The sequence below is a fragment of the Ruegeria sp. AM7 genome (assembly GCF_056535965.1).
The window spans coordinates 1455272-1680505 of the sequence record NZ_JBQFJE010000003.1 but is presented as its reverse complement, the minus strand read 5'-3'; the positions used below and the strand labels follow the sequence as shown (position 1 = coordinate 1680505).

Below are 225234 nucleotides of genomic sequence, written 5' to 3'. Positions count from 1 at the left end.
GTGGCTGACCAGAACCACCGCGCCGGAATAGGCAGTCAGCGCTTCGACCAGCGCTTCGCGGCTTTCGATATCTAGATGGTTGGTGGGTTCGTCCAGAATCAGCATATGCGGCGCGTCGATCGTGGCCAGCAGCAGCGACAGGCGTGCTTTCTGGCCGCCCGACAGACGCCCGACCTCTGTATCCGCCTGGTCGGCATTCAGGCCAAACCCGGCCAGACGGGATCGCCACTTGCCCGGCGCCTCATCCGGGCGCAGGCGGCGCAGATGGTCCAGAGGGGTCTCGTCCACATACAGCTCATCCACCTGATGCTGCGCGAAATAGCCGATGCGCAGCTTAGAGCTGCGGGTCATCTTGCCTGCCATCAGGGGTAGGCGGTCGGACAGCAGTTTCGACAGTGTCGATTTGCCCTGACCGTTCTTGCCCAGCAGGGCGATGCGGTCATCCTGATCGATGCGCAGGTTCAGACGGCGCAGCACTTCGGTGTCGCCATAGCCTGTGATACCGCCCTCAAGGTGAATGATCGGGGGCGACAGCTCCTCGGGCTCGGGGAAGGAAAAGGCGCGCAGGGCGGCCTCTTGCGGGGTTGAGACCAGCTGAATGCGTTCGATCATCTTCAGGCGCGACTGGGCCTGCACGGCCTTGGTGGCCTTGGCGCGGAACCGGTCCACGAAGCTTTGCAGATGAGCAATGCGGGCCTTGGCCTTGGCGTTCTCGGATTCCGCCTGAGCTATGCGTTCGGCGCGGCGTTCGGCGAATTTGTCGTAAGGCACCGCGTAGTAGGTCAGCTTGCGATCTTCCAGATGCAGGATCGACCCCACCGCGCGGTTCAACAGCCCTCGGTCGTGGCTGATGATAATGACCGTATGAGGGTACTTGGCCAGATAGCTTTCCAGCCACAGCGCGCCTTCGAGGTCCAGATAGTTGGTTGGTTCGTCCAGCAACAGCAGATCGGGCTGCGAAAACAGCACCGCCGCCAGCGCCACGCGCATCCGCCAGCCGCCCGAGAAATCCGAGCAAGGTTTTAACTGATCTTCGTCGTCAAATCCCAGACCTTTGAGGATCGAGGCTGCGCGTGCCTCGGCCGACCAGGCGTCGATATCGGCCAGACGGGTCTGAATTTCGGCAATGCGCGACGGATCGGTGGCGCTGTCGGCCTCAGCCATCAGGGCGGCGCGTTCGGTATCGGCGGCCAGAACGGTATTGATCAGCGAGACATCGGACGAGGGCACCTCTTGCGCCACACCGCCGATCCGCGCGCGTTTGGGCAGCACGATATTGCCCGATTCCAGCGCCAGTTCCCCTCGGATCAAGCGGAATAGAGTTGTCTTGCCGGTGCCATTTCGGCCCACAAGCCCAACCTTGTGCCCATCGGGAATGGTTGCACTGGCCCCATCGAATAAGGGGCGGCCTTCGACGGCGTAATTTATGTCTTCGATCCGTAGCATGGGCCGCTCTTAGCAGAGCCGTGATGCCGCCGCCAGCGGCTTGGCATGTTCATCGTGCGATCAGTGTGATAGCGCTGACATGTTTGAGTGAACTGGAACCCTCGATGAAGCCCGCGCAGACACCACCGTCGATGATCACACTGGTCCTGCTGACCGGGTTGTCAGTGCTTTCACTGAACATGTTCCTGCCGTCTCTGCCCAGTATTGGTGAGGCGTTGCAGGCGGAGTATGCCTTGGTGAACCTGTCGGTCGCGGGCTATCTGGCGCTGTCGGCGGCGCTGCAGCTGATCATGGGGCCTTTGTCCGACCGCTTCGGGCGCAGGCCGGTTTTGCTGGTCTGCATGGTTATCTTCGTCGTGGCGTCAATCGGCTGTGCGCTGGCGCAGTCGATCTGGGTGTTCCTTGGGTTCCGAATGCTACAGGGCGCGGTGATCGCGGGGCAGGTGCTGGCCCGCGCGGCGATCCGCGACATGCACCCACCGAATGAGGCTGCCGCCAAACTAGGCTATGTTTCGATGGCCATGGCGCTTGCCCCAATGCTGGGGCCGATGCTGGGCGGTCTGCTTGAGATGCTGTTTGGCTGGCGCGCGGGGTTTGTTTTGTATGTTCTGCTCGGCTCGGGCCTCTTGGCGCTGATCTGGGTCGATCTGGGCGAGACCAACACAAACACAACTGCCACTTTCGCCGCGCAGATGAGGCTTTATCCGCAGCTCTTCAACTCACGCCGGTTCTGGGGCTATTCCTTCTGCGCCGCGTTTTCGATTGGCGGGTTCTACGCCTTCATCACCGGCGCGCCCTTAGTTGCGGCGACGTGGTTCGACCTGAACCCCGCGCTGCTGGGATTGGGGATCGGGATCATCACGCTGGGGTTCATGGCGGGCAGCTACCTGACCGGGCGTCTAGCGACGCGGGTCCGGTTGAACTCCATGATTTTAACGGGGCGGGTGATAGCCTCGGTCGGGCCATTGATGGGATACTTGGTTTTCGCAGCCGAGGGCGGCAGCGTCTGGACCTTTTTCGGCTCGGCAATTCTGGTGGGGTTCGGCAACGGGTTGACGGTGGCCAATGCGACCGCCGGGCTGATGTCAGTGCGTCCGCAACTGGCGGGCAGCGCGGCGGGGCTGTCGGGGGCGATGACCGTGGCGCTTGGCGCGTTGCTGACAATGGCCACGGGCGCGCTGGTCACGGCGCAAAACGCGCCCTTTGTTGTTTTGGGCATGATGTGCGCCAGCAGTTTCGCCGGGCTTTCGTCCATCCTGTATGTCCGCCGGGTGGACTTGCGTGACCCGCTACCCGACACGATCTAAGCGCCACGTCACATAGTGCTTTTCATAAAGCACATACCGTGCTACGCGGCGCGCGATGGATTTCGGCGCACACCACGCGCCACATTGAAAGGAGAGGCCAATATGGCACTGGAACGCACATTCTCGATCATCAAACCCGATGCAACCCGCCGTAACCTGACTGGCAAGATCAACGCCAAGTTCGAAGACGCGGGCCTGCGCATCGTTGCGCAAAAGCGCATCCACATGACCAAGGAACAAGCTGGCAAGTTCTACGAAGTCCACGCCGAGCGTCCGTTCTATGACGAGCTGTGCGAATTCATGTCGTCGGCTCCGGTTGTTGTTCAGGTTCTGGAAGGCGAAGGCGCCATTGCCAAGAACCGCGAAGTCATGGGCGCAACCAACCCTGCAGACGCAGCGGCCGGCACCATCCGTGCCGAGTTTGCTGAATCGGTTGGCGAAAACTCGGTCCACGGTTCCGACGCACCTGAGACCGCAGCTGTTGAGATCGCCTATTTCTTCTCGGGCATCGAACTGGTCGGCTAAACCTTAGCCACCGCAGAATTCAGGGCCGTTCCCGTCACCGGGGGCGGCCTTTTTCATTCGGGTTTGAGGTCTGCAGCCGAGACTCGCACGCCGATCGCATCCAGATCAGCGAGGATCTGCATCTCAGGCGCGGTACTGACCCCGGCCTTGATCGCATCGAACCGTTTGCGCAGCGCCTTCTTCTCCTCGCCTTTGCAATCGTTCCATGGACGCCCCTGCAGCCCCATCACCAGCACGTAATAGCCGATGAAATGTGGGCGCGAGCCACTGCGCAGTAGGCGGGTATAAGCTGCATCCGCACCCAGATCGCGCAACTGCTGTGCCGAATGGATGCCGGCGCGGGCACAGGCTTGTTCGAATGCAGGGCCAAGGTTTCGGATCGAGGAAACAGGATCAGACATAGTCTCGTCTTAGCCCGTTGCGTCCGCTCTGTCATCGGCAAGTTCGCCAAGCCCTGTGCAGGCGTGAGAAAGGGTTGATTTCGGGGCGGAATCGCCATCTCCTGACAGTGTCTTGTCTCATCGGGCAGGGGTTGTTTGCGATGACGGATACTGACGCTGTTTTCATTTTGGCAGGCGGCTTTGACGCGCGGCGTATTTCGTCACGCCTGAAAGGGTATGTTTTATCGGTCGAAAACGGGCTTTCGCACCAGCCTTTTCATGTCTTGGATTGTCACGACCAGTCAATCCGGGCCACGGGTCGCGCACTTTTCCAGATATCCGATGAACTGAAATTGGTCGGCGACGGTATGGTCTTGACGCAGAAAGGTCGGGCAGAAGGCTGTTTTCTAAGCGATCTTACTGCTGGCCCCGTTCGCGATGCACTGGGTGATTTTCCGAAACTGCGAGCGTTTATGCGCATCGGATCAGGTGTGATGTCGACCCAAGATTTATCTGTCTTAGACGACCTGCAAAAAACGCAGGTGCGGGGGGTGTTGACAACGTTGACGTCAGAGCACGGCCAAGCCTGTATTCTTACATTCGAACGGATGAAAGGCTATGATCGAACATTTCAATTATTGCTTAATAACATAGATTTAGACGTGAATGTTGGACTGAAATCTCTGTATGTTGCCCTCTTTCCAGACGCTGTTCCTTACCGGGCAAAACCAGAAATAAGACTGGGAAAGACCGAACCTTCGGTCGAGGTGGCGACTGACCTGATCCATACTTTCCTGACCGTCGCGCGGCAGAATGAGGCGGGGTTGCTTGCGGACATCGACACCGAGTTTCTTCACGACTACCGCGTGTCCCTGCGGCGCGTGCGGTCAGTTCTCAGCCTGTTTAAAGGCGTGTTTTCCGAGCAGCAAACCATCAAGTTGAAACGAACGTTTTCTGATCTTATGGCACCAACCGGGCGGGTGCGGGATCTGGATGTCTATCTGCTAGAGAAGAATAATTATTTCAAATTGTTACCACCAAGTCTTCATGAGGGCGCGGGTATCATGTTTACAATGCTTGAAGACGAGAGAAAGCAGGTACACGCCGCGTTGTGTAGGCGTTTGCGATCAGCGAAATACAAGAAACACATCAGCGCGACTTTGAAGCTGTTTTCAGATCCATCCAACTTTGAGCCCGGCCCCAACGCGCAGCGCGGCGCTTATGACTACGCCTGTGCGTTGATTTGGAAGCGTTATCGCAAAGTCTGTAAACGCGCACGCATGATCACTCGGGAAACACCAGATGCTTTGGTTCATGATCTTAGGATTGACTGCAAAAAGTTACGCTACCTGATGGAGTTTTTTGGCCCACTCTTTGACCAAAGTGCTTTCAAAAAAATCCTCAAGCCTCTGAAAAAATTGCAAGATAACCTTGGTTTTTTTAATGACGCCGCGGTTCAGCAAGAGGCGTTAATTGACTTTATCCAGCAGCGGACAAACACCCAGCACCGAGCGGATGCGCAATTGGCGATGGCTGTCGGAGGCCTGATCGCCGTCTTGGATCAAAGGCAAAAAGTCGAGCGCGCGCGGGTGATTGCTAACTTCCAGAACTTCGATAGCCCACAAGTTAGAAACACGTTTCGCAGCCTGTTTCACCACAAGGAGGATTAAGGCGTGAAAATCATTGCCTGTTACAGCAATAAGGGCGGGGTTGGTAAGACCGCGACGTCAGTTAACCTAGCTTACGCTTTTGCCAAGGACGGGCATACTGTTCTTTTGTGTGATCTTGATCCGCAGGGGGCATCCAGCTTTTATCTGCGCGTCAAACCGTCCAAAAAGCTAACCCAGGCCACGTTCTTCGAAGACGTTGAGAGGTTTACAAAATCCATCCGTGCCAGCGACTTCGACGGGCTTGATGTGCTGCCTGCCAACATGACATTTAGGGACTTCGACGTGTTTCTGTCGCGTATGCGCAACAAGCGCTCGCGGTTGAAAAAGGCCTTGGTTGGTGCAGGGAGCGACTACGACGTAATCATACTGGATTGCCCACCGAACTTTTCGACCCTGTCCGAGAACATTTTCAAGGCAGCGGATCAGATCGTCGTGCCCGTCATACCCACTACTTTGTCTGAACGAACTTTCGATCAGTTGGTTGGCTTCTTCGAGCAAAAGAAGTTGCCCAGAAAGAAGATAAAGGCTTTCTTTTCGATGGTTCAGCAACGCAAGTCCTTGCACCAAGAAACGATGGAAAGCATGCGCAAACAGTACCGCAAAAGGTTTTTGCAGACCGTAATTCCGTTTGCCGCAGATATTGAGCGTATGGGCCAGAACCGCGCACCGATCAGTATCTACGCTCCGCGCAGCCAAGCCTGTGCAGCTTATCAGGCATTGTTCGATGAACTGGAAGATGGTTTGGTTTAAAAAAGATGAGCGCCGAGATTGAACGTAAATTCCTGGTGGCGGAACTGCCCGATCTGAGCAGGGCTGAAAGGGCAGTGGTGCGTCAGGGTTATTTGACTGCACCTGATGATTCCACCGAGCTGCGCCTGCGGCAAAAAGGCGACCGCTACTACCTGACGTTAAAGGGCGCCGGGTCATTGGTACGGATCGAACGTGAGGCAGAGATATCGGCAGAGCAATTTGAGACCTTCTGGCCTGAAACTGACGGACGTCGGGTCGAAAAAGAGAGGTACACGGGCCGCATGGAAGATGGTCGGGTGTTCGAGTTGGATATCTTCTTCGGCGATCTCGCCCCGTTGCGCCTGGTCGAGGTGGAATTCCTTTCTGAACCCGAGGCGCTGGCCTATGCGCCTCCGGACTGGTTTGGCGCGGACGTCACGGAAGATAAACGCTACAAGAACAAAATAATGGCGATTAATGGCGTGCCAGTTTGATCGTCGCCTCAAGGCCGGGGTTGCAATTACGCGCAGTGAAGGCACCGCCATGCATATGTGAAATCGCGGCGACAAGGGCCAATCCAAGCCCTGCGTTACGCTCGGTACGGGCAGGATCCAGCGTGACAAATGGCACTTGCAAGCGCGGCAGATCTTCTGGTGGAACTCCGGGGCCGTGGTCACGAACGCTAAGAACGGCGTTAGGCCCATCTTCGCTGACTGTTACAGTTATTGCTGTGTTTTCAGGAGCATATCGCAGGGCGTTCTCGAGCAAGTTGGACAACGCCTGAGACAACAGTGGACGGTGACCCTGTATCGGAGCGACCGACCCCACAACTTCAAGATTTGACCCCTGATCAGCGGCGACCGGTTCATAGAGTTCCACAACATCTCCGACAAGCTGCTGCAGATCGACGGTTGCGAACTGTTCACGACCGACACCGGCTTCGGCGCGTGAAATCTCGGTCAATTGACCCAGCACGCGCAAAACATGGTCGATTTCAACGGACGCACGGGCGACATCGATTTCTCTTTCGTGATCGGTTTTGGCAGGGTCTGACAACGCCTCGACCCTTTGTTTGAGACGCGACAGGGGGGAGCGGAGGTCATGAGCAATGGAATTCGAAGTCGTGCGCAGATTGCTAATCAATTCCTCGATGCGGTCCAGCATCGTGTTCAGTGTTCCAGCCACCTGATCAAACTCGTCTCCGGTCCCGCGCATTGGCATTCTGCGGGACAAGTCCCCAGAGACTATGTTTTCCGCGGTGCTGGCAATGTCGGACAGGCGTGAAAAGACCAACCTGGTAAACAACCATCCGGTCAAAACACTCAGCGCCAGGGCAATTCCCAGCGCTATTCCAACCGAACGTAACAAAACCCGGTCAAATTGTTGCCGCGCCAACGCGTCTCGACCGACCAAGAGTCGTTCTCCACCAGGTAGGCGGATCGAAGCCGCCGAAATCGGTACCAACTGGTCATTGTCCGCCCGGTGGAGCTCAAGTTCGACCCAACCGCTGCCCGCGGTGATATCGACTGGCCACTGTTTCAGGTTACCAGCAAGTTTCGCGCCAAATCGATCAGTTAGCAGGTAAAGCGCATCTCGTTCTGACGCCGAGGGCAAGCGGCGCTCAATGGCCGTTAATAATCCGATCAATCCCCGACGCTCGTACTCATCCGCCAAGCCAGTCAATTCTGCAGACACAACCGACCGCGTTTCGCCCTCGATGCTGCGATTTGCTGTCACATAGACCAGCGCAAGCACCGTCGCCGTCAGCAATGTGCTGAGGATCATACTGGCCAAGACAAGGCGCGTCCTGGAATTGTTGAACGAAAGCCGTATGTTATCCATCAGATATCATGTAACCCGCACCGCGGACGGTTTCAATCAATGGTGTTCGCCCGTCCTCATCCAACTGCCTCCGCAGTTTTGAGATATGGACGTCCACAACATTGGTGTTCGGGTCGAAATGATAATCCCACACACCTTCGAGCAACATGGTGCGGGACACCACCCTGTTCTTGCGTCGCAGGAAGTATTCGAGGATCTGAAACTCGCGCGGTGTCAGCGTGATCTCGTGTCCTTCGCGCGTTACCTTGCGGGTCAGCAGATCCATTTCGAGATCGCGACAGGTCAGTGTCGCGCTCTCCTCAGATTCCTGCGGTCGCCTTAAAAGTGCTTCAATACGGGCGTGTAACTCATGGAAAGAAAATGGTTTTACCAGATAGTCGTCCGCGCCAGACCGCAGCCCTTTGACCCGCTCATCCACGGCGCTCATCGCGGTAAGCATCAACACCGGGGTCTTCATTCCGGCAGCCCGAAGGGAACGGATCAGAGATAATCCGTCCAGTCCCGGCAACATTCTGTCCAGCACGATGGCATCGAACCCGCCATCGGTGGCATGGTACAGGCCCTCGCGGCCATCTGCGGCCTGTTCGACCACATAGCCTTCCTCGCCAAAGCCTTTGGCGATGAACTCGCGGGTGTCTGCGTCATCTTCGACGATCAACAGGCGACGGCTCATGATGCGAACTCCTTTCACTTTGAATTTAACCACAGAATGTCGGGTCACGCACTGTGTTTGGGGAAAGAACGTGCCGGGTGCGTCGTTGCGCACCCGGCAGTCCCGACGGAGAGCGGACAAATCATCCCGCCGGGGAGGCGCACGCCAGATATTCCCCATCACGTGGCGCGCGCGGGTGTCAGATCAGGCGATTTCCACCGCAACAAAGATCTGGTTGCCTGCTCGGTTGATTAGAACCAACGCGGGGCCGGTTTTTTCGCTGTCCAGTGCAGCCTTCAACGCATCCGGTGTGGTTGTGTTCTGACTACCCAGTTTTACGATCACGTCACCGCGTTGCAGTCCGGCTTTCGCGGCTGGACTACCGGATTCAAGCGCGGTGACTAAAACACCGCTGACGTTTTCGCTTAGCCCCATCTCGGTGCGGTTGGCATCGGTCAGTGGGGCAACTGTTACACCCAGAGCAGTGCCTTCGATCGCATCGTCAACAGACGTGTCGATGTCGACCGAGGCGCTTTGATACTGGCCGACGGTAAGCTCAAGCTGCTGTTCCTTGCCGTCACGCAGAACGGTCAGAGTGCTGTCGGTACCAACCTTGGTTGTTCCAACAAGAATTGGCAGGTCGCTGCTGGATTCGACGGTTTCGTCGTTGAACGTCAGAATAACGTCGCCCTGCTTGAGGATACCCTCTGACGGGCTGCCATCAACCACGTCAGACACCAGCGCGCCGGTTGATGCATCGATACCCATCGCGGCGGCGATTTCGGGGCTTACATTCTGGATCGAGACACCCAACCAGCCGCGGCTAACCTGACCGTCATCGCGCAGATCAGAGGCGATGTGGTCCACGATGTTGGACGTTACTGCAAAGCCCAAGCCCACCGATCCGCCGGTTGGCGAGTAAATGGCCGAGTTCACCCCAATGACCTCTCCATCCATGTTGAACAAAGGTCCACCCGAGTTACCCTTGTTGATCGCGGCATCCGTCTGGATGAATTCGGCGTATGGCCCCTGCGAGATGTTGCGACCCTTGGCCGAAACGATCCCCGTAGTCACGGTCGAGTTGAGCCCAAACGGGTTTCCGATGGCGACAACATCTTCGCCCACACGGATAATATCGCTGTCGCCCAGTTCGACGGCTTGCAGGTCCTCACCCGCGTCGATTTTGAGCACGGCGATATCCGTCAAAGGGTCGGTCCCGATGACTTCGGCCTCGAACGTGCGGTCGTCGCTTAGGCGGACGGTCACAGACTCGGCATTGTCGACGACATGGTGGTTGGTGATAATGTAGCCTGCCTCATCAAGTACAAATCCCGATCCCAGACCCTGTGCCGGACCGCGTTGCGGTGCATCGAAGCCTTCAGGCGCGCCGAAACGTTTGAAAAATTCACCGAACGGATGTCCTTCAAAATCAAAGTTCTGTCCCTGGGTCGGCATCTGGCGCGCTTTCTGTTCCGCGACAATGGTCACGACAGACGGCGATACGGTCTCGACCAGATCCGCCAGCGCTTCGTCTGCCTTGGAGGGCAGGGCGGTCGTCGCAAGAAGCGCGGCGCTTAGGGCGCTGACGCCAACCCAACTGGTTGTGCGCGGCATGAGAAGAGAAGATTTTCGGATGCTCATTTTGGTCTCCTGTTTATATCACGCGGATGCGGTCGCGCGTTAAGACAGCAGATGCGGCACCAGTCTGATCATTTCCTTTAACAAAGGTTAAGAAATCTTAATTTTGCCATAAATCGGATGTCTTATTCGCCGATCTGAATGGATGGAAGGTGCAAAACGGGACGAATCAAACCAGCGAATCTTCCAAATTGTTTCCCAATGAGGGGCCGGAAAGAGAAAAGTGAAGAATTGAGACAAATTCGATAACAAATAATGCAAGGGGTTTTTTACATTCCCTGAGATCTCCTTTAGGTTGTGTTTCGTTCTCGTGAAGAGACCACTGAAGCGCAAACAACCATGAACAACATAAATCAATTTTCATATAGATCTGATCATATTCGAATTTCCCTGCATTCATCGGGGGTTAATAAACATCTTTAGGTAGATTGCCGATTTCAGGGATGTTGCGGAAAAACCATTCTGATATGTCGAAAATTAACCGAAATTCCTGTTTTAGCGTTGTTTGCGAGGGGCGGATCGGTGACGATAGGCATGCCCAAGCGAGGGGAAGCTGATGGCACTAGGGGGTGCCAAAAGCTCGTCACTGTTACCAGAAGCGCTCAGCGGCATGTTAACGAGGGGGTCTTGTTTAGGTTCGGCAGCGGAATAGCCAAGGTGCTACAGGCATTTTTGGCTGCGCTTATGGAACGTGTGAAACGTGGTAGTCCCGCTTTGGGTACCGGCCCGGTCTGGAAAGACCGGGCCGTGTTACTTTTGACTTAACGTTGATTGCGCCATCTTGCCCAATCCTCGGGTGTGTCCAAATCCAGTAGCGCATGTTCGCCGGGCAGGGGCAGCAAGAAAACCTTGTCAAAATGGGCACGCACAACGGATTGAGCTCCTGCATCACCGGACAGGGTGTTAAGCTCGGAAAACAGACTTTGGTCAAAAACCACCGGATGACCGGGCTTACCCGAGGCTGTGGCTCCACGCCAAATCAGGTGTTCGGGGTGATCAATCACGGCGGACAAGACTGCGGTTAGGTCTTGCGCTGTGATCTGGGGCAGATCGGCCAATAAAACCATGACCGCCGGGGCATCGCTTGGGATTTGAGCCAATGCACGGCGTAAACTGGCATTCATCCCTTCCGCTGCATCGACAACCTCGATCCTGTGCAGATCCAGCCCGTCCAATGCGGCATACCGATCATGTGGCCTTGGGGGCAGCGCGACGAACACCTCTCCGGCATCCATTGCAGTTAGCGCAGATCGGCGCATCAGGGTCATGCCGTCCACTTGTTGCAGCAATTTGTCCTGTCCACGCATGCGCTTGGACTGACCGGCAGCCAGCAAGATAATTGGTATTTTTTTCATGTGCCTAGAATGACGTTCTGGCTGGCTGATGTCATCCCCGCATTCGGGTTCCGTCACCATCAAACAAAGGCGTCGACACCATCCGGGCCTTACGCATTTGACCAAGAATTTCGATCTCGACCTCTGTTCCCTCCGCGATGTGTTCAACAGGAAGGAAACCCAAAGCAACCGATTGTTGCGCATGGTGGGAATACCCACCCGAGGTGCAGAAGCCCACAACCTCGCCCTGCAGCCAAATCGGTTCATAAGCATTCACGTCGGCGTCTTCGGCATCAACGATGAAGGAAACCAACCTGCGCGCAGGTTTTTCCGAGCGCTCTAGTTCTGCGGCGGCACGTCCTATGAAATCATCAGGTTTCGAGAATGAAATGAACCGATCCAACCCGGTTTCACCTGGGGTGTAGTCGGGCGAATATTCTCGCATCCATGACCCAAAGAACTTGTCCAGACGCAGGCTCATCATCGCCCGCATACCGAAAGGTGTCATGCCGAGCGGCTCTCCGGCTTGCCAGAGCGTCCACCAAAGCTGCCGCTGCGCCATCGGATCGCAGTAGATCTCGTAACCCAGATCTCCGGTGTAGCTTACACGTTGCACGATACAGTCAGTCATGCCGAAGGTCACTCGGCGGACATCCATGAAACGCAGGTCCGAGAGGTCGTCTCGGGTACACGCCGCTAGAACTTCCGTGGCCTTGGGGCCAGCAATCTGAAACCCGTTCAGGCGATCGCTGATGTTTTCGATGTGAACATCGCCTTCCTGATGCTGCAGGAACCACCGCATATGAAATGCTTGCGCGCCATAAGACGCGGTCAGGCGAAACTCGGTCTCATCCAGGCAAGATACGGTGAAATCCCCGATCAGCTTGCCTTTGGGTGACAGCATCGGCGTCAGTGATAGGCGACCAGACTGCGGGATACGCCCGGCCATGATCCGATTAAGCCATGTTCGCGCATCAGGGCCGGTGATACGGTATTTGCCGAAGTTGTGGACCTCGTTGATACCCACTGCATTGCGCACCGCACGTACCTCGCGTCCAGTGGCCGCAAATGCGTCAGACCGGCGGAATGAAGGTGTCTCATACTCGGGCTCGCCATGCTGGGCGAAGTAGTTTGGGACCTCGAGCCCGTATTGCTGACCCCAGACCGCCCCCAGATCGGTGAAGATGTCATACATCGGCGTGGTTCGATTGGGGCGCGCGGCGGGCAGTTCTTCGTTAGGGTAGGAAACGCTAAAGCGTTTCTGATAGTTCTCGATCACCTTGGGGCGAGTATAGCCGGGGCTGATCCAGTCGCCGAACCGGGCCACGTCCATGGCAAAGACATCGCGCTCGGGCTCGCCTTCGATCATCCATTGCGCCAGCGTCAGACCCACGCCACCGCCTTGGCTGAAGCCCGCCATTACACCACAGGCAGACCAGTAGTTGCGCAACCCGGGGACGGGGCCGACCAGAGGGTTCCCGTCCGGCGCAAAGGTGAACGGCCCGTGGATTACCGATTTCACCCCGGCTTCGGCAAGGACCGGGAAGCGGCGATAGGCGAACTCGATACTATCGGTGATCTTGTCATAGTCGTCGGGCAGTAGTTCATGTCCGAACTCCCAAGGCGTGCCATCTACGGCCCAAGGCTTGCAAGGCTGTTCATAAAACCCGATGCAAAGCCCGCGCCCTTCCTGCCGCAAATAGCTTTCTCCGGCTGGGTCCATCACATGCGGATGCTCTCCGCCCGCATCAATGATGGATTCTATCTGAGGGATTGTGTCGGTGACCAGATACTGATGCTCCATCGGGTGCAGCGGGAAATAGACGCCCGCCATCGCCCCGACCTCGCGCGCCCATAGGCCGCCTGCATTCACCACGTGCTCCGCGTGAATGATGCCCTTGTCGGTGACCACATCCCAAGTGCCATCCCGCCGTTGCAGGGTTTCGTGCACCATGCAATGGGTTTCAATCGTGGCCCCACCCATGCGCGCAGCCTTGGCATAGGCATGAGTTGTGCCGGATGGGTCCAGATGCCCGTCCAGGGGATCATAAAGCGCGCCTATTATGCCGTCCGTATTGGTAATTGGCGCAATTTTCCTGATTTCATCCGGTCCGACGATCTCGGTTTCCAGCCCCATGAAGCGGTGTTTGGCGCGTTCGGCCAACAACATGTCGAACCGATCCTGATTGTCCGCCAAAGTGATCCCGCCAACATGGTGCAGGCCACATGACATGCCGGTAATCTCTTCCAGTTCTTTGTACAGGCGGATCGTATAGCCCTGCAGCGCGGCCATATTGGTGTCGCCGTTCAGCGTGTGAAACCCGCCCGCCGCGTGCCACGTGGACCCGCTGGTAAGTTCCGAGCGTTCCAATAGCATGACGTCGGACCATCCCAGCTTGGTCAGGTGATAAAGGACTGAACAGCCGACGACGCCGCCACCGATAACTGCCACTTGCGTTGTCGTCTTCACGTCCTCGCCTCCATCCGAATTTACCCCGAACCTGCAAGGGCCGGGGCGGGTTTACTGTTCCGTTCCCGACACGAGGTGTCGCGGATTGTTCGTTACAACGGTCGGATTTTGAGCTCGGTGATCCGATTACCCTCGCGTGCTGTGACCTCGAAACGGAAGCCGTGGAAGGAAAAGACCTGACCTACGATGGGGATCATCTGCGCCTCGTGAATGACAAGACCCGCGACGGTGTTTGCCTCTTCGTCCGGCAGGGACCAATCCATTGCCCGGTTCACGTCACGGATCGTCATCGCGCCTTCAACCAGATATTGACCATCATCTGTGCGCGTGACGGGGACATCTTCTTCCAGATCAAACTCGTCCGCGATCTCACCAACAATCTCTTCCAGAATATCCTCGAGCGTGATCAATCCGCGCAGCGAACCATACTCATCCACGACCAGCGCAAAATGGCTGTGCATCCGCAGGAATTCCCGCATCTGATCGTCAAGAGTGGTGGTTTCGGGTACGAAATACGGATCGTTGGCCACCTTCGAGATATCGAAACTCTCTAACTGGTTCGGCTGGCTTTCGCGATCCCCGGCGTGGGCATACATGGCCCGAAACAGGTCCTTGGCGTGGACGACGCCCACGATGTTCTCGGGCTCGTCCCGAAAGACCGGCAGGCGGGTGTGAGGACTTTTCAGACATTGTTGAAGGATCGCCTCAGGCGCGTCGTCTGCGTCAATCATCTCGATGTTCGAGCGGTGCAGCATGATCTCTTCAACCGCGCGGTCACCCAGATCGAGCGCGCCAAGAATTCGGTCGCGGTCTTCCTTTTCGACCACACCTTCCGAGTGCCCCAGTTGCAATGCACCGGCGATCTCTTCCCGGACAGCCAGAATGTTGCTGTCGGGATCGATCCGAACGCCGAAGAGGCGCAAAACGCCGCGCACCAACAGACGTACTGCTGCCACAACAGGCGAGAATACGGTGACAACGACACTGATAATGGGTGCCACCAAAGATGCCGCTTTTTCGGCGTTTGTGATGGCATAGGTTTTTGGTAGCACCTCGGCAAAAATCAGCACCAGAAGGGTCATCACCAGCGTCGCCAAAGCCACGCCACTTTCCCCGAACAGCTTGGTGAACAAAGCAGTCGCCAAAGATGCCGCCAGGATGTTGACCAGGTTGTTGCCAAGCAGGACCGAGCCGATGAGACGTTCGTTGTCGTCGGTGATATCCAGCGCCTTTTGTGCGCCGCGAGACCCTTTGTCGGCCTGCGCCCGCAACTTACCGCGCGATGAGGCGGTCAATGCTGTTTCAGAACCCGAGAAAAAGCCCGACAGGACAAGCAAAAGCAGAATAGCGCTTGTGGTAAACCAGAATGCGCCGTCGATCATAGAGGGTGAGGGTTCCATTGGTCCTTGTGGGTTGGTGTTGCTTCATTCGTTATGGGGGCGCGGCCCCGGCGGATCAAGGGGTTAGCCTTTGTCCTGCGGCTCTTTGGCAAGCGGGTGATGCTCCAACACCAATTCGGCAAGGCGTTCGTCCAATACATGCGTGTAGATTTCCGTGGTCGCGACATCGGCGTGACCCAGCAACGTCTGGATCGATCGCAGATCGGCCCCGTTTGCCAACAGATGCGTGGCAAACGCATGACGCAGCGTGTGCGGAGTGACTTTTTCTGGCGACACGCCGCCCTGAACCGCAAGCTCTTTGATCAGGTGAAAGAACATGTGTCTCGTCAGATGACCTGATTTGCCGCGCGAGGGAAACAGGAACCGCGACCTTTGCCCGCCATCGGCCACCAATTGGTCTTCGGCCTCGTCCCGCGTTTTCAGCCATAGCGCCAGCGCCTCGCGGGCTGGGGGCGACAGCGGCACCATCCTCTCTTTCCCACCTTTACCCAGAACCAACAACATTCGTGGGTCACCCCGTGCGGAAGACACCGGCAGCGAGACTAATTCGGTCACGCGCATGCCGGTTGCATAAAGAACTTCCATCAAACAAGTGTTGCGGATGCGGTCGGTTTCGGTGCGACCAGTTTCACGCGCGGCTTGCAGCAAACGGTCAACTTCCGGCACGTCCAGGGTTTTCGGCAGGCGTTTTTGGCGACCCGGTCCTTTTATCTGGATGGCGGGGTTGGTTTCACGCCAGCTTTCCTCGAATGCAAAACGGTAAAGCTGCTTGATTGCGGATAGCCGTCTTGCGCGGGTGGATTGGGACAATCCCTGCGCGTCACAATCGATCAGATAACGTTCGATTCTGTCGCGGTCCGCCTGATCAAAGGTGGTTTTTCGACGCTCGAGCCACGCGGCGAAGTCTTTCAGGTCGCGCCCATAGGCCAGCAATGTATTGGGTGACGCCCCAAGCTCGGCCGCTTGCGCCTGAAGAAAGGTTGAAATCCAAAGGTCGTGCGAGGCCGGGGCTACCATGGTCACGTGCCCTGTAGGATCAAAAGGTTCAGCGCAGCGCGACGGGCCGTGTCTTCAAGACCGACCCTCCGCAGGGTTGCGATGGCGGCCGAAAGGTCCACGAGGTTGCCGCGTGACCCATGTGCGAACAACTCCATCGTCTCAAGGACGGCTTCACCCAGTTGTCCGTTGCTTAGCAAACGGTCGATATCGGCGGGAACGGGCGCGGCCCAGGCAAAACCCTGCGCGACAGCATCTGCCAAAGGCGATGGAGAGCGCGCGCGCCCGGGATCACCCTGAGCCAAAGCGGCGAGGAACTGGTTCTCTTCCGCTTGGTTAGGAACAGTCAGGGCAGCGGTTTCGTAAAAGTCGGACAGCAACAGAATACGCCAGCGCAATTCCTCGGCGGCTGGGTCGGTCAATGTGACTTTTGACAGCCGGTTCGCAAAAAGCTCGGCGAATGGAACTTCAAGCCCCACGCTTCGCATCTGCTCCCACACGGTGGGCAGGGACTGCGCGATCGCGCCGACTTTACCGGAGTCCAACGCACTTTCAAAACGTTGAACGGCGGCGACGCGGTCCCAGACCGCTCCGGATGCAGCCGGAGAGCGTTCGGTATATAGCCCAAGCAACTGGTTGGGCGTCAAAGCACCGACGCGAGTCAGCCGTTCGGCTGCTTCGATCTGTGCTTTCCATCCGGCCACATCGCGCAGATCGGCATTGGCAAAGGCGCGCGGCAGCGAAGTCGAGGGCAAGCGCTCGCCAATTGCCTCATACAGTCGGAATGTAAGCGGGTCGGGGCGCTCGGGTTGCGGTAGGTATTCGGCGTCTTCGAACAGTTCGGGGCTGAGGAACCTGTCGAGCAAGGCAAGGTCCATTTCCGGAAGAATCTGCAACGCATGAGCTGCCTCGAGCGTCAGCGCGGCTGAGGTCCAATCGCCACGCCGGGCCTTGCAGAATATCTGGGCTGCGTAGTCCCGTGACAGATGCGGTTGCGCGATCAGCGCTGTGCAACTTCTATCTTCGTCTCCGGTCAGAAGGGTGGCATCAAACCAGCGTTGGAACCGGTCGCGGCTGTCCGTTGGGCCAGCAAGTTGAACCAGAGACTGCGCGGGATCAGCTGCGCCAAGCTGCATCAACCGGTCCAGCCGCGCCAGCAGCAAGGTCTCCTCGGCATCGGGTCCGGATGGTGCACGAGCTTCTGTAAGCAATAGAGTGAAAAGCAGACGCTGCATGGCCGGGTTGTATTTGACCGGCACGTGACCGATCAGTTCCGCCAACCGTGCGGGATCGCTGTTTTGCCACACATCCACCGGAAGGCCTGTCACCGACGACGACACCAATCCCAAGGGCTGGGACAACGCCTCAAGCGGAGTGACTTCCACACCCGGTTGCAGCCCGGTATCCGATATAGGCGGTTCCAACAGAACAGTGCCGGGCAGGTTGTCCGGTGGCTGGCTCAGCCAGTCGATCACAGATAAAGGTTCCTGCTGCGCCTGTGCCGTACTGGCCAGCAGCATCGCAGCCGCTGCGGCCTTAATCCACATTCAGAATGACCGGCTCGCGCACTTCTTCCTGCGGGGCCGAAAAATCAACGCCAAAGAAAGGACCTAGATACGCGTAGCCCACCAACCCGATAAAACACAGGCAGATCAGATATATCAGGAATTTTATCAGACGGCCCATCGCTCAACATCGCCTCATTTTTCTGTTTTGTCCCAGTTATAGCTGGCATTTTTCTTAAGATCACGTCATTCACGTTGAAATGAGCGAAATTAAGCATAATACCGATGCGAAAGCCCGTGCTCCGGGCCTTCTATTGCACAAAACGGTTGTTCTGGTGGGCATGATGGGGGCGGGAAAGACCGCGGTCGGCCGCGCTTTGGCGGCACGATTGGCGGTTCCGTTCCTCGACAGTGATGCCGAAATCGAATCGGCGGCCAACATGACCATCCCCGAGATTTTCGAACGCGACGGCGAGCCGTTCTTTCGTGACAAGGAAAGTCAGGTGATCGGGCGGCTTCTGGACGAGGAAAAAGGCATCCTTTCAACGGGCGGGGGGGCGTTCTTGGCCGGGCATAACCGCCAGATGATCACAAAGAGGGGCGTATCGGTCTGGCTCAGGGCCGATCTGAACGTGCTGTGGAACAGGGTCAAGCACAAGGACACGCGCCCTTTGCTGCGCACCGCAGACCCTTATGCGACATTGCGTGCCCTCTATGAGGATCGCGTACCGGTTTATGCGCAAGCGGATCTGACGGTTACGTCGGACGGGGAAATCTCGATAGATAATATGGTGGACCGGGTTGTAGACGCATTGCTGACACGACCCGATGTTTTGGAACGGACTTAAATGCACCAAACCGTACATGTTGAACTGGGCGAGCGCTCGTATGACGTCGAAATAGGACCGGATCTGCTGGCGCAATCCGGGACACGGATCGCTCCGCTGCTTCACAGGCCCAAGGTCGCCGTTTTGACCGATGAAAATGTGGCTGCCTTGCATCTGGATGCGCTGCGCGATGGGTTGGCCTCGGCGGGGATCGAGATGTCGGCATTGGCCCTGCCTGCGGGTGAGGCCACCAAAAGCTGGCCTCACTTTGAACGCGCGGTCGAATGGCTGCTGGCCGAGAAGGTCGAGCGCCGGGATGTTGTCATCGCGTTTGGCGGTGGCGTGATCGGAGACCTTGCGGGCTTTGCCGCAGCCGTTTTGCGGCGCGGTGTTCGGTTCGTGCAAATCCCGACCTCGCTGCTGGCGCAGGTGGACAGTTCCGTCGGGGGCAAGACCGGCATCAACGCGCCACAGGGTAAGAACCTGATCGGGGCGTTCCATCAGCCTTCGCTGGTGTTGGCCGACACCTCGGTTCTGAGCACAATGACGGATCGGGATTTCTTGTCCGGATATGGCGAGGTGGTCAAATACGGGCTGCTGGGTGACGCCGATTTCTTCGAGTGGCTTGAAGAAAGCGGAACCAAGGTCTCGGGTGGTGATATGGCAGCACGTGTGCGTGCAGTGACCCGTTCTGTGCAAATGAAAGCTGATATCGTGGAAAGGGACGAGACCGAGCAGGGCGATCGCGCCTTGCTCAATCTGGGTCACACTTTCTGTCATGCGCTTGAGGCTGCGACTGGGTATTCGGACCGCCTGTTGCATGGAGAAGGCGTGGCCATCGGCTGCGCGCTGGCCTTTGAGCTGTCCTCTCGTCTGGGCCTCTGTTCCCAAGAAGACCCAAGCCGCGTGCGGGCGCATCTGCGCGCGATGGGGATGAAGACCGACCTCGCCGACATTCCCGGAGAGCTTCCGGGGGCCGAGGCCTTGGTCAATCTGATGGCGCAGGACAAGAAGGTCATAGACGGCCAGTTGCGGTTCATTCTGGCGCGCGGGATTGGCCAGGCGTTCGTCACATCGGATGTGCCGCGCGACGCTGTATTGTCGGTGCTTCAGGACGCGCTGGCAACAGCCTGATCAGCGGCTGCGGATCACCATCAACTCGCCGATGTTTTCGCGCGTGATATATCCGACCATTGCGCCCGTCTGTGTACAGACCGCAATGGCTGGAGCACCTTTGTGCAGCCCGTCCAACACCGCCTCAAGCCCGTCGCTCAGGCGGACTGTTGGAACGTCCGTCTCCATGATTGACGTTGCCGGGTTGAACCTGGGCGTTTCATCAGCAAGCGCGGCAAACAGTCGGTTGCGCGTGACAAAGCCGAGTAATTCGCCGCCGTCAGACAGTACCGGAAACTCGTGTTGCGTCGTGTGAATAACAGCTTGGGCGGCGGTCGCTAGCGTGTCGTTTGGTGATAGCGCGTGGAACTCGGTAATCATGGCGTCGCGCGCCTGTACCTGCCGCGCGACTGCGCGCATGGTCACATCCTGACTTTCTGCATTGGCGGCAACGAAGACGAACACTGCGATCAAGACCAGCAGCGGATTTCCTGTGCTGAGACCCAGAAAGCCAAACCCCACCGCAACCGCCTGACCAGCTAACGCAGCGACCCTTGTGGCTTTGACCCGGTCCATTTTTAGGCACAACAAAGCGCGGAACACGCGCCCGCCATCCATTGGAAAGGCGGGGATCATGTTGAACACAGCCAGCAGCAGGTTCACATAGGCCAGACGGTTCATCAGGCCCGGCGTCGTGCTGTCAATCTGCGCCATCGTTTCAATCGGCATGTTGGCACCAAGCAAGACCAAAACGATCCAGATCACGATATTCACCGCGGGGCCTGCCAAAGCGACCCAGACCTCTTGCACCGGGTTTTCCGGCATCCTCTCGAGACGCGCCAAACCGCCGATTGGTAACAGAGTGATGTCCGGAGTCTTGATCCCGTACCGCCTTGCCATCAGGGCGTGGCCAAATTCATGAGCGACCACACAGGCAAACAACGCCAACACGAAAATCAGGTTTTCAACGGCTGCCTCGAGGCCTCCGTTGGAGTAGGCGGCGAAACCGACCCAGGCGAGCAGTAGGAAAAAGGTGACATGGACCCTCAATTCCGACCCCAATATCCGGCCGAGTGAGAAGGACCATGTCATGATATGTCTCCGTTTTACTTAGAACGGAATCTCGTCGTCGTCGATTCCGCTAGAGGCCGGGGCAGGAGCGCTGGATGGTGCGCCGTACGGATCACCATAGCCGCCGCCAGCCTGACCGCCGCCATATCCACCTGACTGGCCACCACCATAGCCGCCGCCACCGCCACCTTCGCCTCGGGCATCAAGCAGGGTCAGCTCGCCCCGGTAGGGACGCAAGACAACTTCGGTCGAGTAGCGATCCTGACCCGATTGGTCCTGCCACTTCCGGGTTTCCAGTTGGCCTTCGATATACACTTTGCTGCCTTTACGCAGATATTGCTCGGCAATCCGTGCCAGAGGCTCCGAGAAAATGGCGACCGAGTGCCACTCGGTACGCTCGCGGCGCTCGCCGGTGTTGCGGTCTTTCCAGGTCTCGGAAGTGGCGATACGCAGGTTACACACTTTGCCACCATTCTGGAACGAGCGCACTTCAGGATCGCGACCGAGATTTCCTACCAGAATGACCTTGTTGACTGAGCCTGCCATATACGTCCCCGTTCTTTATCTAACAGTATGCGTCCGAATCTGACGCCAATTCTCACTGCGACCCTATACGGCCTGCGTCATGGTTAAAACACAGTTGATAGGTATTGAGATAAGCAGGAATTTACCAAGGCTGGATTAACCATGCTTTCATTATTGGCTGAAATACCTATACTCAATCGGGTTCGTGAAAATGCAGGACTGGCGTTAATGCGGTTTTTGGTGAGTGGTTTTTCAGTTCTTTTTCTCGCGCTGGTTTCGGGCCCAGCTGCGGCTGATACTCTGTCGACCAAAAGCCGCAAGGATATATTTCTTAAACAATCCAAGGTTTTGGATACGCGTGCTGCGACGCAGTACAGGGATTCCGAGCGTTTGAAACCGAAAACCCCTAAACGTCAGTTCGTTCAGCGCTATACCGGAAAATACAAAGGTGAATATGTTGCGCTCGCGCGTGAAGCAGCACGAAAGCACAGCGTTCCTGAAGATCTGTTCCTGCGACTTGTTCAACAGGAAAGTGGATGGAATCCACAAGCCGTCTCGCATAAGGGCGCGTTGGGACTTGCCCAACTTATGCCGGGGACTGCGCAGCTGCTAGGCGTAAACCCGCACGATCCGAAACAGAACTTGGAAGGCGGTGCGCGCTATCTGTCTTGGCAATACCGCAAGTTTAAATCCTGGCGCCTTGCGTTGGCGGCATATAATGCGGGACCAAAAGCCGTTGAAAAACATGGTGGCGTGCCGCCTTACAAAGAGACGCAGAACTACGTTCGTGTAATCTGGGGAAGTTAACCTTACGTCTCTATCCTAGCCTAGACCGGCATTGCTGCCGGTCCAATTGGGTTTATGATTTATTCCGCCGCAACTTTGATGACGGGCTCCATCCGCGCCAGAATATCTTCCGCCAGGTGACATTTGATCTGATGGCCTTCGGCCAGAGTTTTCACAGGCGGTACTTTTTCTTCGCACAAGCCGCCGGGTACTTCGGATTTCCAACGACACCGCGTTTGGAATGGGCAACCGGGGGGTGGGTTCATGGCTGACGGGATGTCGCCCTCCAACACGATATGCTGCTTTTCGACCGAGGTGTCCGCAATCGGAACCGCGCTCAGTAGCGCCTCGGTATAGGGGTGGTAGGGCGGAGCAAAAACCTGATCTGTAGTGCCCAACTCGACCACATGGCCCAGATACATCACCATCACCCGGTCGCTGAGATAGCGTACGATCGACAGGTCATGGCTGATGAACAGCAGGGTGGTTTTGTGTTCGCGCTGAATCTCCATCAACAGGTCCGTCACTGCTGCCTGCACCGAGACATCCAGCGCCGAGACCGGCTCATCTGCCACAACAATCCGAGCATCTCCGGCGAATGCTCGGGCAATGCCCACGCGCTGTTTTTGCCCTCCCGACAACTGGCGCGGCATCCGATCTGCAAAGGCACGTGGCAGTTTCACAAGATCCAGCAGTTCAAGCATCCGCTTTTTGCGCTCGGCTTCAGAGTTTCCAACACCGAAAATCTCAAGCGCCCGAATGATTTGACGGCCCACCGTCATCGAAGGGTTCAGCGTGTCGAACGGGTTCTGGAAGACCATTTGAACCTCGCCAACGGTCTTGGCATCGCGTTCCTCGATGGGCACGGCCTCGATATTGCGGTTGTCCAGAAGAATCTGCCCATCCGTCGCGGTTTCCAACCCCATCAGAACCTTGGCAAAGGTGGACTTGCCGCAACCGGATTCTCCAACAATAGCAAGCGTCTCGGATTCATGTGCTTCGAAGCTGAGCGTCTCGTTGGCTTTCACCACCTTTGTCTCGCCTCCACCGAAGAGAGCGTTGGCCGCGACCTCATAGTATTTCTTGAGGTTGTCCATCTTCAGAACGGTTCGACCGATTTCGGCCTTTTCCTTCTGCTCAGACAAGGTGATCGGCGCGTTCCAGTCAATTTCCTTGAACTTTAGGCAACGCGTGTGATGGCGATCATTGCCGGGTACGGCCTCCATCAGAATGTCTTGTGCGTCGCAACGACCTTCTTCGAAATAATCGCAACGTGGTCCAAAGTTACATCCCGGAGGACGCTCATGCGGCAACGGGAAGTTCCCGGGGATCGCCACCAAAGGCCGCGCGTTCTTGTCTGCACCTGGCAGGGGGATCGACCGGAACAGTGCCTGCGTATACGGGTGCTGCATCTCATCGAACACGTCATGGATCGAGCCGCGTTCAACCGCCTCGCCGGAATACATCACGCACAGACGGTCACAGGTCTCAAGCACCAGTCCCAGATTGTGCGAGATAAACAGCATCGAAGTGCCATATTTTTTGCCCAGATCCTTGACCAATTCGACCACTGCGGCCTCGACTGTCACGTCCAGTGCTGTTGTTGGTTCGTCCAGTATCAGCAAAGCTGGTTTAGACATCAGCGCCATCGCAATAACGATCCGCTGCTGCTGACCGCCTGAAAGCTGATGTGGAAAAGAGTTCAGCATCCGTTCAGGGTCGGGAAGGCGGACATCTGTTACCACTTCAAGCGCGCGGGCATAGGCCTCATCCGTGCTCACGCCTTCGTGGATCATCGGCACTTCCATCAACTGCTTGCCGATCTTCATGGCCGGGTTCAGCGACGCCATTGGTTCCTGATAAATCATCGCGATCTCATTGCCGCGAATGTCGCGTAACTCGTCCGAGCTCATCTCAGCTAGATCACGTCCCTTGAACTTGATCGTTCCACCCACGATCCGCCCGTTCTTACCAAGGTCCTGCATAACACCCAGAGCCACAGTAGATTTGCCGCAGCCGGATTCGCCGACCAGACCAACCGCTTCGCCGGGCTGCACACTGACCGAGAAGTCCATGACAGCGGGGATTTCCCTCAGACGGGTGAAAAACGAAATCGACAACTTATCGATCTCAAGAATTGGCCCATCATAATCCGCCAGTTTGTTCATCTTGTTTTCTCCTCGCGAGAGTCAGGGGATCCCCTTCATCTGGCTGAAAATATCTCGGGGGTCCGGGGGCTGGCCCCCCGGCCGCTTTCACATCAATCCTTCAGGCTTTCTTCGCGCAGACCGTCTGCCAGCAGGTTCAAACCGAGAACCAATGACAACAGCGCCAGCGCCGGAGGAAGGGCAGGGTGCAGATAGACCGACAACAGCTTGCGCCCTTCATTGATGGTCGACCCCCAATCCGGGCTTTCTGGCGGCAGACCCAGGCCAAAGAAGCCCAAGGTACCCAAAAGGATTGTGGTATACCCTATCCGCAGACAGAAATCGACGATCAGAGGGCCGCGCGCGTTGGGCAGGATTTCCCACAGCATGATGTACCATGGTCCTTCACCCCGCGTCTGAGCCGCGGCCACATAGTCGCGTGTTTTGATGTCCATCGCCAAACCACGCACGATACGGAACACCGTAGGAGAGTTCACGAAGACCACCGAAACGAAGACTACAAGGATGCCGCCGGGAACGTCGAAGAGGTCCAGAAAGGTTGGCAGGCCCCAAATGCCGTAGGCGTCGGTGTTAACCACATACCCGTCTGTCGAAATCAGCGATAGATACAGCCAGAGCGCGACACCCAGAACACCAATCAAAAGAGGCGTTCGGAACGTCGGCCGCGTGTAATAGCGCGAGTTCAACAGCACCCCAAGAAAGATGATCGGAAAGACAAACAGGACAGCGGCCATATAGTTTGGCACCCCTGTCGCCACGATCTCGGGCGTCACCAGCAAGTAGAACAGCAAGATGACCGGGAAGGCGAGGATCAGGTTGGCAAGGAAAGACAGCAATGTGTCCAGCCGCCCACCGTAATAGCCTGCAGGCAAGCCCAGCGTGATCCCGACCATGAAGGCAAACATCGTCGCCAGAGGCGCGATCTGCACCACAATCCACGCGCCCTTGACCATTCGGCTAAAGACGTCGCGGGCCAGGTTGTCGCCCCCCAGCAGGTACCACGCATATTCTCCGTCCTCCACACTGGGCAAAGGCGTCCCGGGCACTTTGTTCTTCATCCCAGACACTTGTGACAGAGAGTCATGCGTCACGATCAGGTCAAGCGCGCCGAAAATCCCGGTGAAAACCCAGAACATCACAAGGCCAAAGCCGATCATGCCAATCGGACTGTCAAACAGCTTGCCATACAGTCCCAATTTTCGTTTGAACGCGATGGACATTGCATACAGCAGGATCAACGAAAACCAGACGGGCAGGAATTGCTGCATCATTGCGCCGATGATACCTGCGCTGGTTCCCATCAAAATGCCCAAGACGATATAGGCAACAGCAAGCCCGACACTTGCCAGAAAGCTGTATCGCATCAGGGCTTGGATTAGGTTTCGTATGCCAGATCCCGATGTCAGCGTCCCGTCGGGGTTCACCGTCATCTGAGGTTCGGGCAGAACGATACTGGCCAATATCCAAGCCAGGATCGATGCGGCCATAAGAACGAGCGCAATCACCAAAAGCGGGTTCAGGAAGGCAATAGAGCCGGTCCAGGTTAATGGTTCCATGATCTCTGCCTCCTCACGAAATACGAATACGCGGGTTCAGGTAGACATAGCCGATATCGGATATCAGCTGGGTCACCAGCACCACAAAGACTGACACGACCGAAATCGCTAGCAGCAATTGGATGTCGTTGTTGCCTGCTGCCTGAACCAACGCCCAGCCAAAGCCCTTGTAGTTGAACAAGGTCTCGACGATCACCACACCGTTCAGCAGCCATGGAAACTGCAGCATGATGACGGTGAAGGGGGCGATCAGCGCATTGCGCAACGCATGTTTCATCACGATGTTCGGGAACGAGACACCCTTCAGGCGCGCGGTTCGGATGTACTGCGCCGTCATCACCTCGGTCATCGAGGCGCGGGTCATCCGGGCGATATAGCCCATCCCATAAAGCGCGATTGTCAGCACGGGTAAGAAGAAATTCTCAAACGTCGGATTCTCCATCGCCTGTGTGGCCGTGCCCTTGAACCATTTTAGCCCCACGGCAGAGGATGTGAAGATCGCGATGAAGATCACGCCTGATACGTATTCCGGCGTTGCCGTTGTTGTGATCGCAAAGGTCGAAAGCGTCCGGTCGGTGGCCGAGCCTTCCTTCATACCCGCCAAAATACCCAAGATCAGAGCTGACGGCACCATTAGCAGCATCACCCAGAACATCAGTCGTCCGGTCAGGGCAAGACGTGTCCCGACAACGGTCGAGACCTCTTCTTTGAACACGGTCGAATAGCCCCAATACCCCTGCAGAACACCACAGAAATTCGGAGACTCTTCGGCAGTCTTGCCGGGTAGGATACATCTGCCCTGAACTGTGCCGTCTTCATTCGTGTGCCGATAAGATGGCAGGATTCCCAACCATTCACCGTATTTCACGGGTGTCGACTGCAAATACCCACCTTTTTCCAGAAAGCTCTCGACCTGCTCGTCGGACATACGGAAGTTGCCCTGCGTCTTCGCAAGTTTTTCGAGATTCGGATAAAGGTTCGTCAGGTAGAAGACCAGAAAGGTAAGGCACAGCGCTGTCAAAAGCATGATGCCGACGCGCCTTAAGATGAATAATCCCATGTTAGCCCCTGTTGGTAGGCTCGCGCATCGGTCGCCTGACCGTGCGCATCGCTGTTGTTTTGGTCGCCGTCGTCAGGATGAAAAGGCCGCGCCCGTCAGGCGCGGCCTTGTGTAGTTCGGCTTAGGAAACGAGGCCGAATTTATAAAGCTGCGGAAGGTCCGCAATGTGCTTTTCGACACCGACCATGTTGTCGCGATGGTGACGCATCGCTGTGCGCCAGTAAGGCTGGATAGTCACGCCTTCTTCGATCATGATCGTCTGCAACTTGGCCATCACCTCGCGGCGCTGGTCCACATCTGCGATCGAGTTCGCCTCGGCCAGCAATTTGTCGAACTCTTCGTTGGCGAAACCGGATTCGTTCCACGCAACACCCGACTTGTAGGCCAATGCCAGAACCTGCGTGCCCAGAGGACGGTGGTTCCAGTTGGTCGAGGAGAATGCGTATTTCGTCCAGTCATTCCAGAAGGTCGAACCCGGAAGGATCGTGTGTTTGGCCTTGATCCCGGCATCATTAAGTTGTGCAACAACAGCCGCAGTGGTGTTCCGGCGCCAGTCATCGTCGATGGATTGAACTTCGTGCTCGAAATCAGCCATGCCCGCTTCTTCCATCAGGGCTTTTGCACCTGCCGGATCATACGGGATACGGGTCACGGCCGAGTCGTACTCGGGGTGCATCGGACCCACGTGGCAGTTTTCCGCAGGAATACCATAGCCAGACATGCCCAGCTCTAGGCAGACCTCATTGTTGACGGCCATTGCCAGCGCCTGACGAACCCGCTTGTCGCCGTAGATCTTGTTGCCGCTATCGTCCTCGGCCAGCTGGTTCGGGCGGATGACGATGGTAAAGCCAGACGGGATTTCCGAGCGCACCAGACCGATACCATCAAAGATGTCGACGAATTCGCCCACCGACTCCCAATTCATGTCGATTTCTTCGGCTTCGTATGCGGCCAGGAACGCGGCAGGGTCGGTGCCGTAGTCGATGAACTCGATCCGGTCGATATAGCCGCCTTTGCCGGCCTCATATCCCCACCAGTCAAAGCCTTCGTTACGCACCAGCACGCCCTTAACGCCAACTTCGTGGCTTTCCGGGATCATAAATCCAGTACCGATCGGGTTGGCCAGCATGTTGTTTGCGTCAAAGCTGCTGTGAACAATGGCACCCGGATAGTCTGCCATGCCTGGGATGATGGTAATATCCGGGGCGTTGCATTTCAGTTTTACAGTGTGCGAGTCGACCACGGTGATGGCACCGTCCGCCGCCTTTTGGGTGGCTTCATCGACCAAAGACGCCATGCGTGACGCCATGGAATTGCCCTCTAGGGTCGCATCGCACCAGCCGGTGATATTGCGCGCGACGTCTTCGGCAGTGAAATCGTCACCGTTGTTCCACTTGACGCCTTTACGCACGTTCAGCGTGTATTCGGTCGCGTCATCATTGGCTTCCCAGCTTTCCAGCAACATGGGTTTGAATGAGCCGTCATTGTTGTATTCGACCAGATATTCAAGCCAACCTGCGGTGAAGGTGGCAATCTGTGTCCAGTCGTAGGTGCGCGGATCTTTCAGCGCACGCACTTCCATCTGGTAGCGGATCGTGCCGCCGCGCTGTGGTTCTTGTGCGGCTGCGGGTGAGCTTAGGCCGATCATTCCATAGGCGGCAGGAACAGCGACACCCAATGCCGTGGCGCGGGCCATGAACTCACGCCGGCTGAGCTTGCCGTCACGAAATTCCTGTGCATGCATTTCCGCCGCCCAGTGCATCGGTGCTCCGGTCAAGGTTTGCTTTGTCATTAATGTCTCTCCCTGTGACATAGATTTTTATGATTGAATGTAGAACCGCTCAGACCCGGCAGGCGCGGGTGGCAGGCTCTCGGGTTTCCGTTTTTGTGATACTGAACATCCCCATGCGTTCATTCGGCACCAGAAATCGGGTCAGGTCAACGTTCGAAATCGTCATTCAGGGTACAAAAACGACATTCGCCGGGGTCGGTTGCCGCTAACACCGATCGAGTCTGGACCTGCGTTACATTGGATGATTGGTCTGAAGGCAGGGGATTCGACATATTCGCGCGGGGCACAAAACACCCCTGAGTGGTCAATCAAAAAAAAGTGGTATCACTTTGAGAAATCAACGCGATTCCAGTCTTTCATGCGCGCACGGAACCATGTCCGCTGACGTTTGGCAAATTGACGGGTCGAGATTGTGGCGCGCTCACGGGCGGCCTCGAGTGTCATGTTGCCGTCAAGGTAGGCCATAAGCTCGGGAACGCCGATGGCCTTGAAAGCAGAAAGCGACGCGTCGTAGTGCGCACGCATGGCTTTGACCTCTTGCAATGCGCCGGTGTCCAGCATCAAGTCAAACCGCAGGTTGATCCGGTTCAGCAACCACTGTTTGTCCACGTCGAAAACGATGGGCATTGTATCCGCGATGTTCAAAACCGGAGGCGGTGTGTCGTTCTGCCAGTCGCGTAGGCCGCGACCGGTCGCGCGCAGAACCTCCCACGCGCGCTGAACTCGTGCGCGGTTCTGCGTGTCGATCCCCGCCAGAGTTTCGCGGTCAACGCCACGGATCAGATCGGGTAGGGTAAGTTGATCCGCCTCGGTCCTTATGTCGGATGGGGTTGCCGGTATGTCAGCCATACCTTCTGTCAGAGCAGAAAAATAGAGTCCGGTTCCACCCACTATGATGGGGCGTTGAGGTCCGCTTAAAAGTGGTTTGACCTCGCGCAGCCAATGGCCGGTGGAATAGTCCTGATCATAAGCGATATGCCCATACAACCGATGGGGTGCGCGCGCCTCGTCGTCGGCTGATGGCCGGGCTGAAATTACCTGCCAGCACGCATAGACCTGACTGGCATCGGCATTCACGATGACGCCGCCGAAGGTTTCAGCGATCCGCAACGCCAGTTCGGATTTGCCCGAGGCTGTGGGCCCGGCAATTAGCACAGGTTTATCGGTGGGAATGGGGGGCAGGCGGTCCCAAATCTGCGATGTGTTCGTGTTGGCCATCCAAGAGTGCCTTGTTCCTCATGATCCGCATTGAACCCGCAGAGGTTTTGCTTCATTTTGCGGCGAAATAAAACCCGTGCCAGCCCGGAGCGCAACATGAGCCTTTCCCCCGAAACCGACACCCCGAAAACCAAATACAGTCGCGTGATGCTGAAAATTTCAGGCGAGGCGCTTATGGGCGATCAAGGCTTTGGCCTGCACCCGCCGACGGTTCAGCGCATCGCGCAAGAGGTGAAATCCGTACACGATCTGGGGGTCGAAATCTGCATGGTCATCGGCGGAGGTAACATTTTCCGCGGTCTGAGCGGCTCGGCGCAGGGGATGGAACGGACGACCGCTGACTATATGGGGATGCTGGCGACGGTTATGAACGCGCTTGGGATGCAGTCAGCACTTGAGGAAGTTGGGGTTTTCACGCGTGTGATTTCAGCCATTCGCATGGATGAGGTTTGTGAGCCCTATATCCGCCGCCGCGCTGTACGCCACCTTGAAAAAAAGCGTGTGTGCATCTTTGCTGCCGGAACGGGTAACCCTTATTTCACGACGGATACCGCCGCCACGCTGCGCGCGAATGAAATGGCTTGCGAGGCGATATTCATGGGCAAGAACGGTGTGGACGGGGTGTATGACAAGGACCCCAAGGAACATGCAGATGCAGTGCGCTACGACACGGTCAGTTATGATGATGTTCTGGCAAAGCGTCTACGGGTCATGGATGCCTCGGCTATTGCGCTGGCGCGCGACAATAACCTGCCGCTGATCGTGTTCGGTCTGGATGAGCCGGGCGGGTTCCGCGGTATTCTTGCGGGTGAAGGAACCTATACCAAAGTTCAGGGATAAGCCTCGTCCCCAAAGACCGGACATTCTGTATTCAAGTGCTTGACGCGGACGCGAAGGCTGGGCAACTTGGCCCGGTCTTTGCGACCGCAGGGGCTGCCATCGCAAACGCGAAGGCTTGGCTGGAAGACCCGCCATGATTTCCGAGGGACCCGGAATCATGCACCGGTGTCCTCATGGATTGACGTGCATGATCTAAGGAGCCCCGTGCCATGAGCACCCTCGATATCGATTTCGTTCGGTCGCAGTTTCCGGCCTTTGCCGAACCCAGCCTTCAAGGACAAGCGTTTTTTGAGAATGCAGGCGGATCGTATACCTGCAAACCAGTCCTGGATCGCCTGTTTCGTTTCTACACTCAGCGCAAAGTACAACCCTACGGCCCTTACGAAGCAAGTCGGCTGGCGGGCGAGGAAATGGACGAAGCCCGTGTCCGTATGGCAGCGATTCTGGGAGTCGATACTGACGAGCTGAGCTTTGGTCCCTCCACGACCCAAAACACCTATGTATTGGCGCAGGCGTTCCGGCGCTGGATGCAACCCGGAGAGGCGATCATTGTGACCAATCAGGATCACGAAGCCAACTCAGGTCCCTGGCGCCGCCTTGCTGAGGAGGGTATCGAGGTCCGGGAATGGCAGATCGACCCCGAGACCGGATCGCTGAACCCGCATGATCTGGAAAACCTGTTAGATGAAAAGGTACGTCTGGTCTGTTTTCCGCATTGTTCGAATGTGATCGGAGAGATCAATCCGGTGACCGAGATCACTGCGATCGCTCATGCCGCTGGCGCATTCGTGTGTGTGGATGGTGTCTCTTACGCGCCGCATGGGTTCCCCAATGTCGGAGATATGGGGCCGGATATCTATATGTTCTCGGCCTACAAAACCTATGGCCCTCATCAGGGGTGCATGGTCATGCGACGGTCGCTGGGTGAGTTGCTTCCAAACCAGGCGCATTATTTCAATGCGGACAGTTTGTACAAGAGGTTTACGCCTGCCGGGCCGGATCACGCTCAGATCGCGGCCTGTGCGGGAATGGCAGATTACGTCGACCTTCTGTGCGATCACCATGGCGGCCCCCAAAGCGGCGCGACCGAGCGGGGTGCGTTTGTGCACAACTTGATGCGGGGGCAAGAGGTTGCAATGCTGCAGCCTGTTTTGGACGCCGTGAAGGATCGCAATTCGGTCCGGCTGATTGGGACCTCTGACGCGGCCCGTCGTGCGCCAACCGTAGCTTTGGCTTTGGAACAGAATGCCGAAGATGTGGCAAGCAATCTGGTCAGGCACGGGATCATGGCCGGGGGAGGAGATTTCTACGCAGTTCGTCCACTGGAAGCGATGGGTGTCGATCTGACCCGCGGTGTGCTGCGTGTCAGTTTCACGCATTACACGTCTGAGAACGAAATCAACCAGTTATTGGAAAGTCTTGACACCGTTTTGTGATCCGGTTTTCGCCCTGTTTCGTATAAAAGAAATTACAAAGGGCGATCATGGAAAACAAGCAGTCACCGATCATCATTTGGTACCGGCGGGACTTGCGCCTGTCGGATCACCCAGCTTTGAACGCAGCAGTTCAAAGCGGTCGTTCCGTCATTCCCGTTTACATACTCGACAATCTTGCTCAGACGCTGGGTGCTGCGCCTAAATGGCGCCTGTCGCTAGGGCTGGAAGCGCTGCAGCAGCGTCTGACGCAAGTTGGCAGTCGGTTGATCCTGCGGCAGGGAAACGCCATCGAGGTTTTGCAACAGCTTGTCCGCGAAACCGGAGCATCTGCAGTGTACTGGACCCGCTCTTACGATCCGGACTCCATTGAGCGGGACAGCAGCATCAAAGCAACGCTGAAGGACCAAGGGGTCGAAGCAAAGTCGTTTTCTGGCCATCTGCTGTTCGAGCCCTGGACAGTAGCGACGAAGAGTGGACAACCTTTCCGCGTGTTCACGCCGATGTGGAGAGCTGTGCAACACAGGGACGTTGACCCACCGGTGCCAACTCCAAACCGCCTGATTGCGCCGCCAGCTTGGCCAAAGTCGGATGACATTGGGAGTTGGGCCATGGGGGCGGCAATGAACCGAGGCGCCGGAGTGGTCGCGCAGCATGTGCGCGCAGGTGAAGAGGCCGCCTTTGACGTTCTCGAAGCGTTTATTGGTCGTGTTTCTGACTATTCCAACTATAGAGACCGGTTGGATTACAACGGAACATCGGCCTTGGCCGAATATCTATCACTGGGTGAGATCAGCCCACGGTCGATCTGGCACCGTGTTAGGATCTCTGAGATGAATGGCGTGTCGGGTGCGGATGCGTATTTGCGCCAACTTGTGTGGCGCGAATTCGCGTATCATCTGATGTTTCACACTCCTCATTTGCTTGGCGACAACTGGAAGTCAGAGTGGGACACATTTCCGTGGCGTTTCGATGAAGATAACCCAAAGGTAATTGCCTGGAAAACAGCAAGAACGGGCATTCCCGTCGTAGATGCCGGCTTGCGCGAGATGTACGTAACCGGGCGGATGCACAACCGGGCACGGATGATCGTCGCAAGCTATCTGACCAAGCATCTGATGACTCACTGGAAAGTCGGCCTGAGGTGGTTCGAGGAGTGTTTGGTGGACTGGGATCCTGCATCGAATGCGATGGGATGGCAGTGGGTGGCAGGCTCGGGGCCTGACGCGTCGCCGTTCTTTCGGATTTTTAACCCCGTGACACAACAAGAGAAATTTGACCCGTCATCCGCCTATGTACGCAAATGGGTGGCCGAGGGTCAGACTGCTCCGCCAGATACCGCCTTGGCGTATTTCGAAGCGCTCCCTCGGGCCTGGGGCCTTGAGCCAACGGATAACTACCCGGCTCCTATCGTTTCATTGTCCGAAGGACGAGCACAGGCACTGGCCGCCTATGAGCACCGGAAAACCCAGTAAGGAACTGAAAACTTGCCAGAAACACAAACTCGGCCTAGCCTGAAACAACAACCGCACAGGGGAGAGCGGATGATCCTGACCACCACAGACGGACAGAAAGACCTGCCACGCTATTTCGGGCAGGTTGTTAAAATGCTGAACAAGATGGAATACGGCCGCCTGGATGTCGCGCTGCCGGATGGCCGTGTTTTCCGAGCTGAAGGTACAAAGCCCGGGCCAATTGCGCGGGTCGATATTCACAACCCGGACGTCTTTGCCCGGCTGATCCGAGAGGGCGAATTGGGGTTCTCGGACGCCTATTTGGAAGGCGACTGGAGCACACCGGATTTACGGTCTTTCATGGATTTGGTCCATTTGGGAACCGAGACCGTTTACGACGATTTCACCGGTAAGTTTCTGGTTCAAGCCTATGAGAGGCTTCGCTTTTGGTTGAACGGAAACAGTCGTAAGCAAGCCAAAAAGAATATCTCTTATCACTACGATTTGGGCAATGAATTCTATGCCGTGTGGCTGGATGATACGATGACCTATTCCAGCGCGCTGTTTGAGACTGGGCAGGAAAGTCTTGAGAAAGCGCAAACCGCCAAATACGCCAGTATGGTTGATGAAATGGGGGCAAAGCCCGGTGATCACATCCTTGAAATCGGCTGTGGCTGGGGGGGATTTGCTGAATATGCAGCAAAAGAGCGTGGCCTACGGGTCACAGGCCTGACGATCAGCGAAGAGCAGTTGAAGTATGCCCAGCAACGCATTGATAAAGCGGGATTGTCCGATATGGTCGAGTTCAAGTTGCAGGACTACCGTGATGAGCGTGGCCAGTATGACGGCATCGCATCAATTGAGATGTTCGAGGCGGTTGGTCAAAAATACTGGCCAGTCTATTTCGAAGTTGTGCGCGAACGTTTGAAGCCGGGTGCTCAGGCGACTTTACAAATTATCACCGTGGCAGATCATCGTTGGGAAGTTTACCGAAATGGTGTTGATTTCATTCAGAAATATATCTTTCCCGGCGGTATGCTGCCTGCACCTTCGGTGCTAAAAGAGCAGGTCGCTCAGGCAGGTTTGAACGTGGTGACGTCCAAGGAATTTGGCAAAAGCTACGATCTGACTCTGCGTCGCTGGTATGACACGTTCAATGACAAATGGGACGTCATTTCTGAAATGGGCTTTGATGAGCGTTTTCGCCGCATGTGGAATTATTATTTGACTGCCTGCGGCGCAGCCTTTGACACCGGCAATTGCGATGTGACACAGATTACTGTAGCAAAACCAACGTAATGAACGGACCCACCTGATGCCCACTGCTGCGCGACTTGTAGCCTCCATTTGTCTTTTGGTGGTGGCCTTTTTAGTTTCGAGCATGATCATCGCTAATGGGGAAGATGGTAAGGACTACGGTATCTTTACCTACGTGAACATGATCATTGCGGTTGCGTGCGGCTGGAAAATCATGGGAAAGCGAGCTGGCAAAGGGTGGACCTCCGGACTGAACAACGGTTTGACCGGGGTTGTCTCATTGGTTTTCTGGGGCCTGTTTGTTCAAGGGTGCAACGAAATGTTCCGATTGGCTATGCGCCATCGGTACGACGGACCATTTGAGGCACTGTTGGCCATTTTCCAGATTGGCATTGAATTTGGTCAGCAGTTGTTAGCACCAGAAATCCTGTGGACGCTCGGGATCGGCGCTGTGATCGCGGGTCTCGCCACGGAAGAGGCCAGTCGCCGCTGGCGGTGAGGGCTACTGGCACTACGAGGGTAATTTTGTGTCCGCATTGTTTTTCTATGGAACGCTTCGCCATCTGCCTTTGTTGGAGACCGTTCTGGATCGACCGCTCTCTGACTTGCAGATAAGAGACGCAGTTCTGCCAGACCACGCTGTCTATGATGTTCGGGACGAGCATTTTCCGATGATTTGCTCTGAAACAGGCCATGATGCCCCAGGGCTGGTGGTTGAAGGGCTCGGGCCAGAAGACCTGAAGCGGTTAAAGTTTTATGAGGCCGGTTTCGATTATGAGATGGAGCCTCACACTTTGAACCTCACTGATGGGTCTCGCATTTTGGCAAGCGTGTTCTACCCGCAGCCGGACTTGTGGACCTCTGACGGTCCTTGGTCCTTGCAGGATTGGGTGGACGACTGGGCGGAAATGTCGGTGTCAGCGGCGCAAGAGGTGATGGGCTACTATGGCAAGGTCGACGCGGACCAGATTTCCCGCAGCTTTCCTGCCATCCGTACGCGCGCTTGGGCAAGGCTCGCCGCGCGCAAGCGGAACACAGGCGATCCGCGCGATGTGCGCAAAGACGTGGTCCTGCAACAACACGCGCGAGAGTATGTCGACTACTTCGGGATGGAAAGGATCGAGCTGCAGCATCGGCTGTATGATGGCTCGATGGGGCCGGTCGTACATCGTAGTGGGCTGATGCAGGGCAGTGCGGTTGTCGTTCTGCCCTACGATCCGATCCGCGATGCCGTCCTATTGGTCGAACAATTCCGGGCACCGGTCTTCATGGCCGAAGATCCCGAGCCTTGGATGTGGGAACCCGTCGCTGGAATGATTGACCCCGGCGAAACGCCGAAACAGGCGGCCAGGCGCGAGACGCTTGAAGAGGCTCATGTAAATCTGTTGGTGCTGGAAAGCGCGGGATCAGCCTATTCGTCAAGCGGATCATCCACCGAATACCTTCATCTCTATGTCGGGCTGGCTGACCTTAATCAGACAGTCAACAATGGTGGCCTTGCTTCCGAGGGCGAGGACATTCGCACACAAATCCTGCCGTTTGTGGACTTCATGGACAGAGTTGATGCCCATGGGTTCAAAGATTTGCCTTTGCTGGCGCTGGCTCATTGGCTCGCGCGACATCGGAACCGTCTACGCTCGTGATGATCGCTGCTTGTGGTTGGCGCGCGGCAACTGTAAATCTGCCTTGATCCGTAATGAAATGAGGGCGCCATGCGCATTGCGAAAGACCTTGCCGACGCAGTCGGAAAAACCCCGCTGATCCGATTGAAGCGCATTAGCGAGGAAACCGGATGCGAAATCCTTGGAAAGGCCGAGTTTATGAACCCCGGCCAATCGGTCAAGGACCGCGCGGCGCTCTATATCATCAAAGACGCCATCGCGCGTGGCGAGTTGAAACCCGGTGGTACGATCGTTGAAGGAACTGCGGGCAACACAGGTATCGGTCTGGCTTTGGTCGGAGCTTCGATGGGCTTCAAGACCGTGATCGTGATCCCGGAAACTCAGTCCGAAGAGAAAAAGGACATGCTGCGCCTTGCCGGTGCGCAATTGGTGCAGGTGCCAGCCGCGCCTTATCGCAACCCTAACAACTTTGTCCATTACTCGCGCCGTCTGGCCGAGGAGCTGGCGCAGACCGAACCCAATGGCGCGATCTGGGCAAACCAGTTTGATAACGTGGCCAACCGTCAGGCGCATGTGGAAACTACGGGCCCCGAGATTTGGGAGCAAACCGAGGGCAAAGTCGATGGCTTTGTCTGCGCCGTGGGTTCCGGCGGAACGCTGGCCGGTGTGGCCGATGCTTTGCAGCCCAAGGGCGTTAAGATCGGTCTGGTCGATCCGATGGGGGCGGGGCTTTATTCCTATTACACCACTGGCGAAATCGCGATGGAGGGCAGCTCGATCGCCGAAGGCATCGGGCAGGTGCGCATTACTAAGAACCTCGAAGGGTTCAAGCCCGATTACGCCTATCAGATGACCGACAATGAGGCGCTGCCGCTCATCTTCGACCTGCTGCGCGAAGAGGGGCTGGTTATGGGCGGTTCGACCGCGATCAACATGGCGGGTGCCGTGCGTTTGGCCAAAGACCTTGGGCCTGGCCATACTATCGTAACAATCCTGTGCGACTATGGAACGCGCTATCAGTCCAAGCTGTTCAACCCGGAATTCCTGCGTGAAAAAGAGCTGCCGGTGCCTGATTGGATGACCGAAGCCCCGCGCAGCATACCCGGCGTGTTCGAGGACGTGTGATGCTGCGACAGGTCCGCCTGCTCCTAGCGCTTGTCTCAATTTGTCTGGCGGTTCTCTGCGGCCCTGCAGCTGCTCAGCTTTCCGACCGACAGAGCGAGTACTATCAGGGTTGGGTCAAAACGGCGGACCGAGCAGAAGTAGTGATCGAGGCCGACCGGGCCTCGAATGCATCGCTTGAAAACCTACGTTCGGAAATTCATGCCTATCGCGACGATTTCAATCGTGCGCGTGGTGCAAATACCGAACGCATACAGACGCTTGACGCTCAGATCGAGGCGCTTGGGCCGAAGCCCGAGGGGGATGCAAGTGAACCCAAAGACATTGCCGCCCTGCGCGCGCATCTTGAAGAGCAACTGAATGCGCTTCAGGTTCCTAGGATTATCTCGGAAGAAGCGTTCAGCCGCGCCAACGGTTTGATTGCAGAAATCGATCAGCTTCTGCGTAACCGCCAGACCAAAGAGCTGTTAGAACGCGGTCCGTCTCCGATTAACCCAATCTATTGGGGGCCAGCATGGACAGATGTTACCGAAGCAGCCCGCGGCCTGTTCAATGAAGCCCGAAGGAATCTGCAAACCGATGTAGCCCACGAGAAGTTGCGCAATCAGGGCTTGGGTATTTTCTTACTGTTGGTTCTCGCCGGGGTACTGTTGTTCTACGGCAAGCATTGGTCCGAGCTTGCAGGGGGCTACTTACGTAAGCTGGGCGGCCGAGGCAGCGGTGTTTGGACGTTCCTGACTTCACTACTGCGTATTATTTTACCCTGGCTTGGGGTCTGGTTGATCGTCAAGGCGATCGTAATGACCGGGGTGCCGGGCTTGCGTGGCACTTTGCTGTTGGAAAACATCCCGTATTGGGCTGCGATCATCCTATACTATGACTGGATTGGCCGACAGGTTTATGTCCTGCAAGAGGGGCAGGGATTTAAGCGTCTGACCGCGAAGCGGGTGGCCGAACTGCGGGTCTATCTCGATCTGCTTGCAGTCCTTTTGATCCTGCACGAATTGGTGAATCTATTCGAGCAGATCGAGAACATCTCGGACGCGACGCGCGCGGTTGTCGGTTTCCCTGTGACAATCATTACGGCACTGGTTCTTTTGCGGGTGCGTCAGGTGCGCAGCACCGAGGTCGTCGTGGACTCGGATGAGCTCGGCGCGACCCGAGGCGCGGGTTTGGCGCAGTTGATAGAATTCCTGCGTCGTGCCCTATTTCTGCTGGGTATTGCCAGCCCGGTGCTGGCAGTGGTTGGTTATACCAACGCCGCCGAGGCGATCGTTTATCCTGCTGTCAAATCCCTTGTACTCATTGCGGCTCTGGTCATCGTTCAGCGGTTCCTGACTGCTGTTTACGGGTGGGTCACGCGACAGGGCGACGCGGCCAAGGATTCCCTGTTTTCCGTCTTGATCGGCTTTGCGATGGCCATTTTCGCCATCCCGGTTCTGGCAATCTACTGGGGCGCGCGCCAGACGGATTTACTTGAGGTTTGGTCGCGTATCCTGCTGGGATTCGATGTCGGTGGCGTGACAGTTTCACCGAAGAATTTCTTTACCTTCCTGATCGTCTTCTTGATGGGGTATGGCCTGACACGGATGCTTCAAGGGGGGCTGCGCAGCTCTTTGTTGCCAAAAACCAAGATCGATCCCGGCGGCCAAAACGCGATTGTCGCGGGGACAGGCTATGTCGGCATATTCCTTGCCGCCCTTTGCGCCATCATGGTCGCCGGGTTCGACCTTTCTTCGTTGGCCATTGTGGCCGGTGCGCTGTCGGTCGGAATTGGTTTCGGCCTGCAGACCATCGTGTCTAACTTTGTCTCGGGTATCATCCTGCTAGTCGAGCGTCCGATCTCGAAAGGCGATTGGATCGACGTCAACGGGATGATGGGCTATGTGCGCGATATTTCGGTCAGGTCGACACGGATCGAGACCTTCGACCGATCCGATGTAATCGTCCCCAACTCGGATTTGATTAGCGGTGTGGTGACCAACTACACCCGCGGCAACACGATCGGGCGGGTGATTGTTCCTGTCGGCGTTGCCTACGGAACCGATACTCGCAAGGTCGAAAAAATCCTGGGCGAAATTGCAAATGCGAACCCGATGGTTCTTGCCAACCCTGCTCCCAGTGTTGTGTTTCAGGGCTTCGGCGCGGATTCTCTGGATTTTGAAATCCGTGCTATTCTGAGGGATGTTAATTGGATGTTGTCTGTGAAGTCAGACATGAACCATGAGATCAACCGTCGCTTTGTTGAAGAGGGCATCGAGATCCCGTTCGCGCAGCGTGACGTGTGGTTGCGCAACCCTGAAACTCTGCGCAACACCGGTCCAGAGGTAAAGGTTGCCCCCAATTCCGAAGAGGGCTCCGCAGCCAAACCTGCGCCGATTAAAATGACCGAAGCCGACATGTCGGATAGCGACGGGGACGAGATTTGATCGGTTTTCCGGTCTCGCTCAGGAAGGTTGAATTTTCACCCTATTGGGGCCTTGCAAATCTGCAAGCGATAGTCCAAATATCGCCCGCACGGAGAGGTGGCCGAGTGGTCGAAGGCGCACGCCTGGAAAGTGTGTAGGCGGGAAACCGTCTCCAGGGTTCGAATCCCTGTCTCTCCGCCACATACCTTAAAAGTTGATTGGCGATGCTTGGTCCAACGAGTTCAGACGCCTATGTGCTTTTCGCTCACCTCGGACGTCAAATCGGACATGGCGCCACTCCAGACTGTGCGCCCGCGTGCTAGGATGGTTGCGGTGTCTGATACAGTGGCCAATTCATTCAAGGACTTGTCGATCAAAAGGATTGCGACGTTGGTGTTCTGCTTTAACTGCCGCATTGCAGCCCAGATTTCCTGCCGGACGATGGGTGCGAGGCCCTCGGTTGCTTCATCCAGAACAAGAAGACGTGGGTTCGTCATCAATGCACGACCGATAGCCAGCATTTGCTGTTCACCGCCAGACAATGAGGCGGCTCGCTGGTTTCCACGTTCATCCAGCCTCGGGAACAGACTTGCGACCTTGCGCAGATCCCATTCTCCGGGGCGGGCTGCAGCGATTAGGTTTTCTTGCACGGTTAAGTCCATGAAACACCTGCGCCCTTCGGGAACAAGACCCACACCGCTCCGCGCAACCTTGTGACTGGGCAGGCCCTGCAGGTTCTTGCCATCTAAGGTGATCGTGCCTGAGGAACGGATCATCTGACAGATCGCCTTGACGGTGGTTGTCTTGCCCATGCCATTCCGCCCCAGCAATGCGGTAACTTCGCCCTCAGCCACGCGCAGATCGACACCGAAAAGCGCTTGGCTTGGACCATAGGCTGCCTGAAGGTTCTCGACCGTGAGAAAACTCATACTTCTTCTCCCAGGTAGGCCTCTCGGACATCCCCGCTTTTGCGGATGTCATCTGCTGATCCCGTGGCGATCACCGCGCCATAGACCATCACGCTGATGCGGTCTGCCAAAGCAAAAACGGCATCCATATCGTGTTCGACCAACAGGATCGGGGCTTCGGCACGAAGACCGTCGAGTAGAGCAGTCAGGTTCCGGGACCCCTCTGCTCCGAGACCGGCCATGGGTTCATCCATGACAAACGCGCGGGGTGAAAGCGTAAGCGCAACGGCGACTTCCAACTGTCGTCGCTGCCCGTGGCTGAGGCTGGAGCACTGTGTGTCGCGAAAATTCGCAAGGCCGACACGATCCAGTGCGCCTTCTGCACGGGACCGTAAGGTTTTTGATTTCTGGGCGGCCCCCCAGAACCGCCATGAGGCCCCTTCGATTGCCAGACAGCCTAAAATCGCGTTTTCTAAAACAGTGTCCTCCATGCATAAGTCGGAAATCTGGAACGTCCGACCCAAGCCAGCGCGTGCGCGAACGTGGGGGGGCAGGGCCGAAACATCCCGATCATCCAACAAAACACGACCGGAATCGGCGTGGATTTCACCGCATATCTGTTTGATCAGCGTGGACTTGCCCGCTCCGTTCGGGCCAATGATCGCGTGGATTTCCCCTGGGTTGAGGTCGATTGACACATCGTGGGTCGCTGTCAACGCGCCGAACCGTTTGCTAAGTGCATCTGTGGCAAGGATGGGCTTAGACATGCGCACCTTCTTTCCCAGTGAGTAGGCCGATCAGTCCACCACGCCCGAACAGGACAATGCACAACAGGACGAGTCCAAGGTAAACATGCCAATAATCGGTCAATGCTCCTAAAAAATGCTCGAGTGCTACAAAGACACAAGCCCCGATTACCGGCCCCATCAGCCGTCCAACGCCACCGATCACGATCAATACGATAAGCTCTCCGGACAATTGCCAGCTAAACATTGTGGGCGACACAAACCGGTTGAGGTCAGCGAAGAGCGCGCCCGCCAATCCAGTTATTGCGCCTGAAAGAACAAAGGCCAGCAAACGAATTCGCGTAGGGTTCAGACCGACTGCCTGAACACGTGATCTGGTTTGGCGGGTGGCGTTCAGTGCCAAACCGAAGGGCGAAGCCTGAAGGCGGGCAAACAGGAACAACACAATGCACAGAAGAGTGAAACAGATGCCGAAGAACTGAATTGGCACCAGCGTGTTTAAGCCGGGAAAACCGTTGCGCACATAAATGGACAGTCCGTCCTCGCCGCCATATTGCGCCCATGAGATGGCAAAGTAGAAAAACATCTGGCCAAATGCGAGGGTGATCATGATGAAATAAACCCCGGTTGTGCGCAGTGACAGTATGCCGATGAAAAACGCGGCCAGCGCCGAGATGACCATAGCCGACAGCCAGATCACCGGCATCGACGTTGTCCCATCAGTGCTGAACAGACCAAGGTTTAAGGTTGAGTACGTCTGCGCGTGATAGGCAAGAATACCCATGGTATAGCCGCCAAGGCCAAAGAACGCAGCGTGGCCCAGGCTGACCATTCCGCCCAGACCCAATGCAAGGTTCAATCCGACGGCTGCCAGTGCAAGGACAACCGCTCGGGTGGCCAATGTGATCGTGAAAGGTTCGTCCATCGCCAATGCCCAAATGGGTAATAGAAACAGGCCAGTCAGAACGACGCCATTGATGTATCTTTCTTTAACTCTCATGCGCGGGCTCCGAACAAGCCAGTAGGGCGCCAGATCAGAACAAGGCCCATCAGTATGTAAATCCCCATCGAGGCAATGGCTGACCCGCTTTTTTGCGCTGCACCGGGCTCCATGAACAAGCCAAGGAATTCAGGAAGGAAAACGCCGCCCAACGTGTCGGTCAAACCGACCAGCAATGCGCCAATGAACGCCCCTCGGATCGACCCGATACCGCCGATTACGATAACCACAAAGGCAAGGATCAGAACCGGTTCACCCATGCCTACCTGCACCGATTGGATTGCTCCAACCAAAGCGCCGGCCAGCCCGGCCAGAGCTGCTCCTAGGGCAAATACGAGGGTGTAGAGTTTTGAGATATCAACACCAAGCACCGCGATCATCTCTCGGTCGTTTTCACCGGCCCTGATCTGAATGCCTATGGGTGTACGTTCGATGAACAGCCATAATCCGCCCGCGATTGCCACACCGATAACGATCAGGCTTAGACGGTAAAGGGGGTATTCGATGCCGCCGGGCAGGGTGACAGGCCCCGAAAGAGCTTGCGGGATATTTAAAAACAAGGGGAAAGACCCGAAAAACCAGCGGGTTCCCTCCGAAAATATAAGTATCAGGGCAAAGGTAGCCAGAACCTGATCCAGATGGGGTGCGTCGTATAGCCTTCGTATGACAACAATTTCAATGATCGCTCCGGCAAGCGCAGCTGAGGCGAGCGCCGCAACTAGACCCAGAAAGAACGATCCCGTGGCACCGGCCACAGCGGCTGCTGCGAAAGCCCCGATCATGTAAAGCGAACCGTGAGCAAGATTGATCAGCCCCATAACGCCAAAGATAAGTGTCAGGCCCGCAGCCATCAGAAATAACATGACGCCAAATTGCAGACCATTGAGGATCTGCTCGACAATCAGGATCGAGGACATGGGAACTCCGGTGGTCTGCCTGCCGTCTGGTTGACGGCGGGCAGCAGTCGTTTCTTACATTTTGCACTCGGCGGCGTATGCGTCCGAATGAGCTTCAAGTGCGGTGCCGATGATCTTGTTGGTAAAAACATCACCTTCCTTGATCACTTCACGCGCATAGATCGTTTGTACCGGGTGGTGGTTCGGACCAAATGCAAAATCCCCGCGCGTGCTGTCGAATTCAGCGGCTCGCAGGGCTTCGCGGAAAGCACTTGCGTCTGACGGATCGGCTTTTTCCAATGCGGATAAAAGCAGGTTCGCGGTGTCGAAACCCTGGCTGGCGTAAAGCGACGGCAGGCGGCCGTATTCGGCCTTGAAGCTATCGACAAAAGCCTTGTTGGTCGGATTGTCGATATCCTTGTTCCATTGCGAGGTGTTCACAACACCCAAGGCTGCATCACCCACTGCCTGCAAGATACCCTGATCAAAGCTAAAGGCCGGGCCGACGACAGGCAGATCGATTCCGCTGTCAGCATATTGCTTGAGAAAGGAAATCCCCATGCCGCCGGGCAGAAAGAAAAAGACACTGTCGGCGTCACTCGCGCGGATTTGGGCCAGCTCGGCGGCATAGTCCGTTTGACCAAGCTGGGTGTAAATCTCTCCGGCCAGGTCGCCATCGAAGAAACGTTTGTACCCGGTCAGTGCATCCGTACCCGCCGGGTAATTCGGAGCCAGAATGAAAGACTTCTTGTAGCCAGCATCATTTGCGTATGCTCCGGCCGCTTCGTGCAGGTTGTCATTCTGCCATGCCACGTTGAAATAATTCTGATGGCATCCTTTTCCCGCCAAGGCCGAAGGGCCTGCGTTGGGGGATAAATAGAACACGTTCTGGTTCACCGCTGCTGGAACGACGGCCATGGCAAGGTTCGACCAAATAATGCCTGTCATGACATCGACGCGTTCTGATTGAATCATCTTGTCTGACAGTTGCACCGCAATGTCGGGCTTGCGCTGGTCGTCCTCGATCACGACTTCGATGTCGTCACGTCCTGACTGTTCAATCGCCAGAAGGAACCCGTCGCGCACGTCAAGACCCAGGCCGGCGCCGCCGCCCGAAAGGGTAGTGATCATCCCGACCTTGACCTCAGCGAATGCTGATGTGGCTAGCAGCGATGCAGCTGATGCAGCCAACAATAGCTTTTTCATTTTTCTCTCCCTCGTTGGTTAGCCACAGTTGATACTAAAAACGCGGGTCATGACCAGCCGAAGGTTTGAATTTCGTTGGAAAAACTGTTCAGACCTGCAATCAAGTTGCGGTTTTGGATCATCAGACAACGCTTTGTCTTAAGATGGGCTCATTGCTGCCACATCGTACAGGCAAGAACGGCGCGAATATTTTGCGTGCAGTCCGTCTGCACGGGTGATTGAATGTGTCGCATTGGTAACTACGGTCTGAAAACTGGAACTTACCGATTAGCGGCGACCGGGTGTTAAGATATCAAGGGTTCCGACCCAATACGAAGAAGCTAAACCAAAGCGACGTGTTCCAACAGAAGCGAAAAATTCGCCACAAGATCGAGCAGGACAGATCGCGTTCGGAGGTTAAATGTTACTGTCTGTAGTCATTCCATGTATGAACGAAGAGGACTCATTGCCAGCTCTGGTAGAGCGCTTGATCGCAGCAACAGACGCATGGTCTGGCGACACCGAGATCCTGTTGGTCGACGATGGTTCGACCGACGAAACCTGGGATGGGATCTGTTTGCAAAGCCAGAAGCATCCGCGAGTGCGTGGTCTTAAACTGTCCACGAACAGGGGGCATCAGGTGGCTTTGACAGCCGGGTTGATGGCCGCAACGGGTGAGCGCATCTTTATGTTGGATGCTGACCTGCAGGATCCGCCCGAATTGTTATCTGACATGATGGCGATGATGGATCGCGGATATGATGTGGTGTACGGGCGCCGCAGCGAGCGCAAAGGAGAAAGCTGGTTCAAAAAGATGACCGCTCATGGGTTCTATCGCATTCTCAACCGGTTGTCGGATGTCCCGATCCCGAATGACACAGGTGATTTCCGATTGGTCAGCCGTCGTGTGTTGGACGCGGTGCTGGATATGCCCGAACGTGCACGTTTCATCCGCGGGATGTTCGCCTGGGCTGGGTTCCGGCAGATTGGTATAGAATACGTGCGGGATCCGCGCGTAGCTGGTGAAACCAAGTATCCAATGTCCAAGATGATCCGCCTGGCCTTTGATGCGTTGTCCAGTTTTTCGATCAAACCGTTACAGATTGCCACGCGCCTTGCGTTCTTAACCCTGATCGTTGCGGCGCTGATGCTGGTTTACGTATTCTGGTCGCTGATCCTGTACAACACCGTTGCTGGTTGGGCCTCGACCGTTCTGGTGATCAGCTTTTTCTCGGGTATCCAGTTGTTGACATTGGGAATTATGGGCGAATACCTCGGACGGCTCTACATCGAAGCCAAAGGGCGCCCCTTGTTTTTCATCGATGAACAAGTCGGCGGCGTGGTTGAGAACACGCCGGAAACCATGAGCAAACAAGCATGAGCGAACGCCGCCGGATAGTCCGCTTTGCGGTCGTGGGAACGGGTGTGGCCGTTTACTACATCCTGGCCTATCTGGGGTTGCTCAGGTTGTGCGGATCGTCTTGGGTTGCCAACTTTCTGGCGTTTGGGTCGGCCATCCTAATCCAGTATGTCGGCCAGACCAGTTGGACCTTTGAAAAGAAGCTGGCCGTTCCGGCTCAGTTTGGCCGATTTATGTGCATGATCGGCATCGGATTGATCGTGTCTTCGGTTCTGACTTCGGTTCTCGGCCCCAGACTGAACATGTCCGAGCTTGCAACGGCTGGGGTGGTGGTCGTCGTTCTACCTGTCATCAATTTCGTGATCCTGCGGCTGTGGGTCTATCGCGAAGAGAATTCAATTTAGAGAGTTGAGATGTCACATATCTATTCCAACGAGTTCTTCGACTATATCGACCGCGGCGCAAGGCAGTCGGCTGTTCGGTTGATCAAGTGCCTGCACGCTTGGGTCAAACCAGAAAGCGTCGTGGATTTCGGATGTGGACGAGGTGTATGGTTGTCCGAATGGGCAGCTGCCGGTTGCCCGGATGTTGCCGGGGTCGATGGTGACTATGTTGACCGGGATCGGTTGGCTATCGCGCCCGAGTCTTTTTTTGCTGAAGACCTGAGTAAGCCCGTTAATCTGGGGCGAAAGTTTGGTTTGGCGCAATCGCTTGAAGTCGGAGAGCACCTTCCTAATGCGGCGTCCGCCAGCCTTGTGCAAAGCCTGACAACCCACAGCGATCTCGTACTTTTTTCGGCGGCAGTGCCCGGGCAGGGAGGGGAGTTCCACGTCAACGAGCAGCCTTTGGCATTCTGGCAGGGCCTGTTTGCCGAGCGTGGTTACACTGCCTATGACTGCTTGCGCCCCGTTCTGTTCAATGACAGCTCGATTGAGCCTTGGTATCGCTACAACAGCGTTCTTTATGCCAGTGATGCAGTAGCCGAAACTCTGCCGACAGAGGTTTTGAACACTAAAGTCGCGGCAGGTGCTCTGAAAGAGGTTGGCAGCTTCGGATGGAACCTGCGCAAGATGATCGTTCGCCAATTGCCGCAAAAAACCGTTACCTCGATCGCGCAGGCTCGCGCCTCGGTCATCGCCCGCGCTCATCGGAGTAAATGATGAGTACACAGTCTTTGGGACGCGATGTCATCCGGTTTTCGTTGCTGGGACTGGCGGCGCTTGTTCTGGTTTACGCGCCTTTACTGTTCGATCCGCTGGTGCGGCACGATGACTTCCCGGCTTTACTGGGAACCAAAGAAATGGCGTATGTAAAAGCGCTGGATGAAGGGCGATGGTTGAATTACTGGTGGCAGTTTCGCCCGTATTTTTGGCCTGCACCCGTCAGTTTTGCACTCTACCTGATCGCCTGTGCCGTTTTTGCGGCATCGACAGCCTTGATCGTTTTTGGCCGGGATGCTCCGGGTTGGTACCGCGGCTACTTTACCTTGTTCGTTGTGCTGTCGATCCCGACTTTTATGATCAGCTTTTGGTTCAACACGTTGTTGCCTGGAGCATGGGTTATTGCGCTTTTTGCGCTTGCGGTGGTGTTTTTGCCCCATCGCATCGCGCTGGCCCTGATGTTGATCGCAGTGCCGCTGTCCTTCATGGCCTATACGACCTATCCGTTTCTGTTGCTGACGCTGCTGTTATTGTCGCACAAAGCACCACAGACTTACAAAAGCATGGTCACCACACTGCTTGTCTTCTTTGTCAGTCTCGTCCTGGCGGTCGTGTCGGTTTACTCGCTCAATTATCTCTACCACGGGGTTTTCGGTATCCCCATAGCTGAGTGGCGGGCCCCGACAGAAGCCAAAACGCTGGATGACCTGATAGTAAATCTGGGCAAGCTAAAAAGGTTTCTAATGATGACCGTCCGCCAATTCGGGGGCGGGACTGCAGGAACCGGAACTGTGCTGTTGCTGTTTTTTGTTGGGGCATGGGTTTGCTTGTTTCGTTGGCAACGGTTCACTGCCATAGCCGTTTTGGCAGCAGCGCTGGCCGGTCTTGCACCTTTGTTCGCCAAGTCACTGATGTCCGGCGTGTTCGTGCCTGTGCGCGCCTATGGCTGGATTTGGATCCTCATCGGATTTACCTTTACCACAGCAACCTTGCACATGGCCAAAACACCAGGCAGGTGGGCGAGTGTCGCGCGGATCACAATAATGTATGTGCTGTTGATCAAGTTGATCCTATTTGGACGCGCGACTTACCTTCAAATTCCGGAATGGCAAAAAACCACCCGCGATTTGGCGGCGTCCATTCCTGAAGGCACAAGCGCGATCCATATTTATGGTGAATTTCTTGGCTTGAACGGCGCGCGTTCGGCTGGAATCCAGTTTTCGCGTGGGCTGCAACTGCGCCTGGCTTATCTAACCGGGGCCGAGGTTTTCATCTGTCATAAGCAACCTGAAGATTGCGAAAAGGAAACGCCTCCTTTCGACCCTAGGGATTGGACACATGTTCCGGTAGTTGAAAGCCGGGGCGAGGTCAGCTTTATTCTGTTGCCTCCGCCTCCGGTCGGGCCGTAACAGTACGGTATGAACTAACTACGCCCTGTCTTTCCCGACGGGGCGTTTTTCATTTGGTTTGGGCAAAAGTCATTTGTAACAATTCTAAGAAGGTTTTATTAAGCCAATTCCGGTTTGACACTTTATTCCGAATGACGCGACCGTCGTCTTCTATCATAGGGCAACACTAAATGATTGATCTCAGTGGGCGTAAGCCTTTGCGAGAAAGTCGCAACTACCTGATTTTCGAACACCCGGATCACGACGACGCGCTGCTAAAGGTCAGAGCGGACATTCCTGTCAGAAATCACGCAGTCCAGCGCTATGCCGAAAGACGATACGGTAATTTACGCCAATGGAACCGCGAGGCTAACGAATACCTCGCCGCGCTGCACAGGGGGTGTCCGGAAATTGAGCGCCTTGCGCTGTTTATGGGCTACGCACCGACCTCATTGGGGCCAGCCATGGCCGTAGAAAAACTTACAGGTCCCGATGGCGGACTGGCACCGACGGTTTACAGCGAGTGGCTGTTGGTCAAAGACGATCCCGTTGCTCTAAAGCGTTTGCACGATGATTTCGCCGAGCTAATGGACGATCTGGAGCGTGGACGGATCATCGTCGGAGACATGAGCCATGAAAATGTAGTGCGCGCTCAAGAGCGTGGCGGAAAGTTGACTGTCATCGACGGCGTCGGTGAGAGGGTTTTGCTTCCGCTGGCTCTGGTCAGTGATTTAGCCTTTCGCAAGTCGATACAACGTCGACGTGAGAGGATGCTTGGCATGCTGCGCCCGTAATTCGTCAGGGTTGGTTCCGTTCGTGAAGAATCTGTTCACGGATGCGGACTTTCGGCCAGGATAATCCAATGTGCAGAGATGACAGAATCGAGATTGGTTTTCTGCTGTTTGATGGCTTTCCGATGGCTTGCCTGACTTCGGTTATCGAACCTTTGCGTGCCGCCAACGAGATCGCAAGGCAGGAGACCTTTTGTTGGACGTTACTGTCCGAGCGCGGACAAAAGGTACGTTCTAGCGCCGAGGTGGGATTTGACGCAATGCGTGGCTTGCTGGATCACGGTGAAGTCGACATTCTGTTCCTTCTTAGTAGCCCGACCTCGAGGTTTGAAAACGCCAGCGCGGGAAATGCCGCTCTGCGCAGCCTTGGGCGCCACAGTACAATTCTGGGTGGGATCAGCGGTGGAGTGTTCCCGCTTGTTCGCTCGGGCACGATGCAAGGGCAACCGGTCTCGGTCCATTGGTGCTATGAAGCGGCGTTCGAGGCCGAGTTTCCCGATTTTGATGCCCGGAGTGAAGTCATCGTCAGGACCGCAACGCGCTACACCGCCGCCGGGGCCGCAGCAGGGTTTGATCTGGCATTGCATCTGATTCAGGATCGTCTTGGAGCGGAAATCGCGCATGAGGTTGCGTGTTGGTTTCAGCACCCCATGATGCGTGGAGCCGGGGTGCGCCAACAGGTGCCCAGTGCCACACAACCGGAAACGGGCGACAGTCTTCCGCCGCTTGTCGCGCGTTGCGTTACGCTGTTTGGGCAGGATATGAGCGAACCAGTCTCGATCGCCGACGTCGCGCGGGAAATAGGCGTCACGCCGCGCCAAATTGAACGTGCCTTCAAACGGGCAACTGGTAAAAGCCCCAGTCACTACTTCAGGGCCATGCGTATGAAGGCCGCGCGGCAGATGGTGATGTATACAGCGGATCCGATCCCCGAGATCGCCGCATCGGTCGGCTATAGTTCCGCCGCGCCTTTGGTGACACATTACCGGGCTGCATTCGGACTCAGCCCGGCCGAGGATCGCCGCCGGATCAACCGGTTCCGGGTCGAGGGCAACGCGCCACTGCCATCAGTTTAGTAGACCGATCGCATCGAGGTCAGCACAGCGTGATGTAGCGACCCGGCCGAGGAGCGTGGGCCGTATATGCTGTAGTGATCAGCATCGCGGCACAAAAGGTAACAGCCGACATGGTGGATCGAACAGCGTGCTGCAGCGCCGGGGGACAGGCGGCGCAGGTCCAGTTGGCTTAGCAATTCCAACACTGACGAAATGCCATCGCCGCGCAGATCGAACCGTACCCAGGCGTCAGTCTGTTCGGTGACGGATGCTGTATTCCCGACGGTTGCCTTGACCTGATCCGCAAGGTCGTGGTGGCCTTTATATGGGGCCTCGACCATCCATTGATCGGGGCCGGACCAGAAGGCTGTTATCTCGCCGCCAGCGATGCGCTGGATGTCGGGCGCAGGTGCGCCGATCATTTGGGCCAACGCCTTGCGCGCCTTGGCTTCCTGCCCCAACCGGGCTGCGACCGAGGCCAGCGCCACGTCGGGTACCTCGGTGCAGGTGACCGGGCCGACCGTATCCACACGCGGCTCGGTCCCGCCGAGGGCGGTTAATGCGACAAGATCATGCACGCAGACGTTCTCCTTCGGGGTCAATGAAATGGGCCGACACAATTTCGACCTCGACCGTTAGGTCGGTCAGTGGCGACACAAGGCGCATCTTCTCTCCCATCCGCGCATCGCCGTGTTTCAGCAGGCCCAGCCCGATATTACTGTTCAGATTGGGCGAATAGGCCGCCGAGGTCACATAGCCCTGATCATGCGCGGCATCGACCGGCCCATCCGTGTTCATCAAGTGGCCGCCAGCTGTGATCTTTTCCTCGGGGTTGACCGGTTTCAGCCCGACCAGTTTCAGCACATCGTGCGCGGTCAGGGCCTCGCGTGCGCATAGAACCGATCCAATGCTGTCTTTCTTATTTGATACCATCTTGCCCAGACCAAGATTCAGCGCCGTGGTTGTGCCGTTCAACTCATTGCCGACCGGGTGGCCCTTTTCGATGCGCATCACGCTCAGCGCCTCGGTGCCATAGGGGGTGACGTCGAACTCTGCGCCTTCGGTCATCAACCGCCGCATCAGCGCGTCGCCATAGCGCGCGGGAACGGCGATCTCGAACGCCAATTCGCCCGAGAACGAGATACGGAACAGCCGCGCCCGCAGCCCGCCGCAGACGGTGATCTTGCCGCAGGCCATGAAGGGGAACGCCTCGTTCGAAATATCGAATTCCGGGTCCACGATCTTTTGCAGCAGCTTGCGGGAATTTGGTCCGGCGACCGCGTATTGCGCCCAACCATCGGTGGTTGAGATCAGCTGCACATCCATATCCGGGTAAAGGCACTGACGCACGAATTCCATGTGCCGATAGACAGTTACGGCATTCGCCGTGGTGGTGGTGACGACGAAATGATCCTCGGCCAGCCGTGCGGCGGTGCCGTCATCCATGACCATCCCATCCTCGCGCAGCATCAGCCCATAGCGGGTTTTGCCCACTGCAAGCTTGGCAAAGCCGTTGGCGTAGACGCGGTTAAGGAACTCGGCGGCATCCGTGCCCTGCACGTCGATCTTGCCCAGCGTGGTGCAATCGCACACCCCGACCGAAGCGCGGGTTTGGCGTACCTCGCGGTCGACGGACTCGCGCCAATGCGTCTCACCGGGCAGGGGGAACCACTGCGCCCGCAGCCAGTTCCCGGCCTCGACAAACACCGCGCCGCGTTCCTTGGCCCATTGGTGCGAGGGCGTCAGGCGGGTCGGGTGGAATTCTTTGCCGGTCATCCGACCCGCGAAGGCACCGATGGGCACGGGCGTGTAAGGCGGGCGGAAAATGGTGGTGCCGGTTTCGGGGATCGACTTGCCCGCAACCTCGGCCATGATCGCAAGGCCAGTGATGTTCGAGGTTTTGCCCTGATCGGTGGCCATGCCCAGCGTGGTATAGCGTTTCAGATGCTCGACCGAGCGGAAGCCTTCCTGATAGCTGAGCTTCACATCTTTGACCGTTACGTCGTTCTGCTGATCGACCCAGGCGCGTTTGCAGCCTTGCACGTACCAGAACGGCTTTTGGGCAATGGGCGCGTCCTCGGCCTCGGGCAGGTCGGGCAGAGTGGTCAGGTCCAGCGCGGCAGCGGCTGCTTCGGCACCCGAGCGCAGCGCACCATGGGTCGACATCACGCCATTGGCTGAACCCGCGACGGACATGCCGACCGGTAGGTTTTCACCCGGAACGAAAGCAGCAAGGGCGTCATTCCAAACAGGTCGCCCGCGTTGGTGGCAAGTCAGATGAACATTCGGGTTCCAGCCGCCCGACACGCCCAGCGCGCCGCAATCCAATGTCCGGGTCGAGCCGTCGGGTAGGGCGACCTCGACAAAGCTCAGGCCCAGACGGCCCTTGGTGTTTATGACCTGCGCGCCCTTCAGCACCTCATAGTCATAGCTGAGGGGGGCATCTTCGCGCACATCTACAACGGCCGCGATTTTAACGCCTTTGGCGTGCAGGTCCGAGGCCGTGCGGTGGCCGTCATCATTGTTGGTAAAGATCGCAACCCGAGGCGAAGCTGTCACCGCAAAGCGGTTGGCATAGGTCCGCAGCGCGCTGGCCGTCATGATGCCGGGACGGTCATTGTTTTCAAACGCAATTGGCCGCTCAGTCGCCCCGGCACACAGCAGCGCCTTTTGACTATAGATCCGCCACAGGATCTGGCGTGGTTTGCCGGTGGGCAGCGAAGGCAGGTGATCTCCGGTGCGTTCGACGGCCCCATAGATACCGTGGTCAAACGCTCCGATCACCGTGGTGCGCGGCATCAGTCGAACGTTCGGCATTGCCGACAGTTCAGCCACAGCCTGTGCTGTCCAATCGGGCGCGCTGCGGTCGCCGACCGAGAAGGTCTCGCTGTTCAGACGTCCGCCCAGCGTGAAATCCTCGTCTGCAAGTATGACATCTGCGCCCGCACGCCCGGCGGTCAGCGCTGCCATCAGGCCCGCAGGCCCGGCACCGATGATCAGCAGATCGCAGTGACGGAAGCCTTTGTCGTATTCATCCGGGTCCGCCTGCATCGACAGTGAGCCAAGGCCAGCAGCGCGGCGGATGATCGGTTCGTACAGCTTCTCCCAAAAGGCGGCGGGCCACATAAAGGTTTTGTAGTAGAACCCCGCCGACAGGAAGTTGGAAAATAAGTCATTTACCGCCAGCGCATCGAACCGCAGACTTGGCCAACGGTTTTGCGAGTTTGCGATCAACCCGTCGAACATCTCGATCGTCGTGGCGCGGGTGTTGGGTTCCTTGTGGGCGCCTGCGCGCAGTTCCACCATGCCGTTGGGTTCCTCGGATCCCGCCGTCAGCAGCCCGCGTGGGCGGTGGTATTTGAACGACCGCCCGATCAGTCGCACATTATTGGCCAGCAGCGCTGAGGCCAGAGTATCTCCGGGATGCGCCGTATAGCTGCGTCCATCGAACCGGAAGGTCAGAGAGGTCTTGCGGTCGATCTGCCCGCCGGTCAGCCGGTTTGCTTGCGTCATTTCGAACGCCCCCGCGCGCGGGCCACATCGCGGGCCAGTTCAACCTTGGAAATCTCGTGGGTCAGAGTGTTGCGGGTGACAACTAGCCAAGACCGGTCCCCGGCTTCGTGATACCACAGCTCGCGGTGTTCACCGGCGGGATTGTCGCGCAGATAGGCATAGTCATAGAACGCATCGGCGGCATTCTCGGCCATCCCGTAGGGCCGGTCGATCAGGGATGCATCGCCCAGATAGGTGAACTCTGAGGCATCGCGAGGCCCAAGCAGAGGGTGGTTGATGATCATATCCGTGGTCCCCTCTAGTGCAGGTTGGGCTGGTTGCCCGCGCCTTTTTCGTCGATCATCCGGCCAGTACGGAACCGGTCCAGACGATAGGCGGTGGCAACGGGATGCGGTTCATCTTTTGCCAGCAGATGCGCAAAGCAATAGCCCGAGGCAGGCGTGGCCTTGAACCCGCCGTAGCACCAGCCGCCGTTGAAATAGAGCCCCTGAACCGGGGTGCGGTCGATGATGGGTGAGCCATCCATCGACATGTCCATTACGCCGCCCCACATCCGCAGCAGCCGCGCGCGGCCGATCATGGGCATCAGCGCCATACCGCCCTCGCACACATCCTCGACCACGGGTAGGTTGCCGCGTTGCGCGTAGGTGTTGTAGCCGTCGATATCGCCGCCAAAGACCAGCCCACCCTTGTCGGATTGGCTGACATAGAAATGGCCCGCACCAAAGGTGATGACGCTGGGCAGGACAGGCTTCAGCCCCTCCGACACAAACGCCTGCAATACATGGCTTTCAATCGGCAAACGCATCCCCGCCATGCCCATCACGCGCCCCGAGTGTCCAGCGACCGCACAGCCCACTTTGCTGGCTCCGATAAAGCCTTTTGAGGTTTCGACGCCCAAGCAGGTGCCATTTTCAATCCGCAGGCCCGTGACCTCGCAATTCTGGATAATGTCCACCCCGTGCAAATCCGCCGACCGCGCATAGCCCCAGGCCACCGCGTCATGGCGGGCCGTGCCCGCGCGGCGCTGGGCCAGACCACCTTTGATGGGAAACCGGGCGTCGTCGAAATTCAGATAGGGATGTTCGGCCCGGACCTGATCGGCGTCCAGCAGTTCCGCATCCGCACCGTTCAGGATCATCGCATTGCCGCGTCTGATATACGAATCGCGCTGGCCGTCCGTATGGAACAAGTTGATGATCCCGCGCTGGCTCATCATGGCGTTATAGTTGACGTCCTGCTCCAACCCCTCCCACAGTTTCAGCGAGAATTCGTAGAAGGGCTCATTCCCGTCCAGCATGTAGTTCGAGCGTACAATGGTCGTGTTGCGCCCCACATTGCCGCCCCCGATCCAGCCTTTCTCGACCACGGCCACGTTGCGTTGCCCATAGACCTTGGACAGGTAATGCGCCGTGGCCAGCCCGTGGCCGCCGCCGCCAATGATGATGACGTCGTAATGAGGTTTTGGCTCAGGCTCGCGCCAAACCGGTTTCCAGCCTTTGTGGCCGGTCAGTGCCTCTTTGATGACTCGAAAGCCGGAATATCGCATGAATCGGACCTTTTTCGCCAGAATTCACTATTTTGGCGCGGTTTGATATCCTCGGATGCGACATAGACATGTCTGAATCAGACCCTTAACAAGTCGGAAAACCATCCGGTAAAGGCGTCTATTTCCGGTGAGCGGCGCTGGACGGCCAGAAAATACCCCTCGGTCGCGGGGGCAGTATGGTCCGAGGCCCGCACCACTTGACCAGAACCCAGCGCGTGACCGGCGATCAGTTGGTTGACCAAGGCGACCCCGTTTCCGGATGCGGCCATCTGCAGCGCCAGACCATAGGAATCCACGAAAAACGTCGGATTGCCCATGGTTTGGCCCGTCGCCTCGGCCCATGTGGTCCAGCTGTCCGAGGTGCCCACGGATTCAATCAGCGGCAGGGCCTCGCCAGCAAGCGCCGGGGATTTCACCGGCACAAGCCGATTGGGTTGTAGGGCCACCGCGTCCTTGCCCACCTGTTTAGCCGATCCAAACCGAATTTCCACATCGGCGCGCGCGGCGGCGTATTCGTCGGGCCAGATCGTGCTGACAAAGCGAACCGATGTTTCGGGGTGTTGCGCCTGAAACGCGGGCAGGGCGGGGGCGATCACCCATTCGATGATACTGATGGAGGCAGCAACCGTGATGTGGCGCGCTTTCTCCTCGGTCAAATAGGGAGAGGCCGCGGTTTCCAGCATCTCAAGCGCGGCCTCGACCTGCGGCAGCAATTTGCGCCCTTCGTCCGTCAGAGACAAACCGCGCGCGTGGCGGTGGAACAATACAACGCCCAGCCGCGTTTCCAGCGCGCGGATTTGCTGGCTGACGGCGGATTGCGTCAACCCGATCTCATCGGCAGCGGCGGTAGAACTCAGCCGCCGTGCGGCGGCCTCGAAGGATCTGAACCATGTCAGCGGGGGCAGTGTTTTGGCCATCGGTAATCTACCTAGTAGTGATGTTAATACCTAAGGCTGAACTTCTTTCATTTGTCAAAACATGACTCTGCCGTGGATATTCCGCGCAACACGCAGGAGGACACCGTGCAGCCAGAAATCCGCAAAATTGTGACGTATGACGAAGAGGTTCTGATCGAAGGCTTCCGCCCGGCGGAGCGCCCGTGGCGGATGTTCGCCGTGGCTGCCGTGGTCAAGAACCCTTGGGCCGGACGGTATGCCGAAGACCTGCGCCCCGAAATTCTGGCCTATGGTCCGGTGCTGGGCGAGATGATGACCGAGCGGATGGTGGCGCTGGCCGGTAGCGGCGAGGCGATCGAAGCCTATGGCAAGGCGGCCGTGGTGGGTTTGGATGGTGAGGTTGAACATGCCTCGGGCCTGATCCACACGCTGCATTTCGGCAATTTCTACCGGCAGGCGGTGGGGGCCAAATCCTACCTGTCCTTCACCAACACGCGCGGCCCGGCGAATACGCCGATCATGGTGCCGATGATGGACAAGAACGATGCGGGCCGCCGGTCGCATTATCTGACGCTGCAATTCTCAATCCCCGACGCGCCGCGCGCGGATGAGGTTGTGGTGGTGCTGGGCGGTGCGACCACGGGGCGGCCACATCATCGCATCGGAGACCGCTACCAAGACCTGAAGGATCTGGGACATGACGTGGACAACCCGGCCTCGGTCTGAGATCGGCGGCCTTGCCGCGATTGACGCGGGCGAGGGGCCGCTGGTCGTCTTGCTGCACGGTGTTGGCCTGCGGGCCGAGGCGTGGGGGGCGCAGATTGACGCTCTGGTCGCGGCGGGTTTCCGGGTGCTGTGCCCGGACATGCCGGGGCATGGGGCGTCTGCGTTTCACCCGGTCGATGGATTGGCGAGCTATATCGCACCCGTGGCTGCGCTGATTGACCAACCGGCCGTTTTGATCGGGCATTCGATGGGCGCGCTGATCGCAACCCGGATTGCGGCAGAGGGCGGAAACGTCAAGGGGGTGGCCGCGCTGAACGCGATTTTCCAGCGCTCGGAAAAGGCCCGCACGGCGGTTCTGGCGCGGGCTCAGGCTCTGGATGCCGAGCGGGCCAATGACCCCTCGACCACGTTGCAGCGCTGGTTCGATGACAGGGCATCCCCCGAGCGGGACGCCTGCGATGGCTGGCTGCAACAGGTCGATCCGCGCGCCTACAAGGCGGCTTATACGGTCTTCGCCGAAAGCGACGGACCGACGCCTGAGCAGTTGGCTGCGATCTCCTGTCCTGCCCTGTTTCTGACGGGCGAGGATGAGCCGAACTCGACCCCGCGCATGTCGCAAGACATGGCAGCGTTTGCCTCGAACGGGCGGGCCGAGATCATTCCGAACGCCGCCCACATGATGCCCATGACACATGCCCAACAGGTCAACGCGATCCTGTTGTCGTTTGTTAAGGAGTGCCTGACATGACGCTTGATCCCCGCGCGCTGCGCGACGCTTTCGGCAGTTTCATGACCGGTGTGACCGTGGTGACCACCCGCGATGCGGCAGGCAACCCGGTCGGGTTCACGGCCAATTCATTCTCATCCGTCTCGCTGGATCCTCCGCTGTTGCTGGTCTGTCCGGGCAAGTTTCTTTCAAGCTATGAGGTGTTTGCGGGTTGTAGCCACTTTGCCGTCAACATTCTGGCCGAGGGCCAGCAAGATGCCTCGAACACGTTTGCGAGCTATAAGGGCGACCGTTTCGCCAAAGTGGCCCACAGCACAGGGGCCCATGATCTGCCGCTGATCGACGGGGCGCTGGCGCAGTTCTGTTGCTCCACCCATCAGGCGATCCCGGCGGGCGATCATACGGTGCTGATCGGGCAGGTCACGGATTTCGCGCATGCCGGGGGCCGGGGGCTGGGTTATGTGGGCGGCTCGTATTTCAGCCTCGGGCTGGAACAGGAGATGGACAGCGATCAGCCCACCATCTGCGGCGCGATCATCCGGGCCGGTGACGCGGTTCTGATGGAGCGGCGGGGGACCGCGCACAGCCCCTTCCACATCGCTGGTGCCGCGCCCGGCGGGCAGCGTCTGCGTCTGGCGCAGGGTCTGGCGGATCGGGGGATCGAAGCACAGCTGGAGCAGGTCTATTCTTCGTTCAACGATGCGACGACCAAGCTGCATTACACGTTCTTTCTGGCCTCATCCGCCGGGACAGCGGCCCCCGATGGGACCGAATGGATTGCCATCGAACACCTGCCCAACCTGACCTATGCCACCCCGTCGGTGGGCCACATGATGACACGCTTTGCGCTGGAAGCGCGCGAAGGGAATTTTTCGCTCTACCTTGGCGATGCCGACCGGGGTGAGCTGCACAGTTTCGACAAAGGAGCCGGTTGATGGAGTTTTCCCTCTTTGCCCATATGGAACGTCTGACACCCGATCAGCCCCATGATGTGTTGTATGATGAGTTCGTGAGCCTTGTGAAAATGGCCGACGATGGCGGCATGCGCGCGGTCTGGACGGGTGAACATCACGGGATGGAATTCACCATCGCGCCGAATCCGTTCCTGTCTCTGGTCGATCTGGCGCATCACACCAAGAATGTGCGCCTGGGCACCGGTACGGTGATCGCGCCGTTCTGGCATCCGATCAAACTGGCGGGTGAGGCCGCGGCGGCGGATCAGATGACCAAGGGCCGGATCGAGCTGGGGATCGCGCGCGGGGCCTATTCCTATGAATACGAGCGTCTGATGCCCGGCATGGATGCGTGGGAGGCCGGGCAAAGAATGCGCGAATGCACCCCTCTGGTGCCGCAAATCTGGCGCGGGGATTGTGCGCATGAGGGCGAGTTCTATTCGTTCCCGGCGGCCACCTCGGCCCCGAAGCCGTATCAGGAAGACGGCCCCCCGATCTGGATCGCCGCGCGCGATCCCAACAGCCACGAATTCGGTGTTCACAACGGGTTCAACATTCAGGTCACGCCGCTGTGGCAGGGCATGGAAGAGATTGAGACGCTGATGAGCCGGTTCAATGCGGCCTGCGAAAGCTATTCGGGACCGCGCCCCAAGGTCATGCTGTTGCATCACACCTATGTCGGGGCGGATGAGGATGACGTGGCGCAAGGTGTGCAGGAATTACGCCGTTATTACAATTACTTCGGCGCATGGTTCCTGAACAAGCGGCCCGTGCAGCAAGGGTTGATCCAGCCGATCTCGGATCAGGAGATGGACGCCAACCCGATGTATACGACCGAGAAACTGGGCCAGGATCTGACCGTTGGCACAACGCAGCAGGTGATTGACCGGATCAAACGGTACGAGGATTTGGGCTATGATGAGTTTTCGTTCTGGGTCGATAGCGGCATGACCAATGACCGCAAGCGCGCCTCTTTGGCGCGGTTCATCGACGAAGTCATGCCAGCCTTTCAGTGAGGAACACCATGGGAAACCTTCCACATTTTCAGCTTTTCATTGACGGCGCATGGTCCGAGGGCGCGGATGCGCAGGTCATGACCTCGGAAAACCCGGCTACCGGGCAGGGCTGGGCCACATTCGCCTGCGCCGCGCCCGATGACGTGAACCGCGCCGTGGCCGCAGCCAAGCGCGTGTTGGACGACCCCGCATGGCGCGACATGACGGCGACGGCGCGCGGTAAGCTGCTGTACCGGCTGGCCGATCTGGTGGCTGAACACGCACAGAAGTTAGGAGAACTGGAGACCACCGACAGCGGCAAGCTACTGGCGGAAACGGCGATGCAGACGGGCTATGTGGCGGATTATTATCGCTATTTCGCGGGGCTGGCGGACAAGGTCGAAGGTACTGTCTTGCCGATCGACAAGCCCGACATGCATGTCTTTACCACGCGCGAGCCGATTGGGGTCGTTGCCGCCATCGTGCCATGGAATGCGCAGATGTTCCTGACGGCCACCAAGCTGGGCCCCGCGCTTGCGGCGGGGTGCTCGGTGGTGCTGAAAGCCTCGGAAATCGCCCCCGCGCCGATGTTGGAATTCGCGCGGCTGATCGAACAAGCCGGGTTCCCGCCCGGCGTTGTTTCGGTCATCACCGGCGACGCCCAGAACTGCGCGATCCCGCTGACCCGCCACGCGGATGTGGACCGCATCGCCTTTACCGGAGGGCCCGAGACTGCACGCCACGTGGTGCGAAACTCGGCCGAGAATTTCGCGGTGACTTCACTGGAGCTGGGCGGGAAATCTCCGATCCTTGTGTTTGACGATGCCGATCTGGACGGGGCCGCAAACGGGCTGATCGCCGGGAATTTCGGGGCCTCGGGCCAAAGCTGCGTGGCGGGAACACGGGGATTGGTGCATCGTTCGATCCTTGAGCCGCTGATCGAAAAGATTTCACAGAAGGCCGGCGCCATTCGGTTGGGCGATCCGCTGCAGCCCGACACGCATGTCGGCCCATTGTGCACCGCTGCGCAGGTCAGCAAAATCGAAGCGACTCTGGCTGCCGCCCAGGGGCAGGGGGCCACGATCCGATTTGGCGGCGCACCCGCAGATCGTCCGGGCAATTACATGACGCCTACGCTGGTCGAATGCGCAGTGCCTGAGACCGAGACTCTGAAGGTTGAGATGTTCGGCCCGGTCATGTCTCTGCTGCCGTTCGAGACCGAAGAAGAGGCCATCGCGCTGGCCAATTCCACGCCTTATGGTCTGGGGTCCGGCGTCTTCACGCAGAACCTTGCGCGGGCGCATCGGGTGTCGAAACGCATCCGCGCGGGGATTTGCTGGGTGAATACCTATCGCGCGATTTCCCCGATTGCGCCCTTTGGCGGGTTCAACCAATCCGGCTATGGACGCGAGGCCGGGGTTGAGGCCATTCTGGATTACACCCGCACGAAAACCACGTGGATCAGCACTGCGCAAGAGCCGATGGCGAACCCGTTTGTGATGCGCTAAACCTGCGGAAACACAGGGAGAGCGCGCATGAAACTGAAGACACCCCACTTCCCAGCCCCCGCAGATGCGGGGGCGCGTAAGGACATCCCTCCGCTCGTCTGCTATCCGCCGGATACGCTGCCCCAACCCGATATCGCCGGGCTGAACACCCTGCAGCAAGGCGCGGTCAAAACGTCCGAGGCCACGGCGGCCCCGCGTGACGCGGCCTGTATCGAGGTGCCCGCCGGGGCCTTTGTGCGTGTTGTGTCGGTGGATGGCCCGCAGGTCGGCGATCTGAACATGTGGAACAAGCACGACCTGACCGAGCGGTTCTATTCCGGCAAAACCCGCGCGTTGCACGGCACGCATCTGTCGACAGGGGATCGCATGTGGTCCAGCTTTCCCAACATGCGCCCGATGGCAACCATCGTGGGGGACACGCTGGATTGGTACGGGTTCGATGCCTATGGCGGCTCGGTCCATGATGTGATCGGCACGCGCTGTGATCCCTATACAGGTCGGCTGCTGTCGGGGGATGACTATCACTATTGCTGCCATTCCAACCTGACCCGCGCCTTGGCTGATCATTGCGATCTGCCGCTGCACGAGGCCGAGATGCATGTGCATGACGTGCTGAATGTCTTCATGTGTACCGGCTTTACCCGCGACACAGGGCAGTATTTCATGAAGGCCAGCCCGGTGCGACCGGGCGACTACCTTGAATTCTACGCCGAGATTGACCTGATCGTGGGCCTTTCGGCCTGTCCCGGCGGCGATTGTTCCTCCGAGCATTCCTCGGACGTCGCCGCCTGTTACCCTTTGTTGATGGAGGTCTATGACCCCGGCGAAGATGCCCGCGCGGCCCATGTTCAGCCGCCGCGATCCGCCTATGACCGGACCCACGGCACGGGCTAGGCGATCAGGCGGCGGCCCAATCGGTCGAGCATCCGGCAACACAGGTCCAGCTGCTCGATCTCGACATATTCGTCGGCCTTGTGCGCCTGTGTGATCGAGCCCGGGCCGCAGACGATAGCGTGAACGCCAAGCTGCTGGAACAGACCGGCCTCGGTGGCGAAGGCGACCGTGCCGGTGCCATTGGCGCCGGTCAGCTCGGCCACCAGTTTGCGGGCGGCGTTGTCCTCCATCGGCTCGAGCCCTTGCACCTCGGCCACCACGTCTTGGGTGATGCTGGCCTCGGGGTGGACGGCCTTCATCTCGGGGAGCAGGGTGTGGGTCACGTAATCGCTGAGCGTCTGGTTGACGAGGTCGGCGTCACTGGCCTGCACCGGGCGCATTTCCCAACCGATCTCGGCTTTGCTGGCGATCACGTTATGGGCCACGCCGCCGTTGAAGAACCCGACATTGATCGTGGTCCATGGGGGTTCAAACAAGCTGCCCGCAGGGGCGCGGGATTTCAGAACGTGGCGCAATTCCAACAGCTTTCCGACATAGCGCGCGGCGTATTCGGCGGCGTTCACGCCGTCATCGGGGGCCGAGCTGTGTCCCTCAAGCCCGGTAAAACGCGTGGTGTATTCAAAGCAGCCCTTGTGGCCTTCGATCACCCGCATTTCGGTCGGTTCGCCGATGATGGCGATGTCCGGCACGATGCCGCGCTGGGACAGGTCATTGACCAGATTCTGCGCGCCCAGACAGCCGGTTTCCTCATCATAGGTAAAGGCGAAATGCAGCGGTTGGGTCAGTTTTTCGACGTCTAACGCTTCGGCAAAGGCCAAAGACGCCGCAATAAACCCCTTCATGTCGCAGGTGCCGCGCCCATACAGGCGGCCATCACGCTCGACCATTTCGAACGGGTCCGAGGTCCAGTCCTGATCAGCCACCGGCACCACATCCGTATGACCAGACAGCAGGATGCCGCCGGGCATGTCGGGGCCGAGGGTGGCAAAGACATTGGCCTTCTTGCCCGTTGTATCGCGTGTTTCGATACAGCGCGCACCCAAGGCCTGAAGGTGGTCGGTCAGGTATCGGATGGCCTCAAGATTGCTGTCCGCAGATACAGTTTCAAAGGCGATCAGATCGGCGAGGATTTCGGTGGTTCTGGTCAGGGTCATGGTTTCACGAACAGTTTGCGGGGCCGGTTACACAGACATTCTGCACGGCCGGAATCGGTGATCAGGATGGTCTCGGTGATTTCAAGGCCCCAGTCGTCCATCCACAGGCCCGGCATAAAGTGGAACGTCATGCCGGGTTCCAGCACCGTCTCATCCTCGGGGCGCAGGGAGATCGTCCGCTCACCCCAATCCGGCGGATAGCTGAGGCCCACCGGATACCCGCATCGCGCGCCGCGCTCGATCCCGGCACGTTCCAGCGGGGCGGCCAGTGCCAGCGCGATGTCGCGCGCCTGATTGCCCGCACGGGCGGCGTCCAGCCCGGCCTCAAGCCCTTCGGCAAGCGCGGCCTCGGCCCGTAGCAGGTGATCGGGCGGCTGGCCCAGAAAGACCGACCGGCAGAAAGGTGCGTGATAGCGGCGGTAACAGCCGGACAGTTCGAAAAACGTGCATTCCCCGGATTTGAAGGGCGCGCCGTCCCATGTCAGATGCGGCGCGGCGGCATCGGGCCCCGAGGGCAGAAGGGGCACGATGGCGGCGTAATCGCCCCAATCCTCACCCACGCCCGAGATCGCGTCATGGTAAATCTGCGCCACCAGTTCGTTCTTGCGCAGGCCGGGTTCGATCCGTTCTATCACCCCATCAATCACATGTTCTGAAATCCGCGCAGCTTTGCGCATCAGGGCGATCTCTTCACTTGATTTCACGGCGCGCTGCCAGTTCACCAAAGCGTTGGCATCTTCCAACGTGGCCTGAGGCAATTCGGCGGCCAATGTCAGATGCGCCTTGGCCGAGTAATAGTAATTGTCCAACTCAACCCCGATACGCGCCTGCCCAAGACCACAATCGAGGATCAGCCGGGCAAGATCTTGCATCGGGTGCCGCTCGGTCGATTGTACATAGTTATCTGCATAGCCGTGAATGCGGTCATCGCTCATCCAGACCGTGCGCCGCGCGCCGTTGGCGTCCTGATTGCGGCCCCACCAGATGGGATCGGCATCGTGAAGGACGACGACGCCTTGATGCACGTAGAAGGACCAGCCCTCATAACCGGTCAGCCACGCCATATTCGATGGGTCCTGCACAAACAGGGCGTTTAAACCAGCGGCTGCCATTGCGGAACGCGTCTTGGCAAGCCGGCGATCATATTCGGCGCGTGAAAAGGCCGGATTGGCATGAGGCATGGCAGCTCCAGTCGTGTTCGAGTTATGTTGACAGAACTGGACGAATGCAGTCACGTCAATGGGCAACTCAGGAAAGACGCCCCATTGAAGATCACACTCAATCCACATCGCGGAGGCCGAAAACTTGCCGCTTCTGCTCCGTACCCGTCCATTGATGCAGCCCGCGTAGCCGATCTTCTGTCGCAATGCCCCGCTGCGGGTGAAACTCCATTGGTCGATGCAAAAGAGCTTGCCGACGTGGCCAATCTTTGGATCAAGGACGAGCGCGGCCGCATGAATCTTGGGTCTTTCAAGGCGCTTGGGGCGGCCTACGTAATCGCGCGACATGCGGCCGAGGCAACGGATGCGCCGGACCGCAATACATTGAACAGTCGAACCTATGTGACGGCCAGTGCAGGAAACCATGGCATGAGCGTCGCCGCAGGCGCGCGGGTATTTGGCGCGCAGGCGGTCGTCTATATCGCCGAAACTGTACCTGAGAGTTTCGCGGACCGCCTCCGCGCGCAAAAGGCGCAGGTTGTGCGCCAAGGCGTCGATTATGCCGCCAGTATGGAGGCCGCCAGCCAAGCCGCGCAGGATAATGGGTGGACGCTGCTGTCCGACAGTTCTTGGGACGGATATATCGAAATTCCGCATATGCTTATGGAGGGGTATCTGCAGATGGCTGCCGAGGCCGTGCGTCAATGTCCGGAAATGCCCAGCCACATCATGCTGCAGGCCGGGGTTGGCGGGCTGGCGGGTGCGGTGGCGGCCTATGCGCGCCATGTCTGGGGTGACGCGCCCAAAATCATCGTGGTCGAGCCCGAGTCCGCCCCCGCGCTACAAGCTAGTATCGAGGCCGGGGCCTGCGTTTTCGCGGATGGCCCTGACAGCATAATGGGACGTTTGGATTGCAAAGAACCTTCGTTGATAGCTCTGAACGGCTTGGCCAGAGATGCCGACGCTTTTTTGACTTTGACCGATGACGAGGTTGTTCAGCATTTGCCTGCGATGGCGGCGGCCGGCGTGGCAACGACAGCATCCGGTGGGGCAGGGATTGCCGCTGCCATGAATGCCGAAGTGCTGCAGGGTTTAGGAATTGGTGCGGACGCCAAGATTTTGTGCTTTCTGTCCGAGATTGCGGAATGAGGGGGTTCGACACCGCCGAGTTCATGGCCCGGTTGCAGCGTGCGCAAAAGATGATGGCCCAAGCGGACTTGTCTGCCTTGCTGCTGACAACTGAACCCGAGATTCGGTACTTTACGGGCTACTTGACCCGGTTTTGGGAAAGCCCGACCCGACCTTGGTTTCTGGTGGTTCCGGCCAGTGGAAAACCGATTGCCGTTATCCCCTCTATTGGTGCTGCACTGATGGGGCAAACCTGGATCGACGATATCCGAACCTGGAGCTCTCCGGACTTGTTGGATGACGGCGTTAGTCTGTTGGCGGAAACCCTGATCGAGATCACTCCGACCGATGCCACCATTGGTTTGCCTGATGGGCACGAAACCCATGTCCGTATGCCGATGGCCGATTTGTTGCGCCTTCAATCGCTATTGGGCTCGCGGAGGGTTGCTGGCGATGCGGAACTTGTGCGCGGCCTTCGGATGATCAAATCAACGGCGGAGATCGCGAAAGTCGAAACCGCCTGCGCGATTGCCGCGCGGGCTTTTCAGCGTGTTCCTGAAATCGCAGGATCTGGCATTGCCGTTGATGAGGTGTTTAGAAAGTTCCAAATGCTGTGTCTGGAGGAAGGCGCCGATTGGGTGCCCTATCTTGCGGGCGGTGCCGAGCAGGGGGGATATACGGATGTAATCTCTCCGGCCCTAGATACGGCGATGGAGGCCGGAGATGTCCTGATGTTGGATACTGGTTTGGTGTGGGACGGGTATTTTTGTGACTACGACCGAAACTGGTCGATTGGTCCGGCCTCGACGTCAGTGCGTTCTGCGTATGCAACCTTGATTGAGGCGTCAGATGCAGCATTCGAGATTGCAAAGCCGGGCGCGACCGCTTCTGACCTTCATCATGCAATGAACAGTGTTCTGTCGCGTCAAAATGCGGATACGGGAGCTGGGCGTCTGGGGCATGGCCTGGGTATGTCCCTCACAGAATGGCCTTCGTTGATTCCCGACGATCATACTGTGTTGCAACCCGGCATGGTTTTGACGCTTGAACCCGGAATAGCCGTTGGCGACAAAATTCTGGTTCACGAGGAGAACATCGTTATTTCAGAAGACACGCCGCGGTTCATCAGCCCTCGGCTTGGGCCGGAGTTGCCTGTGATATGAGCTATTTACCCTATGAACTGGAAGAGGACGACCCGCAGCTCAACCCGATGGGCCTGATCGTCTTGCAGACGGACGAAACGATTGAACCGGAATTCAGCGCTTACTTCGCAAATTGCCACGCGCCGATTTACGTTTCCAGAATTCCCAGCGGCGCGGAGGTGACAACGGACACGCTGGCCCAGATGGAGAACGCCCTTCCTGCCGCCTCTGATCTATTGCCCAAAGTCCAGCCCTATAAGGTTGTGGGGTATGGCTGCACCTCGGCCAGCTCCGTGATCGGTTCAGCTATGGTCGAGCGCATGGTTCAAAAGACCTGCAACGTTGCGACAGTCACGAATCCGCTGCGTGCAGCTTCCGCCTGCGCCGCGGAAAAAGGTGTTTCCAAATTCGCTTTGCTGTCGCCCTATATCGAAGAAGTGAACGATCCATTACGCCGTGCCTTCGCAAAAAACGGAGTGACAATGGACGTTTTTGGCTCATTCGGTGAGTCCGAGGAATCCAAAGTTGTTCGAATATCCCGCCAATCGCTAGTCGACGCGGCGCTTAAACTGGGCTCTGATTCGGCGGTTGAGGGTGTTTTTATAAGCTGTACAAATCTAAGGACTTTTGACGCTTTGCCAGAAATTGAAAGCCGGTTGGGAAAGCCGGTTCTTTCAAGCAATCAAAGCCTTGCGTGGCACATGCGACGCTTGAATGACGCCTGAATATCAGGCGTGTGGCGCTTTCTTTGTCATTCTCCTGACATATTTTGGTTGCGTCGCCCGTCCTGCTTGTCCTTAAATGGGCTCTGACAGGTCCTTGAGATCCGGATAAACCGGGCAAGCAAGGACAGACAGGGGAGCCAAGTTGGTAATGTCTAATGACGCAGCGTTCGTCGAGTTTCAGCGTGTCCAGAAATCTTACGACGGCGAGATCCTTGTCGTAAAAGATCTAAATCTTTCAATGCCTAAAGGTGAGTTCCTGACAATGCTCGGCCCGTCCGGGTCAGGCAAAACCACTTGCCTTATGATGTTGGCCGGGTTCGAAACGGCCACCCATGGCGAGATCATGCTGGATGGTCGTCCGATCAACAATATTCCGCCGCACAAGCGGGGGATCGGTATGGTTTTTCAAAACTATGCGCTTTTCCCGCATATGACGGTTGCCGAAAACCTCGCTTTCCCGTTGGAGGTGCGAAAAATCGGCAAGGACGAGCGCGAAGAAAAAGTGAAACGCGCCCTAGATATGGTTCAGATGGGGGCATTTGGCAGCCGGCGCCCCGCTCAGTTGTCCGGTGGTCAACAGCAGCGGATCGCATTGGCCCGCGCACTTGTTTTTGAACCCGAGCTTGTTTTGATGGACGAACCGTTGGGTGCGTTGGATAAACAGTTGCGCGAGCACATGCAGTTCGAAATCACGCGTCTGGCGCATGAGCTGGGTATTACCACTGTTTACGTAACACACGACCAGACCGAAGCGTTGACCATGTCGGACCGTGTGGCTGTTTTCGACGACGGACGAATTCAACAACTTGCGCCGCCCGATTTGCTGTATGAAGAGCCGGAAAACAGCTTTGTGGCTCAATTTATTGGTGAGAACAACACGTTGGAAGGTGTCGTTAAGTCGATTGACGGCGACTCGTGTGTTGTTGCGCTGGACGATGGGTCTGAGATTGACGCTAAACCGGTGAATGTCACAGCGGCGGGTGAGCGCACCAAAGTGTCGATCCGTCCAGAACGGGTTGAATTCAACAAAGATCGTCTGCACGCTGATGCACATACGCTCAAAGCAACGGTGAAAGAGTTCATCTATATGGGCGACGTGTTCCGCTTTCGTCTGTCGGTTGCTGGGAACGATGACTTCATCATCAAAACCCGCAACGCGCCGGACGCGGTACGTCTGTCTCCCGGTCAGGAGGTCGAAATCGGCTGGCTGGCCCATGACTGCAGGGCGCTGGACGCCTGAGTCACAAATACCCCGAATGTTTGGGGTAAGAGCTGGCCGGTTTGCCCCGTGATCCGGCCTAAGAAAAGTAAAAGTAACGGGTATAACAGGGAGTTAAACATGAAAGTTAAAACCACTCTTATGGCAAGTGCGGTTGCTGCCGTAGCCGGTGGTGCGATGGCCGAAGAAATGACCATCGTGTCCTGGGGCGGTGCTTATTCCAAGTCGCAGCTGAAAGCATATCACGAGCCCTATTCGGAAAAGACAGGCGTCACCATCCTGAACGATGACAGCTCGGCTGAGGCGGTGGCTAAACTGCGCGCGATGAACGAAGCGGGCAACATCACTTGGGATGTGGTGGATGTTGTTGCAGCGGATGCGATCCGTTTGTGCGACGAAGGTCTGGCGATGGAGATCGATTTCGACAGCCAACTGGCAACCGCACCTGACGGGACACCAGCATCCGAAGATTTCGGCGATCTGTTGGTCAGTGACTGCTTTATCCCGCAGATCGTGTACTCGACCACTTTCGGCTATCGTACCGATCTGGTGGGTGACACGCCTCCGACCGAGATCTGCGCCGTGTTCGATCTGGAAAACTATCCCGGCAAACGTTCGCTGGAAAAGCGTCCGATCAACAATATGGAATGGGCGCTTCTGTGTGATGGCGTAGCCAAGAACGACGTCTATGACGTTCTGGCGACACCGGAAGGTCAGGATCAGGCTCTGGCCAAGCTGGATACTATTAAGGACAGTGTTGTCTGGTGGTCTGCCGGTGCCGACACACCGCAGTTGCTGGCCGACGGCGAAGTCATTATGGGCTCGACCTATAACGGTCGTCTGTTCAGCGTGATCGAAGAGCAGAAACAGCCCGTCGCCATGCTGTGGGACGCGCAGGTATTCGATCTGGATGGCTGGATCATCCCCGCCGGTCTGAGCGAAGAGCGTCAGCAGCGCGCGCTGGACTACATCATGTTCGCCACTGACACCCAGCGTCTGGCGGATCAGGCCAAGTACATCTCGTACGGTCCGGCCCGTGCCTCGTCGGCGCCGCTGGTTGGTCAGCACGCCGATCTGGGCATCGACATGGCTCCACACATGCCGACTGACCCGGAAAACGCCAAGAACACGTTCCTGTATAACTACGAGTTCTGGGCGGATTATCGCGACGATATCGACGCCAAGTTCCAAGCGTGGCTGGCACAATAAGCCTTTTGTGACAAATGGTTGGGGCCGGTTTTGGCCCCAACCCACCAAAAGACCAAGGGACGCAGATGACTGACGCAACTCAATCCGGTCCGATGCTGGCTGCTGATGGTACGCCGCTGAAGAAATCTTTGGCGCGATCATTGCGCCGCCGCAAGTTGCGGGCGCTGGCCCTGATTGCTCCGCTGCTTCTGTTCGTTCTGCTATCCTTTGTGATCCCGATCGTTTCGATGCTGTTCCGATCGGTTGAAAACGGCATTGTGGCCGAGACACTGCCTCTGACTGTGGTCGAGTTGAAGAACTGGGATGCGGAAAGCGGCGAACTACCGGACGAGGCATTATACGCCGCGTTCACCAAAGATATGGTCGTCGCCATTGACGAAAAGACACACACCCGGCTTGGCTCGCGCCTGAACTATGAGCAGACGGGTATGTCCTCGATGTTCCGTCGCTCGGGCCGCCAGATTAAAAAACTGGACCCTGAAACCGATGGCCCGTTTAAGGACAAGCTGATCGACATTCACGACGGTTGGGGAGATGTCGAAACCTGGCGAACCATCAAGACACATGCTGTTCCGATCACCAACGGATATTTCCTGAACGCAATCGACATGCGCCGTACGCCCGAAGGTGCGCAGGCGCAGCCTGAGGACAAACAGATCCTGATCAAGCTGTTTGGCCGTACGCTGATGATGTCGCTGATCATCACTGCTTCGTGCATCCTACTTGCCTATCCGGTGTCATATATTCTGGCGACCCTGCCGATGCGGGTGTCGAACCTGCTGATGATCCTTGTGTTGCTGCCGTTCTGGACATCACTTCTGGTGCGAACGTCTGCGTGGAAGGTGATGTTGCAGCAGCAGGGGGTGATCAACGAAACGCTGGTCTGGCTGGGATTGGTAGCGGATGACGCGCGATTGGTGATCATCAACAACCAATTCGGCACGATTATCGCGATGACGCATATCCTGCTGCCGTTCATGATATTACCGATGTATTCGGTGATGCAGACCATTCCAGAATCCTACACCCGCGCCGCGAAGTCCATGGGCGCGACCAACTGGACGACCTTCTGGCGCATCTACTTCCCGCAATCCATTCCGGGCATCGGCGCGGGGTCGATTCTCGTGTTCATCCTTGCCATCGGCTACTACATCACGCCGGAAATCGTTGGCGGGACCAAGGGTGTCTTCATCTCGAACCGGATTGCGTACCACATCTCATCCTCGCTGAACTGGGGATTGGCGGCTGCGCTCGGGACGATCCTGCTGGCGGTCGTTCTGTTACTCTACTGGTGCTATGACAAGATCGTGGGCATCGACAACGTGAAGCTGGGATAAAGACGATGGCAGCACTAACACCAATATCCCGCAAACCCATGTCGGTGGTTCTGCCCGCTGTGGCCATCGCCGGAGGTTTCGTCGGTATGTTCGTCGGCGCCGGGCAGGGCAGCGTCCTGCTGGGCATCGTGATCGGAGCCGCTCTGATGGCGGGTCTGGCGTGGCTTTACATGAATGTCCTGAACAATGAGCGTGTCGCCCGCTGGATAACGATCCTTGGGATGGGCGTGTTGGGCTTTGTGTTTGCTGGGGCCACTGGCCTGATTATCGGCCTTCTGGTGGGATGGTTCTTTGCCTTCTTCATCTTCTGGCTGTACGAGGGGCGCTATCGCCAAAAGCTGCTGCCCTATTTCACAGCGCGGCAAGTGCTGTGGCATTATACGTTCCGGGTGATCTGCGGCGCGATCTTCGTGTTCCTGATCACACCGATCCTTGTGGTGCTGCCGCTGTCTTTCAACGCACAAGACTTCTTTACCTTCACGCCCGAAATGCTGCGGCTGGACCCCGAAGGCTATTCGCTGAAGCATTACCGTGATTTCTTCACCAACAATGAATGGCAGCGCAGCTTCAAGAACTCGCTGATCATCGCGCCGATTGCGACGATCATCTCGGTGTCGCTGGGCACGCTGGCGGCCATCGGCCTCAGCCAGAGCCACGTTCCGGGCAAGCGGGCGATTATGGGTATCCTGATTTCACCCATGATCGTGCCGCTGATCATCTCGGCCACCGGCATGTTCTTTTTCTACAGCGATATCGGCCGGTTCCTTGAGGGCACCCTGGGCTTGGACAAGAACTTTGTAGGCTATGTGAAGGTTATCCTTGCTCACGCGGTTCTGGGTATTCCGTTTGTGATCATCACCGTGACCGCAACCCTCGTGGGCTTTGATCAATCGCTGACCCGAGCGGCGGCGAATATGGGGGCAGGGCCGGTACGGACCTTCTTCAAGATTCAGATGCCGCTAATCCTGCCGGGCGTGATTTCGGGTGGCCTGTTCGCCTTTATCACCTCGTTTGACGAGGTCGTCGTGGTGCTGTTCGTAGGCTCCGCCAGCCAGAAAACGCTGCCGTGGCAGATGTTCACCGGCCTGCGCGAACAGATCAGCCCGACCATTCTGGCGGTGGCGACGATCCTGGTGGTGATCTCCATCGCGCTGTTGACCACGGTTGAATTGCTGCGCCGCCGGTCCGAGCGTCTGCGGGGGCTTTCCCCCGCTTGACGCCCGCCGCGGCGTGATTTAGCCATTGCGATATGCAGCCCGGTCACGATGGCGTCGTGACAGTCAAACGGGCGCATGGCTCTCGGTTCCCGAGGCCGCTTGTCCTGAACGCCGGGGCTTGTGGCCGGGCACCCTTCGTCCGGCATTGCAGGAGAGAGCATGATGACAGACTTGACAAATCGCCCCGAGTTTTTCACCAGCCACAATGGCGACAAGGCCCCGCTGCCGTTCAGCAAGGCCGAATACGCCCGCCGCCTGTCCGGCCTGCGCGCCATGATGGCCGCACGCGATATTCCGGCGCTGCTGCTGACCTCGATGCACAACATCGCCTATTACTCGGGCTTTCTGTATTGCGCCTTTGGGCGGCCCTACGGCTGCGTGGTGACGCAGGACGCGTGTACGACGGTGTCGGCGAATATCGACGCGGGCCAGCCGTGGCGACGCTCGGTCGAGGAAAACGTGATCTATACCGACTGGAAGCGCGACAATTACTGGCGCGCGGTGGCCAGCCTTATCGGCGGTGCCAAGCGGATCGGGATCGAAGGCGATCACATGACGCTGGCCGCGCGTGACACGGCGCTGGCGATGCTGGGGCAGCCCGAGCTGGTGGATGTGGCCGCTGATACAATGGCCGCCCGCATGGTGAAATCGGCAGAAGAGATTGAGTTGATCAAGGGCGGTGCCCGCACGGCAGACGTAGGCGGTGCTGCGATCCACGCCGCGATCCGCGAAGGCGCGACCGAGATCGAGATCGCCATGGCCGGCCGCGACGCAATGGAGGCTGAGATTGCTCGCGCGTACCCGGATGCCGAATACCGCGACACCTGGGTCTGGTTCCAATCTGGCCTGAACACTGATGGCGCGCATAACCCCGTAACCAAGCGGGCGCTGCAAAAGGGCGATATCCTTTCGCTGAACACCTTCCCGATGATCTCGGGCTATTACACCGCGCTGGAACGTACCCTGTTTCTGGGCGAACCCGACGCCAACAGCTTACGCATCTGGAAAGCCAATGTGGCCGCGCATGAGCTTGGCCTAAGCCTGATCAAACCCGGCGCGACTTGCTCGGGCATCACCGCCGAGATCAATCGGTTCTTCGCCGAAGAGGGGCTGCTGCAATATCGCTCCTTCGGCTATGGCCACTCGTTCGGCGTTCTCAGCCATTACTATGGGCGCGAGGCAGGGCTGGAGCTGCGTGAAGATATCGACACCGTATTGGAACCCGGCATGGTCGTGTCGATCGAGCCGATGCTGTGGATTCCCGAAGGACAGCCCGGTGCCGGTGGCTATCGTGAGCATGACATTCTGGTTGTCGGCGAGGACGGGGCCGAGAATATCACCGGCTTCCCCTATGGGCCTGAGCATAACACGATCAACTGACCCGAAGGGCAGGAGGGGCGCTTAGCCCCTCTTGCCGCGTTCGTGGAAAATGAACCCGATGAAATTCAGCAGCACCTGCGCCGCCAGAATCTGCGTGCTCTCAGTAGGGTCGTAATTCGGCGCAACTTCGACCAGATCAATACCGACCACATCTCCGCGCTGCGCCAGACCTTGAAGGATTTCCAGCACGTCATAATACAGAAACCCCCCGTGGCTGGGCGTGCCGGTGCCCGACGCAATCGATGGGCAAAAAGCGTCGATATCAATCGTCACATAATACCGCGCGCCTTCGGGGATGCGCGCCAAGACACCTTCGGTTCCCAGTTTGCGGACTTGTCGCACAGACAGGATATCGGACCCTCGGGCGCGGGCATCCTCATAGCCTTCCTTTGCGGTCGAGGACACGTTGCGGATGCCCAACTGCGTCATGCCCGAGACATAGTTTTTCTCAATCGCGCGCCGCATCGGGTTGCCGTGACCAGCGGTGACGCCGTGCCGTTCATCCACGAAATCCAAATGGGCGTCGATCTGAACCACATGGATCGGACCATTTTCCGCGCAATCGTCAGAAAAAGCATTGATGCAGGGGATGTTGACCGAGTGATCTCCGCCGATGGTGACGGGCAGGGCACCTGCGTCCAGAATCTTCTGGACCCCGTACTGGATATTGGCGTGGCTTTCCTCGGTCTTGGTATGGATGATGTCCGCGTCCCCGATATCGACCATGCGGACCGAGCTATCCAGATAGGTCGCGTCATCCTCGTGATCATACGCCCCGGCATGGCCAAAGCTGAACAGGGTCGAGGCCTCGCGCACCGCACGTGGCCCGAACCGTGCGCCGGATCTCCATTGAGTACCGAAATCGAAGGGTGCGCCCATGATCGCCACATCAGCGTCGATCTGGTCCCAATCCTCGACATATGGCGATTTGCCAAAGGTCGAAATCCCGACGAATGGCAGGTTCAGACGGCCACTTGCATACCCATGAGACGACATAGCGCGATTCCCGTTTCTTGTTTGTCCGTTGCAGCTTAGAAGCGTTGCCTTAAGCAGGATAGGTTTCTTTGAGGGGTGGATGGGTTGAATGTCGTCCGCCAAGGGTGTCTATCTGAGCGAAAGGTCTGAAAGGAATTGCCGTGGGACAGCACGAACTGCCACCCAAGACAGGTGTGTTCTACATCAATCTGGATCGTGTCCCCGCCCGTCGGGAGTTTATGGAACGGCAGTTCGCGCACGCTGGCCTGTCCGCTGCCGTCCGTTTCAGTGCCGTTGACGGGCAGCGAACTGGCGCGTTGGACCAGAACCGCTATGTTCCTGGCACTGGCAGCCGTTGGGGGCTGAAGCAGAGCGAGATCGCCTGTTTCGAAAGCCATCGTGCCGTTTGGCAAGCCGCCGTCGATCAGGACTTGAGGGCTGTGGCTGTTTTTGAGGATGACGTGGAAATGTCCAGCAGTGCAGGGCGCGTTGTCACCAATATTCTGAATGAAAGTTCCAAGTTTGATTTTGTGAAGCTTGATTATTCACCCCGAGAGTTGCGATTTGGGGCCCTTCAGACCGTTGGCGCAGTTGACGTGCGACCGATGTTGGAGATGGCACCAAGTGCGGCTGCGTATGTCTTGTCGAATGCCGCCTGCCGCAAGCTATTGGCCTGGTCCACCGCCTATTCCGACCATCTGGATGACTTCGTCTCGATCCCGCGTGCGGATTGGCGCATGTTTCAGTGCTTTCCGGCCGTCGGTGTGCAGGTTATCTGGTCTCAGCATCAGGAACAGACGCAAGAGGATGTTAAGGTCAGCGAACGCTCTAGGGATCGTAAAACCAACAGCGGCCTGGACAAAGGGCCCGCTTGGTTCCGCTTGCGACGAGAGCTTTTGGCCGCACAGCGGAAACTGTATTGGCGGATGGGTGGCCAAAGGTGGCTGATCCGGCAGGGCGGCTTTGTTGGCTTTATTCCTTGTGCGGGCGATCTCAGCGTTTAGGCGCGTCGTTTTGTGGTGCCGCGCGCCCATTCGGTGCTTTCTGCACGTATTAGCGTTAACAAAACTGTCAGTTTGATATAACGTTGTGGTGTTGTTTACGGGTGGCGCACGGGTTCGCAGCATGAGTCAGACGATTTACGAACGCTACGGTGGGTTCAAAACGATCAGTCGGATCGTTATGACGTTCTATGAAATGGCCTTGGATTCCGATCAGATCGGAGGGCATTTTGAAGATATCGATATGCCGCGTCTGATCGATCACCAGACCAAATTTGTATCCTCTTTGGTTGGTGGACCCGCTTCGTTCAGCGATGAGCGTATCGAGGCCGTGCATCGGCACCTCAATATTTCACACGAGGATTTTGATGAGATGGCTGCGCTGTTTGCGCAGGCGCTTGAAATGCACGGGATGGATGACTCTCATGTTAAAATCGCGCTGGGAGCCATTGAATCGAAACGCAGAATAATCGTTACACGCAGCGCGGCATGAGCATTTTAGCGATAAACGAGCAACTGTTACGCGCCATCGGAGTCGGTGTTGCGGTTGTGCGCGCCTCGGACCTTGGCTTTGTCTTTTACAATGGTCCGTTTTCTGAATGGTTCGGCACACCGGCTGAGGGCCAAACCCTATTGGACATTTTCCCGACCCTTGATCAGCGTGAGTTGGAAGACGTCAAGCAATCGGGGTTGCGCTATTCCTTCGAAATGCAACTGAAGCCAAAGCGCAGGACTTTGGTTTTTGCGACGGCTATCTCATTGGCAAATGGTGCGGAAGAGCAGCTTTTGGTCATTGAGTGCCAAAACATCACCCGCATTCGTGAACTGGAAAGCATGATCGACAGCTACTCGACCATGGTGGAGCGCAATACGCGCGAATTGGAGCGGGAAAAAGAGCGGGTCGAGCGTCTGCTGCTGAATCTGATGCCGCGCGCTGTGTACGAGGAATTTAAGACGTTTGGCGTTGTCACGCCTCAGCTGTACGATCAAGTTTCAGTTGTAATGCTTGATTTCGTGGGCTTCACCGATTTTGCTGCCAAGACGGATCCGACGGTTACACTGAGTGAATTGAACGACATTTTCACAGCTTTTGACCGCATCGTCGAACAATTTGGCTGTGAGAGGATCAAGACCATCGGCGACGCGTATCTTGCTGTATCCGGGATGCCGGATGCTACACCGGACCATGCAACCGCAGTTGCACATTGTGCAGTCCGTTTCCTGCGCTACTTGGAACGTCGCAACGAAAGCCACCCGCACAAGTGGCAGGCAAGAATTGGTCTGGGAATGGGCCCCGCCGTGGGATCTGTGGTTGGGATTCAGAAATACGTCTACGATGTGTTCGGACCTGCGGTTAACATTGCGTCTCGGCTGCAAGTCTTTGCCAACCCAATGAATATTGTCGCTCCGGAAGAGATGAAATATGCGTTGATCGACGAGTTTCAGGTCTCCGACTTAGGACGCGTTGACATCAAGGGTATGGGCGAGATGGATCTGATCAATGTGACGTCGGGGTTGAGCATGCCACAGCCCCGGCATTTGTTTTAGTCATCGTCATTCGTCGGGTGGCACCAGTCCCAGTCCGCGCAAATAGATGCCTATCCCTGATTCCAACAAGTCCTCGGGTGGGAACGGAGAGCTTGCACCAGTATTGCGCGCAAATAGCTCTACCACCCCGTGGCTCATGGCCCAGATATGAGCGCTGAACATCGAGGCCGGAGGGCGCTTTTCTGGTGGGATATGTTGGGACAGGTCAGAGGCAGCCTTTTCAAGTACGCTTTTGGCGCGGTTCGCCGCCATTGACAGTTCCGGCGTGCGATTGAGTGAAATGCCACTTTCGAACATCGCGATATAGTGACCGGGATGCTTGCGGGCAAAAGCCAGATAGGCCCGACCGGTCGCCTCGAACGCGGCCAAAGCTGACGGCTGCCCCTTGTCGTAGGCATATTGCATCAGATCTGCGAACATCTCGAAACCCTGGCGAGCTGCCTCGGCAATCAGATCCTCGCGACCCTGATAGTGTCTATACACTGCAGCGGGTGTAACCCCGGCAGTCTTTGCGGCCTCGGATAAGGTGAAGCCGGTCGGGCCCTTCTTTTCAATCAGCGACAAAGCAGCCTCGATCAGCGCTTGTTTTAGATTGCCGTGGTGATACCCGCGTTTCGTCATCCCCTGATCAGCTGCCTTTGTTGTCGTTGTTTGTTGTTATTTCGACATAATCCGTGACCGGGCTTCGTCCAATAGCAACAGTGGAACACTCATGCATCCCAGATGTCCGGTCCGCCACAGATTTTCGGGTCATTTTCACCGATGGCATCTGCGTCTTTTTCATCATAGTCGACCGCGTGCAGAACCGTCCGGATTGCAGCCAAACGCGCGCGTTTCTTGTCGTCGGAACGAACGATCGTCCAGGGACAGTGGTCAGTATGGCTGCGGGTCAGTGTTTCGCTGATCGATTGCGTGTACTCGTCCCACTTACTAAGCCCAGCGACATCAATTGGACTAAGTTTCCATTGCTTGAGGGGGTCAGTTTCGCGCGCAAGAAACCGGTTCAACTGTTCGGCGCGACCGACATTTAACCAGAACTTAAACAACTGGATACCGTCATTGACCAGCCCGGTCTCAAGCGGCAGGACCTGTCGGAAAAATCTCTCGCGTTCATCTGGTTCGCAAAATCCGAAAACGTTTTCGACAACGCCGCGATTGTACCAGCTGCGGTCAAAAAACACGATTTCTCCCGCCGCAGGTAGATGTTGGATATAGCGCTGGAAATACCACTGGCTGCGTTCCTGATCCGAGGGTTTGCTGAGGGCAACATTGCGTGCCCCGCGCGGATTAAGATTTTCTCGGAACCGTTTGATTGTACCGCCTTTACCTGCAGCATCACGGCCTTCGAAAATAAGTGCGATGCGGCTGCCGGACTCTTTTACCCAAGATTGCATTTTGACCAGCTCGACCTGCAGAGCCTCCATCTGCTTGTCATAGTCCTTACGCTTCATGCGCTCGTTGTAAGGGTATGATGGATTGAGGATGTCGTCTTTGTCGGATTTCTCGATGGCCGAGCGGACATCCTTTGGCGCTTCTTTTCGAAAGTATTTTTCAATAGAGCCTTTTTCAGACCGGGCCATACCTCACCTCACAATAAAACCCATAACTTACTATGGATTAGCCGGCGAATTAACGCAAACCTGCCCTTTGGGCTGCGCGATCAATAGCTGCGGCGACTTCGGGGGCTGCGACGACCTGCGGCATGTGGCCGATGCCCTCAAGCTCCATCAGCTCTGCGCCGGGAATCTGTTCGATCAAGCGGTGCGAATGCCAACCAAGACCCACGGTGTCATCCGCAGTGCCGTGTACGATCTCGGTCGGTACGTCGATGTTCTTATAGCTGGGTTGCAGGGCGCGCACTTCTTCCAGAAGGTTGGCACGTTGCTTGGCGTTGGCGTGCATCGAAGCACGACGGATCGTTAAGCCAGTGCCAAAATGGTCTGCATATCCTTCAGGGGCCGTTTGTGGCGAGAAGACGCGATCCAAAGCTTGTTCGACATACCATTCCGGAACAAATGCACTGATTAACGGCAGCGCCAGTACGTTTCCTGTTGGTGTTGAGGCCATCTTGTTGAACCCATCAAGAGGTGTCTCCCACGGGATGGCAGCAGGCGCGATCAAGACCAGCGCTGAAAGGTTATCAGGACGCGTCACCGCCCATGCCAGAGACACAGCCCCCCCATAGCTTTGCCCCGCTACTATAGGTTTCTTGGCGCCAAGTTTTTCAGCCGCTTTTTGCAAGATTTCCGCTTGTTCTACAATGGTTTCCCCGTTGGTATTAAAGCTATCGCTATATCCCAGGCCGGGACGGTCGAACACGATAACCCGGTAGTTTTCGGCAAGGACCGGCGCCAGCGCAAAGGTCATGTCCCGTGTGTTGCCACTGGATCCATGGATCAAAACAACATCGGGGCCATTACCCATTATGACAGCGTGAATGCCGACGCCATCAACGTCGATGATCTGGCCCTCTGGTGGGAAAGCAGTTTCCGCGCGCGTCTTATTCTGCGACGCGCGCCAAGTGGTGACGACGGCAAGCACAATGACGAGCAAAAGAACTGTTATAAGCGCTTTAACGGCCAATGTTTTCCATCTCGAACGGGGTGGACTGATAAATCTCGTTGATCCAGTTACCGTAGAGCAAATGCGCATGGCTGCGCCATCGGTTCTGCGGCGGACGGCTTGGATCGTCGTCGGGGTAGTAGTTCATCGGCACGTTGATTGGGGTACCGTTCGCCACGTCGCGGTCATACTCCTGTTTCAGCGTATCACTGTCATATTCGAAGTGATTGAAGATATAGATCGCGCGATGGGCCTGATCCTCGACCAGGCACGGTCCGACTTCGTCACTGCCCAGCAGCGTTTTTAGCCCCGAGGCGGTGTCGATCTCGGATTGCTTCATTTCTGTCCAACGGCTGACAGGGATAACGCAATCGTCCGAAAAACCCCGTAAGAAGGGCGATGCGGGTGCTAGATTACTGTGACGGAAACACCCAAACGCCTTGGCGTCCAGGATGTGCTTTTTGACGCCGTGGAAATGATTGATCATCGCCATTCCACCCCAACAAACGCCAAAAGTAGAATGGACATTGGTCTGAGTCCACTCAAAGACTTCGCTGATTTCGTCCCAGTAGGTAACATCATTGAACTCAAGATGTTCGATAGGTGCACCGGTGATGATCAGGCCATCAAATTTTTGATCTTTGACCTCCTGAAACGGGCGATAGAACTCAGCCATGTGTTCGGCCGCAGTATTTTTCGTGCGATGCTCGGTCATGCGGATCAACGACAGGTCGATCTGCAAGGGCGTCGCGCCAATCAAGCGGGCGAATTGGTTTTCGGTCTGAATCTTTTTCGGCATCAGGTTCAGCAACCCGATCCGCAAAGGGCGAATATCCTGACGCATTGCCTGATCCTCGGCCATGACCATGACACCCTCTTTCGAGAGGACGTCGAATGCGGGCAGGTCGGAGGGAATCTTGATTGGCATCAGTGCAAGCCTTTGGAGTTACAGTGTAGAGGCGGTAATTAAGCGTGGTTAGCGCGGGTCTCAAGGGTGCGTTCGATCAACTCATCGAAATCACCTGCGTCACGAACGCTGTGCATGTCATTTGCAGTGACCGTCACGCCCCAATTGTCGGCCATCGCCTGATAGCGCGGTTGCCGATGCGCTAACGCGCGCGCATAGGTCCATCGGACAAAAGCATCTGGATCGACCTCGGTCGCGCTGCAGCCTTGTTCTGCCAGATATTCCTCCCAAACTCGTGTCAGGAACTCTGGCTGGTAGGACATCGGTTTAGGGGCCTTGTCGAACCTGCGGACCAACTCGGCGGTGTGGTCCTCATCGCCTTTTAACCAGATCATCAATGTCTGGCGCGACAATTCCGACAAGACGGGATCGCGAGCGTCCTCAGGATCAACCCACTCGCAGATGGAACCGCCGGTGTCGCAAATGAAATGCGGATATTGGTAGAGGCGCTTGGCACGATCAATGAAGTATTCGGTGTCCAGAAGAGCGTGAATTTCAGCCAGGCGAAACTGCTCCTGTCGGCGGCAATACTCCGACAGCTCCAACCCGCCGAGCGCAGGATTGCCCGGCTTGCCCAGGTAAGCGGCAACAGGGGTCAGGTTTTCGAACGAGATATTCGAGCCGATGTAAATCGAATCCGACAACAGAAGATCGCGCAGAAAAGGGACCTTCATGGCTTGGGCTTTGGCGTTATCGATAATGTACTCGCCCATGTAGCGTGTGCCGATGCGATAGTCGATCGAGTAGTGGAACCAGTCTCCAGAATCCCTCAGGACATTCGAGACATAGGTTTTGCCAAGCCCTGACATGCCGAAGAAAAGCACTTTCTTCCGCTCTGCGTCCCGCCACTCTTTCGCCGAATTGTAGATCATCGACCGCTATCCCTTTTTTAGACCTTGCTAATTCGGGGCAGCTGCGGCGTCAATCGCGCGCAGCGGATCGGTTAAGTATTAGCAACCCAAGTCCGAGAACAGCAAAACCTAGATATGCTTGTGCCGGAAGGGCTTCGTCCCTCAGGACACTGCCCAGCAGAATGGCGATGGGCGGAATGACAAGTGTTACTAACATCAGGTTTCCTGCACCGGCCATAGCCAGAACGCGGTAATACAAAAGATACGCACCTGCGGTCGCGACCAGGGCGTAATATGAGATCGCGGCCCACGTTAACGCAGGCAGATTGAGCACGGGTATCCCGTCGGTCATCAAGGTTATGGGAAGGATCACCACCGTAGCTCCAGTTAACATCCCCGCTGCTGCAACGGTTGGGGGAAGGTGCGAAAGCGTAACTCTCGCCCATGCGCTGGCGAAAGCGTATGACAGGGCGCCGGCAATGATCGCCAGTTGGGCGACGTTTTGTATGTTAAAGCTCGCAAAGTTCCGCCAGCCGATGGCGATAGTGACACCCAGAAAACCTAACCCGACACCAAGGGCGCGGGCTTTAGTCAGCCTTTCGTCCCGGAACAGCATGGCGGCTACCAATACACCGAAAACCGCCGTGGCCGCGTTGAGGATCGAGGTCAGCCCGGTGTCGATATACAACTGACCCCATGCCATAAGGGTGAATGGGATAGCGTTATTCAGCAGCCCCATGACAAGAAACGCACCCCATGTACGCAGGTCGGTCGGGACGCTTTGTTGTTTTGCCCAGACTATTAGCCACAATGCCAGCATCGCCCAGAACACACGATGCAGAACAGAAGTCATTACAGGGATTGTGTCCAAAGCGATGCGGATCGCCAAAAAGGATGCACCCCAGATCAACCCCAGAAGTAAAAGCTCGGCCCATGCGTGGCCAGAGAGATGTTTTTGATCAGCCATATGTTTGTTTCTCATATCGCCAAGGCTGGAGGCGACCCGAAACATGCGAAAAGGCCCCACCGATTGGGCGGGGCCTTTGAATGGTTTGGATTAACTTGATTAGTCCAGCGCGTAGGTCAGCTGCAGACCGACGCTCCAGGCCGAGTTTCCGCTGAACTCGCCGCCAGTGGTTGTGGTCGCGTCGCCGATATCTGTGTAGCGAATACCGCCCGAGATCTGAGCTTTCTCAATCGAGTAGGTGCCACCGACGCCGACGCTCCAGAAACCGTTGGTCGGGCCCAGGTTGGACACCTCGGAGCCTGTGTCTTTTTCATAACCAAAGGACAACGCACCCGAGAATTCTTCGGAAAACTGGTAGCCGACACCCAGTGTGTAGGTGAAGGTATCATCTGCGAAGCTCACAAGGTCTGTGTTAGCAAGGCTAGCGAAAACCTCTGGGGTCACATTGGCTTGCGGCCAATCTACCCACCGAACAGATCCAAAAACCAGTGTTTTTGGCGCTACGCCGGTTTGGAAATCCAGATTAACTGATTGTGGCGTCTCGACCCTAGTCGTCGATTCGGTCGGGACAACTATCACACCCGTCGGGCCAAGGCCGTTCACGGACTCTGTTGTGCTGATATCGTGGGTTATTTTGGAGTTGTAAACCAGTGATACACGTGCGGCAATTTCTGGTCGTTCCCAAGCAACACCAACTAGGTATCCGAAGTCTGTTGTGTTGTCGAATTCAACTTCGTACCCAGCTACGAATGGGACCGCGACTTCTGCCTCAATTCGTTGTCCGCGAACGCCACCAATCGCACTAAAGCCGCTGCCAATTTTGTAGCGAAGAACGGCTGTAAGTGCGTCCACGTCTGCATCAGCACGCAAAACGTCTTGACGACCAGCAGCCCCAAAAGGAACGTTCTGAGAAAGCGGGAAGTTCGACGGATATTCGACGTCTGCACCAAAGGGCTGGTCATAAAGAAGCGCAAAATCCAATTTATCCGTCAGGGCCCGTTTGTAGCCCAGACCCGGAGAGAAAAAGCTTTCACCGACGTTTCCGGAATCCACACCGTTCTGCTCACCGCTGATATCTGGGTTTGCGTAACCCAGGCGCGCCTGGACCACCGAACCGTCTTCGAAAATCAGGTTGATGCCCTGACCGCTGCGATCAAGTCCTGCGGCATGCACGCCAGTCGCGCCAACGCACAAAGCGCACGCTTGTAGAAGCGCCTTTTTCATGAATTTCCTCCCTTATACTTTCCTGTATGCTGCGCAGTGCTGTGATGTGAGTGCGCGCAGTGTGGTGTTTACTTATGATGCTCAATATTCACTCGGGGTTCATTTTAGCGTCAACTGGTGACGGTGCGTTACTTGCGCTGAGTGTCGCGAGGAACTGTTGCTAAACTGTTACGATTTTCGGCGTAAACGTTCAGAAAGATACCTGCAAAGATCACAACGGCCCCTAAAAGCGTCCAGTGATCCAGTGGTTCTTGGTAGAGAATCACCCCGACAATCGCGATTGTCGGCAGTCTGGCGAAGTCGAAAGGCACCACAACCGTGGCCGGAGCAATCGCCAGAGCGTTCGTTATACAGAAATGTGCAAGCAACCCAGCCAGCCCGACGAGCAGCAGGAAAGGGGCGGTTGATAATGTCGGCAAGGTGATCTGGCCATCGAATGCAGAAGCGGCAAACCCAAGGCCGGCCTGAATGACAGTCAGCCAGAACATAATGCACCCGATGCTTGCGAATTGGGTCAGTTTTTTTGTCGAGATCGTCGTCAGGGCAAAGAAGATCGCGGACATGGCGGCAGCCACAACGCCCGCGCTGAGGGGAACGGCCCCCGGTCGCGCCACAATGAGGATACCGAGGAATCCGATCAGGGCCGACAGGACCCGAGTTGTGGTCAAACGCTCACCCAGCAAGAGCGGGGACAACAGGATCACCCAGATGGGCTGCGTGAATTCAAGTGCAAACACTTGCGCCAGCGGAACAACCGAAACGGCGTAAAACCACAGGTTTTGCCCGGTGAAATGCAACACGTTCCGAATGCTGTGCAGCCCCAGCCTGTGCGTCGAGACCTGATGCCAACTACCGGTTGCCGTAAGAACAAGGCCGACGACGAAGATGCCGACAATGCTGCGGTAGAACATGATTTCGAACGTGTCATGCGTCACGCTCAGCTCGCGTCCGGCTACCGCCATTGAGGAAAACGAAGCGATCGCACCGAGCATCCATAAAGCGGCCTTGCCGATTTGCGGTCTGGAAGTATCCATGCAAGGCCCTGTTAACTCTGATGTGTATTGTTCTGATACGTAACCGGAAATCTGTCGCGCAGAAACAAAAAAGCCGGGCGATGGCCCGGCTTTTTGCGTCATTCCCATTCGATTGTGCCCGGAGGCTTCGAGGTGATGTCATAAGTGCATCGGTTGATCCCCTTGACCTCGTTGATGATCCGCGTGGCCGTCTCGCCCAGGAATTCATGGGTGAAGGGATAATAATCTGCGGTCATTCCATCGACCGAGGTCACGGCCCGCAGGGCGCAGGCATAGTCATAAGTGCGCCCGTCACCCATTACACCCACGGTGCGCACGGGCAGGATCGCCACGAAGGCTTGCCAGATCTCATCATAGAGCCCGTGCTTGCGAATCTGGTCGATATAGACCGCGTCGGCCTCGCGCAGGATCTCCAGCTTTTCGCGGGTGATCTCACCGGGGCAGCGGATCGCCAGACCGGGGCCGGGGAAGGGGTGACGACCGATGAAACTCTGCGGCAGGCCCAGTTCGCGGCCCAAAGCGCGTACTTCGTCCTTGAACAGCTCGCGCAGGGGTTCGACCAGCTTCAGGCCCATTTTCTCGGGCAGGCCGCCGACATTGTGGTGCGACTTGATCGTGACCGAGGGGCCGCCGGAAAAAGACACGGATTCAATGACATCGGGGTACAAAGTGCCCTGCGCCAGGAACTCGGCCCCGTCGATAGTGTCAGCGTGTTTCTGGAACACGTCGATGAACAGCTTGCCGATGATCTTGCGCTTAGTCTCGGGGTCGGACTGGCCTTCCAGTTCGCCAAGGAACAGGTCTGCTTCATCGGCGTGGATTAGCTGGATGTTATAGTTGTCGCGGAACATGCCGACGACTTCCTCGGCCTCGTTCTTGCGCAGCAACCCATGGTCGACGAACACACAGGTCAACTGGTCGCCAATCGCCTCGTGGATCAGGATCGCGGCGACTGAGCTGTCGACGCCGCCGGACAGACCGCAAATGACCTTTTTGTCACCGACCTGCTCGCGGATTTTCTCGATCATCTGTCCGCGATAGGCGCCCATCGTCCAGTCGCCGCTGAACCCGGCCAGTTTGACGAAATTCTCATACAGTTTCGCACCTTTGGGGGTGTGGTGCACCTCGGGGTGGAACTGTACTGCATAGAAATGGCGTGCGCTGTCGGCGGTGATGGCAAAGGGCGCATTTGGAGACGTCCCGAACACCTCAAACCCCGGAGCGATTTCACTGACGTGATCGCCATGGCTCATCCAGACCTGCTCGTCACCCTCGGCGAACCAACCGTCCAGAATGTCCAGCTGACCCTTGGGTGTCACGAAAGCACGTCCGAACTCGGCAGTGCCGTGGCCGCTTTCGACCTTGCCACCCAGTTGGTGCATCATCACTTGCTGGCCGTAACAGATGCCAAGGATCGGCACGCCATAGTCGAAAATTTCTTGCGGGGCGCGGGGCGACCCCTCACGCGTAACGCTGTCCGGTCCGCCTGAGAAGATTACAGCCTTGGGTGCCATCTGGCGCACAAAGTCCATAGTAACATTCTGGTAGGGGTGGATTTCGCAGTAGACGTTAAGCTCGCGCAGGCGACGGGCGATAAGCTGCGTTACCTGGCTGCCGAAGTCGATGATCAATAGGCGGTCATGGGATGTCTGGCTCATGGTTGGCTATTAGGTTGCACGGCGGCTATGTGCAAGCGTTATGACGGGCTTTTCGGCCAAAGGGTGAGAGAGGACGGAGCAATGACAGCAATTCGGTTTACCAGCGCAATTCCGGCGGACGCGGGGGCGATCTCTGACTGCATCGCAGCCGCGTATTCCAAAGCGCGCGAATCCATCGGCGATCTGCCGGACGTCACTGCAGGCATCTCACAGGAGATTGCCGAAAATCAGGTCATTCTGGCTTGGGCTGAGACCGGTCTGGGCGGGGTAATCATCTACACTCAATCCGGGATGGCAATGAAAGTGATCAATCTGGCTGTCGCGCCCAGCAGTCAGGGAAAAGGCATCGCCGGGAAATTGCTGAACCGGGTTGAGGATGCTGCGCGCGAAGCCGGATGCACCCTGATGGTATTGCGCACGCACCGGCTGATGCGAGATACCCGAGCGATCTATGCGCATCTGGGTTGGATTGAATCAGAAGTCAGCGGAAATTCCGTGGCCATGCAAAAAACACTCGAAGCAGATTAGCCCATCGATTCCGATTTTTCACTGCCTCGATGAGAAGCACGGCTGACATCTGCCCGGTAACTCCAGATCGCGATGAGGGACCAGCAAAGTATGTAGAAAATGCCTGTGAGAATAAGAAACTCACCGGGAATGGGGCCGACATCCGCTCGATCGAGGGCCTGATGAAAACTTTCAACCGGTGTCGGATGGACCGAAATCTTGACGCAAAAGGCAAGGCTCTGGATCAGTAAAATCCACAGATAATTCCTTCGGATTCGCCGCCCGATCGCGATCATCAGGCTGACGTGGTAGCGTGGGTGCAAATAGTCCTGAGCCAAAACCTTTTGCCAGTTCTCTTCCATGTGAAGATCGCCGTCATACAGAAGTGGTGCGTAGAAATGGGTTTCCAGCCATCTGGCCCGGGCGCGCCAAACATTGAAATACCGGTAGCGCCGCGCTTCGAGCATCAGGAAAAGGATAATCAGTACGCCAACAAGTACCAGTGGAAGCGGCGAAGCCTCGGGCGATGAAAAAGAAATCGACAGTGCAACGCCCAACGTGACAACTGCCCAGTTGGTCGTGGTGTCCAGCCGTGTGCGCCAGATCGTGCTCCGGTAGACTTCGCCGCGGTATAGGTGCGCAACTGCACCAATCTCGGCCGCGTCCAGACTTTTTCGTTCCGCAGATGGGCCCGCGGCGTGAGGCGTTTCCGAATCCATGCTTACATCTTGAGCATTCGTGAAATTGGGTCAAAACAAAAGCGAATGGCTGATCATGTCGCTTTTACCCCTATTGCGACGTAATCCACGTCTGGTGACTCCGGCTGTTCCGGTAACACAATGTCCAACGTGAACATGTTTAACGGGATCATCTCATGACAGAGGCAAACACCCGACGCAGAGCCAGAAGCGGTGGCGGGGCCGCCCGCCGGGCCGAGCGTACCGCGGTTCGTATCGAAACGGCGAAGTATATCGAGCGCAATATTCCGAACTTTGAAGTTCTGAACGAGGAAGCGCTAGAAATTATCGAAAGCAACGCTGAAACCATTCTGGCCGAGGTTGGCGTCAACTTTGTCGACAACCCCGCTGCACTAGAGCGCTGGAAGAACGCCGGTGCCGACATTGATGGCGAGCGTGTGCGTATCCCCCGAGGGTTGGCGCGTGAACTGATCAAAACCGCGCCCAGCGAATTCACGCAGCACGCGCGAAACCCAGAAAAATCGGTGGTTGTCGGCGGCCGCAACCTGGTTCTTGCACCAGTTTATGGCCCTCCATTTGTGCGTGATGCGCAGGGTGGCCGTCGTTATGCGACCATGGATGATTTCAACAAGTTCGTGAAACTGGCCTACATGTCCAAGTGGTTGCACCACTCGGGTGGTACGGTCTGCGAACCCACGGACATCCCGGTCAACAAGCGTCACCTGGACATGCTGATGGCGCATATGACTTTGTCGGACAAGCCGTTCATGGGCTCGGTCACCGATCCCAGCCGCGCGCAGGACTCGGTCGAGATGTGCGAGATTCTGTTCGGCAAAGAGTTCGTGCAGGAAAACACCGTCATGACCTCGTTGACCAACATCAACTCGCCGATGACCTTCGACGATGTGATGATGGGTTCGCTGGAGGTTTACGCCGCGAACAATCAAGCCTGCATCATCTCGCCCTTCATCGTGGGCGGTGCGATGGCTCCGGTTTCGGTAGCGGGGACGCTGACGCAAGTTCTGGCCGAGGTGCTGGCCGGCGTCGCCTATAGCCAGATCATCCGTCCCGGCGCACCAGCGATCTTTGGCGCGTTTGTGTCGTCGATTGACATGAATTCGGGCGCACCAACCTTCGGGACGCCTGAGGCGTCTTTGGTTACCTATGGTGCGGGTCAGCTGGCACGTCGCCTTGGGTTGCCATACCGGTCAGCAGGGTCGTTCTGCGGCTCGAAACTGCCCGACGCGCAGGCCGCATATGAAACCGCGAACTCGCTGAACATGGGGCTGATGGCCGGTGTTAACTTTATGTTGCATTCCTGTGGCTGGCTGGAAGGTGGTCTGGTGGCGGACTTTGAAAAGTTCGTCATGGATGCTGATCAGTTGGGTGTTCTGCACGGCGTGGCCAAAGGCGTCGCCTTTGACGACAACGCACAGGCGATGGATGCGATACGCGAAGTGGGCCCTGGTGGTCACTACCTTGGCTGCGACCACACGCAGGCCAACTTCAAGGACGCGTTCTGGAAATCGGAACTGCTTGACTATAAGCCGTTCGAAACCTGGGAAGATGAAGGCGGTCGGGATACACGGCAACTGGCCACTTCGCGGGTCGAACATCTGCTGGCAAACTACCAGCAGCCGCAGCTCGACCCGTCGATCCATGCCGCTCTGAATGAGTATATCGAGAAGAAAAAGGCCTCTATGCCCGACGCCTTTGCCTGATCACTGATATTGCGCGGCGCGGCTGGCTTTGTACAGCTGCGCCTCGCCCAAAAGCGCGATTAACAGGTCCAGATGGCGGACCAGAGAATAGGCGGCGTCTTCGGCCAGCCTTTGCGCGTTTACATCTTTCTCCATTTCCATCAACTGCATGAGTGCCGCGCCAGATCCGGGCAGTGCACCATAGCCCAACAGGCGTTGAAGATGACGATCTCGATCGTAGTCTTGCGCTCCGTGTTTTGCGGCCCGCGCCAGCAAACGAGGGCGGCGAAGAGCAGCTATCATGGTCATCAGGTCCTGCATGTCGGGGTTCCTTGGTCCGAGTAAAAGTTGCCCTCTTTGTCACACAACCTAAACGGGCGTTGCCTCAACTGCATTCCCTCCGAACGATGGTTTCATGAGTGTTTATGATTTTGAAGCAAATCTGGTTTTCGTCCCTGTTGGTTAACGAACGAGTAACGAAAGCGGCTCTAGTTAGAATTGGTTAACACATTTATCGGGGGCGATTGGGAACGGAATTGTTTTGTCGACGAGGGCAAGTAACTATGGAAAATAACGTGGCTTTTACCATTCCGGCTTGGGTACCCGAAGGGGCGCAGAGGTATCTCGCGCATACCGAAACCGGCCAGTCGATCCGCGATATAGCGCGGTCAGCGGGGTGCCATGCGTCGACCATACTCAGACAAATTCGCCGGATTGAGATGCGGCGAGACGATCCGCTGGTGGATGCCGCGCTTCAGACGCTGGCGGAGGCTCATTTTTCGGACACAGCTCAACAGAATTGCGCCTTTCCGGCCGCTCAGGAAGACGATCTTGCTGCGGCCGAGGAAAAATTCAATCGAGAGGCGATGCGCGTTCTCAGGCGGCTTTGCGAAACTGGGTCAGTTCTAGCCGTGGCCGAAGAAATGGATAAGGCCGTTGTGGTGCGCGATGCGGGTGACAGCGGTACCACGCGGACGGCTGTAGTGGATTGCAAAACCGCTCAAGCCTTGGCTTTGAAGGACTGGATCACGTGCGATAACCCCGGACGAATTTCACGTTATCGGATTTCGACTTCGGGTCGTGCTGCGCTTAGCCAGCTTGTGGCCGAGGCGGAAAACAAGGCACGTAACCGAAATGATTTCGGGTTGGCTGAGGCACAAGCGCCGTTTCAGACGGCCTCATCCCTTGCGCAAATGGGCGCTGCAAAGACAGAACGTCCACGGCGCATACGGTACAGCGCCGCTGAAAGCCCTCTGATCGCCTTGGCGCGGCGTCGGGATCGGGACGGAAAACCTTTTCTGGACGAAGCACTTGTTCGGGCGGGTGAGAGGCTGCGTGAGGATTTTGAACTTGCTCAGATCGGTCCTCAGGTCGCGCAGAACTGGGATCATTTCCTAACGGCAGGAGGGCGCGGCAGTTTTGGCGCGGGTGTGAAAGACGGGCGGGGTTCGTCCGATGCGCGCGATCGGGTCGAGCGGGCTCTGTCCGACCTAGGGCCGGGACTCAGCGATGTTGCACTGCGCTGCTGTTGTTACCTGGAGGGTTTGGAACTGGCCGAAAAACGTATGGGGTGGTCTGCACGCTCGGGCAAAATTGTGCTGCGGATTGCACTTCAACGGTTGAAACGCCACTATGAGAGCCAAGCAGAAAAGAGCCGGATGATCGGCTAGCGCGATAATTTGCGGTTGCGGATAATGCGCGTTCAGATAATCAGGGGTTATGAATTTTACGCTCCGACAACTTCTATATTTCAGCGCAGTGGCCGAACAGCGAAATTTCGGCAGGGCGGCGCAGAAATGCAACGTGTCACAACCCGCCCTGTCAGTTCAGATCAAAACGCTTGAGGAAACGCTGGGCGGCCCGCTGTTTGAACGGCAAGCGCGGGACATCCTGTTAACCCCGTTGGGGCGGGATGTTCTGGACTATGCGCAGCAGGTTTTGGGGGCTGCTAATCGTCTCGACCAGTTTGCTCGGGATCATTCGGGCGGTCACCGGTCTTTGTCGATCGGGATCATTCCGACGATTGCACCCTATATTCTACCCGGTGTCTTAGCAGGATTGCGGACGATGGACGTTTCGTTGCGCGTGCAGATTCGCGAGGCGCGCACCGATCGACTGTTGGACATGCTACGGGCTGGTGACATTGATGCGGGGGTCATGGCTCTGCCCTCGGGCGGCTCTGAGTTGTTCGAGCAGCCTTTGTTCGAAGACAGGTTTTTACTGGCGGGCAGTGCTGGCCGGTTGCAAACCATGCAGCGCGACACCGAGGCTTTGCGACCGGTGGACCTTCAAACCACTCAGTTGATGCTTTTGGACGACGGGCATTGCCTGACGGATCAGGCACTGGAGGTCTGCGGTCAGGACCGCAGCAGCGGCTTGATTAATATGGGGGCTTCTTCGCTGGCGACATTGTCGCGTCTTGTTGCCGAGGGATTTGGTTTGACCTTGATGCCGGAACTGGCCGCGCAGGCTGAGATTGGTGCTGTGCGCGGTCTGAGCTTAAAGCGTTTCGGCGCACCACAACCCTTCCGTACCGTAGGTTTGGTGCGCCGGATTTCTACCCGGGGTGAAGACTGGTTTGACAGTCTGGCCGGGGTCATCCGAGCTGTCGGAACGGATATCGTGTCAGCCACGCGGACATGAAAAGACCCGCCAACAGGGCGGGTCTTGCAGAGGTACTCAAAGTCGCGATCAGGTCAGAGTTAGTTCTTTCTCTGCTACCAGATGCGTCATCAGGTTTTCCGGAGATGACACGCCATAGGGGTCTTCGGGGCAGTTATCCATCAGTCCGGGCTCTTCGAACCACGCTTCGACAACGCCGTCGGTGATGATGGCCGCATAGCGCCACGAACGCATTCCGAATCCCAGATTGTCTTTGTCGACCAGCATCCCCATCTTTCGTGTGAACTCACCCGATCCATCGGGAATGACCTTGACGTTCTTCAAGCCCTGATCTTGCGCCCATTTGTTCATGACAAAGCTGTCATTGACCGACATGCAGTAGATCTCATCAATGCCGTTTTCCTTGAAGTCGGCAAAGCCGTTTTCAAAACCGGGCAGTTGGTAGGTCGAGCAGGTGGGCGTGAATGCACCGGGTAACGAGAACAGGATCACGCGCTTGCCGGCGAAGTAATCTGCGGTGGTCTTGTCTTCCCAGCGATAGGGGTTGGGGCCTTCGACGGCCTCGTCACGCACGCGGGTGCGGAAGGTCACTTTCGGCAGCTCGGTCCCGGTCTTCATGTTCAAATTCCTGTGATTCCTGTGTGAATTGAGGCGGATTTAAAACAGTTCTAAATGTGCTTCAATGCGATTGTTTTCGCAGATGCGAATTTCCTGATATTTATTGGAAGACGCTGAAATACTGCGATAATCGATTGAATCAGTACAGCCAGTATTCTGCGGATGCATGGTGCGCGGTCATGGCAGCTATGCACGGGTGGGCTAGCTTGTTACACAGGAATGTACTAAATCCCACTCAAGTGACCCTAAGTCAGGAAAGCCGCCGTGCGTGATCTGAAGATCCCCGAACAACGTCATCCCGAAAAAGCGCATCGTCAGGACAATGCGCAGCCGAAAAAACCGAAATGGATTCGGGTGCGGGCACCGGGAGGCAAGGGCTACGCAGAAACGCACAAGATTATGCGTGAAAACAATTTGGTCACCGTCTGCGAAGAAGCTGGGTGCCCGAATGTCGGCGAATGCTGGAGCCAGGGCCACGCCACCATGATGATCATGGGCGAAATCTGTACCCGTGGCTGCACCTTCTGCAACATCGCCACTGGTCGCCCTGATGAACTGGACGCGTTCGAGCCGGGCCGCGTGGCCCATGCGGTTCAAAAGCTGGGGCTAAACCACGTGGTTATCACTTCGGTGGACCGTGATGATCTTGCCGATGGTGGGGCCGAGCATTTTGCGCAGACCATCCGCGCCGTGCGTCATCGCTCGCCCAAGACCACGATCGAGATTCTGACCCCCGATTTTCTGAAGTGTGATCCTGCGGTTCTGGAAACCGTGGTCGAGGCCAAGCCGGATGTTTTCAACCACAATCTGGAAACCGTTCCCGGCCTCTACCCGCAAGTCCGCCCCGGTGCGCGCTATTTCCACAGCCTACGCCTTTTGCAGCGGGTGAAAGAGATGGACCCCTCGATCTTCACCAAATCCGGCATCATGGTCGGTCTGGGTGAGGGCGAGCAAGAGGTTCGGCAGGTTATGGATGACATGCGCGCTGCCGATATCGATTTCCTGACCATTGGCCAATACCTACAGCCGACGCCAAAACATCACGGTGTTGACCGCTTTGTAACGCCAGAGGAGTTCGCGTCATACGAGAAGGCTGCTTTTGGTAAAGGTTTCCTGATGGTATCGGCGACTCCGCTAACGCGTTCGTCCTATCACGCAGGTGACGACTTTGCGCGCCTGCGTGACGCTCGTCAGGCAAAGCTCGAACAAGGGTGAGCCCCGAGGCGTTGGCCCGGCTGACCCGGCTGCGGCACGAATTGCATCAATATCCTGAATTGTCCGGGCAGGAGGCCAAAACGGCCGCCCGGATCGCTGATGAATTGCGCGCGCGCGATGCCGATCAGGTATTGACCGGGATCGGCGGGCATGGCGTGGGTGGAATATTCGACAGCGGCCATCCCGGGCCCACAGTGGCGATAAGGTGCGAGCTGGACGGGCTGCCGATTCAGGAAATATCGGATGCAGGCTATGCCTCGCGCGTGGCGGGTAAGGGACATCTGTGTGGCCATGATGGCCATATGGTCATGGTTTTGGGCGTAGCGGATCATCTGGCGAAAGCCCGCCCGCAAAAGGGCCGCGTGGTTCTGATCTTTCAACCCGCCGAGGAAACCGGGCAGGGGGCTGCAGCCTTTCGCGCTGATCCTCAGTTCGCGTCCATCGCGCCGGACCATGTATTTTCGTTGCACAATCTGCCCGGCCTTGCGCTGGGTGAGGTTTTGCTGTGTGCAGGCCCTGCCAACTGTGCGTCACGCGGGATGAGAGTGGTGCTTAAGGGTAAGACCTCGCACGCAGCGGAACCGCAGGATGGAGTCTCTCCGGCAAAAGCGCTTGCGTCTTTGATTCCGCAACTTGCTGGTTTGGGATCGGGCGGCGCACTGAATGCCGATTTCGCCCTGACCACTGTGACCCATGCCCGGCTGGGCGAACCCACGTTTGGCGTCGCTCCGGGCGCGGCCGAGCTGTGGGTGACGCTGCGCACCGTATCCGACGCTCGGATGCAGAACCTGATCGCCGAAGCCGAAGGGCTTGTCATTCAAACCGCAGAAACCCAGGGTCTTGCGGTTGAAATCACCTATGAGGATGTGTTCGAGGCCTGCACAAACAATGCGCAGGCTGTATCCACTGTAGCTGAGGCCTGCGCCGCGCTCGGCGTTCCTTGTACTTTTACGACGGAACCCCAGAAATTTTCCGAGGATTTCGGACAGTTTGGCAAAAGCGCCGCGGCGGCGATGTTTTGGCTGGGTGCCGGACAAGCGCACCCGCAATTGCACAACCCGGACTATGATTTTCCGGATGCGCTGATCCCTGTAGGGGTAGATGTATTCAGTGCGGTAATTCGATCTCTTGTAGGCTGAGCCCTCAGTTTACAAGATCACCGACAATTCCAACGGCATCAATAACTGTCTTTGTGTCATCGGATATCGACAGGATTTCGTCATCTACGCGGATATACCGCTGACCGGCGGGCAGGGGTTTCAACTTCCAACCATCCAGATCGTCAAGATAGTCAAAATCCAAGTCATTAGGGATTTTCTGACCTCGCGTATAACGCTTGATCTGTCCGGGCGGAACACCGACGCCTTTATTTGTTTTTACCGACTTTTCAATTTTCGACTTGTCGGGGCCTTTACCTTTGCCCTTGTTGTCCTTTGCTTCCGCAATTCCAACTGTTGCGGCTAGCGCAAAAGCCGCCAGAACCCCAATAGACAGTGTTTTCATATGTATAAAACCTCCCAAAGTACTCGAATGGTAGTCGCTTGCTGGGAGGAATGTCCAATAATATTCCAATAGATGAATTTTTAGGAAGCTTAACCACTGCTCCTTGCACAAGATGGATAGGTCAGAAGGCCGCTCAGTCTTCGACAAATCGAACCTTACCGATAAACGGCAGGTTGCGGTTGCGCTGCGCGTAGTCGATGCCGTAGCCCACGACAAACTCATCAGGGATTTCAAACCCGATCCAGTCTGAGCGGAAATCGACCTCGCGGCGGCTGGGTTTGTCGAGCAAGGCGATGGATTTCAGCCGCGCGGGTTTACGGCTGCGCAACAGTTTGGTCACGTGGTTCAGGGTGTGGCCAGTATCGACGATATCTTCGACGACCAACACATCGCGTCCTTCAATTGCGCCGCGCAAGTCCTTGAGAATACGCACTTCACGGCTGCTCTCCATCGAGTCGCCGTACGAGGACGCCTCAAGGAAATCGACCTCGATCGGCAGATCCAGCTCGCGCACAAGATCGGCGATGAATACAAAACTGCCGCGCAACAGACCCACAACAACCAGCTTGTCGGTGTTGCCGAATTCCTGCGTGATCTCGCGGCAAAGTTCTTCGATCCGGGCGGCGATGGCCTTGGCCGAGATCATCTCATCTATCACATATGCGCGTTCTGTCATCACTGCCCCCTTGATCTTTGGCGCGCAACATACGACATGACGCGCCATTGTCACCTGCAAATAGCGGACCGCCATGCCGACCCATTCCGAGACACGTCACCTGCCGTATACCGCTCAGCAGATGTATGACCTTGTCGCGGATGTGGCCAAATACCCGCAGTTTTTGCCGTGGTGCGCAGCGGCCCGGATCAGGCGCACTTACGCGGCGGGCGAGGCCCAGGTGCTAGAGGCCGATCTTGTGATTTCCTTCAAAGTGTTCCGCGAACGGTTCGGCAGTCGTGTGACGCTACACGCCGAGGATCGCCGGATCGACACCGAGTATCTGGACGGGCCGTTCAAATACATGAAATCCGACTGGCAGTTCGAAGACGCGGCTGATGGGGGCTGTAACATCTCGTTTCACGTGGATTTCGAGTTCAAGAACGCCATCCTGCAAGGCATCATCGGCGTCGTGTTCAACGAGGCCATGCAGCGGGTGGTCAAAGCCTTCGAGGCCCGCGCCGCAGATTTGTACGGCTGAGGCTTTACCCATCCCCGGCGCACGCTAGACTGCGCCGCATGAGTGATTTTACCAACACGTTGGCCGGGTTCGCGGCCGGTCCAGTTTCCACGTCGCTTGAGGCGCGTGTTGTTACGTCTTTGTCCGTTCTGGATTGGCTTGCGGTCGGGCGGGCAGGCGCGGATGAGCCCGTTTCGCAAACCGTGCGTGCCTTGGTTCTGGACGAGGGCGGCGCGGCACAGGCGCATCTGTTCGGAGGTGGGGCCGCGCCCTTGCGTGGGGCGGCGCTGGTCAACGGGACGGTGTCCCATGCGCTGGATTATGACGACACCCATTTCGCCCATATCGGCCATCCGTCCGTTGCTATTCTGCCTGCGGCCCTGGCGCTTGGGGAATGGGACGACCGCATTCTGGTGGATGTCCTCGAGGCCGCTTTGGTGGGGATGGAGGTCTCGATCCGCGTGGGTCTCTGGCTGGGCCGCGACCATTACCAGGCCGGGTTTCATCAGACCGCGACCGCCGGAGCCTTCGGGGCAGCTGTCGCGGCAGGCCGCATCCTGCGGTTTGATGCGCGGCAAATGCGCAAGGTTCTTGGCCTGACGGCGACCCGCGCGGCGGGGCTCAAGGCGCAATTTGGCACGATGGGCAAACCCTATAACGCCGGGCTTGCGGCCTCAGCCGGGGTCGAGGCGGCGTTGCTGATCGCTAAGGGGTTCGAGCCCAGTGCAGATGCTTTGGAAGGCCCATATGGTTTTGGGGCCACGCATCAGGGGCAGAGCGATGTGCAGACCGCTCTGGACGGATTGGGCGAGGATTGGCTGTTCACATCCGTCAGCCACAAGTTTCACGCTTGCTGCCACGGTCTGCACGCGGCACTTGAGGCCGCGCGCGCGTTGGATATTGCCGAACCCGAAGTGGCCGAGATCACGGTCAAGACCCATCCGCGCTGGATGAGCGTGTGCAACCAGATGTCTCCGACCACCGGGTTGGGGGCCAAGTTCTCATATCGGACGGTGATTGCGATGCAGGCGCTGGGATATGATACCGCCTTGCCCGCCAGCTATTCCGAGAAAACCTGCGCCGATCCGCGCCTGACATCGCTGCGCGACCGCGTCACGGTCGAGGAGGATGAAACGCTGTCCGAGACGCAAGCCCACCTGACCCTGTTGCGCCGTGACGGCGCGCGCAAAGAAGCCAGCCATGATCTGCTCTCCCCAATGCCTCTGTCCGAGCGCGAGGACCGGGTGCGCGGCAAAGCCGCCAAGCTGATCGGAGGTGACGAGGCGGACGCGATCTGGTCGATGCTGCGCACCGGAGGTCGCGCCCGCGATCTGGCGGCATTGCTAGTGGATTAGACCACGCGCCAATGCAGCGGGAATCCTGGGTCGAAGACCGTAACCGCGCCATCACCGGACTCGATCTTATCTGGATACAAAACCGGTTCGCCCTTGGTCATCGTGATCGTGTCCTCATTCACCGGCAGGCCATAGAAGCCCGGACCGTTGAGCGAGGTGAACCCTTCCAGCTTGTCCAGCGCCCCTTCACGGTCGAACATCTCGGCCACCAGTGACATCGTGTTCGTCGCGGTGAAGCACCCGGCGCAGCCACAGGCCATCTCCTTGTTCGCATCCGTATGCGGGGCGCTGTCGGTGCCCAGAAAGAACCGCGCATCGCCCGAGGTCGCAGCGGCCAGCAGCGCCAGCCGGTGTTCCTCGCGCTTGGCGACGGGCAGGCAGTAGTAATGCGGCTTGATCCCACCGACCAGAATATGATTGCGGTTGATGATCAGATGATGCGCTGTGATCGTCGCGCCCAGATCAGTGTCATTGGCTTTGACATAGTCCACGCCGTTCGCGGTTGTGATGTGCTCCATCACCACGCGTAAGCCGGGGGTCGACTTACGGATCGGGTCCAGAACACGGTCGATGAACACGGCCTCGCGGTCGAAAATGTCGATGTCAGAGTCCGTGACCTCGCCATGCACACACATAGGCAGGCCAATCTCGGCCATCTTTTCAAGCACCGGACGTATCTTGCCGAAATCCCGCACGCCCGAGGCCGAGTTGGTCGTGGCCCCCGCCGGATACAGCTTGCACGCCTTGATCAGCCCGCTGGCATGGGCGGCGGCGACGTCTTCGGCATCCGTGTCCTCGGTCAGATAGAGGGTCATCAGCGGCTCAAAGTTCATCCCGTCGGGCAGCGCGGCCAGAATGCGGTCGCGATAGGCGGCGGCCTGATCGCCGCGCACCACGGGCGGTACGAGGTTCGGCATGATAATCGCGCGGGCGAAATGACGCGCGGTTTCGGGCAAGACGGCTTCTAGCATTGCGCCATCGCGCAGATGCAGGTGCCAGTCGTCGGGGCGGCGGAACGTCAGGGTATCGGTCATGGCCCCCGGCTAGCACAGTGCGCGCAGCCGTGAAAGGCCCGGAATGCACGGCTGCCCCTTGTCAACATGCCCGAACGTCGTAACTCCTTGCAATGCCCCGGTCTTGACGCGCGCGCGCCGTCGTGACCTGTTGGGCGCACAGGAGGGGACCATGACGCAGACACATTCGATCGACGCCGTTCAGACCATGCTGGGCGATCAGGGCTATGTCTGCGGAAGGGCCTTGGCCACGGTCGTCTTCCTGTCGCTGAAACTGGGCCGCCCGTTGTTTTTGGAGGGCGAGGCCGGGGTCGGCAAGACCGAGATCGCCAAGGCGCTGGCCACCGGGCTGAACCGTCGCCTGATACGCCTGCAGTGTTACGAGGGGCTGGATGCGTCCTCCGCCGTTTACGAATGGAACTTCCCGGCGCAAATGGTGGCAATCCGCACCGCCGAAGCCTCAGGCGGTGCCGACCGGGGCGCGCTGCAATCCGAGCTGTTTTCGGACGACTACCTGATCGAACGCCCGCTGCTGCAGGCCATGCGCCCAGACGAACACGGCGCGCCGGTTCTGCTGATTGATGAGCTGGACCGCACGGATGAACCGTTCGAGGCGTTCCTGCTGGAGGCGCTCAGCGATTTTCAGGTCACGATTCCCGAACTTGGCACCGTCAAAGCGCCGGAACCGCCCATCGTCATCGTGACCTCAAACCGCACGCGCGAGGTGCATGACGCCCTGAAACGCCGCTGCCTCTACCACTGGGTTGACTACCCCGATTTTGAGCGCGAGATCGAAATCCTTCACGCCCGCGCACCCGAAGCGGCACAAGCGCTCAGCCGTGAGGTAGTGGCCTTTGTCCAGCACCTACGCACAGAGGATCTGTTCAAGAAACCCGGCGTGGCCGAAACCATCGATTGGGCCAAATGCCTCCTGGCGCTGGATGTGATCAACCTCAGCCCCGAGGTGATCGGTGACACGCTGGGCGCGATCCTGAAATATCAGGACGACATCCAGAAACTCCAAGGGTCTGAGGCAAAACGTATTCTGGACGAAGCCAAAGCCACGCTCGAACCGGTGTGATGGCTGAGCAGCTTCCCCTAGATATCCCAGATGACCCCAAACTGGCGCAGAACATCACCCATTTCGCGCGGGCCCTGCGCAAGGCGGGCTTGCCCATAGGTACGGGCCGTGTTGTCGATGCCATCCGCGCGGTGCAGGCTGCCGGGTTCTCGGAAAAGCAGGATTTCTACTGGACCCTGCACGCCTGTTTCGTGAACCGCCCCGAACATCGCACCGTGTTCGCTCAGGTCTTTCGCATGTATTGGCGCGACCCGCAGTATATGGAGCATATGATGGCCATGATGCTGCCGGCGATCCGGGGTGTTCAGGAAGACCGCAAGGCCGACGCGGGCGAAAAGCGCGCGGCCGAGGCGCTGTTGGACGGTGTCGAACGCGATCAGCCAGAGACGCAAGACACGGGCGAAGAAACTGAGCTAGAGATCGACGCCTCACAAACCGCCTCGACCGAGGAACGCCTGCGCAGTCTGGACTTTGAACAGATGAGCACGGCTGAGATCGCTCAGGCCAAGCGCATATTGGCTCGTATGACGCTACCCGTAAAACCAATCGAATCCCGGCGCGGTCAAGCCAGCCATGTAGGGCAAAGGATCGACCGCGCCCGCACTTTGCGCGCCGCCATGCGCCAGGGTGGAGAGTTGCACGAAATCGCCCGTCAGAAACCCCGAACCCGCTGGCCCAATCTGGTGGTGCTGTGTGATATCTCGGGCTCGATGAGCCAATACAGCCGCATTATCCTGCATTTTCTGCACTCGGTCTCGAACGCGAAAGGCGCTGGATGGGCCAAAGTTCACGCGTTCACTTTCGGGACGCGGCTGACCAATATCACCCGCCACCTGCATCAACGCGATGTAGATGCCGCTTTGGCCGCCGCTGGGGCGGAAGCGCAGGATTGGGAGGGCGGCACCCGCATCGGCGAATGCCTGCACGCGTTCAACCGCGACTGGTCGCGGCGCGTCATGGGGCAGGGTGCGGTGGTTCTGTTGATCTCGGACGGATTGGACCGGGGCGAACCGCAAGCGCTGGGGAAAGAGATGGAGCGTCTGCACCTTTCCGCCCGCCGTCTGATCTGGCTGAACCCACTGCTGCGCTGGGACGGGTTTGCACCTAAGGCGCAGGGCGTGGCCGCGATGCTGCCGCATGTGGACAGCTTTCGGGCCGGGCATTCGATTGCTTCGCTTGAGGATCTGGCCGAGGTCATCTCGAAACCCGATGACATGGGTGAGAAAGCGCGGTTGATGACCGCGCTTTCAAGTTAGAGTTAACTTAACTTAGCTGCTCTTCGTTGCACTTGCGGGCCATTTCCATGGCCTTGTAGGTGCCAGTCAGATCCACGGTGAAGGCAAATTCCTTCTCGGGGAAGACAAGCATCACCTTTTGCTTGGCGATGTCTTCAGCGAATTGGGGATCATTGGACAGAACGTAACCGCCCGAATACCCCTTGGTGATGTTACCTTTCATGCCGGTGGCTTCACCGATATAGAGGTTGTCGCCCAGCAAAATCGCCACGGCCTCTGTATCGCCGCGCTTGATGTCGGTTTTTTCTTTGGTGAAGACGCCCACATAGCCAACGCCGCGATCTTCGGTTAGCCCCATCTGAACCACGTTTTCGGCGTCATCGATGGCCTCAATCAGGCAGGATTTCTTGTCCTGATCAATGAATACCTTCCAGCCCTCGACCTCGCCATAGCGCAGGAATGTATCTGCACTGACTGCCGTGGATGCCAAAAGTCCGATTGCTGTTCCGAGTGCAAAAATGCGTTTCAACTCTTTGTCTCCCTTGTGAAAATTAAATATGCGCATACTGGAATGCAGTAGATGTATGTGTAGGCTAGAATCTGCTCTGCAGACAATCAATGCTTTGCAGAAAATGGTAAAAACTCAGCCAATTCGCGCCGAAGCCTGACTGCGGCGTCTGACCTTAAAGTCGGGGTTCCTTTTCATCTGGCCAAACCTGCCTATGTTGGGTCAAAGCACTATGGGAGGGCGCAATGGACAGATTCGACAACAGCCCAGAAACGGCCTTGCGCTGGTTCAGCAATGGCAAAAAGGCCGCGCTCGCCACCGTGGTTGAGACGTGGGGAAGCGCCCCGCGCCGTGTAGGCGCGCAGCTGGTCATTGGCGGCGATGGTCGGATCGAAGGTTCGGTGTCGGGCGGGTGCGTCGAAGGGGCTGTGATCGTCGAAGCGTTGGAAGCCATCGATGAAGGCGAAGCGCGGTTGCTGGAGTTCGGTGTCAGCGACGAAGATGCGTTTGCAGTTGGTTTGGCCTGTGGCGGCACGATTCGGGTTCTGGTTGAGCCCATCGGAAGCGTTCTGCCCGAACCCATGCTTCGTGAACTGGTCGAGGCTCGGGCGGCGCGCGAACCGCTCGCCTATGAGGTCAATGTCGAGACCGGCCACCGCGCGCTGCGTCGCAACGCCTATGCCGACCGGCTGCGCATGGATCGCTCGGGGTTCGAAGAGGATGGCAAGACCTTTGTGGCGGTTCACAATCCACCTTTGCGCCTGATCGTTGTGGGCGCGGTTCATATTGCGCAAGCGCTGGTGCCGATGTCGCGGATTGCGGGCTATGACCCTGCGATTATCGACCCACGGGATGCTTTTGCGTCCAGCGCCCGGTTTCCGGGGGAAACCATCCTGACCGATTGGCCGGATGAGGCTGTTGCTAAGTTGGGTCTGGATTCGCGCACGGCTGTGGTGTTGCTGACCCACGACCCCAAGCTGGATGACCCGGCACTGGAATCAGCGTTGGCCGCCGGGGTGTTTTATATCGGAGCCCTCGGCTCGACCCGGACCCATGCCAAACGCGTGGCTCGTATGACCGAGGCCGGGTTCACCGAAGATCAGATAGCCCGCATTTATGGTCCGGTTGGTCTGGATATCGGTGCTGCTGACCCGTCCGAAATCGCGGTCGCGATACTGGCTCAGATGACCGCCGTGTTACGGGGCAAAGCGTGAAGTTCGGTCCTGTCCCCGTTGCCGAGGCTACAGGCGCGATCCTTGCCCACTCGATCAAGGTCGGTGATCGTAAGCTGCGTAAAGGCATCGCGCTGACGGCAGACCACATCAACGACCTGACCGAGGCTGGCCTTGGCTCCGTCACTGTCGCGCAACTGGAACCCGGTGACTGTCACGAGGATGAGGCCGCCCGGATGCTGGCCGCCGCTCTGGCTCCGAACCCAACCGAGGTGGGTTTACGCGTGACCCAACCTTTTACCGGTCGCGTGAATCTGCTGGCGGATGGACCGGGCGTCGCCGTGCTGGATGTTGAGGCGTTGGAGGCCTTCAACCGCGTCAACCCGATGATCACCGTCGCGACTGTTCCGCAATACCAGCAGATGGGCGAAGGCGGCATGGTGGCTACGATCAAGGTTATCTCTTATGCCGTGCCCGGAGGCGATGTGATGCACGCGGCACGTCTGGCGCAGGCATCGATCCGTATGGTCTCGCCGATCCACAAAACTGCGGGTCTGGTGGTGACTGATATTCCCGGTGGCCCGTCGAACGAAAAGGGGATCGCAGCGATCCGCGGCCGTGTCGAATCCCTGGGGATGGAACTGTCAGACGTTCGGATCGTCCCGCATCAGGCGGAACCTTTGTCCTTGGCTGTGTCCGACGCTGAGGGGGATATCGTCATGATCCTGACCGGCTCGGCCACGTCTGACGTGTACGACGTGGCACCCGAGGCGGTACGCGCCGCCGGAGGGCAAGTGGACCGGTTCGGAATGCCGGTCGATCCTGGCAACCTTCTGTTTCTAGGCGCGCTTGGCGAGCGGCCCGTGATTGGCTTGCCGGGCTGCGCGCGTTCACCTGCACTGAACGGGGCCGATTGGGTTTTGTCCCGCGTGGCCTGCGGGATCGAAACAACGGGGCTCGACATCGCAGGGATGGGTGTCGGTGGGTTACTGAAAGAGATCCCGACACGCCCGCAGCCCCGGTCTTCGCGAAAGCCCTGATGTGGTGGGCTTGCCCGACAATCCTCTGAACCGTCTCAGATTTTTGTTCTCAAATGAAAACCCGCGTGTTTAACTCGACCCGAGGACCAATATGAAACGGGAGGATTTCATGGCACAGATTTCGATGACTGTGAACGGTTTATCTGTGAGCGGTGATGTTGAGGGTCGGACGTTATTGTCTGGATTTTTGCGTGATCATTTGGGGATGACCGGGACGCATGTTGGGTGTGACACGGCGCAATGTGGTGCGTGTGTTGTGCATGTGGATGGTCAGGCCGTGAAGTCGTGCAACATGCTTGCGCTTGAGGCAGACGGGTCTGAGGTTGGTACGATTGAAGGTCAGGCGACTGCGGATGGGTCTTTGAACACCATTCAGCAGGCGTTTCAGGATCATCACGGTCTTCAGTGCGGGTTCTGCACGCCGGGCATGGTGATGAGTGCGGCGGCCTTGCTGAAGGAGAACCCGCGCCCGACGGAAGGAGAGATCCGGCATTATCTGGAAGGCAACCTGTGCCGGTGCACGGGCTATCATAACATCGTCAAGGCGATCATGGCCGCATCGGGTCAGGACGTCGGCAGCATCGCTGCGGAATAAACGCCACTGCGGGCCTGTAGCGCCCGTGGAAGGACAAGGATGCGTTAGCATCCGTTTATGGGAGGAGAACAAGCAATGCCCAAAGACAGTGGCATCGGAGCCAGTTCCAAGCGGCGCGAGGACGTGCGCTTTCTGACCGGAGCAGGCAATTACACCGACGACATCAATGTGGCCGGACAGGCCTATGTGTATTTCCTGCGCTCGGATATCGCGCATGGCCGGATCGCCAGCATCGACACCTCGGCAGCCGAAGGCATGCCCGGCGTGGTCCGGGTGTTCACCGGCAAGGATTTCGAAGGGGTGGGCGGCATCCCCTGCGGCTGGGAGGTGACGGACAAGCACGGCGCGCCCATGCAGGAACCGGCGCATCCCATTCTGGCACAAGGTAAAGTGCGCCATGTGGGCGATCCGATTGCGGCCGTGGTGGCCGACAGCCTGGAACAGGCGCGCGATGCGGCCGAGGCGATCGATCTGGATATCGAAGAACTGCCCGCCGTGATCGACATGAAGGCCGCCGCCCTGGATGGTGCAACGCTGGTCCATGACGATCTGAAGAACAACATCTGCTATGACTGGCAGCTGGGCGAGGCGGATGACGCCAAGGTCAATGAGGTCTTCGCCAATGCGGCGCATGTGACCACGCTGGATCTGGTGAACAACCGTCTGGTTGCCAACCCGATGGAGCCGCGCGTGGCGGTGGCGGAATACAGCCGCGGGACCGAGGATTATACGCTCTATACCACTTCGCAGAACCCGCATGTGATCCGGCTGCTGATGTGTGCCTTCGTTTTGGGCCTGCCGGAACACAAGGTCCGCGTGGTGGCCCCGGATGTGGGTGGCGGCTTTGGCACCAAGATTTTCCACTATGCGGAAGAGGCGTTTGTGACCTTCGCCGCCAAGGCCTGCAACCGGCCTGTGAAGTGGTCGGCCAGCCGGTCCGAGGCGTTCATGTCCGATGCCCATGGCCGCGACCATGTGGGCACGATCGAACTGGCGCTGGATGCGGACAACAACTTTATCGGTCTGCGGACCAACACCTATGCGAACCTGGGGGCGTATCTGTCGACCTTCTCAAGTTCCGTGCCCACATGGCTGCACGGCACGCTGATGGCAGGCAATTACAAGACGCCGGTCATTCAGGTGAACGTCAAGGCGATGTTCACCAACACGGTGCCGGTGGATGCCTATCGCGGCGCGGGCCGGCCCGAGGCGACCTATCAGCTGGAGCGCGTCGTCGACAAAGCCGCGCGCGAGTTGGGGGTCGATCCCATTGCGCTGCGCCGTCAGAACTTCATCACCCAGTTCCCCTATGACACGCCGGTGGCGCTGACCTATGACACTGGCGACTACAACGGGACCATGGACAAGCTGGAGGCCGCCGCCGATCTGGCCGGCTTTGCCGCGCGGCGTACGGAAAGTGAGGCCAAGGGCAAGCTGCGGGGCCTGGGCATCAACTGCTATATCGAGGCGTGCGGCATTGCGCCGTCGAACATCGTTGGCATGCTGTACCGCGCGGGTCTTTATGATGCGGCAACCGTGCGGGTGAACGCCACCGGATCAATCAGCGTCATGGTGGGTGCGCACAGCCACGGGCAGGGGCATGAGACCGCCTTCCCGCAGGTTGTGGCCGACATGATCGGCATCGACGAGTCTATGGTCGAGATCGTACATGGCGACACCTCGAAAATCCCGTTTGGGATGGGCGCCTATGGCTCGCGGTCTTTGGCCGTTTGTGGCTCGGCCATGGTCAAGGCCACCGAGAAGGTGATCGACAAGGCCAAGAAGATCGCCGCCCACCTGCTGGAGGCCTCCGAGGCGGATATCGAGCTGAAGGACGGTCAATTCAGCGTGGCAGGCACCGACAAATCGGTGGCCTGGGGCGATGTGACCCTGACGGCCTATGTGCCGCATAACTACCCGCTGGAGGTGGAGCCGGGGCTGGAGGAGACCGCGTTTTACGACCCGGCCAACTTTACCTTCCCCTCGGGCGCCTATGCGTGTGAGGTCGAGCTGGACCCCGAGACCGGCAAAGTCAGTATCGAGGCCTTCACCGCCGCCGATGACTTTGGCAATATCGTCAACCCGATGATCGTGGATGGCCAGGTGCATGGCGGTATCGGTCAGGGTATCGGTCAGGCGCTGTTGGAGAACTGCGCCTATGATGAGAATGGCCAGCTGCTGAGCGCGTCCTTCATGGATTACGCCATGCCGCGTGCCGATGATGTGCCCTTCTATGGGGTGGATCATTCCAGCCAGACGCCCTGCACGCATAACCCGCTGGGGGTGAAGGGCTGTGGTGAGGCCGGGGCCATTGGCTCTCCGCCGGCTGTGGTCAATGCGGTTCTGGATGCGATGAACTCGGGCGGTAAGGCGGTGGATCACATCGACATGCCGGTGAGCCCGTCGCGCGTTTGGGCAGCGATGAACAGCTGAGAGGTTGGGGTAGCTGGGGGCTCTGCCCCCAGACCCCCGAGGTATTTATAGCCAGATGAAGAGCGGATCTGTGTTCTTCGGAAAGGAAAAGCGGAATGTATAATTTCGAGTTTGAGAAGCCCTCGAGCGTCGCCGATGCGGTGGCTGCGTTGGGGGCTGAGGATGCGCAGGCGTTGGGGGGTGGTCAGACGCTGATCCCGACGTTGAAGCAGCGGTTGGCGGCGCCCTCGGCGCTGGTGTCGCTGAGCGGGATTGCCGAGATGCAAGGGGTTTGCATCGAGGATGATGGCTCGGTCGCTATCGGTGGGGCGACGACCCACGCCACGGTGGCGCGCGAGGCGGCCGGGTCATATCCGGCGCTGGCGGCGTTGGCCGGTCAGATTGGGGATCCGGCGGTGCGCAATCGCGGCACCATTGGTGGGTCGGTGGCCAACAATGATCCGGCGGCCTGTTATCCGGCAGGGGTGCTGGGTTCGGGCGCGACCGTTGTGACCAATACGCGGCAGATCGCGGCGGATGACTATTTCCAGGGCATGTTCACCACCGCGCTGGACGAGGGCGAGATCATCACCCAGATCCGCTTCCCGGTGCCGCAGGCCGCAAGCTATCAGAAGTTCCTGCAGCCTGCGTCGCGCTTTGCGTTGGTGGGGGTCTATCTGGCGCGGTTTGCGGATGGTGTCCGTGTGGCCGTGACCGGCGCCAGCGAGGACGGCGTGTTCCGCTGGTCCGAGGCCGAGGAGGCCTTGACCAAAGAGTTCCGCGCCGATGCGCTCATGGGTCTCAAGGTGAACCCGATGAACATGATCGGCGATCTGCATGGCAGCAAAGACTACCGCGCACATCTGGTCAGCGTCATGACCAAACGCGCCGTCCAGGCCTGCAGCTAAATCAAACGTCAGCCCTGAAAAAAACAGGGCTGACTTTAGGACCGACGAAGCCGAGGCAGCTTGGACGGTTGCCAATACGCACCAGTATCTTCGCGCGCTTTTTGGTAGCGCTCGACTCGTTTGCGCGCATCTTCGCCACCGGTTTCAAATAGATGCCCCAAAAGGCAATCCAGAACCGCCGTAGCACCCGCGAAGTTGGAAAAATGATGCTGAGATCGGGTGCTGACCTGAAAAACAACGTCAGGTTTGATGCCTGGGGCGATCACGCCGCTTTCGGAAATCAAAATGACTTTCAGCCCCCTTTGTGTCGCAAAGCGCATCGCGGCGATTGTTTCGGCGGAATAGGGATGAAACGTGATGGCGATCAGGCAGTCCCGCTCATTCGAATCCAACAGGTCATCGATGACGGACCCCGAATGTCGCGGAGCAAGCTGTATGCCAGGATGCGCCATGCGACCCGCGTATGAAAAATAGTAGGCTAAGGCATGGCTTGCCCGTGTTGCTGTCACAAAACATCTGTTTGATTCTGTGATGTATTGAATGGCTTTTGAAACTATCGCAGGCTGCATAAGTCTCAGAGAGCGGTTCACGACATTCAACGAATTGTGCGCGAACTTCGCTTGTGCCCGATCCAGTTCACTTCCGGACTCTGTGGTGTCCAGCCACTCTTGGCCCAGCTGGGATTCTTGGTCGGTGACCAGGGTTTTGCGGAAGGGTGTGCGGAACGCTTCAAAGCCGTCATACCCCATGCGCTGAGCCAACCGAACCAGGACGTTCGGGCTGACACCGATATTACTGGCTGTAACCCTAATAGAGTCCAACGCGAAGTCGCCGGGGTGATCGATAATATACTTAGCCGCCGCCTGAAGGCCCGGTGGCATTGATGAGATGTCGTCTCGCAGCTTGTGCGTAATTTGGGTCGGTGTACCTGGCATAGTGTAAAAAAACACTTGTTATGAAAATTGTAAATTAAAAACGTGCTCGCGCACAGCTAGAGTGAGCCCAAGCAATTAAGGCCGCATCGATGAAGCACACAGTCCGTCCTTACGTTTTGGTCGCGCCAAACGGTGCGCGTCGCACGTCGCAAGACCACGCAAAACTTCCTGTCGGGACCGACGATATCGTGTCGACGGCAAAGGCGTGTTTTTCTGCTGGAGCGCACGGTCTCCATCTACATGTGCGTGACGAACAAGGAGCGCATTCGTTGGATGCGGGACGGTATCTCGAAGCGATAACCGAGTTGCGGCGCGCCGTTCCCGGCATGGATATCCAGATCACGACCGAGGCCGCCGGTATTTACGATGTCGCCGAGCAGTTGGACTGTCTTACCAAGGTTCGACCTGCATGGGTCTCAATCTCGGTGCGCGAAATCGCTCGATCACCGGAATTGGCTGCAAAAGTGTACGCAGTGTGTGCGGATATGGAGGCGCGCGTGCAGCATATCCTCTATGATGCAGAAGATGCGGCTCTGCTGTCCTATTGGCGGGCCAATGGAACAGTGAAATCGGTTCAGACAGACCGGCTTTTGGTATTGGGACGGTATACGCAGGGGCAAGAATCCGCGCCCGAAGATCTAGATCGGTTTCCCTTGGGAGTGTCGCCCTGGATGGTCTGCGCATTCGGGAAACAGGAACACGCTTGTTTGCGTTTGGCGGTCTCGCGCGGGGGAGACGTAAGGGTCGGGTTTGAAAACAGTTTGTACAGGCCAGACGGAACGGTTTGGGCGGACAATGCGGCGTCCGTATCGACTCTGGTTACATCACTTAAGAAAGGTTCGTTATGAGCAACATATTTCCGAGACACACGAAGTCGAAACTGCCGGTCGCTGTCGCAGGGGACGGGGCGTATTTGATCGATAGTCAGGGACGTCGATACCTGGATTGCGGAGATGCAGCCGTGTCGTGCCTGGGGCATTCAAACCAGTCGGTCATCAAGGCCGTTCAGGATCAGGTTGAGAAAATTGCTTTTGCTCATACGGGGTTCATGACCTCGGAGCCGGCGGAAGCATTGGCCGAGATGTTGATACAAAATGCGCCGGGAAATCTGGACCGCGTCTACTTTGTATCCGGAGGATCCGAAGCGACGGAAGCTGCGATCAAGTTGGCCCGACAGTATTTCCTTGAGATTGGTCAGCCGGATCGACGGCATGTAATTGCGCGGCGTCAAAGTTACCACGGGAATACGTTGGGCGCGCTGTCTGCTGGCGGCAATGCCTGGCGTAGGGCGCAGTTTGCGCCCATGCTGATAGAGATGACGCATATCGCACCATGTTACGAATATGCTGAAAAACCTGACGGAGAGAGCAGCTTTGACTACGGCCAACGCGTCGCCAACGAGTTGGAAGATGAAATTTTGCGCCTGGGTCCGGACAGCGTTATGGCCTTTATGGCTGAACCCGTTGTCGGGGCAACTCTGGGTGCTGTCCCTGCTGTTGACGGCTATTTCAGGCGAATCCGTGAAATCTGCGACAAATACGGTGTGCTTTTGATCTTGGACGAAGTGATGTGCGGAATGGGGCGCACGGGTCATTTGTTCGCTTGCGATCACGACGGAGTTGTTCCTGACATATTGTGTATCGCGAAAGGCCTAGGGGCTGGCTATCAACCGATAGGCGCGATGCTTTGTACAGATGGGATTTACAGCGCGATCAGGGACGGGACGGGGTTCTTTCAGCACGGTCACACCTATGTTGGTCACCCTGTCGCAACGGCGGCAGCTTTAGCCGTTCTCCAGGAGCTAACCTCGCGCAATCTGCCCGCCCGGGCCGGGGAGATGGGTCAAAAGCTCCAGCGTGCACTAGAAGACGCTTTTGGTCAGCATCCCAATGTAGGGGATATTCGAGGTCGGGGCTTGTTCCGGGGGATCGAGCTGGTCGCTGATCAGGGCAGCAAGCGCCCATTTGACCCGGCGAATGGACTGGCTGGAAAGATCAAACAGGCCGCATTTGCCGAAGGTCTGATCTGCTACCCTATGGCTGGTACTCGCGATGGACGTGTGGGGGACCACATTCTTCTGGCGCCGCCATTTGTCATTGAAGACACACAGATCGAGGAATTAACCTGGAAGCTGGGCAAAGCGATTTCGACCGTGCTATAACACCCTTGTGAACTGACTTTTCTTTTTAACTCAATAAAGTATTAGTCAAATTTTTATTGGGGCGAGTGTAATGGTTAACGATATTTGGGTGAGTTTTCGAAGTCTTCCAACATGGGTTCAGATTTGGGTTCTCGTAGTTTTAATCCCGGTTAACCTTGCACCTTTGGCTTTTATGGATCAACCACACGGTGAGTTAATCGCCGTTTTGGCAGTAACCGGAATGGCCCTGAATATTCCGATCATGCTAGCCGCCCGAGGGATGAGCAAGGCGATGGCTTTGCCGCACCTGTTGTGCTGGGGGCCTTTGGTGATTGTCATCGCGATGGTGATGTCCGCAGATTCGGCGCTTTCGCCTGAATACGCCGGTTTCCTGACGTTGCTTCTTATCATTGATACGATATCGCTGGGCTTTGACCTGCACGATTCATTCCACTGGGTAAAAGCCAGATCGCAAAACAAAAGCCCCCTTTAAAAAAGGAGGCTTCTTCAGGGTTCACACGGTCCTGATTACTTCTGAGGAAGCGGCCCGATCATCATGATCATCTGACGACCTTCCATCTTGGGCATGTTTTCGACCTTGCCAAGTTCCTTGATGTCCTCGGCGACACGTTCCAGCAATTCGCGCCCCAGGTTCTGGTGCGCCATCTCACGGCCACGGAACCGCAGAGTGACTTTGACCTTGTCGCCTTTTTCCAAAAACTTGAAAACGTTCTTCATTTTGACGTCATAGTCATGCGTGTCGGTGTTGGGGCGGAATTTGACCTCTTTCACCTCGATGACTTTTTGTTTTTTGCGCGCCTCGGCTTCGCGTTTTTGCGTCTCGTACTTAAACTTGCCAAAATCCATGATCTTGCAGACCGGCGGGTTCGCATTGGGCGAAATCTCGACAAGGTCAAGGCCCGCATCCGCGGCAAGTTGCATGGCTTTGGCGGGATGAACCACCCCGACGTTATCGCCGTCAGCGCCAATCAGGCGGATTTCGGGGGCACGGATTTTTTCATTGACGCGCGGGCCGGTATCTCTCTGAGGCGGCGCGTTGTGAGGTCTGCGAGCTATGGGTTCATTCCTTTGATGATTGCAGAAATTCGAGCCCGAAATTTAGACTGCCCGGCGCGCTGATTCAAGCGTGATCCGCGCCGAAAAGACCGAATTTCCCAGGTATCACAGCAGCTTTATGCGCCGACCACAGTCATTCCTGTGCCCGGCGCGGTCAGTTTAGCCCACAAAGGCTTTTTCGATCACGAATTCCTTGGGCTCGGAATTGGCGCCTTCGCGCAGGCCGAACTCCTCCAGAATCTCTTTGATATCCAGATTGAAAGCCAGCGACCCGCAGACCATGCCGCGATCGGTTTCCGGTTTAATGCCACCTTCGATGCCCAGGTCAGCAAAGACAGTGCCGTCTTTCAGCAGGTCGGTGATGCGGCCCATCTTGGGGCTCTCTTCCCGAGTGGTGGTCGGGTAATACCGGATCTTGTCGGCGAAACCTTCGCCCATCAGCTCGGCCAGCATCTCGTCCTTACGGATGTCTTCGATCAACTGACGACCATATTCCAGTTCGGCCACTTCGCGGCAGGTATGGGTGATGATGACCTCATCGTAATCCTCATAGGTCTGCGGCTCGCGCAACAGCGAGGCGAAGGGGGCAAAGCCGGTGCCGGTGGCAAAGAACCACAGACGTTTGCCCGGAAGCAGAGCGTCATGGACCAGTGTACCAACGGGCTTGGGCCGCAGAATAATCTGGTCGCCGGGTTTGATGTGCTGCAGCTTCGAGGTCAGAGGGCCGTCCTGCACCTTGATCGAATAGAACTCCAGCTCTTCGTCCCAGGACGGCGATGCAATGGAATATGCGCGCAGCAAAGGTTTCCCATTGTCGCCCAGCAAGCCGATCATCACAAACTCGCCCGAGCGAAAACGCAGCGAGGCAGGCCGTGACACCTTGAAGGAAAATAGGCTGTCGGTCCAATGTTTGACGTCGGTTACGGTCTGCGCGTCCGGCAGAACGGGGGCCTTTACGGCGGTTGCTTCGGTCACGGGCTTCATCTCTGTCATCGTTTCACTGCCGGCTGGGTAAACCGACATCTCCGTTTAATCTTTGATCCAAGTCAGGAAAAGGGGGCAGTTGCCCTAACGTCGAACTGACTGACGTAAAGTTCAGTTATCCCCGCAGGCGGGATTGATAGTTGTTTTCTTCCCAGTTCGAACGGGCCAACCACTGATCTTCGGGCTGACGTTGCGCAAGGGCCTGGTCGATCTCGACTTCGTCAAAGCCGCTGCGGCGGGCCATCGCAAACTGATCGGCCAACACATGGCCGCGCGCGCGCAAACGCCCAGTATAGCCTTTCAGGCGCAGAACGCGCGCGATGGTAAACCCGCGCCCATCGGCCGAGGACGGAAAGTCCACGCGCACCATTCTGGCGCTGCCGAGGCGGTCATACAGTTCATCCGGGTTGGTGTCCGAAGCCACATCCAGCGCAACCACGTCATTGGCAGCGTCTTCCAGTGTGACGAACCCATCGGTCCAGTCGTCGGGGGCAAAGCCCTCATCGGTTACGATTACGTTCATGTTGTCTCTCCGGCGCGCACCATCTTGCCATCGACAAAATGGATGCCGCATTCTTCCTTGTTCTGGTCGCGCCAGCGTCCGGCGCGGGGGTCTTCGCCCTCTTTGACCGGTGAGGTGCAGGGCGCACAGCCGATCGAAGGGTATCCTTTGGCCACCAGCGGATGCCGGGGCAGGTTGTTTTCTTCCATATAGGCGCGCACGTCCTCGGGTGCCCAATGGGCCAGCGGGTTGACCTTGATCCGACCGGTGCCGTCTTCGACCTCAAAGAAGTCAAGCGCGGCGCGAGTGCCTGATTGGAACCGCTTGCGCCCTGTGATCCAGCCGCAATAGCCCGTCAGGGCCTTTTGCAGCGGGAAGGTCTTGCGCAGGTTGCAACATGCATCCGTATCGCGCAGGCGCAAGGCACCATAGGGGTCTTCGCGCTGAACATCCTCGTCCTCGGCGCGGATGATCTGCACGTTTTTAAGCCCCAGACGTTCGCTGACCTCCTGCTGGTATTCCAGCGTTTCGGTAAACAGCATCTGCGTGTCCACAAACAGCACCGGGGTCATCTTGTCGACCACCGCCGCCATGTGCAGCAACACCACCGACTCGGCCCCAAAGCTGGACACCAGGGCAAGGTCTTCAATCTGTTCGATGGCACCATGCATCACGTCATGCGCGCTGTGGTGCCGGAACCGGGCGTTCAGCGCCTCGACCTGTTCGGTCAGTTCGCTGCGGTCTTTACCCAGCTCCGTCTGGATCAGATCAAGCGGCATTCGCCTGAGCCTCGGGGTACAGAGCCGCCTTGAACGGAGCCATGCCGACACGGCGATAGGTCTGCAGGAACTCTTCTTCGGGGCTGTCACGCTGTTCCAGATAGGTGTTCACGATCCGCTCGACCGCGGGAACGATCTCATCATAGGCAAAGCCCGGACCGGTGCGGTCGCCGATGGCTGCCGTCTCAGAGCCGTCGCCGCCCAGAGTGATCTGGTAGTTCTCGACGCCTGCACGATCCAAGCCCAGGATGCCGATGTGGCCCACGTGGTGATGCCCACAAGCGTTGATGCAGCCCGAGATCTTGATCTTCAGGTGGCCGATATCATGCTCAAGCTTCAGATCGTCGAACCGGGTCGCGATTTCCTGCGCAACGGGGATCGAACGTGCCGTGGCCAGCGCGCAGTAATCCATGCCGGGGCAGGCGATGATGTCGCTGATCAGGCCGATATTTGCGGTCGCCAGCTCGTATTCCTTCAGCTTGGCGTGGATCGCGGGCAGGTCCGATTTGTGGACATGCGGCAAGATCACGTTCTGCTCATGGCTGATGCGCAGCTCGTCATAAGCGAACTCTTCCGCCAGATCGGCCATCACGCGCATCTGCTCAGCGGTCGCATCACCCGGCGTCGCGCCGTGCTTTTTGATCGAGATCGTGACAATCGCGTGGTCCGCGTTCTTGTGCGGTGCGGTGTTGGTGTCGACCCACGAGCGGAAGACCGGATCGTTGGTATAGGCGCTCTCGAACGAAGCAACCGAGCCTTCGCGGAAGGCAGGTGCCGCAAAGTGGCCCTTGATCTCTTCCAGCAGGGCCATGTCCGCGCCTTTGAACTGCGGGCGAACCTGCAGGAAGCGCTCGTTGACCTTGGCGCGGATGGTGTCGATGCCGTTTTCATGAACGGTGATCTTGATACGCGCTTTGTATTTGTTGTCGCGGCGGCCGATCTGGTTCCAGACCGAAACGGTGGCCTCCAGGTATGCCAGCAGATCGTCAAAGGCGACGAAATCCGACAATTCCTTGCCGATCATCGGAGTGCGGCCCAGACCACCACCTACGATCACGCGGGCACCCAGAACGCCGTCACGCTCGACCAGTTGCAGGCCGATATCGTGTGCCTTGATCACGGCGCGGTCGTTTTCGCTGCCGGTGATGGCGATCTTGAACTTACGCGGCATGAACTGGAATTCCGGGTGGTCAGTGGACCACTGGCGCAGCAGTTCGGCATAGGGGCGGGGATCGGCGATCTCATCCGCGGCGGCACCTGCGAAATGATCGGCGGTCACGTTGCGGATGGTGTTGCCCGAGGTCTGGATGGCGTGCATGCCAACCTCGGCCAGCGCGTCCAGCATATCGGGCACGTCGTTCAGTTTCGGCCAGTTATACTGAATGTTCTGACGGGTCGTGAAGTGGCCATAGCCCTTGTCCCACTTCTCGGCCAGCAGGGCCAGTTGGCGCATCTGTGCGCTGGACAGCGTGCCGTAGGGAATGGCGACGCGCAGCATGTACGCGTGCAACTGCAGATACAGGCCGTTCATCAGGCGCAGGGGTTTGAACTCATCCTCGGTCAGCGAGCCGTCGATGCGACGCTCAACCTGTGCGCGGAACTGCTTGTTACGTTCTGCCAAAAATGCTGTGTCGAACTCGGAGTAGCGATACATGATTAGCTGTCCTTAGTTGCAGCCCCGAACCTGGGGCCTTGAAAGGGGAGAGAGGGCCTGAGCTCAGGCCCGAGGCTGCGTTGCTGTTTCCTGCTTGCCGTGGGCATAGTTGGACGGACCAGTACGGCGGAAGTCCTCGCGGAAATGGGTGGGTTCGGGGCCGTTTTCACCAGCCACGGCATCGGCCAGATAGGCTCCGACAATCTTGTTTGCCTGACGCGCGGCATCCAGCAGGCGGACCTGTGCGTGGGCTTCGTCGGTGATCAGCTCGGCTTCGGCCAGATCACGCGACCAGCGGTCATCTTCAGTCAGGTAGATCACGTCGCCTTCCAGCAAGTCATTTGCGGTGACGATTTTGGGGGTAAAAGCGCGGGCCATCAGGCGTGCTCCTTATTTAATTCGGTCAGAGCCTGTGCCGCTTGACGCGGTTCAAGGCCGTAAAAGGTCAGGGTGGGGCCGTGCATCTCGGCGGCGTTCAGGTCGGTGGGCAACTGGTCCAGAGTTGTCGTCACGATGCGCTGGTTGTGGCGCGACGCGTTTTCCACCAGTGTAACGGGCGTGGCGCGGTCGGCGCCGTGCATGATCAGGCGGCCTTGAATGAACCGAGCCGATTTTTTACCCATATAGATTGCTGCAACAGAGCCCGGACGCGCCAGTGCTGCCCAGTCGTGATCGGCAAAACCCTTCATGTCGTGGCCCGTCAAGAACCGGACCGAAGAATTGCGGCCGCGCCGGGTCAGGCTTTGTCCGATCCCAGCAACAGCTGCGGACGCCGCAGTGATACCGGGGATGATGGTCCATGTGATGCCCGAGGCTTCAACGGCCTCGATCTCTTCGTCCAGACGCCCAAACACGGTGGGGTCACCGGATTTCAACCGGACGACGCGCTGTCCGTTCAGTGCATGTTCCACCAATAGTGCGTCGATATCCTGCTGCTTCCACGAGGGGCCGAACCCGGCTTTGCCAACATCAACCAGAACGGCAGTCTTGCCGGCCAATTCCAGAACTTCGGCGCTTATCAAGCGATCATGCAAAACCACATCCGCGCATTCAAATGCACGCAACGCCTTGAGCGTCAGCAATTCAGGATCGCCCGGACCCGCGCCGACAAAGTCGACATGTCCTGCTCCGTTATGCGAGTGCGCGTTCTGCATGTTTGGTTCCGGTTCGTTTGACTTGACCTGCAATATAGGAAATATTCCCGGCATTGCGCCATATGGGTGCATAAATAAGAACAAATGTTCTTTCGGTGGCGCGTTGGAGAACGTGAGTTTCGAAACAAAGGAAAAATTGGGATGTCGGTGCGAATTGACGACACAGATCGGAAAATTCTGGTTGAGCTGCAGCGCGATGCCAGCCAATCACTGGACGAAATTGCCGCGCGTGTTGGCAGTTCGAAGACCCCGGTTTGGAACCGAATCCGCAAGCTGAAGGGGGCCGGTGTGATCGGTCAACAGACCGTCTTGCTGGATGCCGAGGCACTGGGTTTTGAAGCGACGTTCTTCGTTCTTATACGCACGTCCGAACACGAAGCAGACTGGCAGCGCAAATTCCTTAAGGCCCTTCGCGACCGTCCCGAGGTGCAAGAGGCGCATCGTTTGGCGGGTGACATTGACTACATCCTCAAGGTTCGGGTCAAAAATGCGCGGGCTTACGACGAATTCTACCAAACGCTGATCTCGGAAGTGCGGGTTCACAATGTGACCGCATTGCTGTCCATGGAAGAGATCAAATCGACCACAATGCTGCCGCTGAACGCTCTGGTCGCAGAATAATCCGTCAGGTCGTGACCATCAGTCGGGTTAGCCCGTGAAAGTGGTACGTGTTGGAATAGTCCGGATCGCCCTCTAGGCGCAGGGATGGGCAATGATCGAACAGGGCTTTGAGGGCGATGCGCATCTCGAGACGCGCCAGTGGCGCGCCCACACAGAAATGCAGCCCTGCGCCAAAGCTGGTATTTGTTACGACGTCTCGGCTGGGTAAGAACTGATTTGGATCGGCCCAAACGGAAGGGTCGCGGTTTGCAGCGCCAAGCAACAAGGCGACCTCATCGCCGCGTTTGAAGCTGTGGCCGAAAAGATCAACCTGTTCATAGGCGTAGCGTGTGAACATGTGTAAGGGCGGGTCATATCTGAGGATCTCTTCAACGGTGCCGTCAATCCGGTTCTCATCCAATACGTCTGGCTTTGCTCCGGTCTGAAGCAGTGTCTTCACGCCATTTCCCAACGCATGGACCGTCGCCTCATGTCCGGCATTCAACAAAAGCACACAAGTCGCAATCAATTCGTCCCGCGATAGCTTTTCGCCGTCTTCCTCGGCTGCGATCAGCTTTGTGATCAGATCTGGACCCGGCTCGACGCGGCGCAGGTCGATATAATTTCTAAGAAACTCAGTGAACTGCGCTGATGCCTGCGCTGCCCGGTCTTCGGTCTGGCGGGTTCGGTTTGCCTGGTACATCGCGACCATATCGTGGGACCATTGCAGAAGGTCAGGGGCCATATGCTCGGGTACGCCCAGCAACCGGCAAATGGTGATCACCGGCACCTGCGTGCAATATGTCTGCAGCAGATCGAACGGTTCGTCGGGAAATTCGTGGATAAGGTCGCGGCACAGTTGTTCGATGTCTGGGGTCATCGCGGCAATAGAGCGGGACGTAAAGGCCCTTATGACCAGACTACGCAATCGCGTGTGGCGCGGAGGTTCCAGTTCGAGAAGAGAATGATCCTCGATCGCCTGCCAAGCTGCCAGATGATCTGGGCCGGGGATTTGCAATTCGGTTGGCTTCTCGCGCCCAAATCGCCGATCTTTCAGTAATGTCTGAACGGCTCTGTGCGATACTGCGGCAACCTTGTTGTAGTCTTCCCAGAAAAACAGGTCTCCGAACCTGCGCGCACGGTCATAAAAAGGATAGGGGTCCTGAACGAATACGGGATCAATCGGCGACTGCGAGATTTTCTTCATGCCGCGCAGACTTGCCATAGGCCGCGCTGAATGCAAGACCCTAGGATATGCACAGAGCATTCGTCGTCATAGGTTTTCTGTTCTCGGTCGCGCTGCTGTCGGCGGGCGTCTGGTCCTACGGGTTCAGGCAGGCGTTGTCGCAGCTTAGCGAGAAGGCCGAGGCCGATTTGGAACTGGCCGCGGACCGGTTAAGCACTCAGATGCAGGTCTATCAGGAATTGGCCGTTCTGATGGCGGGCCATCCTGCGCTGGCTACGCTGGACACACCCTCACAACGTCAGGCGTCACAAGCCATGTTGCTGGACGTGGCCGATAAGACAGCTGCCGTCAACATGTTGTATCTGGACCGCAATGGTCGGGTTCTGACCGCTGCACAGCCGATCGCGCAGGACAGTCTGGCGGGTCATCCCGCGTTCGAACGCGCATTGCAGGGCGCTTTGGGGAGTGCGCACGGGGTCCTTCCCGAAAGCGGTGCGCGCATTTATTCTTACGCAGCACCGACATTTGATGCATTGGGTCGGGTGCAAGGGGCCTTGATGGTCGTCGCCGATGTTCAGGATGTCGAACAAACATGGCGCGGCAGTACCGAGGCCGTTTTCTTTGTGGATTCCGACGGGGTGGTCTTTATCTCGAACCGGTCCGACCTTCTGTTCTGGTATCGGTCCGAGGGTCAGCAGGGCCTGTCTCCGCCAGAAGGGGATGCGACCGATTTCGCCTCGGCCATGATCGGTGGGCACGAACTTTGGCGATTGGGGTGGGGCAGGTATCTGCCTGAACGTGCGCTGCACCTGACGCTTGATTTGCCTGTGATCGACATGACGGCAGAGGTTTTGGTCGATGTGGCTCCGGCGCGGCGTTTGGCAGGGCTGCAGGCTGCCGCGGTAGCCGCGATCTGCTTTGCTTTTGGCGCCTTGTTGTTCCTTGCGACAGAGCGGCGCAGAACGCTGGCGCAGGCCAATGTCGTTCTTGAAAGTCGTGTTGCGCAGCGAACTCGTGCTCTGACGGCCGCCAACACCGCTCTCAAGCGCGAAGTTCATGAACGGCAAGAGGCTGAAACCGCGTTAAAGAAAGCCCAGGCCGAGCTGATACAGGCCGGAAAGCTAAACGCATTGGGGCAGATGTCCGCCGGGATCAGCCACGAATTGAATCAGCCGCTTATGGCGATCCAGCAATTTGCCGATAATGGCACTGCATTTCTGTCGCGTGGGCGCGAGGGACGTGCGGCTGAAAATCTAACCCGCATTTCGGACATGGCGGCGCGGATGGCGCGTATCATCAAAAATCTTCGGGCCTTTGCCCGAAACGAAAGTGAACCTATGGGTAAGGTCGACTTGGTTCAGGTGATCGAAACGGCTGTCGAACTGACCGATGCGCGCCTGCGGTCCGAAGGGATCGAACTGGAATGGCAGCCGCCTTCTGGTCCTGTTTTTGCTTGGGGCGGCGAAGTGCGGCTGGTTCAGGTGTTTGTGAACCTGATCAACAACGCCGCCGATGCCATGAGCCAGCAGGATGAAAAGTTGATCCATATTGCGATCGAAACCGGTGATAAGCTGGCGGTCACGGTGCGCGATATCGGCCCAGGTATCGAAAACACTGAAAAACTGTTCGAGCCGTTTTATACCACCAAAGCCGTGGGATCGTCCGAGGGAATGGGCTTGGGCCTTTCGATCTCTTACGGGTTGGTCCAGAGTTTTGGTGGTAACATCCGTGGAACAAACGCGCAGACAGGGGCGATGTTCACGGTCGAGCTTGAGTATTATCGGGAAGATGAGGTCGCATGACACGAAAGGTCCTTTTGGTCGATGACGATGCGGCGGTGCGCGAGGCTTTGGCCCAAACGCTGGAGCTGGCGGATTACGCGCCCGTGACTGCTGGGTCTTTCGTAGCCGCCAAAGATCACATTCGGGCTGACTTTGCGGGCGTTATCGTGTCGGACATCAGGATGCCCGGGCGTGACGGGTTTCACCTGTTGAACTACGCGCGTGAGGTTGATGCCGATCTGCCGGTGATCTTGTTGACTGGCGAAGGTGATGTCCCCATGGCCGTTCGTGCGATGGGGACAGGTGCATTTGATTTTCTCGAAAAACCATGCGCTGCCTCGGACTTACTCGATGTTCTAGAACGCGCACAGGCGGCACGGCGACTCGTTCTGGAACAGCGTGCCTTGAAACATGAGTTGGAAAAAGGAGATCCAGCCGCGCGGCTTCTGTTTGGCCTCTCTGCGCAAGCCGAGCGGCTTAGGGAACGGGTTCGTACGGTTGCCCGGACAGGGGTAGAGGTTCTGGTGACCGGCCCCGCAGGCAGCGGCATTTCAAAGGTGGCTGAAGTGGTGCATTTGATGTCTCCGCAATCGCAAGGCCCGTTTGTCAAGCGCCCTGCCTCGGGGTTGACGGTGCAGGAGTTACGACATGTTTGCGAGGACGCCGCGGGGGGCTCATTGTTTTTGGATGAGATTTCGGCGATGCCGACTGAAACCCAGTACGCTGCCCTTGAAATCGTCGAGCAAGGGGTCGGCGCGCGTATCATCGCCGGAACCACTGCTGATCTCGCGCGCTTGTCTGATGGTGGACAGTTTCATGCCGATCTTTTCTATCGTTTGGACGTGATGCGGGTTCGGATACCGTCGCTTGCTGAACGCCCCGAGGATATTCCGGTGATCTTTCGCCACTATGTTGCACAAGCGGCCGAGCAGGCCGGGATTGCTGCACCGGATATCACGTCGGAACATTTGGCGTCATTGATGACGCAGGACTGGCCGGGCAATGCGCGATCCCTGATGTCAGCGGCCATGCGGTTTGTTCTTGGGATGCCGGACGAGGTCGCTTCGGCCGCAGAACTGGGGCTGAGTGAGCAGATGGCCCAAGTCGAACGTTCGCTTTTGATTGCGTCTTTGGGGCGCCACAATGGCAAGGCCTCGGACGCGGCCAAAGCGCTAAAACTGCCGCGCAAGACCTTCTACGACAAACTAGCGCGCTATGGCATTCGCCCCGAGGATTACCGAAGGTAGGGTCTCCCGCCGCCTGTCACGGCATTTTCATGCAATTCAAGGCGTTGGGCGTGGCAGTCCGCTGGTGCGGACTGCGGTGGCGCAGGTGTTGTCGGGTGATTCCGACTGTACGATTCGAAATATGTGCGAAAATCCGCACAAAGGCAGATTTCCTTGTGTGGAATTTCGCACGTAGTCCAGGTTGGTTCACGGCAGACTTAGTTGAAACGCTGATACATGAAATGAAAACAAAGGCTTAAAACGAATCTCACGCATCCCCAACAAAAAGTTGAGCGGTGGCAGACGATTCGGTTCACTGCCCGGCATAAGGCGCCTTGGCGGCGCTCTTGAGAAGTTTCTGAGAAGTCTGGGAGGAAAAGACAGATGAAATTCCTGACAACAGCCGCGACAGCAGTTGCTCTTACCGTGACGGCAACTGCCGGTATGGCAGCATGTGACGATGGTGAGATCGTGGTGAAGTTCGCCCACGTGACGAACACCGACAAGCACCCTAAAGGTATTGCGGCATCGCTGCTGGAACAGCGTGTAAATGACGAAATGAATGGCGTCATGTGTGTAGAGGTGTTCCCCAACTCGACCCTCTATAATGACGACAAGGTCCTTGAGGCTATGTTGCAGGGTGATGTTCAGCTGGCTGCGCCGTCGCTGTCCAAGTTTGAAAAATTCACCAAGCAGTTCCGGCTGTTCGACCTGCCGTTCATGTTCAAGAACATCGAAGCAGTGGATGCGTTCCAAGCCTCGGCTGACGGTCAAGCGATGAAGGACAGCATGCAGCGCCGCGGCCTGCAGGGATTGGCGTTCTGGCACAATGGCATGAAGCAGATGTCCGCCAACAAGCCACTGGAAACACCGGCAGATGCGAATGGTCTGAAGTTCCGCGTGCAGTCGTCGGACGTGCTGGTCGCGCAAATGGAAGCGATCGGTGGTAGCCCGCAGAAGATGGCGTTCTCGGAAGTCTATGGCGCACTGCAGCAGGGTGTTGTGGACGGTCAGGAAAACACCTGGTCGAACATCTACGGCAAAAAGTTCTTCGAGGTGCAGGACGGTATCACCGAAACCAACCACGGCATCATCGACTATCTGGTCGTGACCTCGGTTGACTGGCTGGACAGTCTGGACCCCGAAGTGCGCGATCAGTTCCTGACGATCCTGGGTGAAGTCACCGAAACGCGTAACAAAGAAGCCTTTGCGGTGAATGAGGCGGCCAAGCAGTCGGTTATCGACGCTGGTGGTACCATCCGTGAATTGAACGCTGAACAGCGTCAGGCTTGGGTCGATGCCATGAAGCCTGTTTGGGACAAATTCGCCGGTGACGTAGGCCAAGACAAAATCGACGCCGCTCAGGCGATCAACGCCGGGTTCTGATCCGGATCGCCGCGCGTCGGGGGACTGGGGAGTTATCGACGCGCAGGCCGGGCGGGCCGTATCAGGCCCGCCCCAATCAATCATCCTAAAAATGTGGGGACAGAGAGATGTCTGGTGCGAATCCCGGCCAAGGCGGGCTGATCGACCATATCGAGGAAACCCTGATCGCGGTGTTGCTTGGCCTGATGACGGCTGTGACGTTTGCCAACGTGATCGCGCGGTTTGCCTTTAATTCCAATATCCTGTGGGCACTTGAAATGACCGTGTTCATGTTCGGGTGGCTGGTGCTGCTTGGCGCGTCTTATGCGGTCAAGAAACATGCTCATCTGGGTGTCGACGCGATCCTGAACATGCTGTCACCTGCGCCGCGCCGTGTGCTGGCTCTGATTGCGGTGGCTTGTTGTCTGGTCTTTTCGTTGCTGTTGCTGAAGGGGTCGTATGACTATTGGGCGGTGTTTGCGGATCTGCCACCCACGTCGGGGCGCTGGTTCCCGACCGGGTTTGATACCGGGGCGCGCAGTCAGAGTTTTTATGAGGTTGACGATATTCCGATGGTCGCACCGCTGCGCTTTCTGGAAGACCTGATCAACTATGGCGAAGGGTACGAGAAAATCCCGAAGGTCATTCCGTATCTGGTGCTGCCCGTATCCATGCTGTTGCTGGTGATCCGGTTTACGCAAGCCGCCATTCAAATCTGGCGCGGAGAGGCTGACCGTCTTGTCGCCAGCCACGAAGTCGAGGACGAGATCGAAGAAGTCCGCGCACAACAAGGGGTGCATGACTAATGGACGTCGTTCTTCTTTTCTCAATGGTCATTGGCCTGCTGCTGATCGGTGTTCCGATTGCGGTGGCGCTTGGCCTCAGCTCGACCCTGTTCCTGCTGATCTATTCTGACAGTTCGCTGGCCTCGGTCGCAGGCACGCTGTTCGAGGCGTTCGAGGGGCATTTCACCCTGTTGGCGATCCCGTTCTTCATTCTGGCCTCGTCCTTCATGACGACGGGTGGTGTAGCGCGGAGGATCATCCGGTTCTCGATTGCCTGTGTGGGGCATCTTCCGGGTGGTTTGGCGATTGCGGGCGTGTTTGCCTGTATGTTGTTTGCGGCGCTGTCAGGCTCGTCCCCTGCGACCGTGGTTGCCATCGGCTCCATCGTGATCGCGGGCATGCGTCAGGTCGGCTATTCCAAGGAATTTGCTGCCGGTGTGATCTGTAACGCCGGTACGCTGGGCATCCTGATCCCGCCGTCGATCGTGATGGTCGTCTATGCCGCCGCCGTTGAGGTGTCCGTCGGACGCATGTTCTTAGCCGGTGTCATTCCGGGCTTGATGGCTGGTCTGATGCTGATGATCACCATCTATGTTATGGCCAAGGTCAAGAACCTGCCCAAAGGCGATTGGAAAGGGTGGGGCGAGATCTTTGCCTCGGCGCGCGAGGCCGGATGGGGCCTGTTCCTGATTGTCATCATTCTGGGTGGTATCTATGGCGGTATCTTCACCCCGACCGAGGCGGCAGCCGTCGCTGCGGTGTACTCGTTCCTGATTGCCAGCTTTGTCTACAAAGATATGGGGCCGCTCAGCACCGAAGAGGGTCAGCAGAATCTGCCGTTGATCAAAAAGCCTTATGCGCTGGTAACCGCGTTCTTTCACCCGGACACCAAGCATACGCTGTTCGAGGCCGGCAAGCTGACTGTCACGCTGCTGTTCGTGATCGCCAACGCGCTGATCCTGAAACACGTACTGACGGACGAACAGGTGCCACAGCACATCGCCAGCGCCATGTTGTCGGCAGGTCTGGGTCCGGTGACTTTCCTGATCGTGGTGAACGTGATCCTTCTGATCGGTGGTCAGTTCATGGAGCCTTCGGGCCTGTTGGTCATCGTCGCGCCGCTGGTGTTCCCGATTGCCATCGAGCTGGGCATCGACCCGATCCATCTGGGCATCATCATGGTGGTCAACATGGAGATCGGGATGATCACACCTCCGGTCGGGTTGAACTTGTTCGTGACTTCGGGGGTGGCCGGGATGCCGATGATGAGCGTCGTCAAAGCGGCGCTGCCGTTCCTGGCCGTGCTGTTCGTCTTCTTGATCATGGTGACGTACATCCCGTGGATATCGACGTTTCTGCCCAACACTTTCATGGGGCCAGAGATCATAACAAACTAAAGAAAAAGGCCGGATCCTATTGGGTCCGGCCTTTCTTCTTACGCGCTGTATTTCTGTAAATACGTCTCAACCCAGCCAATGCTGCCAAAGCCACGGCGGCGCTTGGTCCCCCATTCGCCGACATTCTGCCCCACCAGCTCATGCGCTTTCGGGTTTCCGTTGAAGATCACGATTTTAGGGCGTTTTGGCAGGTTGCGGTACTTTCGAAAAATCAGATTGAACGGCCAATAGGGGACTAGGTGTATTATCCCGATACACCAATCCTTCGGGTAGCACCGCCGCCGCCACGCCCGGCCTGAGATATAGTCCTGATCATTCTTGTAAGCCTTCAGGTCGCGGGCCGCGTCAAAGTCATCATACAAGTGGAACTGCTGCTTGGGTATAAATCCGACCACAGAGGAATTCCCGCGCGTGACCAGGTCCATAAGCCCCGGAACGCGATCCCAGAACGCTGCGGGTATCGCACGCCACACAAAGGCGCGAAACTTAGGCATAAGGTAAAGCCCGCCGCGTTCACGTACGCGGTGCAACAAGGGTGTGAGTTCACCGGTTACCAAGAGATCGAGGTCAAGGAACAGCGCTGTTTCATAGCCTTGCACAATCCGTCTGTCGAACATAAGCAATTTGGGCCATTTGCCGTGAACCCATTCCGACTGATCCAATTGGGGAAAGGACAGGGCGTGCGTCTTGATGGCGGGATCAAGCCCGCTGGTGTCATCTGTAATGCAAATGAAGTCATGGCCTAAGAGTAAATGATCCCGGACAGCCGCGAACAGCATGTTGACGTCGTGCGCACTGAACGGCGTGCCCCATTTCATGCACAAGACACAGGCTTTACCAGAGGTTTCCGTCATCAGGTTTCCATCCGTTTGGTTGCGGCCACCGCGCGACTTCAAGTTTGCGGTGAAAAAAAATGCGATTTCTGCATCTTTAGAGGCGGGATGTGACGGTCAGGCTGCAGTTTTGTGACAGAAATGCTCTTGAATTAGGGATTTTTAGTGCCCAGATTAAGGGCCGAGGACGACCTCATCTAAACCTGTGTATCGTTCGGGACGGCTCGAAGATATGAGAGGTGTCCCAATGCCTTGGATTTTTCTTCTGTTCGCCGGTGTTCTCGAGATTGGCTGGGCTGTTGCCATGAAGCAATCTGCCGGTTTCACCCGTCTTTGGCCAACCGCCATTATGGGCGTTTCCATGGTCGCATCGTTCGGACTTTTGGCTTTGGCAATGCGTGATCTGCCGCTTGGCACAGCCTACACGATATGGACCGGAATAGGGGCCATCGGTGCTTTTGCCGTTGGCGTTGTTTTTCTGGGCGAGGCCGTGACAGCCCCGCGCCTTATCGCAGCCGCCCTGATTGTGGCCGGTCTGGTTACCATGAAACTGGCGTAGTCTCAGGCGTTCTGCAATGCGTCGATAATGCCCGAAAAGTCGTCAGCCTTCAGGCTGGCGCCACCAACCAAGGCACCATCCACGTTGGATACGGCAAAGATATCCGCCGCATTGCCGGGCTTGACCGACCCGCCGTAAAGCAACCGGACGGACCGCCCCACGCCTTCGCCAAACCGCCGTTCCAGACGCGCGCGGATAAAGTCGTGGACTTCTCCGATTTCGTCCAATGTGGGAACTTTTCCGGTGCCGATGGCCCAAATGGGTTCATAGGCCACGATCAGGTTCTCGCCGGTTGACTGATCGGGGATCGAGCCCGACATCTGGCCGCCAATGATGTCCAGTGTGTTGGCCGCTTCGCGCTGTTCAAGGCTTTCACCGACGCAAATGATGGCCTTTAGGCCAGCATCCATCACCGCTCGCGCTTTGGCGCGAACATCTTCGTTCTGTTCGGCGTGATCTTCGCGCCGTTCAGAGTGGCCAAGGATCACCATTGATGCCCCGGCATCCACCAGCATCTGGGCACTTATGTCGCCAGTATGGGCACCGGATGACGCGGTATGACAGTCCTGACCGCCGACCATGATCCCGACATCACCGACCGTTTGCGCAGCACGGTGTATCAGCGTTGCAGGTGGACAAATCAGCACATCAACTGATGGGGAAGGGTAGGTCCTTGACAGCGCCTCCAACTCGGCTAAATCCGCAGCCGTTCCGTTCATCTTCCAATTCCCTGCCGCAAGCTTGCGCCGCATCATAGGATCCCCCATTTAAGCTATTGTTTGCACATCGGATAGCACCGTGCGGACACACTGACAATTCTGGTTGCGGATTAGCTGCCAAAACGGCACAACTCCCGCGCAATTTCCGAGGCCCCCATGATCAACAACCTGGACCTAGAAAAACTGGACCGACGCGAGCCCGATGAGTTGGCCCGCCTGCTGCACGCAATCGGTGAGGTGGGTTTCCTGACTGTGTCCAATACGGGCTTGGATGCATCGCGGTGCACGGCGGTCATTGAAGCCTATCGACAGTTCTTTCACTTACCCGAGGCCCAGAAAGCGCGCGTTGATATGGCTAAGACGGGGGCGAACCGAGGGTGGGGCGCTTCGCAATCCGAGCAGGTCGACCCGAGTGCCAACCCCGACTTTAAAGAGGTTTTCGACTGCGGATACGAACTACCAGCAGGAAACCCCTATGCATCCAAGGACCTGAGCGTTTATGCGCCGAACCAATGGCCCGAGGCGCCGGCCGGCTTCCAGGGTACCATCCAAACCTACTACACCGACGCCAGCGCAGTCGCGATGCGCATTCTAAGGGCAATCGCTGTGGCCCTGGGGCGAGATGCAGCCAGTTTCGACAGCGCATTTGAAACGCCCATGGCCTTGCTGCGCGGCAATTACTACCCTCAGCGCCCCGTCTGGGCAGGGCATCAGGATTTTGGAATCGGCGCACACACCGACTATGGGTGTCTGACACTGTTGGCGACAGATGGTACCGCTGGGCTAGAGGTTCAAATGCCTGATGGAAAATGGGAACCGGCCGAATCCCGACCCGGAACCTTCATTATCAACTTTGGTGAAATGCTGGAATTCTGGACCGACGGTCGGGTCAAAGCCACGTTGCACCGGGTGGTAGGAGGGTCTGACGAGCGGATCTCGGTGCCGCTGTTCTTCAATCCGTCCTACGACACAAATGTTGCTCCGCCGAATTCAGACAAGGTTATTCGTGCCGGAGAACACCTGACGACGCGGTTCAACGAAACCTATGTTCACCTGAAAGAAGCGTCTTAACGCTGGGCCGAGAGCGTTTCGTCAAACTTGATCGACTCGCCACAACCGCAGGCATCGACAACGTTAGGGTTGCGGAACTTGAAGCCGGATTCCAGCAGCGAAACCTCATAGTCGATCTCGGTTCCGAACAGAAACATCTGTGCCATAGGGGCGATCATCACCCGTGCGCCATCCTGTTCTACGACCTCGTCATTGGCATCGGCTTCGTCCACGTAGTCCATGGTGTATTCCATGCCTGCGCAGCCACCTTTCTTGACACCGATGCGCAGCCCGGCATGTCCACCTGATTTCATCAGGCTCACAATCTGGGTCGCAGCTTTCGGTGTGATCGTCACCGCTTGTTTGCCGGGAATGCCGAACATAGTGGTCTCCGTTGTCGCGCGTTATCTACAATTTAGTGCTTAGACGAAACAGTCTCAAGACATAGCAGCCGTGCTTACCTAACTTTTCTACTAAGGTTGCCGTCAGACGGAACCCATGCTTGCGTTCAGACAATGGGTCGGCCTAGCCTGCGAACAGGGTATGGCAGCGGACAATGAAAGGTGCATGGACATGCATAAATTCTCCAAGGTGTTGAAGGCGGGCCTGGTTATCTCGATTGCAATAGTGGTCGCAGGCGTTGCATCCGCAGCTGTGGACGGCAAGCGGCACCCGGTAAACTGTGCGACGGCCGAAGGCGACTTACGCGCCATCGCAGCAGAAAAGAAACATGCACAGGACCAGCAAGTTGAAAGTGTCGTGTCGATATTGCCCGCAGGTGCGTTGTTGGGGCTGGTGACCGGGACGGAGAAGAAGCGGTTATCAATGCTTTCAGGCGATTACGTCAAAGCGCTGGACGAAAGGGCCGCCGAGATCAGAACGACCTGCGGCGTCAAATAAAAAACCGCCCGGTCAGAGGGGCGGTTTTTCGGCAAGATATCAGGTCGAGCTTACATGAAGCCCAGCTCTAAACGGGCTTCGTCTGACATCATCTCCATTCCCCAGGGGGGTTCCCAAGTTAGTTCGACATCGACTTCCTTGACACCCGCAACCGGCTCGACAGCTTCGACGATCCAGCCGGGCATTTCGCCTGCTACCGGGCAACCCGGTGCAGTCAGGGTCATGATCACTTTCACCGCGTTCTCGCCGGAAATGTCGATGGTATAGATCAAACCCAGATCATAGATGTTAACTGGAATTTCAGGGTCATAGACTGACCGGCAGGCCTCGACCACTGCGTCATACAGGGGGTGCTCAATTGTCGAAGGCGCAATCAATGGCGTGCCTTCAAACTGTTCGCTGGGGTGAGTCATTCGTGCCTCGGGTATGTTTCCTGAGCTTTTATATAGGGAAAGCTATGGGCAGCGTCCAGAGGTGGCGTGGTGCCCAAAGCGGGCACCAGTGGGTTCATTCGTTGATGTCGTGCCGAAAGGTCTTCACTTGACCGTGGGGCAGGGCGAACATCCGTCGCAGAACCAGCCATGCTATTAGCGACAATGCCGCAAAGATTAGCAGCAGAACCGGCAGGGATGGTGCCACACCTGGGATGATCAGCAACAACCCAGTGATCGCCGCGCCGATTGCGAATCCCAGAAAGATGAATCCCGGCAGCACAATCTCGAGGATGCCGAGGGCCAATGCCCCCGCCAACCAAATCCACCATGTCAGCCAGAACGGGTCTGCCATTACTTACCTCCCTTCAGCATCTTAAAGGCATCGCCAAACGCTTCCAATGCATTTGCGGGCACAACGATTGTCTGCGAACCATTGCCAGCGCCCAGCGCGTTCAGCGCTTCGACCTGTTTCAACGCCACCTGGTATTGCGCAGCCTCGATACCATTGTCCTGAATGGCCTTGGCCACAACACCGGTTGCATAAGCTTCGGCTTCAGCCTCAATACGACGAGCTTTGGCGGTTTGCTCGGCCGCGTACAGCTCGGCGTCGGCGTTCAGTTCGACCGCGCGTTTTTGACCCTCGGCCTCGGTGACCTGTGCCCGACGGGCGCGTTCGGCGTTCAACTGCTGCAACATCGCATCGCGTGTCGCCTGATCCAGATTCACATCCAGAATCTCGGCACGGGTCACTTCGATGCCCCAGTCATCCACGGCAGTTTCCACACTTTCCTGAATGCGGTTGATCAACTGTGCACGGTTCGACTGAACCTCATCCAGGTCCATTTTGCCGATCTCGGCCCGGACGATCCCAGCCACAGTGGTGGCAATCGCACCATCTACGTCGCGGATGCGGTAGACGGTCTTTTCAGGCTCAAGAATGCGGTAAAACACCGAGGTGTCGATTTGCACCAACACGTTGTCCTTAGTAATCGCGTCTTGCGTCGCATTGGGCAACTGGCGTTCCAGAATAGATATCTTGTGGCGTGCAACATCAAGAAACGGAACAATAAAGTTGATACCTGGCCCAAGGACCGAGTGCAGGCGGCCAAAGCGTTCAATCACGTATTTTTCCGACTGAGGCACGATCTTAATGCCCTTGAAGATAACAACGACAATCAGAACGGCGCCAAGAACGAAAATGATGTTCGACGAAAGCAATCCTATAATCTGGTCTTCGGTCATATCTGTCCTCTCATTATTGTGTACTATGGTATACATTTGGGGATTGACTTGCCCAATTTCAAGTCAGGTATGGCGGGTATAGAATTAGATTCAAATCTATGAACGTTCGGATGTAAGGGGGAAATTTCCGAATGTGTCCGCTTTGCATCCCTTTGTGATTGCGCTATCGGGCATGCATGAAACTGATTATCGACACTGATCCCGGCATCGACGACGCCATGGCCATATCTTATGCGGCGGCGGCCTCGGAAATTGATCTATTGGGGCTGACCACCGTTTTCGGCAACACGCATGTTCACCAATCCAGCCGAAATGCGCGTTACCTTTTGCATCGACTGGCTGTGGAAGCACCGGTCGCCGAAGGTGCGCCTTTCGCGCTGGGTAGGACCGATCACGCGCCATCCGAGCGTGTTCACGGTCCCGAAGGCTTTGGTGACTTGACGGATATTCCAGAGGTAGGGACCAACCATTCGCTGGACGCCGCGGCATTCCTTGTGGAAATGGCGAAAGCGCATCGTGGTGAATTGGTGGTTTGTGCCGTTGGACCGCTGACCAACATCGCTGCGGCAAAGCGCTTGGACCCCGAGTTTTCACGCAACATCAAGCGGTTGGTCATTATGGGTGGGGCCGTGTTTTGCCCAGGTAACATTACCGAACACGCCGAGGCTAACATTTACCACGACGCTGCAGCAGCGGATGAGGTGTTCTCTTCGCCTCCGGATACTGTTCTGGTCGGATTGGATGTCACGCTGAAAACCCTTTACGAAACCGCCGATTTCGAAGCGCTGGCGAGACGATCTACGGATATTGGCGGGTTCTTGCGGGATATCTCTCGGTTCTATCTCAATTTCTATAAGGAAATTGGAGGTCTTGAGGGGTGTGGGCTCCACGATTCCACAGCTGTGATTGCTTGTACCCATGACGGGATGTTCGACATGGTTGAGACCGGGGTAAAAGTTACCACAGCTGGCTCTGAAATCGGTGCCACGCGCCCCGACCCCTCTCGCCCGCCAATCCGAGTTTGCCGCGATGTGGATGGGGCAGGGGTTGTGCAGCTGTTTACCGAGCGCGTCGCCTCTCTGCCCTGACGGGTTGCATTGGGCGCGCGGATCGGGCAGATGCTGCCCGGTTCAGCGACCCCGAGGCACCGAATGACCGAACGTTTCTCTTTTGACCTGCAGGCCACCGATGGCAAAGCCAGAACCGGAGTAATCCACACTCCGCGTGGTGAAGTGCGTACTCCGGCCTTCATGCCGGTCGGAACGGCGGCGACGGTCAAGGCGATGATGCCGGAAAGCGTACGTGCGACGGGTGCGGACATTCTGCTGGGCAACACCTATCACCTGATGTTGCGTCCCACCGCCGAGCGGATCGACCGTTTGGGCGGGTTGCACAAATTCATGAATTGGGATCGTCCGATTTTGACGGATTCGGGCGGCTTTCAGGTCATGTCGCTGGCCGGGTTGCGCAAGTTGACCGAAAAGGGTGTGACGTTCAAATCGCATATTGACGGCTCCAAGCACGAATTGACGCCGGAACGGTCGATGGAGATTCAGCGGCTTTTGGGCTCTGATATCGTTATGTGCTTTGACGAATGCCCTGCGTTGCCTGCTGACCTAGACCGGATTGCCTCGTCCATGCGGCTGTCGATGCGATGGGCACAAAGATCCCGCGATGCCTTTGGCGACCGTCCGGGCCATGCGCTGTTCGGCATTCAGCAAGGCGGGCTAGAGCAGGATTTCCGCGAAGAATCTGCCGAAGCGTTGAAGGAAATCGGCTTTGAGGGTTACGCCGTCGGTGGACTGGCCGTAGGTGAAGGGCAAGAGGCCATGTTCGATGTGCTGGACTTTGCGCCGGATATGCTGCCAGTCGACAAGCCACGCTACCTCATGGGCGTCGGCAAACCTGATGATATCGTCGGCGCGGTTGCACGCGGTATTGACATGATGGACTGTGTTCTGCCCTCGCGTTCCGGCCGAACAGGGCAGGTGTTTACGCGGTATGGTGTGGTGAACATCAAAAACGCCCGTCACGCCGACGATCCGCGACCGCTGGACGAGCAATGCGCATGCCCGGCTTGCTCGAATTACTCCCGCGCGTATCTTCACCACGTGTTCCGTTCGAACGAGATGATCTCGGGGATGCTGCTGACGTGGCACAATCTGCATTATTTCCAGGATATCATGCAGGGAATGCGCGACGCCATTGCAACTGGAACATTCGAGGCATGGCAGGCCGAGTTCCACGCGCAGCGCGCTCAGGGCGATATTGAACCGATTTGATGCCGCACATTGCGTCAGTTGTGTTAAAATCGGTGGATATTCCGGCGCGGTGTCTTGCAGTCCGAAAAACCTCGGGTCATTCTGGATCACGACACACGGCGATGAGGTTGAAATGGGGTATTTGAACCCCACCTTAATCGTCCAAACAGGAGACGGTCGGGCGTTGCCTTAATAGGGACCAGTACCGTCTTGCCAATGATAAGGATTGAGCATGCAAGAGCCTCTGAATTCCTCATACCCCGTACTTCCGCTGCGCGATATTGTGGTTTTTCCACATATGATCGTGCCGCTGTTCGTGGGTCGGGAAAAATCTGTTCGCGCACTGGAAGAAGTGATGCAGGACGACAAGCAGATTTTGCTGTCGAGCCAGATTGACCCGGGTGACGATGATCCCTCGATTGATGGGATTTACCGTTCGGGTGTGCTGGCCAATGTTTTGCAACTGCTGAAACTGCCCGACGGCACCGTGAAAGTGCTGGTCGAAGGTCAGGCGCGGGTGCAGATCACCGAATTTTTGGAGAACGAAGATTTCTTCGAAGCTCGTGCTGAGTACCTGACCGAGATTCCCGGTGACGTGACGACGACCGAGGCGCTGCTGCGCACCGTCGCGGATGAGTTCGAGCGTTACGCCAAAGTCCGCAAGAACATCCCCGAAGAAGCGCTGACCGCCGTTGGTGAAACCACCGAGCCTGCCAAGCTGGCCGACCTGGTTTCGGGCCATCTGGGCATTGAGGTTGAGCAAAAGCAGGAACTGCTTGAGACGCTCTCGGTTAGTGAGCGGCTGGAAAAGGTCTATGGCCTCATGCAGGGCGAGATGTCGGTTCTGCAGGTCGAGAAAAAGATCAAGACCCGCGTCAAATCCCAGATGGAGAAGACGCAGCGCGAGTACTATCTGAATGAGCAAATGAAGGCCATTCAGAAGGAACTTGGCGATGGCGAAGACGGCTCGAACGAAGTTGTCGAACTGGAAGAGAAGATTGCCGAGACCAAGCTGTCGAAAGAGGCGCGTGAGAAGGCCGAAGGTGAGCTGAAAAAGCTCAAGAACATGTCGCCCATGTCGGCCGAAGCCACCGTCGTGCGCAACTACCTGGATTGGATTCTGTCACTGCCGTGGGGCACCAAGTCCCGCGTCAAAAAAGATCTGGGTCGAGCGCAGGACATTCTGGACGCCGATCACTACGGGCTTGAGAAGGTCAAAGAACGGATCGTTGAGTACCTAGCGGTGCAGCAGCGCTCGAAAAAGCTGAAAGGCCCGATCTTGTGCCTGGTTGGCCCTCCGGGCGTGGGTAAAACCTCGCTGGGTAAATCGGTTGCCAAAGCTACGGGACGCGAGTTCATTCGCATCTCGCTGGGTGGTGTACGTGATGAATCTGAAATTCGCGGTCACCGTCGGACCTATATCGGTTCGATGCCCGGTAAGATCATTCAGGCGCTGAAAAAGGCGAAAACCACGAACCCGCTGATCTTGTTGGATGAAATCGACAAGATGGGGCAGGATTTCCGTGGTGATCCGGCTTCGGCAATGTTGGAAGTATTGGACCCGGAACAAAACAGCACGTTCATGGATCACTATCTTGAGGTCGAATATGACCTGTCCAACGTGATGTTCCTGACCACCTCGAACAGCTATAACATGCCAGGGCCTCTGCTGGACCGGATGGAGATCATTCCGCTGGCCGGTTATACCGAAGAGGAAAAATCCGAGATCGCCAAGCAGCACCTGATCAGCAAGCAGGTCAAAAACCACGGCTTGAAAGCCAAGGAATTTGAACTGACCGATGAGGCGCTGCAATCCATTATCCGCACATATACCCGCGAGGCAGGCGTGCGGAATCTGGAACGCGAGATCGCCAAGGTTGCCCGGAAGTCGCTGACCAAGATCATCAAGAAAGAGGCTGAATCCGTTACGGTGACGCCAGACAATCTGGATGATTTCCTAGGCGTACCCAAGTTCCGGTACGGCTTGGCCGAGCAGGATGATCAGGTTGGTGTTGTCACTGGTCTGGCATGGACCTCTGTTGGTGGCGATTTGTTGCACATCGAGGCGCTGAAACTGCCGGGTAAAGGTCGGATGAAGACCACTGGTAAGTTGGGCGATGTGATGAAGGAATCCATCGACGCGGCCTCGTCCTATGTGCGGTCAATCTCACCGCAGATCGGTGTTAAGCCGCCAAAGTTTGACACGCTGGATATCCACGTCCACGTGCCGGATGGGGCGACGCCAAAGGATGGGCCTTCAGCAGGTCTGGCGATGGTCACGTCGATCGTGTCCGTGCTAACCGGTATTCCGGTACGCAAGGACATCGCCATGACCGGCGAAGTTTCGTTGCGCGGTAATGCGATGCCGATTGGTGGTTTGAAGGAGAAACTGCTGGCAGCTCTGCGTGGTGGCATCAAAACGGTTCTGATCCCCGAGGAAAACGAAAAGGATCTGGCCGATATTCCGGATAACGTGAAGGAAGGGCTAGAGATCATCCCGGTCACGCATGTCTCGGAAGTGCTGAAACAGGCTTTGGTCAGCGAACCAGAGCCGATTGAGTGGGACGAAGCGGCCGAAGAAGCCGCTGCCGCTGCGGCTAAGGCTTCTGATAATTCGGCGGCTTCTGCAACGACACACTAAATTGAGAGTGCTGTGGAAAGGGCGGAGTGAAAACTCCGCCCTTTTTCTATTCGGATTACCAAAGCCCTGGGGCTTTTTTATGAATCGCCAAAAGGAAGAATGGTGGGTGATAAGAGATTTGAACTCCTGACATCTTCGATGTGAACGAAGCGCTCTACCACTGAGCTAATCACCCGTAAGGCGGCGTACTACAGCGACTTTGAAACTGCTGCAAGTGCCATTTTGGAGGCGAAAGCCCCGAGGCAAACTCGGGGCTTTTGACTTTACAGTCCCGGCAAACCCGGAAGTTGGGTCAACACTCCGCGACGACCGAATGTGGTGCCACGGTCGTTGCCAAAGTTCACGCGAACGCCGACAGTCACATAGGCTTCGTTTGAGCTGCCTGAAACAAGCGGGGACGAGATATGAGCCACGCCCAGGTTGCCATAAACTTCGGCATTGTCGGCCGCCGCGTAAGACGCGCCAATCGCGAACAGGTTGAAGTCCAGCGCGCCTCCAAAGTTGTCGACGATGTCGAAGCTGGTGCTCAGTTCCCAAGCGTCGGTCAACTCAGTCTTGGCCGAGATTCCGAACAAGGTGCCATCCAGGTCCGAAGCATTGGTCAGATCCTGACGTCCCAGGTACCCTTCAATCTCTGCGGGTCCAGCATCAAATCCAGCTTCGATCCCGTAGAATTCGAAATCCGCATCATCTAGGTCCTCCTGGCCGTAGAACAGTCCAAAGGACGCGTTGTTGGCGGTGTGCAAGTTGCCATGCAAAGTCCAGTTGGTTGCGGTTTCACTCAGGTCTTGGAATCGCTGTACGCCAAGGTCGAGTTGTGCGCTGAAGGCGCGGCTAAACGCCAATTCTGCAGCGCCGTTTAGGTTGTAGGCATCACCAAAGTCGGTGTCTGTAAATGTCGAGTAATCCAAATTCAGGTAACCACCGGAAAATTCCGCGGCCTGTGCGGCTCCGATTGTTGTTGATGCTGCCAAAATACTGCAAATAATACGTTTTTTCACGTTTCTGCTCCGTTTGTTTGTTTTGTTTGCTAAGGGTCAAACTATGACCTGATGAGCAGTCGTCGCTTTATCTAGGTGGTGCCTGAATGTGTATCTAAACAGACCGAATTTCAGCCTGTGTGGCGAGGGTGACACAGGTTCAGGTTGTGGAAATCATGAGTCCTCCGTTGGTTTGTCGCCAGTGATCAAAAAGCGGCATTTTTCTTTGAAACAGGCAGAGTAAGGTCGACAGGGTTTTGCAGTAAAATTTCGCAATTAAGAAAAAACTTCAAAACGCCGCTTGACGCTGCCCGAGCGTAGCCATAATACACCCAAACGTTCAGCAACGAACGGGCAGCGGGCGGTTGTAGCTCAGTTGGTTAGAGTACCGGCCTGTCACGCCGGGGGTCGCGGGTTCGAGCCCCGTCAACCGCGCCATAGCTGCCATCCTTGGTCCAGGTTAAAGGCCACGAAAATAGATGCGCGGTTGTAGCTCAGTTGGTTAGAGTACCGGCCTGTCACGCCGGGGGTCGCGGGTTCGAGCCCCGTCAACCGCGCCATTTATTCGATCAAAATCTTCCCTGATCAGTCAGATAACCACCATTCTCTGCGACTGTGGGTGCGTTCTGTCAGGAGAGTTCGGCAATAATTCAATCGTTCTCACTTTGTTCTAACTTTTGTGTTGGAGACTCAGCGCCGCTCGCCTATTTCTAGGACACTTATGTTTTGGGGGCCAAGAATGGCTGAGCTGAAGAATATCGAGGTGCGCGGCGCGCGCGAACATAACCTCAAAAGCATTGATGTGGATATTCCGCGCGATCAGCTGGTGGTGATCACGGGGCTGTCTGGCTCGGGTAAGTCGTCGCTGGCCTTTGATACGATCTATGCTGAGGGTCAGCGTCGCTATGTCGAAAGCCTGTCGGCTTATGCGCGGCAGTTTCTGGACATGATGGAAAAACCGGATGTGGATCACATCAGCGGGCTGTCCCCGGCGATCTCGATCGAACAGAAGACCACGTCGAAGAACCCGCGCTCGACCGTGGGGACCGTGACCGAGATCTACGACTATCTGCGCCTTTTGTTCGCCCGCGCAGGCACGCCGTATAGCCCCGCCACAGGCCAGCCGATCGAGGCGCAGCAGGTGCAGGATATGGTTGACCGCATCATGACGATGGAGGAGGGCACGCGCGGCTATCTGCTGGCCCCCATCGTGCGCGACCGGAAAGGTGAATATAAGAAAGAGTTTCTGGAACTGCGCAAACAAGGCTTTCAGCGTGTCAAAGTGGATGGCGAGTTCTATGAGCTCGATACCCCGCCCACTTTGGACAAGAAATTCCGCCATGACATCGACGTGGTCGTAGACCGCCTTGTCGTGCGCGAAGGGATGGAGACACGGCTGGCCGACAGCCTGCGCACCGCATTGGACCTGGCGGATGGCATCGCAATTCTGGAAACCGCCCCGAAGGAGGGCGACCCGGAACGTATCACCTTCAGCGAAAACTTTGCCTGTCCGGTCAGTGGCTTCACCATCCCCGAGATCGAGCCTCGCCTGTTTTCTTTCAACGCGCCATTTGGGGCTTGCCCGGATTGCGATGGGTTGGGAGTTGAGCTGTTCTTTGACGAACGCCTCGTGGTGCCGGATCAGACGCTCAAGCTGTATGACGGTGCCTTGGCCCCGTGGCGCAAGGGCAAGTCGCCCTATTTCTTGCAAACCATCGAAGCCATTGCGCGGCATTTTGAGTTCGACAAGAACACACCGTGGAAAGACCTTCCCGCCAAAGTGCAACAGGTGTTCCTGCGCGGCTCTGGTGATGAGGAAATCCAGTTCCGCTATGACGAAGGTGGCCGTGTCTATCAGGTGACACGCAGCTTTGAGGGCGTGATTCCGAACATGGAACGCCGCTATCGCGAAACCGACAGCGCGTGGATCCGTGAAGAGTTCGAACGCTATCAGAACAACCGTCCTTGCGGGGCCTGCGAAGGCTACCGCCTGCGGCCCGAGGCGCTTGCCGTCAAGATCGCGGGTCTGCATGTGGGGCAGGTCGTGCAGATGTCGATCCGTGAGGCCTTGGCCTGGGTCGGGGACGCGCCGAACCATCTGAGCGCGCAGAAGAATGAGATCGCGCGGGCGATTCTGAAAGAGATTCGTGAGCGTCTTGGTTTCCTGAATAACGTGGGTTTGGAATACCTTACGCTGTCTCGCTCAAGTGGCACGCTTTCAGGCGGAGAAAGCCAGCGTATCCGTCTGGCCAGCCAGATCGGCTCGGGCTTGACCGGGGTGCTTTACGTGCTGGACGAGCCCTCAATTGGGCTGCACCAGCGGGACAATGACCGGCTGCTGGGGACGCTGAAAAACCTGCGCGATCAGGGCAATACAGTGATCGTGGTGGAACATGATGAAGAGGCCATCCGCGAGGCCGATTATGTGTTCGATATCGGCCCCGGTGCCGGTGTGCATGGCGGACAGGTGGTTAGCCACGGCACGCCTGAACATATCGCGGCGGATGCGGCCTCGATGACCGGGCAATACCTGTCGGGCACGCGCGAGATTGCTGTGCCGAGTGACCGGCGCAAGGGGAACAAGAAGAAGCTCAAGGTCGTCAAAGCCACAGGGAATAACCTGAAAAGCGTCACGGCAGAGTTTCCGCTGGGCAAGTTCGTCTGTGTGACCGGTGTATCGGGCGGGGGCAAATCGACCCTGACGATTGAGACACTGTTCAAAACTGCCTCGATGCGATTGAACGGCGCGCGGCAGACGCCTGCGCCGTGTGAGACGATCAAGGGGCTGGAGCATCTGGATAAGGTCATCGACATTGACCAGCGGCCTATCGGGCGGACTCCGCGTTCTAATCCAGCGACTTACACCGGGGCCTTCACCCCGATCCGCGACTGGTTTGCTGGTCTGCCCGAGGCCAAGGCGCGGGGGTACAAGCCTGGTCGGTTCAGCTTTAACGTTAAAGGTGGCCGGTGTGAGGCGTGTCAGGGCGACGGCGTTATCAAGATTGAGATGCACTTCCTGCCCGACGTCTACGTGACCTGCGAGACCTGCAAAGGCGCGCGGTACAATCGTGAGACGCTTGAGATCAAGTTCAAGGGCAAGTCCATTGCCGATGTCCTTGATATGACAGTGGAAGACGCGCAGGAGTTCTTTAAGGCCGTGCCTTCAATCCGCGACAAGATGGATGCGCTAGCGCGTGTTGGGCTGGGCTATATCAAGGTGGGTCAGCAGGCCACGACCCTGTCCGGGGGCGAGGCGCAGCGGGTGAAGCTGTCCAAGGAGCTGTCCAAACGCTCGACCGGGCGGACGCTTTATATTCTGGACGAGCCGACCACGGGTCTTCATTTCGAAGACGTCCGTAAGCTGTTGGAAGTGCTGCACGAATTGGTCGATCAGGGCAATACAGTTGTAGTGATCGAACATAATCTGGACGTGGTGAAAACCGCCGATCATATCATCGACATTGGCCCTGAAGGCGGTGATGGCGGCGGTGAGATCGTGGCCACCGGCACGCCCGAGCATGTGGCCGCTGACGAGCGCAGCCATACCGGTCGGTACCTAAAACAGATGTTGAACCCGGAACAGGTTGCGGCCGAATAAGCTAGTATTGCGCGTGTCTGAGCATGTGCCAATGTCGCAGCAAGGGTGGAAAGAACAGGAACACAAAGCCGAAGTTTACGTAAGCGAATACTGTCATAGGCAACCAAAGCGCGACTCCGATCAGTCCTACTAGCCCAGCAATTCGTGTCGCAGTCACTGGTTTGACCATGCGGTTAAGGACAGCGTGAAACAGACGGCCACCGTCCAACGGCATCAGGGGCAACATGTTGAATACCGCCAAAAACAGGTTCAATTGGGCGGTCACGACCAGAACCCAGCCCAGTTCGGGCGAGGTGACGAAGGGTTCCAGCAGTGAACACAATGCCCACAGCGTCAGGTTGACGATCGGCCCCATAGCGACGATCAATTCGTCTTCGTAGGATGAGGTCGAGCGGCGATGTTCGCAAAACCCGCCACCTCCATACAGGACGACGCGATTGACAGGGATACCCTGTATCAAGCAACCCCAGGCGTGTCCGAGCTCATGCAACAGGATTGAGGTCAATAAAATGGCCACAAAACCAAGCGCATAGGGCAGGGATTCGGGATCAAAACTGAACCCCACTATGAGCAAAACTAGAAAAATTAGACTTTGGTTTAACTGAATGGGTACGTTCCACGGTCCGCGGAACTCAAAAATCGAATTGTCACTATGCATATTCAATCCTCGCAATAATGAGAATTGAAATGACGTTGAATTGCGTCAAAAGTAGGGAGCTAACGCAGAGGTTGTGTGACTTAGTTAAGGATATCCGCAACGGCGCCGATTAAGTTCAGTACTTTGCGGGTCTCGGGATCGACCCGGTAGACATAGTCCCCGGCGCGGACGTATGACCCTCGGTTCAAGCCATAGCGGTACGGATCATTGATCCAGCGGTAATCGTTGTTGATGAAGTCACCGTTGCGATACAGCTTTTTTGCCTGTCCAGGTGGAACACAGGGGACATTTTTCTTGGCCAACCCCGGAGGGCAATGCCCAGCCTTGCCTTTGGTTTGAATCACAGGTTGTGAGGGTGCGCGAAAGACCTTGTCGGCGTTTTTACCGTTGCCTTTACCATTACCTGCCATCACCGCTGCTGGTGCTGCGACAAACATGGAAGCAACCAATATTACTTTCAAAACACGGGACATAGGAACCTCCGGCACACGAACTGATCTACGCCGATAGATGGCGGTCCGATCAGAGCGGGTCAACCCCGTGGGCAGTTTGTCGCCCACGGGTGAAGGTTAACTTCTTCCTCGTTTTTCAAAACGGGGCAGCATGGCAGAGAAATCCTTGCCCAAACCGTCTTCGGATTCCACGAATTGCTCATAAAGAGCCGTAGCCGCCTGACCAAGTGGCGTATCCGCATCTGAACTTTCCGCAGCCTGTTGGCTGAGGCGCAAGTCTTTGAGCATCAGTTCGGCGGCAAAGCCGGGCTGGTAGTCATTGTCCGAAGGGCTGGAGGGGCCGACCCCCGGTGCGGGGCAATAGGCGTTCATTGTCCAGCTATATCCCGAGGATGTGCTGACTACGTCAAACATTTTCTGTCGGTCCAGACCCAGCTTGTCTGCTAATGCAAACGCTTCGCAGGTGGCAATCATGGTCACGCCCAGAATCATGTTATTGCATATTTTGGCGGCTTGACCTGCGCCTGATCCGCCGCAATGCACGGCCTTTTGTCCCATGATTTCGAACAGGGGGGCAGCCTTGCCAAAGGCGACATCACTGCCACCTGCCATAAAGGTCAAGGTACCGGCCGCAGCCCCTCCGATCCCGCCGGATACGGGTGCGTCTACTGCCAAGACACCGGCTTGTGCAGCCTGCTCGGCCACGGCGCGGGCGCTGTCGACATCCACGGTCGAGCAATCAATCCAAACCGAACCGGAATTCATCGCTGGCAAAATATCATCCGCCACGGCCCGCAGGATCTGGCCGTTCGGAAGCATGGTGATAACAATGTCGGCACCGCCTGCAGCCTCAGCGCCGGATGAGGCAAGGGTCACGCCTGCAACATCCACATCCGCCATATCAAACCCGACCACGTCATGACCGGCCTTCGCCAGATTGGTGGCCATCGGATTCCCCATGTTCCCAAGCCCGATAAATCCGATCTTCATTCCTCAATCCTCCTAGAATGTCAGTGCTTTAGCGCCCATTGGTTGAAGCATCCTCGATACCTCGACAATGGGTACGTTCTGGTCGGGGTGCCTCCAGCGCGGAGTGCGGTCTTTGTCGATAATCTGTGCGCGAATTCCTTCCAGAAAGTCACCATGCTCCATCGCACGACTTGTAAAGCGGAACTCGTGTTCCAGCGCCTTCTGGATGGTGAGGCTGGGGGTGCGCAAGCGATGCAGGATCTCGATACAGCAGGCCATAGCCAGCGGCGAACCCCGGTTGATCAATTTAAGCGCGGCGGTTGCGAAGTCCGTTTCGCTGCCTTTGAGGTTATTGAGGATGTCTTGCAGCCTTTCGCCGTCAAAATGCGCGTCGATCTTGGTTTGCAATCCGGCCAACACGCCCTCCGGGGGTGTTTGGGCGTGGGTGATCAGAAGGCTGGCGTCTCCGGATGCTTCCAACAGTTCGATCAAGTCCGACCATTGAGCCATGGGGATGAAGTGATCCGCGAAACCTGCGAAAATGGCATCATCCGGGCCCATCCGATGACCGGTCATGCCAAGGTATTCGCCGACCCGTCCCGGTGCGAGCGCCAGCATCAGCGAGCTACCGACATCCGGAACCAATCCGATCCCGCATTCGGGCAGGGCGATCTGGCTACTTTCGCCTACAATCCTGTGGCTGCCGTGACAGCCAATGCCAACGCCACCGCCCATGGTGAACCCTTGGAGAAAGCTGACAACGGGTTTTGGGTATTCAAAGATCAGCGCGTTCAGGCGATACTCATCGCGCCAAAATGTCTGGCCATATACATAGTCACCTTTCTTGCCGGTCTCGTACAGTTCCGCAATGTCGCCGCCAGCGCAGAATGCCTTGTCGCCCTCGGCATCCAGAACAATAAGATCAACCGAGTCATCTTCACGCCAGTTGCGCAAAGCAGTGTCTATGGCCATGCACATGTCATAGCTGAGCGCGTTTAACGCTTTGGTCCGGGTCAGTGAGATCCGTCCGGCACGACCGGCGGTGCGAATGTCGATATCAGCCATGGCCCCCTCAGCGATTGGCGAGCATCTGGCGCGACACGATCACGCGCATGATTTCATTCGTGCCTTCCAGGATCTGATGTACACGCAAGTCGCGGACCAGTTTCTCGATCCCGTAATCTGCCAGATAGCCATAGCCGCCATGCAGTTGAAGGCATTGATCCACCACTTTCGATCCAGTCTCGGTCACGAATTTCTTGGCCATGGCGCAGAACTTGGTGGCATCCGGCGCACCCTGATCCAGTTTCCAGGCCGCCTGCCGTAAGAACGTTCGGGCTGCCTGCAACTCGATCTCCATATCGGCCAGACGGAATTGCAGCGCCTGAAACTGGTCGATGGACTGACCGAACGCCTGCCGCTCGGACATATATTGCAACGTCATATTCAGCCCCGCTTGCGCGGCCCCTAACGAGCATGAGGCGATGTTCAGCCGTCCGCCATCCAGCCCCATCATCGCGTATTTGAATCCATCGCCTTCGACGCCGACAAGGTTTTCGGCCGGGATTTTGCAATCATCGAACTGCACCTGCGCCGTGGGTTGGCTTTTCCATCCCATCTTCTGCTCCAAGGCGCCGAAGGACAGGCCGGGCGCACCGTCTTCGACATAGACCGTTGAGATTCCCTTGGGGCCGTTCTGTCCGGTGCGCACCATGCAGACATAAGCATCGGAATACCCGCCGCCCGAGATAAATGCCTTGGTCCCGTTCAGGGTGTATCCTTCATTGCTGCGGTCCGCGCGGGTTTTCAACGCAGCAGCATCCGAGCCCGAGCCCGGTTCGGTCAGGCAATAGCTGAGAACGGTATTCAGGCTGAGAACATCGGGCATGATACGCGCTTTCAGCGCATCCCCGGCGAAACTGTCCAGCATTTTGGCGCACATGTTGTGAATCGACAAAAACGCTGCAACGGACGGGCAGGCCATCGACAACGCCTCGAACACCATGGTGGCATCCAGTCGCGTCAGACCAGAACCGCCGCTGTCTTCAGAGACGTAGAGGCCGCCGAACCCAAGCTCTCCGACACGGGGCCACAGGTCCTTGGGGATGGTGCCTTCGGCCTCCCACTGTCGCGCATAGGGGGCGATGTTCTCCTGCCCGAACTCATAGGCCATGTCGAAGATCGCAGTCTGCTCTTCGGTCAAAGCGAAATCCATGGCTTCCCTCCCACGCCGACGGATGAATTGAACGAGTGTTTATTTCCTAATCCTTACAGAAATTTTTCACGGCCATCAATTCCCCGTCTTAATCCGGTGCAGGAGTTAAAGGTCGTGGTGAAATTCCTCGATCAGGTGTTGGACAACCGCTTTTCCCGGATCTTCGCCACGGGCGGATGCCTCGGCATAAACGCGTCGCTGACGTGTGGCCGATGTGCCGTTCTGCGCGATTTGTTGCAACCGCGCCAGTTCGGTCATTGTACCAAGTGCCTCGGCGTCTTCGGCCAGTAGCCCCATCAGTTCGCCCATCAATTCGGGCATGGGCTTGATCGAGCGGTCGCCAAAGTCGATCATGCCCTCGCCGACGCCATAGCGCTGTGCGCGCCAACGGTTTTCTCCGATCAGGAACTGGTCATAGTTGCGCCAGCGTAAGTTTCTGGCTTTCAACCGGCATAGCATCCGGGTCAGCGCCTGAACCATCGCAGCCAAAGACAAGGCGTGTTCCAGCCGGGGCTGCACGTCCATTATGCGCGTCTCAAGTGTTGGGAAGCGGTGTGATGGGCGCAAGTCCCACCAGATTTTCGACGTGTCCTCGATCACACCTAGTTCGACCAAAATGCCCGTGGTGCGCTCATAGTCGGCCCAACTGGCCAAGGTCGGGGGCAAGCCGGTTCGGGGTAGGTTGTCGAAGACTGTCAGGCGGTAGGACGACAGCCCCGTATCCTCGCCGTTCCAATAGGGGGATGAGGTCGAAAGGGCCAAAAGGTGGGGCAGAAAATACGAAAGCTGCGGCATAAGATCGGCGCGCAGGGCAGGGTCATCAATTCCGATATGGACATGCATCCCACAGATCAGCATTCGTCGCGCTACACCGCCAAGTGCATGGTGCAAGGCGTCATAGCGATCTTTTCGCGTATGGCTTTGCTTTTTCCAATCGGCAAACGGATGACACGATACCGCGACTGGGGCGAGGTTGTAGTCCGCTGCACGTTTGGCCACGCAAGACCGTAAGCGTTTCAGATCCTCGCGCGCGCCGGCAATGGTTGCATGGGGGCGGGTGCCGACCTCGATCTGACATTGCAGGAATTCGGGGCTGACCTGACCTTGGAAATCGGCCTGACAGGCCTCCATCAAAGCTTCGGGTGCTTCGGCAAGCTCGAACGTGTCCCGATTGACCAGAAGATACTCTTCTTCAATGCCCAGTGTGTATTCCTGCTGCATGGTCGCCCTCGTCGGTTATTCCAATCAGTGAATACGGAAATGACCGCCTTGCCAAGTGTTTGGCTTGCGAAGCCCCCGGCGGCGGCGATAAGAACCTTTCAGTCAACAGTTCAAACCCCGGAGCGTTCGCGTGAAACCCAGGAAATTCCCAAAGATCAACGACACGCTTTCGGAGCTTGGAGTTAAATTGGTCGACAAAGGACCAGAAGACGACGAGCGCGCCCGGCTTGAGGCATTTGAACGGGCAGGTGGCTTGACCCGTCCCGCTTATGCGTTGTCACCGGGAATGGAGGGGTTTGATATCGCGCCCCTCGTCGCAGAATACACCGAACATGCGGATGCGCTTGCGGCCCTCAAGGACCCCAATCGCAATCAGACGGGGTATCGGGTCGGTAACGGTTACTACGATAGTCCCGATGCCGACGCGCTGTATTTGATGATCCGCCGGTTCAAACCCCGGCGTGTGATCGAGGTTGGCTGCGGAAACTCCACGCGCGTTACCCGGCAGGCAATCATCGACGGCGGGCTTGAGACGCAGATCACCGCGATTGATCCCTATCCGCGTGCTGATATCGCTCATGTGGTAGAGCATTTCGAGCAGAGACGGCTGGAAGAAGTGGATCCCGCGCTGTTCGATCAGTTGGAGGCGGGCGACGTTCTGTTCATCGATTCCAGTCATGTAGTCCGCATGAGCAATGACGTCGCGCATCTGTTTTGCCGCATCATCCCTGCACTGAAACCTGGTGTGGTGATACACGTGCATGATGTTTTTCTACCTTATGAATATCCCAAGCGATTCTTCTATGACTGCCCTGGTTGGGGCGAGCAGTACATGCTGCACGCTTTGCTACAATCCGGCGCGTTTTCAATGCTTTGGCCGGGGTATTACCTTCAGCAGGATCGCCCCGATGCGGTCGAGGCTTTGCCGTTCCTGAGCGATGGTCGTGCGCAAAGTATCTGGGTGCAGATCAAAGAAAATTGAACGCAAAGTGATCCGTCCCTGAAAAAACGCCGTACTCCTTTTCATAACACGCTGAGAGGAGATACAGCCATGTTCCGCCAAACACTGATGGGCGCCGCCGCCGCACTTGCACTGACTTTGCCCGTCAAGGCACAGGCCGCTGACATTGTGGATACCGCCGTTTCGGCCGGGTCGTTCGAAACCCTAGTTGCCGCCGTTCAGGCCGCAGGTCTTGTTGAAACGTTGAAAGGTGACGGTCCGTTTACTGTCTTCGCTCCGACTGACGAAGCCTTCGCAGCATTGCCTGAGGGTACGGTCGAAACACTGCTTCTGCCCGAGAATAAGGACCAACTTGTTGAAATTCTGACATACCACGTTGTTCCTGCTAAGGTCATGTCTGGTGACATTGCCGGAAAACGCGCCAAGGTTCTAACCGTGCAGGGCGACCGTCTGAGCGTAAATGCCAAGCGTGGCGTCAAGGTGAATGATGCAGAAGTCATCCAGGCTGACATCGAAACCAGCAATGGTGTGATCCATGTCGTAGACGCTGTGATCCTGCCTGAATAATAAAGCCAAGCAATAACAAAAAGCCCCGGTCCTTGTAGGCCGGGGCTTTTTGTCAGACCAGACGGACTTGGGTTCCGACCTGGACCAGAGGGTACAATTCTTCGACATGCTGATTGTATAGGCCTATACAGCCAGACGAACTTTGCCGGCCAATTTTTCGCGTATCATGGGTGCCATGCACCAGATAGGCGGGCCAACCCAAATACATCGCGCGCGTTCCAAGTGGGTTCCCCGGTTCTCCGCCTTCCATTCGAATAGGCAGATCAGGATCACGCTCGCGCATCGAAGCGGTAGGCGTCCAGCTTGGATTTTCGCGCTTGCGTACGACTTCGGTATAGCCGCGCTTGGTCAATTCTTCGCTCATCGGAACCGAACTGGGGTACAGTTTGTAAGTCCCATCAGGCCCCCAGTAGTGCACCGCGCGGCTTGTGATATCCGCCAACAATGCACCTACACCGAGTTCATCGAAGTGATCCTGCCAGTTTTGTTGTGAGAAAGATGAGACGTTTCTGCGAACCGGAAGCTGAGTGCTAATTGCATCTTCGTTTTGCGGGAACGCGTCCGAACTTTGCGCGCGCACCAAAGCAGGTGTGGCCACTAGGGACGCTACGCCCAGCACCGCAGAGCGACGGGTCATTCTGGATTTCGACAATTTTGCCTCCGGATCAGGAACTGCTCAAACAATAGTTTGTGTTGAAAATATTCCTGTTGATCGGGTTTTTCCAGATATAGAGGTCTGAATTTATCGTGAAGCGTTAAAAAACCGGCCCGCTTGGGGCCGGTTTCGTAGGCAGGTGACTTAGTCCATCGCTTTGAAGTTAAACTCGCCACCTTCTTTGATGCCCGACGGCCAGCGGGCCGTGACGGTTTTGGTGCGAGTGTAGAATTTGAAGCTGTCAGGGCCGTGCTGGTTCAGATCACCGAACATGGATTTCTTCCAACCGCCAAAGGTGTGATAGGCCAACGGCACCGGTATCGGAACGTTGACGCCGACCATACCGATGTTGATCCGGCTGGCAAAGTCACGTGCAGTGTCACCATCACGCGTGAAGATCGCAGTACCGTTGCCGTATTCGTGGTCCATTGCCAGACCAATCGCCTCTTCGTACGAACCTGCACGCACGGTGGACAAAACCGGGCCGAAGATCTCTTGCTTGTAGATATCCATTTCCGGCGTCACGTGGTCAAACAGATGCGGGCCAACAAAGAAGCCATCTTCATAGCCTTGCAGGCTGAAATCACGGTTGTCGACGACCAACTTGGCACCTTGTTCCACGCCAGAGTTGATCAGACCCAGAATGCGTTCTTTTGCGGCGGCCGTCACGACGGGGCCCATATCCACGTCGTCACCTGCCGTATAGGGGCCGACCTTCAGTTTCTCGATGCGCGGGATCAGCTTTTCGATAAGCGCGTCTGCGGTGTCGTCACCGACCGGAACAGCAACCGAAACGGCCATGCATCGTTCGCCAGCGGCACCGAAACCGGCGCCAACAAGCGCGTCGGCGGCTTTGTCCATGTCGGCATCGGGCATGACAATCATGTGGTTCTTGGCCCCACCGAAACACTGCGCACGCTTACCATTCGCAGAGGCGCGGCTGTAGATATACTGCGCAATCGGAGTCGAACCCACAAACGAAACACCTTGGATGATCTCGCTGTCCAGAAGGGTGTCGACTGCTTCCTTGTCGCCATTCACAACCTGGAACACACCTTTCGGAAGACCCGCTTCGATGAACAGCTCGGCCAGCATCAACGGGACTGACGGATCACGTTCTGAAGGTTTCAGAACAATTGCGTTGCCGCAGGCCAGCGCGGGGCCTACGTGCCACAAAGGCATCATGGCCGGGAAATTGAACGGCATGATCGAAGCCACGACGCCAAGGGGCTGACGCATCGAATAGATGTCAATTCCGGGGCCTGCGCTGTCCGTGTACTCACCCTTCAGCATCTGAGGGGCACCGACACAGTATTCGATCACTTCCAAACCGCGTTGCAGGTCGCCCTTGGCGTCCGGAATGGTCTTGCCGTGCTCGCGGCTTAGAACTTCGGCCAGCTTGTCCATGTCACGGTTGATCAGCCCAACCATGGCCATCATCACGCGCGCGCGTTTTTGTGGGTTGGTTGCGCCCCAGGCGGGTTGCGCTGCAGCTGCGCTTTCGATGGCGGCTGTGGTTTCGGCAGCGCTGGCCATCGGGCATTTGTATTGCACTTCACCAGTGGCCGGGTTGAACACATCGTCAAAGCGACCGGATGTGCCGGCGACGTTTTCGCCGTTAATGAAATGGGACAGTTCGGTCATTGCGAATTCCTCCGGGTTGTTTGAGCGCAGAATAGGCTTGCATAAATCGCATGAACAGAGGCAATAATTCAAAAATATTTTGCAAAAATGCAAAAGGAGGAGTGGTGGTTCCGAACTGGGATGACATGCGGGTGTTTTTGGCCGTCGCGCGTGAGGAAAGCCTATCAGCCGCAGGTCGGCGTCTTAAGATCGACCCGGCGACGGTAGGGCGCAGGGTCGCACGGCTTGAGGCATCGCTGGATGCGCCTTTGTTTACCAAGTCGCAGCAAGGTTATGTTCTGACGCCAATCGGGGAACGCTTGCTGGATCACGGCTTGAAGGCCGAAGAAGCCATGCGGGCCGCATCCGGTTCTGTCTCGGGATCATCCAAGACACTGAGTGGCCAAATCAGGATCGGTGCTCCGGATGGCTGCGCCACGTATCTTTTGCCACAAGTCTGCGCGAATATCTGCGACGCGAATCCCGAATTGGATATTCAGATTCTGTCTCTGCCCCGTGTGATTAACCTGTCCCGCCGCGAGGCGGATATGGCCATAACGGTCAGCGCGCCCACGGCTGGCCGGTTTCTGGTGCAAAAGATCACGGATTACCAACTACATCTGGTTGCCAGTCAGGAATACCTGAACGCGCAAGCCAAAATTGAGAACCTGGAAGCTCTTAGAAGGCATCGATTTATTGGCTATATCCCGGATATGATTTTTGACCGGGAACTCGACTATCTGGTCGATATCGGGGTTGAACGAGTTGCCCTTGCATCGAATTCGATATCGGTTCAGCTGGGGCAAGCATCGCTCGGGTCAGGGGTTTGTGTGGGGCACGATTTTGCGCTGCCATTCCATCCAAACCTGCGGAAAATCCTGACGGATCAGCTTAGTCTGACCCGCAGGTACTTTCTAATCCGACATCAGGGCGATCAACGAAATGAACGCTTGAACCGGTTCGCACAGACTTTGACTGCCGGAATCCGTGAGGAAGTCGTGCGTCTGGAAGCTGAAGCTCCACCTTGACACATATGGGTATTCCGGCAACGCTTTGTTAAACAGCGAGTTATTTCGGAGGTTTCGCACATGCTGGTTCAGGCCATTCTGAAATCAAAGGCTACGGAAGGGGTCGAAACGGTTACGCCCGATCTCACTGTGTCCGATGCGGCAAAAATCCTTGCAGAAAAGCGGATCGGGACGGTTGTAGTCTCTGAAGACGGGGGGGAAACGGCATCTGGAATTCTGTCGGAACGTGATATTGTGCGAGAGTTGGCTGCAAGCGGAAGTGGTTGTCTGGCGAAACCAGTCAGCGCTTACATGACCAGCGATCTTGTAACTGCGACGCGTCAGGACTCGGTTCAGGATGTCCTCAGCCGCATGACCGAAGGGCGTTTCCGCCATATGCCTGTCGTCGAAGATGGCAAGCTGATCGGTATCGTAACACTTGGGGATGTGGTCAAAGCACAGCTTTCGGAATTGGCGATGGAGAAAGTGGCGCTCCAGACAATGATCATGGGCCACTAATTTCAGACGGGGCCAAAGCGCCCTATTGCACCCGCGGCAGAGTTGTGTTTGCTTGCGCCGAAATTTTATTGCGCAGGAGGGCGCGATGCGGGTCGCATTATATCCCGGAACTTTTGATCCGATCACACTGGGCCATATCGACATTATTCGCCGGGCTGCTGCGATGGTCGACAAGCTTGTGATTGGTGTAGCTATCAACCGAGACAAGGGCCCGTTGTTTTCTTTGGAAGAGCGCGTCGCTATGATCGAAGCCGAGTGCGCCCAACTATCCGAGCAGACCGGTACAGTGATTGTCGCGCATCCCTTCGAAAACCTGCTGATTGATTGCGCACGCGACGTTGGAGCGCAAACCATAGTGCGCGGATTGCGGGCCGTGGCTGATTTTGAGTACGAATTTCAAATGGTTGGAATGAATCGCGCGCTGGATGATTCGATCGAAACGGTCTTTCTGATGGCCGAGGCGCGCCATCAGGCGATCGCGTCCAAGCTGGTCAAAGAAATTGCGCGGCTGGGCGGGGACGTATCCAAATTCGTTACGCCCCGCGTTGCTACAGCCTTACAGAGCCGCTTACGCTGACGCACCCATTGCCATTGCAGTATCCAGCATACGGTTGGAGAAACCCCATTCGTTATCATACCAGGCCAGAACCCGGACCAATGTCCCGTCGGTTACCTTTGTTTCAGCCAATGACACGGTCGAGCTGTGGGAATCGTGATTGAAGTCGACCGATATCAAGGGGCGTTTCTCAGCCGCCAGAACACCCGGGATCTTCTCGGCAGCAGCGACAAACAGGGCATTCACTTCTTCCTCGGTCGTCGGGCGTGAAACCTCGGCAACAAGATCAACAACCGAAACATTCGGGGTTGGAACCCTGATGGCTTGCCCCGTCAGTTTTCCCTGAAGTTGTGGAAGAACCAGACCCACTGCGGCGGCTGCGCCGGTTGTCGTAGGAATCATCGACAACGCCGCAGCGCGGGAAAGGTAGGGGTCCTTGCCGGCTGTATCATGGACGGGTTGGCTGGCGGTATAAGCATGGACGGTTGTCATGTTGCCATGCACAATTCCCAGGCCATCGTCCAACGCGGCTGCAACTGGCGACAGGCAGTTCGTCGTGCATGATGCATTTGACACGATAATATCATCGGCTGTCAGTTCGTGATCATTCACTCCGTAAACTACGGTTTTGACGCCGCCATCCCCGCGTGCGGGGGCTGAAATCAGCACCTTGCTTGCCCCGTTTTCAAGATGACGAGCTGCGGCTTCGCGCGTGCGAAACACTCCAGTGCACTCCAACACGACATCAATATCTGACCAGTCCAGTTTTTCAGGCTCTCGCTCGCTTGTCAGGCGAATAGGGCCAGCGCCCACATCCAAGCCAGCTTCGGTGAGCTTCACAGGTTTGAAATACCGGCCATGGACGCTGTCGAATTCAAACATGTGGGCGTTCATCTCGGGTTTGGCCAGATCATTGATCGCGACGATTTCAACGTCTTTGCGGCCACTTTCCATCACGGCGCGCAAGACGCCACGTCCGATCCGTCCAAATCCATTGATTGCAAGCTTGAGTGTCATGATCCGCTCCGTCGCGTGTCGTCCAATAAAGAGTTAGCGCTAACAAAGCTAAATTGATCAAAAAGTCAAGTAAAACCTACCTCATCGCCAGAATGCGACCCAATCCAGGAAATCGTAGAGTTTTTTGCCCAGAAAAAGCAGATGCTCTGTCCCATAGATGGCGACATCGGCAATCAGGATGCCAAGGATCACAAGGCCAAGCCAGATAGCTAGTTGATTGGTCATAGAGGCCCCGAACAGAAATGCCCGCCCAGATAACCTGAGCGGGCAAAAAGGTTCAAGAATTCAAACGGGTTTTAGTTAAGGCGGCCCATTGCCACAGCAACATCGGCCATGCGAACTGAGAAGGCCCATTCGTTGTCGTACCATGCCAGAACGCGCACCATGCGGTCATTGACAACGCGGGTCTGGTCCGGAGCGAAGATCGAGCTTTCCTCGGTATGGTTGAAGTCTGTCGAAACCAGTGGAGCGGGTTCGTAACCCAGAACGCGCTGCATATGACCTTGCGAGGCTTCACGGACAATCGCGTTCACCTCATCCACAGTCACATCGCGACCGGCGCGGAATGTTAGGTCAACAGCGGATACATTCGGGGTCGGAACCCGGATTGCCGAGCCATCCAGACGACCTTTGAGGTTCGGCAGAACCTCACCCAACGCCTTAGCAGCACCGGTCGAAGTCGGGATCATTGACATAGCGGCAGCGCGAGCGCGGTACAGGTCGCTGTGGCGACGGTCTAGCGTGGGCTGGTCGCCAGTATAGGCGTGGATCGTGGTCATGATGCCATGTTCGATCCCGACGCCTTCGTCCAGAACTTTGGCAAGCGGAGCAAGGCAGTTCGTGGTGCAAGACCCGTTCGAGACCATTTTATCGTCAGCAGCCAGACTGTTGTGATTCACGCCATAGACGATGGTTTTATCTACATTCTTGCCCGGCGCGGACAACAGAACCTTTTGCGCCCCACGCTCAAGATGCGTCTTGGCCTTCAGGCCGTCATTGAACTTGCCGGTGCACTCCAGAACGACGTCGCAGCCTTCCCAGTCCAGCTCGTTCATGTCGTAAGTCGAGAACATCTCCATGGGGCCGCGGCCCAGATCCATGGTGTTGCCCTCGATCGAGACGTCGCGGGGGAAGCGCCCGTGGACGCTGTCATATTTCAGCAGATGCGCCGTGGTTTCCAGCGGGCCGGTTGCGTTGACCTTGATCACTTCGATGTCGTTGCGGGCCGATGCCGCGATATGCGACAGGGTGCAGCGGCCGATACGGCCAAAACCATTGATGCCGACCTTGATGGTCATATGACGTCTCCAAAATGCGCTTGCGTTGCAGGCGATATAGCGGCCTTAACGCGTTCTCAAAAGAGTAAAAGAGACATATTCTTAATGTGTTAGCGCAAACCTTGACCGGTATCGCTAACGCTTGCGCTAGCTGAAAGATCAGGTAGGGTCCACCTGCGGCAGGTTACTGGAAGGAACAAGGCATGAGCGGTCTTTTGGCATTGCTGGATGATGTTGCCGGAATTGCAAAAGTTGCGGCATCGTCGGTTGATGATGTTGTTGCTGCGGCGGGCAAGGCCGGGGCGAAAACGGCGGGTGTAATCATTGACGATGCCGCCGTGACGCCGAAATACGTGCAAGGTTTCGCCCCGGCGCGCGAGTTGCCGATCATCTGGCGCATCGCGCGCGGGTCGATTTTCAACAAGATCGTGCTGCTACTGCCCGTTGCGCTGTTACTGGCTAATTTCGCGCCCTGGCTGATCACGCCTTTGCTGATGCTGGGCGGATCTTATTTATGTTTCGAGGGGGCTGAGAAGATTTTCCATGTCCTCTTCCCCCATGGCAGCCACGCCATCGACGAGGATATGAAAATCCGTGATCCAGGTCATCTGGAAGAGCAAAAAGTCAAAGGTGCAATAAAGACCGATTTCATCCTGTCAGCCGAAATCATGACCATCGCGCTTGCCGCCATCGAGGCGCCGAACATCTGGATGCAGGCGGCAACGTTGGCTGTTGTCGGGATAGGTGTGACGGTGGCGGTCTATGGCTCGGTGGCGTTGATCGTGAAGATGGACGATGTGGGCCTGTTTCTGGCGCAGAACGCACCAACCCCGATCGGGCGCGGAACCGGGCGAGGCTTGGTCAGAGCCATGCCGATTGTAATGAAAGTACTCTCTATCGTCGGGACCGCCGCGATGCTGTGGGTCGGCGGGTCGATCATCATCCACGGGCTCGAGGTTTTGGGCTTTGGCTGGCTGGGCCACCACATTCACGACTGGGCCTATGCGGTGGGCCATATGGTTTCTGCTCAATACGAGGGCGCCGTGGAGTGGATCGCCAAGGCCGCCATGGACGGAGTATTCGGACTGGCTTGGGGGATGGTACTAATCCCCCCGGCGACGAAACTGCTAAAATCACACTGAACAATAATATCCGCGCCGCAGTTTTGGCGACGCGGATTGTCGTTAGAACCCGTTAGTGTTGCCTTTTACCACGACGCCAGACCCGTCAATCTTACCATCTTTGACGAGGGTAACGGCGGCTCCGTCAATTTTCAGGTCCCAGCAGTTTTTGGGATCATCGCCATACTGAAAGCACATCCCATTATCTGTTGCTTCCCACTTGCCCGAATAGCCTTCGCCTTTGATGGTACCGTCGGCTGCATAATACTCGGTAAACGCGCCTGAAAGCATACCGCCTGCATAGGTGTGGTCGGCCATCGTTTTTTGAATTTCTTCCTTGCTGGCGAAATCCCCCGCGAATGCTGGGGCGGCCAGGATCACTGCTACAGCGCTCAGGACGGCGTGTTTCCTCATTTCTAAACTTCCCTGTGACTGGATTGTCTTCAGGACTTAAGGCGTAATGGCCTACGAAATAGGGCAGGTGGGATCACGACGCCTCACCTGTCTGTGAGGGTGGGGCGCGAAAAACAGGCGGCCCATGCGGACCGCCTGTTTCCTTTGGACTGACGTCGGGAATTAACCCAGCAGTTCCCTGACTTTAGCAACGGTGGCCTCGGCAGTGATGCCGAAATGCTTATACAGCTCACCCGCGGGGGCCGACGCACCAAAGCCCGACATGCCGATGAACCCGGCTTTGGCTTCACGGCCACGCTCGCCCAGCAGCCAGCGATCCCAGCCACCGGCGCGCACAGCGGCCTCAATCCCGACGCGGACGGCACCAGCGGGCAGCACGCGCTTGCGATAGGCTTCGTCCTGCTCGGCGAACAGCTCCATACAGGGCATGGAGACGACGCGGGTGCCGATACCTTCGGCCTCGAGCATTGCCTTGGCTTCCATCGCCAGCGACACTTCAGAGCCGGTGGCAATCAGGATGGCCTGACGTTTGCCCTCGGCCTCGGCCAGAACATAGGCGCCTTGCGCGGACAGGTTCTTGGTTTTGTGATCCTTGCGCACGGTCGGCACGCCCTGACGGGTCAGCGACAGGACCGAGGGGCTTTCCTTGAAGGTCAGCGCCAGTTCCCAGGCTTCTGCTGTTTCAACCGTGTCGGCGGGGCGGAACACATAAGTGTTGGGCGTCGCGCGGCTGATGGCCAGATGTTCGACCGGCTGGTGGGTCGGGCCGTCTTCGCCCAGACCGATCGAATCGTGGGTCATCACGAAGACCGAAGGGATTTTCATCAACGCGGCCAGACGCATCGACGGGCGCGCATAGTCGGTGAAGGCCATGAAGGTGCCGCCATAGGGGCGGATGCCACCATGCAGCGCCATGCCGTTCATCGCAGCGGCCATGCCGTGTTCACGGATACCGTAATGGATGTAACGGCCCTTGCGATTTTCCGGCAGGAACACGCCCATGTCCGCAGATTTGGTGTTGTTCGAGCCCGTCAGGTCGGCCGAGCCGCCAACGGTTTCCGTCATGATCGGGTTGACGACGTTCAGAACCTTTTCTGACGAGGCGCGGGTGGCCAGTTTCGGTTGATCTTCCGACGCCTGTTTCTTGAACGCACGGATCGCACCGGCCAGTTTCTTGGGTGCTTCAAACGCATAGGCGCGGTTGAACTCGGCCTGCTTGCGTTCCGAGATTTGTGCGAAACGGCCTTCCCATGCCGCGCGCTCTGCGGCACCGCGTGCCCCGATGGCTTCCCATGCGGATTTCACATCGGCGGGGATTTCAAACGCGCCATGCGGCCAGCCATAGCCGTCTTTGGCGGCTTTCAACTGATCCTGATCGGTCAGCGCACCGTGGCCTTTCGAAGTGTCCTGCGCTGCGTGACCCAATGCGATGTGGCTTTCGCAGGCAATCATGGTCGGCTTGTTCGACTTTTTCGCCTGCACGATGGCCGCGTCGATGGCCTGCGGATCGTGTCCGTCAATCTCGATCACATGCCAGCCCGAGGCCGCGAAACGGCGCACCTGATCGGTGCGGTCTGCGATGTCCACGGTGCCGTCGATGGTGATGTTGTTGTTGTCCCAGAAAACAATCAGCTTGCTCAGCTCATGACGTCCGGCAAGGGTGATGGCTTCTTGGCTGACCCCTTCCATCAGGCAGCCGTCGCCCGCGATCACATAGGTATAGTGGTCAACGACCTTCTTGCCGTATTGCGCACGCTGGATTTCCTCGGCCATTGCAAAGCCTACAGCGTTCGAGATGCCCTGACCCAATGGGCCGGTGGTGGTCTCGATCCCATTGACCAAGAAGTTCTCGGGGTGGCCTGCGGTTTTTGCGCCCAGCTGGCGGAAGTTCTTGATCTCGTCCAGAGTGACGTCAGCGTGGCCTGTAAGATAGAGCAAGGAATAGATCAGCATCGAGCCGTGACCTGCAGACAGGATAAACCGGTCGCGATCGGGCCAGTTCGGAGCCGAGGCGTCAAATTTCAGGTGCTTTTCGAACAGCACGGTCGCGACGTCGGCCATGCCCATCGGCATGCCGGAATGGCCGGAATTGGCGGCGGCGACGGCGTCCAGGGTCAGGGTGCGGATGGCCGCAGCCTTGTCCCAATGTTCGGGGTTTGCATTGCGCAGCGCAGTCAGGTCCACGGGCGTTATTCCTTTGGATTACAGGCAGATTGCGCGCTGAATACCACTCAGTCCTCAAAGTGCAAGCAGAACCGGGGGTTACAAGGGTGAACTGCTTCAAGAACGCGGCTCAAGTATTTGAAAGCAAACAGTGGGTATTTTCCGCGCCATTCGGTTAGACTAGACCAATTCGTGAATTAAGTTGATTCGGATGAACCGCAGCACACGGAACCTTGATAAAGAGGTGGCAGGGGCATGAGCCAGATCGAAGAACTACAGCGCCGTATTGTTGTCGCGATGGAACGTATCGGTGCAAGCGTGGACGCCATGGGGGCAACACCAGATGCACCGCGCGCAGGGGATGAAACACTGCGGGCCGCGCTGGATGACGAACGTGTAGCAAATGCGCAATTGGAAGAGCGTCTTAGAACCCTCAAGCAACGTCATGAACAGGAAGTCGACGCAATGCGCGCCGATATGGAGAGCTTGCGTTCGGTTCCTGCTGAACACCCAGATAACGGAGCTTTGCGCGAGCAATTGGCCGAAGCAACCGCGAAACTGGCCGCAGTGGAAGCCGCCCGTGCAGAGCTTGCGGACGCCAAGGCGGCTTTAGAAGATCAGGACGAGCTTGCAGTTTTGAAGTCGGAGAACGATCGGTTGCAGGCAACTGCAGGCATGGCAGAGGAGTTGAAGGCCGAGAATGCGCGTTTGAAATCGGAACTGGCTGATAGCGAGCGGGTCGCTGAGTTAAGTGCCGAGCTTAAGATGTTGCGCGCTGAACGCAGCAGTCATGGCGCGGCTATGTCCCGTTTGGATGACGATCTGCAGCGTATGCGCAAGGCTAATGAGCAGTTGCGCAATTCGGTCGATGAACTGCGCTCTGCGTCCGAGGGCGGTTTGCCGGATGCCGAACTTCTAAACCGCGCAACAGTAGCCGAACTGGAAGCGACCCGAGCCGCTCAGGCCACGGACGCGGCCGAAGCGCATGCTGTGCTGGCGCGACTAGAGCCGCTTTTGTCGCAAGCCAAGCTGGCTGAAGGAGAGGTGGAGTAATGCCCGAGGTAACCATTCAAATCGGTGGGCGGGGTTTTGACGTCTCATGTCAGGACGGGGAAGAAGTGTTCCTGCAAGCCGCCGCTAAGATGTTGGACGACGAAGCACAGGTTCTTTCTGATCAAATAGGACGAATGCCCGAGTCCAGAATGCTGCTGATGGCCGGCCTCATGCTTGCTGACAAAACGGCCGCGTCGGAAGATCAGATTAATTCCTTGCAAGCAAAATTGGCCGAGGCCGAGGCCGAAATTTTGGCTTTGCGCAACAAGCCACAGCCTGAACCCGAAAGGGTCGAGGTAGCGGTTGTGCCGCCTTCCGTGACAGACACGCTAGCTGAACTGGCGGCGCGTGCCGAAGCGCTTGCCTCGGTTGTGGAAGAAAAGACTGCGGGATGATACTGCGTCGGATATCTGCTGTTTTCGTGGCGACGATGTTGGGAAGCACGGCTTGGGCGGAACTCGACGTTCTCCCTGTTACCTACACCTGCGACAATGCCATTCCGCTTGAGGTGGTGTTCTTTAATGCCTCGGACGGCTCGAGCGCCGCGGCCATGCTGGTCGACAATCAACTGATCGCGTTAGAGCAAAGTATCAGTGGATCGGGAATCCAGTACAGATCCGAAGGCAACGGTGGCACCTATATTCTGCGGTCCAAAGGTTGGGATGCAACGGTCAGCTTTCTGGCGACAGGGGATGCCGCCAGCGAGCAGGTTATACTAGAGAATTGCTCCAGCCGCTGATCAGGCGTTTGCTTCGCGGATCTTGTCGGCGGCTTCTTTGTTGTAACCAACGCCGTTGTCATCAAATAGCGTGTCCAACTCGCCCGACAAGGTCATCTCGGTGATGATGTCGCAACCGCCGACGAATTCGCCTTTGACGTAAAGCTGCGGAACGGTCGGCCAGTCGGAATAGTCCTTGATGCCCTGACGGACCTCTTCATCCGCTAGAACGTTCACGTCGGCATAATCGACACCCATATAGTTGAGAACACCAGCCACGCGGGACGAGAACCCACACTGCGGCATTTCCTTGGTGCCTTTCATATACAGCACCACATCGTTGGCTTTGACGGTTTCGTCAATCTGGGTTTTCACGTCAGTCATTTCGCGTTTCCTTTGCTCTTCGGCATCATCGCTTTGGAATAGTCTTGAGGGTCTTTCGGGACACGATATTGGGTGGAATGCCCACCTCCGGACCCGCCGGAATCATAGATGGTGAAAATCGTGCGATATCCTAATCCGGGAAGAGTTCCTCTGTTTGATTGAGAGTCATTTTTGGATCGGCTTCGTGCCAACAGCACCGTCAAGATTATGACAGCTGCAATGCCAACTATAACGCCAAATCCACGATCCATTTTACTCCGGTACTTTCGTCGTCAACGCCAGCGCGTGCAGCTCTCCATCTGGGCCGTCCATCTTGCCTTTCAAGGCCGCATAGACCGCGCGCTGTTGTTGAACCCGGTTTTTGCCGCGAAAGCTCTCGTCCACTACCATGGCGGACATATGCACGCCGTCGCTGCCGCCGACCTGAATTTCCGCATCGGGAAAGGCTTCGCGCAGCAGGTGTTCGATTTCGTGGGCGCTCATCGGCATGTAGGTCACTCCTGAAGGTCTTTCCCAAGATGTAGAGCGCCAAAGCGGGGCGCGCAAGTGGTCCTGAGACGACAAAACCCGCGCCAGTTCAAGCGCGGGTTTCGGTTTGGTTTGCGAAGGCTGTATCAGGCCACGGCTTCGGCAAAGCTGCTGCGGAAGGTGGCAGTCAATTCGCTCAGAGGGGCCTCGGATCCTCCGATCTTGACTGTCTCGCCGGTGAAACGACCAACCGAGACCAGCGGAACACCTGCTTGACCGGCGGCGATCATCAGCGCCTCGGCCTGATCAAAGTTGCAGGCGACCAGATAGCGGGCCTGATCCTCGCCGAACAGGAACTCGGTCGAAGCATCATCGAGGCAGACGCCCACGCCAGCCGCCTCGGCCAGTTCGAACGCGGCCAGCGCAAGGCCGCCATCGCCCAGATCGGTGCAGGCTTTGATCATCTCGCGGTTGGCGCGGATAAACTCACCGTTGCGCTTTTCGGCCTCCAGATCGACATGGGGTGCGTCGCCGTCTTCGCGGTTGAACACCTCGGCCAGCAGGGCGGATTGGCCAAGATGACCGTTCGTTTCGCCGATGACCAGAGCGACATGGCCTTCGCGAACTTCATTGCCGATGATCTCATCGGTGTGGGCCAGCAGACCCACCGCGCCGATGGTGGGGGTCGGCAGGATCGCCTGACCGTCGGTCTCGTTATACAGCGAGACGTTGCCCGATACGATCGGCATATCCAGAGCGGCGACGGCCTTGCCAATACCTTTGATCGCGCCGACGAACTGGCCCATGATCTCGGGCTTTTCGGGATTGCCGAAGTTCAGGTTGTCGGTGGTCGCCAGCGGAGTGGCCCCAACGGAGGTCAGGTTGCGATAGGCCTCAGCCACCGCCTGCTTGCCGCCCTCAACCGGGTTGGCGCGCACATAGCGCGGGGTCACGTCGCTGGTGAAGGCCAGCGCCTTGTCGGTGCCATGCACGCGGACCATGCCCGCGCCCAGACCGGGCGTGCGGGCGGTGTCGGCCATGACCATGGTGTCGTACTGTTCGTAGACCCATTGCTTGCCCGCATAGTTGGGCGAGGCGAGCAGAGCGCGCAGCCCGTCAATCGGGTCGATCTGAGGCACGTCGGCCAGGTCTTCGGCCGCAGGCGTTTCAACCCATGGGCGGTCATATTCCGGCGCAGTCGAGGACAGTTTCGACAGCACCAGATCGGCTTTGACCTCACCATTGTGGACGATCAGGAAACGGTCCTCGGCAATCGTTTCGCCGACGATGGCGAAATCCAGATCCCATTTCTCGAACACGGCGCGGGCCTCGGCCTCAAGCTCGGGCTTGAGAACCATCAGCATCCGTTCCTGAGACTCAGACAACATCATCTCGTAGGCGGTCATGTTCTCTTCGCGCTGGGGCACATTCTCCAGATCCAGACGCACGCCAAGGCCGCCCTTGTCGCCCATTTCCACGGCGGAACAGGTCAGGCCAGCTGCACCCATATCCTGAATCGAGATCACCGCGCCGGTCTGCATCAGTTCCAGCGTCGCCTCCATCAGGCGCTTTTCGGTGAAGGGATCGCCGACCTGAACGGTGGGGCGTTTCTCTTCGATGGTGTCGTCAAACTCGGCCGAGGCCATGGTTGCACCGCCAACGCCATCACGGCCGGTTTTGGCACCCAGATAAACGACGGGCATACCGACGCCCGAGGCGGCCGAGTAGAAAATCTTGTCGCTGTCGGCCAGACCGGCAGCAAAGGCGTTCACCAGGCAGTTGCCGTTATACGCGGGGTGAAAGCGAACTTCGCCTCCGACGCAAGGTACGCCGAAGCAGTTGCCATATCCGCCGATACCTTCGACAACGCCGTTCACCAGCTGTCGGGTTTTGTGGTGGGCGGGCTCACCAAAGGACAGCGCATTCATCGACGCGATGGGCCGCGCGCCCATGGTGAATACATCGCGCAGGATGCCGCCCACGCCGGTCGCCGCGCCCTGATAGGGTTCGATATATGAGGGGTGGTTGTGGCTCTCCATCTTGAACACAACGGCCTGACCGTCGCCGATATCGACCACACCTGCATTCTCACCCGGACCACAGATCACTTGCGGGCCCGATGTGGGCAGGGTGCGCAGCCATTTCTTGGACGATTTGTAGGAACAATGCTCGTTCCACATGGCCGAGAAGATACCCAGTTCGGTGAAGGTCGGCTCGCGCCCGATGATCTCGAGGATCATGTCATATTCGTCGGGCTTGAGCCCATGTGCGGCGATCAGATCGGGTGTGATTGCGGGCTCTTGCATCTTCTGTCCTGTGTCCAAGTGGGCCGAGATTGCGCGCCTTGTAGGGCAACGACGCGCCCGTGGGAAGGGTCAAGTCAGCGCAGGCAGTACGCGCCAAAGTAAAACGGAACCGACCAGAGGCCGGTTCCGCCTGTTTTGCAGTCAGGTTTTGGCTTAGGCCGGGTTCTGCTGTTGGTTCGCTGCGTCGGCAGCCGCAGCACCAACGGCGGCCTTCTGCTCTTCAGTCAGGTGGTCAGCGTCTTCCAGGCCCGGAATGGCAACACGCACCTCACGGCGGGCAAAGTCGATGCCGTTTTCCTTGAACGAGGCTTTCACCCGGTTGAAGATTTCTTTGCGCAGCGTGAACTGTTTGCCGGGTTTGGCCATAAACTTGCCCCTGATGATCATGCCCACATCGTCGAAATCGAATACGCCTTGTGATTTGAAGGGCTGCAGGAACCCGTCTTTATGGGTTTCGTCGGCCATCATCTCGGCTCCGATCTTCTTGAAGATCTTCTTGACCTTGTTGGGATCAGTGTCGAAAGGCACGGTGAATTTCAGCTTCATGATGACCCAGTCACGGCTGTAGTTGGTCAGCTTCTGGATTTCACCATAAGGAATGGTGTGGACTGGCCCCCGGTGGTGACGCAGTTGCATGGACCGGATCGAGATCTTTTCGACCGTGCCGGTGGTGCCGCCCACATCGACGTATTCGCCCACGCGGAAAGCGTCATCTACCAGGAAGAAAACCCCTCCAACGATATCTGCTACCAGTTTCTGCGCCCCAAAGCCGATGGCCAAACCCAGAACACCAGCACCTGCCAGCAGTGGTGTAATGTTGATGCCCAACGCGCCCAGCGCCAACAACACAAAGATCACTGCAATAGCGACCTGCGCGGTAACGCGTAGCAGCGGCAGCACCGTCGCCAGACGCGAGCCACCGGCACCGCCACCTTCACCGGCCTCTTCATCAGGACTTTGGCCATTGGCTGTGTGTTCTTTGGCTAGACGGCGGTTGATCCACAGCGATATGACCTCATTGAGTATATAGCCGATGGCGATAATAATGAAGAACTGCACCAGTTTACTACCGGACTCATCTCCGCCGCCAGCGATTTCCTGAAGGTTCAGATCCCACGCGCGTGAAATCATCAAGATGACCAGAATACCGGCCAAAACGCGCCCGATACGGATGTAGCTGCGCTTGGTCGATTTATACGCGCGCTCGGCAACCGGACCTTCACCCAGCATCGGAGGTTGCAAGTGACGCACCAGACCGCGGATCAGCGTATCCAGTGCGGGCGCTATCAGCAGCCAGAACATAGTGGTGAAATGCGCACCTTGCAGCAACAGTGATCGAAGAACTGGATCTCGCTGTGCGGCTAGGAATTCAACCAGCAGCCAGATCACCGCTGAAACGCCAATGGCGAAATAGGGGTAATAGTAGGCAACTTCCTCGTCAAACTTGGTGTGATCCGGGTCAGTGCCCAGCATCATCTGCGTCAGGCCTTCGCGAGCTTTCCAGGCGATGACACCAATATAGATGTGAATGCCTGCGTTCAGCCAGAAACCGATACGGGTTTCGCCGGGGGTGATGCCGTTGAGTGCGTTGAAGTGCACTGTAAACAGCGTCAAACCGATCAGGATCAGCAACCCGATCAGGTTGCGGTGCAGGAACTTAGCCCAATGATCGTCAATGTTGACCAGTCGGTAATGGGGCTGGTTGGGTGCCAGTACGAAACGCGACGCAGCAGCACCTAGACGGGGAACCCAGATCAGATAGAAGACGAAAGGTGCGGCATAAGTGATCTGTTCTGGCGTCATCAATCCACGCCCAACTGCTCGGATCACTACGTAAAACACTACCAGTCCAGCGATTTCTCGGCAAAAGCGGCGGAATAGAAAACGAACAGCTCCCCGCAGGTCGTTGTCTTGGTGCATGCCTGACTTTTCGTGCCATTTCCGCGTCAAGAGGTAGAATATCTTCTCAGCAATGAAACCAACGACCAATACGCTAAGAACAATACCCATCAGGGTCAGGGCACCGGTTGAACCAAATGTGCCGATAAAGTTCTCGGTAGCATGAACCTGAGCGCTGATGAGGTTCGGAATGGTCGTCAACACATGCGTCCACGAGGCAACCATTGCCTCCCAGATAGCATTAAGTTCCTTGATGGGGTCCTCGCGGTCAGCGGCCTCGGCGGCGCGTTCCTCTGCTACGGCGTCTAGCCGGTCCAGCAAAATGGCGCGAACCTGGTCGTCTGACATCCGCGCGACCAGATCATCCACCTGTTCAGGTGTGAGGTCTTCGGGAATAGCGATAGGCGTAGTCGGACTGGTTGTGCTGCTTTCTTGTGACAGCACTGGCCCTGACAGGCAAATGACGGAAATGATCGCCAAAATGAGGCGAATGGGGTGAAACATCGAATCTGTCCTCGAACACACGTCTTGATGATTTTTTCGTGATAATAGGGATAAGTGTCAGATTTTCCCAGATGTTTCCCCTGTGATGTGCAAAAATCTGAAGTTCGAACAAAAAAAAGGCCGAGCACTAAGCTCGGCCGTAGTCCAACAGGGAGGTATGAAGATGATGAGCGTTTCAGCATCACCGTCTTCGAGTGCTCATTTAGGGATCAGTTTATGAACGATCAAGGTGTTTCATGCTGTTGAGTGATCATGCCCGCTATGCTTAAGGCGCATAGCTACAGCTTTCCCAACTGCTTCAACTGTTTACGCTGCGCAATAATCTCGTCCTGAACGAAATCGCGGAACGCAGCCACGCGCTTGGAGTGCCGCAGTTCTTCCGGGTAGGCGAGATAAACAGGGACATCCGCAGTTTCGATATCTGCCAGAAGCGGAACGAGGTGGGGGAAATCTTGTGTCACGTAGTCTGGCAACACGCCGATGCCCAAATTGTGCAACACGCCTTGTAGAACACCGAAATAGTTGTTCACCGTCAGCAAGGACCCGGGATTATAAGTCATAAGATGCCGCACCATGGCAGCGCTTGCCCCAGCTTGTGGGGCAGCGGGTGTCTGGCAGATCAGTCGATGGTTGGAAATGTCTTCCAACGTTTGAGGGGTGCCGTTTTCCTCAATGTACTCCTGTGTCGCGTATAGCTGCATCTGAACTGTCATCAGTCTTTTGCGCACCAGATCTGCCTGGCTGGGTTCTTTCATCCGAATGGCCACGTCGGCTTCGCGCATAGGAAGATCCAGAACCCGTTCTTCCAACATCAGGTCAATGTTGAGGTCGGGATACTGTTCGTACAGCTTTGGCAGACGCGGGGCCAACCACAGGGTGCCAAAGCCAAAAGTTGTGGTGACGCGAAGAACACCAAAGACTTCTTCTTCGCTGTCACGAATGCGTGCCGCAGCAGCGTCCAGGCGTTTAGACATGGCCGAGGTTGCGTCAAACAACAACTCACCCTGTTCGGTCAGGATCAGGCCACGCGCGTGACGATGAAAAAGAGTCGAATCAAGAGACTCTTCCAGCGCTCGGATTTGTCGACTGACGGCGGATTGCGACAGGTTCAGCCTATCGCCCGCATGGGTCAGGCTGCCCGCATCTGCAACCGCGTGAAATATCCTAAGCTTATCCCAATCCATCGCCGCAACTTTCGTTATCCTTCGGAACGCCTATATGAAATAGGTAACAACTTCTACATTCAAACGGTGAAATCCTTATGTTTTATGGGAAAATCCCTATACAGGTCATAACTTATGACCTAAAATGCAAATTAAGATAGCACACTGATCTGACGAGGGGAGGCGTTTGATGAGTAAGCCACAAGTAACTTTGAATGACCGGTTCGATTTGGAAAAGAACCAGGTTTTGCTGAATGGCACCCAAGCGCTGGTGCGTCTGATGCTTATGCAAAAGGCGCGGGATCGTCAGGCCGGGCTGAACACCGCCGGGCTTGTAACCGGCTACCGTGGTTCTCCGCTTGGGGCGGTTGATCAACAGATGATGCGCGCCCAAAAGCAATTGGCCGAAAGCGATGTCACCTTTCAATTCGGTCTAAACGAAGATTTGGCTGCAACAGCTTTGTGGGGCAGTCAGCAGGCGGGCCTTCGAGGGGATGGCAAGTTTGATGGAGTTTTCGGTCTTTGGTACGGAAAAGGGCCCGGAGTAGACCGTTCCGGCGACGTGATGCGCCACGCCAACATGGCGGGCACCGCGACCCATGGCGGCGTATTGATGGCTATGGGGGATGACCATACCGGTGAAAGCTCGACCGTGCTGCATCAGTCAGAATGGTCGCTGGTTGACATGTATATGCCGATCGTCAGCCCCGCAGGCGTACAGGAAATTCTGGATTATGGTGTTTATGGCTTTGCTCTTAGCCGGTTTGCCGGGGTTTGGGTCGGTCTAAAGACCATGAAGGACACGATCGAGGTCACCTCGGTCGTGGATGGCAGCGCAGACCGGATGTCCGTTGTCATCCCTGACTTTGATATGCCAAAGGACGGGTTGAACATCAGGCTGGTGGACACGCCGCACCTGCAAGAGGCGCGACTGATAGACTACAAACGCTTCGCGGCCGAGACGTTCTCGCACGCCAACAAGATGGACAAACGTGTCTGGGGCAAACCCGGCGCAAAAATCGGGTTTGTTGCCGCAGGCAAGAACTGGTTGGATTTGGCCCATGCGCTGTCTCTTCTGAACATCGATGAAGCCGAGGCCGAGCGTTTGGGCATCACGACATACAAGGTGGGCCAGACATTCCCATTGGACATGGCCGGGTTCCACGATTGGGCAGAAGGTCTTGATTTGATCGTAATCGTCGAGGAAAAGCGCAAGCTGATCGAGGTTCAGGTTAAAGAGGCAATCTTTGACGACCGTCGGGGGCGTCGTGTTTATGGCTGGTACAAGGGCGGTGCGGGTGCTCTGCATCGCGAAGAACTGTTCCCGACCCGAGGGGCATTGGACCCCAACATGATCGCTGAAAAGCTTGGCGAAATTCTGATTGAGGAAGGCCGTGACACCGATGGTGTTCGCGCCGGATTGGCCAAGTTGTCCGAGGCCCGGCGTGCCGACAACGCGGAGGAGATCGCAACGCGTCTGCCGTATTTCTGTTCGGGATGCCCGCATAACAGTTCGACCAAGGTGCCGGATGGAAGCCGGGCCTATGCCGGGATCGGGTGCCATTACATGGTCCAGTGGATGGATCGCAGCACCTCGGGCTTTACGCAGATGGGTGGAGAAGGGGCCAACTGGATCGGGGAAGAGCCGTTCTCGACCACGGATCATGTTTTCCAGAACCTTGGCGACGGAACTTATAACCACTCGGGCGTTCAAGCGATCCGCGCGGCTCTGTCTGCCGGCACCAACATCACGTTCAAAATCCTGTTCAACGATGCCGTCGCGATGACAGGTGGTCAGGGAAACGAAGGCGATCTGACCGCGGAACGGATCGTGGCAGAGGTTAAGGCTATGGGCGTCAAAAACGTCGCGCTGGTCTATGATGAAAAGGAAGATGTGAACTTCAACGCCTTGCCGGCAGGTGTCGAAACACACGAACGCGCCGAGCTGATGCAGGTCCAGGAAAAATTGCGCGGTGTCAAAGGTGTCTCGGTCCTGGTTTATGTACAGACCTGTGCCGCCGAGAAGCGCCGCCGTCGTAAGCGCGGTACCTTTCCTGACCCCGACAAGCGGGTATTTATCAACACCGATATCTGCGAAGGTTGCGGCGATTGCGGCGTTCAGTCGAACTGTGTGTCGATTGTGCCCAAAGAGACTGAACTCGGTCGGAAGCGCGCGATCGACCAGTCCAGTTGCAACAAAGACTTTTCCTGCCTCAAAGGGTTCTGCCCATCCTTCGTGACGCTGGAAGGTGCGAAAATCCGCAAGGAGGCAACGACCGAGATCGACCTGCCAGACCTTCCGATGCCGACACTGCCTAAGATCATAGGCACGCATAACGTGGTCATCACGGGTATCGGCGGCACAGGTGTTGTCACGCTCGGTGCTGTTTTGGCTCAGGCCGCGCAGATCGACGGCAAAGGAGCCGGGATGATGGAGATGGCCGGTCTGGCGCAAAAAGGGGGTGCCGTACACATCCATTGCCGTCTGGCCAACCGGCCTGAAGATATCAGCGCGATCCGCGTCGCCACAGGAGAAGCCGATGCGCTGATAGGTGGTGATCTGGTGGTCTCTGCCGGGGCCAAGACACTAGGATTGACCCGGTCGGGGCAAACTGGTGCCGTCGTCAACAGCCACGAAACGGTCACTGGTGATTTCACACGCGACACCAAGTTCCGGATTCCGGGTGATCGTCTGGAACTGGCTTTACAGGCGCGGTTGAAAGAGGATGTTTCGTTGTTCGACGCAACTGATCTGGCGCGGGCAGTGATGGGCGACTCGATCTATTCCAACATGATGGTGTTCGGGGCCGCGTGGCAGCGTGGTTTGCTTCCGATCAGCCATTCGGCTGTCCTTCAGGCGATCGAACTGAATGGAACGGCTGTAGAGCGAAACAAGCGGGCTTTTGATATCGGTCGTTGGGCGGTTCTGTATCCGGAAAAAGTCGCGGAGATTCTGCGGCCCAGTGTGGCTGAACTACCCAAGACGCTGGATCAAATGATCAGTTTTCGCGCCGATCACCTGACCGCTTATCAAAGCGCGCGGCTCGCGAAACGGTATCGCAGATTGGTCGAAACATTCGAAGATAAGGGTATCCGTGAAGCCGTTGCAAAAGGATATCATAAGCTGCTGTCTTATAAGGATGAATACGAGGTCGCGCGTCTTTTGTTGTCCAGCCGCGAAAAAGCGGAGGTCGAATTTGATGGTGACTTCAAGATGACGTTCCACCTTGCGCCGCCGATCCTTGGCGGTACAGGCCCGGATGGTCGGCCGCGCAAAAGAACTTATGGCGAGTGGATGCTGGGGCCATTGAAGCTGATGACCCGGCTGAAAGCCTTGCGTGGGACGCCCCTGGATATATTCGGGTACAGTGCAGAACGCCGAATGGAACGAGCTCTGATCAAGCAATACGAGCGTGATCTCAAAGAGATCACTCCGCTGATCAGTTCTGAGACCCGCGATGCCGTCATCGCTTTGGCCGAACTGCCACTGGATATTCGCGGCTTCGGCCCGGTGCTTCAGGAAAACGAAGCCAAGGCAGCGAAACGCCGAGAGGAACTTTTGTCAACGATCCGTAGCGGAGGGCCCAATTTGCGCGCAGCGGCCGAGTAAATCGTCACAACACTGTCACGATCACTAGGCAAGATTGTTAGCCGCACATAGATTGCAGGCAGCAAGTTTCGGAGACAACCATGCCCTCGCGCCGCCACGTCGCTCGTGACATTTCTTATGCTCATTCCGCCGAAACGAAAGGCGGACGGATGGTGATCAAACTGATGGAGAATACCACAGGCCGCATGCGCCTGATCAAGCGTGCGGATGGGTACGAGCACGAGGTCGCGCAGGGGCGCGATTTCTGGTCGGTTATGGTGGGCCGGTATGGTTTGTCGCTGGATGTAGTCGGTGGCGCGTTATCCAACATCCCTCAGACCGGTCCGCTGATCCTGATCGCCAACCATCCTTACGGCATTCTGGATGGGATGATGATGGGCCACATCCTGTCTCAGGCTCGGGGCGATTTCCGCATACTGGCCCATCGCGTATTCCGCAAAGCCGAAGATTTGAACCGCATCATCCTGCCGATCTCGTTCGATGAAACGAAAGAGGCGATGAAGCTGAATCTGGATACCCGCAAAACTGCGCTGAATTATTTGGATGAGGGTGGAGCGATCGGGATTTTCCCCGGTGGCACGGTTAGCACCGGGGTCAAACCTTTCTCATACCCCATGGATCCGGGTTGGCGCGGGTTTACGGCGCGTATGGTGGCCAAGTCGAACGCAACCGTGGTGCCGGTATTCTTTGAGGGCCACACCTCGCGCCTGTTCCAGGTCGCCAGCCATCTGCACAACACTTTGCGCATGGGCTTGCTGATCAAAGAGTTCAAAAAGCGCGTCGACACTCCGGTCAAAGTGGTGATCGGAGAGCCCATCGGCCGCGACGTTTTGGACCCTCTGGCCAAGGACACGCGCAAGATGATGGATTTCCTGCGCAAAGCCACGTATGAGCTGTCTCCAACGCCGTTAGAGTCTTATGACTACGGCTATGAGTTTGAGGAACGGCATCGCGCCTGAAGGGGCTAATGGCAGTAGGTATTTTTGATTCTGGTTTGGGCGGTCTGACCGTTCTGGACGCCGCGCAGAAACGTCTGCCGGACTTGGATTTCCTGTACTACGCGGATAGTGCGCATGCGCCATACGGCGTGCGGGACGCACAGAACATCTATGAGCTTACACGCGGCGCGGTGAACGAGCTTTGGAACCGGGGCTGTGATCTGGTGATTCTGGCCTGCAACACGGCCAGCGCCGCGGCTCTGCGCCGGATGCAGGAAGAGGGCGTGCCCGAAGGCAAGCGCGTGCTGGGTGTCTTTGTGCCTTTGATCGAGGCGCTGACCGAACGGCAATGGGGAGACAACAGCCCTCCGCGCGAGGTTGCGGTCAAGCATGTGGCGCTGTTTGCGACGCCTGCGACGGTCTCTAGCCGCGCGTTCCAACGCGAACTGGCTTTCCGCGCCATCGGTGTGGATGTCGAGGCGCAGGCCTGTGGCGGTGTGGTCGATGCCATCGAAGACGGCGATATGATTCTGGCCGAGGCACTGGTGCGCAGCCATGTGGACGCGCTCAAACGTAAAATGCCCGAACCGCAGGCGGCCATTCTGGGCTGCACCCATTATCCGTTGATGGCTGACGAGTTTCAGGCCGCGCTGGGTGAGGATGTGCAGGTGTTCAGTCAGGGCGCTCTGGTCGCCGAAAGCCTTGCGGACTATCTGGAGCGCCATCCGAACATGCAGGGCATGGGGCAGGGCGGTTTCCTGACAACCGGCAAGCCCGCCACGGTCAGCGACCGTGCAACGCAGTTCCTGCGACGACAAATCACCTTCGAGGCTGTCTGACTTAGGTCAAGGACACCCAGCCTTGCGCTGATTTAATCCAAGACCGTCGCATCGGCGGTCGTGACATGTGACACCACGCAAACAAGAGGTCTGACATGACCCATAAAATCGCAATTCTAGGGGCTTCGGGCTATACAGGCGCTGAACTGGTACGGCTGATTGCCGAACACCCCAACATGGAGATCGCCGCGTTGGCCGCCGAGCGGAAGGCCGGGATGACCATGGCACAGGTCTTTCCGCATCTGCGCCACATGGACCTGCCGGACCTGTGCAAGATTTCCGAAATCGACTTTTCGCAGATCGACCTGTGTTTCTGTGCCTTACCGCATAAGACCAGTCAGGAAGTGATCCGCGATCTGCCCAAGACCCTCAAGATCATCGACTTATCCGCCGATTTCCGTCTGCGTGATGCGGCGGAATATGAAAAATGGTACGGCAACCCCCATGCCGCTCTGGCGCAACAGGAGGAGGCCGTCTACGGCCTGACTGAGTTTTACCGCGACGACATCCGCAGCGCCCGTCTGGTGGCGGGCACTGGCTGTAACGCGGCGACAGGGCAATATGTGCTGCGCCCGCTGATCTCGGCCAATGTGATCGATCTGGATGACATCATTCTGGACCTCAAATGCGCGGTGTCCGGCGCGGGGCGGTCGCTCAAGGAAAACCTGCTGCACGCCGAACTTAGCGAGGGGTACAACGCTTATGCCGTAGGCGGCACACACCGCCATCTGGGTGAGTTTGACCAAGAATTCTCGGCATTGGCAGGCCGTCCGGTCAAGGTGCAGTTTACACCGCATTTGGTGCCCGCGAACCGGGGGATTCTGGCCACCACTTATGTCAAAGGCGATCCGGCCAGCGTGTACGAGGCGTTGACCAAGACCTATGAAAACGAGCCTTTTATCCAGATGCTACCCTTTGGCGAGACTCCATCGACCCACCACGTGCGGGGCTCGAATTTTTGCCATATCGGTGTAGTGGGCGACCGGATCGAACGTCGCGCGATCGTGATCGGTGCTCTGGATAACCTGACAAAAGGTAGCAGTGGCCAAGCCTTGCAGAACGCCAACCTGATGTTAGGTGAAGCTGAAACAACGGGCCTGATGATGGCCCCTCTGTTCCCATGAGGATATCATGAAGTCGCTCAAGAAACGCCGTCGCGTACAGATTATTCTGCTGGCAGTCGTGGCCCTTGTGTCATCTACAGCATTGATCGGTTGGGCTTTGCAGGACGGTATCAACTTTTTCCGCTCGCCTAGCGAGGTGATCGCAGAGCCGCCAAAATCCACCGAAGTGTTCCGGATTGGCGGTTTGGTCGAAGAGGGCTCGATCGTGCGCGGGCAGGGCGAAACGGTGACATTTGTCGTAACCGATGGCGGGGAAAGTGTACCAGTCGCTTTCACAGGCGTATTGCCGGACTTGTTCGAAGAAAACCAGGGTATGATCGGAACCGGTTCTTATGTGAATGGCGTATTCGAGGCGACCGAAATTCTTGCCAAACACGATGAAACCTACATGCCCAAAGAGGTTGTGGACGCGCTGAAGGAGCAAGGCGTGTATGTGGAGCCGAGCGAAGGCTGACCCCTCGAATAGATAGGAATGTTATTGGGCGTTGCGGTAGCAGCGCCCTTTTTCGTAGATCGCTCTTAACCCAGAGACTGCAGCCTTTGTGCGAATTCAAGCGGAGGATGCAATGCAATCGGTTCAAGAGATCGCGACTGATATCGTATCGCGCGAAGGTGGCTTTGTAGACGACCCGGATGATCCGGGCGGAGTGACAAAATACGGTGTCACGATCCACACAATGCGGCGCTTGGGGCTGGACTTGACCGGTGATGGATTCATTACACGCCAAGACGTTAAGCGTCTCTCAAAAACGCAGGCTGTCGATATTTTCGTGTCTCACTATTTCAAGGGCCCAAGACTGGGCATGTTGCCAGAGGTACTGCAACCTTCTGTCTTTGACATGTACGTCAACGCGGGCGCGCAAGCGGTTAAAATACTTCAATATCTACTGAGGAAAATGGATTTTAAGATCACAGTTGACGGTGTTGTCGGCCCACAAACTGCGAAGGCCAGCAAGACTGCCGCGCTGCCCGACCCGATTGCCCTGCGAGACGCGTATGGTGTGGCGCGTCGGAATTATTATTTCCGGATTGCCGATGGGCGCGTTGCTTCGCGGAAATACGCGCGCACGCAAACTGGACACAAGGGTGGGTGGATTCGCAGAGCAGAGGAATTTGTCTCTCCGGGGTACCACCTGAGCGATGCGGAATTTCAACAGAGGGTTGCGGGATGGGATTGATCTCGGGTTTTTTGTCGTTCCTTTTTGGGGACGGAAGGAATGTTGTTCGCGAAACTGCCGAAGTGTTTCGTGAAAATGCGGAAAAAGGTGCCGAACGGGACCTGTCACTTCAACAGCAAGCAATGGTTCAGTTCGGTGCTGAATATGCCGTGCCGCGCAAGGGTGGTTTCGACCGTTTTATGGACGGCCTGAACCGATTGCCGCGTCCTGCTCTGGCGCTTGGTACGCTTGCGCTATTTGTGGCGGCAATGGTGGACCCCCTTTGGTTTGCGGCGCGGATGCAGGGCATCGCCCTTGTGCCTGAACCGTTGTGGTGGCTTTTGGGGGTTATTGTTTCGTTCTATTTCGGCGCGCGGCACCAGGCCAAAATGCAGGACTGGCAACGCGAGCTTTCGGCGACAGTGCGGCGCGCGCCTATGGTCGCCCAGAATATCGCGGAACTCAGACATATGCGGGCGAATTCCGTTGGCGCGGCTGATCCGAGGGCCGATGTAACCCTTGCCGAGCACGCGCTGAACCCTGACGAAAACCGGGCACTGGACGATTGGAGGCGCGCCCGCACGGCATGAGCCGCGACACTATGTGCGCCTTCGGGACGCGAAAGTTATTGGTGCTTTCTGTGCAACAGGATTATATGCAGGGCCATGATTACAGAGCTTGGTCACTACGCCCTCATCCTCGCCTTTCTCGTGGCGATCGTGCAGTCCGTCATTCCGCTGGTTGGCGCGTCCAAAAGGTGGACGGGTTGGATGACTTTTGGGGAAACCGCCGCGGTGGCCCAACTGGTGCTCATGACGTTTTCTTTCAGTGCGCTGGTTTGGGCCTTTGCCACATCGGATTTCTCGCTCCGCATCGTGGTCGAGAACAGTCATTCGGCTAAACCAATGCTTTACAAGATCAGCGGGACATGGGGAAACCATGAGGGTTCCATGTTGTTGTGGGTCTATATCGTGGCCATATTCGGTGGGATGGCTGCGATTTTCGGGGCGGGTTTGCCACCTACACTGAAGGCGCGCGTGCTGGCCGTTCAGGCCGCGATTGGCGTGGCGTTCTATGCCTTTATCCTGTTCACATCGAACCCCTTTGACCGGCTTGTCGTTGCGCCCTTTGATGGGCGGGACCTGAACCCATTGCTTCAGGATCCCGGTTTGGCGTTCCATCCTCCGTTCTTGTACTTGGGTTACGTGGGTCTCAGCATGGCGTTCAGCTTTGCCGTTGCTGCCTTGATCGAAGGCCGTATCGACGCGGCGTGGGGTCGGTGGGTGCGCCCGTGGACACTGGCGGCGTGGGTTTTTCTGACCATTGGGATCGCGCTGGGGTCTTGGTGGGCCTACTATGAACTGGGTTGGGGTGGGTTCTGGTTCTGGGATCCCGTCGAGAATGCGTCGTTCATGCCTTGGCTTCTGGCTGCTGCGTTGCTGCATTCCGCCATCGTTGTCGAAAAACGCGAGGCGTTGAAAAGCTGGACGATCCTGTTGGCGATCATCGCGTTCGGGTTCTCGTTGATTGGCACGTTCATCGTGCGCTCGGGCTTGCTGACCTCGGTTCATGCCTTCGCCAACGATCCGGAACGCGGCGTTTTTATCCTGTTCATTTTGGTCATCTTCATCGGTGGTGCGCTGACGCTGTTTGCCGCACGCGCGCAAGCTATGGAGGCCAAGGGCGTCTTTGGCATGGTCAGCCGTGAAAGCGCACTGGTACTGAATAATATTCTGTTGGCTGTCAGCTGCTTTGTAGTGTTCTTCGGCACTATGTGGCCGATGGTGGCCGAGATGGCTTTTGACCGGAAACTCTCGGTCGGGGCACCGTTTTTCAATGCGGCCTTTACACCCTTCATGATCGTTTTGGGTATCGTTCTACCTGTGGGCGCAATGATGCCGTGGAAACGCGGCAAGATTGGCAAGGCGGCGTATTCGCTTCGCTACGCCTTTGTATTAGCCGTGGCTTTGGCGATACTGGTCTGGGTTATGCAAACGGGGCGCAGCGCGCTTGGCCCAATTGGTCTGTTCCTTGGCGCGTGGATCACTTTTGGTGCTGCGGTTGATTTGTGGAGCCGTACGGGCCGCAACGGAAGCCTAAGTCGCCTGTTCCGGCTGCCCGGAGCCGATTGGGGCAAAGCCGTTGCGCATACCGGGCTTGGCGTGACCATGTTTGCCATTGCCGGCCTGACCGCGTGGGAGGTTGAGGATATCCGCGTGGCGCAGCCTGGTCAGCCTTTTGAGGTTGGTCAATTCACCCTGACACTGGACGATGTCCGCCGCGTGCAAGGGCCCAACTACTTCTCGACCACCGCCGATGTTCGGGTGGAAAAGAACGGCCGCCCCATGGGTATGTTGCACCCGGAAAAACGGGACTATCCTGTTGCCAGAATGCCAACGACCGAAGCGGCGATCGACTACCGGTTCTTAGGGGATCTGTACGTCGTGATCGGCGATCAGCAGGCTGACGGAGGCTGGGTGATGCGAACCTACATCAAGCCTCTGGCAAACTGGATCTGGGGCGGTTGTATCCTGATGGCTTTGGGTGGGTTCCTTAGCCTGTCCGACAGAAGGTTCCGCGTGGCCGCAGGCGCACGCAAGGCCCCAACAGGCGGAGTGCCAGCAGAATGAAACGCCTGATCCTGATCCTGGCGATTATCGCATCGCCTTTATACGCCGTGCAGCCAGACGAGGTACTGGACGATCCGGTCTTGGAACAACGTGCACGCGACCTGAGTACCGGTTTACGCTGTTTGGTCTGTCGCAATGAAAGCATTGACGAAAGCAATGCCGGGCTGGCGCGGGATTTGCGCCTGTTGTTGCGGGAACGGCTTGTTGCGGGCGATAGCGATGAAGAAGCAATCAGCTTCATTGTAGACCGTTATGGGGAATACGTGCTGTTGAAGCCTACCATAACTGGTTCGAACCTGCTGCTGTGGCTTGCGGGACCGATCATGTTGTTGATTGCTGCAGCGGTGGGTTGGAGTTTCCTTCGAAAGCGCGCAGATGCGCACGCGTCCGTGGACATTGACGGGCTTAGCGACGCTGAAAAGAAGCGGTTAGAGCAAATTCTGAAGGACTGACCCTTGGTCGGTCTTTCCCTTGATTGTGAATTAAGTCAGGCTTGTCCTTAAGAATAGTGCTTGGGGGGGAACCTGATGGATTATGAAACCGTGCTGCTGAACATCTCGGACGATTTGGCGGTAGTGACCCTGAATCGACCGGACAAGATGAATGCGATGACCGCCCAGATGCGGGCCGAAGTCGCATATGCCATGAAAGAGGCCGCAGCCAATGCACGCGCCGTAGTGCTTACTGGGGCAGGGGCCGCGTTCTGTTCCGGACAGGACTTGGGCGATTCCTCGACCACGGGAAAAATCGACCTCGAACGCACGTTGCGGGATGAATACGAGCCAATGCTCGAAACGATCTACAACTGTCCGGTTCCCACCATTGCCGCTGTGAACGGCCCGGCTGCGGGGGCCGGTTGCAATATGGCCTTGTGCGCGGATGTAGTGATTGCAACGGAAAGCGCCTATTTCCTGCAGGCTTTTGCCCGGATCGGCTTGTTGCCGGATGCTGGCGGGACATGGTTTACCCCGCGCCAAATGGGCTTTGCCAAAGCGATGGGGGCCGCTCTGTTTGCGGACAAGATCAGCGCGCGGCAAGCCGATGAGTGGGGCATGATCTGGGAGGCCGTCCCGGATGCCGATTTCGACGCCCATTGGCGACGCCGAGCCGCCTATCTGGCCAGCGGTCCGACCGCTGGGTTTGGCGCGATCAAAAAGGCGATCCGTGGTACTTACGAAAAGACGCTGGCTGAACAGCTTGAGATCGAAGCCCACCTTCAGGGTGAATGCGGGCGGTCTCGGGATTTTGCCGAGGGCGTTGTAGCCTTCATGCAAAAACGCCCCCCGAAATTCGAAGGGCGTTGAGCTTTATGCACGGCGGCGGCGGGTTCGGCGCTCTGGCACCGCGTCGTCTCCGGTGCCATCAGATGCGGACGAAAACGGCCCCAGCGCATTAGTAATCTGATCAAGTGTCGGGCGCATTCCACGGGGCGTGCTATCCAACGCCTCGCGCATTTTGCGCAGGTGGTCAGGCATTGTACCACAACAACCGCCAACAATCGTCGCACCCGCATCACGCGCCATTGCGGCGTATTGCGCCATCAGTTCGGGTGTACCGTCGTAATGGATGTGCCCATTCACATATTTGGGAATGCCCGCATTTCCTTTCGATATCACGGGACGTTCTGTGCCCTGTGCAGCAAAACCCAGCACCGTGCGCAGGATGTCCGATGCGCCGGTTCCGCAATTTGCACCAAAAGCAACGGGCGGGTTTGGCAGGGTTTCAACCAGCTGCGCCAGGTCGGCCGACGTGACGCCCATCATGGTGCGACCAGCAGTGTCAAAGCTCATGGTGCCACACCAAGGCATATCGGCAAGAGCAAACGCCTCGGCCGCCGCGCGGAATTCCTCGGGGGCGCTGATCGTTTCCAGCCACAGGACGTCCGCGCCGCCCGCTTTCAACGCTTCAGCCTGTTCGTGGAACATTTCGACCGCCGCGGCATGGGACAGAGCTCCGACAGGTTCCATTATCTCACCGGTCGGACCGACCGAACCAGCCACAACGACCGTCCGGCCCGCTTTGTCAGCAACTTCGCGACCAAGCTCGGCGCCAATACGATTCAATTCACCGACACGATTCTGGGCGTCGTGCAATTTAAGCCGTGCTGACGTACCACCGAACGTGTTGGTCAGAAACAGATCGCTGCCCGCATCAACTGATCCCTGATACAAAGCCCGTATCTTGTCCGGCGCGTCCACATTCCACAATTCTGGTGCGTCCCCGGACTGCAATCCCATATTGAACAAGTTTGTGCCGGTCGCACCGTCGGCAAGGATGGCATTATTTGCGGCAAGAAGATCAGTCAGCGCGTTTGTCATTGGGCGTTCCCGAAAAGTCGGCGGAGCCGAAAAAAATAAGAAGCCCCGTGTCTCATGACCGGGGCTTCAAATCAAATTCATAAAACTCATGAAGATCATGAGTTCAAGGGTAGAGGGTTAATCCGCCTCGCTCAGGATTTGCGATTTGGCTTCGGGTAGAAGTTCAGTCATTTTCGCGCGGATTTCATCGTCAGACGACAGTGATCCCAAGTCACCCGACACTTTGCGGACGACGTCTTCGTGGCCTGCCTCTTCCATATCGGCGATCACGACAGTTTTGGCATAAGCTTCAGCCTCTTCGCCGGATTTTCCCAACTTTTCTGCGGCCCAAAGACCCAGCAGTTTGTTGCAGCGTGCTTGTGCTTTGAACTGCATTTCTTCGTCATGGGCAAACTTCGCTTCAAAGGCGTTTTCGCGTTCGTCAAATGTGGTCATTGGTTGGGGACCTCTTGGATTACATCTTGTCTTTTGCAGATATGACCATAGCAACGCTTCGACGCAAGGGATTTGCGCTGCGTCAAAGGCCCTCGGCTTACTGAACTTGCGGGAAAGGGGGGCTTGGACTATGAGGGCGCAACAAAGTGGGAAATCTCTCGCTTCACAGTCTGGAAGGGTCGCTTATGGCGCGTCGCAAGAAAATCTACGAAGGCAAGGCCAAAATTCTGTATGAAGGTCCCGAACCGGGTACGATCGTTCAGTACTTCAAGGACGACGCGACCGCATTCAATGCGGAAAAGAAGGACGTGATCGACGGTAAAGGCGTGCTGAATAACCGCCTGAGCGAATATTTCATGAACGGCCTGAACCAGATTGGCGTTCCCACACATTTCATTCGCCGCCTGAATATGCGTGAGCAATTGGTGCGCAGCTGTGAAATCGTGCCGCTGGAAGTCATCGTGCGCAACTATGCTGCAGGGTCGATGTCCAAACGTTTGGGTATTGCCGAAGGTACTCAATTGCCGCGCCCCATCGTCGAGTACTGCTACAAGGATGACTCGCTGGGTGATCCGCTGGTGACCGAAGAGCACATCGCTGCTTTTGGCTGGGCCAGCCAGCAGGATATGGACGATATCCTAAGCCTCGCTCTGCGCGTAAATGATTTCATGAGCGGCATGATGTTGGCCGTTGGCATTCGTCTGGTCGACTTTAAGATCGAGATCGGGCGTGTTTTCGAAGGCGATTATCAACGCTTGATCGTGGCAGATGAAATCAGCCCCGACAGTTGTCGTCTTTGGGATATCGAAAGTGGCCAAAAGCTGGACAAAGATGTGTTTCGGAGAGATTTGGGCAATCTGACAGATGCCTATTCCGAAGTTGCCCGTCGTTTGGGCGTTTTGCCAAAAAGCAATGTAACCAAGCCGACGCTGATCAACTGAATCTCTGCCCTCGGGACAAGTCGAAACGCCGCTTCGTCAAGCGGCGTTTTTTCTTTTGTTAGTGGCGTTTGACAGTGCCATGGATTGTCTCGCATTGTCTGCCGAGGCAATTCTAAGCAAGGCGTGAAATGGCTGAACTATTCGACCAGGCAGTTTTTCTGAAATTTCTTGCGGCTTTGCTCGCGATTTTCAACCCGTTGTACGGTATTCCGATTTTCCTAGGCATGACCGATTCCTACACGGCAGCCGAGCGCAAACGGGTCGCGCTGATCGTGACTGCCACGGTTGTTGCTGTCGCATTGATTGCCGTTTTGATTGGCGAAGAAATTCTGGCCGTTTTCGGGATCGACATTCCGTCATTTCGTATTGCGGGCGGTTTGATCATACTCGGGGTCGGCATGTCTATGCTGAATTCATCGGACCGGCCAAAGGGGGATCAGCAGGCCGTGCAAGATGGGGCGAAGAAAAGCAACATCGCCGTTGTGCCTTTGGCGATCCCCCTGACTATTGGCCCCGGTACAATCGCAACCACCATCGTGTTTGCGCATAGCCTGCCAGACGGGGCCGAGATTGTCACATTGGGTTCGGCGGTCCTTATAGCTTGCGCAATTGTGGGACTTGGTTTGTTGTTCGCAGATCCGATTTCGCGCGTTCTTGGGCCGACGATGATAAATGTGGTCACTCGGGTCATGGCTATTATTCTTGTCGCGGTTGCCGTTGAAATGGTGCTGACAGGGACATTCAACGCGATTGATGCCCATTACCCCGGGCTTTCAGGCAAGAGCTGACGCGACCTGCGGCAAACTGTGTGCGGACAAGGGTTGTCGAATGGCAAAAGGCGCGCTATCCCCCGCGCAACGGAACGGGCCGTATCCGCTGGCCCTTAGCTGGAGTTGCAGGAATGAAAGCACGTGTGCATGTGATGCTCAAGAATGGGGTTCTCGACCCACAGGGCGAGGCCGTGCGCCACGCATTGGGTGCCATGGGCTTTGACCAGGTCGAAGGCGTACGTCAGGGCAAGGTGATTGACCTTGAACTGGCCGATGGCGCAACCGAGGCGGACGTAACCGAGATGTGCGAAAAGCTGTTGGCCAATACGGTCATTGAACGCTACGAGATCGAACTGGTCTGACCCTTACCTCCGGAGGCCCCGCCATGCGCGCTGCAGTCATCGTTTTCCCCGGTTCCAACTGTGACCGGGATTTGGCCGTCGCTTTTGAACAAGCCGGTTTTCAGGTCGACATGGTCTGGCACAAAGACGCGTCTCTGCCCGAAGGCGTCGATATCGTCGGTGTCCCCGGCGGTTTCTCGTACGGTGACTACCTGCGATGTGGCGCTATCGCGGCGCAATCGCCAATCTGCAAGGCTGTTGTGGAACACACTGAACGCGGTGGCTATGCGGTTGGTGTTTGCAACGGATTCCAAATCCTGACCGAGACCGGCATCCTTCCGGGCGCTTTGCTGCGCAATGCCGGGCTCAAATATATCTGCCGGACCGTAGGCTTGAAGGTAGAGACCAGCGACAGTGCTTTCACTAACGCTTATAATGCCGGTGACGTCATTGGTATTCCGATTGCGCACCATGATGGAAACTATTTTGCCGATGACGCAACACTGTCCACACTTCGTGATCAAGACAGGATCGCGTTCACCTATACCGAGAATCCCAATGGGTCGGTTGGCGATATCGCGGGCATCTTGTCGGAAAACCGTCGCGTTCTTGGTATGATGCCACACCCCGAGCGCGCTGCCGACGAAGGTCACGGCGGCACAGACGGCACGGCATTGTTCCGCGCATTGTCGGGTGTTTTGGCGCCGGCGTGACTTGAGGTTGGACTCAAGCCCGCGTAGTTTCCGGGCATGAGCTCCGACACCCAATCTGGCTGGTCTTCTATTAAAAATCCGTTCCGGGGCGCTCCTTTGGGGTGGCGCCTACGGGTCGCGGTTTCGATCCTTCTGATTGCAACCGTTGGAACCATTTGGGTGACCAACCGTTTGCTGACGGACCGTTTTACTGAATCGACCCGAAACAGAGCCGAAGTACGCCTTGCGCTCTATTCGGGAAACTTGCTGAGCGAACTGCGGCGGAACGCGATTGTTCCGCAACTACTGGCTCGTGATCCAACACTGATATCGGCGCTTCAGTCCAGCGACTATACCCTATCGACACAGCGCCTTATCTCGTTTGTTGAAGAGATCGGTGCTGCATCACTGATGTTGTTGGACAGCGACGGGCGGACCGTGGCTGCAACCGACAGGAACCGCTTAGGCGAAGCGCATCGAAACTCGCCTTACTATGTGGATGCTGTCCGCTCCAATGCCACGATTTTTACGGTCATTCAGAATGAGGCGGGGGGATACAGTTTTGTCTATTCGCGCCGCATGGATTCTGGAGCAGATATTCTGGGCGTCATCGTCGTTGAAGTCGATTTGCAGAAATTCGAACGCGCCTGGGCGGGTATTTCTGATGCTGTGATGGTTGCAGATAGTACGGGCACGGTCATTCTGTCGACCGAACCGCGGTGGCGCGGGTTAGACGAAAGCACTGCCATTCAGCGGCAACCGCCTGAAAACGCCATTGAGCGGGCGATCCGCGCAACCGCTGATTGGACCGCGCTGCCGCCGGACGCTTATCTGCAGGGCGAAGCTGTTATGCGTATGGATACGCGCATACCTTTCCGCGGTTGGACGATCACGTCTTTCACAACTTACTCCTCCATCCGGGAAAAGGTGAACAGTGTAATTGCGCTGGAAATCATGGGGTTTGCGATTCTTCTGGCTCTGGCTTTCTATGCTCTCAGCCGCCGGGCGACGTTCCGCATGGCGCTGTTTCAGCGCGAGTCGGCAGAGCTTCGCGCATTGAATGCACGCCTGCAGCGGGAAATCGCTGAGAGAGAACGGGTTGAAAAGACGCTGGAAGTTGCTGAACAGACGCTAGCGCAAAGCTCGAAACTGGCCGCGTTGGGCGAGATGTCGGCCGCTGTCAGTCACGAGCTCAATCAACCTCTGGCTGCAATGAAAACTTATCTGGCAGGCGCGCGCCTGCTGCTGCGCAGGAACCGCCCCGAAGAAGCGCTGGCCAGCTTTGGGCGTATCGATGGACTGATCGAGCGGATGGGTGCGATTACCCGTCAGCTCAAATCCTATGCTCGGAAAGGCGCTGATGCGTTTTCCCCTGTAAATCTTGGCGAAGCGCTGGCTTCGGCCTTGTCGATGATGGAGCCGCAATTGCGTCAGCGTCACGTCAAGATTACTCAGATTCTGCCCGAAGAACCGGTGTTTGCACTGGGGGACCGAATGCGGATTGAGCAGGTAATGGTCAACCTCTTGCGTAATGCGCTGGACGCCACCAAATCAGTATCTGAACCGGATGTAGAAATCATTCTGGCTGCAGGGGATATGGCGGTGCTGACGGTGCGGGACAATGGCCATGGAATCGAGGATATCGAAAACCTGTTCGAGCCTTTCTATACCACCAAGCAGCCGGGCGATGGCGTCGGGCTGGGGCTTGCCATCTCCTCCGGGATCGTGAACGACCATGGGGGGCGGCTGACTGCGCGCAACAGTCCCAATGGGGGCGCGGTGTTCGAGATGCAGCTGCCTATACTTGGAAGCGATGGCCTAGAGGCCGCGGAATAACGGGGAAAGACTATGGCACAGGCCATGAAAATCGCCATTGTGGACGACGAACAGGATATGCGGCAGTCAATCAGTCAATGGCTGGCACTGTCAGGATATGACACGGAAACGTTTGCCAGCGCTGAAGATGCGCTCAAAGTTCTGGGGCCGGATTATCCAGGGATCGTTATTTCGGATATCAAGATGCCGGGAATGGACGGTATCCAGTTGCTGAAAAAACTCATGGGAGCGGACAGTACGCTGCCGGTGATCATGATTACCGGGCACGGGGATGTGCCGATGGCTGTGGAGGCCATGCGCGTAGGCGCGTTCGATTTTCTGGAAAAGCCCTTCAATCCGGACCGGATGTCGGAACTGGCCAAGCGTGCCAGCAACGCTCGGCGCTTAACCTTGGACAACCGGGCACTGCGGCGCGAGCTGTCGGATGGCACGCAGATCATGAGCAAGTTGATCGGGGCCAGCCCGGTCATGGAACGCCTGCGCGAGGATATTCTTGATCTGGGGCAGGCAGATGGTCATGTGCTGATCGACGGTGAAACCGGTACCGGCAAGACCTTGGTGGCGCATGCCTTGCATGCAGTGGGTAGCCGGGCTGGTAAGAAATTCGTTCTTATCTCTTGTGCGGCCCTGGAAGAAGAGGCGCTTTCCAAACGGTTGTTCGGCCCAATGATGCCAGAAGATGCACAACTGCCTGCCGTTGAAGAAGCGCGCGGCGGTACCTTGGTTCTGGAAGACGTTGAAGCGCTAAGCGACACGCTGCAAGCGCGCTTGCTGAGCATGATGAATGATCAGGGAACGCCTGCCGAGACGCGGATTATCGCGATCTCGAACCTTCAGGAAGCCGGTAAGACCTCTGAAGATGTTCTGCGGCCGGACTTGTTCTATCGGCTGGCTGCGTTGCGTATCACCATGCCGCCGCTGCGCCAGCGCGGCGAAGATATCCTGACATTGTTCACCCGCCTGAGCGAACAATTCGCCGAAGAATATGGCTGTGATGCGCCGCAAGTCAGTGCACAAGAGGCCGCGCAGTTGTTGCAGGCACCTTGGCCGGGGAATGTGCGACAACTGATCAACATCGCCGAGCGCGCAGTTTTGCAATCGCGTCGTGGCTCTGGAACGATTGCCTCTTTGCTCATGTCGGATCATGAAGAAATGCAACCCGTCATGACAACGGAAGGCAAGCCCCTGAAGGAATATGTTGAGGCGTTCGAACGGATGCTGATCGACAATACCATGCGCCGTCATAAAGGCTCGATCGCGTCTGTGATGGACGAGCTGTGTTTGCCGCGGCGAACGTTGAACGAAAAGATGGCCAAATACGGGCTGCAACGTTCGGACTATTTGTGAGGGAAGAGAGGGGGCCAGCCCCCTCTTGAGCCTTCAGCTCAATTCACCCCCGAGATATTTTTGGCCAGATGAAGCGATCCCTGTTGCCAGAAGTGCAAGGATTGCAGTTTGCCCATTGTCTTTTCCACAGGACTGCTTTTATTGTACCTGAACGGGCCGGGCCGTTTTTGGTGCCCAAAAGTCCCGAATCTTTGAGTTTCGCTGCAACGCCGCAGGTGGTGACCTAATCCCACACAGGCCGCGCAGACCGATTGTGCCCCGAACCGGGGCAGTTGAACGCCTGAGCCCGTGGATGCGGGCGAAAGGAATATAATGGGCAGACAGCGTCAAGGCGCGTCTGTCGGAGAAGAACCGCGATGACGCGCGCGCAACGATTGACTATACGGGCAGGGGGCCACAGCGCCAGACCCTGCCGCGCGCCGTCCGAAATCGCCCGTACAAGACACCTCCCCAAAAGTGCCTGTCCGCCTGGACGGGTCAGGACAACGCGTTTGGCGCGGTGCACCAAGGACACATGGCTAAGAAAATGCTTATCGATGCCACCCACACCGAGGAGACTCGGGTTGTGGTGGTCGATGGAAACAAGGTCGAGGAGTTCGATTTTGAATCCGAAAACAAACGCCAGCTTGCTGGCAACATCTATCTAGCAAAAGTAACGCGGGTTGAGCCGTCTTTGCAGGCGGCCTTTGTGGATTACGGCGGAAACCGGCACGGTTTTCTGGCATTTTCCGAAATTCATCCCGACTACTACCAGATCCCGGTTGCTGATCGTGAAGCGCTGATGGAGGAAGAACGCGCTTATGCCGAGGCCATGAGGGCTCGGGATGAGGCGGAAGAATCCAAGCCCAAAAAGCGCCGTTCGCGGTCGCGGACCAAGGCTGCCGATGTTAAATCGGATGATGCAGTCGAGACGCTTGAGGTGTCTTCGGAACCCTCGGGTATGGAAACGATTGATCTGGATGAGGGCGACGAACAACCCGAGATGGCTGTGCCTGAAGGGACTTCCCCAGCGGATCACGTGGCGGACACTCCCGTTGAGGAACCGCTCGACGACGTGGAAGCACCGGATGCGGAAACTGTAGCAGCAGCAGACGCACCGGAAAGTGCCGACCCCACTGTAGAGGAAGAAGTTGCCTCGGATTCAGCGGGTGAAGAGACCCAAACAGAGGACTTGGAAACATCCTCCACCGACGAGGCGGGTCAGGTTGATGCTCAACCCGACGCCGACGCTGATGCGTCGGAAGACGCGCCGTCGGATGCCGATACTGAGGAAGCTGAAAGCAAGGCTGACTCCGATGAGCCGGACGATACCGAAGCCCGCGCGGATGCTACCGCAAAAGACGACACGATCGAATCTGTTGCGGATGAGGATGACAGCGAAGACATTCGCCCTCCGCGCAAGCCGCGCCCGCGCCGGTACAAAATCCAAGAGGTGATCAAGGTCCGGCAGGTTCTGCTGGTTCAGGTCGTTAAAGAAGAGCGTGGCAACAAGGGCGCAGCGCTGACCACGTATCTCTCGTTGGCCGGTCGCTATTGCGTCTTGATGCCAAACACAGCGCGGGGTGGCGGTATCAGCCGCAAGATCACCAACGCGCCGGACCGCAAGAAACTGAAAGAGATTGCGGCCGATATCGACGTACCGGCAGGTGCGGGATTGATCATTCGGACCGCTGGGGCCAAACGGACCAAATCCGAGATCAAGCGTGACTACGAATACCTGCAGCGTATGTGGGAGCAGATCCGCGAGTTGACGCTCAAGTCCATTGCGCCGGCCAAGATCTATGAAGAGGGCGACCTGATCAAACGTTCGATCCGCGATTTATACAATCGCGATATCGACGAGGTGCTGGTCGAAGGCGAGGGCGGGTACCGCATCGCCAAGGACTTCATGAAGATGATCATGCCGTCCCATGCCAAGAACGTGAAACGGTATGAGGATGCTCTGCCGCTGTTTGCGCGCTATCAGGTGGAAAGCTATCTGGCCGGGATGTTCAACCCGACTGTGCAGTTGAAATCGGGTGGCTATATCGTAATCGGTGTAACCGAAGCGTTGGTCGCAATCGACGTAAACTCGGGTCGGGCGACCAAGGAAGGTTCAATCGAGGAAACCGCGCTCAAGACCAATCTAGAAGCGGCAGAAGAAGTGGCGAGACAACTGCGCCTGCGCGATTTGGCCGGTCTGATTGTCATCGACTTTATCGACATGGACGAGCGCAAGAATAACTCGGCCGTCGAAAAGCGCCTTAAAGATAAGTTGAAAACGGATCGGGCGCGCATTCAGGTTGGTCGTATTTCCGGATTCGGCCTGCTTGAGATGAGTCGCCAGCGGTTGCGCCCGGGTATGCTGGAAGCAACGACGCAACCTTGCCCATCTTGTCATGGAACCGGGCTGATCCGTTCGGACGACAACATGGCGTTGACCATTTTGCGTCAGATCGAAGAAGAAGGTACGCGGCGCCGCTCGCGCGAGGTTTTGGTGCGCTGCCCCGTCAGCATCGCGAATTTCCTGATGAACCAGAAACGTGAGCATATCGCCCAAATCGAGTCGCGCTATGGTCTTTCAGTTCGTGTGGAAGGGGATATCCATCTGGTCAGTCCGGATTTCTCGATGGAGAAGTTCAAGACTGCAAGCCGGATTGTGCCCGAAGCGACAGCGCCGGTCGTTTCCGTAGATGCATCGCTGATGGATCTTGTTGACGCGGATGAAGAAGAAAAGGTCGAAGACGAAACGCCTCAGACAGACGAAGAAGCCAAGCCCAAGCGCAAGCGCCGCCGCCGCCGCCGCAAGAAGGGCAATGGAAATGGCGAAACGGCTGAGGTGAGCGCAGATGACGCTGAGGCCGCAGAGGCGTCCACTGGAGAAGAAGCAGCACCGGTCGAAGTAGAAGAAACCAACGCTGCAGAGTCCGTTCCGGCGGAAAGCGGCGAGGAAGAGGCCAAACCCAAACGCCGCCGTGCGCCACGTCGTAAGAAGAAGGAAACCACACCGATTGATTCCGAAGGCGAGTCGGTTGAGTCTGCTGAGGTGCAAACTGAAGTGGTCGAAGAAGCCGTCGTAAAGGAACCGGCTGCACCAGCGGATTCGAATGAAGTCGAACTCGCTGACGATATTGTTGCTGAGAGCACTGAGGCACCCGAGGCGGAGGCGGAAGAGTCTGTAGCAGCAGTCGCAGAGGAAAGTCAGGAACCGGAGGTAGCGCCGGAACCGGAACCGGAACCAGTAACAGAAGAGCCGGTACTTGAGGTCGTTGCCGAGGAACCCACAGAACCTGCGAAGCCCAAGCGGCGCGGATGGTGGTCATTGGGGCAATAAACAAAAAGGCGGGCGAAAGAGCCCGCCTTTTTTGTAACATTCGCGGCCTAAACTTAGCCTTTTTTCTGGATCAGGTAGACTTGATGGCCTTCAGTTTCTTCTTGCGAAAGCAAGTGGTGACCGCTTTCGCTGCAGAAATGCGGGACGTCAATAATCGCAGCAGGATCGTCGGCCAGAACACGCAGAACAGCTCCGGAGGACATTGATTTCAAACGTTTTCTAGCTTTCAGAACGGGCAGGGGACAAAGCAGGCCCAATGCGTCGAGAGTTTCAGTTGGGTTTGACATAGAGAAGAAATATTTCCACTTTGACCGGGTGTCCAGCGTGCAACCACGAGGATGTGACTGAATGGCCTCGTGACGTTCGCCGCATCATACCATATGTGCTGAACTATGTTTGGAATAGATATCATCGACGCGGGCCTGCTGCCCGCCATGTTCATCGCGATGCTGGGCGGACTGATTAGTTTCCTTTCGCCGTGTGTCTTGCCGATCGTGCCACCGTATCTTGCCTATATGAGCGGTGTGTCGATCAACGAAATGCAGGACCAGACTGCGGCGCGGCGCAAAGCGACGCTGACCGCATTGTTTTTTGTGCTGGGCTTGTCGACTGTCTTCCTGTTACTGGGCTTCACGGCTTCGGCCTTTGGCGCGTTTGTCCTGCAAAACCAAGTGCTTTTCGCGAAACTTTCAGGTGCTGTGGTGATTGTGTTCGGTCTTCACTTTCTGAATGTCTTCCGCATCCCGTTCCTGGACCGTGAAGCGCGGATCGAAACCGGAGATTCGGGCGGTTCTGTTTTTGGAGCTTACATCCTCGGACTGGCTTTCGCTTTTGGATGGACGCCGTGTATCGGTCCTCAGCTTGGCGCGATCCTGTCCTTGGCGGCGTCTGAAGCCTCGGTGGCCCGTGGAACGTTGCTCTTGGGTGTTTACGCCGCGGGACTCGGCATACCGTTCTTGCTGGCTGCAATGTTCCTTAACCGCTCGATGACCGTTATGAACAAGATCAAGCCTCATATGGCGACAATCGAAAAAGTGATGGGTGGGTTGTTGCTGTTCGTTGGCATCATGTTGATCACCGGGTTGTTCACCGAGTTTAGCTGGTGGTTGCTGGAAGCTTTCCCGGCGCTGGCAAATTTTGGCTAAAGTACTGATCTGACTTACCTTGATGATAACGCTGCGCTAATCTGCGCAGCAGAAGGTAAGACTATGAACAGTCACGAAAACCAAGAGCAGGTCAAACGTCGCCGGGTGTTTTACATTCCCGGTTATGATCCTATACATCCTCGCAGATACCGCGAACTGTACCGTTCGGAGGGAGCGACGCAGTCCGCGTTGTCGGGATATCAGATATCGGTTTCTGCCAAAATGGGGGACGGTCCCTTTGGATGGCATGTCCATTCGGATCAAGACGGAACCGAGGTTGAGACACAGATTCAGGTGTTGGTCTGGTCGGATATTGTCAAGGACAGCATGTCCAACTCGGTTGTTGCGACTTATGTGCAACTGGTTAGAACCGCGTGGATTTACCTTGCGAGTGGGACGTTTGGACGATTGATGCGTTTACGCAAGGGGCCTGTAATCGCTGCGCTTTATCCGCTTGCGATGCTTGTATTCCAGCTGGCCGTAGCACTGGCCATCGCTTGGGGCATCTGGAAAGGCGGCAGCCAGTTCTTTGACCTCTTTGCCATTGCTCCAGCCATTCTGACGTTCTGCCTGCTTTTGCGTTGGTTTCAAAAGATCGACAACAAGCTATTCGCTTATTATCTGATGCACGACTACGCTTATTCGGCGAGCTTAAAGGGTGAAACGCCCGCCGCTTTGCGTAGACGCATGACTGAATTCACCGAACTGATTAGGCAGGCGCTGGCTACCGACGTGGATGAAGTCTTGGTCGTTGGCCACAGTTCCGGCGCGCATATCGGTGTCTCAGTTCTGGCTGATGTAATCAGGAGTGCACCGGACACAGGTTTCCGACCAGCTCTATCTTTCCTATCCTTGGGTCAGGTCGTGCCAATGGTGTCGTTTCTCCCAAATGCCAAAGAGTTGCGGACAGATCTTCAATTTCTTTCCGTTCAGTACAATCTCACCTGGGTGGACGTATCGGCTCCGGGTGACGGATGTTCTTTTGCTCTTTGCGACCCTGTCGGCGTTTCCGGCGTCGCAACCGAAAGCAAAAAATGGCCCTTGGTCTTGTCGGCAGCATTCACGCAAACACTTTCGCCAGAGCGTTGGCAGGCTTTGCGGTGGCGTTTCTTTCGTCTTCATTTTCAGTATCTGTGCGCCTTTGATCGTGTCGGGGCGTACGACTATTTCCGCATCACGGCCGGACCTCAGTCTTTGGCCCAGAGATTCCGTGGTCGTAGTTCGTCTAAGTCCCGTATCGATATCGCAGTCTCAAAGCACCGGACGGTGATGCTGTGATACCGCCAAAGCCGCCCTCACGCCCAAACCATGTTTCGCTGTGGCGGTACCTCAAGCTGTTTCGTCAAGATATCCTTTCCGCACAACCGCAACGCCTGTATCGCGCATGGATGGCCGAGTTTCGGACTCCGTTCTTCCGATCGTACATGATGAACCAGCCTGAACTTGTTGAAACTGTTTTGAAAAAACGAGCGGAAGGTTTTCCTAAATCTGAACGCATCAGCGAAGGCTTACGACCACTTTTAGGAGAGTCTGTTTTCTTAACCAATGGTGAAACGTGGAAACGACAACGCAGGATCATCGACCCGGCGTTTGAGGGGGGGCGGCTAAAAGATACGTTCCCTGCGATGCTTCAGGCCGCGGAAGCAGCAGTGCGACGAATACGCCCTCTGGTCGGCACCGACATCGAATGTGAAGAGTTAACAAGCCATGCCGCCGCCGATGTTATCTTTCGAACCTTATTCTCAGTGCCGATCGAACATGAAGTCGCGGCGCAAGTCTTTCAGAAGTTCAGGGCTTACCAACGCCAGCAACCCTTGCTGAACCTGGCCGCATTTGTTCCGCTACCACGGTGGATGCCTCGGTTTCATTCTTCAAGAACTCGAAAAAACGCAAGGCAAATAAGGGCTTTGATTGGGAAGCTGACGCAACAACGTGCTGAATTAATTGCTCGAGGATGTGCGCCCAACGATCTGGCAACTAAAATCATGACGACTCCGGACCCTGAGACCGGGACACGTTTCGACACAAATGAGATGATCGACCAAGTTGCGATTTTCTTTCTGGCAGGCCATGAAACAAGCGCCTCTGCTCTGGCTTGGGCGTTGTACCTGATGGCTCTGTATCCTGAGTGGCAGGATAAGCTGGCTGCCGAAGCTCAGGCTTCAAATGCCTCTGACATCTCAGAAATGTCGAAGCTAAAGCAGACCAGAGATGTCTTTCGCGAGGCGCTTCGACTTTATCCGCCTGTCCCCATGATGGTGCGCGAAACTACGTGTCCCCAACGCTTTCGCGACCGCGACGTTCCAGAAGGGGCTCAAATCGTTATCAGCCCGTGGCACCTTCACCGGCACGAACGTCTTTGGGATCATCCGGATGAGTTTGATCCGAACAGATGGGCCACGGAAAACGGCAGGCGTTGCCAGCGAGAAGCCTTCATTCCTTTCTCAGCTGGTCCTCGTGTGTGCTCGGGCGCTGGCTTTGCCATGATCGAGGGCCCATTGATCCTGTCCAAATTGCTGCAGCACTTCCGGTTCGAGTTAATCGAGGGCAAAATGCCGATTCCGGTGGCGCATCTGACTGTCCGGTCGAAAGACGGAATTTGGTTGCGCATCGTTGAGCGCTAACAAACTACCATCGTGATGCGCCATGCTGTATGCGGTTGAAAACAGCGGAATCATTTCGAACGGGAATATCATATGTCCAAATCAGAACAGCGCGAGCAAATGTCCAACGGAGCTGGCTTTATTGCGGCACTGGATCAAAGCGGCGGATCGACGCCCAAAGCGCTGGCACTCTATGGCGTTGAAGCATCAGACTATTCCTCGGACGAGGAAATGTTTGGGGAAATACAGAAGATGCGCGCCCGGATTATCCTGGCAGATGATTTCACCAATGAAAAAGTTATCGGAGCCATCCTGTTCGAGCGGACACTGGGTGAAGAAATTGATGGCCGAAAAGTCGCTGATTTCCTTTGGTCCGAAAAGCGCATCGTGCCTTTTCTCAAGATCGACAAAGGGTTAGAGGACGAGGCCAATGGTGTTCAGATGATGAAGCCGATCCCTGGTCTGGCCGACACCCTTGCGAAGGCGTCGGGCGTGTTTGGAACCAAAGAACGCTCGGTTATTCATGAAGCCAATGCTGAAGGCATCGCGGCTGTAGTTGCGCAACAATTCGACATTGCGCGGGACGTGATTGCGGCTGATATGGTTCCGATTGTCGAGCCTGAGGTTAATATCAACTCGGCAACCAAGGCCGAAGCCGAAGACATTCTGAAGGCTGAAATCCTGAAAAACCTTGATCAATTGGACGAGGGGCAGGATGTGATGCTGAAGCTGACGATCCCCACCAATGCGGACCTGTATGACGCCGTTGCCGATCATCCACGCGTGGTGCGTGTGGTTGCTTTGTCGGGCGGATATTCGACAGAACAAGCCTGCGATCTGTTGGGTCAGAACGGTAAAATGATCGCATCTTTCTCGCGTGCTTTGACCGAGGGGTTGTCGAAACAGCAATCGAATGATGAGTTCAACGCCGCTCTGGGCGGGAATATCGAAAAGATCTACCGCGCGTCGATTTAAACAGATCTACGTCGGAACACTGAAATCGCGGCGCATCTGCGCCGCTTTTTCGCGCATGACGCATCCATTTGCGTGATCATTTACAAGCCCCATCGCTTGCATGAACGCAAAAACAGTGGTTGGCCCAACGAATTTCCAACCTCTCTTTTTAAGATCCTTGGACATGGCCACAGACTCAGGCGAGGTTGACGCTGTCTGAGGCTCGGGCGGCATATCCGCCTCATACTGCCAGACATAAGCAGCCAGTGATCCGTATTCGGTGATCAGACGTTGTGCGCATTGGGCGTTATTTATGACGGCTTGAATTTTGCCACGATGTCGGACAATTCCTTCATCGTGTAAAAGACGTTCAATATCTACGTCATCAAACGCCGCTACAGCGTTGATTTCGAATTGTTTAAACGCTCTCCGAAAATTCTCGCGCTTGGATAGGATTGTCCGCCAGCTCAACCCGGATTGAAAACTTTCGAGACATAGCTTTTCGAACAAGCGTTGGTCATCCGCAACGGGATATCCCCACTCGTTATCATGATAATCGAAAAACTCAGGCGCGGCCTGACACCATTTGCAGCGAGGCTGACCGTCCGGTCCTTGTGTAGTCTGGCTCATGTATGTACCACTTTTGTTCCGGTCGAGCATACACAGCCTGATAGTTTTAAATCAAGCACCCAATATCAGGTACGATACCAGTTCAAAATATATACACGAATTGCAGATGCCAAGCCGATTTCGGGATCACGAGACACGTCAATTTCAGCCGCTAGTGCATTGATTGGCATATCCTTTATTTTGGCAATGTCTCGGAATGCCTGCCAGAACTCATCCTCGAGCGATACCGAAGTACGGTGTCCCTTCAGGGTCAGGGACCGTTTGACGGGGCGGCCGCTCATTCGTCCAACTCATGGTTGTCCAAGTCGCGGCGTTGCTTGTTCAGTACTTTCTCGGCTGCGTCTCTTTCAGACTTTTCGCGCCCAAAGGTAATAGCATTCTGGTCGGCGCGGGCCTTCTTTTCAGCCCGCGCTTTTTCCTTTCGATACCGGTTCAGATTGACCGGCTTACTCATCAGTCCTTTGGACCGATCATTTGCTCGGGGCGGACCACGGCGTCAAATGTCGCTTCATCCACAAAACCCAGGGCGATGGCTTCTTCCTTGAGGGTCGTGCCGTTCTTATGCGCAGTCTTTGCAACCGTCGTGGCGTTGTCATAGCCGATGGTGGGCGCCAGAGCCGTCACAAGCATCAGAGATTCCTTCATCAGCTTTTCAATGCGCGGCTCGTTTGCCTGAATGCCAAGCAGCATCCGTTCGGTGAAGCTATCGGCGGCATCGCCCAAAAGCTGAATTGACTGCAACAGGTTGTAAGACATCATCGGGTTGTAGACATTCAACTCGAAGTGGCCCTGGCTACCGGCAAACTTGACGGCGGCGTCATTGCCCATGACATGCGCCGCGACCTGTGTCAGAGCCTCGGCCTGCGTGGGGTTCACTTTGCCGGGCATAATTGACGAACCCGGTTCGTTTTCCGGCAAGATCAATTCGCCCAAACCCGAACGAGGACCCGATCCCAACAGACGGATATCATTGGCAATTTTATAACAGCTACCCGCGATTGTCGCCAAAGCGCCCGACAAAAAGACCATGGCGTCATGCGCGGCCAGCGCCTCGAACTTGTTAGGCGCGGTCACAAAGGGCAGGCCGGTGATCTCGGCCATATTTGCTGCAACGGCTTCACCCCAACCGTTTTGAGTGTTCAAACCGGTGCCCACGGCTGTGCCACCTTGGGCTAGCTCATAAATACCGGGCATAGCGGCATTTACGCGCGCGATCCCCTGACGGACCTGATGGGCGTAGCCACCGAATTCCTGACCCAGAGTCAGCGGGGTTGCGTCTTGTGTATGAGTCCGCCCGATCTTGATAATATCTTTGAATTCCTCGGATTTCTGTTCCAACCCCAAGGCTAGCTTTTCGAGCCCAGGCAACAGAACGTCACGCACGCTCATGGCTGTTGCGATGTGCATGGCGGTGGGGAAGGTGTCGTTCGAAGATTGTCCCATGTTGCAATGGTCATTGGGGTGCACGGGATCCTTGGATCCGATAACGCCACCCAGAATCTCGATCGCACGGTTCGCGATAACCTCGTTCGAGTTCATATTGGACTGTGTTCCCGAACCGGTTTGCCACACGACCAGCGGGAAGTTGTCGTCGAACTTGCCTTCGAAGACTTCTCCGGCGGCCTGAATGATGGCATCAGCGATCCGAGCGTCCAGTTTACCGGTCGCCTTGTTCTCCACTGCGCAGGCTTTTTTGATAGCGCCCAAGGCCCGCACGATGGCCACAGGCTGTTTTTCCCATCCAATGGGGAAATTCATGATGGAGCGCTGGGTCTGCGCACCCCAATATTTGTCCGAAGGAACCTCCAGCGGGCCAAAGCTGTCGGATTCTGTGCGGGTCTGGGACATCTGTCACTCCGTCTTGTATACAGTCGTATGCCATTTACCTGCCACTACGCCACCGTGCAATCGGGCAGTTTCGCGCACCTTAAACTTATGGTTCACAAAGGTATAGATCGACAAATGCTTCATTTTATTTGGGCGATTACAATTCGACCCATTGTGCGTGCTAACAGGTGGGCTAGAATAAGTTAGTCAATGTTGCGGAGAGTCTCGTGTTACTTTCAGAACGGCTACTTGCCCTAAAAATGCTCACGTTCTCTGTTTTTTCGCTCGTGTGCGTTGCGCTTTCGTTTCAACCTGTTCTTGCTGACGAAATAGCCCCATTTGTCGGTGACTATGTTGGCTCTGCAAACGTGGTGGACGCGGATGGAGGTGAAGTCCCCAGGGACATGAGCGTCTCGATTCACGAACTTAAAGATGGGTTTAATGTCAGTTGGAAAACAACGACCTACAAAGCAGACGGTCGGATAAAAGAGCAGTCGTTTTCCATTGATTTCAAAGAGTCCGAACGTACAGACGTATTTTCTGCCGCAATGAGACGTAATGTCTTTGGACACGAAGTGCCTTTGGATCCTATGCAGGGCGAACCGTTCGTATGGGGCCGGATCGATGCACAAACAATGACAGTTTTTTCCTTGTTCATCGACGAAAACGGTGGCTACGAGCTGCAGCAATACGATCGAACGCTGACCGAAGGCGGTCTGAATCTGTCGTTTTCGCGGTTCAGAAACGGAGTGAAGTCCCGATCAGTCGAGACTTTCCTAAAGCGTCAATAATCGAGCGGTTATTTGCGAAAGCTGTCTAGCGAAACGACGTCGGCGTCGTGTTGCTCTTCTTCTTCCTCTACTTCGATAGTGTCTTCGATGAATTGAGCAACCTCTTCCTCTTCCGGGCTTTCGAAGCGCAAACCAAACTCGACCGAGGGGTCAACAAACGTTTTGATGGACGAATAAGGGATATATAGGGGCTCAGGCGCGTCGCCAAAATTCAGTGTGATCGCGAACCCCTTGTCGCCGACCTCCAGGTTTTCAAACCAGTGCTGCACGACGATTGTCATTTCATCGGGATATCTGTCGCGCAGCCAGTCAGCCAATTCCACCCCATCTTGTTGGGTGTCGAAAGTAATAAAGAAATGATGCGCCCCTGGCAGGCCGTTTTCCGAAACGCTTGTCAGAACCTTCTTGATTAGCCCACGCATCGCCGTGTGCATAAGGTTCCCGTAATCAATGTCCTGCGACATGTGTCTTCCTCAAAATTGATGGTCTAAGCATAAGCGTTTTCGCCGGAAACGAAAGACCACGATTGGGCGGATTGTTCATAGGAAGTGCGAGGCCATTCCGGCCGCCGCCATCATTGCCAATGTTCGCCCCATGCCAAATTTGAATTTAAATATCAACACCCAAGCCAGCACTGCAAGACACAAAGCGATCAGGTTCGCGGATGCGTAGTCAGGCCACGGAAACGAAAAGAAACCCCATGTTTTCTGTGGGACGTTGTGGAACAGCACGTTTAAGCCGAACCACACCGACAAATTGAGAATCACACCGACAACCGCTGCTGTGATTCCGTGCAGAGCTGCTGACAATCTTGGGCGGCTTGCGAGGTGATCCAGATAAGGTGCGGCCATGAAAATCCATAAAAAGCACGGAACGAATGTTGCCCAAAGAGCAACTGCACCGGCCGCAAGGGCAAGTGGAAACCCTCCATTCGCCTGACCGGTAAGCATAGCCACGAATTGGGTCACTAAAATCAAAGGACCTGGAGTCGTTTCGGCCAATCCAAGTGCATCAATCATCTGCGGCGTGCTGATCCATTGGTACTTGTCCACGACCGTTTGGGTCATATACGCCAACACTGCGTAAGCGCCACCAAAGGTCACAACTGCAAGACGTGCGAAGAACCAGCCGAGGTCCGCCAGTAATTTCTGACCCGTCAGACTAAGCAAAATCAAAGGCGCCAACCAAAGTGTCACCCAGGTCAGTCCGGTTCGGATATATCCTGTTGGAGTGTCGACCTTAGTCATTGTCCGAGTTGGGCTGTCGTTCTGGAACCTGAGATACCCCCAAACTGCGGCGGCCACGATTATAAGTGGAAAGGGCAGGTTAAGAAGAAAGATCGACAGAAAACTCAGAGCGGCAACGCCAATATGCTCGGTATCTTTCAGCGCTTTTCGGGACAGGTTTCTGAGGGCATTCAAAACAATTATGATCACCGCAGCTTTGATCCCCAAGAACCCGGATTGCACAAGGGGAAGCGCGCCGTAACTCGCGTAAAGTGACACCAGCACCGCTATCACCAGAGCTCCTGGCAGAACGAACAGGAAGCCGGCAATCAACCCACCCAAAACGCCACGCAGCCGCCAGCCTGCGTAGGTTGCCAACTGCATTGCCTCTGGGCCGGGAAGCAACATACACAACGAGAGCGCGCGCAAGAACGTTTGCTCGTCCAACCATGAACGTTCCTCGACCAACTCCTGATGCATTAGGGAAATCTGCGCTGCGGGGCCGCCAAAAGACAAAAGACCGATGCGCCCGAACACTTTGATCATTTCCGCTGTGTTTGGCGCCATGGTTTTCGATCCGCTGACCTGTTATGCGGGTCTTCTATCCGGATACCGTCATGCGTTACAGGCTTTTAGCAGGGATCAAACAAGAATTGTTAGGGCGGATTCCGGGTTGTTGGGGAGACAGCGCATCTTAAAAATTGGAACTGCGGTTTACGCCCAATCCAACCTCTGACCCGTCATACATATGGGTAAGGTATCCTGAGGAAACTGGCCAAGCTGTTCAAACAGTGAGATGAAGTCGAACTGATTATAGACCTCAACCACACGATTATCTCTAATCCGGCCCATCATGCTGCCGGTCGCCTGTAACGGAGCGCCGTTGTCGGCGCGTGTGGTACGCAGATGAATGATTGCTGACACCCAATCCCCATCTTCAACGATTTTGGGCATGTCGACTTCGATGTCACCCAGGATATGCCGAAAAGCTATCACGAGGTCCCGGAATTCGTCAGCACCTACCTGCATTTCAGGAATCAGCCCTTCGGCCATTGTTTCCGGCGCAAAATAGGTATCAATGGCATCGGTATTCCCCTTTTCCCAGACTTCGGAATACCATTCTCTGAGCACCTTTGCGTGAGACATCTCAGCTCTCCTTTATTGTCGCTCAAGCATGCGCAAAAGGCGTGAATAAAGTCTGAACGCCAAACAGACAGTAGAAAAACATCTTGGGGAAAATGCAGGTTTCTGTTGCCAGGTACCTGCGAACCCCGCCTTACGCGGCTAGGCGCAAGGGCTTAAGTTTCGGTCTTGCTACTGCTTACGCAGCAACTGCAACCGGAGCACGATTGTCGTTTGCAATTGTACTAGTTTCGCCGATAACGGTGGCAGACAGCCGAGACAAAGCTAACCCCTTTAGACGTTCGTCGATCCTATTTCGGCCCCAAACACCCCAAACGAAGGTTTATGGTGGAGCCGCCGGGTACCGCCCCCGGGTCCGATCCGCTTATTACGAGCGCGTTTATGTCCATAGTCCCGAAGGACCTGTTCTATATAGGTGAGGTACAATCGGGATGCAATTCCCGAGTTTTTCGGGTGAAGCGCGCCAAAACAGATACTTACGTTGTTTTGTTTAGGTTGGCCAAAATCAACCAAATAGCCAGAACAGCTTCGATTCCACCGAATGTCACTGCTTTGACCAAAGGCGGGTTGTCCAAAAGGACTGACACAAACCGCCCGAGTGCCGCGCCCGCGTACACAACGCCCAGCATCGTATAAGCCATGGGCGCGTTAAGCCACAGAACTGCTATCCCGGTTACGACGAAAAGCCCTCCCACCGACGCGCGCATCTCACTTAGGCCCATGGTGCTGCTCGTTGGAGCTAAATCCAACGAAGCCGCCGTCCACGCCGGTGCAAGAAAGCCGAACAGACCAAAGGCAATAGTTAGTAAGGCTGCGACAACGTTAAGGACCGGTACCATCTGTTCCTCATCAAGCTGGTTTACGCTTTTTTTCGGCGACATCACGCGCCAGTTTTCTTGTGTATTTCTCAAGTCTTAAAAGGCTATCGTCAACTTCTTCCACATCACCGCGCTCCAAGGCATCCGCGATCTGCGTATGCAGCGAAATGATCTCTTCCCGGGATCTGGCCGTAAAGGTGATCATGTTCATAAGCGGTTGCATCGCCTCGACGGCTCCGGCCAGCTGATAGGACAGGACGGGGTTTCCGGCGCCATCGACCAAAGCGCGGTGAAAGGCCACGTCTGAGGCGCAGAAGGCTTCGTCTGTCAGGCCCGGCTGTGCTTGTCTGAAGATCTCGGCACGCATCGTGGCTAGCTGATCAGCCGTCCGACGTTCCGACGAAAGGCGAGCGCAGGCGCGTTCCAGTGCATAGCGCGCTTCGCAAGCCGTATCGAAACTGACAGTGTTCATCGACAACAGTAAAGTTGAAGTTGTAATCTGTTGGGAATAGGCGTCTTCGAAACACAGGCGATTGACAAAAGCGCCACCGGTAGCACCACGTTGCGTCCGAATAAGAGACTGAGCAGCAAGTCTTTTCAGCGCTTCACGAACCGTGGGGCGCGAGACCTCAAACTGATCGGCAAGTTCGGCTTCGGACGGCAGACGCTCATCAACGATCAATTCGCCTGATACGATGGCGTCGCGTATCGCTTGTGCGATTTGCGCAGATAAATCTGCAGGTTTCCGAGGGTCGATTTTCATAATCCTGTGACCGCCTGTGTTTTTTTATTTGTCTGACATTTAAAAGTCTGACATTTGAAAAGCAAGAACTGAGTCGGGAGGAGCATATGAGTCGCGCTGTACTTCGCAGTGGCTTGTGGCTGGGATTCTACATTCTGATCCTTTGGGCGTGGTGGATGATGTTCACCATGAGCCGCAATATGGATTTGGACTTTATCGGCCGCCCCGGTCCGATGGGGCAGGCGATGGCCGCCATGGACCCGCGAATGGACATGTATATGCCCATGGCCGAATTCGGCCCCCTGTTCTGGATGTGGGCAATCATGATGGCGGCGATGATGCTACCAACTTTGGTCCCGACCTTGCGCAGCTATGACGATCTGATCCGCAGCGCAAACGGCTCGCGCATGGGGTGGTTGGGTGTCCTGACCGGATATTTCGTGGTCTGGGTTGGATTTGCGGCCCTGATCACCGGGGTGCAACTGGCATTGTTGTTTGGCAGCGTCGTGGACATGCTGGGCATTGCCAAATCCGGGCTTGTAGCAGGCGGCTTGATGATTGCGGTCGGAGCTTTTCAGTTCACCCGCGCGAAAGAAGTCTGTCACGGCGTCTGTCACGCCCCCATGACCTATTTCCTTGGGCATTGGAAAACCGGCTTTACTGGCGGCTTGCGCATGGGTCTGGGTCTTGGCGCATTCTGTGTCGGCTGTTGCTGGGGCTTTATGGCGCTTGGTTTTGTCGGCGGCGTCATGAGCCTGTTGTGGATGGGTCTTGCGACCTTTTTCATGGTACTCGAAAAACTTCCCCAAATCGGCCACGCGATCACGCGCCCGCTGGGGTTTGCACTGATTGCAGGCGGTCTGGTCCTGCTTGTATATCCCTTGGCATTCGGAGGATAAGCCTATGGCAAACATGGAAATCACACCCAGAGACTGGGAAATCAAAGGCGAGCTGATCCTGAATTGCTCGTGCGAGGTTTTCTGCCCCTGTGTTGTCTCGTTGGGTGCGCACCCGCCGACCGAAGGCCATTGCCATGCCTGGATGGGTATCATCATCGATGAGGGCCACTATGAGGGCGAGGATATCTCGGGCATGAACGTGGGCCTGCTGGTCGATATTCCTGGCCGCATGGGCGAGGGGCAGTGGAAAGTTGCCGCTTATGTGGATGAACGCGCCAATGATGCGGCCTATGACGGTCTGCTGCAGATTTTCAGCGGCCAGGCTGGTGGAACCACAAGCCTGTTTACCATGCTGGTCGGTGAGATCATCGGCGCCGAGCGTGCTCCGGTACAGATCGAACGCGATGGCGCCAAGCGCCGCATTTCGATCGGTCGGAAGATTCAGGGCGAGGTTGAAATGGTCGGTGGTGCCGATCCTGAAAACCCGGTCAAAGTAACAAACTCGAAATACTGGATGGGCCCGGACATCATCGTCGCGCGCGGTACGAAGTCCAAAGTTCGTGATTATGGTCGCGTCTGGGATTTTGGCGGCAAGTCGGCCGAGATCTGCCCGATCGAGTGGCATGGCCAGAAGTAATGTCCTGAAGGCGCAGCGGGGCGGTTAAGGCTGATCCCCCCAAGCGCCGATGGGTCCTGAATGTTTCACTACATTGCTGTGGTGGCAATGGAATTCTTACACTCTTAACCCCAAGACCCACCATCGCGGGCAGGTCCAGAAGATGTTGACCGAAAATGGATCAACGCGGCCTGTCAACGATCCGGTCCCCATCTTGCAGGAGGCCTGAATGCCGCAAGTTTCGCTCTCGCGCCGGTTGCGTCGCACCCCGTTTTCGGAAGGTGTCGAGGCAGCTGGTGTCAAAGCATACACCATCTACAACCGTATGCGCTTGCCCACGGTTTTCGAAAGTGTCCAGGCAGATTACCGCCACCTGAAGGAACATGTTCAGGTTTGGGACGTGTCCTGCGAACGTCAGGTTGAACTGCGCGGGCCAGATGCGGCGCGGCTTATGCAAATGCTGACCCCGCGTGATCTGCGGGGGATGCTGCCAGGGCAGTGCTATTACGTGCCAATCGTCGACGAGACAGGCGGTATGCTGAATGACCCCGTGGCGGTGAAACTGTCTGATGACCGTTGGTGGATTTCCATTGCGGACAGCGATCTGCTGCTGTGGGTCAAGGGGATTGCCAACGGGTATCGGCTGGATGTGCTGGTGGATGAACCCGATGTGTCGCCCCTTGCAGTGCAAATACAAAGCGGATGAACTGATGTCGCGTGTCTTCGGTGATCGCGTGCGCGATATCCGTTTCTTCAAGTTTGACATGTTCGAATTCGAAGGCCGCGATCTGGCGGTCGCGCGTTCTGGCTATTCCAAGCAGGGCGGCTTCGAGATCTATGTCGAGGGCTCGGATATCGGGATGCCCCTCTGGAACGCACTGTTTGCAGCCGGAGAGGACCTGAACGTGCGCGCAGGATGCCCGAACCTGATCGAGAGGATCGAAGGTGGACTACTGTCTTATGGCAACGATATGACAGACGACAACACGCCACATGAGTGCGGTTTGGGTAAGTTCTGCAACACGCACACAGCGATCGGTTGTATCGGACGGGATGCGCTCCTGCGCGTCGCCAAAGAAGGCCCCGTTCAGCAAATTCGCCCCATTGCGATTGATGGAGATGCGGTTCCTGCTTGCGATCAACCGTGGTCAGTGATGGCCGGTGGTAAGCGCGTTGGTCAGGTGACCTCGGCGGCGTGGTCCCCCGACTTTCAGACCAACGTCGCCATTGGCATGTTGCGGCTGAGCCACTGGGACGCGGGATCAGTTGTTGAAGTGGAAACACCGGACGGAATGCGCCGCGCAACGGTGCAGGAAAAGTTCTGGATCTAAGGGGGGGGGGCTCTGCCCCCGCCGCTACGCGGCTCCCCCGAGGTATTTTTCGCCAGGTGAAGAACTGGACCTGGCTTTTCTGAAACGAGAGGAAATCAGATGTTTAATGCATTGGTGATGGAAAAAGACGACGAGAGCGGACTGGCCAACCCCGTGGTCAAACAACTTTCAACCGATGATCTGCCTGCGGGTGAGGTCACGGTGGCGGTCGAATATTCGACGGTCAACTACAAGGACGGACTGTGCATGTCGCCCAAAGGCGGCGGTCTGGTGCGCAATTACCCGCATGTGCCCGGCATTGACTATGCCGGTACGGTCGAGGCGTCCTCGGACGATCGCTATACGCCCGGCGACAAGGTTGTGCTGACCGGCTGGCGTGTGGGTGAGGCCCATTGGGGTGGATATACCCAAAAGGCTAACGCAAAAGCAGACTGGCTGGTGCCGCTGCCAGATGGGCTGGACACGCGTCAGGCGATGGCCGTTGGGACTGCGGGGTTCACTGCAATGCTGGCTGTAATGGCGCTTGAAGATCACGGCCTCAAGCCTGGCAACGGTCCGGTGCTGGTAACCGGTGCTGCGGGCGGCGTTGGCTCGGTTGCGACGGCGATCTTGGCGAACTTGGGTTACGAGGTCGCGGCAGTTACAGGCCGGGCTGAAGCGGGCGACTATCTCAAATCTCTGGGGGCCACGACCATTGTCCCCCGTGATGACTTGAACGAGACAACCAAGCGCCCGTTGGAAAGCGAGACTTGGGCAGGCTGTGTTGACGCCGTTGGAGGTGATATGCTGGCCCGCGTTCTGGGGCAGATGAAATACGGTGCGTCGGTTTCGGCCGTTGGTCTGGCGGGGGGCGCCGGGCTTCCAGCAACCGTCATTCCGTTCCTGCTGCGCGGTGTGAACCTGCTGGGCATCGACAGCGTCATGCAGCCCTACGAAAACCGTGTTCGTGCATGGCAACGCGTCGCAACCGACCTGCCGATGGACAAGCTTGAGGCGATGGTACATCCCGCGACGCTGAGCGATCTGCCACAATTGGGCGCTGACATCCTCAAGGGTCAGGTCAAAGGCCGCGTTGTGGTTGACGTAAACGCCTGATCCGGAAACTTATCCTGCGCCCCGGCCGGACATGTCACCGGCCGGGGCGCTTGCCATTTAATGACCGAGAAAAAGCCGGAAACACCTCTGGTCATTGGCACAATTCCCGAGCATCATTGCTATACATCCCAATTGTGATGGCTTATGAGCCTTTCAAACAGCACCTGAAGACGGGGAGTGAGCAGAATGTCTGACGATTTCGAACTGGACACCGATGATCTGAAACGCCGCATGGACGGCGCGATGGCGAACCTCAGGACCGAATTTGCGTCTTTGCGTACCGGACGCGCTTCAGCGTCAATGTTGGAACCTGTCATGGTGGATGCTTATGGCTCGATGACACCGATCAATCAGGTCGGGACCGTGAACGTTCCTGAACCTCGGATGGTTACGGTAAACGTTTGGGACAAGGGCCTTGTCGGTAAAGTTGAAAAAGCCATTCGCGAAAGCGGGTTGGGGATCAATCCGCAACTGAACGGCACGATCATCATGCTGCCTATTCCGGAACTGAACGAAGAACGCCGGCGCGAGCTGGGTAAAGTCGCCGGCCAATACGCTGAGCACGCACGGGTCTCGATTCGGAATGTGCGCCGCGACGGGATGGACCAAATCAAGAAAGCCAAATCGGATGGGATGTCGGAAGATGACCAGAAGCTTTGGGAAAGTGAAGTTCAGGACCTGACGGATGAGATGATCAAGGCCGTCGACGCTGCGCTTGAAACCAAGCAAGCCGAGATCATGCAGGTCTGACGGAATTATGCCCGATACCCCTCATACAGCGCCGATTGATGGCCCTCATCACGTTGCGATCATCATGGATGGCAACGGACGCTGGGCGCAGGCGCGGGGTAGGCCGCGACTTTTCGGGCATCAGGCCGGTGCACGACGTGTAAGGGATGTGGTCGAAGCTTGCCCGGGTCTCGGGATCAAATATTTGACTGTCTTTGCCTTTTCGACCGAAAACTGGAAACGGACGCAGGCCGAAGTTGCTGGCCTGATGAGCTTGTTCAAGCGGTATATCATTAAAGAAACCAAAACGTTGGCCCAAAACGGGATTCGGGTTCGCTTTATCGGTGACCGTGTGCGGTTGGATTCGAAGTTGGTTGATCTGATGGACACACTTGAAGAGGCGACGAAGGGCAACGACCTCGTACACCTGACCATCGCTTTGAATTACGGTGGGCGGGATGAAGTTGCGCGCGCAACGAAACGCCTGGCATTGGATGTGGCCGAAGGGCGCCTGAAGCCTGAAGACGTGGATGAAGAGACGCTGCCCAAGTATTTGGATACGCATGTTCTTCCTGATCCAGATCTTGTCATCCGCACAAGCGGAGAAGCTCGGATTTCTAACTTTCTTCTCTGGCAGTCTGCCTATTCCGAATACGAGTTCATTGACACTCTGTGGCCGGATTTTACGGCCGAAGAACTGGAACGGCTGTGCCGCAGTTATGGCGCACGCGATCGCCGGTTCGGAGCGATCCCGGCATGAGCGAAGGCCGATGGTCTGATTTAACCGCGCGCGTGGTGTCGGCGGCTGTTTTGGTCGCCATAGGCGCTGTCGAAGTTTGGCTGGGCGGGCTTTGGTTCGAAGCTTTCATCGCGGTAGCCTGTGGTCTCATGACGTGGGAACTGGTTCGTATGGTTGACCCCGGCAAACCCGGTGTTGCGGTACAGCTTGGCGTCCTGACAGGCGCAGCGGTCGTTCTCAGCTATCACTTACCACCCTTATACACATTGCCGTTTTTGGCCGCGCCGGCCTTGGTTGGGGCAGGGCAGGTTACTCGATCCAAGGGAACCTATGCGCTGTTCGCTTTCTGGATTGCAGCAGCAGGTCTTGGGTTCATCTCGATCCGCGAGAATATGGGCTTTGGTTGGATGATCTGGCTGATCGCCATTGTCGTAGCCACGGATGTGGCTGGGTATTTCGTTGGCAAAGCTGTCGGTGGTCCCAAGTTCTGGCCCAAAGTCAGCCCAAAGAAAACATGGTCCGGCACGGCCGGAGGCTGGGTTGCAGCAGCGGTTGTCGGCGTTATCTTTGCCAGCTATGCCGGGTTCGGCTTTTTGTTTGTGGTTGTCTCAGTCTTGGCTTCGATGGCCAGTCAGGCCGGAGACATCATCGAAAGCGCCACAAAGCGGAAATTTGGCGTCAAGGACAGCTCGAACCTTATTCCGGGTCACGGCGGGTTTCTGGACCGTTTTGACGGTATGATGGGCGCTGCGCTGTTTGTTTTGATTGCTGGGATGCTCTACGCGCCAGGAGCCATGTAATGCGCAAGATTTCCATTTTCGGGGCGACCGGTTCTATCGGTCAGAACACAATTGATCTGATCAACCGCAATCCCGAATCCTACGACATCGTGGCATTGACCGGAGGCGCGAATATCGAGCGTCTCGCGCAGGATGCGCGTCGACTGAATGCCGATATTGCGGTGACCGCCCATGAAGACAAACTGGACGACCTGCGGGCCGCGCTGGACGGAAGCGGTGTAGAAGTCGCCGCAGGCGCGACCGCTCTGATCGAAGCCGCTGCGCGACCGTCGGATTGGGTGATGTCGGCGATTGTCGGGGCGGCAGGCTTGCCGCCGGGTTTAGAGGCGCTGAAACAAGGCGCTACGCTTGCTTTGGCGAACAAAGAAACTCTGGTGTGTGCCGGGTCTCTGGTGATGCAGACGGCTCAGAACCACAACGCGCGTTTGTTGCCGGTCGACAGCGAGCACTCGGCCGTATTTCAAGCTCTTGTCGGCGAGGATATGGCGACGGTCGAGCGTATTATCATTACAGCAAGCGGTGGTGCATTTCGGGATTGGCCGATCGCAGATCTTGCAGGTGCCACAGTCGAACAGGCATCAAGCCATCCCAACTGGAACATGGGTCAACGGATCACGATCGACAGCGCCTCGATGTTCAATAAGGCGTTGGAGGTGATAGAAACCAAAGAATTTTTTGGTATCCCGCCTGATCAGATAGAAGTACTTGTGCACCCGGAATCTATCGTCCACGCTTTGGTGGGTTTCGATGACGGGGCCGTTATGGCGCATATGGGCGCGCCCGATATGCGCCATGCCATCGGATATGCGTTACATTGGCCGGACCGACGTCACCTTCCGGTGGATCGCCTGAACCTCGCTAAACTTGGTCAGCTTAGATTTATTGAACCGGACGAAACGCGGTATCCCGCGCTGGCATTGGCGCGACAGGTGATGGAACGCGGTGGCCTCGCAGGTGCTGTATTCAACGCCGCGAAAGAGCGGGCGCTTGATCACTTTATCGCGCGTCATATCGGTTTTCTGGCCATGGCAGACATGGTCGCTGCAGTGTTGGATCGGTTTGACGCCGAAAATGGCCTTATTGATGCCCCCATGACACTTGATAACATACAGCAAACGGACCATTTGGCACGTAAGTGGGTAGATGAAGCCGTGACCCAAAGAGCAGGATAGAATTTTGGACGTATTTTCGCTGATCCCTCAGTTTGGTAATTTGCTGTACACGATCGGAGCGTTTGTAATCGCTCTGTCGGCGATTGTCGCTGTTCATGAATATGGCCACTATATCGTCGGTCGCTGGTCGGGGATACACGCCGAGGTCTTCTCGATCGGTTTTGGTCCGGTTCTTTGGAGCAGAGTAGACAAGCGCGGCACCCGGTGGCAATTCGCGGCTTTGCCCTTTGGTGGTTATGTTAAATTCCTTGGGGACGCCAACGCGGCGTCCGGCAAGGACGAGACTGCTATGTCTGAAATCCGGGAACAAAGCCCAGAAGAGCTTCGACGCACAATGCATGGCGCACCGCTTTGGGCACGATCAGCAACCGTTGCGGCCGGACCGGTGTTCAATTTCGTTATGTCGATATTGGTGTTCGGGCTAATATTCCTGTCACAAGGTGTTACCAAAAGCCCATTGACCATCGGAAAGCTCTACCCGCTTCCTGGCACTGTTCAGGAACTGCGTGAAGGCGATGAGATTTTGGCCATCGAAGGTCAGCCGCTGCCTGCGTTTGATGAGGGTGAATCGTGGACGGACTTTACGGATACATTGCCGGTCAAACCTGTTCTGGATTACACAGTCCTTCGGGGCGATCAGACGCTGGATGTTGCCGGTCCGTGGTTGTATCCGCCCCTTATCCAGCAAGTTGCACCGCGCAGTGCTGCCATGGATATCGACCTGCAAGCCGGAGACGTCATCTACGCAGTCGACGGCGACCCCATCTATGCCTTTGAGCAACTTAAAGAACACGTAGAGCGGTCCGACGGCAAGGTTCTCTTGCTGGATGTGTGGCGCGACGGGGCGGAACTGGAATTTGCTTTGGCGCCGCGCAGAACAGACGAACCGCAGGAAGAAGGCGGGTTCGTGACTCATTGGCGTATCGGAATCGTCGGCGGCATGATGTTGGAACCCGAACGCGAGCCGGCTGGACTCATTACTTCCTTTAGTGGCGGAGTACAGCAAACACTGCGTATCATTGACGGGTCGTTGTCAGGATTGTGGCACATGATTACGGGCGCAATCAGCACCTGTAATATGTCAGGTCCTATCGGAATTGCCGAAACATCTGGCGCGATGGCCAGTCAGGGCGCGCAAAGTTTCATCTTCTTCATTGCGGTTTTGTCCACGGCCGTTGGATTGCTGAATCTGTTCCCAATCCCTGCTTTGGACGGCGGACATCTGGTTTTCTATGCATACGAAGCCGTGGCGGGCAAGCCGCCCAGTGACGGTGCTTTGCGTGTACTGATGGGTGTGGGCGTTTCCTTGATCCTTGGCTTGATGGTCTTTTCCGTCACCAATGATCTGTTCTGCTAAATAAGGCGCAACCGACCTGCGAAAGCCCCATTCCTGCCTCATTTTGCGACTAACTTTCTGACGAGTTTGAATGCCGCAGAGGTAGCCATGACACGTGTATTGAAAGATTCGTACAGAAGCTTCAGCTGTCTGTTCACGCTGAACTGGGATTCGATTTTGTTCTTTGGAGCGACTGCATTGGCGTTGCTAGCATGCTGGTATCTCCTTCTCGCAGCCAATCTTTGCGCGGTCTGCGACACGTTGTTGTGATTCTTAAACAGCATCAGAATTAATATCATAGCGGCCCATTGGGCCGCTTTGCTTTTTGGCCTTTTGACAAGGAATATTAATCCCGCTACTCAGCATTAAAGTCCTAAATTTTTGGGTAGAGAAAAATATGACTGATAGGCGAGGCGCAGGCACATCCTGCGGGGGGCAGACGCAAGCAGACAAGATTTTGTGGCGAGCGCTATCCGTAATTTCTTTTTGTGTTTTGTTGGGTTTGATGGCTGCACCGCAGTCCGCACACGCCCAAAGCTTTACCATCAATTCGTTCGAGGTCGAGGGCAACAGGCGCATCGAAACCTCGACGATTATCACCCGGACAGGAATCGAACCCGGACAAACTGTCACTGCTGGAGAACTGAACGATGCCTTTCAGCGTTTGCTTGACAGTGGTGTTTTTGAAACAGTCGAGCTGACTCCGCGCGGCAATACTCTGGTGATTGAGGTCGAGGAATATCCGACCATTAATCAGATCAGCATCGAGGGGAACCGTCGCGTTAAAGACGACGTTTTGATCGAAGCCATATCGTCTGAGCCGCGTCGGGTGTTTACACCGCAGGTCGCCGAAGCAGATGCGGACCTGATTGCTCAGATTTATTCAGCCCAAGGGCGTGTATCTGCCACGGTGATCCCGCGCATTATCCGCCGCAGTGATAACCGGGTCGATTTGGTGTTCGAGGTGGCCGAAGGTACGACCATTGAGATCGAGCGCGTCAGTTTTGTAGGCAACCGTGCATATACCGACCGCAGGTTGCGCCGTGTGTTGGAAACAAAACAGGCAAACTTCCTGCGTACCTTCCTGCGCGGAGACACCTTCATCGCGGACCGCATCGAGTTTGATCAGCAGGTCATTCGGGATTTCTATCTGTCGCGGGGCTATGTCGATTTTCGCGTCAACAGCACAAATGTTGAATTCACTCAGGAACGGGACGCGTTTTTTCTGGTGATGAATATCACCGAAGGACAAAAATTCTCGTTTGGACAGATTTCCACAGTCAGTGAAATTCCCGGCGTTGACGCCGCAGACTATCAGGCTGCTTTGAAGATCAAGCCGGGTGTCACCTATTCGCCCTCACTGATCGAAAACTCGATTGCCCGGCAAGAGCGTCTGGGGATCAAGCAGGGTGTTGATTTCTTGCGGGTCGAACCGCGCGTCACACGCAATCCAAGCGATCTGACCCTGGATGTGCAATTTGTGCTCACCCGCGGGCCGCGCATTTTTGTTGAACGGATCGATATCGAAGGGAATACAACGACGCTGGATCGGGTTATCCGCCGCCAGTTTGACACAGTTGAAGGTGATCCGTTCAATCCCCGTGAAATCCGGCAGGCCGCTGAACGTATCCGTGCCCTTGGCTTCTTTGCTGTCGCTGATGTTGAACCACGCGAAGGGTCTACTCCAAGTCAGGTCATTGTCGACGTTGATGTGGAGGAACAGCCTACCGGGTCGCTTAGCCTCGGCGGTAGCTTCTCGGTCTCGGATGGTTTTGGTATCGCCGTGGGCTTGAACGAGTCTAACTTTCTGGGACGGGGTCAAAACCTTGGCCTTACCCTTTCAACGGCTCAGGACTCGGAGCAATACGTTGTCAACTTTACCGAACCCTTCTTGCTGGGGCGTAGGCTGCGTTTTGACTTGGGGCTTGGACTGGCAACAACCAATTCCAGCTTTGCCAGCTTTGACACCGAGCGTCTCTTCTTTGCCCCTCAGCTAAGCTATGCAATCGGTGAACTGTCGTCGCTGCGCCTTCGCTATAATTGGGAAAACAGCGAAATGACGCAGCAGGACGATGAAATAAACGGAGCTGTCATTGCGTCGGAGATCGCTCAGGGTGAGCGTTCGACCAGTTCTTTGGGCGTGTCTTATGTGTATGACAGCCGCCTTGGTGGGTTGAACCCCAACGCAGGTGTACTGTTTGAAGTTGGTGTCGATGCTGCGGGATTGGGCGGAGACAATGAGTTCTTCAAATCCACCGCACGTGCAATCGCGCAGACCAGAGTTCTGAGTGAGGAAGTTGTGCTGCGGGCATCGCTTGAACTGGGCGCGCTTCATTGGACCGGAGATGACTTCAGCCGAACACTTGACCGCTTTGTCTTGGGCCCAAGCACGTTCCGTGGCTTCGAGCCGTCGGGTATTGGCCCACGTGACCTATCCAATGGTCAAGATGACGCGATCGGTGGGAACTATTACTGGGTCGCTCGGTTTGAATCCGATTTTCCCCTTGGCCTGCCAGAAGAGCTAGGTCTGCGGGGTGGTGTATTCTACGACGTGGGCAACCTGTACAATCTTGACGACGTGAACACAGCCGGTGCTGACATTGTGGGTGAGGACGGGTCGATCCGACATGTCATCGGTGTGTCCGTTCTTTGGGACACCCCGTTTGGTCCGCTGCGCTTCAACTTCTCGAAGGCACTGGTGAAAGAGGACTTTGACCAAGAGCAGAACTTTGACCTGACCATTCAGGCGCGGTTCTGATCAGGCGATGTCATACTTGATACAGTCTAAGTTGCAGGGCCCTTTATGGGCCCTGTGCGTTTTGCTGAGTGCATTTTTCGTTTCTGCGACACAGGCGCAGCAACTCTCGGTTCCATCGTCGACGGTTTTGACCATCTCAAGCGAGCGATTGTTTGCGGACTCGGAATTCGGTCAACGCGTTTTGCGTGAGATCGAAGCCGAAGGAACTTTGTTGGCAGAGGAGAATGAGCGGATCGTCGTCGAACTTAGTAAAGAGGAAAAGGATCTGACGGAACTGCGCACGCAAGTGACTCCAGAAGAGTTCCGTCCTTTGGCCGAGGCGTTCGACAACAAGGTTCAGACACACCGCGATGGACAACGCGCCAAGCTGGACGCTTTGTCTCGCAGAAGTGAAGAAGCCCAGCAATTGTTCTTTGAGACGATCCAACCAGTCCTGATCGACCTGTTGCGCGAGACCGGGGCCACGGTCATCATCGAACGGTCGAGCGTTTTTCTCAGCTCGGACCGTACGGATGTGACCGAGACAGCCATCGCGCGGATAAACGCCGCGATCGGAGACGGTCAAGCGCTAGAAAGCCAAACTGACGAATAGGTTTGCTTGCCCTCAAGGCGCGGTATTGCTAACCACGCGTCAAACAGCAATCCAGTACGGGACGACGATACGATGACGACGGAAACCAAGAGCGCAGACATACAGCTGATCCAACGGATCTTGCCGCATCGCTATCCGTTTTTGCTGGTTGACAAAGTCGTTGATATTTCCGGCTATCAGTCTGCTGTCGGGATCAAGAATGTCACAATGAACGAACCCCATTTTCAGGGTCACTTTCCCGGCACTCCGATCATGCCCGGCGTTACCATTGTTGAAGCGATGGCGCAGACTGCAGGTGTAATGCTGGGGGTGGGTATGGATGTGATCGACAGCGAGCTGTTGATCTACTTCATGAACATCGACAAATGCAAATTCCGCCGCAAAGTGGTTCCAGGCGATGTGCTGGAAATGCATGTTGAAACCGTGCGGGGCAAAAAGGGCGGGAAGATCTTTAAGTTTGCAGGTCGCGCGACTGTAGATGGCGAAGTGGCCGCCGAAGCTGAATTCTCGGCCTATGTAGACTGGGACATGGAAAAGACGACATGAACGGCATCCATCCAAGCGCAATTATCGAAGACGGCGCGCAGATTGGTGAAGGCTGTATCATCGGTCCGTTCTGCTATGTCGGTGCGCAAGCCAAGCTGGGCGAGCGCGTTGAATTGAAATCGCATGTTGTTGTCACAGGCGACACAGCTATCGGTGATGAGACCGTTGTGTTCAATTTCTCGGTCATTGGAGAGATCCCGCAGGACCTGAAGTTCGGCGGCGAGAACACGCGGCTGGAAATTGGCAAACGTAACCGGATCCGTGAACATGTGACAGTGAACACAGGCACTGAGGGTGGCGGCGGCGTAACCCGGATCGGCGATGACTGCCTTTTGATGGCCGGTGTGCATGTGGCGCATGACGTGCAGATTGGCAATCGGGTCATCATGGTGAACCACGCAGGAGCGGCCGGACATTGCATCATTGAGGATGACGTGATCGTGGGAGGTATCTCGGGGTTGCATCAATGGGTGCGGGTCGGGCGAGGGGCCATTATTGGTGCTCTGACCATGGTGCCAAATGACGTCATTCCCTACGGTTTGGTTCAGGCACCGCGGGGCGAACTGGACGGCCTGAATTTGGTCGGCCTGAAACGCAAAGGCGTCTCGCGTGAGGATATCTCGGCTCTGCGTGCCGCGTTCAAAGAGCTGTCGACCGGAGACGGGACGTTCATGGAACGCGCGCATCGCGTCGGTGCCGAAAATGAGAGTGAATATGTCCAGCGGATCGTGGATTTCGTAACCGGGCAATCAGATCGTTCCTTCCTGACCCCTAGGAAATGAACCGATGCTGGCATTGATCGCGGGAACAGGGGCTTTGCCCGCCGAGGTGGTTGCCCAACTGGCTGAACGTCCTGTCATCTGTGCGATGGAGGGGTTTCCCCCTGATGTTCTGGATGCCGACGTCACCTTTCCACTCGAGCAGTTGGGGACTTTCATTGCAGATTTGAAAGCGCGTGGCGTAACGCAAATCTGTATGGCTGGCGCGGTCCAACGACCAGCGATTGATCCCAGCCGTATCGATGCTGCAACCATGCCTTTGGTGCCCATTTTGCAGCAGGCCATCATGTCTGGTGATGATGGCGCGTTGCGCGCCGTGATCGAAATCTTCGAGGCTGCGGGCCTTGAGGTCCGCGCCGCACATGAAATAGCCCCCAATCTGCTGCCTAAGCTTGGGTCACTGACCGGGGCCCGACCATCAGAGGCGGACCTAACCGATGCCGATCGCGCAGCAGGTATTGTGCGTGCCATGGGCGCTGCGGATATTGGGCAAGCCTGCGTGGTCTCGAAGGGACAAGCGCTCGCAGTCGAGGGGATATTCGGCACAGCCTGGATGCTGCAATCTCTGACGCAACGACCGGATGCCGGCGGGGGCGTTCTGTTCAAGGCTCCGAAACCCGATCAAGACCGTCGTGCGGATTTGCCAGCGATTGGGCCGGATACGGTCTCGGACGCGGTCGCCGCCGGATTAGCGGGGATTGTCATCGAAAAGGGTGGGGTAATGGTGCTGCAACGCCAACAGGTCATTGCCGAATGTGACCGGTTGGGTCTGTTCCTTTACGTGCGCGAGCGGACCATCTGATGCGTGTTTTCGTGGTCGCCGGTGAACCCTCGGGCGACCGCTTGGGCGGCGCTTTGATGGAGGGGCTGCGCACCCTTGAACCTAAGGTACAGTTTGACGGGGTTGGCGGCCCTTTGATGCAAGCGCAGGGTTTGGACAGCCGTTTTCCGATGTCGGAACTGTCGGTGATGGGGCTGGTCGAAGTGCTGCCCAAATTCTTCCATCTCAAACGCCGTATTGCCGAGACTGCGCAGGCGGTTCTGGATACAAAACCCGATGTTCTGATCACCATCGACAGCCCAGACTTTTCGCTACGTGTCGCCAAGTTGGTCAAGGCTCAAAGCAACATCCGTACGGTTCACTATGTGGCCCCCAGCGTTTGGGCGTGGCGTCCGGGGCGCGCGGACAAGATGGCCAAGGTGATCGACCATGTGTTGGCGTTGTTGCCATTCGAGCCGCCCTATATGGAACGCGCGGGTATGGAGTGCGATTTCGTCGGGCACCCTGTCGCCAGCGAACCTGGTGCAACCAACGACGAGATCGCGGCGTTTCGCAACGCCTATGATTTAGCAAATTCGCCGCTGGTGCTTGCTTTGCCCGGCTCCAGGCGCGGTGAGGTTGACAGGCTGGCTCCGGTCTTTGGTCAGGCTTTGGCCCTGTACTTGCAGGACCGCCCGGAAACGCGCGTCGTGGTGCCGGCTGTGGCGCATATGGTTGATACCGTCCAGACCCATATCCAGAACTGGCCCGGCAATCCGGTCGTTGTCGACCCGCGTGACATACCATCGGACAAGGCGGTCTCTCAGAAACGGGCTGCCTTCGCCGCTGCCGATCTGGCATTGGCCGCGTCGGGCACCGTATCGCTGGAACTGGCGGCACAGGCGACGCCCATGGTTATCGCTTACCGGCTCAGTTGGTTGACGCAGAAAATGGCCGAACGGATGGTGAAACTTGATACGGTTACGCTGGTTAACCTGGTGTCGGAAACCCGCACGGTGCCCGAGTGCCTGCTGGACGAGTGTCAGCCAGAGAAAATTGCCTCGGCATTGTCAGGCGTGGCCAATGCGCCGGAGGCGCAAAGACATGCGATGGATTTGACCATGGACCGGCTTGGGCGAGGCGGCGAGGCGCCTGGCCTGCGCGCTGCCCGTGCCGTCTTAGAAAGAATGCGCTGAACCGATGCTAGAGCATCTGCTATTCGCAATTTCCGCGGCTTTGGTCACGGTGTCGACCAATCTGGACAATCTGGCGGTATTACTTGGTCTGATCGTGGTGGTCAGCGCGCGTCGCGCTGCGATGGGCTTTATTATCGCCCAACTCGGTATTCTGATCGTTTCGCTCGCCATTGCCAGCGGGCTGAGCCAAACTGGCATACTGTCATGGATCGGCTATCTGGGCGTCATCCCCTTGGTTTTGGGCCTGCGCGGTCTCTGGCGGCAATTCACCCTACACGGCTCGACTGAGACGCAGGATTACAGTCACGTCTCGTCAATCATTGCCCTGTTCCTCAGCCTATCCATCGACACATTGGCTGCAATGACCCCGTTACTTGCCGATTCAACCACGACGTTTCGACTTGCTGCCCTGATTGGAGCGGTTGTCGCCATTCTGGGGGTTTCCGCAATCGCCGTGATAGGGGCGCCGCATGCGCAAAGCCTTGCGCCACGTTTCGCACGGCTTGAGAGGATCACACCCTATGTCATGATCTTGGTCGGTCTCTATATTTTGCTTAACACGCCAACCGACGTGCTTTAGCAATCAGTACCCACGCCAGATCCAACCGCCGCCGAAAATACGGCTTCCTTCAGACGCATAAAACACACAGGCCTGCCCCGGCGAGACACCTTCTTCGGGGGTCAGCAACTCGACCTCGGCCGTCGTGTCCGAAAGCGGGCGGAGGATCGCTTCGCGCGGGGGACGGGTCGAGCGGACTTTGACCTTTAGGTGCCATTCGTCGCGCGAGGTAAAGGGCTCATCCCCCAGCCAGTTGATCTCGCGCACGGGGATGGTGCGGGTGGCCAGCAACTCTTTGGGTCCAACGACGACCTGCTTTTTGTCCACGTCCAACTTGACCACATAAAGCGGCTCAGTCAGACCACCTATACCCAGGCCGCGCCGCTGCCCGATCGTATAATGGATCACACCGTCATGCTGCGCCAACACGCGGCCATCGGCATGAACAATCTCGCCGGGTTCAGCCGCACCGGGGCGCAGCTTTTCGATGACGCTTGCGTAATTGCCATTGGGCACAAAGCAGATGTCCTGACTGTCGGGCTTATCCGCTACTGCCAGCCCATATTGCGCAGCCATTTCACGTGTGGCGTCCTTGGACGGCAAGTGTCCCAAGGGAAAGCGCAGAAACGACAACTGTTCGGGTGTGGTCGAGAACAGGAAATAGGACTGGTCGCGGTTCGCATCCTCGGCGCTGTGCAGTTCCGGGCCGTTGGGGCCCATTTTGCGTTGAATATAATGGCCGGTCGCCATGCAGTCTGCCTCAAGATCCTTGGCAGTCTCCAGCAGATCCTTGAACTTCACCCGCTCATTGCAGCGAATGCAAGGGACCGGGGTTGCGCCCGCCAGATAGCTGTCGGCGAATTCATCAATCACCGCGTCCTTGAAGATGTTCTCATAGTCCAGAACGTAATGCGGAAAGCCACGTTCCTCGGCAACGCGCCGGGCGTCATGGATGTCGATCCCTGCGCAGCACGCGCCCTTCTTTGCCAACGCCGCGCCGTGGTCATAAAGCTGAAGCGTCACACCGACCACGTCGTACCCCTGATCGGCCAGGTGGGCGGCGACGACAGAACTGTCCACACCGCCAGACATGGCTACGACCACCCGGGTTTCCGAGGGCGGTTTGGCAAAACCAAGAGAGTTTAGCGGTGTCTCGGTATCGAGGGCCATAACGATTCCAGTGCGGGTTAAGAAAGACCGGCAGAATATAGGAAAATTCTACACACTCTCAAGGGGCGGTTTCACCGCACATTAAGTAGGGTGGTGTCAGCTTTGTCGCAGCAGAAAAGGTTGGAAAGATGTATTTGCACAAAGTTGAAGGGCCACGCTCCGTAACCCTGCCGGATGGAACGGTTTTATCCAGATCGGACCTGCCTCCGGAAACCACCACACGTTGGGTCGCGTCGCGAAAAGCGATTGTTGTACGTGGCGTCCTTTATGGGTTGATCACCTTGGCCGATGCCAAAAAACGCTATGGGCTTAGTGATGAAGAGTTCAATTCGTGGGTTTCCGCGGTCGCAGAACACGGAACAGATGCTTTGAAGGCGACTGCATTAAAAAAATATCGACAACCTAAAGATGAAAGTGAATAAATGATTCAACGGTAACGTCAGATTAACCATTTTTGAGCAGGTTTGATTTGAATTGGTAAATTGAACCGAATTGGAGCAGTAAATGCGTATACTTCTTGTCGAGGATGATCCCACAACATCGAAGAGCATCGAGTTGATGCTGACCCACGCGAACCTGAACGTCTACGCGACGGATCTGGGCGAAGAGGGGATCGATCTGGCCAAGCTTTACGATTATGATCTGATTTTGCTGGACCTGAACCTACCGGACATGAATGGCCACGAAGTTTTGCGGCAGTTGCGCATTGCGCGGGTGGAAACGCCTATTCTGATCCTCTCGGGGGCTGACGATACGGAAAGCAAAATCAAAGGCTTCGGATTTGGTGCTGACGACTATATGACCAAGCCATTCCATCGGGAAGAACTGGTGGCCCGTATCCACGCGATCATCCGGCGCTCAAAAGGGCATTCTCAATCCGTTATCCATACAGGTCGTGTCGCCGTTAACCTGGATGCGAAAACGGTAGAGGTCGAAGGGCAAACCGTTCACCTGACAGGCAAAGAGTACCAAATGCTGGAGCTTCTGAGCCTTCGTAAAGGCACGACGTTAACCAAGGAGATGTTCTTGAACCATCTGTACGGCGGAATGGACGAGCCGGAACTAAAGATTATTGACGTCTTCATCTGCAAACTCCGCAAAAAGCTGAGCAATGCAACCGGCGGAGAAAACTATATCGAAACTGTCTGGGGCAGGGGTTATGTGCTTCGCGATCCGCAAAGCAACAGTATGGACGACCGCCGCCTTGCCGTTGGGGCCTGACTTTTCCTAAAACATCAGCCGCTTTGGTCCGGGGCGGCCTGCTCACTCACTGAACAGCACATCTGGACCTGACCATGGCCTCGCCCTATCACTGAGGTCCAAGAATACGTGACAGGGCGAGGCCATGAGCAATTCAATTCCAGTTTCAGAGCTGACAGAAGGTCAGGCGCAGGCAGAGCTTGCGCGGTTGGCAGAGCTGATTGCACAGGCAAACCAAAAATATCATGCAGAAGATGCGCCGGATATTTCCGATGCGGAATACGACGCGCTCAAAGCAAGAAACTCTGCCATTGAGCAGAGTTTCCCACATCTAAAACGTTCCGACAGCCCGTCAGAGCAGGTCGGTGCGCGTCCGGCTGATGGATTCTCAAAAGTGACACATGCAGTTCGCATGATGTCCCTTGGAAATGCCTTCGAAGACGAGGATGTCGCTGATTTTACACGCTCGATTCGGAAATATCTCGGACTCGACGATGCTGTACCCGTGGCATTTACTGCCGAACCGAAGATCGACGGGTTATCGTTATCACTGCGCTATGAGAATGGGGAATTGGTTCAGGCGGCGACGCGTGGCGACGGCGAGGTTGGTGAAAATGTTACGGCCAATGCACGTACTATTGCAGACATTCCGCATGTTCTGAAAAATGCACCAGAGATTCTGGAAGTACGCGGCGAAGTTTATATGTCGCACGCTGATTTTGACGCTCTGAATGCGCGGCAGGCCGAGGCAGGGGACAAGACTTTTGCCAATCCTCGCAACGCGGCCGCCGGGTCGCTCAGGCAGTTGGATGCATCGATCACGCGCGCACGCCCGCTGCGGTTTTTTGCATATGCATGGGGCGATCTGTCTCAACCTTTGGCGACGACGCAGATGGCGGCGATTGAGAAACTGGCCGCCTACGGTTTTTCAACAAACCCGTTGACCGCATTATGCGACACAACCCGGCAGATGCTGGACCACTATCGCGATATCGAGGCTCAGAGATCGACTTTGGGCTACGACATTGATGGCGTTGTCTACAAGGTAAACGACCTCTCGCTGCAAGCGCGTCTTGGGTTCAGATCCACAACACCAAGATGGGCAATTGCGCATAAGTTTCCGGCGGAACTTGCTTGGACCCGGTTAGAGGCTATCGATATTCAGGTTGGACGCACAGGGGCGCTTAGCCCGGTCGCTCGGCTGCATCCGGTCACCGTGGGCGGCGTGGTTGTGTCCAATGCGACCTTGCACAATGAAGACTATATCGCTGGGCGCGATGCCAAAGGCGGGACCATTCGCGACGGCAAGGATATTCGCGTCGGAGATTGGGTTCAGGTTTATCGCGCTGGGGATGTCATTCCAAAAGTGGCTGACGTTGATATAGCTAAACGACCAGCCAGCGCGGAAAAATTCACCTTTCCGACACGATGCCCCGAGTGCGACAGTGATGCAGTGCGTGAGGAAGGGGATGCCGTCCGGCGCTGCACAGGTGGAATCGTTTGTCCCGCGCAGGCCGTTGAAAAATTAAAACATTTTGTATCTCGCAAGGCGTTCGATATCGAGGGGTTGGGCGCCAAGCAAATAGAAATGTTCTATGATGACCCGGACCTGCCGATCAAAACTCCGGTCGATATCTTTACATTGCAAAAGCGGGATTCTGCGAACCTTAACAAGCTGGCAAACAGAAAGGGTTGGGGCGCACAAAGCGTCGGTAATCTGTGGGACGCCATTGATGAAAAGCGGCGCATTCCGTTTGGTCGCCTGCTGTTCGCACTCGGCATTCGACATATGGGAGAGGCCGCCTCGAACCTTGTGGCGAACCATTATGGCGCTTGGGATGAGTTCGAAGTTGCAATCACAGCAGCCGGCAGTTTTGATGGACCTGAGTGGGAAGACCTGTTGGCCATTGATGGCGTGGGTGAGGTCATGGCCAGGGCTCTGGTCTCGGCCTTTGCGCAAGTGGCAGAACGTGAAACGATTGATGCACTCGTTGCGCAGCTGGACGTTGAGGATGCAAAACGCCCCGATACAAGTGGCAGCCCCGTCGCCGGGAAAACTGTCGTTTTCACAGGGACGTTGGAAAAAATGACCCGAGCCGAGGCCAAGGCCCGGGCAGAAGCATTGGGTGCCAAAGTATCCGGGTCTGTCAGTAAAAAGACCGATATTCTTGTGGCTGGACCAGGAGCCGGATCGAAGGCAAAGAAAGCTGCCGAACTTGGCATTCAGACCCTTGATGAAGATGGCTGGTTGCAACTGATTGGCTCGGCATGAGTGGTCGTCCTGAACTTCTGTTTCCCTTATTTGCCCGTTTGGAAACCTTAGACGGCGTCGGCCCCAAAATTGCGCAAAACCTCATGCAATCTGGTGTCGAAACTCCGCGCGATGTTCTATTCGGGCTGCCTTATGCGGTTGTCGACCGGCGCAGAAGGAACACGATTCAGGGTGTCGATCTGCCAACGACACTTACGGTTGAGGTGACCGTTGGTGTGCACCGGCCATCGCGCAACAAGGGCGGTGCTTACCGCATCCATGTCGAGGATGCGCAGACGGAATTCCAGTTGGTCTTTTTCCATGCACGTGGCGATTACCTCAAGAAGGTGCTGCCAGAGGGCGCGTGCAGGATCATTTCGGGCAAGTTGGAGTTGTTTGACGGAATGGCTCAGATGGTTCATCCGGACCATATCCTGCCCATCGAAAGCGCTGGAGACATTCCCGAATTCGAACCGGTATATCATTTGACGCAAGGCGTGACGCAAAAAGTCGCGTTCAAGGCGACCCGTAGTGCTTTGTCCCGCGCTCCCGCTTTGGACGAGTGGATCGACCCGGCTCAGGTGGGACAGCAGGAGTGGCCAAGCTGGATCGATGCAATAACAGCTGCGCATGGACCAAACGGGGCCGACGATGTGTCCGCGCATGCTCCCGCGCGGCAAAGACTGGCTTATGATGAGCTGTTTGCGCATCAGGTAACACTGGCACTGGCACGGCAACGCGAACGCAAGGCCCGCGGTATAGTGAGCATCGGCACAGGGCGATTACAATCCAAGGTTCTGCAAAACCTGCCATACACTCCGACTGGTGCGCAGATGCGGGCGATCGACGAAATCACTGCCGACATGGCCTCTGATGCGCGTATGAACAGACTGTTGCAAGGCGATGTCGGGGCAGGGAAGACACTGGTGGCGTTCCTGGCGTTGTTGGTGGCCGTCGAAGCCGGTGGTCAGGGCGTTATGATGGCACCGACTGAAATCTTGGCGCGACAGCATCTGGAAGGCTTGCGCCCGCTGGCCGAACAGGCCGGAATTGTGCTTGAAATCCTGACCGGACGCGACAAAGGGGCCGAGCGGCGCGCCAAGTTGGCGGCGTTGCAGCAGGGGAACATTCATATCCTTGTTGGTACACATGCGGTTTTTCAAAGTGATGTAGCGTTCAACGCGCTGCGGTTGGCGATTGTGGATGAACAGCACAGGTTTGGGGTGCGTCAGCGAATGGAACTGTCTGAAAAAGGGCAGGGCGCGGATGTATTGGTCATGACGGCCACCCCGATCCCCCGCAGCCTTGCCTTGGCGCAATATGGCGACATGGACGTTTCGGTTCTTGACGAAAAACCGCCGGGTCGAAAGCCCATCAAAACCGCCATCGTCAGCACTGATCGGATGGAGGAAGTTGTCAGCCATCTGCGCCGTGCCATCGACGAAGGTCGTCAATGCTATTGGGTTTGTCCATTGGTGGACGAATCCGAGGTCTCGGACCTGACTGCGGCTGAAGAAAGGTTCAAGCGGCTGCGCGCCATATTGGGTGAAGGCGTGGTCGGTCTGGTACATGGCCAGATGCCCGCTGCCGAAAAAGACGCCGCGATGAAAACCTTTCAAGAGGGTCACACCAAAGTTCTTGTGGCGACAACTGTTATCGAAGTCGGGGTGAATGTCCCGAACGCCTCGATCATGGTGATCGAGCGCGCGGAAATTTTTGGACTCGCCCAGCTACATCAGTTGCGGGGTCGTGTCGGGCGAGGAGAGGCGGACTCGACTTGCTTGTTGATGTACCAAGCGCCGCTGAGCGACGGGGGACGCAAGCGACTAGAGGTACTGCGCGAGACAGAAGATGGGTTTCGAATTTCCGAGACCGATCTGCAAATGCGCGGCGCCGGTGATCTGATCGGCACGGCGCAGTCTGGTCTGCCTAAGTTCAGAATTGCCGATCTTGAGCGGCAAGCTGGATTGATGGCGATCGCCCAAAGCGATGCCCGGAATTTTCTGGCTAAGGATCCCAAACTTACGTCTGAACGGGGCAAAGCCGTTCGCGTTCTATTGTGGTTAATGAAGCAGGATGAAGCGATCCGTTTAATTTCAGTGGGTTAACAATAAAGTTCGCAAATGTTCTTAAAAAGTTCTTTACCGACTCGGGGAAATATGAGAACAAAAGGTCAACAAAGGATTAAAACCCTGACCGGAGGTGACCCATGCTGACCCAGATCAAGACCGCGATAAGCCGCTCGCACACAACTTTACTGCAAGATGCGGTGGGTGCGGTGTCTTTGGTGGTCATGTTGATGGTCGCTCTTCACCTTCCTGCAGTGTTCTGACCCTTTCTGCCTGCGATCTCGTGCCGAATATCCCGCGCTGTCATCCCCATCTGAATCAAGGGTGACCTGCCTGTCCCAATTCCCTTGAAGGGCCATGCCTCGGCCCTGCGCGGACCTCCGGACCCCACATGAGACACGCACAGCCTGCCGCCGCCCTTTCCGCCCGGAAGGTGCGGCGGCTTTTTTATAGCTGACCGGTTTTCATGATTTCCAACATCGCCGACAGGACGGAATTCACCGCGACCGAAGCAAGTATCATGCCCATTACGCGGCTGATTATCGCTGCTCCGGAATGTCCGATCAGGCGAATAATAGGCTCGGCCAACAACATCAGCACAAACGCAACCGCGACAACTGAAAGCATGACCAGCGCAGTGATACCCTGATCCGCGGCACTGTAGCGGTTATTGTCGGTTAGAATGACAATAGCCAACATCGCGCCAGGCGAGGCCAAAGATGGAACTGCCAAGGGAAATATCGCGGGATTGTGCTGATGTAACTTGTCCTGCTCGTCGTCCTCGGCCGCTTTCTGTTCAACGTCCTGCTTACTTTCGCCGAATATCATTGTGAGTGCGAATAAAAACAGGATGATCCCTCCGGCCACTTGGAAGGAATTAAGGCCGATATCCAGCGCCTCAATCAACAACTGGCCAAAGACAAGGAAGAACAGCAGAACACCGGCACTGATAACTGACGCCAGCAGCGCCATTTTGCGCCGAGCCGCGGCCTCGAGCCCGGCGGTGACTGCGATGAAGACGGGAATAGTGCCGATGGGATCAATAACGACCCAAAGCGTCACAAAGTGTTCGAGCAGATTATTCAAATCGGTCGCTCCGCTGATTTCACAGGAAGTTAGACCGGATCAGAAGAAAATGCCACGCTTAGGCGCAATTGGCTTGTTCGGCCTGTTCCATTGCCTCGGCGGTGGCGTCCAGCGCCAGTAAGATCGAGGCATGCCGGTTCTTGTAATCCCGCGCGGGCATCAGAACCTCAAGGCCATCAAATGGCGCGTCTGGGGCAGGGCCGTTTTGCTTCAACATTGCCGACAACTGATCGCGCGCAGTTTCGACCTGTGCCCGTGTGGCTCCGATAACGCCAGCTCCGACGACAGCAGCCGAGGCTTGGCCCAAAGCACATGCTTTAACATCCTGCCCGAATTCGGAGACGCGCCCATCCTCTAGCTTAACGTCAACCGTTACGGTTGACCCGCACAAAGGCGAGCGTTTTTTCACCGTGGCATTCGGGTTTTCCAACCGATCCAGATGCGGAATATCGGAAGCCAAAGCAAGAATGCGGCCGGAGTAGAGCTTGATCAGGTCAT

The 225234-nt window shown here is 56.7% G+C and carries 217 protein-coding genes, 4 tRNA genes, 1 other RNA gene and 1 pseudogene (2 of these 223 only partly in view); 125 read left to right on the top strand and 98 right to left on the bottom strand.

All coding sequences use genetic code 11. From position 1 onward, the window contains the following. Positions 1-1446, bottom strand: the 5' portion of a protein-coding gene (locus tag ACR3EG_RS12340) for an ABC-F family ATP-binding cassette domain-containing protein (RefSeq protein WP_480496107.1). The gene continues 405 nt to the left of window position 1, outside the view; only the first 1446 of its 1851 coding nucleotides appear in the window; the start codon lies at positions 1444-1446; the stop codon falls past the left edge of the window. A 104-nt stretch (positions 1447-1550) separates the two neighbouring features. On the opposite strand from ACR3EG_RS12340, the gene ACR3EG_RS12335 reads away from it, so the two are divergent. Together ACR3EG_RS12335 and ndk are read left to right on the top strand one after the other, a co-directional pair. Then, a complete protein-coding gene (locus ACR3EG_RS12335; protein WP_480496105.1) occupies positions 1551-2753 on the top strand; it encodes a multidrug effflux MFS transporter in 1203 nt (400 codons plus the stop codon). Between the two features lie 102 nt (positions 2754-2855). Next, positions 2856-3278, top strand: a complete 423-nt coding sequence (gene ndk / locus ACR3EG_RS12330) for a nucleoside-diphosphate kinase (RefSeq protein WP_170352964.1) — start codon at positions 2856-2858, stop codon at positions 3276-3278. A 53-nt stretch (positions 3279-3331) separates the two neighbouring features. Here ndk and ACR3EG_RS12325 read toward each other — a convergent pair whose 3' ends face one another. Further along, on the bottom strand, positions 3332-3679 hold the full coding sequence (locus ACR3EG_RS12325) for a TfoX/Sxy family protein (protein WP_480496104.1): 348 nt from the start codon (positions 3677-3679) through the stop codon (positions 3332-3334). 140 nt (positions 3680-3819) lie between these two features. Here ACR3EG_RS12325 and ACR3EG_RS12320 point away from each other — a divergent pair, with 140 nt between their 5' ends. From ACR3EG_RS12320 to ACR3EG_RS12310, 3 genes are read left to right on the top strand one after another with little or no spacing between them, the layout of a single operon-like run. Next, positions 3820-5328: a CHAD domain-containing protein gene (locus tag ACR3EG_RS12320; protein WP_480496102.1), complete on the top strand. Its 1509-nt coding sequence runs from the start codon at positions 3820-3822 to the stop codon at positions 5326-5328. A gap of 3 nt (positions 5329-5331) precedes the next feature. After that, positions 5332-6078, top strand: coding sequence for a ParA family protein (locus ACR3EG_RS12315; protein WP_480496100.1), 747 nt, complete (start codon positions 5332-5334; stop codon positions 6076-6078). A 5-nt stretch (positions 6079-6083) separates the two neighbouring features. After that, the gene (locus tag ACR3EG_RS12310; protein ID WP_170352972.1) at positions 6084-6551 is read left to right on the top strand and encodes a CYTH domain-containing protein; all 468 of its coding nucleotides are present in this window, start codon (positions 6084-6086) and stop codon (positions 6549-6551) included. Here ACR3EG_RS12310 and ACR3EG_RS12305 read toward each other — a convergent pair. The 9 genes from ACR3EG_RS12305 to ACR3EG_RS12265 form a co-directional block, all read right to left on the bottom strand. After that, complete coding sequence (locus ACR3EG_RS12305; RefSeq protein ID WP_480501724.1) at positions 6532-7899, bottom strand: sensor histidine kinase; 1368 nt, start codon at positions 7897-7899, stop codon at positions 6532-6534. The genes ACR3EG_RS12310 and ACR3EG_RS12305 overlap by 20 nt on opposite strands. Next, positions 7892-8572 carry a response regulator transcription factor gene (locus ACR3EG_RS12300; protein WP_480496096.1) on the bottom strand — a complete coding sequence of 227 codons (681 nt, stop codon included), beginning with the start codon at positions 8570-8572 and terminating at the stop codon, positions 7892-7894. Before ACR3EG_RS12300 ends, ACR3EG_RS12305 begins: the two co-directional genes overlap by 8 nt. Before the next feature lie 183 nt (positions 8573-8755). Continuing rightward, positions 8756-10192, bottom strand: coding sequence for a Do family serine endopeptidase (locus ACR3EG_RS12295; RefSeq protein WP_480496094.1), 1437 nt, complete (start codon positions 10190-10192; stop codon positions 8756-8758). Positions 10193-10950: 758 nt separating this feature from the next. Further along, positions 10951-11544, bottom strand: coding sequence for a nucleotidyltransferase family protein (locus ACR3EG_RS12290; RefSeq protein ID WP_480496092.1), 594 nt, complete (start codon positions 11542-11544; stop codon positions 10951-10953). A gap of 31 nt (positions 11545-11575) precedes the next feature. Continuing rightward, on the bottom strand, positions 11576-13993 hold the full coding sequence (locus tag ACR3EG_RS12285; protein ID WP_480496090.1) for a GcvT family protein: 2418 nt from the start codon (positions 13991-13993) through the stop codon (positions 11576-11578). 92 nt (positions 13994-14085) lie between these two features. After that, on the bottom strand, positions 14086-15393 hold the full coding sequence (locus ACR3EG_RS12280) for an HlyC/CorC family transporter (protein ID WP_480496088.1): 1308 nt from the start codon (positions 15391-15393) through the stop codon (positions 14086-14088). A 63-nt stretch (positions 15394-15456) separates the two neighbouring features. Further along, a complete protein-coding gene (locus ACR3EG_RS12275) occupies positions 15457-16410 on the bottom strand; it encodes a tyrosine recombinase (RefSeq protein ID WP_353393442.1) in 954 nt (317 codons plus the stop codon). A gap of 2 nt (positions 16411-16412) precedes the next feature. Further along, positions 16413-17936, bottom strand: a complete 1524-nt coding sequence (locus ACR3EG_RS12270; protein WP_480496086.1) for a hypothetical protein — start codon at positions 17934-17936, stop codon at positions 16413-16415. Then, a complete protein-coding gene (locus tag ACR3EG_RS12265; RefSeq protein WP_170352987.1) occupies positions 17926-18075 on the bottom strand; it encodes a hypothetical protein in 150 nt (49 codons plus the stop codon). Before ACR3EG_RS12265 ends, ACR3EG_RS12270 begins: the two co-directional genes overlap by 11 nt. Before the next feature lie 79 nt (positions 18076-18154). Between ACR3EG_RS12265 and ACR3EG_RS12260 the strand changes: the two genes are divergently transcribed. Together ACR3EG_RS12260 and aroB are read left to right on the top strand one after the other, a co-directional pair. Further along, positions 18155-18742: a shikimate kinase gene (locus ACR3EG_RS12260; RefSeq protein WP_480496084.1), complete on the top strand. Its 588-nt coding sequence runs from the start codon at positions 18155-18157 to the stop codon at positions 18740-18742. Further along, complete coding sequence (aroB, locus tag ACR3EG_RS12255; RefSeq protein ID WP_170750846.1) at positions 18743-19855, top strand: 3-dehydroquinate synthase; 1113 nt, start codon at positions 18743-18745, stop codon at positions 19853-19855. It begins immediately after the preceding gene. On the opposite strand, the gene ACR3EG_RS12250 is transcribed toward aroB, so the two are convergent. Both ACR3EG_RS12250 and ssb read right to left on the bottom strand, forming a co-directional pair. Then, entirely contained in the window at positions 19856-20926 is a 1071-nt protein-coding gene (locus tag ACR3EG_RS12250; RefSeq protein ID WP_480496082.1) for a site-2 protease family protein, read from the bottom strand. A gap of 18 nt (positions 20927-20944) precedes the next feature. Further along, positions 20945-21451, bottom strand: coding sequence for a single-stranded DNA-binding protein (gene ssb / locus ACR3EG_RS12245; RefSeq protein WP_353393025.1), 507 nt, complete (start codon positions 21449-21451; stop codon positions 20945-20947). 207 nt (positions 21452-21658) lie between these two features. On the opposite strand from ssb, the gene ACR3EG_RS12240 reads away from it, so the two are divergent. Beyond that, on the top strand, positions 21659-22237 hold the full coding sequence (locus tag ACR3EG_RS12240) for a lytic transglycosylase domain-containing protein (RefSeq protein WP_480496570.1): 579 nt from the start codon (positions 21659-21661) through the stop codon (positions 22235-22237). Between the two features lie 59 nt (positions 22238-22296). Here the strand turns inward: ACR3EG_RS12240 and ACR3EG_RS12235 are convergent, their stop codons facing one another. The 5 genes from ACR3EG_RS12235 to miaA form a co-directional block, all read right to left on the bottom strand. After that, positions 22297-24384: a dipeptide ABC transporter ATP-binding protein gene (locus tag ACR3EG_RS12235; protein ID WP_480496079.1), complete on the bottom strand. Its 2088-nt coding sequence runs from the start codon at positions 24382-24384 to the stop codon at positions 22297-22299. A 92-nt stretch (positions 24385-24476) separates the two neighbouring features. Continuing rightward, positions 24477-25940 carry an ABC transporter permease gene (locus ACR3EG_RS12230; protein WP_480496077.1) on the bottom strand — a complete coding sequence of 488 codons (1464 nt, stop codon included), beginning with the start codon at positions 25938-25940 and terminating at the stop codon, positions 24477-24479. 13 nt (positions 25941-25953) lie between these two features. Further along, on the bottom strand, positions 25954-27000 hold the full coding sequence (locus ACR3EG_RS12225; protein WP_480496075.1) for an ABC transporter permease: 1047 nt from the start codon (positions 26998-27000) through the stop codon (positions 25954-25956). 121 nt (positions 27001-27121) lie between these two features. Then, complete coding sequence (locus tag ACR3EG_RS12220; protein WP_480496074.1) at positions 27122-28792, bottom strand: ABC transporter substrate-binding protein; 1671 nt, start codon at positions 28790-28792, stop codon at positions 27122-27124. A 324-nt stretch (positions 28793-29116) separates the two neighbouring features. After that, complete coding sequence (gene miaA / locus ACR3EG_RS12215) at positions 29117-30010, bottom strand: tRNA (adenosine(37)-N6)-dimethylallyltransferase MiaA (RefSeq protein ID WP_480496072.1); 894 nt, start codon at positions 30008-30010, stop codon at positions 29117-29119. Positions 30011-30106: 96 nt separating this feature from the next. Between miaA and pyrH the strand changes: the two genes are divergently transcribed. From pyrH to ACR3EG_RS12170, 9 genes are all read left to right on the top strand, one after another. Beyond that, the gene (pyrH, locus tag ACR3EG_RS12210) at positions 30107-30850 is read left to right on the top strand and encodes a UMP kinase (protein WP_170353007.1); all 744 of its coding nucleotides are present in this window, start codon (positions 30107-30109) and stop codon (positions 30848-30850) included. A 209-nt stretch (positions 30851-31059) separates the two neighbouring features. Next, the gene (locus ACR3EG_RS12205) at positions 31060-32286 is read left to right on the top strand and encodes an aminotransferase class V-fold PLP-dependent enzyme (protein WP_480496069.1); all 1227 of its coding nucleotides are present in this window, start codon (positions 31060-31062) and stop codon (positions 32284-32286) included. A 47-nt stretch (positions 32287-32333) separates the two neighbouring features. After that, entirely contained in the window at positions 32334-33758 is a 1425-nt protein-coding gene (locus ACR3EG_RS12200) for a cryptochrome/photolyase family protein (RefSeq protein ID WP_480496067.1), read from the top strand. A gap of 69 nt (positions 33759-33827) precedes the next feature. Then, entirely contained in the window at positions 33828-35036 is a 1209-nt protein-coding gene (locus tag ACR3EG_RS12195) for a class I SAM-dependent methyltransferase (protein ID WP_480496065.1), read from the top strand. 16 nt (positions 35037-35052) lie between these two features. Then, a complete protein-coding gene (locus ACR3EG_RS12190; protein ID WP_170353015.1) occupies positions 35053-35493 on the top strand; it encodes a TrgA family protein in 441 nt (146 codons plus the stop codon). Between the two features lie 28 nt (positions 35494-35521). Beyond that, the gene (locus tag ACR3EG_RS12185) at positions 35522-36637 is read left to right on the top strand and encodes an NUDIX domain-containing protein (RefSeq protein ID WP_480496064.1); all 1116 of its coding nucleotides are present in this window, start codon (positions 35522-35524) and stop codon (positions 36635-36637) included. Positions 36638-36706: 69 nt separating this feature from the next. Then, complete coding sequence (locus ACR3EG_RS12180) at positions 36707-37741, top strand: cysteine synthase A (RefSeq protein WP_480496062.1); 1035 nt, start codon at positions 36707-36709, stop codon at positions 37739-37741. After that, positions 37741-40167 (top strand): DUF3772 domain-containing protein, encoded by a 2427-nt coding sequence (locus ACR3EG_RS12175; RefSeq protein WP_480496060.1) that lies wholly within the window; start codon positions 37741-37743, stop codon positions 40165-40167. The genes ACR3EG_RS12180 and ACR3EG_RS12175 overlap by 1 nt, the downstream gene beginning before the upstream one ends. A gap of 90 nt (positions 40168-40257) precedes the next feature. Continuing rightward, positions 40258-40347 (top strand) — tRNA-Ser (locus tag ACR3EG_RS12170). Positions 40348-40388: 41 nt separating this feature from the next. Here ACR3EG_RS12170 and ACR3EG_RS12165 read toward each other — a convergent pair. Genes ACR3EG_RS12165 through ACR3EG_RS12145 form a run of 5 tightly spaced genes read right to left on the bottom strand, consistent with a single transcriptional unit; the run spans position 40389 to position 44902 of the window. Further along, positions 40389-41075, bottom strand: coding sequence for an ABC transporter ATP-binding protein (locus ACR3EG_RS12165; protein WP_480496058.1), 687 nt, complete (start codon positions 41073-41075; stop codon positions 40389-40391). Beyond that, positions 41072-41821 carry an ABC transporter ATP-binding protein gene (locus ACR3EG_RS12160; RefSeq protein ID WP_480496056.1) on the bottom strand — a complete coding sequence of 250 codons (750 nt, stop codon included), beginning with the start codon at positions 41819-41821 and terminating at the stop codon, positions 41072-41074. The genes ACR3EG_RS12165 and ACR3EG_RS12160 overlap by 4 nt, the downstream gene beginning before the upstream one ends. Further along, positions 41814-42800 carry a branched-chain amino acid ABC transporter permease gene (locus ACR3EG_RS12155; RefSeq protein WP_480496054.1) on the bottom strand — a complete coding sequence of 329 codons (987 nt, stop codon included), beginning with the start codon at positions 42798-42800 and terminating at the stop codon, positions 41814-41816. The genes ACR3EG_RS12160 and ACR3EG_RS12155 overlap by 8 nt, the downstream gene beginning before the upstream one ends. Further along, positions 42797-43717 (bottom strand): branched-chain amino acid ABC transporter permease, encoded by a 921-nt coding sequence (locus ACR3EG_RS12150; RefSeq protein ID WP_480496052.1) that lies wholly within the window; start codon positions 43715-43717, stop codon positions 42797-42799. Before ACR3EG_RS12150 ends, ACR3EG_RS12155 begins: the two co-directional genes overlap by 4 nt. Positions 43718-43771: 54 nt before the next feature. After that, positions 43772-44902, bottom strand: a complete 1131-nt coding sequence (locus ACR3EG_RS12145; protein WP_209196467.1) for an ABC transporter substrate-binding protein — start codon at positions 44900-44902, stop codon at positions 43772-43774. 400 nt (positions 44903-45302) lie between these two features. On the opposite strand from ACR3EG_RS12145, the gene ACR3EG_RS12140 reads away from it, so the two are divergent. The 6 genes from ACR3EG_RS12140 (at position 45303) to ACR3EG_RS12115 (ending at position 50656) form a co-directional block, all read left to right on the top strand. Then, the gene (locus ACR3EG_RS12140) at positions 45303-46262 is read left to right on the top strand and encodes a glycosyltransferase family 2 protein (protein ID WP_480496050.1); all 960 of its coding nucleotides are present in this window, start codon (positions 45303-45305) and stop codon (positions 46260-46262) included. Continuing rightward, on the top strand, positions 46259-46645 hold the full coding sequence (locus ACR3EG_RS12135; RefSeq protein WP_480496048.1) for a GtrA family protein: 387 nt from the start codon (positions 46259-46261) through the stop codon (positions 46643-46645). Before ACR3EG_RS12140 ends, ACR3EG_RS12135 begins: the two co-directional genes overlap by 4 nt. Before the next feature lie 9 nt (positions 46646-46654). After that, positions 46655-47401 (top strand): methyltransferase domain-containing protein, encoded by a 747-nt coding sequence (locus tag ACR3EG_RS12130; RefSeq protein WP_480496046.1) that lies wholly within the window; start codon positions 46655-46657, stop codon positions 47399-47401. Then, complete coding sequence (locus ACR3EG_RS12125) at positions 47401-48810, top strand: hypothetical protein (protein WP_480496044.1); 1410 nt, start codon at positions 47401-47403, stop codon at positions 48808-48810. The genes ACR3EG_RS12130 and ACR3EG_RS12125 overlap by 1 nt, the downstream gene beginning before the upstream one ends. 170 nt (positions 48811-48980) lie before the next feature. Further along, the gene (locus ACR3EG_RS12120; protein ID WP_480496042.1) at positions 48981-49583 is read left to right on the top strand and encodes a YrbL family protein; all 603 of its coding nucleotides are present in this window, start codon (positions 48981-48983) and stop codon (positions 49581-49583) included. Between the two features lie 68 nt (positions 49584-49651). Continuing rightward, positions 49652-50656: a GlxA family transcriptional regulator gene (locus ACR3EG_RS12115; protein ID WP_480496040.1), complete on the top strand. Its 1005-nt coding sequence runs from the start codon at positions 49652-49654 to the stop codon at positions 50654-50656. On the opposite strand, the gene ACR3EG_RS12110 is transcribed toward ACR3EG_RS12115, so the two are convergent. From ACR3EG_RS12110 to ACR3EG_RS12090, 5 genes are all read right to left on the bottom strand, one after another. Beyond that, positions 50653-51213, bottom strand: coding sequence for a sarcosine oxidase subunit gamma (locus ACR3EG_RS12110; protein ID WP_480496038.1), 561 nt, complete (start codon positions 51211-51213; stop codon positions 50653-50655). The two genes, ACR3EG_RS12115 and ACR3EG_RS12110, sit on opposite strands and share 4 nt — an antisense overlap. Next, positions 51206-54148 (bottom strand): sarcosine oxidase subunit alpha family protein, encoded by a 2943-nt coding sequence (locus ACR3EG_RS12105; protein WP_480496036.1) that lies wholly within the window; start codon positions 54146-54148, stop codon positions 51206-51208. The genes ACR3EG_RS12110 and ACR3EG_RS12105 overlap by 8 nt, the downstream gene beginning before the upstream one ends. Then, positions 54145-54432, bottom strand: coding sequence for a sarcosine oxidase subunit delta (locus tag ACR3EG_RS12100; RefSeq protein ID WP_480496034.1), 288 nt, complete (start codon positions 54430-54432; stop codon positions 54145-54147). Before ACR3EG_RS12100 ends, ACR3EG_RS12105 begins: the two co-directional genes overlap by 4 nt. Before the next feature lie 14 nt (positions 54433-54446). Then, positions 54447-55697 (bottom strand): sarcosine oxidase subunit beta family protein, encoded by a 1251-nt coding sequence (locus tag ACR3EG_RS12095; protein WP_480496032.1) that lies wholly within the window; start codon positions 55695-55697, stop codon positions 54447-54449. 77 nt (positions 55698-55774) lie between these two features. Beyond that, positions 55775-56614 (bottom strand): LysR family transcriptional regulator, encoded by an 840-nt coding sequence (locus tag ACR3EG_RS12090; protein ID WP_480496030.1) that lies wholly within the window; start codon positions 56612-56614, stop codon positions 55775-55777. 105 nt (positions 56615-56719) lie between these two features. Between ACR3EG_RS12090 and ACR3EG_RS12085 the strand changes: the two genes are divergently transcribed. From ACR3EG_RS12085 to ACR3EG_RS12060, 6 genes are read left to right on the top strand one after another with little or no spacing between them, the layout of a single operon-like run. After that, positions 56720-57319 (top strand): amino acid synthesis family protein, encoded by a 600-nt coding sequence (locus ACR3EG_RS12085; protein ID WP_480496568.1) that lies wholly within the window; start codon positions 56720-56722, stop codon positions 57317-57319. Then, the gene (locus tag ACR3EG_RS12080; protein WP_480496028.1) at positions 57291-58067 is read left to right on the top strand and encodes an alpha/beta fold hydrolase; all 777 of its coding nucleotides are present in this window, start codon (positions 57291-57293) and stop codon (positions 58065-58067) included. The genes ACR3EG_RS12085 and ACR3EG_RS12080 overlap by 29 nt, the downstream gene beginning before the upstream one ends. Next, on the top strand, positions 58064-58981 hold the full coding sequence (locus ACR3EG_RS12075; RefSeq protein WP_480496026.1) for a flavin reductase family protein: 918 nt from the start codon (positions 58064-58066) through the stop codon (positions 58979-58981). Before ACR3EG_RS12080 ends, ACR3EG_RS12075 begins: the two co-directional genes overlap by 4 nt. Further along, complete coding sequence (locus ACR3EG_RS12070) at positions 58981-60015, top strand: LLM class flavin-dependent oxidoreductase (RefSeq protein ID WP_480496024.1); 1035 nt, start codon at positions 58981-58983, stop codon at positions 60013-60015. Before ACR3EG_RS12075 ends, ACR3EG_RS12070 begins: the two co-directional genes overlap by 1 nt. 8 nt (positions 60016-60023) lie before the next feature. Next, positions 60024-61502 carry an aldehyde dehydrogenase gene (locus tag ACR3EG_RS12065; protein ID WP_480496022.1) on the top strand — a complete coding sequence of 493 codons (1479 nt, stop codon included), beginning with the start codon at positions 60024-60026 and terminating at the stop codon, positions 61500-61502. Between the two features lie 27 nt (positions 61503-61529). Further along, positions 61530-62396, top strand: coding sequence for an urea carboxylase-associated family protein (locus tag ACR3EG_RS12060; RefSeq protein ID WP_480496021.1), 867 nt, complete (start codon positions 61530-61532; stop codon positions 62394-62396). Here ACR3EG_RS12060 and argE read toward each other — a convergent pair. Together argE and ACR3EG_RS12050 are read right to left on the bottom strand one after the other, a co-directional pair. Beyond that, complete coding sequence (gene argE / locus ACR3EG_RS12055; protein WP_480496019.1) at positions 62393-63550, bottom strand: acetylornithine deacetylase; 1158 nt, start codon at positions 63548-63550, stop codon at positions 62393-62395. The two genes, ACR3EG_RS12060 and argE, sit on opposite strands and share 4 nt — an antisense overlap. After that, entirely contained in the window at positions 63547-64731 is a 1185-nt protein-coding gene (locus ACR3EG_RS12050) for a M24 family metallopeptidase (RefSeq protein WP_480496017.1), read from the bottom strand. The genes argE and ACR3EG_RS12050 overlap by 4 nt, the downstream gene beginning before the upstream one ends. 84 nt (positions 64732-64815) lie before the next feature. Between ACR3EG_RS12050 and ACR3EG_RS12045 the strand changes: the two genes are divergently transcribed. From ACR3EG_RS12045 to ACR3EG_RS12010, 8 genes are all read left to right on the top strand, one after another. Continuing rightward, complete coding sequence (locus ACR3EG_RS12045) at positions 64816-65859, top strand: pyridoxal-phosphate dependent enzyme (RefSeq protein WP_480496566.1); 1044 nt, start codon at positions 64816-64818, stop codon at positions 65857-65859. Beyond that, complete coding sequence (locus ACR3EG_RS12040) at positions 65856-67001, top strand: M24 family metallopeptidase (protein ID WP_480496015.1); 1146 nt, start codon at positions 65856-65858, stop codon at positions 66999-67001. The genes ACR3EG_RS12045 and ACR3EG_RS12040 overlap by 4 nt, the downstream gene beginning before the upstream one ends. Next, positions 66998-67705 (top strand): maleate cis-trans isomerase family protein, encoded by a 708-nt coding sequence (locus tag ACR3EG_RS12035; protein ID WP_480496013.1) that lies wholly within the window; start codon positions 66998-67000, stop codon positions 67703-67705. The genes ACR3EG_RS12040 and ACR3EG_RS12035 overlap by 4 nt, the downstream gene beginning before the upstream one ends. Positions 67706-67853: 148 nt before the next feature. Then, on the top strand, positions 67854-68945 hold the full coding sequence (locus tag ACR3EG_RS12030) for an ABC transporter ATP-binding protein (protein ID WP_170750912.1): 1092 nt from the start codon (positions 67854-67856) through the stop codon (positions 68943-68945). A gap of 99 nt (positions 68946-69044) precedes the next feature. After that, complete coding sequence (locus ACR3EG_RS12025) at positions 69045-70133, top strand: extracellular solute-binding protein (RefSeq protein WP_480496011.1); 1089 nt, start codon at positions 69045-69047, stop codon at positions 70131-70133. A 65-nt stretch (positions 70134-70198) separates the two neighbouring features. Further along, a complete protein-coding gene (locus ACR3EG_RS12020) occupies positions 70199-71470 on the top strand; it encodes an ABC transporter permease (protein WP_480496009.1) in 1272 nt (423 codons plus the stop codon). A 5-nt stretch (positions 71471-71475) separates the two neighbouring features. Continuing rightward, positions 71476-72687, top strand: a complete 1212-nt coding sequence (locus ACR3EG_RS12015; RefSeq protein WP_480496007.1) for an ABC transporter permease — start codon at positions 71476-71478, stop codon at positions 72685-72687. A gap of 162 nt (positions 72688-72849) precedes the next feature. Further along, positions 72850-74067: an aminopeptidase P family protein gene (locus tag ACR3EG_RS12010; RefSeq protein WP_480496005.1), complete on the top strand. Its 1218-nt coding sequence runs from the start codon at positions 72850-72852 to the stop codon at positions 74065-74067. Between the two features lie 21 nt (positions 74068-74088). On the opposite strand, the gene speB is transcribed toward ACR3EG_RS12010, so the two are convergent. Beyond that, positions 74089-75063, bottom strand: coding sequence for an agmatinase (gene speB / locus ACR3EG_RS12005; protein ID WP_480496003.1), 975 nt, complete (start codon positions 75061-75063; stop codon positions 74089-74091). A gap of 140 nt (positions 75064-75203) precedes the next feature. Here speB and ACR3EG_RS12000 point away from each other — a divergent pair, with 140 nt between their 5' ends. The 3 genes from ACR3EG_RS12000 to ACR3EG_RS11990 all read left to right on the top strand — a co-directional run bounded on the left by ACR3EG_RS12000 (position 75204) and on the right by ACR3EG_RS11990 (position 77591). Next, the gene (locus tag ACR3EG_RS12000; protein ID WP_480496001.1) at positions 75204-76046 is read left to right on the top strand and encodes a glycosyltransferase family 25 protein; all 843 of its coding nucleotides are present in this window, start codon (positions 75204-75206) and stop codon (positions 76044-76046) included. Between the two features lie 121 nt (positions 76047-76167). Continuing rightward, the gene (locus ACR3EG_RS11995; RefSeq protein ID WP_170750924.1) at positions 76168-76536 is read left to right on the top strand and encodes a group I truncated hemoglobin; all 369 of its coding nucleotides are present in this window, start codon (positions 76168-76170) and stop codon (positions 76534-76536) included. Next, complete coding sequence (locus tag ACR3EG_RS11990; RefSeq protein WP_480495999.1) at positions 76533-77591, top strand: adenylate/guanylate cyclase domain-containing protein; 1059 nt, start codon at positions 76533-76535, stop codon at positions 77589-77591. The genes ACR3EG_RS11995 and ACR3EG_RS11990 overlap by 4 nt, the downstream gene beginning before the upstream one ends. A gap of 6 nt (positions 77592-77597) precedes the next feature. Here the strand turns inward: ACR3EG_RS11990 and ACR3EG_RS11985 are convergent, their stop codons facing one another. The 9 genes from ACR3EG_RS11985 to guaA all read right to left on the bottom strand — a co-directional run bounded on the left by ACR3EG_RS11985 (position 77598) and on the right by guaA (position 86854). Continuing rightward, on the bottom strand, positions 77598-78212 hold the full coding sequence (locus ACR3EG_RS11985) for a TetR/AcrR family transcriptional regulator (protein ID WP_170750925.1): 615 nt from the start codon (positions 78210-78212) through the stop codon (positions 77598-77600). Between the two features lie 89 nt (positions 78213-78301). Beyond that, positions 78302-79171, bottom strand: coding sequence for a polyphosphate kinase 2 (ppk2, locus tag ACR3EG_RS11980; RefSeq protein ID WP_480495997.1), 870 nt, complete (start codon positions 79169-79171; stop codon positions 78302-78304). Positions 79172-79220: 49 nt separating this feature from the next. Further along, positions 79221-80174 carry an alpha/beta fold hydrolase gene (locus ACR3EG_RS11975; RefSeq protein WP_480495995.1) on the bottom strand — a complete coding sequence of 318 codons (954 nt, stop codon included), beginning with the start codon at positions 80172-80174 and terminating at the stop codon, positions 79221-79223. Next, entirely contained in the window at positions 80164-81081 is a 918-nt protein-coding gene (gene metA / locus ACR3EG_RS11970; protein WP_480495993.1) for a homoserine O-acetyltransferase MetA, read from the bottom strand. The genes ACR3EG_RS11975 and metA overlap by 11 nt, the downstream gene beginning before the upstream one ends. 38 nt (positions 81082-81119) lie before the next feature. Further along, a complete protein-coding gene (locus ACR3EG_RS11965) occupies positions 81120-81992 on the bottom strand; it encodes an ATPase (protein ID WP_480495991.1) in 873 nt (290 codons plus the stop codon). 49 nt (positions 81993-82041) lie between these two features. Beyond that, on the bottom strand, positions 82042-82938 hold the full coding sequence (locus tag ACR3EG_RS11960; protein ID WP_480495989.1) for a DMT family transporter: 897 nt from the start codon (positions 82936-82938) through the stop codon (positions 82042-82044). A 99-nt stretch (positions 82939-83037) separates the two neighbouring features. Next, the gene (locus ACR3EG_RS11955) at positions 83038-84162 is read right to left on the bottom strand and encodes an OmpP1/FadL family transporter (protein ID WP_480495987.1); all 1125 of its coding nucleotides are present in this window, start codon (positions 84160-84162) and stop codon (positions 83038-83040) included. Positions 84163-84290: 128 nt separating this feature from the next. Further along, positions 84291-85196: a DMT family transporter gene (locus ACR3EG_RS11950; protein WP_480495985.1), complete on the bottom strand. Its 906-nt coding sequence runs from the start codon at positions 85194-85196 to the stop codon at positions 84291-84293. Between the two features lie 98 nt (positions 85197-85294). Next, on the bottom strand, positions 85295-86854 hold the full coding sequence (guaA, locus tag ACR3EG_RS11945) for a glutamine-hydrolyzing GMP synthase (RefSeq protein WP_480495983.1): 1560 nt from the start codon (positions 86852-86854) through the stop codon (positions 85295-85297). Positions 86855-86935: 81 nt separating this feature from the next. Here guaA and ACR3EG_RS11940 point away from each other — a divergent pair, with 81 nt between their 5' ends. Then, positions 86936-87382, top strand: coding sequence for a GNAT family N-acetyltransferase (locus tag ACR3EG_RS11940; RefSeq protein WP_480495981.1), 447 nt, complete (start codon positions 86936-86938; stop codon positions 87380-87382). On the opposite strand, the gene ACR3EG_RS11935 is transcribed toward ACR3EG_RS11940, so the two are convergent. Further along, positions 87379-88080, bottom strand: a complete 702-nt coding sequence (locus ACR3EG_RS11935; protein ID WP_209196426.1) for a DUF2270 domain-containing protein — start codon at positions 88078-88080, stop codon at positions 87379-87381. The two genes, ACR3EG_RS11940 and ACR3EG_RS11935, sit on opposite strands and share 4 nt — an antisense overlap. A 155-nt stretch (positions 88081-88235) precedes the next feature. On the opposite strand from ACR3EG_RS11935, the gene ACR3EG_RS11930 reads away from it, so the two are divergent. Next, positions 88236-89780, top strand: coding sequence for a trimethylamine methyltransferase family protein (locus tag ACR3EG_RS11930; protein WP_480495979.1), 1545 nt, complete (start codon positions 88236-88238; stop codon positions 89778-89780). Here the strand turns inward: ACR3EG_RS11930 and ACR3EG_RS11925 are convergent, their stop codons facing one another. Continuing rightward, a complete protein-coding gene (locus ACR3EG_RS11925) occupies positions 89781-90080 on the bottom strand; it encodes a DUF6477 family protein (RefSeq protein WP_353392933.1) in 300 nt (99 codons plus the stop codon). Positions 90081-90322: 242 nt separating this feature from the next. Between ACR3EG_RS11925 and ACR3EG_RS11920 the strand changes: the two genes are divergently transcribed. Both ACR3EG_RS11920 and ACR3EG_RS11915 read left to right on the top strand, forming a co-directional pair. Further along, positions 90323-91429, top strand: a complete 1107-nt coding sequence (locus tag ACR3EG_RS11920) for a DUF6456 domain-containing protein (RefSeq protein ID WP_480495977.1) — start codon at positions 90323-90325, stop codon at positions 91427-91429. Between the two features lie 49 nt (positions 91430-91478). Further along, on the top strand, positions 91479-92402 hold the full coding sequence (locus tag ACR3EG_RS11915) for a LysR substrate-binding domain-containing protein (RefSeq protein WP_480495975.1): 924 nt from the start codon (positions 91479-91481) through the stop codon (positions 92400-92402). Positions 92403-92450: 48 nt separating this feature from the next. On the opposite strand, the gene ACR3EG_RS11910 is transcribed toward ACR3EG_RS11915, so the two are convergent. Then, positions 92451-92999 carry a redoxin family protein gene (locus tag ACR3EG_RS11910; RefSeq protein ID WP_480495973.1) on the bottom strand — a complete coding sequence of 183 codons (549 nt, stop codon included), beginning with the start codon at positions 92997-92999 and terminating at the stop codon, positions 92451-92453. A gap of 264 nt (positions 93000-93263) precedes the next feature. On the opposite strand from ACR3EG_RS11910, the gene lipA reads away from it, so the two are divergent. Both lipA and ACR3EG_RS11900 read left to right on the top strand, forming a co-directional pair. Further along, a complete protein-coding gene (lipA, locus tag ACR3EG_RS11905; protein ID WP_170353094.1) occupies positions 93264-94214 on the top strand; it encodes a lipoyl synthase in 951 nt (316 codons plus the stop codon). Next, complete coding sequence (locus tag ACR3EG_RS11900; protein WP_480495971.1) at positions 94211-95353, top strand: amidohydrolase; 1143 nt, start codon at positions 94211-94213, stop codon at positions 95351-95353. Before lipA ends, ACR3EG_RS11900 begins: the two co-directional genes overlap by 4 nt. Before the next feature lie 4 nt (positions 95354-95357). Here ACR3EG_RS11900 and ACR3EG_RS11895 read toward each other — a convergent pair whose 3' ends face one another. Then, positions 95358-95828: a hypothetical protein gene (locus tag ACR3EG_RS11895; protein WP_480495969.1), complete on the bottom strand. Its 471-nt coding sequence runs from the start codon at positions 95826-95828 to the stop codon at positions 95358-95360. 22 nt (positions 95829-95850) lie between these two features. Then, the gene (hpt, locus tag ACR3EG_RS11890; protein ID WP_480495967.1) at positions 95851-96393 is read right to left on the bottom strand and encodes a hypoxanthine phosphoribosyltransferase; all 543 of its coding nucleotides are present in this window, start codon (positions 96391-96393) and stop codon (positions 95851-95853) included. 73 nt (positions 96394-96466) lie between these two features. Between hpt and ACR3EG_RS11885 the strand changes: the two genes are divergently transcribed. Both ACR3EG_RS11885 and ACR3EG_RS11880 read left to right on the top strand, forming a co-directional pair. Then, positions 96467-96913 carry a type II toxin-antitoxin system RatA family toxin gene (locus ACR3EG_RS11885; protein WP_170750955.1) on the top strand — a complete coding sequence of 149 codons (447 nt, stop codon included), beginning with the start codon at positions 96467-96469 and terminating at the stop codon, positions 96911-96913. A gap of 38 nt (positions 96914-96951) precedes the next feature. Beyond that, complete coding sequence (locus tag ACR3EG_RS11880) at positions 96952-98247, top strand: MmgE/PrpD family protein (protein ID WP_480495965.1); 1296 nt, start codon at positions 96952-96954, stop codon at positions 98245-98247. Here ACR3EG_RS11880 and pyrC read toward each other — a convergent pair. After that, complete coding sequence (pyrC, locus tag ACR3EG_RS11875) at positions 98244-99281, bottom strand: dihydroorotase (protein WP_480495963.1); 1038 nt, start codon at positions 99279-99281, stop codon at positions 98244-98246. The genes ACR3EG_RS11880 and pyrC overlap by 4 nt on opposite strands. A gap of 151 nt (positions 99282-99432) precedes the next feature. Here pyrC and ACR3EG_RS11870 point away from each other — a divergent pair, with 151 nt between their 5' ends. Beyond that, entirely contained in the window at positions 99433-100341 is a 909-nt protein-coding gene (locus ACR3EG_RS11870; protein ID WP_480495961.1) for an AAA family ATPase, read from the top strand. Beyond that, the gene (locus tag ACR3EG_RS11865; protein WP_480495959.1) at positions 100341-101597 is read left to right on the top strand and encodes a vWA domain-containing protein; all 1257 of its coding nucleotides are present in this window, start codon (positions 100341-100343) and stop codon (positions 101595-101597) included. Before ACR3EG_RS11870 ends, ACR3EG_RS11865 begins: the two co-directional genes overlap by 1 nt. A 7-nt stretch (positions 101598-101604) precedes the next feature. Here ACR3EG_RS11865 and ACR3EG_RS11860 read toward each other — a convergent pair whose 3' ends face one another. Continuing rightward, on the bottom strand, positions 101605-102105 hold the full coding sequence (locus tag ACR3EG_RS11860; protein WP_480495958.1) for a hypothetical protein: 501 nt from the start codon (positions 102103-102105) through the stop codon (positions 101605-101607). A 224-nt stretch (positions 102106-102329) separates the two neighbouring features. On the opposite strand from ACR3EG_RS11860, the gene ACR3EG_RS11855 reads away from it, so the two are divergent. The 5 genes from ACR3EG_RS11855 to ACR3EG_RS11835 all read left to right on the top strand — a co-directional run bounded on the left by ACR3EG_RS11855 (position 102330) and on the right by ACR3EG_RS11835 (position 108211). Then, a complete protein-coding gene (locus tag ACR3EG_RS11855; protein WP_480495956.1) occupies positions 102330-103298 on the top strand; it encodes an XdhC family protein in 969 nt (322 codons plus the stop codon). Continuing rightward, the gene (locus ACR3EG_RS11850; RefSeq protein WP_480495954.1) at positions 103295-104296 is read left to right on the top strand and encodes a molybdopterin-binding protein; all 1002 of its coding nucleotides are present in this window, start codon (positions 103295-103297) and stop codon (positions 104294-104296) included. Before ACR3EG_RS11855 ends, ACR3EG_RS11850 begins: the two co-directional genes overlap by 4 nt. Before the next feature lie 109 nt (positions 104297-104405). Further along, positions 104406-104891, top strand: a complete 486-nt coding sequence (locus ACR3EG_RS11845) for a (2Fe-2S)-binding protein (RefSeq protein WP_480947283.1) — start codon at positions 104406-104408, stop codon at positions 104889-104891. Between the two features lie 75 nt (positions 104892-104966). After that, entirely contained in the window at positions 104967-107324 is a 2358-nt protein-coding gene (locus ACR3EG_RS11840) for a xanthine dehydrogenase family protein molybdopterin-binding subunit (protein ID WP_480947282.1), read from the top strand. 95 nt (positions 107325-107419) lie between these two features. Beyond that, positions 107420-108211 (top strand): FAD binding domain-containing protein, encoded by a 792-nt coding sequence (locus ACR3EG_RS11835; protein WP_480481979.1) that lies wholly within the window; start codon positions 107420-107422, stop codon positions 108209-108211. Between the two features lie 35 nt (positions 108212-108246). On the opposite strand, the gene ACR3EG_RS11830 is transcribed toward ACR3EG_RS11835, so the two are convergent. After that, entirely contained in the window at positions 108247-109146 is a 900-nt protein-coding gene (locus tag ACR3EG_RS11830) for a MurR/RpiR family transcriptional regulator (RefSeq protein ID WP_480495897.1), read from the bottom strand. Positions 109147-109235: 89 nt separating this feature from the next. On the opposite strand from ACR3EG_RS11830, the gene ACR3EG_RS11825 reads away from it, so the two are divergent. From ACR3EG_RS11825 to ACR3EG_RS11815, 3 genes are all read left to right on the top strand, one after another. Continuing rightward, the gene (locus ACR3EG_RS11825) at positions 109236-109994 is read left to right on the top strand and encodes a beta-keto acid cleavage family enzyme (protein WP_480495895.1); all 759 of its coding nucleotides are present in this window, start codon (positions 109236-109238) and stop codon (positions 109992-109994) included. After that, positions 109991-111307 (top strand): aspartate aminotransferase family protein, encoded by a 1317-nt coding sequence (locus ACR3EG_RS11820; RefSeq protein ID WP_480495893.1) that lies wholly within the window; start codon positions 109991-109993, stop codon positions 111305-111307. The genes ACR3EG_RS11825 and ACR3EG_RS11820 overlap by 4 nt, the downstream gene beginning before the upstream one ends. A 70-nt stretch (positions 111308-111377) precedes the next feature. After that, positions 111378-111779 (top strand): hypothetical protein, encoded by a 402-nt coding sequence (locus ACR3EG_RS11815; protein WP_480495891.1) that lies wholly within the window; start codon positions 111378-111380, stop codon positions 111777-111779. 35 nt (positions 111780-111814) lie between these two features. Here ACR3EG_RS11815 and infC read toward each other — a convergent pair whose 3' ends face one another. The 7 genes from infC to cobA form a co-directional block, all read right to left on the bottom strand. Further along, positions 111815-112276 carry a translation initiation factor IF-3 gene (infC, locus tag ACR3EG_RS11810; protein WP_331251806.1) on the bottom strand — a complete coding sequence of 154 codons (462 nt, stop codon included), beginning with the start codon at positions 112274-112276 and terminating at the stop codon, positions 111815-111817. Positions 112277-112522: 246 nt separating this feature from the next. Continuing rightward, positions 112523-113356, bottom strand: coding sequence for a ferredoxin--NADP reductase (locus tag ACR3EG_RS11805; RefSeq protein ID WP_480495889.1), 834 nt, complete (start codon positions 113354-113356; stop codon positions 112523-112525). 106 nt (positions 113357-113462) lie between these two features. Continuing rightward, positions 113463-113870 carry a DUF934 domain-containing protein gene (locus ACR3EG_RS11800; protein ID WP_480495887.1) on the bottom strand — a complete coding sequence of 136 codons (408 nt, stop codon included), beginning with the start codon at positions 113868-113870 and terminating at the stop codon, positions 113463-113465. Next, a complete protein-coding gene (locus ACR3EG_RS11795) occupies positions 113867-114628 on the bottom strand; it encodes a phosphoadenylyl-sulfate reductase (RefSeq protein WP_480495885.1) in 762 nt (253 codons plus the stop codon). Before ACR3EG_RS11795 ends, ACR3EG_RS11800 begins: the two co-directional genes overlap by 4 nt. Further along, entirely contained in the window at positions 114618-116282 is a 1665-nt protein-coding gene (locus ACR3EG_RS11790; RefSeq protein ID WP_480495883.1) for a nitrite/sulfite reductase, read from the bottom strand. The genes ACR3EG_RS11795 and ACR3EG_RS11790 overlap by 11 nt, the downstream gene beginning before the upstream one ends. A gap of 63 nt (positions 116283-116345) precedes the next feature. Beyond that, complete coding sequence (locus ACR3EG_RS11785; RefSeq protein ID WP_170354009.1) at positions 116346-116660, bottom strand: DUF2849 domain-containing protein; 315 nt, start codon at positions 116658-116660, stop codon at positions 116346-116348. Beyond that, positions 116660-117436 (bottom strand): uroporphyrinogen-III C-methyltransferase, encoded by a 777-nt coding sequence (gene cobA / locus ACR3EG_RS11780; protein ID WP_480495880.1) that lies wholly within the window; start codon positions 117434-117436, stop codon positions 116660-116662. Before cobA ends, ACR3EG_RS11785 begins: the two co-directional genes overlap by 1 nt. A 141-nt stretch (positions 117437-117577) precedes the next feature. On the opposite strand from cobA, the gene ACR3EG_RS11775 reads away from it, so the two are divergent. Continuing rightward, entirely contained in the window at positions 117578-118057 is a 480-nt protein-coding gene (locus ACR3EG_RS11775; protein WP_170354013.1) for an Lrp/AsnC family transcriptional regulator, read from the top strand. 4 nt (positions 118058-118061) lie between these two features. Here the strand turns inward: ACR3EG_RS11775 and ACR3EG_RS11770 are convergent, their stop codons facing one another. Then, a complete protein-coding gene (locus tag ACR3EG_RS11770) occupies positions 118062-119243 on the bottom strand; it encodes a cytochrome P450 (protein WP_480495878.1) in 1182 nt (393 codons plus the stop codon). Positions 119244-119290: 47 nt separating this feature from the next. Between ACR3EG_RS11770 and ACR3EG_RS11765 the strand changes: the two genes are divergently transcribed. From ACR3EG_RS11765 to ACR3EG_RS11745, 5 genes are all read left to right on the top strand, one after another. Next, positions 119291-121024 carry a sensor histidine kinase gene (locus ACR3EG_RS11765; protein WP_480495876.1) on the top strand — a complete coding sequence of 578 codons (1734 nt, stop codon included), beginning with the start codon at positions 119291-119293 and terminating at the stop codon, positions 121022-121024. Next, entirely contained in the window at positions 121021-122250 is a 1230-nt protein-coding gene (locus tag ACR3EG_RS11760) for a sigma-54-dependent transcriptional regulator (protein WP_480495874.1), read from the top strand. Before ACR3EG_RS11765 ends, ACR3EG_RS11760 begins: the two co-directional genes overlap by 4 nt. 363 nt (positions 122251-122613) lie before the next feature. After that, a complete protein-coding gene (locus tag ACR3EG_RS11755) occupies positions 122614-123615 on the top strand; it encodes a DctP family TRAP transporter solute-binding subunit (protein ID WP_480495872.1) in 1002 nt (333 codons plus the stop codon). 107 nt (positions 123616-123722) lie between these two features. Continuing rightward, positions 123723-124400: a TRAP transporter small permease gene (locus tag ACR3EG_RS11750; RefSeq protein ID WP_480495870.1), complete on the top strand. Its 678-nt coding sequence runs from the start codon at positions 123723-123725 to the stop codon at positions 124398-124400. Further along, positions 124400-125776, top strand: a complete 1377-nt coding sequence (locus ACR3EG_RS11745; RefSeq protein WP_170354025.1) for a TRAP transporter large permease — start codon at positions 124400-124402, stop codon at positions 125774-125776. Before ACR3EG_RS11750 ends, ACR3EG_RS11745 begins: the two co-directional genes overlap by 1 nt. A gap of 38 nt (positions 125777-125814) precedes the next feature. On the opposite strand, the gene ACR3EG_RS11740 is transcribed toward ACR3EG_RS11745, so the two are convergent. Then, positions 125815-126630, bottom strand: coding sequence for a hypothetical protein (locus tag ACR3EG_RS11740; protein WP_480495868.1), 816 nt, complete (start codon positions 126628-126630; stop codon positions 125815-125817). A 226-nt stretch (positions 126631-126856) separates the two neighbouring features. On the opposite strand from ACR3EG_RS11740, the gene ACR3EG_RS11735 reads away from it, so the two are divergent. After that, the gene (locus ACR3EG_RS11735; RefSeq protein ID WP_209196907.1) at positions 126857-127168 is read left to right on the top strand and encodes a DMT family transporter; all 312 of its coding nucleotides are present in this window, start codon (positions 126857-126859) and stop codon (positions 127166-127168) included. A 2-nt stretch (positions 127169-127170) separates the two neighbouring features. On the opposite strand, the gene tpiA is transcribed toward ACR3EG_RS11735, so the two are convergent. Next, the gene (tpiA, locus tag ACR3EG_RS11730; protein ID WP_480495866.1) at positions 127171-127920 is read right to left on the bottom strand and encodes a triose-phosphate isomerase; all 750 of its coding nucleotides are present in this window, start codon (positions 127918-127920) and stop codon (positions 127171-127173) included. A gap of 123 nt (positions 127921-128043) precedes the next feature. Between tpiA and ACR3EG_RS11725 the strand changes: the two genes are divergently transcribed. Then, on the top strand, positions 128044-128958 hold the full coding sequence (locus tag ACR3EG_RS11725; protein WP_480495864.1) for an isopenicillin N synthase family dioxygenase: 915 nt from the start codon (positions 128044-128046) through the stop codon (positions 128956-128958). On the opposite strand, the gene ACR3EG_RS11720 is transcribed toward ACR3EG_RS11725, so the two are convergent. Beyond that, the gene (locus ACR3EG_RS11720; protein ID WP_170354037.1) at positions 128955-129320 is read right to left on the bottom strand and encodes a HesB/IscA family protein; all 366 of its coding nucleotides are present in this window, start codon (positions 129318-129320) and stop codon (positions 128955-128957) included. The genes ACR3EG_RS11725 and ACR3EG_RS11720 overlap by 4 nt on opposite strands. Positions 129321-129510: 190 nt before the next feature. On the opposite strand from ACR3EG_RS11720, the gene ACR3EG_RS11715 reads away from it, so the two are divergent. Further along, the gene (locus tag ACR3EG_RS11715) at positions 129511-129837 is read left to right on the top strand and encodes a hypothetical protein (protein ID WP_480495862.1); all 327 of its coding nucleotides are present in this window, start codon (positions 129511-129513) and stop codon (positions 129835-129837) included. A gap of 50 nt (positions 129838-129887) precedes the next feature. Here ACR3EG_RS11715 and ACR3EG_RS11710 read toward each other — a convergent pair whose 3' ends face one another. From ACR3EG_RS11710 to ACR3EG_RS11700, 3 genes are all read right to left on the bottom strand, one after another. Beyond that, complete coding sequence (locus ACR3EG_RS11710) at positions 129888-130250, bottom strand: SUF system Fe-S cluster assembly protein (protein WP_170354039.1); 363 nt, start codon at positions 130248-130250, stop codon at positions 129888-129890. Between the two features lie 94 nt (positions 130251-130344). Further along, entirely contained in the window at positions 130345-130623 is a 279-nt protein-coding gene (locus ACR3EG_RS11705; protein WP_170354040.1) for an NfeD family protein, read from the bottom strand. Beyond that, positions 130623-131513: an SPFH domain-containing protein gene (locus ACR3EG_RS11700; RefSeq protein ID WP_170751003.1), complete on the bottom strand. Its 891-nt coding sequence runs from the start codon at positions 131511-131513 to the stop codon at positions 130623-130625. Before ACR3EG_RS11700 ends, ACR3EG_RS11705 begins: the two co-directional genes overlap by 1 nt. A 176-nt stretch (positions 131514-131689) precedes the next feature. Between ACR3EG_RS11700 and ACR3EG_RS11695 the strand changes: the two genes are divergently transcribed. From ACR3EG_RS11695 to lon, 3 genes are all read left to right on the top strand, one after another. Then, positions 131690-132601, top strand: a complete 912-nt coding sequence (locus ACR3EG_RS11695; RefSeq protein WP_480495860.1) for a nucleoside hydrolase — start codon at positions 131690-131692, stop codon at positions 132599-132601. 63 nt (positions 132602-132664) lie between these two features. Further along, entirely contained in the window at positions 132665-133795 is a 1131-nt protein-coding gene (gene tgt, locus ACR3EG_RS11690) for a tRNA guanosine(34) transglycosylase Tgt (RefSeq protein WP_480495858.1), read from the top strand. A 211-nt stretch (positions 133796-134006) separates the two neighbouring features. Further along, positions 134007-136415, top strand: a complete 2409-nt coding sequence (gene lon, locus ACR3EG_RS11685) for an endopeptidase La (protein ID WP_480495856.1) — start codon at positions 134007-134009, stop codon at positions 136413-136415. A 100-nt stretch (positions 136416-136515) separates the two neighbouring features. On the opposite strand, the gene ACR3EG_RS11680 is transcribed toward lon, so the two are convergent. Next, positions 136516-136590, bottom strand: a tRNA-Val gene (locus tag ACR3EG_RS11680). Between the two features lie 88 nt (positions 136591-136678). After that, positions 136679-137416: a porin gene (locus ACR3EG_RS11675; RefSeq protein ID WP_209196916.1), complete on the bottom strand. Its 738-nt coding sequence runs from the start codon at positions 137414-137416 to the stop codon at positions 136679-136681. Positions 137417-137756: 340 nt separating this feature from the next. Between ACR3EG_RS11675 and ACR3EG_RS11670 the strand changes: the two genes are divergently transcribed. The 3 genes from ACR3EG_RS11670 (at position 137757) to uvrA (ending at position 140993) form a co-directional block, all read left to right on the top strand. Continuing rightward, positions 137757-137833, top strand: a tRNA-Asp gene (locus ACR3EG_RS11670). Between the two features lie 45 nt (positions 137834-137878). After that, positions 137879-137955, top strand: a tRNA-Asp gene (locus ACR3EG_RS11665). A gap of 179 nt (positions 137956-138134) precedes the next feature. Further along, on the top strand, positions 138135-140993 hold the full coding sequence (gene uvrA / locus ACR3EG_RS11660; protein ID WP_480495853.1) for an excinuclease ABC subunit UvrA: 2859 nt from the start codon (positions 138135-138137) through the stop codon (positions 140991-140993). Position 140994: 1 nt separating this feature from the next. Here the strand turns inward: uvrA and ACR3EG_RS11655 are convergent, their stop codons facing one another. The 6 genes from ACR3EG_RS11655 to ACR3EG_RS11630 all read right to left on the bottom strand — a co-directional run bounded on the left by ACR3EG_RS11655 (position 140995) and on the right by ACR3EG_RS11630 (position 146508). Further along, positions 140995-141510: a site-2 protease family protein gene (locus ACR3EG_RS11655; RefSeq protein ID WP_480501743.1), complete on the bottom strand. Its 516-nt coding sequence runs from the start codon at positions 141508-141510 to the stop codon at positions 140995-140997. Between the two features lie 221 nt (positions 141511-141731). Next, positions 141732-142088 (bottom strand): hypothetical protein, encoded by a 357-nt coding sequence (locus tag ACR3EG_RS11650; RefSeq protein ID WP_480495849.1) that lies wholly within the window; start codon positions 142086-142088, stop codon positions 141732-141734. Positions 142089-142220: 132 nt separating this feature from the next. Continuing rightward, positions 142221-143093 carry a 3-hydroxyisobutyrate dehydrogenase gene (gene mmsB / locus ACR3EG_RS11645; RefSeq protein ID WP_480495847.1) on the bottom strand — a complete coding sequence of 291 codons (873 nt, stop codon included), beginning with the start codon at positions 143091-143093 and terminating at the stop codon, positions 142221-142223. Positions 143094-143105: 12 nt separating this feature from the next. Beyond that, positions 143106-144137, bottom strand: a complete 1032-nt coding sequence (locus ACR3EG_RS11640) for an enoyl-CoA hydratase/isomerase family protein (RefSeq protein WP_480495845.1) — start codon at positions 144135-144137, stop codon at positions 143106-143108. A 7-nt stretch (positions 144138-144144) separates the two neighbouring features. After that, complete coding sequence (locus tag ACR3EG_RS11635) at positions 144145-145287, bottom strand: acyl-CoA dehydrogenase family protein (protein WP_480495843.1); 1143 nt, start codon at positions 145285-145287, stop codon at positions 144145-144147. 105 nt (positions 145288-145392) lie between these two features. Beyond that, complete coding sequence (locus ACR3EG_RS11630) at positions 145393-146508, bottom strand: carboxylate-amine ligase (protein WP_480495841.1); 1116 nt, start codon at positions 146506-146508, stop codon at positions 145393-145395. Positions 146509-146638: 130 nt separating this feature from the next. Between ACR3EG_RS11630 and ACR3EG_RS11625 the strand changes: the two genes are divergently transcribed. Then, positions 146639-147490, top strand: a complete 852-nt coding sequence (locus ACR3EG_RS11625) for a class I SAM-dependent methyltransferase (protein WP_480495839.1) — start codon at positions 146639-146641, stop codon at positions 147488-147490. A gap of 69 nt (positions 147491-147559) precedes the next feature. Then, positions 147560-148036: a fasciclin domain-containing protein gene (locus ACR3EG_RS11620; RefSeq protein WP_170354064.1), complete on the top strand. Its 477-nt coding sequence runs from the start codon at positions 147560-147562 to the stop codon at positions 148034-148036. A 52-nt stretch (positions 148037-148088) separates the two neighbouring features. Here the strand turns inward: ACR3EG_RS11620 and ACR3EG_RS11615 are convergent, their stop codons facing one another. Together ACR3EG_RS11615 and ACR3EG_RS11610 are read right to left on the bottom strand one after the other, a co-directional pair. Further along, positions 148089-148673 carry a L,D-transpeptidase gene (locus ACR3EG_RS11615; RefSeq protein WP_209196925.1) on the bottom strand — a complete coding sequence of 195 codons (585 nt, stop codon included), beginning with the start codon at positions 148671-148673 and terminating at the stop codon, positions 148089-148091. Between the two features lie 162 nt (positions 148674-148835). Next, positions 148836-150335 (bottom strand): CoA-acylating methylmalonate-semialdehyde dehydrogenase, encoded by a 1500-nt coding sequence (locus tag ACR3EG_RS11610; protein ID WP_209196926.1) that lies wholly within the window; start codon positions 150333-150335, stop codon positions 148836-148838. Positions 150336-150385: 50 nt separating this feature from the next. Here ACR3EG_RS11610 and ACR3EG_RS11605 point away from each other — a divergent pair, with 50 nt between their 5' ends. The 3 genes from ACR3EG_RS11605 to coaD all read left to right on the top strand — a co-directional run bounded on the left by ACR3EG_RS11605 (position 150386) and on the right by coaD (position 152417). Next, the gene (locus tag ACR3EG_RS11605) at positions 150386-151342 is read left to right on the top strand and encodes a LysR family transcriptional regulator (protein WP_480495837.1); all 957 of its coding nucleotides are present in this window, start codon (positions 150386-150388) and stop codon (positions 151340-151342) included. Between the two features lie 60 nt (positions 151343-151402). Further along, complete coding sequence (locus ACR3EG_RS11600) at positions 151403-151840, top strand: CBS domain-containing protein (protein ID WP_480495835.1); 438 nt, start codon at positions 151403-151405, stop codon at positions 151838-151840. A gap of 85 nt (positions 151841-151925) precedes the next feature. Next, entirely contained in the window at positions 151926-152417 is a 492-nt protein-coding gene (coaD, locus tag ACR3EG_RS11595) for a pantetheine-phosphate adenylyltransferase (protein WP_480495833.1), read from the top strand. Here the strand turns inward: coaD and gap (ACR3EG_RS11590) are convergent. From gap (ACR3EG_RS11590) to gap (ACR3EG_RS11580), 3 genes are all read right to left on the bottom strand, one after another. After that, positions 152409-153413, bottom strand: coding sequence for a type I glyceraldehyde-3-phosphate dehydrogenase (gene gap / locus ACR3EG_RS11590; RefSeq protein WP_209196930.1), 1005 nt, complete (start codon positions 153411-153413; stop codon positions 152409-152411). The genes coaD and gap (ACR3EG_RS11590) overlap by 9 nt on opposite strands. 81 nt (positions 153414-153494) lie before the next feature. Then, positions 153495-153638, bottom strand: coding sequence for a hypothetical protein (locus ACR3EG_RS11585; RefSeq protein WP_480495830.1), 144 nt, complete (start codon positions 153636-153638; stop codon positions 153495-153497). A gap of 71 nt (positions 153639-153709) precedes the next feature. Continuing rightward, complete coding sequence (gene gap, locus ACR3EG_RS11580) at positions 153710-154711, bottom strand: type I glyceraldehyde-3-phosphate dehydrogenase (RefSeq protein WP_170354072.1); 1002 nt, start codon at positions 154709-154711, stop codon at positions 153710-153712. Between the two features lie 182 nt (positions 154712-154893). Between gap (ACR3EG_RS11580) and ACR3EG_RS11575 the strand changes: the two genes are divergently transcribed. Continuing rightward, on the top strand, positions 154894-155832 hold the full coding sequence (locus tag ACR3EG_RS11575; protein ID WP_480495828.1) for a DUF808 domain-containing protein: 939 nt from the start codon (positions 154894-154896) through the stop codon (positions 155830-155832). Positions 155833-155874: 42 nt separating this feature from the next. On the opposite strand, the gene ACR3EG_RS11570 is transcribed toward ACR3EG_RS11575, so the two are convergent. Next, entirely contained in the window at positions 155875-156225 is a 351-nt protein-coding gene (locus ACR3EG_RS11570) for a hypothetical protein (RefSeq protein WP_480495827.1), read from the bottom strand. A gap of 162 nt (positions 156226-156387) precedes the next feature. Next, on the bottom strand, positions 156388-158409 hold the full coding sequence (gene tkt, locus ACR3EG_RS11565; protein ID WP_480495825.1) for a transketolase: 2022 nt from the start codon (positions 158407-158409) through the stop codon (positions 156388-156390). Between the two features lie 234 nt (positions 158410-158643). Between tkt and ACR3EG_RS11560 the strand changes: the two genes are divergently transcribed. Genes ACR3EG_RS11560 through ACR3EG_RS11550 form a run of 3 tightly spaced genes read left to right on the top strand, consistent with a single transcriptional unit; the run spans position 158644 to position 160180 of the window. Beyond that, positions 158644-159441, top strand: a complete 798-nt coding sequence (locus ACR3EG_RS11560) for a hypothetical protein (protein WP_480495823.1) — start codon at positions 158644-158646, stop codon at positions 159439-159441. Then, the gene (locus ACR3EG_RS11555; RefSeq protein WP_480495821.1) at positions 159441-159836 is read left to right on the top strand and encodes a cell division protein ZapA; all 396 of its coding nucleotides are present in this window, start codon (positions 159441-159443) and stop codon (positions 159834-159836) included. The genes ACR3EG_RS11560 and ACR3EG_RS11555 overlap by 1 nt, the downstream gene beginning before the upstream one ends. Then, positions 159833-160180, top strand: a complete 348-nt coding sequence (locus tag ACR3EG_RS11550; RefSeq protein ID WP_480495819.1) for an MliC family protein — start codon at positions 159833-159835, stop codon at positions 160178-160180. The genes ACR3EG_RS11555 and ACR3EG_RS11550 overlap by 4 nt, the downstream gene beginning before the upstream one ends. Here ACR3EG_RS11550 and grxD read toward each other — a convergent pair whose 3' ends face one another. From grxD to ACR3EG_RS11525, 5 genes are all read right to left on the bottom strand, one after another. After that, positions 160181-160543 carry a Grx4 family monothiol glutaredoxin gene (gene grxD, locus ACR3EG_RS11545; RefSeq protein ID WP_170354079.1) on the bottom strand — a complete coding sequence of 121 codons (363 nt, stop codon included), beginning with the start codon at positions 160541-160543 and terminating at the stop codon, positions 160181-160183. It abuts the gene before it with no gap. Positions 160544-160795: 252 nt separating this feature from the next. Next, positions 160796-161032: a BolA/IbaG family iron-sulfur metabolism protein gene (locus ACR3EG_RS11540; RefSeq protein ID WP_170354080.1), complete on the bottom strand. Its 237-nt coding sequence runs from the start codon at positions 161030-161032 to the stop codon at positions 160796-160798. A gap of 125 nt (positions 161033-161157) precedes the next feature. Next, on the bottom strand, positions 161158-163317 hold the full coding sequence (gene purL / locus ACR3EG_RS11535; protein ID WP_480495817.1) for a phosphoribosylformylglycinamidine synthase subunit PurL: 2160 nt from the start codon (positions 163315-163317) through the stop codon (positions 161158-161160). Between the two features lie 153 nt (positions 163318-163470). Continuing rightward, on the bottom strand, positions 163471-165720 hold the full coding sequence (locus ACR3EG_RS11530; RefSeq protein WP_480495815.1) for a mechanosensitive ion channel family protein: 2250 nt from the start codon (positions 165718-165720) through the stop codon (positions 163471-163473). 278 nt (positions 165721-165998) lie between these two features. After that, a complete protein-coding gene (locus ACR3EG_RS11525) occupies positions 165999-166904 on the bottom strand; it encodes a LysR family transcriptional regulator (protein ID WP_170354083.1) in 906 nt (301 codons plus the stop codon). 169 nt (positions 166905-167073) lie between these two features. Here ACR3EG_RS11525 and ACR3EG_RS11520 point away from each other — a divergent pair, with 169 nt between their 5' ends. From ACR3EG_RS11520 to ACR3EG_RS11475, 10 genes are all read left to right on the top strand, one after another. Continuing rightward, positions 167074-170493 (top strand): indolepyruvate ferredoxin oxidoreductase family protein, encoded by a 3420-nt coding sequence (locus ACR3EG_RS11520; RefSeq protein WP_480495813.1) that lies wholly within the window; start codon positions 167074-167076, stop codon positions 170491-170493. Positions 170494-170573: 80 nt separating this feature from the next. Further along, the gene (locus ACR3EG_RS11515) at positions 170574-171452 is read left to right on the top strand and encodes a lysophospholipid acyltransferase family protein (protein ID WP_480495811.1); all 879 of its coding nucleotides are present in this window, start codon (positions 170574-170576) and stop codon (positions 171450-171452) included. Between the two features lie 8 nt (positions 171453-171460). After that, positions 171461-172270, top strand: a complete 810-nt coding sequence (gene murI, locus ACR3EG_RS11510; RefSeq protein WP_480495809.1) for a glutamate racemase — start codon at positions 171461-171463, stop codon at positions 172268-172270. Between the two features lie 95 nt (positions 172271-172365). Continuing rightward, the gene (gene argC, locus ACR3EG_RS11505) at positions 172366-173394 is read left to right on the top strand and encodes an N-acetyl-gamma-glutamyl-phosphate reductase (protein ID WP_480495807.1); all 1029 of its coding nucleotides are present in this window, start codon (positions 172366-172368) and stop codon (positions 173392-173394) included. A gap of 7 nt (positions 173395-173401) precedes the next feature. Further along, complete coding sequence (gene ccmE, locus ACR3EG_RS11500; protein ID WP_170354088.1) at positions 173402-173848, top strand: cytochrome c maturation protein CcmE; 447 nt, start codon at positions 173402-173404, stop codon at positions 173846-173848. Between the two features lie 112 nt (positions 173849-173960). After that, positions 173961-174572 (top strand): holin-associated N-acetylmuramidase, encoded by a 612-nt coding sequence (locus ACR3EG_RS11495; protein WP_480495804.1) that lies wholly within the window; start codon positions 173961-173963, stop codon positions 174570-174572. Next, on the top strand, positions 174563-175141 hold the full coding sequence (locus ACR3EG_RS11490) for a holin family protein (RefSeq protein ID WP_480495803.1): 579 nt from the start codon (positions 174563-174565) through the stop codon (positions 175139-175141). The genes ACR3EG_RS11495 and ACR3EG_RS11490 overlap by 10 nt, the downstream gene beginning before the upstream one ends. A 75-nt stretch (positions 175142-175216) precedes the next feature. Continuing rightward, positions 175217-177181: a heme lyase CcmF/NrfE family subunit gene (locus ACR3EG_RS11485; protein WP_209196947.1), complete on the top strand. Its 1965-nt coding sequence runs from the start codon at positions 175217-175219 to the stop codon at positions 177179-177181. Continuing rightward, positions 177178-177633 carry a cytochrome c-type biogenesis protein gene (locus ACR3EG_RS11480; protein ID WP_480495801.1) on the top strand — a complete coding sequence of 152 codons (456 nt, stop codon included), beginning with the start codon at positions 177178-177180 and terminating at the stop codon, positions 177631-177633. The genes ACR3EG_RS11485 and ACR3EG_RS11480 overlap by 4 nt, the downstream gene beginning before the upstream one ends. A gap of 75 nt (positions 177634-177708) precedes the next feature. Next, positions 177709-178485 carry an enoyl-CoA hydratase-related protein gene (locus tag ACR3EG_RS11475; protein ID WP_480495799.1) on the top strand — a complete coding sequence of 259 codons (777 nt, stop codon included), beginning with the start codon at positions 177709-177711 and terminating at the stop codon, positions 178483-178485. A 3-nt stretch (positions 178486-178488) separates the two neighbouring features. Here the strand turns inward: ACR3EG_RS11475 and bmt are convergent, their stop codons facing one another. After that, a complete protein-coding gene (gene bmt / locus ACR3EG_RS11470) occupies positions 178489-179499 on the bottom strand; it encodes a betaine--homocysteine S-methyltransferase (RefSeq protein WP_480495797.1) in 1011 nt (336 codons plus the stop codon). A gap of 117 nt (positions 179500-179616) precedes the next feature. Further along, positions 179617-179934, bottom strand: a complete 318-nt coding sequence (locus ACR3EG_RS11465) for a DUF1476 domain-containing protein (RefSeq protein ID WP_170751086.1) — start codon at positions 179932-179934, stop codon at positions 179617-179619. A gap of 185 nt (positions 179935-180119) precedes the next feature. Here ACR3EG_RS11465 and purC point away from each other — a divergent pair, with 185 nt between their 5' ends. From purC to ACR3EG_RS11430, 7 genes are all read left to right on the top strand, one after another. Continuing rightward, a complete protein-coding gene (purC, locus tag ACR3EG_RS11460; protein ID WP_209197287.1) occupies positions 180120-180875 on the top strand; it encodes a phosphoribosylaminoimidazolesuccinocarboxamide synthase in 756 nt (251 codons plus the stop codon). Between the two features lie 128 nt (positions 180876-181003). Continuing rightward, entirely contained in the window at positions 181004-181663 is a 660-nt protein-coding gene (locus ACR3EG_RS11455) for a MarC family protein (RefSeq protein ID WP_480495794.1), read from the top strand. Positions 181664-181776: 113 nt separating this feature from the next. Then, positions 181777-182007, top strand: coding sequence for a phosphoribosylformylglycinamidine synthase subunit PurS (gene purS / locus ACR3EG_RS11450; protein ID WP_117872765.1), 231 nt, complete (start codon positions 181777-181779; stop codon positions 182005-182007). 23 nt (positions 182008-182030) lie between these two features. Next, complete coding sequence (gene purQ / locus ACR3EG_RS11445; protein ID WP_170354099.1) at positions 182031-182699, top strand: phosphoribosylformylglycinamidine synthase subunit PurQ; 669 nt, start codon at positions 182031-182033, stop codon at positions 182697-182699. Positions 182700-182735: 36 nt separating this feature from the next. Further along, positions 182736-184514 (top strand): sensor histidine kinase, encoded by a 1779-nt coding sequence (locus ACR3EG_RS11440; protein WP_209196982.1) that lies wholly within the window; start codon positions 182736-182738, stop codon positions 184512-184514. 12 nt (positions 184515-184526) lie between these two features. Continuing rightward, entirely contained in the window at positions 184527-185861 is a 1335-nt protein-coding gene (locus ACR3EG_RS11435; RefSeq protein WP_480495792.1) for a sigma-54-dependent transcriptional regulator, read from the top strand. A gap of 514 nt (positions 185862-186375) precedes the next feature. Then, positions 186376-189174: an Rne/Rng family ribonuclease gene (locus ACR3EG_RS11430; protein ID WP_480495790.1), complete on the top strand. Its 2799-nt coding sequence runs from the start codon at positions 186376-186378 to the stop codon at positions 189172-189174. Positions 189175-189227: 53 nt separating this feature from the next. Here the strand turns inward: ACR3EG_RS11430 and ACR3EG_RS11425 are convergent, their stop codons facing one another. Then, entirely contained in the window at positions 189228-189461 is a 234-nt protein-coding gene (locus tag ACR3EG_RS11425; RefSeq protein WP_480495788.1) for a sulfurtransferase TusA family protein, read from the bottom strand. A gap of 105 nt (positions 189462-189566) precedes the next feature. On the opposite strand from ACR3EG_RS11425, the gene ACR3EG_RS11420 reads away from it, so the two are divergent. From ACR3EG_RS11420 to ACR3EG_RS11405, 4 genes are all read left to right on the top strand, one after another. Continuing rightward, complete coding sequence (locus ACR3EG_RS11420; RefSeq protein WP_170354104.1) at positions 189567-190319, top strand: cytochrome c biogenesis CcdA family protein; 753 nt, start codon at positions 189567-189569, stop codon at positions 190317-190319. A 63-nt stretch (positions 190320-190382) separates the two neighbouring features. Beyond that, entirely contained in the window at positions 190383-191597 is a 1215-nt protein-coding gene (locus ACR3EG_RS11415; protein WP_480495785.1) for a hypothetical protein, read from the top strand. Further along, the gene (locus ACR3EG_RS11410; protein ID WP_480495783.1) at positions 191594-192943 is read left to right on the top strand and encodes a cytochrome P450; all 1350 of its coding nucleotides are present in this window, start codon (positions 191594-191596) and stop codon (positions 192941-192943) included. The genes ACR3EG_RS11415 and ACR3EG_RS11410 overlap by 4 nt, the downstream gene beginning before the upstream one ends. A 72-nt stretch (positions 192944-193015) precedes the next feature. After that, positions 193016-193897, top strand: coding sequence for a fructose bisphosphate aldolase (locus tag ACR3EG_RS11405; protein ID WP_480495781.1), 882 nt, complete (start codon positions 193016-193018; stop codon positions 193895-193897). A 6-nt stretch (positions 193898-193903) separates the two neighbouring features. Here the strand turns inward: ACR3EG_RS11405 and ACR3EG_RS11400 are convergent, their stop codons facing one another. From ACR3EG_RS11400 to fumC, 4 genes are all read right to left on the bottom strand, one after another. Next, entirely contained in the window at positions 193904-194506 is a 603-nt protein-coding gene (locus ACR3EG_RS11400) for a DNA-3-methyladenine glycosylase I (protein ID WP_480495779.1), read from the bottom strand. 65 nt (positions 194507-194571) lie between these two features. Continuing rightward, positions 194572-194787: a ribbon-helix-helix domain-containing protein gene (locus ACR3EG_RS11395; protein WP_480495777.1), complete on the bottom strand. Its 216-nt coding sequence runs from the start codon at positions 194785-194787 to the stop codon at positions 194572-194574. Continuing rightward, a complete protein-coding gene (locus ACR3EG_RS11390) occupies positions 194784-194960 on the bottom strand; it encodes a DUF4169 family protein (RefSeq protein ID WP_480495775.1) in 177 nt (58 codons plus the stop codon). Before ACR3EG_RS11390 ends, ACR3EG_RS11395 begins: the two co-directional genes overlap by 4 nt. Beyond that, the gene (fumC, locus tag ACR3EG_RS11385; protein ID WP_480495773.1) at positions 194960-196354 is read right to left on the bottom strand and encodes a class II fumarate hydratase; all 1395 of its coding nucleotides are present in this window, start codon (positions 196352-196354) and stop codon (positions 194960-194962) included. The genes ACR3EG_RS11390 and fumC overlap by 1 nt, the downstream gene beginning before the upstream one ends. Positions 196355-196560: 206 nt before the next feature. Between fumC and ACR3EG_RS11380 the strand changes: the two genes are divergently transcribed. After that, complete coding sequence (locus ACR3EG_RS11380; protein WP_480495771.1) at positions 196561-197124, top strand: hypothetical protein; 564 nt, start codon at positions 196561-196563, stop codon at positions 197122-197124. Positions 197125-197132: 8 nt separating this feature from the next. On the opposite strand, the gene ACR3EG_RS11375 is transcribed toward ACR3EG_RS11380, so the two are convergent. The 6 genes from ACR3EG_RS11375 to ACR3EG_RS11350 form a co-directional block, all read right to left on the bottom strand. After that, positions 197133-197588 (bottom strand): SspB family protein, encoded by a 456-nt coding sequence (locus tag ACR3EG_RS11375; protein WP_209197000.1) that lies wholly within the window; start codon positions 197586-197588, stop codon positions 197133-197135. A 75-nt stretch (positions 197589-197663) separates the two neighbouring features. Further along, positions 197664-198917: a chromate efflux transporter gene (gene chrA / locus ACR3EG_RS11370; RefSeq protein ID WP_480495768.1), complete on the bottom strand. Its 1254-nt coding sequence runs from the start codon at positions 198915-198917 to the stop codon at positions 197664-197666. 147 nt (positions 198918-199064) lie between these two features. Beyond that, on the bottom strand, positions 199065-199496 hold the full coding sequence (locus ACR3EG_RS11365; RefSeq protein WP_170354113.1) for an ester cyclase: 432 nt from the start codon (positions 199494-199496) through the stop codon (positions 199065-199067). Between the two features lie 91 nt (positions 199497-199587). After that, positions 199588-199934, bottom strand: a transfer-messenger RNA (tmRNA) gene (gene ssrA / locus ACR3EG_RS11360). Between the two features lie 35 nt (positions 199935-199969). Continuing rightward, entirely contained in the window at positions 199970-200332 is a 363-nt protein-coding gene (locus ACR3EG_RS11355) for a DUF4345 family protein (protein ID WP_480495766.1), read from the bottom strand. A gap of 10 nt (positions 200333-200342) precedes the next feature. Then, entirely contained in the window at positions 200343-201074 is a 732-nt protein-coding gene (locus ACR3EG_RS11350; protein WP_480495764.1) for a FadR/GntR family transcriptional regulator, read from the bottom strand. Positions 201075-201160: 86 nt separating this feature from the next. On the opposite strand from ACR3EG_RS11350, the gene ACR3EG_RS11345 reads away from it, so the two are divergent. The 16 genes and pseudogenes from ACR3EG_RS11345 to ACR3EG_RS11270 all read left to right on the top strand — a co-directional run bounded on the left by ACR3EG_RS11345 (position 201161) and on the right by ACR3EG_RS11270 (position 216981). Beyond that, on the top strand, positions 201161-201952 hold the full coding sequence (locus ACR3EG_RS11345; RefSeq protein WP_480495762.1) for a DUF2182 domain-containing protein: 792 nt from the start codon (positions 201161-201163) through the stop codon (positions 201950-201952). Between the two features lie 4 nt (positions 201953-201956). Further along, positions 201957-202589 carry a DUF1326 domain-containing protein gene (locus ACR3EG_RS11340; RefSeq protein ID WP_209197013.1) on the top strand — a complete coding sequence of 211 codons (633 nt, stop codon included), beginning with the start codon at positions 201957-201959 and terminating at the stop codon, positions 202587-202589. Positions 202590-202797: 208 nt separating this feature from the next. Continuing rightward, positions 202798-203899 (top strand): annotated as a pseudogene (locus tag ACR3EG_RS11335) (dimethylsulfoniopropionate demethylase). A gap of 99 nt (positions 203900-203998) precedes the next feature. After that, on the top strand, positions 203999-204994 hold the full coding sequence (gene acuI, locus ACR3EG_RS11330) for an acryloyl-CoA reductase (RefSeq protein WP_480495758.1): 996 nt from the start codon (positions 203999-204001) through the stop codon (positions 204992-204994). Between the two features lie 186 nt (positions 204995-205180). After that, positions 205181-205744, top strand: coding sequence for a ribosome recycling factor (gene frr / locus ACR3EG_RS11325; RefSeq protein ID WP_170354120.1), 564 nt, complete (start codon positions 205181-205183; stop codon positions 205742-205744). A 7-nt stretch (positions 205745-205751) separates the two neighbouring features. Next, positions 205752-206483 (top strand): isoprenyl transferase, encoded by a 732-nt coding sequence (locus ACR3EG_RS11320; protein ID WP_480495756.1) that lies wholly within the window; start codon positions 205752-205754, stop codon positions 206481-206483. Further along, positions 206480-207262 (top strand): phosphatidate cytidylyltransferase, encoded by a 783-nt coding sequence (locus ACR3EG_RS11315; RefSeq protein ID WP_480495754.1) that lies wholly within the window; start codon positions 206480-206482, stop codon positions 207260-207262. The genes ACR3EG_RS11320 and ACR3EG_RS11315 overlap by 4 nt, the downstream gene beginning before the upstream one ends. Continuing rightward, positions 207262-208434, top strand: a complete 1173-nt coding sequence (gene dxr, locus ACR3EG_RS11310; RefSeq protein ID WP_480495752.1) for a 1-deoxy-D-xylulose-5-phosphate reductoisomerase — start codon at positions 207262-207264, stop codon at positions 208432-208434. Before ACR3EG_RS11315 ends, dxr begins: the two co-directional genes overlap by 1 nt. Positions 208435-208438: 4 nt before the next feature. Next, the gene (gene rseP, locus ACR3EG_RS11305; RefSeq protein WP_480495750.1) at positions 208439-209791 is read left to right on the top strand and encodes an RIP metalloprotease RseP; all 1353 of its coding nucleotides are present in this window, start codon (positions 208439-208441) and stop codon (positions 209789-209791) included. A 484-nt stretch (positions 209792-210275) separates the two neighbouring features. After that, positions 210276-212528 (top strand): outer membrane protein assembly factor BamA, encoded by a 2253-nt coding sequence (bamA, locus tag ACR3EG_RS11300; RefSeq protein ID WP_480947281.1) that lies wholly within the window; start codon positions 210276-210278, stop codon positions 212526-212528. A gap of 61 nt (positions 212529-212589) precedes the next feature. Beyond that, on the top strand, positions 212590-213120 hold the full coding sequence (locus tag ACR3EG_RS11295; RefSeq protein ID WP_269149602.1) for an OmpH family outer membrane protein: 531 nt from the start codon (positions 212590-212592) through the stop codon (positions 213118-213120). 72 nt (positions 213121-213192) lie between these two features. Next, positions 213193-213666: a 3-hydroxyacyl-ACP dehydratase FabZ gene (fabZ, locus tag ACR3EG_RS11290; RefSeq protein WP_170354127.1), complete on the top strand. Its 474-nt coding sequence runs from the start codon at positions 213193-213195 to the stop codon at positions 213664-213666. Further along, a complete protein-coding gene (gene lpxA, locus ACR3EG_RS11285; RefSeq protein WP_209197038.1) occupies positions 213663-214448 on the top strand; it encodes an acyl-ACP--UDP-N-acetylglucosamine O-acyltransferase in 786 nt (261 codons plus the stop codon). Before fabZ ends, lpxA begins: the two co-directional genes overlap by 4 nt. Before the next feature lie 4 nt (positions 214449-214452). Then, positions 214453-215247 carry an LpxI family protein gene (locus ACR3EG_RS11280; RefSeq protein ID WP_480495745.1) on the top strand — a complete coding sequence of 265 codons (795 nt, stop codon included), beginning with the start codon at positions 214453-214455 and terminating at the stop codon, positions 215245-215247. After that, complete coding sequence (gene lpxB / locus ACR3EG_RS11275) at positions 215247-216401, top strand: lipid-A-disaccharide synthase (RefSeq protein ID WP_480495743.1); 1155 nt, start codon at positions 215247-215249, stop codon at positions 216399-216401. The genes ACR3EG_RS11280 and lpxB overlap by 1 nt, the downstream gene beginning before the upstream one ends. A 4-nt stretch (positions 216402-216405) precedes the next feature. After that, on the top strand, positions 216406-216981 hold the full coding sequence (locus ACR3EG_RS11270) for a hypothetical protein (RefSeq protein WP_170354131.1): 576 nt from the start codon (positions 216406-216408) through the stop codon (positions 216979-216981). A gap of 3 nt (positions 216982-216984) precedes the next feature. On the opposite strand, the gene mnmA is transcribed toward ACR3EG_RS11270, so the two are convergent. Further along, on the bottom strand, positions 216985-218130 hold the full coding sequence (gene mnmA, locus ACR3EG_RS11265; RefSeq protein ID WP_480495741.1) for a tRNA 2-thiouridine(34) synthase MnmA: 1146 nt from the start codon (positions 218128-218130) through the stop codon (positions 216985-216987). Positions 218131-218258: 128 nt separating this feature from the next. On the opposite strand from mnmA, the gene sciP reads away from it, so the two are divergent. The 5 genes from sciP (at position 218259) to ACR3EG_RS11240 (ending at position 223913) form a co-directional block, all read left to right on the top strand. Next, positions 218259-218552, top strand: a complete 294-nt coding sequence (gene sciP, locus ACR3EG_RS11260) for a CtrA inhibitor SciP (protein WP_480495739.1) — start codon at positions 218259-218261, stop codon at positions 218550-218552. An 82-nt stretch (positions 218553-218634) separates the two neighbouring features. After that, positions 218635-219351, top strand: a complete 717-nt coding sequence (gene ctrA, locus ACR3EG_RS11255; protein ID WP_170354134.1) for a response regulator transcription factor CtrA — start codon at positions 218635-218637, stop codon at positions 219349-219351. 124 nt (positions 219352-219475) lie between these two features. Then, the gene (ligA, locus tag ACR3EG_RS11250; RefSeq protein WP_480495736.1) at positions 219476-221602 is read left to right on the top strand and encodes an NAD-dependent DNA ligase LigA; all 2127 of its coding nucleotides are present in this window, start codon (positions 219476-219478) and stop codon (positions 221600-221602) included. Next, complete coding sequence (gene recG / locus ACR3EG_RS11245; protein ID WP_480495734.1) at positions 221599-223689, top strand: ATP-dependent DNA helicase RecG; 2091 nt, start codon at positions 221599-221601, stop codon at positions 223687-223689. Before ligA ends, recG begins: the two co-directional genes overlap by 4 nt. 101 nt (positions 223690-223790) lie before the next feature. After that, entirely contained in the window at positions 223791-223913 is a 123-nt protein-coding gene (locus ACR3EG_RS11240) for a hypothetical protein (RefSeq protein ID WP_280635687.1), read from the top strand. 184 nt (positions 223914-224097) lie between these two features. Here ACR3EG_RS11240 and ACR3EG_RS11235 read toward each other — a convergent pair whose 3' ends face one another. Further along, positions 224098-224736, bottom strand: coding sequence for a MarC family protein (locus tag ACR3EG_RS11235; protein ID WP_170751151.1), 639 nt, complete (start codon positions 224734-224736; stop codon positions 224098-224100). Between the two features lie 58 nt (positions 224737-224794). Next, positions 224795-225234 carry the 3' portion of an iron-sulfur cluster assembly scaffold protein gene (locus ACR3EG_RS11230; protein WP_480495731.1) on the bottom strand. 13 nt of this gene lie beyond the right edge of the window, so 440 of the gene's 453 nt are visible here — the last part of the coding sequence; the start codon falls outside the window, past its right edge — the gene reads right to left on this strand; the stop codon is at positions 224795-224797.

Excerpts from the sequence above, each read along its gene's own strand:
- fabZ (WP_170354127.1), top strand. The coding sequence starts at position 213,193 with ATGACGACGGAAACCAAGAGCGCAGACATACAGCTGATCCAACGGATC.
- ACR3EG_RS12100 (WP_480496034.1), bottom strand. The coding sequence starts at position 54,432 with ATGATCATCAACCACCCTCTGCTTGGGCCTCGCGATGCCTCAGAGTTC.
- dxr (WP_480495752.1), top strand. The coding sequence starts at position 207,262 with ATGCGCAAGATTTCCATTTTCGGGGCGACCGGTTCTATCGGTCAGAAC.
- ACR3EG_RS11270 (WP_170354131.1), top strand. The coding sequence starts at position 216,406 with ATGCTAGAGCATCTGCTATTCGCAATTTCCGCGGCTTTGGTCACGGTG.
- ACR3EG_RS12195 (WP_480496065.1), top strand. The coding sequence starts at position 33,828 with ATGATCCTGACCACCACAGACGGACAGAAAGACCTGCCACGCTATTTC.
- ACR3EG_RS11485 (WP_209196947.1), top strand. The coding sequence starts at position 175,217 with ATGATTACAGAGCTTGGTCACTACGCCCTCATCCTCGCCTTTCTCGTG.
- coaD (WP_480495833.1), top strand. The coding sequence starts at position 151,926 with ATGCGGGTCGCATTATATCCCGGAACTTTTGATCCGATCACACTGGGC.
- ACR3EG_RS11700 (WP_170751003.1), bottom strand. The coding sequence starts at position 131,513 with ATGACCGAAGACCAGATTATAGGATTGCTTTCGTCGAACATCATTTTC.
- ACR3EG_RS11835 (WP_480481979.1), top strand. The coding sequence starts at position 107,420 with ATGTATAATTTCGAGTTTGAGAAGCCCTCGAGCGTCGCCGATGCGGTG.
- ACR3EG_RS11765 (WP_480495876.1), top strand. The coding sequence starts at position 119,291 with ATGCACAGAGCATTCGTCGTCATAGGTTTTCTGTTCTCGGTCGCGCTG.
- ACR3EG_RS12080 (WP_480496028.1), top strand. The coding sequence starts at position 57,291 with ATGACGTGGACAACCCGGCCTCGGTCTGAGATCGGCGGCCTTGCCGCG.
- ACR3EG_RS12125 (WP_480496044.1), top strand. The coding sequence starts at position 47,401 with ATGAGTACACAGTCTTTGGGACGCGATGTCATCCGGTTTTCGTTGCTG.
- miaA (WP_480496072.1), bottom strand. The coding sequence starts at position 30,010 with ATGGCCAACACGAACACATCGCAGATTTGGGACCGCCTGCCCCCCATT.
- ACR3EG_RS12010 (WP_480496005.1), top strand. The coding sequence starts at position 72,850 with ATGACAGACTTGACAAATCGCCCCGAGTTTTTCACCAGCCACAATGGC.
- ACR3EG_RS12180 (WP_480496062.1), top strand. The coding sequence starts at position 36,707 with ATGCGCATTGCGAAAGACCTTGCCGACGCAGTCGGAAAAACCCCGCTG.
- ACR3EG_RS12190 (WP_170353015.1), top strand. The coding sequence starts at position 35,053 with ATGCCCACTGCTGCGCGACTTGTAGCCTCCATTTGTCTTTTGGTGGTG.
- ACR3EG_RS11475 (WP_480495799.1), top strand. The coding sequence starts at position 177,709 with ATGGATTATGAAACCGTGCTGCTGAACATCTCGGACGATTTGGCGGTA.
- ACR3EG_RS11920 (WP_480495977.1), top strand. The coding sequence starts at position 90,323 with ATGGAAAATAACGTGGCTTTTACCATTCCGGCTTGGGTACCCGAAGGG.
- chrA (WP_480495768.1), bottom strand. The coding sequence starts at position 198,917 with ATGGCGCCAAACACAGCGGAAATGATCAAAGTGTTCGGGCGCATCGGT.
- ACR3EG_RS12290 (WP_480496092.1), bottom strand. The coding sequence starts at position 11,544 with ATGAAAAAAATACCAATTATCTTGCTGGCTGCCGGTCAGTCCAAGCGC.
- sciP (WP_480495739.1), top strand. The coding sequence starts at position 218,259 with ATGTATTTGCACAAAGTTGAAGGGCCACGCTCCGTAACCCTGCCGGAT.
- ACR3EG_RS11340 (WP_209197013.1), top strand. The coding sequence starts at position 201,957 with ATGGCAAACATGGAAATCACACCCAGAGACTGGGAAATCAAAGGCGAG.
- ppk2 (WP_480495997.1), bottom strand. The coding sequence starts at position 79,171 with ATGGCCCGGTCTGAAAAAGGCTCTATTGAAAAATACTTTCGAAAAGAA.
- ACR3EG_RS11615 (WP_209196925.1), bottom strand. The coding sequence starts at position 148,673 with ATGACCCGTCGCTCTGCGGTGCTGGGCGTAGCGTCCCTAGTGGCCACA.
- uvrA (WP_480495853.1), top strand. The coding sequence starts at position 138,135 with ATGGCTGAGCTGAAGAATATCGAGGTGCGCGGCGCGCGCGAACATAAC.
- ACR3EG_RS11960 (WP_480495989.1), bottom strand. The coding sequence starts at position 82,938 with ATGGCTGATCAAAAACATCTCTCTGGCCACGCATGGGCCGAGCTTTTA.
- ACR3EG_RS11705 (WP_170354040.1), bottom strand. The coding sequence starts at position 130,623 with ATGGCAGACCCGTTCTGGCTGACATGGTGGATTTGGTTGGCGGGGGCA.
- ACR3EG_RS11930 (WP_480495979.1), top strand. The coding sequence starts at position 88,236 with ATGACAGAGGCAAACACCCGACGCAGAGCCAGAAGCGGTGGCGGGGCC.
- ACR3EG_RS12310 (WP_170352972.1), top strand. The coding sequence starts at position 6,084 with ATGAGCGCCGAGATTGAACGTAAATTCCTGGTGGCGGAACTGCCCGAT.
- ACR3EG_RS11740 (WP_480495868.1), bottom strand. The coding sequence starts at position 126,630 with ATGACGGAAACCTCTGGTAAAGCCTGTGTCTTGTGCATGAAATGGGGC.
- ACR3EG_RS11815 (WP_480495891.1), top strand. The coding sequence starts at position 111,378 with ATGGTTAACGATATTTGGGTGAGTTTTCGAAGTCTTCCAACATGGGTT.
- ACR3EG_RS11570 (WP_480495827.1), bottom strand. The coding sequence starts at position 156,225 with ATGAGGAAACACGCCGTCCTGAGCGCTGTAGCAGTGATCCTGGCCGCC.
- ACR3EG_RS11490 (WP_480495803.1), top strand. The coding sequence starts at position 174,563 with ATGGGATTGATCTCGGGTTTTTTGTCGTTCCTTTTTGGGGACGGAAGG.
- ssb (WP_353393025.1), bottom strand. The coding sequence starts at position 21,451 with ATGGCAGGCTCAGTCAACAAGGTCATTCTGGTAGGAAATCTCGGTCGC.
- mnmA (WP_480495741.1), bottom strand. The coding sequence starts at position 218,130 with ATGGCCCTCGATACCGAGACACCGCTAAACTCTCTTGGTTTTGCCAAA.
- ACR3EG_RS12035 (WP_480496013.1), top strand. The coding sequence starts at position 66,998 with ATGAGCTATTTACCCTATGAACTGGAAGAGGACGACCCGCAGCTCAAC.
- ACR3EG_RS11715 (WP_480495862.1), top strand. The coding sequence starts at position 129,511 with ATGCATAAATTCTCCAAGGTGTTGAAGGCGGGCCTGGTTATCTCGATT.
- ACR3EG_RS12275 (WP_353393442.1), bottom strand. The coding sequence starts at position 16,410 with ATGGTAGCCCCGGCCTCGCACGACCTTTGGATTTCAACCTTTCTTCAG.
- ACR3EG_RS11865 (WP_480495959.1), top strand. The coding sequence starts at position 100,341 with ATGGCTGAGCAGCTTCCCCTAGATATCCCAGATGACCCCAAACTGGCG.
- ACR3EG_RS11650 (WP_480495849.1), bottom strand. The coding sequence starts at position 142,088 with ATGTTTGTCGCAGCACCAGCAGCGGTGATGGCAGGTAATGGTAAAGGC.
- lpxA (WP_209197038.1), top strand. The coding sequence starts at position 213,663 with ATGAACGGCATCCATCCAAGCGCAATTATCGAAGACGGCGCGCAGATT.
- ACR3EG_RS11990 (WP_480495999.1), top strand. The coding sequence starts at position 76,533 with ATGAGCATTTTAGCGATAAACGAGCAACTGTTACGCGCCATCGGAGTC.
- ACR3EG_RS11600 (WP_480495835.1), top strand. The coding sequence starts at position 151,403 with ATGCTGGTTCAGGCCATTCTGAAATCAAAGGCTACGGAAGGGGTCGAA.
- purQ (WP_170354099.1), top strand. The coding sequence starts at position 182,031 with ATGCGCGCTGCAGTCATCGTTTTCCCCGGTTCCAACTGTGACCGGGAT.
- ACR3EG_RS12020 (WP_480496009.1), top strand. The coding sequence starts at position 70,199 with ATGACTGACGCAACTCAATCCGGTCCGATGCTGGCTGCTGATGGTACG.
- ACR3EG_RS11745 (WP_170354025.1), top strand. The coding sequence starts at position 124,400 with ATGGACGTCGTTCTTCTTTTCTCAATGGTCATTGGCCTGCTGCTGATC.
- ACR3EG_RS12300 (WP_480496096.1), bottom strand. The coding sequence starts at position 8,572 with ATGAGCCGTCGCCTGTTGATCGTCGAAGATGACGCAGACACCCGCGAG.
- ACR3EG_RS11515 (WP_480495811.1), top strand. The coding sequence starts at position 170,574 with ATGCCCTCGCGCCGCCACGTCGCTCGTGACATTTCTTATGCTCATTCC.
- ACR3EG_RS11950 (WP_480495985.1), bottom strand. The coding sequence starts at position 85,196 with ATGGATACTTCCAGACCGCAAATCGGCAAGGCCGCTTTATGGATGCTC.
- aroB (WP_170750846.1), top strand. The coding sequence starts at position 18,743 with ATGCACCAAACCGTACATGTTGAACTGGGCGAGCGCTCGTATGACGTC.
- ACR3EG_RS11995 (WP_170750924.1), top strand. The coding sequence starts at position 76,168 with ATGAGTCAGACGATTTACGAACGCTACGGTGGGTTCAAAACGATCAGT.
- ACR3EG_RS12140 (WP_480496050.1), top strand. The coding sequence starts at position 45,303 with ATGTTACTGTCTGTAGTCATTCCATGTATGAACGAAGAGGACTCATTG.
- ACR3EG_RS12060 (WP_480496021.1), top strand. The coding sequence starts at position 61,530 with ATGAAACTGAAGACACCCCACTTCCCAGCCCCCGCAGATGCGGGGGCG.
- fumC (WP_480495773.1), bottom strand. The coding sequence starts at position 196,354 with ATGTCCCAGACCCGCACAGAATCCGACAGCTTTGGCCCGCTGGAGGTT.
- ACR3EG_RS11320 (WP_480495756.1), top strand. The coding sequence starts at position 205,752 with ATGCCCGATACCCCTCATACAGCGCCGATTGATGGCCCTCATCACGTT.
- ACR3EG_RS12175 (WP_480496060.1), top strand. The coding sequence starts at position 37,741 with ATGCTGCGACAGGTCCGCCTGCTCCTAGCGCTTGTCTCAATTTGTCTG.
- ACR3EG_RS12295 (WP_480496094.1), bottom strand. The coding sequence starts at position 10,192 with ATGAGCATCCGAAAATCTTCTCTTCTCATGCCGCGCACAACCAGTTGG.
- ACR3EG_RS11935 (WP_209196426.1), bottom strand. The coding sequence starts at position 88,080 with ATGGATTCGGAAACGCCTCACGCCGCGGGCCCATCTGCGGAACGAAAA.
- ACR3EG_RS11425 (WP_480495788.1), bottom strand. The coding sequence starts at position 189,461 with ATGTCAAACCCAACTGAAACTCTCGACGCATTGGGCCTGCTTTGTCCC.
- ACR3EG_RS12065 (WP_480496022.1), top strand. The coding sequence starts at position 60,024 with ATGGGAAACCTTCCACATTTTCAGCTTTTCATTGACGGCGCATGGTCC.
- ACR3EG_RS11885 (WP_170750955.1), top strand. The coding sequence starts at position 96,467 with ATGCCGACCCATTCCGAGACACGTCACCTGCCGTATACCGCTCAGCAG.
- ACR3EG_RS11910 (WP_480495973.1), bottom strand. The coding sequence starts at position 92,999 with ATGAAGACCGGGACCGAGCTGCCGAAAGTGACCTTCCGCACCCGCGTG.
- cobA (WP_480495880.1), bottom strand. The coding sequence starts at position 117,436 with ATGCAGAACGCGCACTCGCATAACGGAGCAGGACATGTCGACTTTGTC.
- ACR3EG_RS12145 (WP_209196467.1), bottom strand. The coding sequence starts at position 44,902 with ATGAAAAAGCTATTGTTGGCTGCATCAGCTGCATCGCTGCTAGCCACA.
- ACR3EG_RS12040 (WP_480496015.1), top strand. The coding sequence starts at position 65,856 with ATGAGGGGGTTCGACACCGCCGAGTTCATGGCCCGGTTGCAGCGTGCG.
- ACR3EG_RS11640 (WP_480495845.1), bottom strand. The coding sequence starts at position 144,137 with ATGGCTGATATCGACATTCGCACCGCCGGTCGTGCCGGACGGATCTCA.
- ACR3EG_RS11530 (WP_480495815.1), bottom strand. The coding sequence starts at position 165,720 with ATGTTTCACCCCATTCGCCTCATTTTGGCGATCATTTCCGTCATTTGC.
- ACR3EG_RS11940 (WP_480495981.1), top strand. The coding sequence starts at position 86,936 with ATGACAGCAATTCGGTTTACCAGCGCAATTCCGGCGGACGCGGGGGCG.
- ACR3EG_RS11405 (WP_480495781.1), top strand. The coding sequence starts at position 193,016 with ATGTCCAAATCAGAACAGCGCGAGCAAATGTCCAACGGAGCTGGCTTT.
- ACR3EG_RS11830 (WP_480495897.1), bottom strand. The coding sequence starts at position 109,146 with ATGCCAGGTACACCGACCCAAATTACGCACAAGCTGCGAGACGACATC.
- ACR3EG_RS11845 (WP_480947283.1), top strand. The coding sequence starts at position 104,406 with ATGGCACAGATTTCGATGACTGTGAACGGTTTATCTGTGAGCGGTGAT.
- ACR3EG_RS12030 (WP_170750912.1), top strand. The coding sequence starts at position 67,854 with ATGTCTAATGACGCAGCGTTCGTCGAGTTTCAGCGTGTCCAGAAATCT.
- ACR3EG_RS11585 (WP_480495830.1), bottom strand. The coding sequence starts at position 153,638 with ATGACCAATCAACTAGCTATCTGGCTTGGCCTTGTGATCCTTGGCATC.
- ACR3EG_RS11880 (WP_480495965.1), top strand. The coding sequence starts at position 96,952 with ATGAGTGATTTTACCAACACGTTGGCCGGGTTCGCGGCCGGTCCAGTT.
- ACR3EG_RS11435 (WP_480495792.1), top strand. The coding sequence starts at position 184,527 with ATGGCACAGGCCATGAAAATCGCCATTGTGGACGACGAACAGGATATG.
- ACR3EG_RS11725 (WP_480495864.1), top strand. The coding sequence starts at position 128,044 with ATGATCAACAACCTGGACCTAGAAAAACTGGACCGACGCGAGCCCGAT.
- ccmE (WP_170354088.1), top strand. The coding sequence starts at position 173,402 with ATGAAGTCGCTCAAGAAACGCCGTCGCGTACAGATTATTCTGCTGGCA.
- recG (WP_480495734.1), top strand. The coding sequence starts at position 221,599 with ATGAGTGGTCGTCCTGAACTTCTGTTTCCCTTATTTGCCCGTTTGGAA.
- argE (WP_480496019.1), bottom strand. The coding sequence starts at position 63,550 with ATGACCCTGACCAGAACCACCGAAATCCTCGCCGATCTGATCGCCTTT.
- purS (WP_117872765.1), top strand. The coding sequence starts at position 181,777 with ATGAAAGCACGTGTGCATGTGATGCTCAAGAATGGGGTTCTCGACCCA.
- ACR3EG_RS11345 (WP_480495762.1), top strand. The coding sequence starts at position 201,161 with ATGAGTCGCGCTGTACTTCGCAGTGGCTTGTGGCTGGGATTCTACATT.
- ACR3EG_RS11560 (WP_480495823.1), top strand. The coding sequence starts at position 158,644 with ATGAGCCAGATCGAAGAACTACAGCGCCGTATTGTTGTCGCGATGGAA.
- ACR3EG_RS11770 (WP_480495878.1), bottom strand. The coding sequence starts at position 119,243 with ATGAAGAAAATCTCGCAGTCGCCGATTGATCCCGTATTCGTTCAGGAC.
- acuI (WP_480495758.1), top strand. The coding sequence starts at position 203,999 with ATGTTTAATGCATTGGTGATGGAAAAAGACGACGAGAGCGGACTGGCC.
- ACR3EG_RS12335 (WP_480496105.1), top strand. The coding sequence starts at position 1,551 with ATGAAGCCCGCGCAGACACCACCGTCGATGATCACACTGGTCCTGCTG.
- ACR3EG_RS12090 (WP_480496030.1), bottom strand. The coding sequence starts at position 56,614 with ATGGCCAAAACACTGCCCCCGCTGACATGGTTCAGATCCTTCGAGGCC.
- pyrH (WP_170353007.1), top strand. The coding sequence starts at position 30,107 with ATGAGCCTTTCCCCCGAAACCGACACCCCGAAAACCAAATACAGTCGC.
- ACR3EG_RS12325 (WP_480496104.1), bottom strand. The coding sequence starts at position 3,679 with ATGTCTGATCCTGTTTCCTCGATCCGAAACCTTGGCCCTGCATTCGAA.
- ACR3EG_RS11455 (WP_480495794.1), top strand. The coding sequence starts at position 181,004 with ATGGCTGAACTATTCGACCAGGCAGTTTTTCTGAAATTTCTTGCGGCT.
- ACR3EG_RS11630 (WP_480495841.1), bottom strand. The coding sequence starts at position 146,508 with ATGCAGCAGGAATACACACTGGGCATTGAAGAAGAGTATCTTCTGGTC.
- ACR3EG_RS12200 (WP_480496067.1), top strand. The coding sequence starts at position 32,334 with ATGGAAAACAAGCAGTCACCGATCATCATTTGGTACCGGCGGGACTTG.
- bamA (WP_480947281.1), top strand. The coding sequence starts at position 210,276 with ATGGCTGCACCGCAGTCCGCACACGCCCAAAGCTTTACCATCAATTCG.
- ACR3EG_RS11280 (WP_480495745.1), top strand. The coding sequence starts at position 214,453 with ATGCTGGCATTGATCGCGGGAACAGGGGCTTTGCCCGCCGAGGTGGTT.
- speB (WP_480496003.1), bottom strand. The coding sequence starts at position 75,063 with ATGTCGTCTCATGGGTATGCAAGTGGCCGTCTGAACCTGCCATTCGTC.
- ACR3EG_RS11420 (WP_170354104.1), top strand. The coding sequence starts at position 189,567 with ATGTTTGGAATAGATATCATCGACGCGGGCCTGCTGCCCGCCATGTTC.
- lpxB (WP_480495743.1), top strand. The coding sequence starts at position 215,247 with ATGCGTGTTTTCGTGGTCGCCGGTGAACCCTCGGGCGACCGCTTGGGC.
- murI (WP_480495809.1), top strand. The coding sequence starts at position 171,461 with ATGGCAGTAGGTATTTTTGATTCTGGTTTGGGCGGTCTGACCGTTCTG.
- ACR3EG_RS11870 (WP_480495961.1), top strand. The coding sequence starts at position 99,433 with ATGACGCAGACACATTCGATCGACGCCGTTCAGACCATGCTGGGCGAT.
- gap (WP_209196930.1), bottom strand. The coding sequence starts at position 153,413 with ATGACACTCAAGCTTGCAATCAATGGATTTGGACGGATCGGACGTGGC.
- ACR3EG_RS12225 (WP_480496075.1), bottom strand. The coding sequence starts at position 27,000 with ATGGGATTATTCATCTTAAGGCGCGTCGGCATCATGCTTTTGACAGCG.
- ACR3EG_RS12095 (WP_480496032.1), bottom strand. The coding sequence starts at position 55,697 with ATGCGATATTCCGGCTTTCGAGTCATCAAAGAGGCACTGACCGGCCAC.
- ACR3EG_RS11965 (WP_480495991.1), bottom strand. The coding sequence starts at position 81,992 with ATGATCTACAATTCGGCGAAAGAGTGGCGGGACGCAGAGCGGAAGAAA.
- ACR3EG_RS11840 (WP_480947282.1), top strand. The coding sequence starts at position 104,967 with ATGCCCAAAGACAGTGGCATCGGAGCCAGTTCCAAGCGGCGCGAGGAC.
- gap (WP_170354072.1), bottom strand. The coding sequence starts at position 154,711 with ATGACCATCAAGGTCGGCATCAATGGTTTTGGCCGTATCGGCCGCTGC.
- ACR3EG_RS11775 (WP_170354013.1), top strand. The coding sequence starts at position 117,578 with ATGTCGGTGCGAATTGACGACACAGATCGGAAAATTCTGGTTGAGCTG.
- ACR3EG_RS11735 (WP_209196907.1), top strand. The coding sequence starts at position 126,857 with ATGCCTTGGATTTTTCTTCTGTTCGCCGGTGTTCTCGAGATTGGCTGG.
- ACR3EG_RS11720 (WP_170354037.1), bottom strand. The coding sequence starts at position 129,320 with ATGTTCGGCATTCCCGGCAAACAAGCGGTGACGATCACACCGAAAGCT.
- ACR3EG_RS12230 (WP_480496077.1), bottom strand. The coding sequence starts at position 25,940 with ATGGAACCATTAACCTGGACCGGCTCTATTGCCTTCCTGAACCCGCTT.
- guaA (WP_480495983.1), bottom strand. The coding sequence starts at position 86,854 with ATGAGCCAGACATCCCATGACCGCCTATTGATCATCGACTTCGGCAGC.
- tpiA (WP_480495866.1), bottom strand. The coding sequence starts at position 127,920 with ATGCGGCGCAAGCTTGCGGCAGGGAATTGGAAGATGAACGGAACGGCT.
- ACR3EG_RS11620 (WP_170354064.1), top strand. The coding sequence starts at position 147,560 with ATGTTCCGCCAAACACTGATGGGCGCCGCCGCCGCACTTGCACTGACT.
- ACR3EG_RS12280 (WP_480496088.1), bottom strand. The coding sequence starts at position 15,393 with ATGGAACCCTCACCCTCTATGATCGACGGCGCATTCTGGTTTACCACA.
- argC (WP_480495807.1), top strand. The coding sequence starts at position 172,366 with ATGACCCATAAAATCGCAATTCTAGGGGCTTCGGGCTATACAGGCGCT.
- ACR3EG_RS11820 (WP_480495893.1), top strand. The coding sequence starts at position 109,991 with ATGAGCAACATATTTCCGAGACACACGAAGTCGAAACTGCCGGTCGCT.
- ACR3EG_RS11825 (WP_480495895.1), top strand. The coding sequence starts at position 109,236 with ATGAAGCACACAGTCCGTCCTTACGTTTTGGTCGCGCCAAACGGTGCG.
- ACR3EG_RS11985 (WP_170750925.1), bottom strand. The coding sequence starts at position 78,212 with ATGACGAAACGCGGGTATCACCACGGCAATCTAAAACAAGCGCTGATC.
- ACR3EG_RS12135 (WP_480496048.1), top strand. The coding sequence starts at position 46,259 with ATGAGCGAACGCCGCCGGATAGTCCGCTTTGCGGTCGTGGGAACGGGT.
- ACR3EG_RS11520 (WP_480495813.1), top strand. The coding sequence starts at position 167,074 with ATGAGTAAGCCACAAGTAACTTTGAATGACCGGTTCGATTTGGAAAAG.
- ACR3EG_RS12305 (WP_480501724.1), bottom strand. The coding sequence starts at position 7,899 with ATGGATAACATACGGCTTTCGTTCAACAATTCCAGGACGCGCCTTGTC.
- ACR3EG_RS12150 (WP_480496052.1), bottom strand. The coding sequence starts at position 43,717 with ATGTCCTCGATCCTGATTGTCGAGCAGATCCTCAATGGTCTGCAATTT.
- ACR3EG_RS11795 (WP_480495885.1), bottom strand. The coding sequence starts at position 114,628 with ATGCCGCTTGATCTGATCCAGACGGAGCTGGGTAAAGACCGCAGCGAA.
- ACR3EG_RS12265 (WP_170352987.1), bottom strand. The coding sequence starts at position 18,075 with ATGGGCCGTCTGATAAAATTCCTGATATATCTGATCTGCCTGTGTTTT.
- ACR3EG_RS11755 (WP_480495872.1), top strand. The coding sequence starts at position 122,614 with ATGAAATTCCTGACAACAGCCGCGACAGCAGTTGCTCTTACCGTGACG.
- ACR3EG_RS11395 (WP_480495777.1), bottom strand. The coding sequence starts at position 194,787 with ATGAGCGGCCGCCCCGTCAAACGGTCCCTGACCCTGAAGGGACACCGT.
- ACR3EG_RS12250 (WP_480496082.1), bottom strand. The coding sequence starts at position 20,926 with ATGACATGGTCCTTCTCACTCGGCCGGATATTGGGGTCGGAATTGAGG.
- ACR3EG_RS11440 (WP_209196982.1), top strand. The coding sequence starts at position 182,736 with ATGAGCTCCGACACCCAATCTGGCTGGTCTTCTATTAAAAATCCGTTC.
- ACR3EG_RS11390 (WP_480495775.1), bottom strand. The coding sequence starts at position 194,960 with ATGAGTAAGCCGGTCAATCTGAACCGGTATCGAAAGGAAAAAGCGCGG.
- ACR3EG_RS12165 (WP_480496058.1), bottom strand. The coding sequence starts at position 41,075 with ATGAGTTTTCTCACGGTCGAGAACCTTCAGGCAGCCTATGGTCCAAGC.
- ACR3EG_RS11710 (WP_170354039.1), bottom strand. The coding sequence starts at position 130,250 with ATGACTCACCCCAGCGAACAGTTTGAAGGCACGCCATTGATTGCGCCT.
- ACR3EG_RS12235 (WP_480496079.1), bottom strand. The coding sequence starts at position 24,384 with ATGAACAAACTGGCGGATTATGATGGGCCAATTCTTGAGATCGATAAG.
- ndk (WP_170352964.1), top strand. The coding sequence starts at position 2,856 with ATGGCACTGGAACGCACATTCTCGATCATCAAACCCGATGCAACCCGC.
- ACR3EG_RS11430 (WP_480495790.1), top strand. The coding sequence starts at position 186,376 with ATGGCTAAGAAAATGCTTATCGATGCCACCCACACCGAGGAGACTCGG.
- ACR3EG_RS11415 (WP_480495785.1), top strand. The coding sequence starts at position 190,383 with ATGAACAGTCACGAAAACCAAGAGCAGGTCAAACGTCGCCGGGTGTTT.
- ACR3EG_RS11800 (WP_480495887.1), bottom strand. The coding sequence starts at position 113,870 with ATGAACGTAATCGTAACCGATGAGGGCTTTGCCCCCGACGACTGGACC.
- ACR3EG_RS11610 (WP_209196926.1), bottom strand. The coding sequence starts at position 150,335 with ATGACCGAACTGTCCCATTTCATTAACGGCGAAAACGTCGCCGGCACA.
- ACR3EG_RS11785 (WP_170354009.1), bottom strand. The coding sequence starts at position 116,660 with ATGGCCCGCGCTTTTACCCCCAAAATCGTCACCGCAAATGACTTGCTG.
- ACR3EG_RS12015 (WP_480496007.1), top strand. The coding sequence starts at position 71,476 with ATGGCAGCACTAACACCAATATCCCGCAAACCCATGTCGGTGGTTCTG.
- ACR3EG_RS12070 (WP_480496024.1), top strand. The coding sequence starts at position 58,981 with ATGGAGTTTTCCCTCTTTGCCCATATGGAACGTCTGACACCCGATCAG.
- ACR3EG_RS12240 (WP_480496570.1), top strand. The coding sequence starts at position 21,659 with ATGCGGTTTTTGGTGAGTGGTTTTTCAGTTCTTTTTCTCGCGCTGGTT.
- ACR3EG_RS11805 (WP_480495889.1), bottom strand. The coding sequence starts at position 113,356 with ATGACAGAGATGAAGCCCGTGACCGAAGCAACCGCCGTAAAGGCCCCC.
- ACR3EG_RS12260 (WP_480496084.1), top strand. The coding sequence starts at position 18,155 with ATGAGCGAAATTAAGCATAATACCGATGCGAAAGCCCGTGCTCCGGGC.
- purL (WP_480495817.1), bottom strand. The coding sequence starts at position 163,317 with ATGCAAGAGCCCGCAATCACACCCGATCTGATCGCCGCACATGGGCTC.
- purC (WP_209197287.1), top strand. The coding sequence starts at position 180,120 with ATGGCGCGTCGCAAGAAAATCTACGAAGGCAAGGCCAAAATTCTGTAT.
- ACR3EG_RS11400 (WP_480495779.1), bottom strand. The coding sequence starts at position 194,506 with ATGAGCCAGACTACACAAGGACCGGACGGTCAGCCTCGCTGCAAATGG.
- ACR3EG_RS12115 (WP_480496040.1), top strand. The coding sequence starts at position 49,652 with ATGTGCAGAGATGACAGAATCGAGATTGGTTTTCTGCTGTTTGATGGC.
- ligA (WP_480495736.1), top strand. The coding sequence starts at position 219,476 with ATGAGCAATTCAATTCCAGTTTCAGAGCTGACAGAAGGTCAGGCGCAG.
- ACR3EG_RS11760 (WP_480495874.1), top strand. The coding sequence starts at position 121,021 with ATGACACGAAAGGTCCTTTTGGTCGATGACGATGCGGCGGTGCGCGAG.
- tgt (WP_480495858.1), top strand. The coding sequence starts at position 132,665 with ATGACCGAACGTTTCTCTTTTGACCTGCAGGCCACCGATGGCAAAGCC.
- ACR3EG_RS11695 (WP_480495860.1), top strand. The coding sequence starts at position 131,690 with ATGAAACTGATTATCGACACTGATCCCGGCATCGACGACGCCATGGCC.
- ACR3EG_RS11550 (WP_480495819.1), top strand. The coding sequence starts at position 159,833 with ATGATACTGCGTCGGATATCTGCTGTTTTCGTGGCGACGATGTTGGGA.
- ACR3EG_RS11465 (WP_170751086.1), bottom strand. The coding sequence starts at position 179,934 with ATGACCACATTTGACGAACGCGAAAACGCCTTTGAAGCGAAGTTTGCC.
- ctrA (WP_170354134.1), top strand. The coding sequence starts at position 218,635 with ATGCGTATACTTCTTGTCGAGGATGATCCCACAACATCGAAGAGCATC.
- metA (WP_480495993.1), bottom strand. The coding sequence starts at position 81,081 with ATGCCAATCAAGATTCCCTCCGACCTGCCCGCATTCGACGTCCTCTCG.
- ACR3EG_RS11315 (WP_480495754.1), top strand. The coding sequence starts at position 206,480 with ATGAGCGAAGGCCGATGGTCTGATTTAACCGCGCGCGTGGTGTCGGCG.
- ACR3EG_RS11915 (WP_480495975.1), top strand. The coding sequence starts at position 91,479 with ATGAATTTTACGCTCCGACAACTTCTATATTTCAGCGCAGTGGCCGAA.
- ACR3EG_RS11540 (WP_170354080.1), bottom strand. The coding sequence starts at position 161,032 with ATGCCGATGAGCGCCCACGAAATCGAACACCTGCTGCGCGAAGCCTTT.
- ACR3EG_RS11605 (WP_480495837.1), top strand. The coding sequence starts at position 150,386 with ATGAACAGAGGCAATAATTCAAAAATATTTTGCAAAAATGCAAAAGGA.
- frr (WP_170354120.1), top strand. The coding sequence starts at position 205,181 with ATGTCTGACGATTTCGAACTGGACACCGATGATCTGAAACGCCGCATG.
- ACR3EG_RS11525 (WP_170354083.1), bottom strand. The coding sequence starts at position 166,904 with ATGGATTGGGATAAGCTTAGGATATTTCACGCGGTTGCAGATGCGGGC.
- ACR3EG_RS12220 (WP_480496074.1), bottom strand. The coding sequence starts at position 28,792 with ATGACAAAGCAAACCTTGACCGGAGCACCGATGCACTGGGCGGCGGAA.
- ACR3EG_RS11855 (WP_480495956.1), top strand. The coding sequence starts at position 102,330 with ATGGACAGATTCGACAACAGCCCAGAAACGGCCTTGCGCTGGTTCAGC.
- ACR3EG_RS12320 (WP_480496102.1), top strand. The coding sequence starts at position 3,820 with ATGACGGATACTGACGCTGTTTTCATTTTGGCAGGCGGCTTTGACGCG.
- ACR3EG_RS11350 (WP_480495764.1), bottom strand. The coding sequence starts at position 201,074 with ATGAAAATCGACCCTCGGAAACCTGCAGATTTATCTGCGCAAATCGCA.
- ACR3EG_RS11750 (WP_480495870.1), top strand. The coding sequence starts at position 123,723 with ATGTCTGGTGCGAATCCCGGCCAAGGCGGGCTGATCGACCATATCGAG.
- ACR3EG_RS11480 (WP_480495801.1), top strand. The coding sequence starts at position 177,178 with ATGAAACGCCTGATCCTGATCCTGGCGATTATCGCATCGCCTTTATAC.
- ACR3EG_RS11555 (WP_480495821.1), top strand. The coding sequence starts at position 159,441 with ATGCCCGAGGTAACCATTCAAATCGGTGGGCGGGGTTTTGACGTCTCA.
- ACR3EG_RS12205 (WP_480496069.1), top strand. The coding sequence starts at position 31,060 with ATGAGCACCCTCGATATCGATTTCGTTCGGTCGCAGTTTCCGGCCTTT.
- ACR3EG_RS11365 (WP_170354113.1), bottom strand. The coding sequence starts at position 199,496 with ATGTCTCACGCAAAGGTGCTCAGAGAATGGTATTCCGAAGTCTGGGAA.
- ACR3EG_RS11355 (WP_480495766.1), bottom strand. The coding sequence starts at position 200,332 with ATGGTACCGGTCCTTAACGTTGTCGCAGCCTTACTAACTATTGCCTTT.
- hpt (WP_480495967.1), bottom strand. The coding sequence starts at position 96,393 with ATGACAGAACGCGCATATGTGATAGATGAGATGATCTCGGCCAAGGCC.
- ACR3EG_RS11790 (WP_480495883.1), bottom strand. The coding sequence starts at position 116,282 with ATGTATCGCTACTCCGAGTTCGACACAGCATTTTTGGCAGAACGTAAC.
- mmsB (WP_480495847.1), bottom strand. The coding sequence starts at position 143,093 with ATGAAGATCGGATTTATCGGGCTTGGGAACATGGGGAATCCGATGGCC.
- ACR3EG_RS12155 (WP_480496054.1), bottom strand. The coding sequence starts at position 42,800 with ATGAGAGTTAAAGAAAGATACATCAATGGCGTCGTTCTGACTGGCCTG.
- ACR3EG_RS12160 (WP_480496056.1), bottom strand. The coding sequence starts at position 41,821 with ATGTCTAAGCCCATCCTTGCCACAGATGCACTTAGCAAACGGTTCGGC.
- ACR3EG_RS11375 (WP_209197000.1), bottom strand. The coding sequence starts at position 197,588 with ATGTCGCAGGACATTGATTACGGGAACCTTATGCACACGGCGATGCGT.
- ACR3EG_RS11925 (WP_353392933.1), bottom strand. The coding sequence starts at position 90,080 with ATGCAGGACCTGATGACCATGATAGCTGCTCTTCGCCGCCCTCGTTTG.
- ACR3EG_RS12130 (WP_480496046.1), top strand. The coding sequence starts at position 46,655 with ATGTCACATATCTATTCCAACGAGTTCTTCGACTATATCGACCGCGGC.
- ACR3EG_RS12050 (WP_480496017.1), bottom strand. The coding sequence starts at position 64,731 with ATGCCTCATGCCAATCCGGCCTTTTCACGCGCCGAATATGATCGCCGG.
- ACR3EG_RS12025 (WP_480496011.1), top strand. The coding sequence starts at position 69,045 with ATGAAAGTTAAAACCACTCTTATGGCAAGTGCGGTTGCTGCCGTAGCC.
- pyrC (WP_480495963.1), bottom strand. The coding sequence starts at position 99,281 with ATGACCGATACCCTGACGTTCCGCCGCCCCGACGACTGGCACCTGCAT.
- ACR3EG_RS12270 (WP_480496086.1), bottom strand. The coding sequence starts at position 17,936 with ATGTGGATTAAGGCCGCAGCGGCTGCGATGCTGCTGGCCAGTACGGCA.
- ACR3EG_RS12120 (WP_480496042.1), top strand. The coding sequence starts at position 48,981 with ATGATTGATCTCAGTGGGCGTAAGCCTTTGCGAGAAAGTCGCAACTAC.
- ACR3EG_RS11240 (WP_280635687.1), top strand. The coding sequence starts at position 223,791 with ATGCTGACCCAGATCAAGACCGCGATAAGCCGCTCGCACACAACTTTA.
- bmt (WP_480495797.1), bottom strand. The coding sequence starts at position 179,499 with ATGACAAACGCGCTGACTGATCTTCTTGCCGCAAATAATGCCATCCTT.
- ACR3EG_RS11955 (WP_480495987.1), bottom strand. The coding sequence starts at position 84,162 with ATGAAAAAGGCGCTTCTACAAGCGTGCGCTTTGTGCGTTGGCGCGACT.
- ACR3EG_RS11635 (WP_480495843.1), bottom strand. The coding sequence starts at position 145,287 with ATGGATTTCGCTTTGACCGAAGAGCAGACTGCGATCTTCGACATGGCC.
- grxD (WP_170354079.1), bottom strand. The coding sequence starts at position 160,543 with ATGACTGACGTGAAAACCCAGATTGACGAAACCGTCAAAGCCAACGAT.
- ACR3EG_RS11575 (WP_480495828.1), top strand. The coding sequence starts at position 154,894 with ATGAGCGGTCTTTTGGCATTGCTGGATGATGTTGCCGGAATTGCAAAA.
- ACR3EG_RS12105 (WP_480496036.1), bottom strand. The coding sequence starts at position 54,148 with ATGACGCAAGCAAACCGGCTGACCGGCGGGCAGATCGACCGCAAGACC.
- ACR3EG_RS12075 (WP_480496026.1), top strand. The coding sequence starts at position 58,064 with ATGACGCTTGATCCCCGCGCGCTGCGCGACGCTTTCGGCAGTTTCATG.
- lon (WP_480495856.1), top strand. The coding sequence starts at position 134,007 with ATGCAAGAGCCTCTGAATTCCTCATACCCCGTACTTCCGCTGCGCGAT.
- ACR3EG_RS11495 (WP_480495804.1), top strand. The coding sequence starts at position 173,961 with ATGCAATCGGTTCAAGAGATCGCGACTGATATCGTATCGCGCGAAGGT.